General features: G+C 62.1%; 222 protein-coding genes, 2 tRNA genes and 7 pseudogenes (1 of these 231 only partly in view). 112 read left to right on the top strand and 119 right to left on the bottom strand.

The genetic code is table 11. The features are described from left to right. Positions 1-366: 366 nt before the first annotated feature. Positions 367-1,266 carry a dienelactone hydrolase family protein gene (locus RHE_RS05565; protein ID WP_011424432.1) on the top strand — a complete coding sequence of 300 codons (900 nt, stop codon included), beginning with the start codon at positions 367-369 and terminating at the stop codon, positions 1,264-1,266. Positions 1,267-1,316: 50 nt separating this feature from the next. Here the strand turns inward: RHE_RS05565 and RHE_RS05560 are convergent, their stop codons facing one another. The 4 genes from RHE_RS05560 to RHE_RS05545 form a co-directional block, all read right to left on the bottom strand. Beyond that, positions 1,317-1,850 (bottom strand): YidB family protein, encoded by a 534-nt coding sequence (locus RHE_RS05560; RefSeq protein ID WP_011424431.1) that lies wholly within the window; start codon positions 1,848-1,850, stop codon positions 1,317-1,319. A 142-nt stretch (positions 1,851-1,992) separates the two neighbouring features. Continuing rightward, complete coding sequence (locus RHE_RS05555) at positions 1,993-2,325, bottom strand: hypothetical protein (protein ID WP_011424430.1); 333 nt, start codon at positions 2,323-2,325, stop codon at positions 1,993-1,995. A 134-nt stretch (positions 2,326-2,459) separates the two neighbouring features. Further along, the gene (gene aac(3) / locus RHE_RS05550; protein WP_042118081.1) at positions 2,460-3,263 is read right to left on the bottom strand and encodes an aminoglycoside 3-N-acetyltransferase; all 804 of its coding nucleotides are present in this window, start codon (positions 3,261-3,263) and stop codon (positions 2,460-2,462) included. A 149-nt stretch (positions 3,264-3,412) separates the two neighbouring features. Then, positions 3,413-4,309, bottom strand: a complete 897-nt coding sequence (locus tag RHE_RS05545; protein WP_042118079.1) for an alpha/beta hydrolase — start codon at positions 4,307-4,309, stop codon at positions 3,413-3,415. 444 nt (positions 4,310-4,753) lie between these two features. On the opposite strand from RHE_RS05545, the gene RHE_RS05540 reads away from it, so the two are divergent. Further along, complete coding sequence (locus tag RHE_RS05540; RefSeq protein WP_042118077.1) at positions 4,754-4,942, top strand: hypothetical protein; 189 nt, start codon at positions 4,754-4,756, stop codon at positions 4,940-4,942. Positions 4,943-5,015: 73 nt separating this feature from the next. On the opposite strand, the gene RHE_RS05535 is transcribed toward RHE_RS05540, so the two are convergent. The 5 genes from RHE_RS05535 to RHE_RS05515 are packed head-to-tail and all read right to left on the bottom strand — an operon-like array spanning position 5,016 to position 8,651. Further along, the gene (locus RHE_RS05535) at positions 5,016-6,026 is read right to left on the bottom strand and encodes a DUF3618 domain-containing protein (protein ID WP_042118074.1); all 1,011 of its coding nucleotides are present in this window, start codon (positions 6,024-6,026) and stop codon (positions 5,016-5,018) included. Next, entirely contained in the window at positions 6,026-6,442 is a 417-nt protein-coding gene (locus RHE_RS05530; protein ID WP_011424426.1) for a phage holin family protein, read from the bottom strand. The genes RHE_RS05535 and RHE_RS05530 overlap by 1 nt, the downstream gene beginning before the upstream one ends. Next, the gene (locus tag RHE_RS05525; RefSeq protein WP_011424425.1) at positions 6,435-7,001 is read right to left on the bottom strand and encodes a hypothetical protein; all 567 of its coding nucleotides are present in this window, start codon (positions 6,999-7,001) and stop codon (positions 6,435-6,437) included. Before RHE_RS05525 ends, RHE_RS05530 begins: the two co-directional genes overlap by 8 nt. A 2-nt stretch (positions 7,002-7,003) precedes the next feature. Beyond that, a complete protein-coding gene (locus RHE_RS05520; protein WP_244425769.1) occupies positions 7,004-8,257 on the bottom strand; it encodes a sialidase family protein in 1,254 nt (417 codons plus the stop codon). 16 nt (positions 8,258-8,273) lie between these two features. Next, positions 8,274-8,651, bottom strand: a complete 378-nt coding sequence (locus RHE_RS05515; RefSeq protein WP_011424423.1) for a hypothetical protein — start codon at positions 8,649-8,651, stop codon at positions 8,274-8,276. A gap of 119 nt (positions 8,652-8,770) precedes the next feature. Here RHE_RS05515 and RHE_RS05510 point away from each other — a divergent pair, with 119 nt between their 5' ends. The 7 genes from RHE_RS05510 to RHE_RS05480 all read left to right on the top strand — a co-directional run bounded on the left by RHE_RS05510 (position 8,771) and on the right by RHE_RS05480 (position 12,706). Then, positions 8,771-9,100: an ArsR/SmtB family transcription factor gene (locus tag RHE_RS05510; protein WP_011424422.1), complete on the top strand. Its 330-nt coding sequence runs from the start codon at positions 8,771-8,773 to the stop codon at positions 9,098-9,100. Beyond that, on the top strand, positions 9,097-9,561 hold the full coding sequence (locus RHE_RS05505; RefSeq protein WP_011424421.1) for an SRPBCC family protein: 465 nt from the start codon (positions 9,097-9,099) through the stop codon (positions 9,559-9,561). Before RHE_RS05510 ends, RHE_RS05505 begins: the two co-directional genes overlap by 4 nt. A gap of 45 nt (positions 9,562-9,606) precedes the next feature. After that, a complete protein-coding gene (locus RHE_RS05500; protein WP_011424420.1) occupies positions 9,607-10,023 on the top strand; it encodes a GFA family protein in 417 nt (138 codons plus the stop codon). 189 nt (positions 10,024-10,212) lie between these two features. Then, positions 10,213-10,542 carry an ArsR/SmtB family transcription factor gene (locus RHE_RS05495; RefSeq protein WP_011424419.1) on the top strand — a complete coding sequence of 110 codons (330 nt, stop codon included), beginning with the start codon at positions 10,213-10,215 and terminating at the stop codon, positions 10,540-10,542. After that, on the top strand, positions 10,539-11,024 hold the full coding sequence (locus RHE_RS05490) for an SRPBCC family protein (RefSeq protein WP_011424418.1): 486 nt from the start codon (positions 10,539-10,541) through the stop codon (positions 11,022-11,024). The genes RHE_RS05495 and RHE_RS05490 overlap by 4 nt, the downstream gene beginning before the upstream one ends. After that, positions 11,017-11,637: a glutathione S-transferase family protein gene (locus tag RHE_RS05485; RefSeq protein ID WP_187331718.1), complete on the top strand. Its 621-nt coding sequence runs from the start codon at positions 11,017-11,019 to the stop codon at positions 11,635-11,637. Before RHE_RS05490 ends, RHE_RS05485 begins: the two co-directional genes overlap by 8 nt. Before the next feature lie 199 nt (positions 11,638-11,836). Beyond that, a complete protein-coding gene (locus tag RHE_RS05480) occupies positions 11,837-12,706 on the top strand; it encodes an alpha/beta hydrolase (protein WP_011424416.1) in 870 nt (289 codons plus the stop codon). Here the strand turns inward: RHE_RS05480 and RHE_RS05475 are convergent. Then, a complete protein-coding gene (locus tag RHE_RS05475) occupies positions 12,676-13,014 on the bottom strand; it encodes an antibiotic biosynthesis monooxygenase family protein (RefSeq protein ID WP_011424415.1) in 339 nt (112 codons plus the stop codon). The genes RHE_RS05480 and RHE_RS05475 overlap by 31 nt on opposite strands. A 154-nt stretch (positions 13,015-13,168) precedes the next feature. Next, positions 13,169-13,519 carry an AraC family ligand binding domain-containing protein gene (locus RHE_RS05470; protein ID WP_042119196.1) on the bottom strand — a complete coding sequence of 117 codons (351 nt, stop codon included), beginning with the start codon at positions 13,517-13,519 and terminating at the stop codon, positions 13,169-13,171. Between the two features lie 429 nt (positions 13,520-13,948). Here RHE_RS05470 and RHE_RS34230 point away from each other — a divergent pair, with 429 nt between their 5' ends. Beyond that, complete coding sequence (locus tag RHE_RS34230; protein WP_244425768.1) at positions 13,949-14,101, top strand: hypothetical protein; 153 nt, start codon at positions 13,949-13,951, stop codon at positions 14,099-14,101. Positions 14,102-14,306: 205 nt separating this feature from the next. On the opposite strand, the gene RHE_RS34225 is transcribed toward RHE_RS34230, so the two are convergent. Then, on the bottom strand, positions 14,307-14,972 hold the full coding sequence (locus tag RHE_RS34225) for a hypothetical protein (RefSeq protein WP_011424412.1): 666 nt from the start codon (positions 14,970-14,972) through the stop codon (positions 14,307-14,309). A 254-nt stretch (positions 14,973-15,226) separates the two neighbouring features. On the opposite strand from RHE_RS34225, the gene RHE_RS05455 reads away from it, so the two are divergent. Next, complete coding sequence (locus RHE_RS05455; protein WP_011424411.1) at positions 15,227-19,510, top strand: Calx-beta domain-containing protein; 4,284 nt, start codon at positions 15,227-15,229, stop codon at positions 19,508-19,510. Between the two features lie 121 nt (positions 19,511-19,631). Continuing rightward, on the top strand, positions 19,632-20,486 hold the full coding sequence (locus tag RHE_RS05450; protein WP_011424410.1) for a heparin lyase I family protein: 855 nt from the start codon (positions 19,632-19,634) through the stop codon (positions 20,484-20,486). 175 nt (positions 20,487-20,661) lie between these two features. On the opposite strand, the gene RHE_RS05445 is transcribed toward RHE_RS05450, so the two are convergent. Next, positions 20,662-22,623, bottom strand: coding sequence for an elongation factor G (locus tag RHE_RS05445; RefSeq protein WP_011424409.1), 1,962 nt, complete (start codon positions 22,621-22,623; stop codon positions 20,662-20,664). A gap of 110 nt (positions 22,624-22,733) precedes the next feature. On the opposite strand from RHE_RS05445, the pseudogene RHE_RS35200 reads away from it, so the two are divergent. Next, positions 22,734-22,874, top strand: a pseudogene (locus RHE_RS35200) (SLC13 family permease); the annotation flags it as partial. Positions 22,875-22,937: 63 nt separating this feature from the next. Here the strand turns inward: RHE_RS35200 and RHE_RS05435 are convergent. From RHE_RS05435 to RHE_RS05420, 4 genes are all read right to left on the bottom strand, one after another. After that, on the bottom strand, positions 22,938-24,470 hold the full coding sequence (locus RHE_RS05435; RefSeq protein WP_011424408.1) for a SulP family inorganic anion transporter: 1,533 nt from the start codon (positions 24,468-24,470) through the stop codon (positions 22,938-22,940). 4 nt (positions 24,471-24,474) lie between these two features. After that, the gene (locus RHE_RS05430; protein WP_011424407.1) at positions 24,475-25,179 is read right to left on the bottom strand and encodes a carbonic anhydrase; all 705 of its coding nucleotides are present in this window, start codon (positions 25,177-25,179) and stop codon (positions 24,475-24,477) included. A 329-nt stretch (positions 25,180-25,508) separates the two neighbouring features. Beyond that, positions 25,509-26,135, bottom strand: coding sequence for a class I SAM-dependent methyltransferase (locus RHE_RS05425; RefSeq protein WP_011424406.1), 627 nt, complete (start codon positions 26,133-26,135; stop codon positions 25,509-25,511). 229 nt (positions 26,136-26,364) lie between these two features. Beyond that, complete coding sequence (locus tag RHE_RS05420) at positions 26,365-27,723, bottom strand: alkyl/aryl-sulfatase (RefSeq protein WP_244425767.1); 1,359 nt, start codon at positions 27,721-27,723, stop codon at positions 26,365-26,367. 115 nt (positions 27,724-27,838) lie between these two features. Here RHE_RS05420 and RHE_RS05415 point away from each other — a divergent pair, with 115 nt between their 5' ends. The 4 genes from RHE_RS05415 to RHE_RS05400 all read left to right on the top strand — a co-directional run bounded on the left by RHE_RS05415 (position 27,839) and on the right by RHE_RS05400 (position 29,938). After that, positions 27,839-28,732, top strand: coding sequence for a LysR family transcriptional regulator (locus tag RHE_RS05415; protein WP_011424404.1), 894 nt, complete (start codon positions 27,839-27,841; stop codon positions 28,730-28,732). 11 nt (positions 28,733-28,743) lie between these two features. After that, the gene (locus RHE_RS05410; RefSeq protein ID WP_011424403.1) at positions 28,744-29,094 is read left to right on the top strand and encodes a gamma-glutamylcyclotransferase; all 351 of its coding nucleotides are present in this window, start codon (positions 28,744-28,746) and stop codon (positions 29,092-29,094) included. Positions 29,095-29,164: 70 nt separating this feature from the next. Next, positions 29,165-29,356, top strand: coding sequence for a DUF6494 family protein (locus tag RHE_RS05405; RefSeq protein WP_020920657.1), 192 nt, complete (start codon positions 29,165-29,167; stop codon positions 29,354-29,356). 231 nt (positions 29,357-29,587) lie between these two features. Next, a complete protein-coding gene (locus RHE_RS05400; RefSeq protein ID WP_011424402.1) occupies positions 29,588-29,938 on the top strand; it encodes a DUF2200 domain-containing protein in 351 nt (116 codons plus the stop codon). A 29-nt stretch (positions 29,939-29,967) separates the two neighbouring features. On the opposite strand, the pseudogene RHE_RS34220 reads toward RHE_RS05400, so the two are convergent. Continuing rightward, positions 29,968-30,091, bottom strand: a pseudogene (locus RHE_RS34220) (thermonuclease family protein); the annotation flags it as partial. Positions 30,092-30,244: 153 nt separating this feature from the next. Here RHE_RS34220 and RHE_RS05395 point away from each other — a divergent pair. After that, positions 30,245-30,647: pseudogene (locus RHE_RS05395) on the top strand (ATP dependent DNA ligase); the annotation flags it as partial. Between the two features lie 380 nt (positions 30,648-31,027). Next, positions 31,028-31,423, top strand: a complete 396-nt coding sequence (locus tag RHE_RS05390) for a hypothetical protein (protein WP_157700396.1) — start codon at positions 31,028-31,030, stop codon at positions 31,421-31,423. A 142-nt stretch (positions 31,424-31,565) separates the two neighbouring features. On the opposite strand, the pseudogene RHE_RS34215 reads toward RHE_RS05390, so the two are convergent. From RHE_RS34215 to RHE_RS05350, 6 genes and pseudogenes are all read right to left on the bottom strand, one after another. After that, positions 31,566-31,637 (bottom strand): annotated as a pseudogene (locus tag RHE_RS34215) (CopG family transcriptional regulator); the annotation flags it as partial. 680 nt (positions 31,638-32,317) lie between these two features. Further along, on the bottom strand, positions 32,318-32,608 hold the full coding sequence (locus tag RHE_RS05380) for a class II aldolase/adducin head domain-containing protein (protein WP_011424398.1): 291 nt from the start codon (positions 32,606-32,608) through the stop codon (positions 32,318-32,320). Between the two features lie 594 nt (positions 32,609-33,202). Beyond that, positions 33,203-33,805, bottom strand: coding sequence for a hypothetical protein (locus tag RHE_RS05365; protein ID WP_011424397.1), 603 nt, complete (start codon positions 33,803-33,805; stop codon positions 33,203-33,205). A 567-nt stretch (positions 33,806-34,372) separates the two neighbouring features. Beyond that, positions 34,373-34,662, bottom strand: a pseudogene (locus RHE_RS05360) (CopG family transcriptional regulator). Between the two features lie 23 nt (positions 34,663-34,685). Then, positions 34,686-35,027, bottom strand: a complete 342-nt coding sequence (locus RHE_RS05355) for an NIPSNAP family protein (RefSeq protein WP_011424395.1) — start codon at positions 35,025-35,027, stop codon at positions 34,686-34,688. 179 nt (positions 35,028-35,206) lie between these two features. Further along, positions 35,207-36,076 carry a hypothetical protein gene (locus RHE_RS05350; RefSeq protein WP_157700395.1) on the bottom strand — a complete coding sequence of 290 codons (870 nt, stop codon included), beginning with the start codon at positions 36,074-36,076 and terminating at the stop codon, positions 35,207-35,209. 510 nt (positions 36,077-36,586) lie between these two features. Here RHE_RS05350 and RHE_RS05345 point away from each other — a divergent pair. Both RHE_RS05345 and RHE_RS05340 read left to right on the top strand, forming a co-directional pair. After that, entirely contained in the window at positions 36,587-38,293 is a 1,707-nt protein-coding gene (locus tag RHE_RS05345; protein ID WP_042118059.1) for an adenylate/guanylate cyclase domain-containing protein, read from the top strand. A gap of 134 nt (positions 38,294-38,427) precedes the next feature. Next, entirely contained in the window at positions 38,428-39,219 is a 792-nt protein-coding gene (locus RHE_RS05340) for an SDR family NAD(P)-dependent oxidoreductase (protein ID WP_011424392.1), read from the top strand. Positions 39,220-39,621: 402 nt separating this feature from the next. Here RHE_RS05340 and RHE_RS05335 read toward each other — a convergent pair whose 3' ends face one another. Then, the gene (locus RHE_RS05335) at positions 39,622-40,368 is read right to left on the bottom strand and encodes a glucose 1-dehydrogenase (RefSeq protein WP_042118056.1); all 747 of its coding nucleotides are present in this window, start codon (positions 40,366-40,368) and stop codon (positions 39,622-39,624) included. Between the two features lie 107 nt (positions 40,369-40,475). Here RHE_RS05335 and RHE_RS05330 point away from each other — a divergent pair, with 107 nt between their 5' ends. The 5 genes from RHE_RS05330 (at position 40,476) to RHE_RS05310 (ending at position 46,413) form a co-directional block, all read left to right on the top strand. Next, a complete protein-coding gene (locus RHE_RS05330) occupies positions 40,476-40,820 on the top strand; it encodes an ArsR/SmtB family transcription factor (protein ID WP_011424390.1) in 345 nt (114 codons plus the stop codon). 475 nt (positions 40,821-41,295) lie between these two features. Next, positions 41,296-42,390 (top strand): nucleotidyltransferase family protein, encoded by a 1,095-nt coding sequence (locus RHE_RS05325; protein ID WP_042119190.1) that lies wholly within the window; start codon positions 41,296-41,298, stop codon positions 42,388-42,390. Between the two features lie 284 nt (positions 42,391-42,674). Further along, the gene (locus tag RHE_RS05320) at positions 42,675-44,012 is read left to right on the top strand and encodes a TadE/TadG family type IV pilus assembly protein (RefSeq protein ID WP_011424388.1); all 1,338 of its coding nucleotides are present in this window, start codon (positions 42,675-42,677) and stop codon (positions 44,010-44,012) included. Positions 44,013-44,274: 262 nt separating this feature from the next. Then, complete coding sequence (locus RHE_RS05315) at positions 44,275-44,958, top strand: winged helix-turn-helix domain-containing protein (RefSeq protein ID WP_042119188.1); 684 nt, start codon at positions 44,275-44,277, stop codon at positions 44,956-44,958. 57 nt (positions 44,959-45,015) lie between these two features. Next, a complete protein-coding gene (locus RHE_RS05310; RefSeq protein WP_011424386.1) occupies positions 45,016-46,413 on the top strand; it encodes a sensor histidine kinase in 1,398 nt (465 codons plus the stop codon). Here the strand turns inward: RHE_RS05310 and RHE_RS05305 are convergent. The 10 genes from RHE_RS05305 to RHE_RS05260 form a co-directional block, all read right to left on the bottom strand. Beyond that, on the bottom strand, positions 46,310-47,206 hold the full coding sequence (locus RHE_RS05305; RefSeq protein WP_011424385.1) for a glycosyltransferase family 25 protein: 897 nt from the start codon (positions 47,204-47,206) through the stop codon (positions 46,310-46,312). The genes RHE_RS05310 and RHE_RS05305 overlap by 104 nt on opposite strands. A gap of 333 nt (positions 47,207-47,539) precedes the next feature. Next, positions 47,540-47,947 (bottom strand): GFA family protein, encoded by a 408-nt coding sequence (locus RHE_RS05300; protein ID WP_020920646.1) that lies wholly within the window; start codon positions 47,945-47,947, stop codon positions 47,540-47,542. A 468-nt stretch (positions 47,948-48,415) separates the two neighbouring features. Beyond that, complete coding sequence (locus tag RHE_RS05295; RefSeq protein WP_011424383.1) at positions 48,416-49,549, bottom strand: hypothetical protein; 1,134 nt, start codon at positions 49,547-49,549, stop codon at positions 48,416-48,418. Positions 49,550-50,010: 461 nt separating this feature from the next. Continuing rightward, on the bottom strand, positions 50,011-50,604 hold the full coding sequence (locus tag RHE_RS05290) for a hypothetical protein (RefSeq protein ID WP_011424382.1): 594 nt from the start codon (positions 50,602-50,604) through the stop codon (positions 50,011-50,013). A 14-nt stretch (positions 50,605-50,618) separates the two neighbouring features. Continuing rightward, positions 50,619-50,828 carry a response regulator transcription factor gene (locus tag RHE_RS05285; protein WP_020920643.1) on the bottom strand — a complete coding sequence of 70 codons (210 nt, stop codon included), beginning with the start codon at positions 50,826-50,828 and terminating at the stop codon, positions 50,619-50,621. Next, on the bottom strand, positions 50,825-51,121 hold the full coding sequence (locus tag RHE_RS05280) for a GcrA family cell cycle regulator (RefSeq protein WP_042118053.1): 297 nt from the start codon (positions 51,119-51,121) through the stop codon (positions 50,825-50,827). The genes RHE_RS05285 and RHE_RS05280 overlap by 4 nt, the downstream gene beginning before the upstream one ends. Then, positions 51,118-51,516, bottom strand: coding sequence for a hypothetical protein (locus RHE_RS05275; protein WP_041678583.1), 399 nt, complete (start codon positions 51,514-51,516; stop codon positions 51,118-51,120). The genes RHE_RS05280 and RHE_RS05275 overlap by 4 nt, the downstream gene beginning before the upstream one ends. Then, on the bottom strand, positions 51,482-51,850 hold the full coding sequence (locus RHE_RS05270) for a hypothetical protein (RefSeq protein WP_011424379.1): 369 nt from the start codon (positions 51,848-51,850) through the stop codon (positions 51,482-51,484). Before RHE_RS05270 ends, RHE_RS05275 begins: the two co-directional genes overlap by 35 nt. 35 nt (positions 51,851-51,885) lie before the next feature. After that, entirely contained in the window at positions 51,886-52,140 is a 255-nt protein-coding gene (locus tag RHE_RS05265; protein WP_041678841.1) for a DNA-directed RNA polymerase sigma-70 factor, read from the bottom strand. A 135-nt stretch (positions 52,141-52,275) separates the two neighbouring features. Beyond that, entirely contained in the window at positions 52,276-52,500 is a 225-nt protein-coding gene (locus RHE_RS05260; protein ID WP_041678840.1) for a hypothetical protein, read from the bottom strand. Between the two features lie 83 nt (positions 52,501-52,583). Here RHE_RS05260 and RHE_RS05255 point away from each other — a divergent pair, with 83 nt between their 5' ends. From RHE_RS05255 to RHE_RS05240, 4 genes are all read left to right on the top strand, one after another. Then, positions 52,584-53,231 carry a S24 family peptidase gene (locus RHE_RS05255; protein WP_011424377.1) on the top strand — a complete coding sequence of 216 codons (648 nt, stop codon included), beginning with the start codon at positions 52,584-52,586 and terminating at the stop codon, positions 53,229-53,231. Between the two features lie 91 nt (positions 53,232-53,322). Then, the gene (locus RHE_RS05250; protein ID WP_011424376.1) at positions 53,323-53,649 is read left to right on the top strand and encodes a hypothetical protein; all 327 of its coding nucleotides are present in this window, start codon (positions 53,323-53,325) and stop codon (positions 53,647-53,649) included. 368 nt (positions 53,650-54,017) lie between these two features. After that, positions 54,018-54,281, top strand: a complete 264-nt coding sequence (locus tag RHE_RS05245) for a hypothetical protein (RefSeq protein ID WP_020920637.1) — start codon at positions 54,018-54,020, stop codon at positions 54,279-54,281. A 14-nt stretch (positions 54,282-54,295) separates the two neighbouring features. Beyond that, positions 54,296-54,523 (top strand): hypothetical protein, encoded by a 228-nt coding sequence (locus RHE_RS05240; protein WP_042118049.1) that lies wholly within the window; start codon positions 54,296-54,298, stop codon positions 54,521-54,523. A gap of 26 nt (positions 54,524-54,549) precedes the next feature. Here the strand turns inward: RHE_RS05240 and RHE_RS05235 are convergent, their stop codons facing one another. The 4 genes from RHE_RS05235 to RHE_RS05220 all read right to left on the bottom strand — a co-directional run bounded on the left by RHE_RS05235 (position 54,550) and on the right by RHE_RS05220 (position 56,767). Continuing rightward, on the bottom strand, positions 54,550-54,789 hold the full coding sequence (locus tag RHE_RS05235; protein WP_042118047.1) for a DUF982 domain-containing protein: 240 nt from the start codon (positions 54,787-54,789) through the stop codon (positions 54,550-54,552). A 368-nt stretch (positions 54,790-55,157) separates the two neighbouring features. After that, complete coding sequence (locus RHE_RS34200; protein ID WP_244425766.1) at positions 55,158-55,361, bottom strand: hypothetical protein; 204 nt, start codon at positions 55,359-55,361, stop codon at positions 55,158-55,160. A gap of 145 nt (positions 55,362-55,506) precedes the next feature. After that, positions 55,507-55,902 carry a DoxX family protein gene (locus tag RHE_RS05225; RefSeq protein ID WP_011424374.1) on the bottom strand — a complete coding sequence of 132 codons (396 nt, stop codon included), beginning with the start codon at positions 55,900-55,902 and terminating at the stop codon, positions 55,507-55,509. 16 nt (positions 55,903-55,918) lie between these two features. Then, the gene (locus tag RHE_RS05220) at positions 55,919-56,767 is read right to left on the bottom strand and encodes an SDR family oxidoreductase (RefSeq protein ID WP_011424373.1); all 849 of its coding nucleotides are present in this window, start codon (positions 56,765-56,767) and stop codon (positions 55,919-55,921) included. A gap of 126 nt (positions 56,768-56,893) precedes the next feature. Here RHE_RS05220 and RHE_RS05215 point away from each other — a divergent pair, with 126 nt between their 5' ends. After that, positions 56,894-57,289: a winged helix-turn-helix transcriptional regulator gene (locus RHE_RS05215; RefSeq protein WP_011424372.1), complete on the top strand. Its 396-nt coding sequence runs from the start codon at positions 56,894-56,896 to the stop codon at positions 57,287-57,289. A gap of 134 nt (positions 57,290-57,423) precedes the next feature. Here the strand turns inward: RHE_RS05215 and RHE_RS05210 are convergent, their stop codons facing one another. Then, a complete protein-coding gene (locus RHE_RS05210) occupies positions 57,424-58,719 on the bottom strand; it encodes a hypothetical protein (protein WP_244425765.1) in 1,296 nt (431 codons plus the stop codon). Positions 58,720-59,209: 490 nt separating this feature from the next. Continuing rightward, positions 59,210-59,286: transfer RNA gene (locus RHE_RS05205), tRNA-Pro, on the bottom strand. 262 nt (positions 59,287-59,548) lie between these two features. Between RHE_RS05205 and RHE_RS05200 the strand changes: the two genes are divergently transcribed. Beyond that, a complete protein-coding gene (locus tag RHE_RS05200; RefSeq protein WP_010055906.1) occupies positions 59,549-59,956 on the top strand; it encodes a hypothetical protein in 408 nt (135 codons plus the stop codon). Positions 59,957-60,410: 454 nt separating this feature from the next. Here RHE_RS05200 and RHE_RS05195 read toward each other — a convergent pair whose 3' ends face one another. Further along, positions 60,411-63,386 (bottom strand): NAD(P)-dependent oxidoreductase, encoded by a 2,976-nt coding sequence (locus RHE_RS05195; protein WP_042118044.1) that lies wholly within the window; start codon positions 63,384-63,386, stop codon positions 60,411-60,413. Positions 63,387-63,966: 580 nt separating this feature from the next. Here RHE_RS05195 and RHE_RS05190 point away from each other — a divergent pair. Continuing rightward, the gene (locus tag RHE_RS05190) at positions 63,967-65,160 is read left to right on the top strand and encodes a TCR/Tet family MFS transporter (protein WP_042118041.1); all 1,194 of its coding nucleotides are present in this window, start codon (positions 63,967-63,969) and stop codon (positions 65,158-65,160) included. Positions 65,161-65,591: 431 nt separating this feature from the next. On the opposite strand, the gene RHE_RS05185 is transcribed toward RHE_RS05190, so the two are convergent. The 3 genes from RHE_RS05185 to RHE_RS05175 form a co-directional block, all read right to left on the bottom strand. Next, positions 65,592-68,987, bottom strand: coding sequence for an acyl-[ACP]--phospholipid O-acyltransferase (locus RHE_RS05185; protein ID WP_042118039.1), 3,396 nt, complete (start codon positions 68,985-68,987; stop codon positions 65,592-65,594). Positions 68,988-69,081: 94 nt separating this feature from the next. Then, positions 69,082-69,363 (bottom strand): YiaA/YiaB family inner membrane protein, encoded by a 282-nt coding sequence (locus tag RHE_RS05180; protein ID WP_011424367.1) that lies wholly within the window; start codon positions 69,361-69,363, stop codon positions 69,082-69,084. A gap of 47 nt (positions 69,364-69,410) precedes the next feature. Next, complete coding sequence (locus tag RHE_RS05175; RefSeq protein WP_011424366.1) at positions 69,411-70,097, bottom strand: PspA/IM30 family protein; 687 nt, start codon at positions 70,095-70,097, stop codon at positions 69,411-69,413. A gap of 111 nt (positions 70,098-70,208) precedes the next feature. On the opposite strand from RHE_RS05175, the gene RHE_RS05170 reads away from it, so the two are divergent. The 4 genes from RHE_RS05170 (at position 70,209) to RHE_RS05160 (ending at position 73,743) form a co-directional block, all read left to right on the top strand. Next, complete coding sequence (locus RHE_RS05170) at positions 70,209-70,826, top strand: TetR/AcrR family transcriptional regulator (RefSeq protein WP_011424365.1); 618 nt, start codon at positions 70,209-70,211, stop codon at positions 70,824-70,826. 460 nt (positions 70,827-71,286) lie between these two features. After that, positions 71,287-72,063, top strand: a complete 777-nt coding sequence (locus tag RHE_RS05165) for an SDR family NAD(P)-dependent oxidoreductase (RefSeq protein ID WP_042118036.1) — start codon at positions 71,287-71,289, stop codon at positions 72,061-72,063. 459 nt (positions 72,064-72,522) lie between these two features. After that, on the top strand, positions 72,523-72,603 hold the full coding sequence (locus RHE_RS35050; protein WP_073990366.1) for an SEC-C metal-binding domain-containing protein: 81 nt from the start codon (positions 72,523-72,525) through the stop codon (positions 72,601-72,603). 171 nt (positions 72,604-72,774) lie between these two features. Next, on the top strand, positions 72,775-73,743 hold the full coding sequence (locus RHE_RS05160) for a hypothetical protein (protein WP_157700394.1): 969 nt from the start codon (positions 72,775-72,777) through the stop codon (positions 73,741-73,743). A gap of 191 nt (positions 73,744-73,934) precedes the next feature. Here the strand turns inward: RHE_RS05160 and RHE_RS05155 are convergent, their stop codons facing one another. The 3 genes from RHE_RS05155 to RHE_RS05145 form a co-directional block, all read right to left on the bottom strand. Further along, positions 73,935-74,429 (bottom strand): type II toxin-antitoxin system VapC family toxin, encoded by a 495-nt coding sequence (locus tag RHE_RS05155; protein WP_011424362.1) that lies wholly within the window; start codon positions 74,427-74,429, stop codon positions 73,935-73,937. Then, the gene (locus tag RHE_RS05150; RefSeq protein ID WP_011424361.1) at positions 74,426-75,148 is read right to left on the bottom strand and encodes a hypothetical protein; all 723 of its coding nucleotides are present in this window, start codon (positions 75,146-75,148) and stop codon (positions 74,426-74,428) included. The genes RHE_RS05155 and RHE_RS05150 overlap by 4 nt, the downstream gene beginning before the upstream one ends. 115 nt (positions 75,149-75,263) lie before the next feature. Beyond that, positions 75,264-75,338: transfer RNA gene (locus tag RHE_RS05145), tRNA-Gln, on the bottom strand. Positions 75,339-75,503: 165 nt separating this feature from the next. On the opposite strand from RHE_RS05145, the gene RHE_RS05140 reads away from it, so the two are divergent. Genes RHE_RS05140 through RHE_RS05130 form a run of 3 tightly spaced genes read left to right on the top strand, consistent with a single transcriptional unit; the run spans position 75,504 to position 78,601 of the window. Continuing rightward, positions 75,504-76,412: an MBL fold metallo-hydrolase gene (locus RHE_RS05140; protein WP_042119185.1), complete on the top strand. Its 909-nt coding sequence runs from the start codon at positions 75,504-75,506 to the stop codon at positions 76,410-76,412. Between the two features lie 21 nt (positions 76,413-76,433). Continuing rightward, positions 76,434-76,883 (top strand): thiol-disulfide oxidoreductase DCC family protein, encoded by a 450-nt coding sequence (locus tag RHE_RS05135; RefSeq protein ID WP_011424359.1) that lies wholly within the window; start codon positions 76,434-76,436, stop codon positions 76,881-76,883. After that, entirely contained in the window at positions 76,880-78,601 is a 1,722-nt protein-coding gene (locus tag RHE_RS05130) for an SDR family oxidoreductase (protein ID WP_011424358.1), read from the top strand. The genes RHE_RS05135 and RHE_RS05130 overlap by 4 nt, the downstream gene beginning before the upstream one ends. Before the next feature lie 15 nt (positions 78,602-78,616). Here the strand turns inward: RHE_RS05130 and RHE_RS05125 are convergent. Next, positions 78,617-78,787, bottom strand: a pseudogene (locus RHE_RS05125) (VOC family protein); the annotation flags it as partial. 200 nt (positions 78,788-78,987) lie between these two features. Between RHE_RS05125 and RHE_RS05120 the strand changes: the two are divergent. The 3 genes from RHE_RS05120 (at position 78,988) to RHE_RS05110 (ending at position 81,230) form a co-directional block, all read left to right on the top strand. Further along, positions 78,988-79,440, top strand: coding sequence for an NUDIX hydrolase (locus tag RHE_RS05120; protein WP_011424357.1), 453 nt, complete (start codon positions 78,988-78,990; stop codon positions 79,438-79,440). Further along, a complete protein-coding gene (locus tag RHE_RS05115; RefSeq protein ID WP_042118029.1) occupies positions 79,437-80,435 on the top strand; it encodes an extracellular catalytic domain type 1 short-chain-length polyhydroxyalkanoate depolymerase in 999 nt (332 codons plus the stop codon). The genes RHE_RS05120 and RHE_RS05115 overlap by 4 nt, the downstream gene beginning before the upstream one ends. A gap of 114 nt (positions 80,436-80,549) precedes the next feature. Further along, a complete protein-coding gene (locus RHE_RS05110; protein WP_011424355.1) occupies positions 80,550-81,230 on the top strand; it encodes a peroxiredoxin-like family protein in 681 nt (226 codons plus the stop codon). A 163-nt stretch (positions 81,231-81,393) separates the two neighbouring features. Here RHE_RS05110 and RHE_RS05105 read toward each other — a convergent pair whose 3' ends face one another. Continuing rightward, positions 81,394-82,299 (bottom strand): DUF1499 domain-containing protein, encoded by a 906-nt coding sequence (locus RHE_RS05105; protein WP_011424354.1) that lies wholly within the window; start codon positions 82,297-82,299, stop codon positions 81,394-81,396. A gap of 343 nt (positions 82,300-82,642) precedes the next feature. Here RHE_RS05105 and RHE_RS05100 point away from each other — a divergent pair, with 343 nt between their 5' ends. Then, a complete protein-coding gene (locus tag RHE_RS05100) occupies positions 82,643-83,032 on the top strand; it encodes a hypothetical protein (RefSeq protein ID WP_011424353.1) in 390 nt (129 codons plus the stop codon). 86 nt (positions 83,033-83,118) lie between these two features. On the opposite strand, the gene RHE_RS05095 is transcribed toward RHE_RS05100, so the two are convergent. Continuing rightward, positions 83,119-83,364, bottom strand: coding sequence for a hypothetical protein (locus tag RHE_RS05095; protein WP_042118027.1), 246 nt, complete (start codon positions 83,362-83,364; stop codon positions 83,119-83,121). Positions 83,365-83,485: 121 nt separating this feature from the next. On the opposite strand from RHE_RS05095, the gene RHE_RS05090 reads away from it, so the two are divergent. Next, entirely contained in the window at positions 83,486-83,677 is a 192-nt protein-coding gene (locus RHE_RS05090; RefSeq protein WP_041678836.1) for a hypothetical protein, read from the top strand. 398 nt (positions 83,678-84,075) lie between these two features. Further along, complete coding sequence (locus RHE_RS05085; protein ID WP_042118024.1) at positions 84,076-84,351, top strand: hypothetical protein; 276 nt, start codon at positions 84,076-84,078, stop codon at positions 84,349-84,351. 9 nt (positions 84,352-84,360) lie between these two features. Here the strand turns inward: RHE_RS05085 and ppdK are convergent, their stop codons facing one another. Continuing rightward, positions 84,361-87,027 (bottom strand): pyruvate, phosphate dikinase, encoded by a 2,667-nt coding sequence (gene ppdK, locus RHE_RS05080; RefSeq protein ID WP_011424350.1) that lies wholly within the window; start codon positions 87,025-87,027, stop codon positions 84,361-84,363. A gap of 881 nt (positions 87,028-87,908) precedes the next feature. Between ppdK and RHE_RS05070 the strand changes: the two genes are divergently transcribed. Next, complete coding sequence (locus RHE_RS05070; protein ID WP_011424348.1) at positions 87,909-88,562, top strand: glutathione S-transferase family protein; 654 nt, start codon at positions 87,909-87,911, stop codon at positions 88,560-88,562. Between the two features lie 5 nt (positions 88,563-88,567). On the opposite strand, the gene RHE_RS05065 is transcribed toward RHE_RS05070, so the two are convergent. The 4 genes from RHE_RS05065 to RHE_RS05055 form a co-directional block, all read right to left on the bottom strand. Then, a complete protein-coding gene (locus RHE_RS05065; RefSeq protein WP_011424347.1) occupies positions 88,568-92,029 on the bottom strand; it encodes a chromosome segregation SMC family protein in 3,462 nt (1,153 codons plus the stop codon). A gap of 103 nt (positions 92,030-92,132) precedes the next feature. Then, entirely contained in the window at positions 92,133-92,906 is a 774-nt protein-coding gene (locus RHE_RS05060) for a DsbA family protein (protein WP_187331728.1), read from the bottom strand. Positions 92,907-93,299: 393 nt separating this feature from the next. Continuing rightward, a complete protein-coding gene (locus RHE_RS31460) occupies positions 93,300-93,497 on the bottom strand; it encodes a hypothetical protein (RefSeq protein ID WP_073990365.1) in 198 nt (65 codons plus the stop codon). Continuing rightward, complete coding sequence (locus RHE_RS05055; RefSeq protein WP_042119181.1) at positions 93,497-93,994, bottom strand: DUF721 domain-containing protein; 498 nt, start codon at positions 93,992-93,994, stop codon at positions 93,497-93,499. Before RHE_RS05055 ends, RHE_RS31460 begins: the two co-directional genes overlap by 1 nt. A gap of 96 nt (positions 93,995-94,090) precedes the next feature. On the opposite strand from RHE_RS05055, the gene mutY reads away from it, so the two are divergent. The 3 genes from mutY to RHE_RS05040 are packed head-to-tail and all read left to right on the top strand — an operon-like array spanning position 94,091 to position 96,181. Then, positions 94,091-95,194, top strand: coding sequence for an A/G-specific adenine glycosylase (gene mutY, locus RHE_RS05050; protein WP_011424344.1), 1,104 nt, complete (start codon positions 94,091-94,093; stop codon positions 95,192-95,194). 2 nt (positions 95,195-95,196) lie between these two features. Then, on the top strand, positions 95,197-95,811 hold the full coding sequence (locus tag RHE_RS05045) for an HAD family hydrolase (protein ID WP_011424343.1): 615 nt from the start codon (positions 95,197-95,199) through the stop codon (positions 95,809-95,811). Between the two features lie 4 nt (positions 95,812-95,815). Then, the gene (locus RHE_RS05040; RefSeq protein WP_020920604.1) at positions 95,816-96,181 is read left to right on the top strand and encodes a nuclear transport factor 2 family protein; all 366 of its coding nucleotides are present in this window, start codon (positions 95,816-95,818) and stop codon (positions 96,179-96,181) included. A 98-nt stretch (positions 96,182-96,279) separates the two neighbouring features. Here the strand turns inward: RHE_RS05040 and RHE_RS05035 are convergent, their stop codons facing one another. From RHE_RS05035 to RHE_RS05025, 3 genes are all read right to left on the bottom strand, one after another. Beyond that, positions 96,280-97,422 (bottom strand): site-specific DNA-methyltransferase, encoded by a 1,143-nt coding sequence (locus tag RHE_RS05035; protein ID WP_011424342.1) that lies wholly within the window; start codon positions 97,420-97,422, stop codon positions 96,280-96,282. 117 nt (positions 97,423-97,539) lie between these two features. After that, on the bottom strand, positions 97,540-97,890 hold the full coding sequence (locus RHE_RS05030; RefSeq protein ID WP_011424341.1) for an antibiotic biosynthesis monooxygenase family protein: 351 nt from the start codon (positions 97,888-97,890) through the stop codon (positions 97,540-97,542). Beyond that, on the bottom strand, positions 97,887-98,216 hold the full coding sequence (locus tag RHE_RS05025) for an NIPSNAP family protein (protein ID WP_011424340.1): 330 nt from the start codon (positions 98,214-98,216) through the stop codon (positions 97,887-97,889). The genes RHE_RS05030 and RHE_RS05025 overlap by 4 nt, the downstream gene beginning before the upstream one ends. 70 nt (positions 98,217-98,286) lie before the next feature. On the opposite strand from RHE_RS05025, the gene RHE_RS05020 reads away from it, so the two are divergent. The 4 genes from RHE_RS05020 (at position 98,287) to RHE_RS05005 (ending at position 100,517) form a co-directional block, all read left to right on the top strand. Beyond that, positions 98,287-98,973: an ArsR/SmtB family transcription factor gene (locus RHE_RS05020; protein WP_011424339.1), complete on the top strand. Its 687-nt coding sequence runs from the start codon at positions 98,287-98,289 to the stop codon at positions 98,971-98,973. Positions 98,974-99,197: 224 nt separating this feature from the next. Continuing rightward, positions 99,198-99,668 (top strand): hypothetical protein, encoded by a 471-nt coding sequence (locus RHE_RS05015; protein ID WP_042118019.1) that lies wholly within the window; start codon positions 99,198-99,200, stop codon positions 99,666-99,668. A 51-nt stretch (positions 99,669-99,719) separates the two neighbouring features. Beyond that, positions 99,720-100,064 (top strand): hypothetical protein, encoded by a 345-nt coding sequence (locus tag RHE_RS05010; protein WP_011424337.1) that lies wholly within the window; start codon positions 99,720-99,722, stop codon positions 100,062-100,064. Between the two features lie 9 nt (positions 100,065-100,073). After that, positions 100,074-100,517, top strand: coding sequence for a hypothetical protein (locus RHE_RS05005; RefSeq protein ID WP_011424336.1), 444 nt, complete (start codon positions 100,074-100,076; stop codon positions 100,515-100,517). Between the two features lie 112 nt (positions 100,518-100,629). Here the strand turns inward: RHE_RS05005 and RHE_RS05000 are convergent, their stop codons facing one another. Further along, a complete protein-coding gene (locus RHE_RS05000) occupies positions 100,630-101,526 on the bottom strand; it encodes a LysR family transcriptional regulator (RefSeq protein WP_011424335.1) in 897 nt (298 codons plus the stop codon). 117 nt (positions 101,527-101,643) lie between these two features. Between RHE_RS05000 and RHE_RS04995 the strand changes: the two genes are divergently transcribed. The 8 genes from RHE_RS04995 (at position 101,644) to RHE_RS04960 (ending at position 109,322) form a co-directional block, all read left to right on the top strand. Further along, on the top strand, positions 101,644-103,029 hold the full coding sequence (locus RHE_RS04995) for an MFS transporter (protein WP_011424334.1): 1,386 nt from the start codon (positions 101,644-101,646) through the stop codon (positions 103,027-103,029). 157 nt (positions 103,030-103,186) lie between these two features. After that, positions 103,187-103,876: an HAD family hydrolase gene (locus RHE_RS04990; protein WP_011424333.1), complete on the top strand. Its 690-nt coding sequence runs from the start codon at positions 103,187-103,189 to the stop codon at positions 103,874-103,876. 317 nt (positions 103,877-104,193) lie between these two features. Then, complete coding sequence (locus RHE_RS04985; RefSeq protein ID WP_011424332.1) at positions 104,194-104,907, top strand: c-type cytochrome; 714 nt, start codon at positions 104,194-104,196, stop codon at positions 104,905-104,907. Positions 104,908-104,909: 2 nt separating this feature from the next. Further along, complete coding sequence (locus RHE_RS04980; protein ID WP_011424331.1) at positions 104,910-106,160, top strand: cytochrome c; 1,251 nt, start codon at positions 104,910-104,912, stop codon at positions 106,158-106,160. Positions 106,161-106,167: 7 nt separating this feature from the next. Continuing rightward, positions 106,168-106,335, top strand: a complete 168-nt coding sequence (locus RHE_RS33400) for a hypothetical protein (protein WP_042118016.1) — start codon at positions 106,168-106,170, stop codon at positions 106,333-106,335. Continuing rightward, complete coding sequence (locus tag RHE_RS04970; RefSeq protein WP_011424330.1) at positions 106,335-106,892, top strand: cupredoxin domain-containing protein; 558 nt, start codon at positions 106,335-106,337, stop codon at positions 106,890-106,892. Before RHE_RS33400 ends, RHE_RS04970 begins: the two co-directional genes overlap by 1 nt. After that, complete coding sequence (locus RHE_RS04965; protein WP_042118014.1) at positions 106,882-108,504, top strand: b(o/a)3-type cytochrome-c oxidase subunit 1; 1,623 nt, start codon at positions 106,882-106,884, stop codon at positions 108,502-108,504. Before RHE_RS04970 ends, RHE_RS04965 begins: the two co-directional genes overlap by 11 nt. Beyond that, the gene (locus tag RHE_RS04960) at positions 108,504-109,322 is read left to right on the top strand and encodes a c-type cytochrome (RefSeq protein WP_011424328.1); all 819 of its coding nucleotides are present in this window, start codon (positions 108,504-108,506) and stop codon (positions 109,320-109,322) included. Before RHE_RS04965 ends, RHE_RS04960 begins: the two co-directional genes overlap by 1 nt. Positions 109,323-109,365: 43 nt before the next feature. Here RHE_RS04960 and RHE_RS04955 read toward each other — a convergent pair whose 3' ends face one another. Beyond that, the gene (locus tag RHE_RS04955; RefSeq protein WP_187331726.1) at positions 109,366-110,013 is read right to left on the bottom strand and encodes a hypothetical protein; all 648 of its coding nucleotides are present in this window, start codon (positions 110,011-110,013) and stop codon (positions 109,366-109,368) included. A gap of 262 nt (positions 110,014-110,275) precedes the next feature. Here RHE_RS04955 and thrC point away from each other — a divergent pair, with 262 nt between their 5' ends. From thrC to RHE_RS04910, 8 genes are all read left to right on the top strand, one after another. Next, positions 110,276-111,700 (top strand): threonine synthase, encoded by a 1,425-nt coding sequence (gene thrC, locus RHE_RS04950; protein WP_011424326.1) that lies wholly within the window; start codon positions 110,276-110,278, stop codon positions 111,698-111,700. 3 nt (positions 111,701-111,703) lie between these two features. Continuing rightward, positions 111,704-112,999 carry a M16 family metallopeptidase gene (locus tag RHE_RS04945; RefSeq protein WP_011424325.1) on the top strand — a complete coding sequence of 432 codons (1,296 nt, stop codon included), beginning with the start codon at positions 111,704-111,706 and terminating at the stop codon, positions 112,997-112,999. Between the two features lie 28 nt (positions 113,000-113,027). Then, positions 113,028-113,642: a GNAT family N-acetyltransferase gene (locus RHE_RS04940; protein ID WP_011424324.1), complete on the top strand. Its 615-nt coding sequence runs from the start codon at positions 113,028-113,030 to the stop codon at positions 113,640-113,642. Next, positions 113,639-116,551, top strand: a complete 2,913-nt coding sequence (locus tag RHE_RS04935; protein ID WP_042118012.1) for a sensor domain-containing phosphodiesterase — start codon at positions 113,639-113,641, stop codon at positions 116,549-116,551. Before RHE_RS04940 ends, RHE_RS04935 begins: the two co-directional genes overlap by 4 nt. A gap of 117 nt (positions 116,552-116,668) precedes the next feature. Then, complete coding sequence (locus tag RHE_RS04930; RefSeq protein ID WP_042118010.1) at positions 116,669-117,088, top strand: hypothetical protein; 420 nt, start codon at positions 116,669-116,671, stop codon at positions 117,086-117,088. Between the two features lie 328 nt (positions 117,089-117,416). Next, the gene (locus tag RHE_RS04920; protein ID WP_011424321.1) at positions 117,417-119,597 is read left to right on the top strand and encodes a methyl-accepting chemotaxis protein; all 2,181 of its coding nucleotides are present in this window, start codon (positions 117,417-117,419) and stop codon (positions 119,595-119,597) included. A gap of 107 nt (positions 119,598-119,704) precedes the next feature. Continuing rightward, positions 119,705-120,013 carry a Dabb family protein gene (locus RHE_RS04915; protein ID WP_011424320.1) on the top strand — a complete coding sequence of 103 codons (309 nt, stop codon included), beginning with the start codon at positions 119,705-119,707 and terminating at the stop codon, positions 120,011-120,013. Between the two features lie 23 nt (positions 120,014-120,036). After that, positions 120,037-120,729, top strand: a complete 693-nt coding sequence (locus RHE_RS04910) for a molybdate ABC transporter substrate-binding protein (protein WP_011424319.1) — start codon at positions 120,037-120,039, stop codon at positions 120,727-120,729. A 181-nt stretch (positions 120,730-120,910) separates the two neighbouring features. Here the strand turns inward: RHE_RS04910 and RHE_RS04905 are convergent, their stop codons facing one another. The 6 genes from RHE_RS04905 to RHE_RS04885 all read right to left on the bottom strand — a co-directional run bounded on the left by RHE_RS04905 (position 120,911) and on the right by RHE_RS04885 (position 125,490). Then, positions 120,911-121,810, bottom strand: coding sequence for a metal ABC transporter solute-binding protein, Zn/Mn family (locus RHE_RS04905; protein ID WP_011424318.1), 900 nt, complete (start codon positions 121,808-121,810; stop codon positions 120,911-120,913). A gap of 16 nt (positions 121,811-121,826) precedes the next feature. Beyond that, positions 121,827-122,699 carry a metal ABC transporter permease gene (locus RHE_RS04900; RefSeq protein WP_011424317.1) on the bottom strand — a complete coding sequence of 291 codons (873 nt, stop codon included), beginning with the start codon at positions 122,697-122,699 and terminating at the stop codon, positions 121,827-121,829. Then, positions 122,696-123,445 carry a metal ABC transporter ATP-binding protein gene (locus RHE_RS04895; RefSeq protein ID WP_011424316.1) on the bottom strand — a complete coding sequence of 250 codons (750 nt, stop codon included), beginning with the start codon at positions 123,443-123,445 and terminating at the stop codon, positions 122,696-122,698. Before RHE_RS04895 ends, RHE_RS04900 begins: the two co-directional genes overlap by 4 nt. Further along, the gene (locus RHE_RS34850; RefSeq protein WP_276328707.1) at positions 123,442-123,570 is read right to left on the bottom strand and encodes a hypothetical protein; all 129 of its coding nucleotides are present in this window, start codon (positions 123,568-123,570) and stop codon (positions 123,442-123,444) included. Before RHE_RS34850 ends, RHE_RS04895 begins: the two co-directional genes overlap by 4 nt. A gap of 512 nt (positions 123,571-124,082) precedes the next feature. Then, positions 124,083-124,568, bottom strand: a complete 486-nt coding sequence (locus RHE_RS04890; protein ID WP_011424315.1) for a peroxiredoxin — start codon at positions 124,566-124,568, stop codon at positions 124,083-124,085. An 82-nt stretch (positions 124,569-124,650) separates the two neighbouring features. After that, positions 124,651-125,490, bottom strand: a complete 840-nt coding sequence (locus RHE_RS04885; protein ID WP_187331717.1) for a protein-disulfide reductase DsbD domain-containing protein — start codon at positions 125,488-125,490, stop codon at positions 124,651-124,653. Positions 125,491-125,630: 140 nt separating this feature from the next. Between RHE_RS04885 and RHE_RS04880 the strand changes: the two genes are divergently transcribed. The 3 genes from RHE_RS04880 (at position 125,631) to RHE_RS04870 (ending at position 127,703) form a co-directional block, all read left to right on the top strand. Beyond that, entirely contained in the window at positions 125,631-126,236 is a 606-nt protein-coding gene (locus tag RHE_RS04880; protein ID WP_011424313.1) for a YqgE/AlgH family protein, read from the top strand. 118 nt (positions 126,237-126,354) lie between these two features. Beyond that, positions 126,355-126,546 carry a CsbD family protein gene (locus RHE_RS04875; RefSeq protein ID WP_011424312.1) on the top strand — a complete coding sequence of 64 codons (192 nt, stop codon included), beginning with the start codon at positions 126,355-126,357 and terminating at the stop codon, positions 126,544-126,546. Positions 126,547-126,632: 86 nt separating this feature from the next. Further along, positions 126,633-127,703 (top strand): zinc-binding metallopeptidase family protein, encoded by a 1,071-nt coding sequence (locus RHE_RS04870; protein ID WP_011424311.1) that lies wholly within the window; start codon positions 126,633-126,635, stop codon positions 127,701-127,703. Positions 127,704-127,990: 287 nt separating this feature from the next. Here RHE_RS04870 and RHE_RS04865 read toward each other — a convergent pair whose 3' ends face one another. The 6 genes from RHE_RS04865 to RHE_RS04840 all read right to left on the bottom strand — a co-directional run bounded on the left by RHE_RS04865 (position 127,991) and on the right by RHE_RS04840 (position 132,137). Further along, entirely contained in the window at positions 127,991-128,173 is a 183-nt protein-coding gene (locus tag RHE_RS04865) for a hypothetical protein (RefSeq protein WP_157700391.1), read from the bottom strand. Between the two features lie 119 nt (positions 128,174-128,292). Continuing rightward, entirely contained in the window at positions 128,293-128,748 is a 456-nt protein-coding gene (rnhA, locus tag RHE_RS04860) for a ribonuclease HI (RefSeq protein ID WP_011424310.1), read from the bottom strand. Then, positions 128,745-129,710, bottom strand: a complete 966-nt coding sequence (locus tag RHE_RS04855) for a homoserine kinase (RefSeq protein ID WP_011424309.1) — start codon at positions 129,708-129,710, stop codon at positions 128,745-128,747. Before RHE_RS04855 ends, rnhA begins: the two co-directional genes overlap by 4 nt. A 55-nt stretch (positions 129,711-129,765) precedes the next feature. After that, on the bottom strand, positions 129,766-130,767 hold the full coding sequence (gene ispH / locus RHE_RS04850) for a 4-hydroxy-3-methylbut-2-enyl diphosphate reductase (RefSeq protein WP_020920579.1): 1,002 nt from the start codon (positions 130,765-130,767) through the stop codon (positions 129,766-129,768). Positions 130,768-131,008: 241 nt separating this feature from the next. Then, positions 131,009-131,764 carry an SURF1 family protein gene (locus RHE_RS04845; protein WP_041678575.1) on the bottom strand — a complete coding sequence of 252 codons (756 nt, stop codon included), beginning with the start codon at positions 131,762-131,764 and terminating at the stop codon, positions 131,009-131,011. Beyond that, on the bottom strand, positions 131,757-132,137 hold the full coding sequence (locus RHE_RS04840; RefSeq protein ID WP_011424306.1) for a DUF983 domain-containing protein: 381 nt from the start codon (positions 132,135-132,137) through the stop codon (positions 131,757-131,759). The genes RHE_RS04845 and RHE_RS04840 overlap by 8 nt, the downstream gene beginning before the upstream one ends. Before the next feature lie 118 nt (positions 132,138-132,255). On the opposite strand from RHE_RS04840, the gene RHE_RS04835 reads away from it, so the two are divergent. The 3 genes from RHE_RS04835 to RHE_RS34190 are packed head-to-tail and all read left to right on the top strand — an operon-like array spanning position 132,256 to position 133,363. After that, positions 132,256-132,897 (top strand): chloramphenicol phosphotransferase CPT family protein, encoded by a 642-nt coding sequence (locus RHE_RS04835; protein WP_011424305.1) that lies wholly within the window; start codon positions 132,256-132,258, stop codon positions 132,895-132,897. Continuing rightward, positions 132,897-133,169, top strand: coding sequence for a GNAT family N-acetyltransferase (locus RHE_RS34195; protein ID WP_244425763.1), 273 nt, complete (start codon positions 132,897-132,899; stop codon positions 133,167-133,169). Before RHE_RS04835 ends, RHE_RS34195 begins: the two co-directional genes overlap by 1 nt. Next, positions 133,169-133,363 (top strand): GNAT family N-acetyltransferase, encoded by a 195-nt coding sequence (locus RHE_RS34190; RefSeq protein WP_244425762.1) that lies wholly within the window; start codon positions 133,169-133,171, stop codon positions 133,361-133,363. Before RHE_RS34195 ends, RHE_RS34190 begins: the two co-directional genes overlap by 1 nt. Positions 133,364-133,374: 11 nt before the next feature. On the opposite strand, the gene RHE_RS04825 is transcribed toward RHE_RS34190, so the two are convergent. The 7 genes from RHE_RS04825 to coxB all read right to left on the bottom strand — a co-directional run bounded on the left by RHE_RS04825 (position 133,375) and on the right by coxB (position 139,256). Then, positions 133,375-133,857, bottom strand: coding sequence for an HIT family protein (locus tag RHE_RS04825; RefSeq protein ID WP_041678831.1), 483 nt, complete (start codon positions 133,855-133,857; stop codon positions 133,375-133,377). Between the two features lie 95 nt (positions 133,858-133,952). Continuing rightward, positions 133,953-134,831 carry a cytochrome c oxidase subunit 3 gene (locus RHE_RS04820; protein ID WP_011424303.1) on the bottom strand — a complete coding sequence of 293 codons (879 nt, stop codon included), beginning with the start codon at positions 134,829-134,831 and terminating at the stop codon, positions 133,953-133,955. A 60-nt stretch (positions 134,832-134,891) separates the two neighbouring features. After that, positions 134,892-135,500, bottom strand: coding sequence for a cytochrome c oxidase assembly protein (locus tag RHE_RS04815; RefSeq protein WP_011424302.1), 609 nt, complete (start codon positions 135,498-135,500; stop codon positions 134,892-134,894). After that, positions 135,497-135,637, bottom strand: coding sequence for a hypothetical protein (locus tag RHE_RS33200; RefSeq protein ID WP_020920577.1), 141 nt, complete (start codon positions 135,635-135,637; stop codon positions 135,497-135,499). Before RHE_RS33200 ends, RHE_RS04815 begins: the two co-directional genes overlap by 4 nt. After that, positions 135,637-136,587, bottom strand: coding sequence for a heme o synthase (locus RHE_RS04805; RefSeq protein ID WP_011424301.1), 951 nt, complete (start codon positions 136,585-136,587; stop codon positions 135,637-135,639). Before RHE_RS04805 ends, RHE_RS33200 begins: the two co-directional genes overlap by 1 nt. Positions 136,588-136,653: 66 nt before the next feature. Continuing rightward, positions 136,654-138,354, bottom strand: a complete 1,701-nt coding sequence (gene ctaD, locus RHE_RS04800) for a cytochrome c oxidase subunit I (protein WP_011424300.1) — start codon at positions 138,352-138,354, stop codon at positions 136,654-136,656. 17 nt (positions 138,355-138,371) lie between these two features. Next, positions 138,372-139,256, bottom strand: a complete 885-nt coding sequence (coxB, locus tag RHE_RS04795) for a cytochrome c oxidase subunit II (RefSeq protein ID WP_011424299.1) — start codon at positions 139,254-139,256, stop codon at positions 138,372-138,374. Between the two features lie 474 nt (positions 139,257-139,730). On the opposite strand from coxB, the gene RHE_RS04790 reads away from it, so the two are divergent. The 3 genes from RHE_RS04790 (at position 139,731) to RHE_RS04780 (ending at position 142,713) form a co-directional block, all read left to right on the top strand. Beyond that, positions 139,731-140,393, top strand: a complete 663-nt coding sequence (locus RHE_RS04790; protein ID WP_073990364.1) for an invasion associated locus B family protein — start codon at positions 139,731-139,733, stop codon at positions 140,391-140,393. Between the two features lie 398 nt (positions 140,394-140,791). Beyond that, the gene (tldD, locus tag RHE_RS04785; RefSeq protein WP_011424297.1) at positions 140,792-142,207 is read left to right on the top strand and encodes a metalloprotease TldD; all 1,416 of its coding nucleotides are present in this window, start codon (positions 140,792-140,794) and stop codon (positions 142,205-142,207) included. Between the two features lie 14 nt (positions 142,208-142,221). Next, positions 142,222-142,713 carry a GNAT family N-acetyltransferase gene (locus RHE_RS04780; protein ID WP_011424296.1) on the top strand — a complete coding sequence of 164 codons (492 nt, stop codon included), beginning with the start codon at positions 142,222-142,224 and terminating at the stop codon, positions 142,711-142,713. Positions 142,714-142,756: 43 nt separating this feature from the next. Here RHE_RS04780 and RHE_RS04775 read toward each other — a convergent pair whose 3' ends face one another. Further along, entirely contained in the window at positions 142,757-143,299 is a 543-nt protein-coding gene (locus RHE_RS04775) for an NUDIX hydrolase (RefSeq protein WP_011424295.1), read from the bottom strand. A 215-nt stretch (positions 143,300-143,514) separates the two neighbouring features. Here RHE_RS04775 and RHE_RS04770 point away from each other — a divergent pair, with 215 nt between their 5' ends. Both RHE_RS04770 and RHE_RS04765 read left to right on the top strand, forming a co-directional pair. Beyond that, on the top strand, positions 143,515-144,156 hold the full coding sequence (locus tag RHE_RS04770) for a DUF47 family protein (RefSeq protein WP_011424294.1): 642 nt from the start codon (positions 143,515-143,517) through the stop codon (positions 144,154-144,156). Then, entirely contained in the window at positions 144,156-145,169 is a 1,014-nt protein-coding gene (locus tag RHE_RS04765) for an inorganic phosphate transporter (RefSeq protein WP_011424293.1), read from the top strand. The genes RHE_RS04770 and RHE_RS04765 overlap by 1 nt, the downstream gene beginning before the upstream one ends. A gap of 45 nt (positions 145,170-145,214) precedes the next feature. Here RHE_RS04765 and RHE_RS04760 read toward each other — a convergent pair whose 3' ends face one another. Together RHE_RS04760 and RHE_RS04755 are read right to left on the bottom strand one after the other, a co-directional pair. After that, positions 145,215-145,532, bottom strand: coding sequence for a nucleoside triphosphate pyrophosphohydrolase family protein (locus RHE_RS04760; protein WP_011424292.1), 318 nt, complete (start codon positions 145,530-145,532; stop codon positions 145,215-145,217). Positions 145,533-145,608: 76 nt separating this feature from the next. Then, complete coding sequence (locus RHE_RS04755; protein WP_042119175.1) at positions 145,609-146,892, bottom strand: D-alanyl-D-alanine carboxypeptidase family protein; 1,284 nt, start codon at positions 146,890-146,892, stop codon at positions 145,609-145,611. A gap of 212 nt (positions 146,893-147,104) precedes the next feature. Between RHE_RS04755 and RHE_RS04750 the strand changes: the two genes are divergently transcribed. Next, positions 147,105-148,142 carry a polysaccharide deacetylase family protein gene (locus tag RHE_RS04750; RefSeq protein WP_042118002.1) on the top strand — a complete coding sequence of 346 codons (1,038 nt, stop codon included), beginning with the start codon at positions 147,105-147,107 and terminating at the stop codon, positions 148,140-148,142. Positions 148,143-148,147: 5 nt separating this feature from the next. Here the strand turns inward: RHE_RS04750 and pdxH are convergent, their stop codons facing one another. Next, on the bottom strand, positions 148,148-148,768 hold the full coding sequence (pdxH, locus tag RHE_RS04745) for a pyridoxamine 5'-phosphate oxidase (RefSeq protein ID WP_011424288.1): 621 nt from the start codon (positions 148,766-148,768) through the stop codon (positions 148,148-148,150). A 65-nt stretch (positions 148,769-148,833) separates the two neighbouring features. On the opposite strand from pdxH, the gene RHE_RS04740 reads away from it, so the two are divergent. The 4 genes from RHE_RS04740 (at position 148,834) to RHE_RS04725 (ending at position 152,368) form a co-directional block, all read left to right on the top strand. Then, positions 148,834-149,292 (top strand): RT0821/Lpp0805 family surface protein, encoded by a 459-nt coding sequence (locus RHE_RS04740; protein ID WP_011424287.1) that lies wholly within the window; start codon positions 148,834-148,836, stop codon positions 149,290-149,292. 340 nt (positions 149,293-149,632) lie between these two features. After that, the gene (locus RHE_RS04735; RefSeq protein WP_011424286.1) at positions 149,633-150,817 is read left to right on the top strand and encodes a DnaJ C-terminal domain-containing protein; all 1,185 of its coding nucleotides are present in this window, start codon (positions 149,633-149,635) and stop codon (positions 150,815-150,817) included. A 121-nt stretch (positions 150,818-150,938) separates the two neighbouring features. Further along, complete coding sequence (gene fabI / locus RHE_RS04730; RefSeq protein ID WP_011424285.1) at positions 150,939-151,757, top strand: enoyl-ACP reductase FabI; 819 nt, start codon at positions 150,939-150,941, stop codon at positions 151,755-151,757. Positions 151,758-151,777: 20 nt separating this feature from the next. Next, complete coding sequence (locus tag RHE_RS04725; RefSeq protein WP_011424284.1) at positions 151,778-152,368, top strand: histidine phosphatase family protein; 591 nt, start codon at positions 151,778-151,780, stop codon at positions 152,366-152,368. Positions 152,369-152,401: 33 nt separating this feature from the next. Here the strand turns inward: RHE_RS04725 and RHE_RS04720 are convergent, their stop codons facing one another. Continuing rightward, positions 152,402-152,662, bottom strand: coding sequence for a DUF1344 domain-containing protein (locus tag RHE_RS04720; protein ID WP_011424283.1), 261 nt, complete (start codon positions 152,660-152,662; stop codon positions 152,402-152,404). A gap of 352 nt (positions 152,663-153,014) precedes the next feature. Here RHE_RS04720 and aroC point away from each other — a divergent pair, with 352 nt between their 5' ends. Beyond that, positions 153,015-154,112 carry a chorismate synthase gene (gene aroC, locus RHE_RS04715; protein WP_011424282.1) on the top strand — a complete coding sequence of 366 codons (1,098 nt, stop codon included), beginning with the start codon at positions 153,015-153,017 and terminating at the stop codon, positions 154,110-154,112. Between the two features lie 8 nt (positions 154,113-154,120). Continuing rightward, complete coding sequence (gene ribB, locus RHE_RS04710; protein ID WP_020920570.1) at positions 154,121-155,224, top strand: 3,4-dihydroxy-2-butanone-4-phosphate synthase; 1,104 nt, start codon at positions 154,121-154,123, stop codon at positions 155,222-155,224. 423 nt (positions 155,225-155,647) lie between these two features. On the opposite strand, the gene RHE_RS04705 is transcribed toward ribB, so the two are convergent. Further along, complete coding sequence (locus tag RHE_RS04705; RefSeq protein WP_011424280.1) at positions 155,648-156,646, bottom strand: LysR family transcriptional regulator; 999 nt, start codon at positions 156,644-156,646, stop codon at positions 155,648-155,650. Between the two features lie 144 nt (positions 156,647-156,790). Between RHE_RS04705 and RHE_RS04700 the strand changes: the two genes are divergently transcribed. Further along, positions 156,791-157,723 carry an NmrA/HSCARG family protein gene (locus RHE_RS04700; RefSeq protein ID WP_011424279.1) on the top strand — a complete coding sequence of 311 codons (933 nt, stop codon included), beginning with the start codon at positions 156,791-156,793 and terminating at the stop codon, positions 157,721-157,723. 337 nt (positions 157,724-158,060) lie between these two features. Here the strand turns inward: RHE_RS04700 and RHE_RS04690 are convergent, their stop codons facing one another. Then, positions 158,061-159,251 carry a winged helix-turn-helix domain-containing protein gene (locus RHE_RS04690; RefSeq protein WP_011424278.1) on the bottom strand — a complete coding sequence of 397 codons (1,191 nt, stop codon included), beginning with the start codon at positions 159,249-159,251 and terminating at the stop codon, positions 158,061-158,063. 345 nt (positions 159,252-159,596) lie between these two features. Here RHE_RS04690 and RHE_RS04685 point away from each other — a divergent pair, with 345 nt between their 5' ends. Genes RHE_RS04685 through RHE_RS04675 form a run of 3 tightly spaced genes read left to right on the top strand, consistent with a single transcriptional unit; the run spans position 159,597 to position 161,467 of the window. Next, the gene (locus tag RHE_RS04685) at positions 159,597-160,271 is read left to right on the top strand and encodes an energy-coupling factor ABC transporter ATP-binding protein (RefSeq protein ID WP_011424277.1); all 675 of its coding nucleotides are present in this window, start codon (positions 159,597-159,599) and stop codon (positions 160,269-160,271) included. Next, a complete protein-coding gene (locus tag RHE_RS04680; protein ID WP_011424276.1) occupies positions 160,271-160,879 on the top strand; it encodes an energy-coupling factor transporter transmembrane component T family protein in 609 nt (202 codons plus the stop codon). Before RHE_RS04685 ends, RHE_RS04680 begins: the two co-directional genes overlap by 1 nt. A gap of 24 nt (positions 160,880-160,903) precedes the next feature. Continuing rightward, entirely contained in the window at positions 160,904-161,467 is a 564-nt protein-coding gene (locus tag RHE_RS04675; protein ID WP_011424275.1) for a biotin transporter BioY, read from the top strand. A 201-nt stretch (positions 161,468-161,668) separates the two neighbouring features. Here RHE_RS04675 and RHE_RS04670 read toward each other — a convergent pair whose 3' ends face one another. The 3 genes and pseudogenes from RHE_RS04670 to RHE_RS04655 form a co-directional block, all read right to left on the bottom strand. After that, entirely contained in the window at positions 161,669-162,808 is a 1,140-nt protein-coding gene (locus RHE_RS04670) for an acyltransferase family protein (RefSeq protein WP_011424274.1), read from the bottom strand. Between the two features lie 631 nt (positions 162,809-163,439). Continuing rightward, positions 163,440-163,640: pseudogene (locus RHE_RS31450) on the bottom strand (methionine--tRNA ligase); the annotation flags it as partial. A gap of 283 nt (positions 163,641-163,923) precedes the next feature. After that, complete coding sequence (locus RHE_RS04655; protein WP_011424272.1) at positions 163,924-164,808, bottom strand: LysR substrate-binding domain-containing protein; 885 nt, start codon at positions 164,806-164,808, stop codon at positions 163,924-163,926. Between the two features lie 179 nt (positions 164,809-164,987). Between RHE_RS04655 and RHE_RS04650 the strand changes: the two genes are divergently transcribed. Next, on the top strand, positions 164,988-165,374 hold the full coding sequence (locus RHE_RS04650; protein ID WP_011424271.1) for an ectoine synthase: 387 nt from the start codon (positions 164,988-164,990) through the stop codon (positions 165,372-165,374). Positions 165,375-165,423: 49 nt separating this feature from the next. Here RHE_RS04650 and RHE_RS04645 read toward each other — a convergent pair whose 3' ends face one another. From RHE_RS04645 to RHE_RS04630, 4 genes are all read right to left on the bottom strand, one after another. Further along, on the bottom strand, positions 165,424-166,527 hold the full coding sequence (locus RHE_RS04645) for a LuxR C-terminal-related transcriptional regulator (RefSeq protein WP_041678830.1): 1,104 nt from the start codon (positions 166,525-166,527) through the stop codon (positions 165,424-165,426). Between the two features lie 229 nt (positions 166,528-166,756). Beyond that, positions 166,757-168,106, bottom strand: a complete 1,350-nt coding sequence (locus RHE_RS04640) for an SLC13 family permease (protein WP_011424269.1) — start codon at positions 168,104-168,106, stop codon at positions 166,757-166,759. Positions 168,107-168,199: 93 nt separating this feature from the next. Then, positions 168,200-169,714 carry a malonate--CoA ligase gene (locus RHE_RS04635; RefSeq protein ID WP_042117995.1) on the bottom strand — a complete coding sequence of 505 codons (1,515 nt, stop codon included), beginning with the start codon at positions 169,712-169,714 and terminating at the stop codon, positions 168,200-168,202. Next, positions 169,711-171,135 (bottom strand): malonyl-CoA decarboxylase, encoded by a 1,425-nt coding sequence (locus tag RHE_RS04630; protein WP_011424267.1) that lies wholly within the window; start codon positions 171,133-171,135, stop codon positions 169,711-169,713. Before RHE_RS04630 ends, RHE_RS04635 begins: the two co-directional genes overlap by 4 nt. A 158-nt stretch (positions 171,136-171,293) precedes the next feature. On the opposite strand from RHE_RS04630, the gene RHE_RS04625 reads away from it, so the two are divergent. Next, positions 171,294-171,944, top strand: coding sequence for a GntR family transcriptional regulator (locus RHE_RS04625; RefSeq protein WP_011424266.1), 651 nt, complete (start codon positions 171,294-171,296; stop codon positions 171,942-171,944). A 7-nt stretch (positions 171,945-171,951) separates the two neighbouring features. On the opposite strand, the gene RHE_RS04620 is transcribed toward RHE_RS04625, so the two are convergent. Then, the gene (locus RHE_RS04620; RefSeq protein WP_011424265.1) at positions 171,952-172,353 is read right to left on the bottom strand and encodes an acyl-CoA thioesterase; all 402 of its coding nucleotides are present in this window, start codon (positions 172,351-172,353) and stop codon (positions 171,952-171,954) included. A gap of 188 nt (positions 172,354-172,541) precedes the next feature. On the opposite strand from RHE_RS04620, the gene RHE_RS04615 reads away from it, so the two are divergent. The 5 genes from RHE_RS04615 (at position 172,542) to dxs (ending at position 177,746) form a co-directional block, all read left to right on the top strand. After that, positions 172,542-173,477, top strand: a complete 936-nt coding sequence (locus RHE_RS04615) for a histone deacetylase family protein (RefSeq protein ID WP_011424264.1) — start codon at positions 172,542-172,544, stop codon at positions 173,475-173,477. Positions 173,478-173,479: 2 nt separating this feature from the next. Further along, on the top strand, positions 173,480-173,731 hold the full coding sequence (locus RHE_RS04610; protein ID WP_011424263.1) for an exodeoxyribonuclease VII small subunit: 252 nt from the start codon (positions 173,480-173,482) through the stop codon (positions 173,729-173,731). An 84-nt stretch (positions 173,732-173,815) separates the two neighbouring features. Continuing rightward, a complete protein-coding gene (locus RHE_RS04605; RefSeq protein ID WP_042117993.1) occupies positions 173,816-174,583 on the top strand; it encodes an SDR family NAD(P)-dependent oxidoreductase in 768 nt (255 codons plus the stop codon). A gap of 74 nt (positions 174,584-174,657) precedes the next feature. Continuing rightward, the gene (locus RHE_RS04600; RefSeq protein WP_011424261.1) at positions 174,658-175,581 is read left to right on the top strand and encodes a pirin family protein; all 924 of its coding nucleotides are present in this window, start codon (positions 174,658-174,660) and stop codon (positions 175,579-175,581) included. 248 nt (positions 175,582-175,829) lie between these two features. Beyond that, positions 175,830-177,746, top strand: a complete 1,917-nt coding sequence (gene dxs, locus RHE_RS04595; RefSeq protein WP_011424260.1) for a 1-deoxy-D-xylulose-5-phosphate synthase — start codon at positions 175,830-175,832, stop codon at positions 177,744-177,746. A 218-nt stretch (positions 177,747-177,964) separates the two neighbouring features. On the opposite strand, the gene RHE_RS04590 is transcribed toward dxs, so the two are convergent. Next, positions 177,965-179,908 carry a methyl-accepting chemotaxis protein gene (locus RHE_RS04590; protein WP_011424259.1) on the bottom strand — a complete coding sequence of 648 codons (1,944 nt, stop codon included), beginning with the start codon at positions 179,906-179,908 and terminating at the stop codon, positions 177,965-177,967. A gap of 273 nt (positions 179,909-180,181) precedes the next feature. On the opposite strand from RHE_RS04590, the gene RHE_RS04585 reads away from it, so the two are divergent. Further along, positions 180,182-180,928 (top strand): TlyA family RNA methyltransferase, encoded by a 747-nt coding sequence (locus RHE_RS04585; protein WP_011424258.1) that lies wholly within the window; start codon positions 180,182-180,184, stop codon positions 180,926-180,928. Beyond that, complete coding sequence (locus RHE_RS04580) at positions 180,925-182,175, top strand: class I SAM-dependent RNA methyltransferase (RefSeq protein ID WP_011424257.1); 1,251 nt, start codon at positions 180,925-180,927, stop codon at positions 182,173-182,175. The genes RHE_RS04585 and RHE_RS04580 overlap by 4 nt, the downstream gene beginning before the upstream one ends. Before the next feature lie 51 nt (positions 182,176-182,226). Here the strand turns inward: RHE_RS04580 and RHE_RS04575 are convergent, their stop codons facing one another. Beyond that, positions 182,227-182,676 carry a winged helix-turn-helix transcriptional regulator gene (locus tag RHE_RS04575; protein WP_011424256.1) on the bottom strand — a complete coding sequence of 150 codons (450 nt, stop codon included), beginning with the start codon at positions 182,674-182,676 and terminating at the stop codon, positions 182,227-182,229. A gap of 85 nt (positions 182,677-182,761) precedes the next feature. On the opposite strand from RHE_RS04575, the gene RHE_RS04570 reads away from it, so the two are divergent. Together RHE_RS04570 and RHE_RS04565 are read left to right on the top strand one after the other, a co-directional pair. Further along, the gene (locus RHE_RS04570; protein WP_011424255.1) at positions 182,762-183,580 is read left to right on the top strand and encodes an oxidoreductase; all 819 of its coding nucleotides are present in this window, start codon (positions 182,762-182,764) and stop codon (positions 183,578-183,580) included. Positions 183,581-183,658: 78 nt separating this feature from the next. Then, positions 183,659-184,663 (top strand): MBL fold metallo-hydrolase, encoded by a 1,005-nt coding sequence (locus RHE_RS04565; protein WP_011424254.1) that lies wholly within the window; start codon positions 183,659-183,661, stop codon positions 184,661-184,663. Positions 184,664-184,712: 49 nt separating this feature from the next. Here the strand turns inward: RHE_RS04565 and RHE_RS04560 are convergent, their stop codons facing one another. Together RHE_RS04560 and RHE_RS04555 are read right to left on the bottom strand one after the other, a co-directional pair. Next, positions 184,713-185,465: a crotonase/enoyl-CoA hydratase family protein gene (locus tag RHE_RS04560; protein WP_011424253.1), complete on the bottom strand. Its 753-nt coding sequence runs from the start codon at positions 185,463-185,465 to the stop codon at positions 184,713-184,715. Positions 185,466-185,494: 29 nt separating this feature from the next. After that, entirely contained in the window at positions 185,495-187,276 is a 1,782-nt protein-coding gene (locus tag RHE_RS04555; protein ID WP_011424252.1) for an acyl-CoA dehydrogenase, read from the bottom strand. 207 nt (positions 187,277-187,483) lie between these two features. Between RHE_RS04555 and RHE_RS04550 the strand changes: the two genes are divergently transcribed. Both RHE_RS04550 and RHE_RS04545 read left to right on the top strand, forming a co-directional pair. Then, positions 187,484-188,479, top strand: coding sequence for a transporter (locus tag RHE_RS04550; protein WP_011424251.1), 996 nt, complete (start codon positions 187,484-187,486; stop codon positions 188,477-188,479). A 455-nt stretch (positions 188,480-188,934) separates the two neighbouring features. Further along, positions 188,935-189,198 carry a DUF982 domain-containing protein gene (locus tag RHE_RS04545; RefSeq protein WP_020920549.1) on the top strand — a complete coding sequence of 88 codons (264 nt, stop codon included), beginning with the start codon at positions 188,935-188,937 and terminating at the stop codon, positions 189,196-189,198. Positions 189,199-189,538: 340 nt separating this feature from the next. On the opposite strand, the gene RHE_RS04540 is transcribed toward RHE_RS04545, so the two are convergent. Beyond that, positions 189,539-189,994 (bottom strand): BA14K family protein, encoded by a 456-nt coding sequence (locus RHE_RS04540; RefSeq protein ID WP_011424249.1) that lies wholly within the window; start codon positions 189,992-189,994, stop codon positions 189,539-189,541. A 152-nt stretch (positions 189,995-190,146) separates the two neighbouring features. Beyond that, positions 190,147-191,391, bottom strand: a complete 1,245-nt coding sequence (locus RHE_RS04535; protein ID WP_011424248.1) for an aromatic ring-hydroxylating oxygenase subunit alpha — start codon at positions 191,389-191,391, stop codon at positions 190,147-190,149. Positions 191,392-191,794: 403 nt separating this feature from the next. Between RHE_RS04535 and RHE_RS04530 the strand changes: the two genes are divergently transcribed. The 3 genes from RHE_RS04530 to RHE_RS04520 all read left to right on the top strand — a co-directional run bounded on the left by RHE_RS04530 (position 191,795) and on the right by RHE_RS04520 (position 194,913). Next, positions 191,795-192,403, top strand: coding sequence for a DUF6656 family protein (locus RHE_RS04530; protein ID WP_011424247.1), 609 nt, complete (start codon positions 191,795-191,797; stop codon positions 192,401-192,403). Between the two features lie 68 nt (positions 192,404-192,471). Further along, positions 192,472-193,452, top strand: a complete 981-nt coding sequence (locus RHE_RS04525) for an L-threonylcarbamoyladenylate synthase (RefSeq protein ID WP_020920546.1) — start codon at positions 192,472-192,474, stop codon at positions 193,450-193,452. 27 nt (positions 193,453-193,479) lie between these two features. Beyond that, positions 193,480-194,913 (top strand): FAD-binding oxidoreductase, encoded by a 1,434-nt coding sequence (locus RHE_RS04520; protein WP_011424245.1) that lies wholly within the window; start codon positions 193,480-193,482, stop codon positions 194,911-194,913. Positions 194,914-195,026: 113 nt separating this feature from the next. Here RHE_RS04520 and RHE_RS04515 read toward each other — a convergent pair whose 3' ends face one another. Further along, positions 195,027-198,359: a DUF1217 domain-containing protein gene (locus RHE_RS04515; protein ID WP_011424244.1), complete on the bottom strand. Its 3,333-nt coding sequence runs from the start codon at positions 198,357-198,359 to the stop codon at positions 195,027-195,029. Positions 198,360-198,660: 301 nt separating this feature from the next. On the opposite strand from RHE_RS04515, the gene RHE_RS04510 reads away from it, so the two are divergent. Further along, positions 198,661-199,227 carry a DUF6101 family protein gene (locus RHE_RS04510; RefSeq protein ID WP_004680407.1) on the top strand — a complete coding sequence of 189 codons (567 nt, stop codon included), beginning with the start codon at positions 198,661-198,663 and terminating at the stop codon, positions 199,225-199,227. A gap of 82 nt (positions 199,228-199,309) precedes the next feature. Here RHE_RS04510 and ubiA read toward each other — a convergent pair whose 3' ends face one another. From ubiA to RHE_RS04485, 5 genes are all read right to left on the bottom strand, one after another. After that, complete coding sequence (gene ubiA / locus RHE_RS04505; RefSeq protein WP_011424243.1) at positions 199,310-200,269, bottom strand: 4-hydroxybenzoate octaprenyltransferase; 960 nt, start codon at positions 200,267-200,269, stop codon at positions 199,310-199,312. A 116-nt stretch (positions 200,270-200,385) separates the two neighbouring features. Then, a complete protein-coding gene (locus tag RHE_RS04500; RefSeq protein ID WP_011424242.1) occupies positions 200,386-201,198 on the bottom strand; it encodes a MipA/OmpV family protein in 813 nt (270 codons plus the stop codon). A 308-nt stretch (positions 201,199-201,506) separates the two neighbouring features. Beyond that, positions 201,507-202,088: a histidine phosphatase family protein gene (locus RHE_RS04495; protein ID WP_011424241.1), complete on the bottom strand. Its 582-nt coding sequence runs from the start codon at positions 202,086-202,088 to the stop codon at positions 201,507-201,509. A gap of 34 nt (positions 202,089-202,122) precedes the next feature. Then, complete coding sequence (locus tag RHE_RS04490) at positions 202,123-203,382, bottom strand: SAM-dependent methyltransferase (RefSeq protein WP_011424240.1); 1,260 nt, start codon at positions 203,380-203,382, stop codon at positions 202,123-202,125. A 133-nt stretch (positions 203,383-203,515) separates the two neighbouring features. Then, positions 203,516-205,825 carry a Tex family protein gene (locus RHE_RS04485; protein WP_011424239.1) on the bottom strand — a complete coding sequence of 770 codons (2,310 nt, stop codon included), beginning with the start codon at positions 205,823-205,825 and terminating at the stop codon, positions 203,516-203,518. Positions 205,826-206,071: 246 nt separating this feature from the next. Here RHE_RS04485 and glyS point away from each other — a divergent pair, with 246 nt between their 5' ends. Together glyS and RHE_RS04475 are read left to right on the top strand one after the other, a co-directional pair. Next, a complete protein-coding gene (gene glyS, locus RHE_RS04480; protein WP_011424238.1) occupies positions 206,072-208,186 on the top strand; it encodes a glycine--tRNA ligase subunit beta in 2,115 nt (704 codons plus the stop codon). A 241-nt stretch (positions 208,187-208,427) separates the two neighbouring features. After that, on the top strand, positions 208,428-208,916 hold the full coding sequence (locus RHE_RS04475; RefSeq protein WP_011424237.1) for a DUF523 domain-containing protein: 489 nt from the start codon (positions 208,428-208,430) through the stop codon (positions 208,914-208,916). A gap of 135 nt (positions 208,917-209,051) precedes the next feature. On the opposite strand, the gene RHE_RS04470 is transcribed toward RHE_RS04475, so the two are convergent. The 10 genes from RHE_RS04470 to RHE_RS04425 form a co-directional block, all read right to left on the bottom strand. Next, complete coding sequence (locus RHE_RS04470) at positions 209,052-210,875, bottom strand: methyl-accepting chemotaxis protein (protein ID WP_042117989.1); 1,824 nt, start codon at positions 210,873-210,875, stop codon at positions 209,052-209,054. 426 nt (positions 210,876-211,301) lie between these two features. Continuing rightward, on the bottom strand, positions 211,302-211,763 hold the full coding sequence (locus RHE_RS04465; RefSeq protein WP_011424235.1) for a plant virulence effector HPE1-like domain-containing protein: 462 nt from the start codon (positions 211,761-211,763) through the stop codon (positions 211,302-211,304). 93 nt (positions 211,764-211,856) lie between these two features. After that, the gene (gene purD, locus RHE_RS04460; RefSeq protein WP_011424234.1) at positions 211,857-213,140 is read right to left on the bottom strand and encodes a phosphoribosylamine--glycine ligase; all 1,284 of its coding nucleotides are present in this window, start codon (positions 213,138-213,140) and stop codon (positions 211,857-211,859) included. Between the two features lie 66 nt (positions 213,141-213,206). Further along, positions 213,207-215,138 (bottom strand): DUF2207 domain-containing protein, encoded by a 1,932-nt coding sequence (locus tag RHE_RS04455; RefSeq protein WP_011424233.1) that lies wholly within the window; start codon positions 215,136-215,138, stop codon positions 213,207-213,209. A 39-nt stretch (positions 215,139-215,177) separates the two neighbouring features. Beyond that, positions 215,178-216,440 carry a 3-phosphoshikimate 1-carboxyvinyltransferase gene (gene aroA, locus RHE_RS04450; protein WP_011424232.1) on the bottom strand — a complete coding sequence of 421 codons (1,263 nt, stop codon included), beginning with the start codon at positions 216,438-216,440 and terminating at the stop codon, positions 215,178-215,180. A gap of 195 nt (positions 216,441-216,635) precedes the next feature. Further along, positions 216,636-217,187 (bottom strand): LemA family protein, encoded by a 552-nt coding sequence (locus RHE_RS04445; protein ID WP_011424231.1) that lies wholly within the window; start codon positions 217,185-217,187, stop codon positions 216,636-216,638. A 61-nt stretch (positions 217,188-217,248) separates the two neighbouring features. Beyond that, positions 217,249-217,800: an AAA family ATPase gene (locus RHE_RS04440; protein WP_011424230.1), complete on the bottom strand. Its 552-nt coding sequence runs from the start codon at positions 217,798-217,800 to the stop codon at positions 217,249-217,251. Beyond that, the gene (locus RHE_RS04435) at positions 217,797-218,753 is read right to left on the bottom strand and encodes a glycine--tRNA ligase subunit alpha (RefSeq protein WP_011424229.1); all 957 of its coding nucleotides are present in this window, start codon (positions 218,751-218,753) and stop codon (positions 217,797-217,799) included. Before RHE_RS04435 ends, RHE_RS04440 begins: the two co-directional genes overlap by 4 nt. Positions 218,754-219,079: 326 nt before the next feature. Next, entirely contained in the window at positions 219,080-219,271 is a 192-nt protein-coding gene (locus tag RHE_RS04430; RefSeq protein WP_011424228.1) for a membrane protein, read from the bottom strand. 18 nt (positions 219,272-219,289) lie between these two features. Continuing rightward, the gene (locus RHE_RS04425) at positions 219,290-220,150 is read right to left on the bottom strand and encodes a S49 family peptidase (protein WP_011424227.1); all 861 of its coding nucleotides are present in this window, start codon (positions 220,148-220,150) and stop codon (positions 219,290-219,292) included. A 182-nt stretch (positions 220,151-220,332) separates the two neighbouring features. Here RHE_RS04425 and RHE_RS04420 point away from each other — a divergent pair, with 182 nt between their 5' ends. Next, entirely contained in the window at positions 220,333-221,673 is a 1,341-nt protein-coding gene (locus RHE_RS04420; protein ID WP_011424226.1) for an Nramp family divalent metal transporter, read from the top strand. On the opposite strand, the gene RHE_RS04415 is transcribed toward RHE_RS04420, so the two are convergent. Both RHE_RS04415 and RHE_RS04410 read right to left on the bottom strand, forming a co-directional pair. Then, the gene (locus RHE_RS04415; protein ID WP_020920537.1) at positions 221,663-222,460 is read right to left on the bottom strand and encodes a tRNA1(Val) (adenine(37)-N6)-methyltransferase; all 798 of its coding nucleotides are present in this window, start codon (positions 222,458-222,460) and stop codon (positions 221,663-221,665) included. The two genes, RHE_RS04420 and RHE_RS04415, sit on opposite strands and share 11 nt — an antisense overlap. Positions 222,461-222,467: 7 nt before the next feature. Further along, positions 222,468-222,539, bottom strand: partial view of a putative signal transducing protein gene (locus tag RHE_RS04410; RefSeq protein ID WP_011424224.1) — the end only. 156 nt of this gene lie beyond the right edge of the window; 72 of the gene's 228 nt are visible here — the last part of the coding sequence; its start codon lies off the right edge, out of view; it ends in the stop codon at positions 222,468-222,470.

The raw sequence follows: 222,539 nt of genomic DNA, 5'->3' as shown, positions 1-222,539 counted from the left end.
TGACGGAAGGGGTGAGCTCTGTGGCAAATCCGGTGGCAGTGGCTCACCCGCAGGCCTGGGCGGGTGACGATTCGATCGAAGGACGACCCGACTTCATCGTCGACATCACCTCTGGATTCAACATTCGCAGCTTGGAATTACGGCAGTCTTAAATGATCCGCCAGGGGGTGATCAAGCGCTGATCGCCGGTCTCACGCCAATGTAAATCGAGCCTTCTCGCCCAGGTAGACGGCAGAATCCACGCGCTGCTCCGGCAGGTTCGGCAAAACGCTACCCCCACACTCCGTCATCCCAGGCCTTGAGCCTGGGATCCATGCCCGCCCAGCAAAGCCAGCGTGGATCCTCGGACGGCAAGCAATACCATCCATGGGGATCGAGGATTATAGTGGCAGCAGACTGTCGATCACACGGGTGGAGGAGCCTGTGAAAACCGCAAGACTTTTGCTTTGCCTTGTCGCCTTCGCCTTCGCCGTGCCTGAGGCCGCGGCCAAGGCCGAGGAACTGGTGCGGTTCGAAAGCGTGCCGGTAAAGCTCAGTCCGTTTCGCATCCGCAAAGCCCGGGAATTGGGGGAAATTCTGCCTCAGCCGCAAGGCACGCCGCTGCTCGGATTTTTGTTCCGCCCCGAAGGCGACGGCCCTTTCCCGGCAATCGTCGTCATGCATGGATGCGATCACCTGCGTTCGAGCGTCAGGGAGCTTTGGCCCAAACGGCTGGTCAGATGGGGTTATGTCGTGCTTGTTGTCGACAGCTTCACCACCCGCAACCTTGCCGACACGTGTCGGAGCCATCTTCCTGCCCGCGCCTTCGATGCCTATGGCGCTTTGGATTTCCTGTCGAAATTAGGCTTTGTCGACGCGCAGCGCGTCGCCTTGATGGGTTTCGCCGCCGGCGGCACCACGACATTGGATGCGACGAAAATCGAAGGATACGAGCAGCTGATGGAGCGCAAGTTCAGGGCGGCAATTGCCTATTATCCCGCCTGTGACGCAGATCGGGGCGATCCGACGGTGCCGACCTTGATCATGACCGGCGAACGAGACAATTGGAGCCGGGCTGAACGGTGCCAGAAGCGGCTTGCCCGCCTCAGCGACAATGCCCCGCCCGTCGAGCTCAACATCTACAAGGGCGTCTATCACAATTTCGATGCGCCGGAGTTCATGGTGGGAAGGAGGCTGCTGGGTCATATCGAAAAATACGACCCCGACGCTGCGGCGAAGTCCATGCGCAGCGTTTACGCCTTTCTTCGAAAGTACCTGGCGAACTAAAGCCCCGATGATCTCCCGGCAAACATTGCGACGGTGCGTTTGCACCAGGACTAAACGCTGCTCGGCCCCCCTGACGGCGCCGCCTGGCTGGCCGACGATGAAAACGCCTCTTCGGGGCTCGGCACTTTCCCCTCCGGCGTCAGATCGTCGACGGCTTTCGGAAGATCGCGGCTCAGCCGGCCGAGAATCTCCTGATGCGAGAGGCCGGTATTCCTGGCGATCTCGTCCAGGACATCCGGGCCGAGGGCTGTGGCAAGTTCGCCGTCATTGATGGCGGCATTTTGCCCGCGGCGCACCCAGGACTCCATCTTGTCGCCCTGGCCGTTCTGCTGAAAGGTTTTCAGGAGGTCGCCGATACCGCCGCTGACGATGCTGCCGGAGCTCAAGCCGCCGAGAAGGCCACCGAGACCGCCGGAGCCGGCCAGTCCGCCGAGAATGCCGCCGAGCCCGCCTGACGGCTGGCCTCCGGCGCCTGCCTGCTGCGGGTTCTGGAGGCCCCGCAGGAGCTCCCGGATCTTGTCCCTGTTCTGGTAACCGGCAACGGCAAGAACGGCGAGAAGCGCCTTCATTTGACCGCTCATCATGATGAAATCCTCCTGTGGTGCTCCGGGGGTTCACGCCGGCCGGAGTGCTGAATGGGCGCAATGTTCACAATCGTAGAAAGCTCCCCACCGGCGGGCAGAACGGCCCGAGCCGGTGGCACTGTTCGACTGTCTGAAGGTACGGTCAGATTTCCGGGCAACCGCGCCGGTTGGCGAAAACCATGCGGTCCGGCCCGCGGCGCGTCATCCCCTCGACGACGATGCTGCGCGGCGACATGCGGACGATACGGGCCCGGCGAAGGCCTTCGCTGCGGGCGATGTCGAGCGCATCGTCGGGATCGCAGCGGCGCGGCCCCCGGCGGTCGTAGCGGTCGTAATCGCGATCCCTGTCGTAGACGCCGACGCCTCCGGGGCCGATGCGCAGCTCCATATCCTGCGCGGCCGCAATCGTTGGTGCGATCGTCAGGCCGCTCATGGAGGCCAGGCCGATCAACACGAACTGAAGAGACTTATGCATGGATTCCTCCCATGGCCTTGTTGCTTATCGCCATACCAACATCGCCATCGGCATTTTGTTCCGTGAGGCTGGAGGAGCCGGCGCAGGGGAGAAAGCTGGAGCCTGCCACCGCAACGCGGAGCCGCTCAACGTGCTCAGGCGTGATGCTCCAGCCAGGCGACAGCGAAGCTGCAGATCGAAGCCGCATCGACCAGCACCGATGGCGCGTCTCCAATCAGGCCCTGTGCGCCCTGCCCGCCGGCGAGAAAGGCACTGACGATCCGGGCGAAGCAATCGCTTTCGAGCCCGGGCACGACCGGGTCGCCGGTGTCGAATTCCTCGAGCATGCGCCACACCACGCCGGCCGGCGTGGCAAAGGGCACTTCATAGCGGCGCAGGCGCTTGTTCGGGATTTCAGCCAAGTGCTCGGCGTGGTGGAGAAGGGTCATCGTATCGAGCGGGGCTCCGGCCATGAGGACCTTGCCGCCGGCCACCACGAGTTTGGCGAGCGGAGAGCCCTCGCCATAGCCGTAATCGAGCGGGTGGTCGGCGGTCAGCCAGTCGGCTCTGGCGCCGATCGCCGCGACCGAGGCGCCGGGATTGCCGCTGCGCCGCGCCCCTGCCGTCGTTCGAAGGAATTCCGGGAATATGCCATTGTCGCGGATCGCCCGGGAGGTCATGGGATCGAAAGGCGCGATATGGTCGCGCCATTCGAAAGGAACACGGCCGTCCTCGTCGAGCAGTTCGTCATAGGCGCCGTTCCAGTCCGTGTAGGCGACGATGGTGCCGGAACGGCCGACGACGTCGCGCAGCGCATCGATGAACATGTCGGGACCGTTGAGCAACCGCCCGAGGCTGCTGATGGCGGCATGCACCATGACCATGTCGCCAGCGCGGAGTCCGAGCTTCTCCAGATCCTTGCCGAGCGAGAGACGGGTATGAAAGTGCGGAGCGGTCATCAGCCAACGATCATCGGGTCGTGGGCGGGAGTCAATGCTCCCCGTTCGGGCTTTGCTTACAGGACACATTGATCGCAATGCCCTGCTGCCGCCCAGGGCGCCTGCCGCCTCCCGCGCCTGCGGTGCAACTGCGGCAGACCGCGCGGGGCTCATGCTACATCCGTCAACAGTCCAGGCTTGACGGTCGGCAAGGCGGAACGCTCCTCGATCATCGCGTTCAGCATCCGCAATGCCACGGCCGGGGCGACGTGATGCGGCATATGGCCGACGCCCTCCAGGCGTTTCACGAGAAGGCGGGGATGCCTCTGCCGGAGCCAGTCGATGTGCAAACTCGGATCGACGACCGGGTCTTGCGACCCGAAGAGCACATGGATGGGAACCTGCTCAGGCAGGCCGGGCAGCAGAGCCATGTCTCGGTTGAAAGCGCGCAGCTCGTCAGCCATGGTTTCAATCGCGGTGGGCCGGATCATATGGTCCGCAGGCAGCATGTTCAGGTGGGACGGCAGTGCATTGGGGAATGATGATGACCGAAGCCCGTGCCGGAGAAAGAGAGAGGCCCAGCGAGACATGATGTGTCGGCGGATCAGCGGCCCTATCACCGGCGCGACGGCGGTGCGCAGCAGGATCAAAGGCTTCGGGGGAACGGGGCTGCAGCAGGGCGAGATCAACAGGAGTGCCTTTACGAGCTCAGCTCTGCGGGCAGCCAGATGAAGGGCCGGGGCACTGCCGATCGAATGGCCGACGATCGTGACAGGGCCTAGCCCCGAGGTATCGAGAAAGCGCTCAAGCCAGAAAGATTGCCCGAGTGGACCCCGTTCCTGCGGCAGAAGCGAGGAACTCCAACCGTAACCAGGACGATCGATGGCAATCAGTCGCTGCTGGCTGTTTTCGAGAGGAAGCAGCACCTCTTCCGCCAGACTGCCGCAGCCATGCAGAACAACAACCGGGCTTCCGTTTGGTGAGCCGCTTTCAAGGACATGAACCTGATGGTCATCGATGACGCTGATCGTCCCGAGTCTGGGCCTGATGGGCTGCTTTTTCAACATGGGCAGCAAACCTGGCAGGCCGGCAAAAGTTCCACCGCTGATGGCGCAAGCGACTGATAACATGTAATTTAAAACATCATCGACGGACCTTCGCGAGGGCGCGGCGAACTTTTGGCCGGCATCCGATACGCGTGCCGCGGACCATTTCACTCACACCGGGGTTCCATACGGCCACTTACATCTTATTCTAGTGTCCTCGCGCCACTATGTCCGCGGAGCGTGTGTCACGCCGATTTCACGCGATTTCGACGCCGGCTCTGGTTAGATTCTGCTGAGATTTCGCCAGCAAGATTTTGGCTGAAACAGAATGTGTGTCGGGACGCGTTTCGGACAACACCGCCGGCCGCCGCAATGGTGAGGGCCGACCAAGCATTGCCCCTCCAGGGTGGGCGCCGGTCGGCCTGTTTTTGATCTTGATCATGCTGCATAAGGAGGCAGCTGAAGATGCTATTCCCGGTGCATTCAAAGACGATCGCCGAACTTGATTACGACAGCCAAACCTGCCTCTTGCGGGTCCGCTACAAAGACGGACGAGTAAGCTCTGTTCCCAATGTCGCTCCCACGCACGTGATGAAAATCGTCGCGCGGCTTCCCGTCGAAAAATCGTCATACCTCATGCAGACGGCGATCTGAGACGGGAAAGCGGATCAGTCAGACAGCGCCTCTTTCCGCGTGGAACCTTTCCTGGCCGACCGGGTCGGATCCTCTACCGCCGATCGCTTCCACCGAGGCCATCCTTGCGATCTATGAAAGCTTCAGCTTCATCCACCACGCGTTCCGTGACGGCATCATGAGTATCGGAGGCCACGTCCACGGCCTTGTGATAGACTTCCGACGCTACCTCTTTACCCTGAGCGACGGCGTCCTGGGCCTGACGGCTGAGGCTGTCTCTAGTGCTATCTGCGGCTTCGCCGACCAACTCATCCTCGGTGTCGGTATGGGGCAGCGCCGCGCCGATCGCTGCACCGACCGCGAAAGCCAGAGCACCGCCGACTAGCGGCTGGTCGCGGAAATGGGTGAGGATCGCCTCATTGAGTTTGCTCGTTTGCTCCTGAAGACTGGTCGCCGCCGAAGTGGATCGGCTCGACAGCGAACTCGCCGCGCCGGAGGCACGGGCGCTGAGCTCGCTCGCGGCGCTTTTCGCCTGCTCCCATTTCTCCGCCGCCCAGCCGGTTGCCGCGTCGAGCATTGCACCAGTCTCGTCGGTGATCTGGCTGATCTGTTTTCCGCTGGCGTCGGCGAAGCCACGATAGGTCTTGCCCGCCTCGTCCATGAAATGGCCGGCACGACCTCCTGTTTCGTCTGTCAATGCCTTCAACCTCTTGCCCGATTCGTCGGCAAAATGGCTGTAGCGCGCTCCGTTTTCCATTGCCGGCGGACCAATCCTGCGGACCTGGCCGGTCGCCGGATAAAGCGGATATTCAGGATCCTCCCTCCAGGTCGTTATGTCGCCTGACGACGGACTGCCTTTTGCCATCAGCCAGGCGAGGCTCACGCCCATCAGCGCGACCGGCAGAGGGTTCGCCTTGAGCGCGTGGCCAAGATTGCTGACATACTCTGCGCCGCCGCTTCCCTTGGCGTATGCGATGACCTCGTCGATGAGCTGGCCCGGCGACATCCGTTCCTGGATCGCGTCAATCCGGTCTCCTATCCGGCGGCGGTCCTGGTCGATCTCCCGCTGAAGCTCGGCCGATGTTTTCTCCATTGAATTTTCCATCAGATTTTGTCCTTCACAACATCAACGTCGCGGCGAAGCGAGGTTGCAGTTCGATCCAGTGTCAAGTTGTTGCCGCGAAGTGCGGCGAGGCCCCGGGAGACCAATGCCCACGCGATGCCGGCGATGATGATGCCGATGATCAGCGAGGCGAGCGCACTGGCAGTGGTTTCGGTAAATCCCTGTGTCACGAGGAAGGCCGCGAGACCGCCGACAAGGGCACTCAGCAGCACGCCGACCGCCCCGATTGCCAGGACCAAGCCGAACAGGAGAATCTCCACGCCGCTGAGCGCCTGCGAAAGTTTTTCCGAAGCTTCCGTCTTGGCAAGATCGATTTCCTTGCGAAGCAGGCCGGTGACATCACCAACGAGGCCACTGACGAGCTCGGAGAGGGGGGTGTTTTCTGACGATTTAGCCATTGTTTTCGCCTCCGGTCGTTGCGGTGCCGGGGCGGAGGCCAATCGATGGCTCACGCGGCGCGGCAGCTGTTTGCCTTTTCGCGGAGGCTGTCAGGAAGCGGCTTGCCGCCAGGCCGGCTAGTGCGGCTATCCCGAGAAAGGCGAGCGGTTGCTTGCGCCCGAAATCCTCTGCCATGGTGGCGATTTCGCCGATGTCCTTGCCTTCCATCCGCCGAGCGACAGTGCGCACGCTCCGCCCGATTTGCTTGGCGTATCGTCCGACCTCTGCCTGACCGGAGCTTTCCATTTCGGCGCCCGCTTTCTCAAGTGCCGTTGCAACGCCGCCGACCTGGCGAGCAGCGAAGCTGGTGCGTTCGGAAATGACTTCCTTGGCCTTCTCGACGGCAGTGTCGGCGCCTTCCTTGATTGTTTCCTTGGCGGCGGAAACATCTTCGCTCACCTTCGCTTCCAGATCGGAAATGGACGTGCGCGTCCCCGGCGAAGAACCGAAACCTGGGGATGAGGACGGTGTCTGCGCCGACGCGCTTCTTCCTGCCGGATCTGTGAAATCGTTTTGCATGTTTAACCTCCCATGTCGTGGCGGCGACTGCCGCGCCCCCGAACCACAGGTTCCCCGCTTTGTTCCCCGAACGCGCTTGAAACGTTCCTCTTCGGCCCATGATGGCATGATGGGGCTCCCAACTGCGGCTGCAATGAAGCAGCGCCGTCCTCGGCTCCTTGTTGATCTTTGGCGGGCGTGACAATAGACGCTGCGACGTAACGCTCCTCCCTGTCGCCATCGTTGAAGTAGTAGACGGCGAGCAGGGATCCCTCACCGCGTTTTACTATTCTGGGATAACCGAGATCAGCCGTGCCGCCATCGCTCCGGATGACCCTTTCGGCGCCCCATGTCTGGCCGTCATCGAAACTCATGCGCATCCTGATACCAAATGGCGGATCACGGTAGCCGTAGACGACGAGTAGCATGCCTTCGATCCGTCCGAGCGCTGGCGGATTGCCATTGCTGCCCGTGTCGTCGACGATGCAGCCTTTCCGCGTCCAGGTCTTCCCTTCGTCGTGGGAGGTGAAGGCTTCTATCCAACCCTTGCCACCTCCCCTCCCCATGCAGCGCGTCAAGGTCAGCATGGCGCCACCGGAAAGTGCCGTCGAGGCCGGCATGATCGAATAGCCCTCAGGTTCCGGGCCGACAAAGCCTTGAAGGACGAAGCTGCGCCCGCCGTCGCCGGTGCGCGCGCAGAACACTCTGCCTTCCGCACCGTCCTCTTTGGAGGTGCTGAGCATGAAGAGCGCATGGTCTCTGCCAAGAGGAACGATATCGGTGCGCGCCGAGATCGGAAGATGCAAACCGGCGAAACGGTATGGACCTTGCCATGTCAGGCATCGATCCCGACTGACATAGAACCAGCTGACAGCGTCACCTTGCACATCGGTTCTGGCGCACATCACGATCGTCTCAGGATCGAGAAAGTCTATGGGTTCATCCAGAAGGAAGAGGTCATCACGGACCGACAGATGGGGACGAATCTTGAGATCGGCGTTCAGGTGCTCGTCGGCCGAAAGCGAGAGCCCACCCGGGACTTGGCCGCAGAACGGCTCGCCCATCCATGTCAGTCCTCCGTCCAGGCTGCGTGCCTGCCACGGTACGAATGGATAATCACGATCCAGTTCGTGCAACTCCCCCTTCGCTCCGAGTTTGCCGCGCGCGAAGACGACGACGATTTCGTCACCCCAGGACCAGAGACCATAATTTGCCGGCCAGGCTGCGAACTCATCCTGTCTGCGGTAGATTTCAAGATGGCGCAATTGCATGTCCATGGAGGCTTCCAGGCGGTCAGAGCGTTTCGACCGGAACTGCCCGCACGAGCAGTTCATCCTGGCCGAGCAGCTGCTCGAGTTCGCGCCGGTATTGGCGCCACCACACCCGATCGAGACTGCCGACCATGACTTCGATCACGATGACGGTATCTTCTTCAGTGCCCTCATCATTGGACCAAAGCCCTTTTGCGGGGGAATTGAGATATGCCGTCACCCCGCCATGGCGCTCCGTCATCTCGCGCTGAATTGCCGCGATAATGTCTTCGATGTCGATCGCCGCTCGCGGCGCTGCCGGAATAAACAATTGTATCAAATGCACGTGGAATTCTCCTCGTTTCGCAAACTTCGCAGGTCTGACGCGGTTCCGGCCCGGCTCGAAATCGGGTGCGATCACGGTGGCGAGCGCAGACGCAAGGTGCCGTCATAGGGCTGATCAAACAACGGGCATCGCCTTTCGGCCCCAGCTACCAATTAGCCTTGACTAATCAATTAGTCCGCGCTATTGATTTCTTCATGATCCAGACCGCCCCCATCACCACCATCATGCGCGCCCTTGCCGATCCCACCCGGCGGGCCGTGTTCGAGCAGATCGTCAACTCCGATGAGATCACCGTCGTCGAGCTGACGCGGGCAAGCACCGTCACTCAGGGCGCCGTCTCGCAGCACCTCAAGGCGCTGAAGCTGGCGGGACTGGTCACTGAGCGCCCCGAGGGCCGTAAGGTCTATTACCGCGCCGAGCCTGAGGGGCTTGCGCCGCTTGTCGACTGGATGAGCCATTACGGCACATTCTGGCGCGAACGTTTTGCTGATCTCAGAACCTTGCTGAAGGAAATCGATCCATGACCGACACCGTATTGCAGCCCGACACGCAGGAGATCGTCGTCGACGAAGTGTTCCCGCACGCGCCTGAAACAATCTGGAAAACGCTGACCACCGCCGAGCTGATGGGCCGCTGGCTGATGATGCCGGCCGGTTTCGAGCCGATCGAGGGCAAGCGCTTCACCTATCAGACGACGCCGGCCGGCGACTGGGACGGCACCATTCACTGTCAGGTGCTGGAGGTTAAGCCGAACGAGCGTCTCACCTATGCCTGGAAAGGCGGGCATGCGGGCAATACCGGCTACGGCTCGCCGCTCGATACCGTCGTCACCTTCATTCTTTCCAGAGCCGGAAACGGCACCCGGCTGCGCCTCGTCCATTCCGGCTTCGTCCTGCCGAAGAATGAAACCGCCTACCGGAAAATGGGCGAAGGCTGGAAGAAGGTCGTGAAGAATATCGGCGCCCTTGCCGGCGGCGAGGACTGAGGCGACCGAAGACCGCGTCCCGTCCAAGTTCATCAGGAGAAATACATGAGCAAGCCTTACACCGGCGGCTGCGCCTGCGGCGCAATCCATTACGAGATCTCGGCCGAGCCTATTGCGATGAACGACTGCCAGTGCCGCGACTGCCAGCTGACGAGCGGCACCGGCCACGGATCCTATCTGACCTTCCCGAGCCGCCAGGCGGTGAAGCTTGAGGGCGAGGCCAGCCACTGGCAGATGGTCGCCGACAACGGCAACGTCAAAACCCGCGGCTTCTGCCCGGCTTGCGGCGCGCCTGTTTATCTGACCTTCTCCTATATGCCCGATTTCTTCACCATCCACGCCGCCAGCCTCGACGAGCCCGAGCGATATCGGCCGCAGTTGGTGACCTACACCACGCGCGGCCATGCCTGGGACCGGGTCGACCCTGACGTGCCGAATTTCGAAAAGATGCCGCCGATGTAGGGCTGGGGCGGCCCCCAAAAAGGTGCAGTCGAGGTCGACGTCGCGAGCGGTTACAGGTCCGCGCACGACATCGCGCTTGCCCACCGAGGGTCGAGTCTCTTCCTGCCATTGCCGATCCAGCACAAAATAGTCTTTGACATTCCCCCACAACGAATATATCCATTTGGCTATATAGCTAAATGGTGATTCATGGACGACCGGCTTGATGCGATTTTCTCTGCGCTCTCCGACCCCACACGGAGAGCAATTCTCGCGCGGCTCGCCAACGGCAAAGCGACCGTGGCCGAACTTGCCGATCCCTTCGAGTTGTCTCAGCCCGCCATATCAAAGCATCTCAAGGTCCTGGAGCAGGCCGGCTTGATCCGCTCTGGCCGGGAAGCGAATTCGCGTCCCCGCATCCTCGAGCCGGCAGCCTTGAAGACAATTGCTGATTGGGTCGCCGATTACAGACGCTTCTGGGATCAAAGCTTCGACCGCCTCGATGATTATTTGTCCAAGGTACAAGGAAACGAAAAATGACCAATCCGGAGACCGCCAGCGACAACAGCCGTGACCTGGTTCTCGTGCGAAGGTTCGATGCCCCATGCGATCTCGTTTTCAGGGCATGGACCGACCCGAAAGCCTTGGCGCAATGGTGTGGTCCTCACGGCTTCAAGGCGGTGGGCGACAGACTTGAAGCCTGGCCCGGCGGCAGACACCGCGCCTGTCTGATCGCACCGGATGGAGAAGAGCATTGGGTCGGCGGAAAATATCTGGAGGTCGAGCCGCCGCACCGGCTTGTCTTCACGCATGCCTGGGAGACCGGGGCGGGCGAAACCAGCCCCGAAACGATCGTCACCATCACGTTGCGGGAAAGCGACGGAGGCACGGAAATGACTTTTCGGCAGAGCGGATTTGCAAGCGTATCGTCACTTGAGGGTCATGAATCCGGTTGGTCGCAAAGTTTCGAGCGATTGAGCTCTTTTCTCGGGACCGGATCCGAAGGGCTGAACCATGCGTAAGGCGGCGATGAAGCTTTACTATTGCGAGACGCTCAATCCGCGGAAGGCCTGCGCCGCCGCTCGTTTTCTTCAAGCCGACGTCGAGTTCGTCAGGGTTGATCTGGCAAGCGGAGAACAGCGCAGCGCGGAATTCCTGGCGCTGAACCCGAACGGGAAAGTCCCGGTGCTGCAGGAGGATGCCGGGACTTTATGGGAAGCGAACGCCATCATGTGCAGGCTGTCTGATACAGTTGCATCGGACTTCTGGCCGCATGACCACCGGCAGATCGACGTTTTGCGCTGGTTGAGCTGGGATGCCAGCCATTTCACCCGGCACGGGGCAACGCTGTGGTTTGAAACCATGATCAAGCCGTTGTTCGGCGGAGAACCTGACGCCGCCGTGATCGAAGATGCGAAGACGAGTTTTCGGCTCCATGGTCGCGTGCTCGACGATCATCTGGCCATCAATCGCGTCGCCGTCGGGAAGACACTGACCGTGGCGGATTTCGCACTGGCGGCTGCACTTCCTTATGCAACAGCTGCCGACATACCACTCGCCGAATTCCGGCATATCCAGAAGTGGTACGCACGGCTTGAAGAACTGGATGCGTGGCAAAACCCCTTCCCAGCCTGAGAGGGCATGCGCGAAGGGCTATTGCCGGTTTAAAAGGCGCTGCCGCCGAAGTCTCGCTGAGAACGTCGTCGTCTTTTGACCTCTTTTCCGCAGCAACGATTTGTGCCTATATTGTCGCTATGCCGAGCGCACCCGCCGTAATGGGCCGCGTTGCTGCAAAGCGTCCTGGGCATTGCCAAACCGGCGGGTAGATTCTGTCGTGAGCACCACAAGGTACTTGCTGATCTTGCCGCTGATGGCGGTCGTCGCCTACATGGCGGTCGTCGGCCTGCTCTATTTTTCTCAGAGAACCCTGCTTTTTCCCGGAGCTGGCGCCGCACCTGTTGCGGAGCAGGCGCGCTGGGGCGAGTCGGTCCATGTCAAGACGCCCGACGGGGAGATGCTTCAGGGACTGTACAGCCAGGGCGACAGCGACAAGCCCTGCGTGCTGCTCTTTTTCGGAAACGGCGACCGCGTCGACAATTACGCGTTTCTCGCACAGGCGCTAGCCGCGCACAGGATTGGATTGCTGGCGATTTCCTATCGGGGCTATCCCGGATCGACCGGCTCACCCAGCGAGCAGGGGCTGCTGACGGACGGCATCGCCGCGTTCAACTGGCTTTCGGCACACGACGGAAGCGAGATCGTCGTGATGGGGCGGTCACTTGGCACCGGCGTTGCGGTGAACACGGCCGCGCAAAGGCCGGCCGCAGGCGTCATTCTCGTCTCGCCGTACCTGTCGGTTCTGTCGGTTGCGCAGAGGCATTATCCGTACCTCCCGGTCCAGCTTCTTCTCAAGGATCCCTTTCGGTCGGACCTCAACATAGGCAAAGTGAGACAACCGAAGTTGTTCCTCCACGGCCGGCTTGATGACAGTATCCCGCTGTCTTCAGGGCAGGCGCTGTACGAGATCGCACCCGAGCCCAAACGCATGGTGATCTATGACGGTGCCGGCCACAACGATATCTTCAACGATGGCATGGTCGGTGACGTCATCCGTTTCGTGGAAGCGCTGGAAGGAAACCGTCCCAGATCCCGTCATGAAAGTGAGGGCGAAGATCATAGCGGTGGGTCGGCTTCGAATCCATAAGCTCTTCCAACGAGCGCCACACGAATTTCATAACGCGTGTACCAGTCTGCCCGGCCCCGGCGTTGCGCTTCGACGTGATCGACAACTGCTTTCCATGCCCGGATGCTTTCTTCGTCTCTCCAATAAGAGTTGATGATGCCGAAGCCGTCCGCACGGCGGGCGCTTTCGAAACCCAGAAATCCGGGCTGCTGCTGTGCCAATTCCACCATCGCAGCGCCGACGTCACCGTAGCCGTCTTCGATCTGCGTTCGTTGCGACGAGAAGCAGACGACGTAATAGGGCGGTGCAGGTAAGGTCGCGATAGACATGCCAAACCCTCGTTGCGACAAGTAGAGATTTTTGCAACCACCAGCCGTGCAGTCAATCCGCAACGGCAATATCGGCACAGGGTACGGCCGCCCTGGCAGACCTGCAGAAAATCAACCGAGGCAGCCGAGGAAATGCAACTCGTTGCCGTGCGGCCTAGGCATGCGCCGGGCGCCAATGCGGATAGGTGACATAGGCGGTGAGCGCGCCCTCCTCATGCGAGCGGATTGTCACGGTCTCGCCCTTCGGCATGTAGACGATCTCGCCCGGCCCGGCGCTGACCGTTCCCGCCTCTGTCGAAACCGAAAGCCGTCCTTCCAGAACGATCATGACGTCGTCAACCGCCATGGTTTCAGTCAGGCTCTGGCCGGGCGCGTAGCGCCCGTAACCGATGGTAATCGGCCCGCCATGCCGCTCGTCGACGAGATTGCCGACGCGAATGTCTGCCTCCTGCCCCGGGGAAGGCTCCAGCGAAGCGTCGGCGATCGTGAATTTCTGCATCCTCATCGCATCCTCCATGACCGGCTGAGGTAACGCGGAAATCTCCTGCGCCAAGCCCCGGCCTCTGGCGCGATATACTGCCATTGCAATCACCTAGACATAGGATAAAGGTGAATTTGAATATTATTAAACCATGGGATGAAACAAACAATGCGGTGTCTGCGATCTTTAAGAGAGAACCACATTTCGATTTCTCTAATTTCCGTCATTTTGGGCCTGTCCGGATGCGTCACCAGCACCGATGGAATTCAAAAATCTCAGGATCAAAGTCGTGCTGTGAGTGGAGAGCGGACAAAAATGGGTCAGTCTTACAATCTAAATGCCGATTGCACCGCTGCGACAATGCCCACAGTACGGCTGGTTCAAGCGCCCGCGCATGGATCGGTCGATTTTGTCAGCGAAGGTGTTTATTCAAACTACAGAGAGTCGCAGCGCGTGAAGTGCAATTCCAGAAAATCTCCGGGCGTTTCGGAATACTACACCTCCCAAAGCGGCTATTTTGGAAAGGACATGTACAAGGTGAGAGTGTCCTACGGTGAGGGAACCGTGAAGGACGTCACCGTCAACATCAACGTAATCAAGAACTAAAGGCGCTATTGCGCCGGGAGGGCGGGCGAGTTCGGCCGAGCCGCCCCACTCTCCGTCATTCCAGGCCTTGAGCCCGGAATCTATGGCCACAGCCGAAGGGCCGGCGTGAGTCCTCTGGTCAAGCCCGACGGGTGGATCTTTTGTCGATACACAGTATGCGCGCACCCGATGGAGGCGCGTACACCATTGCCGCCTCTGGCAAGTTCTAAGGTTCTTTGACGACTGAGATCTCGACCCAGGTATTCAAAATTTCTTTACGCTTGGCGTCCTGTGCGACGATCACCGCCAGCCAGCTATTTTGGCCTTCGATCAAATAGGCCGTGCCGCTTTGCCTGCGCTCTTTCGTTATCCGGCCCAGCGAAGCTGCGGAGAGCCCCGCCTCGAAGGCTTCAAGTTCCGCGTTGGAACAACTCAATCGGTTTTCTGCCAGACCTTGTAAGTAATCGAGCGAGCAGGTGGCAGAAAAGAATTTTTGAAAGTCCCGATACAGCATCGAGAACCGCTGCCCATTTGGCATCGTGTAAACCTCGCTGCTCGTTCGAGGCTCTGAGATTGCATTGACGGGAGAAGAAATGGCTTCGACCTTCCAATCACCGCGACCGACGCCATCGTGCAGGGCAACCTGACTTCTGCCATTCAGCACGCATAGCTTCAAGGTATCATCAAGAGGGCACGCAACCGCTCCCCCGTGGCTCGATATAATTGCACTCGCCAAAGCTGAAATAAAACGCATGCAGTCAAATCCCCAAATCACCCTGTCGGCAGCGTAGTTTGCACGGTGGAGAAAGCAAGGCAGCGGCCCAGCCAACCACTGTTGCCGAAGCAGAGCCACGAAAGCCTCGACCTCATTGGCGCATAGCAAAAGCCGCATCGTCCGCATCCATTTGCCAGCTGCAACTGAGCTCCAGCGCACCAAGGGCGTGTGAGGATTGACAGAGTTCTACCAACAAAGAGCTACTGGAAAATTCAAAAGATCGGAGCATAGTCCGCCGCGCGGGGTTCAGCGCGCGCGGGAAAAAGTGGGACACAGCACTCCTGCCGCCGCGCTTCGACGACTTAGCAGGCAACATTGATAGCTCGACGACTTGGCAGGCAACATTGATAGGTTGATGCGGAGGTAGCGTGATGGCGCAGGGCGTTGTTTCTCTCAGCGGGACTCTCACTCAGAATCAGACATTGGCGGCAAACGTCACGGATGTTGACGGATTACCGTCAGGGCCGGTCATTACCTATCAGTGGCAGCAGAGCAGCGATAACGGTGCCACGTGGAGCAACATAACAGGTGCAGCCACAGCCGCCCTGACCTTGCAGCAAGCGCAAGTCGGAAAGCGGGTGCGGGTAACCGCTGCTTACACCGATGCTTTGGGTAACCAAGAACTGGTTGCCAGCACCACCAATGCCGCCGTCGCCAACGTGAGCGACATAGGCGTAGTCACGATTAGCGGTACACCCGTGCAAGGCCAAGCCCTGACCGCCGCGGTCTCGGATCTGGATGGGCTCGCCAACGTGTCGATCACATATCGTTGGCAGCAACTGATCGGAAACACCTGGAGCAACATCGCGGGCGCCACCGGTTCAACGTGGACGCTTCAGGCAGCGCAGGTCGGCAGGCAAGTCCGCGTCCAGGCAATCTATACCGATCAGTCGGGAGGAACCGAAAACAATCGAACCAGCTTGGCGACATCCCCGATCGTCGCGAGTAATCCTGCCGGCAACGACATTGGCGTCATCTCCGTCATCGGGGCCGCAACTCAAAATCGGACGATCGCGGCGGGCGTTACTGATGTCGACGGGCTCCCCTCCGGGACCATCGTCGCTTACCAATGGCAGCAAAGCAGCAACGGCGGCGGCACGTGGAGCAACATTGCCGGTGCCACTGCGAAAACACTCAGCCTGCAGCAAGCACTGGTTGGGAAGCAGGTTCGAGCGACCGCCACGTACACCGATGCCCTTGGTAACAACGAGACGGTCGCCAGCAGTCCGACGGCGGCAGTCGCCAACTTGAACGACGTAGGCGTGGCGACGATCACCGGTGCGCCCGTTCAAGGCCAAGCCCTGACCGCGGCCGTTACCGACCTCGATGGGCTCGCCAACGTGTCGATCACCTATCGCTGGCAGCAGCTGATCGGGACGACCTGGACCGACATCGCCGGAGCCACCGGTGCGAACTGGACACTCCAGGCGGCGCAGGTGGGCAGGCAAGTCCGTGTGAGAACCACTTACACCGATCAGCTGGGTGGTGTCGAAACCAACCGGGTGAGCACGCCGACCGCAGCGATTGTCAGTGCCAACAACCGTCCGGGTGTGCTTGGCATCAGCGGGACGGCGACGCAAGGTCAGGTGTTGACGGCTGCTGTCACCGACGCGGACGGTGTGCCGGGATCGGTGACTTATCAGTGGCAGCAGAGCAGCAACGGCACCACGTGGAGCAATATTGGCGGGGCGACTGCCAATACGCTGACCCTGCAGCAGGCCCAGGTCGGCAATTTCGTGCGGGCAACAGCCAGTTACATCGACAACCTGGGCAACAGCGAGAATGTCACCAGCCCGGCGACGCCCTCGGCAGTCGCCAATGTCAATGATCCCGGCGTGATCTCGATCAATGGCATAGCGAGCCAAGGCCAGACCTTGACCGCCAGCCTCAGTGACATCGATGGCCTACCGGCAACAGGCGTCAGCTATCTGTGGCAGAGCAGCGACAACGGCAGTACGTGGAGTGACGTCGCGGGCGGGCAAAGCCTGACACTGGGCAGCAGTCTCGTCGGCAAGCGCCTGCGGGTCAATGCCACTTATACCGACCTGCTTGGCACTGGCGAGAACATCGTGAGCGCGGCGACTGCCCCGGTTACATCAGTAAGCTCCAGCCCCGTCAGCCTCTTCACCACCCAGACGCCGGCCCAACCCAACTTCACCGACGGGCCTGGAGTGGACTGGGAGGTCGGGATGCGCTTCGTCAGCAGCAATACCGGTTCGATCCAGGCGATCCGCTATTACAAGTCCCCCAGCGAGACCGGCACGCATGTCGGCCGCATCTGGTCGGCTACCGGGCAGCAGCTGGCAAGCGTCACCTTCACCAATGAGACAGCCTCAGGCTGGCAGCAGCAGACTTTGGCAAGCCCGCTGGTCATCAATGCGGGCACCACCTATGTCGTCTCGGTCAATGCCAACAGCTACTATTCGCTGACCTCGAACGGCTTCGCCAACCCCATCAGCAATGGCGGATTGACAGCCCCGGTCGGCGCCGGTGTCTACAACGAAACCATTGGCACGTTTCCAGCCCTCGTCTACCAGAACGAAAACTATTTCCGCGATGTCGTGTTTTCTGCTGGATCAAGCGTTGCCTTGCGGGACAACGCTACCATCTTCGTCAGTGAATCAGCGGGCGCTGCGACAATCACCGTCGTTCGCACAGGCAGCACGAGCGGGCAGCTGACACTGGAGTATACGACCAACGAGATCGGCGGAGCCGGAGCGGCACAGGCTGGAGCGGACTATACGCTGCCGACCTTCAATGGCCGAGCGAATACCGGGCAAGTTGTTTTCGAGGACGGCGAGAGTAGCAAGACGTTTGCCATCCCAATCGTCAACGACCCTGATGCCGAAGGGACCGAGACATTTTCTGTCGGCATTCAGAATCCCGGGCCTGGTGGCTCCCTGGCAGCGCCGCGGACTGTTCTGGTCTCGATCGTCGACAACGATTCCGCACCAACCATCTCCTTGAGCAATCCGGTCATCAGCTTGTCGGAGGCGGCGGCCGCCGCCACTATCACGGTTCAGCGCAGTGGAAACATCGATGCCACGGCTACCGTTGCATACGCAACGAGCAATGGCAGCGCGATCGCGGGCTCCGATTATACGACAACAACGGGCGTGCTCACCTTTGCCGCAGGGCAAGCGATCCAGACCATTTCTGTTCCGCTGGTCAACAACACGACGGCCGAGAGCAACGAAAGCTTCACTTTAACCTTGAGCAACCCGACAGGTGCTGCCCTGGGGAGCCAAGCGACAGCGACCGTTAACATACTGGACGACGACAGCAACCTCGGCAATCTGGTCCGACAGACCGTCGTGTCCGGCTTGACCGAGCCAACGGCCTTGGATTGGACCCCCGATGGCCGCTACATGGTTGTCGCGCAACAGAATGGCATTGTGCGGGTGGTGGACAACGGCACGCTGAGATCGACGCCGCTTGTCGATTTGTCCAGCCAGGTCAATTACACGCCCGGAGACCGGGGGATGCTGGGGCTGGCAATTCATCCGAACTTCGCGGCAAATCCATACGTCTATCTGCTCTACACTTACGATCCGCCAGAAACCGCGAATGGAACTGGCCTGGCGGGACCGGATACCAAAGGGAACCGTCCTTCTCGCCTCGTTCGGCTTACGGTCAACCCCAACACGATGATTGCCGATCCGGCCAGCATGGTCGTGCTGGCCGGTACCAATAGCACCTGGGCTTTCACCAGCCGTCCGGATCTCGACAGTACCGGCGCTGTGAACATACCGCCGTCCGGCATCGTCAACGGCACCACCATTACCGCCCCTGCAAGCCTGATCGAGGTGGGAACGCAGGACAACGATCCAGATCGCGCCGGAATCCAGAACCAGAATATTCGGGACTATCTGGCGACGGACAGTGACTCCCATTCCAATGGAGCTCTCCATTTCGGGCCCGACGGCATGCTGTACTTCAGCAACGGAGACGGCACGTCATACAATTTCATGGACCCTCGCACGGTTCGCGCTCAAGACGTTCACAATCTGTCCGGCAAGGTCCTGAGGATAGATCCCATGACTGGCGCGGGCGTTCCGGGGAACCCCTTCTATGACCCCGCAGATCCGAACAGCAATCAGTCCAAGGTATTCTATTCCGGCGTGCGCAACGCTTATCGCTTCACCTTCGATCCGGTGACCAACCTGCCCGTGCTCGGAGATGTCGGCTGGACCACTTGGGAGGAAATAAATACCGGCCCTGCAGGATCTAATTTCGGTTGGCCGTATCTGGAAGGTCCTGGCCAAACGGGCGGCTACCAGAATCTCTCTCAGGCGATCAGCTTCTACAACAATGGGAACCGAAACAGTCCTTCTGATCAGGCTGCTGTTTTTCCGCTGCTATCGAGAAGCCACGGCGCGCCCGACAACGCCACTGCGATCACGGTCGGGGACTTCTACAACGACGACACCCTGATGTTTGCGGATCTTGTCAATGGAAATGTCTACACCGCAACAATGAACGCAAGCCGGCAGATCACGAACGTACAGGTCTTCGACACGAACGTCCCCTATTTGGTAGACATTGAGAAGGGACCGGACGGCTGGCTTTACGCTGCTGATTTGGGCACCGGCACTATCCGTCGCTGGGCAGACCCCAACGTGCCGAGCGGCGGGAACCTGTTGACACCAACTTGAGCCGTAACATTCAGGATGGGATGGTGGCACGGATCATTCAGTCGTCGGTAAGCGGTGTGACGCCGGCACCGCTGAAGTCGTCTAGTTGAAGGCGATGCCGAGACAATGAGGGAGGTTGGTGATGCCGCTGAGAGCTAATCGGTCAAGCTCAGGGTTCAAGAATATTGGGATATTGAACTTCCTCCGCAAAATCCTAATAGCAGTACTTCTGCCCGTTCTTTCAGCAAATCTTTCATTCGGTGCGGAAAGGACATTTAAAGTTCCTGGCTTCACCCACCCGTTTAGAGTTACGACGGAACGCAATCAGCCGGGCGGCTTTACTATGGTGAAAGACCCGCTGGATCAGTACAACGCGGCAAAGGTGTTCAAGTTTTCGATCAACCCAGGCCCGTGCGTACGGGACGACTGCGAGCAACAGTCGGCTCGCGCGACGGTTCAGCAAGGACGCAAGACCAAGCAACCCAAGGAGGCATGGTATGGTTGGGACATGTATTTCGTGCCCGACTTTCCGATTGGTTCGAAGCAGGTAAGAGGTCACGAGATATTCGTCGAATTCAAGGATCAGGACCAATGCCAACTCGTGGCCCTGACCACCAATCCCCATAGCAACGACCAATTCCTTTCATGGAGTATGGAAAAGCCAAGCGGGAAGCAGATGACCCAGTTCGGCGGTGACTGTATTGACCTTTTTGACATGCGTGTCGCCCCCATCAGGGAACTGGCGGGCGCTTGGCACCGTTTCGAACTCTTTGTTCGATGGACCAGGGAAGGCGACGGACGCTTCTTGATGTTTCTGGATGGGAAGCAGGTCGTGGACTATCAGGGCGTTACCTGTTTTTCATGCGATAAGCTAAATTACTTTCTTTTCGGCAACTACCTGTGCTGCACGACTGGCACCAAATTGGTAGTGCCCGCGACGGTCTACTATCGCTACGTCAGCATGGCGAAATCGCGTGAGGCTCTCGTTTGGAAGTAGTTCAGCAGGATCGACAGCGATGGGGCGGCTCCGCGAACAACGAAGTTTGCGAAGCTGAAGTGCACGGAGGGAGGTGGGCGGCCCGTCACGAAAATTTCTAGGAAACCGCAGACCCAGAAGACCGCCAAACGACATGAGCCCATTCTGCGAACGAGCATGACGTGGCGCGAAGGTTTCAGTGTGCGACGCCTGCTTCCCCGTGTGCCCTCACGATGGCGTCCGCTTCCTTGCCGTATAGCTCCTCGAAGTGATCGAAGGTCTTGGAAAAATAACCGATGCCCTGCGTCGCCGAGCGCAGCGCCCGCGCCAGATCGTCAAGTGCGCCGCCCGGAATAAGTGCCCGGAAGATGTCCCATCCCTTGGCGGTTTCATCCCGGTCGAAGCCGAGAACCTGACCCTTGAGAGCGGAGACGATCTGGACGAGGCTGCCGGAATAGATCGACGGAATGTGAATTTCGCTGCGGAAGACCGGTTGCATTAAAACGGCCGACCCTTCGGAAAGCGCCTGTCGCACTCCCATTCTCGACGCAGTCCTGAACGCGTGTTCCGAACTGTCGACGGCATGGTGCTGACCATCGAACAGCGTTACGCCGACATCGATGACCTGGAAGCCGAGCGGCCCCTTCTCCATCGCTTCGCGCGCGCCTGCTTCGACGGCAGGGATATAGTTGCGCGGAACCACGCCACCCTTGACGGTTTCGTTAAAAGTGAAGCCCCGGCCGCGCTCGTTGGGGCGAATGCTCAGCTTCACATCCGCGAATTGCCCGGCACCGCCGGTCTGTTTGCGATGGCGGTAATGAACCTCCGATGGTTTCGCGATTGTCTCGCGGTAAATCGGGCTCGGCATTCGATCGGTTACCTCAATGTGGAAGACCTCGGACAGGGTTCGGCAGAGATCACGCAGATGCACCGGGCCCTGGGCGCGGACGAGCTGGGCGCCGGTGCCTTCCTCCTGCAAAACGACAAGGCCGCGATCCGTCTCGGAAAGTTTTGCCAGCGTTTCGGAAAGCTTGTTTTCATCGCGTTCGCTGCCCGGAACCAGGATCCTTTCAAGCATCGGCGTCGGTGGCTCGGTCCATTCCGGCGGGGCGACCGTCGCCCCTGAAGTCAACAGCGACGGGACGGGCAAGTGGTCGGACTTGACTGTCGCGAAGACATCCCCCGGTGCAGGCACGATTGCCGAGCCGGACCGTCCGTTTCCGGGATCCTGCACGGCGCCGAGGCTGGAGCCGCCCAGCAATGCGCCTTGCCGCAGTCCCTCACCAAAGGCACGCACCAGCACCGTCTTGCCGATATTCTGACGATGATAGGCATGGAAGCTCACGGCGGTCAGCTTGTTTTCATCGACATTGCCCGCACGCGCCAGGCGCTGTCGAAGAACCCCGACCGGCGGCGCCTCGTGGCGCAGCGCCTTCATCAGCCTCATCATGCCGTTGCCGTGACTTGCGGCACCGATCAGGACCGGAATAATCCTGTTTTCGCTGAGAACCCGTGATGAAATGGCATAGAGGGCGTCGCTGGGCGGCTCGCGATCTTCGATCAGTTCCTCGAGAAGCCAGTCATCGAATTCGGACAGGTGTTCCAGGAGCTCGCTGCGCGCTTCGTGCTCGCGCTCGGCGACGCTTTCGGGGATCGCGATCAGCGCCGAAGTCTGGCCTTCCCGGTAGCGCCACGCCCGTTCCGAAATCAGATCGCAACTGCCGATGATCCTGTCTCCCTCGCGGATCGGGATCTGGCGAAGCAAAAGCGTGTGGTTGGCGTAGTCTTGAAGCGCGGCGATCACGTCCCTCAGCCGCCCTCTCGGTTCGTCCATTCGGTTGACGAAGAGGATGCACGGCGTCCCCGAGGCTTCGATTATTCTGAGATAGGGCGCGGCGAGCACAGCCTCCTCGGGTGCCGATGAAACGCACAGGATGCAGGCGTCGCTGGCAAGAAGCGCGTGCTGTGCATGCGCCAAAGCTTCGTTGGGTCCTGGCGCATCCAGCGCACACCACGCCTCATTTCCGAAGGTGAATTCTGTGAGGTTCAATCCATAAGGGGAACTGGATTTTCTCGGCGTCCCCTCCAGGGAGCCGAGCTTTTCCACGACCGTCGATTTTCCGGTCTGCGAGGGTCCAAGCACGGTAAAGCAGCGCATCGGCATTCCTCCAACTGCCATAAACAATTTTCAGCCATCATAGGATGCCCTGAACTGCTGCAAGGCGCCAGAGGTGTTCAGTTTCACAACGCTTTGACCTGGAGACGTAGATGCCGATGTCGTTCGCTGCCCTGCTTGGCGGCCTGACGACGCAGGTCGGCATGTCGCCGAACATCGTCGTATCACGGCTTCGGCAGGAGATGGCAGGAACATCCTTCACCATGTGCGACTTCACGCCGATTGGCGCAATAAACCGCCGGTTTGAAAAGCCATGGATAAGAAGCGCCTGGGGAGGGCGTTTGCCCTCCCCAGATTTATCGGGCGACCTCGGTCGCAAAACGCTGAAACAGCGGTTTCAGGCGGGGGTGGCGTGCCGCCGGAGGCGCATGAATCTCAATGGCCCGACCGGCCCTTGCCTCGCGTCGCAGCCATTCGCTGATGGTTTCGGCGCTGGTGTGATCCATGTAATGGAGGTCCTCGCCGACAATCTTGACGTTGCGGCCCTCGGGCAGCTGCTCGAGCGTGTTGAGCAGAATGGGCACGTCCTTGCAGGTGGCTGCGCCGCCGAGCTGGAGATGGATTTCCTCGTCGATCTCCGCGTGCCTGATCGCGAGTTTTCGCCTGAGGTAGGGCACGATCTCGAGGATCGACAGCGCCAAGCCGAGTGCCACGCCGACCAGCAGGTCCTGCAGGACGACCATGGCAACGGTCGCCGCCCAGATGCCGACCGGAACCAGTCCATGATGCTCGAACAGGTGGCGGACATGGCGCAGGCTGATCAACCGCCATCCGGTGACGAGCAGGACTGCGGCGAGGGCCGACAAAGGCACCAGGGTCAACAGGCTTGGCGCCAGCGCCACCAGGCCCAGTATCCAGGTGCCGTGCAGGATGGCGGAGACCCGCGTGCGTGCGCCGGCCTGAATGTTGGCCGAGGAACGGACGATGACGCCGGTAATCGGCAATCCGCCAAGCAGGCCGCAGAGCCCGTTGCCGACCCCTTGGGCAAACAGCTCCTTGTTGAACCCGGTGCGCACGCCGTCATGCATCCGGTCGACGGCGGCGGCGGACAGAAGGGTTTCGGCACTCGCGATGACGGCAATCATGACCGCCATGAGAATGACGCCGGGCTCAAGCAACCGGGCGAAGTTTTCCGCGGTCGGCAGCGTGATGCTGTCCATGAGCGAGGTGGGGACTTCGACGCGCGCGATCGGCAGCTGCAACGCGGCGGCAAGAACCGTCGCCGCCGCCACACCGACCAGCGCTCCCGGAACCAGCGCCAGCGATTTCGGGCGGCACTTCTCCCAGCATACCATTGCCAGCAGGGAGATGAGGCCGACCTTCAAGGCGGTTGCCTCGCTCGTCAGGCCAGTTCCCCAGAGACGGGCGAGACTGTCCTCGATCGCCGCGACGTTCTCCATGCCGCCGGCAGCGGGCTTGGCATCCATCAGCACATGAATCTGCCCCAAGATGATCAGGATTCCGATGCCGGCGAGCATGCCGTGAACGACGGCCGGCGAAATCGCCCGGAACCAGGAGCCGACCCGCAGGAAGCCGCCGGCGATCTGCAGGAAACCGACGGCGATCAGGACCGGGGCGAGCATGGCCACGCCGTAGTCCTCAACGAAGCCGAAGACGATGACGGCAAGCCCGGCTGCCGGTCCGGAGACCTGCAGCGGCGAGCCCGCCAGGAAGCCGACGACGATGCCGCCGATGATGCCGGAGATCAGGCCCATCGACGCCGGCACGCCGGAGGCGATTGCGATTCCGAGGCACAGCGGAATGGCAACGAGGAAGACGACCAGCGAGGAGGCGAAGTCGCGCGAAAAAGTGGAGGTCACTGCTGTCATGGCGCTACTCCGCGGCAAGCATTGCTGCGATTTGCGGCATGACATGCGGCCGATCGCGGCCGGTCACCGCAACCGGCAGCGGCTCTCCCTCCTGCGGCACCGTGAAGGTCGCTTTCGCCCCGTCATAGACCTGGACCTCGCCGGTCTCGATGTCGAAGAACCAGCCGTGAAGGGTGATCTCGCTGGTGGCGAGTTTCGCGGCGACGGAAGGATGTGTCTTCAAGTGATCGAGCTGAACGACGACGTTTTCCATCGCCACGGCGCGCACGCGATCACTTTCGGAAAGGTCGTCCGGATAGGCCCGGCAAACGATCGAATAGGCGGCGTGGCTGTGGCGCAGCCAGGCTGCGACATTGGGCATCGGCTCGAGCAGCTCCGGATGGCACAGGCCCTTCATTGCGCCGCAATCCGAATGGCCGCAAACGACGATGTCGCTGACGCCGAGCGCCAGGATCGCATATTCGATGGCGGAAGAGACCCCGCCATTGAGGGTCGAGAACGGCGGGACGATGTTGCCGGCATTGCGGCAGACGAAGAGATCGCCGGGACCGGCCTGCGTGATGGTTTCGGGCATCACCCGGCTGTCGGCGCAGGATATCATCAGAGCCTGTGGTTGCTGGCCTTCCCGCGCCAGCTTGCGGTAAAGCGCCGACTGGTTGGGAAAAACCGCGCCGCGAAAACTGGAGATACCTTTCAGGAGATCACCCATTGTTCGGATCCTCTTTCTGGCCGGACGTCGGATTGGGGAGGAATGTCTCTCGTCCGGCGGGTTACAGAAGCGATTCGTTCGCAGGTGCGAAAAGAACAGCAAAGAGTGTGCGGTGCAACCAGCCGCTGCGAGATCGCGATCAACAACACGTGAGGAGGGTAGCGAGATCTCGGCGAGGGCTGGCCTTTCTCTGGCTGGAACGCAAGGTCAGCAATGCGTCCGCATGTCGCCACAGGCGATCTTTGCCTTCGCCGGGAAGCCGACAATCGGGTGATCACCTCGAGTTCACAGTCGCGCCACAGCCGGCCATCCGGCAAGTTCTATTTGCCTCAGGCCCGGCTTGCCCGAACGCTCAGCCACCGATCATGGGGCCTTCCGACGTACCGACGTACATCGTTGACGATCCAGCCGGCGTCTGTGAGTGCCGACCGCAGGGCAGGCTCACGCCAGTACGTCTCGACGTAGCGCCGAGGTGCTGCAGCACTGCCGTGTGTGGATAGATCCTCGCCGTCGCCCTCCCTGACCGAGACGTGCAGTCGGCCACCGCTCCGTGTCGCCTCGGCAAGCCGTCCAAGCACCGTGCCGAAATCCCCGCGCGCGACATGAATGAGGCACGCACAGGCCCAGATCCCGTCGTACGGCATGCTGGGACGCTGCGGGTCGGCCAGGTCATCGGTCAGCGGGTCCAACAGGTCGGCCTCGAAGCCACTTTCGCGCAGCAATTCGACGAAACCCTTTGAAATGTCCGTGCGCCGGACGCTCATTCCCCGCTTCTCAAGCTCAAGTGCATCTCGCCCGCCACCGCTTCCGATCTCCAGCACCCTGCCCGAGCCGGAGAGCTCGGTCACGAACACGTCGATCTCTGTCGCGACCCATTCGGGCATCACCGCGGCCTCGGCAGCGTACTCGGCCGCGACCGCATCATAGGACCGCACAGTCTCCCGGTCGGTGCTCATCCCAGCGCTCCTCCTCCAAGACAAGAGGCTATCAGCCCGTTGCGCCCTTCACACTTGGGCGGTTGGTGACATCGCGGCCGATTTACTCCCCAGCTTTAGCAGATATGACGTCAGAGACACCACCGACCGACTGCCAAAGCTGCCGGGCGGCAATGCGCCATAAGCAGACATGCCTTTGGCCGATATGCGGGCATCGCCTGGCGTTAGTCAGGCGATGCCTTGTCACAGTCTACCTGTCGCTGGAGCGAACTGTCTTCAGGCTGTTGGCCACCGTGAGATAGTAGTTTCGGGCGGTGGCATTCATCTGCCGTTCGCCCAACTCGCGGAAAGCTCTGATTTTCACATCGAGGGCGGCTGCGTTCTTCCCGTCGACCGCCAGAAGGTAGTCAGCCTGTTCAGCGGCCCATTGGAACTCGCCTGCTTCCTGAGCATCTTGGGCGCTTTTCAGCACCTTATCGCTTCCACCAACCAGTGCGATCAGCTTTTCTGCCCGTTCCTTGTCAGCCAACGGGAATATGTTGGTCGGATTTCCGTCGAACCAGCCCGCATTCTGCGAGTAGATGCCTCGTACCGACCATGCCACGGTTCCGTAGAACTCTTGCAGATAAGGGTGTTTCGCGAGTTTCTCCGGCAGCTTTACGTCTTGAACCAGCTCATCCGGTGTCTTGCCGTTTGCGATGCCTTCCATGGTCTTGCTGTAAACGAACTTGATGCCGTCACGGTACGCAGTGAGGGCATCCTTTGCTTCAGCAGCGTGTTGGATGGTGCCCATGTGACCGGGGATGACGAAGTCCGGGCCGAGAGCGATCAACTTATCGAGGCTCGTAACCCACTTTTCTACCGGACGCGTAGGCAAGCCGCGCAGTGGCGCGATATTGGGAAATGTCTTTAGGAACACGTCACCTGCGATTAGCACCTTGGGGTCCGGCAGCCATACGGAGATATTTTCGTCAGCTTCCCCCGGTGTGAAGATCAACTTGAGCGGTACACCCGCAATCGTCAGCTCTTTTTCCGCGCCCCCGAACGTCTTCGTCGGCGGGATGAAGCCGTCGCGCGTGTGAGGGGTCGTCCTGCCATATTCGAGTTGCGTCCCTGCATTGATGAAGTCTTCGTCGGGCAACATGGTTCCGAAAGCGTCACCACCATCACGGCGTCCGCGTCCAGTATCCGGTTTCGCTGTTACCAGCAGTTTGTGGCTGTAGATCTCGGGCTTGTCTTTGCCCGCGAAGACCGTCGCGCCGCCCGTATGATCCGGGTGATTATGAGTATAGATGATTGCCTTGATTGGATGGCGCACCCGTTCTCCGAATGCCGCCATGATCGCCTTCGCATCGACCGGGTTGGCTGATGTGTCAACAATGATCGATCCGTCTTTACCCTGGATCAGCGTGACGTTGCTGGCAGAGTACCCAACAGCCGCATACACGCCATCGGTCACCTCAATGATCCGTTTCTGAAACTCATCCGAGTGAGCGATCAGTTTGTCCCGTCCTGAATACGCGGTCTCCGCGAGAGCAGAGGACGTGGTGCCGAGAGTTGAAATCATGGCGGCAATCACTCCTGACTTTAGTATCGATGAACCGAGCATCTCATCTCCAATCTTTGCGGACGAGAAGCCGTCCGGTCGCCTAGAATAGGCCAACCAATATTGGTAATGTAGAGTCGGAATTGACAACCAGCCTCTCTTATACGATAAGCTAGACATGGATTACAACGCTGTCAGAATGTTTGTCGCGGTGGCTCAGACGGGCAGTCTCTCCTCTGCTGCCGCCCGCCTCGGTGTGCCACTGCCCACACTTAGCCGGAAGGTGGCTGAGCTGGAGGCCGACCTCAAGGTTCAACTGCTGGAGAGGACTGCGAAGGGATGCCGCCCCACAGAAGCCGGGTCGCGGTTGTTCGAGCAAGCGAGTGGTGGAATTGATCTTCTTGAGGAAGCTGAACGAGCAATCTTGAGCGAGCAGGCACAACTGGTGGGCCGCTTGCGTCTATCGCTCCCGCAGTCTTTCGAGCCGTGGTGGGACTTGCTGGCTTTGTTCCAGCGTGCCCACCCCGGCATTCAGATCAACGTCTATTCCACGGAGAGGCGCGTCGATTTGCTCGCGGACGGAGTGGATGTTGCGCTTCGCGTGGGCGCAATCGCTGACGACACTGTTATCGCGCGTCACATGCTGACGTTTCGGCATATGCTTGTCGCCAGCCCCGAGCTTGTGGCAGCACATGATAGGCCAGAAGGTCCGCAAGACATCTTGCGGCTGCCTTGTGCGGCATGGGGTTCTACGCTCGATGCGCAGCCCACCTGGACACTCGGAGGCCAGACGCAAAAGATCAATGCGACCTTCACGGCGAATGATTATCTGCACCTTAGAGCAAGGGCGATCGCAGGAGATGTGGCAACGGAACTCCCATCGTTTCTTGCAGCCGAATACCTGAAGTCACGCGAACTGGTAGAGCTTCTGCCCGAGTACCCCTTCCCGGAAACGGCTTTACACCTGGTCTACAAGAGGCAGCGTCATCCCTCGACGATAGTCCGGGCCTATCTCGATTTCTGCTCCGCTCACATCGCGATTGTCGAAGCAAGATGTCGGGTGACATCGTGAGTAGAACGAAGATGGCGCTCACGCCGGAACTCGTCCTGCGGACGCTGAGGCCTGTCCCAGAGGAAGGGCCGGAGCCAAGATGGACGCCTATCCCAGAGGATGAACTGGACGTCTTGGTGCAGCGGGTCAACGAGGAGAGCAAAAACGAGCCGCTATGGATAGTCGCCTACGGATCCCTGATCTGGAATCCGGACTTCGACTTCGATGCGAGAGAGTTTGGAACGATCTACGGCTGGCACCGCTCCTTCTCACTGCATATCGAGCGATGGCGAGCAAAGAGAACTTTACCTTCGGGAACGGCCGCTTCGGGCCGGGAGCGGTCATCTGTCGCCGAAATTTTTCGCGCCAGATTCTGGGCATAGGGCGTCATTGCTGCTTCCTTGACGATTTACCTTCCATTACAATCCCTTCCGCACATAGAGGAGTTCCGCCATGAGCGAAGACGCCTTCAACATGTCGATCCGCAAGTTCCTGAAGGAAGTCGGCGTCACGTCGCAGCGCAAGATCGAGGAGACGGTGCGCAAGGGGCAGGTCGGCGGCAATACGTTGAAGGTCCGCATGACGCTAACGGCGGAAGGCACCGGCCTCAACCACGTGGTGGACGGCGAGATCGAACTTCCGTAGACCGGGCGAAGCGATCGTACGAACCGTCCGGCTGTCCCAAGTTCATTGTCCACGTCCGCGCGTAATCGAAGCACGGCCGCTCTGGGCCGACAGCAGACCAGTGGCTTCGGCTGGATTGCGCGAATTGCGGTCATGGCCGGCGGCGCTGTAGAGTTTGCGTCCATGAGCCAAGCTTCCCTGCGCCCCGCCGCAGGAGGGTTGCTCATTGTCGGCCATCGGCTCGGAGGACGCATGACGAAGCATCGTATCTATTCGGTCAGCGTCGCAAGCGTCTATCCCCACTATGTCGCCAAGGCGGAGAAGAAGGGACGCACGAAGGCCGAAGTCGACGAAATCATCTGCTGGCTGACGGGCTATAGCCGAGAGACCCTGGACGATCAGCTGGCGAGGAACACCAACTTCGAGGATTTCTTTGCGCAAGCCCCTCGGATGAACCCCTCCCGATCGCAGATCACAGGCGTGATCTGCGGCGTCCGCGTGGAAGAGATCCAGGAAACGACCATGCGGGAAATCCGCTATCTGAACAAACTGATCGACGAACTCGCCAAGGGCAAGGCTATGGAGAAAATCCTGCGAAAATAGAAGCCTAGGTTTGCTCCCGCTCGACGGCTCGTGTCGATGCCCGAGACGAACGGAACACCTTCGCCCAGCAGGCGCATGTTCTGCCCGTCGCACTTGACGGTGTCGCCGTCGACGGCCGTCAGTGAGGCGCAAAAAGATCAATCCTGCGATCATCAATAGCAGGTGGTCCTAACCTGACGGACCGGCCACCAACCCAGGTGCTTTGCGGGGTCGACGTGCAGGTCGTCGGCGTATACGTGGGCTGCTGTCGCTGCATTCCTCGATTGTAACCCTGTCCGCCGGCAATAAGAGCGTCCCCCATCGCGCAGCACCTATCGCAGCGGTCGCGGCGGCGACTGGCTGAAAATCAAATGCATCCAGAGCGACGGCTTCGCGATCGTCGGTTATCAGCGCTCCAACGGCGTTCGGGAACATCGGCGCGCTGCTGCTGGCTGCTCGGAAGGGTGGCGAGCTTGTTTACGTCGGCTCGGTCGGCACGGGCTTTAAGGCTGACGAGGCGATGAAGCTTCGCGCAACGATGGACAAGATCAAGGCGACCAAACCGGCCGTCAAATATTCCGGTGGGCGCAAGAACCTGATCTGGATCAAGCCGAAGCTGGTTGCCGAGATCGAATATCGGTCGTGGACGCATGACGGGAAGCTGCGCCACCCGTCATATAAGGGGCTGAGGGATATTGCTGATGAGGTAGCAATTTATGCCTTCGAATGATGTAGGACTACGGAGTTAGATGAATGTCAATGGCACGAGGAGGATCACCAGACCTAAGTCCGATTGTCGCCGGTAACGAGATGGCTACTTGATTAAGGATGTCAAAGACCGAAATCCTTATTGCCGTTGCTTTGTTGCTTACCGTCTTCGCTCTATTCGCCTTTGGTGAAATCTCAGAAATACTCCTGTCCGCCACGGCGCTTGGTGGAACCCTTTCCTGATTTTGAGTACCCCGCCTTGGTGGCAAGGTGCGCCATCATCGGTCTCACAGTGCATGGCGGCGCGGCGCTGCACAAATCATGAATCGAGCACACCGAGCCCGTTGACATCAATCCACTGAATACTACAATCTTTGATTGACGAGGTATGGAGGCTCACCGGTGAAAAATCAGGTGCTCAAGGACTACCTTATCTTTCTCGTGCCCGCTTTTGTCATTCCGCTAGGCTTATACCTCACTAATGAGGCCACTTCGCCGACCACACTGTTTAAGCTTGGCCTACTGTTTCCACTCTTTTTGCTTGCGATGAAGGGACTGGCTGGTTTCTTTCCGCCCGAGAACCTACGGGACCGGTCCGTTGCGCGAATAGCTGAATACGCTATCCTCCAAGGCTTGGTTTTTGCAGCATTCATGTCGATGTTCGGCGACTTTATGCAACCCGAACTGCAGTCCAGCTTCCTTTCGATGTTGCGTCGGTTCGCATTCGCTGCCGTGCCGGTGTCTGCTTTCCACTTTCTATCGGCGCTGAACGCACAAAAGAAGCTGCGTGGCTCTTAAATCCTTCCAACAAGCTGCTTAGCTTCAGCTCGCGACATCTAAAATGTGGATATGCAGTGAACCGGTGATCTGCGCAGGATGGCGGCATTGGTGATGCCCCATTTGACGTTCGCGCGTCGGTAACCACCAAGAATATCGCGGCTCAGGCATTCCCATCAACATCGCCATCTTCGTCGAGCACGTGCACCTGCAGATAGGTGTTCTTCTCCATCCACGCTGCATCTCCACCATCACTTCGAAAAGTGGTCGCGCCTAATTTTTCGAAATGCGTAATATAGAATAGAAAATATCCCCATAAGCAGCATAACTCCCCACAATGTCTCCAAGTACAGCCTTGCAAAAATATGATCTTTTCTACCCAGAGCCCATTCGTAAACAGAGCATTTCGCAATCGTGCATCTGTCGGAGCCGGGAAACAGCCAGAAAAGCAAATTAGAGACAATGTATGAAGTCAGCAAAATCACGAAAGATTTAACAGCCCTTTGCAACGTTTCCTTGGACGTGAGATCCGGTGTTCCGCGCATGCCACTCGCATGCATGACAATAAAAAAGAATGCGCTGGAGACGAATTGATTGCCGATTAACAGAGCAGTGAAGTTCCGATGTGAAAGAAATAACTGACACGCGATCGAGGTAAGGCCGCCCGGAAGAAGAAATGCGGCTAAAAATGCCTCCCCAGTGGTTGGCCTTTGCTTTATCACAGCGATGCCGCAAGCGTACGCAGCCCAGACTGTCAGAATAATTGGAACTGGGCCAATGACCCAAGGCGCGGCCGGAAACGGCATCTATCCCCCAAAGCTATGCAGGTCCATTTTCAAACGGGACGTGCAACTTTCGCATTGGTCCAGCAGTGCTAGGGAGCCGCACCGGTGTCAATAAGGTTCCGTAGCTCCCTTAGGCACTCCCATCAACATCGCCATCTTCGTCCAGCTCGTGCACTGGCAGGCAAGTATTCTTCTCCATCCACTCTCGGACGATGAACCTGATGGTGTCATTGCGCGTCTTGCCGAACTCGCCGGATAGATCCCGGAGAGCTTCTTCAATGTCGTCGTCGAACACGATTGATCCGGAGTTCCGCAGCAGCAGCGCCGCACGGCGAAGCATGATCTGAAGATCCGCTCGGAAGATATCGGCGATCCGATCGGCGGCTTCTTCGAGGAGGGCGGCGGTATCAAACTTGGTCATGGTGTCATTCCCAGAGCAGGTTCCTTAGCGGGCTCCGCGCACCTGAATGTGTCACCTATCGAGACCGTTCTTTCAGTCGGGCAATCATCCAAATTGCGTTGGAGCGGAAAAGCGCAGCCGCCGAGGAGCCCACTTGCGAGAAATATGCAAATAAGGCGGATCATCATTTCATTGAGTACAACCGCCGTCGCGATTTGCCAATGCTGGGCCTGGACGCATGACGGGAAGCTCCGGCACCCGTCATATAAGGGACTGAGGGAGCAGCAGGACAACGCGGAGATCTATGAGCTGGAGTAGTGCGGCAACTGTTACGATCCGCAACCGACACTAAACCCTGAGAAGAGCCATGAGCAGCGCAGAACTCACAGCCACAACTACGGGCCACCCGATCAGAAACTTTTCTCTCGGCTTGGCTCGATCGAGGTCGTCATGGAACTCGGACCAGAACATACTAGGGCCGAAGTCCACGCTGAAATCGAAGCCATTTTTAAGGTAAAAGATGACCGACCTGATGTACCAATACCAACTGTAGGCGCAACTGGCCCCCACAAAAATGACGAGCACTACCCACAGCGCAATTTGATCTCCACTCAATCAAGCTTCCCCATCAATTCTGTTCGGCCTTTTGATTCTCTTGGCCAGCAAAACGGTCGCCGAGATCCCACCGCTCAGCATCTTTAGAAAAAGTATATTCAAAATCGTGAGAGAATACGCATTTCCGACAAGTGTTGTCGAAGCGCCCGTACCGTAGATCGGCAAAGGAAAGAGGAAAGCAAGAGAAAGGAATGTGAGCACAAATGCCGCGGCGGGTTTCACAAAGCTCTTTAAATCCGTAACCATAATTTCTCGGCCCAATGGGGAAGAAACAATATAAAGCGAAAACAATAGGGTCTTCACGACCGTGAATGTGATCAGAGAATACGAAAGACATGTGTAAAGGGCGATCTGTTCGGAATGATTCTCCGCGAGCCATGGCAGTTCATAGTGGTATTTCGGTAGAATAACCAAAAAGTATCTTAAGTGCGGGGCGATGTAAGACAGTAAATCTGCTCCGGCTAACCAAAGAAACAGGATCGATATAGACAAAATAACCATATCGAGCGGTGGGCCGCTAATATGGCCCTCATATCGTTTGATAAAGTTCTGATTTTGAAGGCGAAAGAAAAGATCAACCCCACCAAAACTCTTAAACAACATTTACGTCCAGCCTTTGCCCCGAAACAATCGAAAGGGCGGACACTTCGTAGTGGGAGTGGGCGGATTCTGTCAAGTATAACGCCCGCAACATCTCCATCTTCCTCGAGCACGTGCACCTGCAGATAGGTGTTCTTCTCCAAGCACCCACAGCCGTGGCTGGGGCATGAGTTAGTGGTGCATACCTATTCGATACCAGACGGCATGGCCATTTCGTACGACTGCGATACCCCTATTCCCTACGAGGGCTGTTGGCTCAAAGCGCCGCGACCTCGCAAGCCAGAGTTCATCTCCTGGCAACATCCGCGCGAGTAGAGTCTTCAGTTCCTCCTCAGGGGCAGGCATGCGGTCCCGAAATTCGGCGGGCAGAGTCTCAATGCCACCCGTGAGGGCAATGAGCCACTCGCGATATCTTTGCGGCGTGGTTCGCTCTAACAGTACAACTTCATCTCCAGCAACTGGGCGGTCAATCTCGACTGGCATTCATTGATCCAATCGTCTGTGCGCAGGTTGGCATGCTGATGCTCCATTTCGGGTTCGCACGTAGGTGCCAACCAAGAATAGCGCCCCTCAGGCACTCCCATCTACATCGCCGTCTTCATCCAGCTCGTGCACCGGCAAATAGGTGTTCTTCTCCATCCACTCCCGGACGATCAGCCTGACGGTATCGTTGCGCGTCTTGCCGAACTCGCCGGACAGATCCCGAAGAGCTTCTTCAATGTCGTCTTCGAATGCGATCGACCCGGAGTTCCGCAACAGAAGCGCGGCGCGGCGCCGCATGATCTGCAGATCTGCCCGGGAAATGTCGGCGATGCGATCGGCGGCGTCTTCAAGGAGGCGGCGGTGTCGGGCATGGTCATGGGGTCTCGGCCGGCCGTAACGGTTATTCCGACAGGTTGGAGAAGCCGCGGTAGAAGCGTGTCGGCTTCAGTAGCGAACTGACGATGTTGGCGACGATCGGCCCATCCGCCTCGCTCTTCGCCTTCGCTTCCTGCCACTCCGGATCGGCAATGAACTCGGCCCATTTCTGCTCGCGCTCCGCCAGCGACCGCCATTCGATCAGGTAGGTCAGATCGTTGCTGGAAGAACCGACCATCGTCGTCCAGAAGCCGAGTGAGCGGATGCCGAGGCGTTCCCAAATCGCCAGCGTCGCGGTCTCGAAACGCTGTTGCAGTGCCGGCAGCCTCTCCGGCAGACATGTATAGATGCGCAATTCGTGGATCATCGGATGCTCCTCATGCCGGATGCCCTTTGGAGCGTCCTAACCGCTCTCGGAAATGAGCGGCAGCTTATAAAATTCTATAAGGTAATCAATAGTCCCGGCGGCGCCCTTCAGTAAGACGGGAAGCTCCGGCATGCGTCATTAAGGGGCTGCGCGAAGAACATGATAGTGCGGACGTTTTCTCATTTCAGTTTTAGGCGAGGGTATGCGACCGGTAGAGCTTCTATTTGCTCACTCGGGATTGCATCCTCTATTTCCGTCAGCCATGCTTCTAACTCTTCCAGGTTTGAGGCGCTAAAGAGCCTCGTGCCCCATCTTCCCGTCAAATCGACCGTGTCCGTTCTCAACAGCTCATGCATGCTGCGGTCCACTATCATGGCATCGAAGTAAGGCGCGTAAACGGAGATATGATTGACGTCGAAGAAGAAGCCACTCAGTCGGTCGATCGCTTTTTCCTTGTTCGCATATGCGCCTCGCCTCACTTGTTCCCGAAGTGCGGCATAGATCCGAGCGGATATCGACTGCGCTGGCATCGCTGCAAAATGCGACGAGTGTAAAAAACGTATCGCTGATTGGACACGCTCATCGACGGTTTCGCCTAACGCGCGGTGTCTTATTAGGCGTTCCACATATTGCGCGTTGATCGGGCCAGATAGTAGCACGTCGTAATCACCAGCGGCTAAGCGCTCTACAAACGTGTAGTAGGCATTTAGATAACCTCTTGCGGCGGACGCTAGCTCCAAGTCTATTTGTTCATCGACCGTTTCAGAGCCATTTCGCCAGTTGTCAAACGTCTCCACAAGGCCCGATATCGATTCGATCTTGGCAGCTCGAATTTTTTCGACGTCGCCATAGTAACCTCCAACGTCAATTCGGTAATAGCCTTCCCAGTCATCAATCTCTCGTTCGAATGCAACCCATTTATCAATGGGGAAAATCGGATCTTGTTGAGTCAACCAAAGGTCAAGTGCTCTATCGAACTGATCTTGAATAACATTGTAGGTCGGCACTACCTCGTGGCCGCGCGCTGTTGCCTTGATGAAGTCCAGCAATTCTCTGTGGCGTCTCCACTGGTGTGTCTCATCCTCATGGATGTTGGAATAAGGTACTACGAGAGCCTGTTTCGCACAGAGTGATTTGATCCTTTCGGCGACAGTAAGAAAGCGGTCGTCTTCCCCTTTGAAGACCAGACTTAGAAAGCTCTGGTCCAGGTAGAGTTTCGATTTGCGGATCTGAGGAAGTGGTATTCTTTCGGTATGTCGGCATCGGCCGCATCCCAACAGGACACTTGAGCCGTAAACATCGACGTTCCCAAACGTCGTTGCTCCATGGCAATTAGGGCAATCTCTAAGGGGAAAAGACACAATAGCCATTCGCGCGGACCTGCGAAACGAGATCGAGAAATCAAGGGAGATCATATCCTCATATCGAGAGAGCGCGATAGATCTGCCGATCGCACTGGTTGAGGTGGAGATCGCCTGGACATCACCTCTTACCATTTGTTGACTGACCCGTATTTGAGCAATAACTTATGGACCCCCGGTCGTTGGGCTTGTCCTCATATGACGGATCGATTTCTTCAGCGTCGCCTTGCTGCCATCGTCGTTGCCGATGTGGTGGGATATTCACGCCTGATGGAGGCTGATGAAGCGGCAACGCTGGCGAACCTCAGGGAACTCCGTTCTGGCGTCATCGAGCCGGCTGTGATGCGCCATAACGGTCGCATCTTTAAGGTCATGGGCGACGGATTCCTGATCGAATTCGCGAGCGCGGTGGACGCGGTCGCTGCAGCGTTGGAAATGCAACGGACCACCACTGCTATCGAGGCTTCCGGAGACCGGCGCCTGCTTTTGCGTATAGGCGTCAATCTGGGAGATGTCATTGACGATGGTTCAGACATCCTCGGCGACGGCGTCAATGTCGCGGCGCGCCTCGAGACGCAGGCCGCGCCGGGAGGTATCTGCATTTCAGGCAGCGTTCACGGCGAGATCGTCGGCAAGATCGGCGACCAGTTCTTCGATGCAGGCGAACGCTACCTGAAGAACCTGACCCGCCCAGTCCACGTTTGGCATTGGCCGGATGCGCTGCAGAGCATATTGCCGCTGCCGGAAAATCCCTCGATCGCTGTATTGCCGTTCACGAATATGAGTGGGAATGAAGCGGACGAGCCTTTCGTCGACGGCTTGACCGAAGACCTGATCACCGACCTTTCCCGCACGGCTGGTTTGTTCGTCATCGCGCGCAATTCCGTCTACGGCTACAAGGGCAAGGCGGTCGACGTACGGCTGGTCGCCCAGGAACTCGGCGTCCGCTACGTCCTGGAGGGGAGCGCCAGACGCGCAATGGGCCGTGTCCGCATCAATGCCCAATTGGTCGATGCGCTTGGAGGCCAGCACCTGTGGGCCGAACGGTTTGACAGGACGGTGGAAGATGTTTTCGAATTACAGGATGAAGTCAACGCCAAGATCGTTGAAGCCCTCGTCGGCCGGCTGACCATCCCGACGCCGCGCAATCGGCCGAAGAACTTCGAGGCCTACGACCTGTGTGTGCGCGCTCGCCTGCTGACGGAAGAGTCGCCGCAAACCGAGCGTGAGGCCTATATGCTGCTCCAACGCGCGGTCAAGCTCGATCCATCATATGCCGAGGCGCTCGGTCTGCTCGCCTATAACCGTTGGCTTGCCTGGACTCATTTCGGCGAGCCCGAAGATCCCAACCGTCGGATGGCGGTGACATCAGCGCAGAAGGCGGTCGACCTGGATCCCAACGATGCCGGCTGCCGTTACGTTCTGGGTACCATTTTGGCTTATGAGCGGCGATGGGAGGAATCGGATGCCGCCTTCGCCAAGGCCCTGGAGCTGGACCCCAACCACGCCGACACCTGGGCCGCCATGTCGGACATGTCCGTGCTCGACGGCAGGGTTGCCGACGGACTGGCGCAGATCGAAAAAGCCCTGCGGCTCAATCCCCATCCAACCTGCTGGTATCTTTGTCATCTTGGGCAGGCGCAATATGCCGCGCGTGATTATGAGGCGGCAACCGCTACGCTCCGCAGGAAAGAAACCTATCGTACCAACTCACGCAAATTCCTGGCAGCTGCGCTTGCGCAGTTGGGCCACGGCGAGGAGGCGCGGCGAGAGGCCGAATTGTTCCTGATCGCCCACCCTCATTTCACGATCAGTCATTGGCTCAGCTCCCAGCCGCTGCGCGATGCAACTGTACGAGACCACTTTGTCGACGGCTTCCGAAAGGCCGGCCTGCCGGAGACGTGACAGCGGATGAGGCCAATCTCGACCCGTTCGAGGAGTTGATCAACGGACATGCGATCGGGTATCGACGTCGCGGGCTGTTGCGAGACCGACCGCGAGTTCATACGTTCTCTGTCCAACCTCACAAGGAGCAGCAGATGCAGATCGACCTCGCAGGCAAGACCGCTCTTGTTACTGGATCTACCGAAGGGATCGGCTACGCCATCGCCCGCCAGCTCGCAAGGGCGGGCGCGGACGTGGTGATCAACGGACGGTCCGAAGAAAAGACCGCAAATGCCGCCGAACGCCTGAAAGGCGAAGGTGCCGGGGGCACCGTCGCAGCCGTCGCAGCCGATGTGGCAACCGCTGAAGGATGTGACGCTCTTGTCGCCAAGGTTCCTCACGTGGACATCCTCGTCAACAACGCGGGCATTTTTCAGCCGCTCGATTTCTTCGAGGCGAACGACGAGGTGTGGGATCGCCACTGGCAGGTAAACGTCATGTCGGCCGTTAGGCTTTCGCGTGCCTATCTTCCGGGTATGCAGAACGTCGACTGGGGTCGCGTCATCTTCATCGCGTCGGAATCCGGCTTTAACATTCCGGTGGAGATGATTCACTACGGCGTCAGCAAGACCGCCGATATCGCGGTTGCCCGCGGGCTCGCCAAGCGCATGGCCGGTACGGGCATTACCGTGAACTCGGTCCTCCCCGGCCCAACACTGTCCGAAGGCGTCGAGGCGATGCTTGCCGAAGAGCGCGCGAAGACGGGCAAGCCGATCGAGGAGGTCGCGGCGGACTTCGTCAAGAAGCATCGTGGCAGTTCGATCATCCAACGAGCTGCAAGCGTCGAGGAAATCGCCAACCTCGTAACCTATCTGGCGTCGCCTTTGGCATCCGCAACGACCGGGGCTTCCATGCGCGTGGACGGAGGACTGATCGACACGCTCTGAGGCGATCCCTCGCCTGCCAGTCGTGATTGCCGCCCCGCGAAAGTCGAAGCACTGCCGGGGCAGCGTTGGCGTGTCGATTGGACAACAAGGTCTGCCATTACGACTGATAAGAGGGCGCATTTCTGCCATCTCTGCCACAGCGCTCTTATTCGAAACGGCAATACGCGCCTAGTCAAGGTGCGAAGCAAACAGCGCTGGCGATGATTGCGCCAAAGCCGCCGCCGGCGAGTTGGGCGGAAACGCACCTCCGGCCTCGTCATCCCAGGCCTTGAGCCTCGAATCCCTGGCGACAGCCGATGATGCTGCCGTGGGTCCTCGGGGCAGCCCGAGGACGACGGAGGGTGGGTGGACCGGTATCCGAGTATGCGCGCGCTCAAGAAGCGCGCGCTTTTCACCCCCGGCTCAGCGGAAACCGCCGCTCGCGACCAGGCGTTCGCCAGTCAGCCAGCGGGCATCGTCGGAAGCGAGGAAGACGGCAATGTCGGCGATATCGTCCGGCTGGCCGATGCGGCCGAGCGGCGTCTGGGCGACCATGGTCTGTTGCAAATCCGAGCCGATGACGCCGGCCGTGTGGGTGCCCTCGGTCTCGACCATGCCCGGCAGGATGGCGTTGACGCGGATCTTGCGCGGGCCAAGCTCCTTGGCAAGCACGCTGTTGATGCCCTCGACGGCTCCCTTGGTGCCGGTGTAGACGGCCGAGGCCGGCAGCCCCAGGCTGGTGACCACCGAGGAGATGTTGATGACGCTGCCGCCCTCGCCGAGATGCTTGGCCGCTGCCTGGGTGGTCAGGAGAACGCCGAGAACATTGACGTCGAACATGCGGCGATAATGCTCCTCGGTCACCTCGCCGATGGGGGCGAATTCATAGACGCCGGAATTGTTGACCAGCACGTCGAGCTTGCCGAATTCCCTGACCGCGGCATCGACCACGCCCTGCGCCTGTTCGGCCTTGGAAACGTCGCCCTGCACCGCGATGGCTTTGCCGCCCGCCGCGCCGATCGCCTCGACCACGGCGTCGGCTCCGGCCTTGCTCGATGCGTAATTGACCACCACCTCAGCACCTTCGGCCGCCATTGCCTTGGCAATCGCGGCGCCGATACCCTTGGAGGCTCCCGTTACCACTGCGACCTTTCCTGTGAGCTTAGCCATGTCTTGTTCCTTCTAATCCGGACGGCCGCCGGAATTGGCGCCCCTGTTCCGTAGTTCAGAAATTCGGAACTGTTGATCTCGATGTCAAGGGAGGCTATATAAAATTTATGCGACCGTTCTTTCACCCAGCCCTGGAGGACATAAAACCCGAGGCGATCCTTTATGCGCTCTCCGATCCGGAGCGCGTCGCGATATTCGCCAAGCTCGCCGGCACCGCCTGTGGCGGCACCTGTTCTGCGCTCGCCGATCTCGGCGACCGCGTCATTCCGAAATCGTCGCTGTCGAACCATTTCAAGGTGCTGCGCGAATCCGGCCTGATCCGCAGCGAACGTCAAGGCGTCGAGATGCGCAACCAGACCCGCTGCGCGGAGCTCGACGAGCGCTTCCCCGGGCTGGTCAGGGCGATTCTAACGGCTTACGGCCAGCTTCCCGAGCAGCTTAAGACGGGTTGACGGACCTTAGAGCACAAATACATTTTCGATGACGCCGCCGACGGAACTGGGTCCTCGGGTCAGGCCCGAGGAAGACGGCGGGTGGGAGTGCTTCTCCGGCAAGGGTGAAACTCGGCAAACCGGGATGGAATCACACCTTCTGATCTCGCTGCCAGGACATCATCATGCACAGCTACCCGATGCCTATCCGCTGCGCCCGCTGCGAATTCGGCAGAAGATCGCTCCAACCTCCGTCGTCCTCAGCATTGCGCCTCGAGGATCGAGCGTGGATCCATGCCCGCGGCTGATCGAGACTTGCCGACGCGTTATAAGGTTTTGGCAGGAACGTATAACTGGAGATCGCGGTCAAAGGGAGTTATAAGGTTTTGGCAGATACTTATAACGCGAATGTGAGACGAGCGAGGACTACACTTAAGCGGGAACGCCGCTTCGATCCGTGTGGATGGCCGGTGCACTCGAAAGGGACAAATTGCCGATGATGAAAGAGATCGACATCAGCTATAGGACAATGTTCGCCGAACTGGCGCAGCGGACCTTGGACGGGCAGTTTTTGTCGGACTTCCCATTGGAAGGATGGTTTGTGACCGTCACCGTGAAGGACCGCGATTACTGGTATTTCGATCTCCCGACGCCCGAAGGCAAGGACAAGCGAAGCTATGTCGGTCCACAGAGCGACGAAGCGATCACAGCGCGGGTGAAGGCCCACAAGGAGATCAAGGATAATGTCCGGGAGCGCAGGCGCATGGTCAGCACGCTCCGTCGTGCCGGCCTCCCGGGTCCCGATAATTTCGCGGGAGACATCACCAAAGCCCTCGCGGATGCGGGCTTGTTCCGTCTGCGTGCAGTCCTGATCGGGTCGGTGGCATTCAGCACCTATGCGGGGATGCTCGGCGTTCGCCTGCCCTCATCCGCCATGCAGACAGGAGACGCGGACTTCGCGCAGGACTTTGCTATTTCTGCAGGTGTCCAGGACAGCCTGCCTCCGGTTCTCGACGTCCTCCAGTCGATTGATCCCGAATTCCGGGCCGTTCCTCATGAGGCAGACAGAGCCAAGGTTGTCGCCTTTCAGAACGCCAGGGGGTATCGGGTGGAATTCCTGACGGGGAACCGCGGATCGGATGAACATACCGGCAAACCCTCCCCCATGCCTGCCCTCGGCGGTGCGTCGGCGGAAAATCTGCGCTTCCTGGACTACTTGATCTACGAGCCCGTGCGCACGGTGCTGCTCTTCCGCGAGGGGGTGAACGTCCTCGTTCCCGCCCCCGAGCGATATGCCGTTCATAAGCTCATCGTATCGTCCAGAAGGCTCACGGACACTCTCGGACGCGTAAAAGCGGACAAAGACCTCACGCAGGCGTCGCTGCTTTTCCAAGCCCTCGTCGAGACACGCCATGACTCCGAGCTGACAGATGCTTGGGCGGAAGCGTGGGATCGAGGGGATTCATGGAAAGACGGCCTCTGCCAAGGTCTCCTGAGGCTCCCTCATAAGGGTGTCGAAGCGCTCGGCAAGGCTCTTGGGTCGGAGATGCCCGATCTGGAGAAGTTGAGAGCCGAAACTCGGCCGACGTGATTTCGCTGCCATTGCCAACGGCTACGCGCCGGTTGGCGGTTGGGGGCAATACGCATCGTCCAGCTTTTTCACACCTTCGCAAGGCTGCCGCCACCCCTCTGGTTCGATGCAACCGGCGTGTTTTCTGATCAAAAGGCAGACGCGACCGCGGCGCGGATGATGGCGACCGCGTTCTGCAGCAATTTAGTTACAACACAACCATACGTCTTTGCCTTTGGTTTAAGTTCCGCCGCTAGTGATCGCCGCTCGGTTGTGACACAGCCACCAGGGGAAGGCCGCCTTTTATGTTGCTTCGTTTCATCTTCGACCGATCCGGCAACTTCGGAATTATGACGGCGCTCCTCGTCGTCCCATTGCTGGGGGCGGCGGGGACGGCCGTTGATTTTGCCAGCGCCCTGTCGCTTCGGACCGAACTCTATGCCGCTGCGGATGCGGCAGCGGTGGGATCGATTACACCGACGTCAGAGGCGGCGGCACAGGCCAATACGATGTCGGGCGACGGGTCGCTGACGCTCGGAAAATCCGAAGCCCAGAAGATCTTCTTTTCGCAGATGTCCAAAAAACAGGGCGACGCGCCCGTGACCGTCGATATCAGCGTTCAGAAAAAGGGCGACACACTCAGCTCGACCGTGTCCTTCAACGCGACGATGCCCACGACCTTCATGCAGGTGATGGGATTTGATGAGATCGCCGTGACCGGAGCGGCAACCGCCCAGTATCAGACCCCGTCCTACATGGATTTCTTCATGCTGCTGGACAACACCCCGTCGATGGGCGTTGCGGCCACCACCGACGACATCACCGCGATGAAAAAGGCGACGGCAAACGGCCATGATGGCGGCAAGGATAAAAACTGCGCCTTCGCATGCCACATCGTTTCTGAAAAGGGCGTCGAGGACAAGAACAGCTACTACAATGTCGCACGCAATAACGGCGTGACCATCCGTATCGACGTGGTCGCCTCTGCCGTGAAAGCCCTGATGGCCAAGGCAAAGGACACGCAGTCCATGCCTAGCCAATTCAGGGTCGCTGCCTATACGTCCGGCAAGACCGCGCAGGACGCCAAAGCCGCGAAGCTCTTCAAGGTCTCCGACCTGAACTATGATCTTGGCGCCGTGGCGGCCGCCGCGAATATGATCAAACTGATGAGCATTCCCTATCAGAACTATTACAGCGACCAGCAGACGAGCTTTGACGAAGCGCTGAAAGGGATCGAAGGCGAGATCAAGGGGAACATCGGCACGGGCACCAGCAATGCCGATCGCCAGAAGATCGTCTTTTTCGTCGCTGACGGCGTTGGCGACAGCTATAAGCCGACCGGCTGCACCAGCCCGAAAGGCGCAAACGGCGGACGATGCATCGAACCGATCGACACGACTTATTGCAAGAAGCTCAAAGATCGCGGCATCAAGGTCGCCGTCCTCTATACGACCTATCTGCCCCTGCCCGACAACGGCTTTTACAAGGACTGGGTCAAGCCCTTCGAGACCCGCATCGCCGCAAAAATGGAAGAATGCGCAACCCCCGGCTTCTATTTCGCGGTCAGTCCCACCGAAGGCATTGAAGAGGCAATGGAAGCCCTGTTCCGCAAGATCGTCAGCGCCCCGCGGATAACCAGCTGATCGGAGCAAGCATGAGCACGTGGACGATGAGAGTTTTTCGCTGATGCTTGGTTGTTCCCTGGCCGTGTCAGCGTGGAACGGCAGTGGGCGGCCGGACGGACAACCAGCAGCAGTGAGCCCCTCTTTGCGGGGAGGCCATGTCACGCTCGAGCTCGAACCTCCCGGTGGAGCGCGATGCGCCCTCCCCTTACCAATCGTTAAGTTGCCGCCCGGCCACCCTCTCGGCTAGATCTTGCCGCACGAGGCATCCGGGATGCGGCCGATGCGAATCCTGCTTATCGAGGACGATATCAAGACGTCCGACTATATCGCCAAGGGCTTCACGGAGGCCGGGCACGTCTGTGACGTGTTCGGCGACGGCCGCGACGGGTTATTTCAGGCGCAGCGCGAGGCCTATGACGTCATCGTCGTCGATCGCATGCTGCCGGGTCTCGATGGGCTGGCGATCATCCGCTCGTTGCGCGCCGCCAAGGTCGGCACGCCGGCGCTGTTCCTGACCTCGATCGGCGGCGTCGACGACCGGGTCGAGGGGCTGGAGGCCGGCGGCGACGATTATCTCACCAAACCTTTCGCCTTCTCCGAGCTTCTGGCGCGCGTCAATGCGCTCGGCCGGCGCCCGCCGGTGCAGGAGCAGCGCACGGTCTTGAAGGTCGCCGATCTGGAGCTCGATCTGATCCGGCGGGAGGCGCGGCGCGCCGGCCAGGCGATCGAGCTGCAGCCGCGCGAATTCACCCTGCTCGAGGTGCTGATGCGCGGCGAAGGCCGTGTCATCACCAAAACCATGCTCCTGGAGCGGGTCTGGGATTTCCACTTCGACCCGAAGACCAGCGTCGTGGAGACCCATATCAGCCGCCTCAGGGCCAAGGTCGACAAGCCGTTCCAGGCCCAGCTTCTGCATACGATTCGCAACACCGGATACAGCCTGCATGCGCCTCGAACAGGATGATTTCAGGCCCATCCGCCTGAAATCTCAAATCCTATTCGCAATTCAAAGAGTAAGAGCATGATTTCGTCCGAAAACCGCGCACACTTTTCGGCATCATGCTCTAGCCTGCGCAGGAGCACGCCCTTCCGCTTGGCCGTCACCTTCGGCGTGCTCTTCGTGGTCGCTTTCATCTTCAGCGGCGCGATCATCTATCACATTCTCAGCCTCGGCCTTGGCCGCGATGTCGACCAGTCGCTCAACGAAATGAATTCGCTCATCGTCTCGACCTACGAGCCCGGCGACACCGCGGACCTGATCAACACGCTGAACAATTATGCGAGTTTCCAGTCGACCTCCGACGGGCTCTATTCGCTGACGGATGCCGGCGGGCGCAAGCTTGCCGGCAATTTCGCGGCACCGCGCATCCCGAACGGCGTCTATACCGTCACCTCGGGCGATGTCGGGCTGAAGGGGCATGAACGCTATCGCATGCAGGTATCGACGGTCGGCCCCTACAGCCTTGTGGTGGCCGAGAACTTCAACGATGCCGACGAGATGCTGCGGATCGTGCTGGTGAGCTTCGAATGGGCGGCAGCAATCGTCGTGGCGACGGCGATTGGCGGCGGCGTCTTTCTCGCCGTTCGCGCTCAGGCGCGGCTGGACCGGGTCGCCAACACCATGAATGACGTCTCTCACGGCGCGCTCGACGCCCGCATTCCGATCACCGGCAACGGCGACGATCTCGATACGGTGGCGATCCAGATCAACGCGGCGCTGGAGCGGCTGCAGAGGCTGGTCGAGAGCATGCGGCAGGTCAGCGCCGATATCGCCCACGATCTGAAAACACCGCTCAACAGGCTGCGCCTGACGCTGGATGCCGCCGTGGCCGGAAACGAGCAGCAGGCGGATGTTTCGGCTCTGCTTGATGAAGCGCGAAACGAGAGCGACCGGATCAACGCCACCTTCGAGGCGCTGCTGCGCATTTCCCAGATCGAGGCCGGCGCCCGCAAGGAGCGTTTCCAGGCGACCGATCTCGACGCCGTTCTGAGCGTCATCTCCGAGGTCTATGTCGATGTCGCCGAAGATGCCGGGCAGTCGTTCCGGATCGCCGGGCGCGCTCCCGCCGTCATCTGGGGCGACCGCGATCTCTTGACGCAGATGATCGCCAATCTGGTGGAGAACGCGATCAACCACTGCGCGGCCGGAACCCGCATCACCCTTTCGCTCCGCCGCCAGGAGGACCGCGCCATTCTCTCGGTCGCCGATACCGGCCCCGGCATCCCCGCCGAGGAAAGGGACAAGGTCTTCCGGCGCCTCTACCGGATCGACAAGAGCCGCACGACGCCAGGCAGCGGCCTCGGTCTCAGCCTCGTCAAGGCAATCGCCGAACTGCATTCGGCCGAGATTGCGCTGGCAGACAATCATCCCGGCCTTCGCGTTTCGATCGCCTTCCCATTGATGCCGGAGAAAGCGTGAGGCGCCATGCCGCGAGCCGGCCGAAACGGGCGACAAAACGGCGGATCTCGGCAGCAGCGCGAAAGGGCAGCACGCTCCACGGGCGGCGGCGGCCGAGCCGGTAGGCCGAAAGCCCCGCCTGGATCTGCGAGCAGGGATCGGCCCTCTGGCCCACCGGCAGCGGATCGACGAAGCAGGCGCGCAGACCGTCATCGAACTCCAGGTCGAAGGCGAGATCATAGGGCAGCCGCATGGGCAGCAGCGCCCCGGCAATCCAGCCCGCCGCCTGGCGGTTGATCAGATAGGCGCCGGATCCCTTCTCGCGGGTCAGCGCAATGGCGAGCGAGCGCGAGGCGGTCAGCGGCTCGACCCGGTGCTTCCGGCCGGAATTGACCGTCGACAGCCGCAGAATGTCCCAGTGCGCCTGATGGCGAAGCGCGGCCTCGAGCAGCTCGGCAAAATCACCGTCGAAGTCGAGATCGTCCTCGAGGATGAGGGCGAATTCGGCGTTGCTGGCGAGGAAGCGCCGGGCGCATTCGACATGGCTGAGATAGCAGCCGATCTCGAAAGGGTTCGGCCGGCGGCCGTGCCGGCTGAGATAAGATTTCTCGTCGAAGCCGGGATGCGGCAGGCTTATGGCCGCACCGTCGACCGCCGCCACGCGCTCATAGGCAAGGCCGAAGCCCGCCAGCAGGCGTTCCATTCGGAACCGGCGCAACGGCGCGCGGTCGAGATTGATGAGGTAGGTATTGACCCGCAGGCTGACCGGATGAATGGCCGGCATAAGGGCGGCGGGTGCGGCGCGCATGTTCATGAGAGCTGGCCTCGACTTGGCAATGACGGCGCCAAGCCTGCGCTTCAAACCTCACAGGGACCTCGCCCGGACTATACATTTTCGTAAGCTGCGGCGACCGGCAGCCGAAGCAAGCATCCTTACGGATCGGTATGCTGCCGGCAAAGCCCCCGTAAGAATGCCGCGCTACAGTTCTCCTGCGACATGCGATGGGTCCTTCCCTTCCTGCGATCATGACGACATCAATCAAGCCTTCGATGACGACGTCGACCCATTGCGTGCCGCGCCGGCGTCGGAACCTGGCGTTAGCCCGCAGCTGTTGCGATCGAGGTCCCTTTCCCCGTTCCCGAACCACTAATTTCCGGCATGACGCTCGATCGTGTCGGCGAGGTCGATCCAATGCGGGCGATCGCCCCACCAGTGAACATGATCGGGCGCAGGAAAGGAGGGATCGGCGAAGGTGCCGGCGGCGATGACGACGGTGCCGGGGAAGTATGTTCCGGATTTGGAAAATCCGCCTCCACCGCAGATCCGGCAAAAGGCTTTCATCACATCCGGCGTGGTTTCGCCCTGCGGAAACCATACGGAATAATCGCCGGAAACGATCCGGACGTCGTCCTCGCGGAACCACACATTATGGGCAAGAGCGCTGCCGGATGCGCGCTGGCAGCGTGTGCACGTGCAGACGTGGTTGTGCACCGGATCGCCATCGACCTCCAGGCACAGGGCGCCGCAGCTGCACTTGGCATGAAAGACAGGCATTTGGCTCATTCCATGTTGATCTTACGGCAATGTGCCGTCGTTCAAATCGTTCTGACGCTCTCCGATCAAAAATATTCAGCCGGCTCGGGAACAACGGACTTCGCTGATCGTAAGTATTATGGGCCGTGCGGAGGTGCTTACAACACAGCCATGCACTTCGATACTCTGCGCGGCCCACTCCAGTCAAAGCCAGGGCGCGTCGTAGCCCAGCTCTACGGCCAAGCCGGCCGGTCGATCAGCCGGACCGTTTCGGCCAACCCTCCCGCAGATTTGCCTGGCAAATCTGCAAGACTTTGGAATCGCCGGACGCACTTGTCGCTTCGCCGTGGCGAAGCGGTGCGGCCGGTGGGCCGGCCAGGATCAGAGGCGATCGGCTCGGACGTACCTGGAGGTATGCCCATCGCCAATCGCCTCTGCCCTGACGAGAACCTGCTCCGGCAGAATGCTTCAAGCTAACCCGGAAAAGCTCTAGTATGGAGGGCTGAAGCCCCAGGCAGCAGGCTCGAGGTAATCACGGGGTGGCTGCATTTCATCCATACCCACCGGCCGGCGGGTCAGCGTCACTATTTTGAATCCCTCGCTGTCTCCCCAGCCAGACCAGTGGTGGTCAATCAGCGGTATGCCGTCCGAAGTCAGGCATTGATGAAGGCCCATATCAGCCATATTTGGTGTTCGGTCATACCATGCGCAGTCCTCACCAAGCAGCCGATCCTGCTCTCTCAAGTCGACCATCCCATAAACCTCGTCGAATCTCCTGAACTTCGGCGAGAGAATCGAGGAGGAGCGGACAGCTTCGAACATGCGCTTCCCCTTGGATGCGGAATATCGAAACCCCTGGTCTTCAAGCTCGTTCCAGACGGTGATCAGGATCGATCCATCTCCACCGTCGCGCTGTCGGAGCCACCAGGGATAATGACGCAACAGCCTCTCTTTGGATCTGTGGCTAACCAGCTCCGCCTCGAAGTCTCCAGGATTTGGGGTGTAATCGTCGTAACGTGGCAAGGGCGCGAGCCAGGTACCGGCTTCGAGAAGCTGCATAGGCGGTCGTACCACCGCTTCCGGCACAGGCCCGCGCCGCAGATCCGTCAGCCGCGTCTCGGACATGACCTCCCCGCTGGAGAAAAGGACTTTCGTCGCGATCTCTATTCCGTCCTCGGTCAGGCAAGTTAACTCACTGGGACTGGTCTCGGCCCTGTCCATGCGCCGGACGATCTGCCGCCAGCGACACTGCTCACCGCCGACGGTCTCGACATCATCCGTTTCCCTGACTTTCTTGATGCCGTCATAATCCTGAGATGATTCGACCTGCCTGATCTGAAATGACGAGATTTCACCATTCCTCCTAGTCACCCTCAGAACCACGTTCTTGAAGAAATGTCCGTAAGAAAGGTTCGTTTCTTCGTTTCGTTGCTCTTCAACGCGTGTCCAGCCGTTGTGATGCTGGACGACCCGCTGGCGGTCCCCTTTGGCACCATGGGCCTCACGCACGATCATCTTTGCGGTATAGTCGGGCACATCAGGACTGGCGAAAAACGGAACCTCGCTCGCAAAGGCGGAACCGCCCGCGATCGTGATCACTGCGAAAACAATCAATCTGTACATGATACTCCTCGGGGCGAAGGTGCACACAACCAGTGGGATTAACAAGAGCAGCGACATGCCAGAGCAGCTGAACTGCAGGCTGAGCAGCTGCAGGCCAACTGATAGCTAGAGCCGAATGGTGGTCGACCACACCACCGCCGCATGCCAGGCGGCGTAAACGAGACAGACTGCCCGATCATCACCAAAGCGTAGCGCATGCTGCCCCCGGAGTTCCTCATCTTCCGCAATTTTTAGCTGCAGTCTCTCGTTTGTGGAACCACCAATCTTGGATGGCGGACCGGCACATTCCGGTTTGCCTGACTTAGCGCAGACCGGTGAAGTTCCATTCGGCTTCGCCCTGCCACGTCCAGGCGAAAACACCCGTGCCGGCCTCCATCATCCCATGCCTTGAGCCTGGGATCCATGGCCACGGCGGATTAGGCCCTCTGCCGCGATAGAGCGGCTAGTCGCGAAAGAATCCATCACCCCGCCTTCGCCCTGCGCAGCGCGATCAAACCCCGCCGCAGCCACAGCAATTGCTGTGGCGGCATCTGGCGCAGATGTTCGTAGTCCATCACCGCGACATTATAGACGGTGCTCCGCACCTGCGGCCCGTCCTCGCAGCGCAGAAGTACGGCCTGCAGTTCCATCATGCGGTTGCTGGCCTTGCGGGCGCGGTCGGCGAGGCTTTCGGTCACCTCGCCTTCGTGGCCCTTGACGGCAAAGAGCGACTGGGCCCTGGGGCTCGGAGCCGGGATGCCCGTCGTCTTGTGGTAGCGGGCCATGACCTCGGCATAGTCGTCGCCGGCCTGGCGCTGCTCCTCGGTGATGGCGCCATCGAGGAACATGCGGCCGAGGGTATAGCCGGCATAGGGGCTCCTGACCGTCTCGTCCGCCACCGTCTTGCCGAAACCGTGAATGCGCCGGCGCGCCGCCATCGCCACGCTGACATTCTCCTTCTCGGTCTCGAACGGCTTGATCTTGCCGCAGGGAAAGCGCTCGACATTGGCCTTGCGCGGCCGGCCGGCGCCCTTGTTTACCCGCTGTATCTTCACCTTGGTGGCCTTGCCGCCCATGCTGGTTATCCTTCCTATCGAATGATGCCGTTTCGAAGTGCGGCGGCGACCAGTGCAGTCTCCTTGAACACGCCGAGTTTCGCCTTGGCATTGGAAATGTGGGTGTTGACGGTGATCGGCGAGATGCCGAGGATGGTGCCGATTTCGGCGGCGGTCTTGCCTTGCGCCATCCAGCCGATGATTTCCCGCTCGCGCGGGGTCACGGCACTGGTCACGGCACTCATGGCGCCGGTCCGTCGATCGTGGGCACGCGCGGCATGGTCACCTCGGCGCACGACAGCGTCACCCGCCTCACCCGGTCGGGGTGGCGCATCGGCGCGGGCGCCGCGCCGGCGACCGCAAGCTGCTTGCGCGCATCCTGCCTGGAGGGAAACCGGTCGCGATTGCGATGCGCCATGTTGATGACGGTGTTCTTCTTCGAGCCGAAGAGCTCGGCGATTTGTCGCGCCGAAAACCCCTCCTGCCAGAGCTTCTGCGCCTTGACGATCTTGTCTTCCGTCCAGAACAGATCTCTCATCCCACTGCCTCCTGTGCGTCTCGTGCGGCCCTTGCGATGACCGGGTTGTCTGGAAACATCTCGGCAAGCGCCCGCTTGGCGCTGCGGCTGCCGTTTGCCGCCTGTCTCAGCAGCCGCATCTTGTAGGCGGCGACCTTCGGCTGCGGCTGTTCGGGCGGCGCTTCGACGCGCGGCCGGTTTTGCGCCGTCATCACCGCCTGCTGCTGGCGGGCGATTTCGGCGAAGCTCGCCGCGCTCGGGGCGAAGGCGCGGTTATGGTCCCTGACCTTGCCTGACAGAAACAGCTTGGCGGCGCGCCAGACCGCCTCTGCCGGAATGCCATCGATGGCGACGAGGTAGGCGCGGATCTGCATGTCGGGATCAATGCCGGCGGATGCCGGAAAACCCGAAAGCATCCCCGCCATGATCGTCACCGGAGAGGAAATCTCTTGCGGCATCGACCAATGTCCTTCTGCCCGTGTTTGCATCACTCGATCCCGCTTCCCTCGCCTTCTCATTGAAATACCAGTCTGCTTTGATCGCCCTCCAGCCGCGCAGGATCTGCATCTCGGCGGCGTCGACCGGATTGCCGGTCTTCAGGTATTCCTTGACCTGGATCTTCGCTGCATAGGCCGTCAGCGGCTTCTTCAGGGTGCGGCTGCGATGCTCGATGATCGCCGCCGCCAGCTCCTGCCCCAGCACGGGGCTGAGTATCTCCATGATGTCCTTGTCCATTTCTTGCTTTTCCATGCGATTGCCTTCCCGCTCGAAGCCTCTCTCGGCCCTCAAACCCGCCCGCCGGCAAAATTGACCGGAGCGCCCGGCCTGGCGGCGCGGCCGGGGAACCGCCGGATTTTGCCGGCGGCGTAATCCTGATGGGCGGTGTCGCCCTTCTCGGCGCTGCGAAGCCGGTGGATCTCGCTCTCCACGGCGGGCACCGACACGCCGAGGATGGCCGCGATTTCGATATAATCCCTGCCGGAGCGGAAGAGCTCGAGGGCGTTCATGTGCGTGCCTTGATGCGCCGGGGCGGTGCTCATCGCTTGATCCTTTTTCGCATTCGGTCCACGGCCGGCCCTTCCGCCAGGCGGGCGCCGGCCAGATCGTTCATTTCACACTTGTGGAAGAGGCTGGCGTCGCCGAGGGAGCGCGACGACGCCAGCTGCCGAAAGCCTTCAGGGAGGAGTGAGGCCGTCGGATTTGGTGATCGGCTGAGAACCGGACAAGACCGGTGTCTGCCGCATCTCTTCCGGCTGGGTCTGCCGGCCGCAATTTTCGCAGTGGCGCTCGATCACCTCGGCGATCGACAGCGCCCTGCCGCAGTGCGGACAGCCGGTGTAGCGGGCATTGGCAGAGCCCGAAAGCCGGGGCCGATTGCTGATGATGTCGGTGCTTGTCATGAGCATAAGGGTACGTAAAATACCTCGCACGTCAAGCGATTTAGGGCATTACATGTACCTTTTTTTAGGGTATAATTTATATCATGTTGAAAGATCAGGAACAATTTGAGCGCGAAGAACGCGCAAAGCGTCTGGTCATGGCCAGGAAGAACGCGGGCTTTGCCGGGCCGAAGGCGATCGTCGATCGTTTTGGCTGGAACGCCAATGTCTACAAGGCGCACGAGTCGGGCCGGAACGGCTTCGGCATCGCCGACGCGAAGAAATATGCCAAGGCGTTCAGGGTCAATCTCAACTGGCTGCAGTTCGGAACCGGCGATGCGCACGATCCGGAGGAGCGGCCGGTCTCGGTCGCCGACGTGCCGAAGATCTCCTGGGTCAGCGCCGGGCAGCTGACCGAGCAGGCGCCGATCACCGATTTTTCGGAATTCCCGACCGTCGCCGCGCTTGACCTGCCGGATGGCGACTGGATCGCGCTCGAGGTCGAGGGCAATTCGATGAACAAGATCTCACCGCCCGGCTCGATCATTTTCGTCAACCGCCGCGACAAGCGCCTGGCGCCGAACGCGCTCTATGTCGTCGCCGACGAAACCGGGGCTGCGACCTACAAGCGCTACCGGCCGAACGACAACCCGCCCTTCCAGCCCGCCTCCTACGAGGACGTGCCGCCGCCGGAATTCCAGGGCGCCGTCACCATCGTCGGTCGCGTCCGCCGGTCGGTGATCGAGATGTGAGAGTCCAGCCCTTTCAAAAAACCGAGCGAATTCCGGGGCATAATTCTTGCCATTCCAGCAAGACGCCAACCTCTTCCCAAAAAGATTCAAGATGATCCGCCCGCCCGCACGAGCCGGCAGGATCGGGTTCCAGATCGTGACACTTGCCGTGCCGATCATCGCTTTCGGCGCTGCGCGGGCGATCCTGCTTTGCGGTGAAGCTCTCCAGGCCGAAACCGGCTCTGCCGGCGCTCCCATCACCATGCGCAAAATGCATGCAGCCACCCTTGCGGGAATGCCTGCGAACAAGCGCTTCGAGCGCAGGCGTCAATCTGAAAGCCGCGACGCGCAGCACAGCAGGTCATCGCCGCCGCCCGCGCGCCTGTGCTATCCTGATCTCTCTCACTCCCTCTCTCTTCCATCTCTTTCCAGTTCCTGAAGGCTGGTGAGGGAGGGTTCCGGCCAAAGCTTCCCCCTACCCCATGAGCAAAGCCCATGAAGCCGGGAGAGCATTGGCCAGGGTCCTGACGGCCGGAGCCGGGATGGGACACGTGCCAGAGGGGCCATTCGCTTCGCCCTCGTCCTGATTTTCTGACAGCGCACTTAAGGACTTTCGCTTCCCGCGCCGCTGGGCTTCGTCAGCTCGGGAGTTGCACCCGGTCGCCCAATCACTCGGCTGAGACATACGCCTACGATTCGTACCTCGTCAATGCATGAGGTATTTTTTATACCTTAAATGATTGACGGTCAGAGGTATGTTATATACCTTTCTCAATACGCCGACCACCGGCGAGAGAGGGCAGAGCGATGCAGCATATCCGCAAGATCGAGACCGAGCAGAGCCGGCGAGACACCCGCTGGAATGCGGTGCGAAGGCTCGACGACTGCGATGCCTATATGGCCAACGAGGCCCAGCGCATGGGCGCTCTCGGCTTTGCCTATCTCGGCCGCCCCGAACATTCGGTCCGCGGCCCGTCATGGCTGCGCGGCGCCACCGCCAGTGTCGAGGCGCATTACCGCTACGCCCGCGAGATCATGGGCATCACCGACCGCGATCAGCTTTACGCCTGAGGGGAGAAGAGAAGATGTCCGCAGACTGCATCATCAAAGCCTTTTCCGGCTGCGCCTGCCCGCCAGGTCAATGCGGAGAGAAGCCCATCATCCCGGCGCCGGTCAGCTTCGTCTCCTGGCGGATTCAGGCCCTCACCTGCATCGCCTTCGGCTTTGCCGCAGCGATCGTTTCGGCCGCCTGGATGGGGCCGCAGCTGAAGCATCGCGATTGCGACGATCAGGAGCATGTGTCATGGAAGTAAGCGAATGCTTTTTGAAGCGCCGCCGGTCAGGAAGTGAACTTGATGTCGCTTGCCCTGGCTGCGGTTATGAATGCCCGCCGCACCTGCTCCGGCTCGGCGATATCGTTGAAGACATCGAGCACCAGCAGCTCGGCAGCCTTGGCCGCCGGCGTCTGCTCGGGCCAATCGTTCAGCAAGGTATTGCCGGCCTGAACGACATTATAGACCGTCCTGGTCTTGCCATTGATGGTGATCTTCACCGGTTTGAAGCTCCGTCGCCTGCTCATGATGCAGCCCCCTCGCGCTGGACACGCGACTCAACGAGCGACATCGAGACTCGTTCCACCGACACCAAGTTCTTTCTCAACCAATCAGAAAGTGCAGTAAGCGATGTTCCGATTACACCTTGGCTCAGTTTTTTTCGGACGCTTCAGGTTTTCACAATGCGTATGAATTCACGCACCTCCTCTAGCATCCAGTTCCGAAAGGCGCGGACCTTTGGTTGGTCTTGATTGCCGACGCGGTACAGCAGATCGTAACCCACTCGACCTCGAGGGCTATGTCGGGAAATAATGAAACCAGCCTATCAGCGGCAAGGTCTTCCGCAACAAGGACGCTCCGCCCAAGAGCTACACCCGCCCCTCGAATGGCTGCCTCAATGGACATGCTTCCATGGCTGTATCCGGGCCCACGCATACCGGGGTACGGCAGCTCCATCATCGCGAACCATCGCTCCCAGGTTCGTGATCATCCCGATCTCGTGAATGAGTTGGCACTTGACCAGGTCGCTCGGTGCATCAATCCCGCCCATCTTCTCGCGGTACTCCAAGGAGCATACCGGTGAGACCGTCTCGTTCATGACGCGCTCCGCCGCCGCGTGAGGGTAGCGACCGTCACCATAACGCAATGCTACGTCGACGGCGCGAGGCGCGACGGGCCATGACGACTGCGCCCGAAACTGGATCGGGACGCAGATCGCAAAGGTTTGGATGCCAGGAGGTATCTCAGGTTCCGGCCTGCCGGGAGGCCGCATACGGCGAAGGCTTTGCTCGTGCGGCATTTTGGGTCGTGAAAGACATGACAAGGACGCCCAGACCGAGGAATGCCGGAACTGATCCGGCGTAGTCGGACGCGTTCAGATGAGCCGATAGCGCAAGCAGCAGGTGAAAAAACATTCCGGAATAGGCGAGATCGCTCAGTCCGACGCTGATGCGGGAAAGGATCGCCGCCACTCCCAGCAGTTTGACCGTAATCAGGAGCGGCACCAGATAGCCAGGATAGCCAAGCTGACCCAACAGTTGTCGCACCGTGTCGCTTTGGGTGAGATAGAAGGTGGCGGACATAAGGTACAACGCCGAAAGAAGCGCGGTGCTGATCCAATAGACGTATTTGCAGGCCATGTTTACGCGGTTCTCCTCAGGACTTCGTTGCCGCGAACACGTTGCGGAACGAGATCGGCGCACGGCCCGACAGCCGCTCGACATCATGTGTAAGCACATCGAAGTGTCCTTCGACAAAGGTCTTCTTGATGTCCATGATGGCATTGACAACAAGATCGGGCAGCCCGGCCTGGCCTAAGCCGCCACGCAGCTGCTCCTCGGTAACCGAGGCAAACACGATGGGCTTGCCAAGCGCCTCCGAAGCAATTGCGGCGACGTCATGCCCCGTTAGCGCATCGGGTCCCGTCAGATTGTAGATCGCGCCTGCGTGACCTTCGCCCAATACGGCTCCTGCTGTCGCTCCGGCCACGTCGTTGCGCGAGACATACGCGACGCGACCTTCGCCGAGTCCAGCGAGCATTCCTTGGCTCTGTGACATCATGACCTCGTCGATCATGGACTGTGCAAAGTAGTTCATGCGCAGGATCGTCCAGTGTGGAGCTGACCTGATCAGATGCTGTTCGGCTGTCCAGTAGGACTCGCCGAGTGCAGGTATGGCAGCCTCGCGTGTGCCTGCCGCCGACAGCAGGACGATGTGCTGCACACCTGACTCCACGGCCACGTCGATGGCGGACTTGAGCTGCGCTCCGCGTACGCCCGGACGCAGGTCTGCGCTGGGGATCAGCACCAGACGGTCGAGCCCGGCATAGGCGTCCTGAAGCGTCTCTGGCTGGTCATAGTCACCTTTGCGAGCCTCGATGCCGCTACATGCCTTCTCCGGCGAGCGGGAGATGGCGACGATGTGGTGGCCGCCTCCGCGTGAGCTGAGTTCTTCGATGATGGCCGCACCCAGTTTCCCACTTGCGCCGTTGATGCCGATCTTCATGTCATCGTCCTCTTCTGTTAACGAACAAAATGTACGTGACGATATGATCGATATCGGGTATGTGCACAAGAATGCACATGAAAGTGCGCCACGCACAGGGATGTGCGTGCCTTGATGGAGTAGACAATGAACACCACCGCCGCCACGCAGGCCGGGGACTTGCCTGCGAGCGAAGATCACAACAACTGCCGTGCGCTCGGCCAGATTCTTGATCGCGTTGGCGACAAGTGGACCATCATGGTTGTCGGAGTGCTGTCACGGGGACCGTTGCGCTTCAACCAGATGATGCGCGAGATCGGCGGCGTGTCTCACCGGATGCTGACCCTCACACTCCGCAGTCTGGAGCGCGATGGATTGGTGTCGCGCACGGCCTATGCCACCATCCCGCCGAAGGTGGAATATGCTCTCACCGACGCCGGGCGTTCGCTGATCGAGCCTTTGCGGGTACTCAGCGATTGGGCAATCGACTATCGCCCTGTGATCGAGAAGGCTCGGGCGGACTTCGACACCCGCGGGGTATGAAGCCCGAGACGGAAATACCGTGCGGCGAGGCTATCAGTGCAGAAGCGCTTACTCCCGACGGCCGCTTTGGCGCCGGACTCGGGATATGGAATCCACTGTCGTCCCCAAGGAAGCGCACGGAATTATGTGTAGACTTAGATCGACTTCAAATACTCGATGAGGTCGTCCTTTTCCTGAGCGCTCAGATCTAATTTCAAATGATCGTTATAGTGCTCGACGACGTCCTCGAGGGTGGCAAACCGCCCGTCGTGGTAGAAGCCGCCCTTGTGGACCTTCTCCATGTTCCAGAGGGCCCGCAACGACGCTGTCCTGTAGCGATCATCTGGGGATCGCTTCGCCTGGAAATCGTCTATCCCGATCTCGTCCGCCGTATGAAGGTTCCAACCGGGCTCCGTGAAGAGCGGCGGCACATGGCAAGTGGCGCACTTGGCGTTGTCGTTGAAAAGGGCCTTTCCCTTCTCCGCCGCCGCGCTGTCGAATGTGCCATCTGGCGGCTGCGGGGTGGGTAGGGATAGCTGATAGAAGTGCAGCGCCGGAAGTTTGCCGGTGATCCGGTCTTCCTTGTCCTGCTTGTGACCCTGCTTTGTCCTGGCTGCAACCGGATACTTCTCGGCGTCATCAAGCCGCGGATCGTAGAATACGCCTTTCCCGTGCATCTCGAGATTGCCGACATAGGCGTTCCAGTAGCTGACGGTTCCCCAGGCCCCGGTCCAGGTATGGTTATTCACGCCCGCCAATCCGAATGCAGGGGGATTGAGCGTCGCGGCCGTCTTGCCGTCCGGGCGGAAGGCCTTTCCGTCCAGGTTGAGCTCGGCGTCGAACTTGCCAGGCCCCCAGGCCGCCAGCGCCTTCTTCACGTCGGCTTCGGAGATTTGCAGCATCTCGGTGAATGCTGTGAGGTCAGGCGCCAACCCGACGATCGCACCGATGTTCAAGTCGCGGTTGGGCCAGCCGTCCAGCCTGCGGCCGATACCGGGAGCGTAGGCGTCGTCGACTGTCGAATGGCATACCGCACACTGGATGCCGACCGACGTCAGCGTCTTCCCATCGTCGCCGAAAAATCCGGTTACCCCGACAACTGCATTGGCCTTCAGCAGGACAAGCGTGCTCGCCGGATCGTCAAGATCGACCTTGCCCTTGTTGAGCGCTGCGGCGACATCCTTCGGGATGGCGTTGAGGTCGACCTTCAGACCGAGCTCCAGAGCCTTCTTGGGGCTCAGTCCCGGCCCCCTGCCACCCAGCTTCTCACCCGCGATGGCCTCGTGAAGCTTGAGTTTGCCTCCCCAGAAGTCCTCACTGCCGAACGTGTCGAAGCGAAATGTCGCGCGGCCCTCCTCCAGGAACCGTCTGGCTTGGGCGGCCGCCGCCGCATCAAATTCCTTGCCGCCGACGGAGGCTTTTTTGGCCGTCTGGGCGGCCGCCGGGATCATCGTTGAACAGAGGAGAAGAAGGAAAAAAGCTGCTGTACCATGAGAGCGGAGAGCCATAGAAATACCTCCACGCAGCCGAGGTTTTCGGCTTGCGCACCTGGTTTTACCGCAATGAAAAAACGCCCATCCACAATATTACAACATGCTAAATTAGCAATTGAATTCCTTTGCCCTCGCCTTGTCTGAGGCTCCGAGCCGTTATCTCCATTTGGTATGATTTCTATTGCCCCTTGGATTTGCGGGGAATATGGGCGCCGGAAGAGCTTCAGATGCCGCGCCCTCGCCTGTCCGCCGAAAATCGAGCGGGCCTGGACGTATGATGGGAAGCTGCGGCGTGCCTCATGGGGCTTCGTGAACAGGGCGTCCGCCGACGTCTACGAGATCGAGTGATCTCAAACCGATATCTGTCGATTCTGTCGGTTTGAATCTGTCGGATAATCTTTTGGCGCTCGGGATCACCACTCCCCTCTGTCACAAAGGGGTTTCTCGCTGGTCGGAGTGGAGTGATTCGAACACTCGACCCCCACGTCCCGAACGTGGTGCGCTACCAGACTGCGCTACACTCCGTGACCAGCGGCGCTTCTATAGAACAGCCTATCTGGTTGCACAAGCACCAAATTTCAAAAAACCAAGGGAATTTTTGACGGGTTGATGACAGGGGCCGGAAGGAACTGCTGCAGCAAAAAGACACACCCCGGGCAAATTAATCGGAAGTGCAAAAGGGGCAATTTTCTTTTGCCGGGTTCCGCGCTAAAGGGCTCGGCGGGACAGGCGAAACCGCCGCGACGGCGGCTTCGCAGCCACTGCGCCAGAGATCAGGGACGACACGATGAAACTCCGCACCATCACCGCGGCCGGGCTTGCAATTGCGCTTGCCGGATGCACGACCATTCCTTCCGCCGGCAATCCGATCGAGGCCCGCTGGGTCGGCAAATCGGCCGGCATCTTCTTTGCCGCCTACGGGCCGCCGATCAGCGACCGTGAGGAAGGTGCGAGCACCATCTATACCTGGCGCGGCGGCTATAAGACCGTGCGCATTCCGGCGAAATATGCCGAAGGCGCCGATGGCAAGCGCGGCAAGCAGATCGCCGCCGCCCGCACCGCCTATCTGCGCTGCCAGGCCGAAATCACCACCAATTCCGATTACACGATCCGCGACATCCGCACCGTCGCCGACATTCCGGGCGTCAACGGCCCGTCCTATTGCGCCGAGTTCCTGGCGCCTGAACAGAAGTAACGGGCAACCCGAAGAGACGAAAACAGGCGGCCGATGTGCCGCCTGTTTTGTTTTGGGCTCCACAAGTTCAGCCTCAAAGCATTCGCATGAAGGGGCTGCTGCGGATCGATGCAGGCCAGCGGCCTCGGGCGCGGGTCACTGAACGAGTGATGATGTTAGGTTGTGCAATGCGGCCCCCTCATCCGACCCTGCGGGCCACCTTCTCCCCGCTGGGGAGAAGGGGAACACGCAGCTTCGCCATCGACCCTATTGGATGCAGTGCTATTGAGCACGGCGGTTTCGTTTGGGTAGTGCCGGTGCGCCTTGTTTTCCCTTCTCCCCAGCGGGGGTCCGAAGGACGGGTCGAGACCCGTGGCTCGACCCCGGCGGGTGGCCCGAAGGGTCGGATGAGGGGGCTGCACGGCACGGCGTCAGCGGCTAGAAACCATCGCCACTCGCCGAGCCGTCGATAGCCTCACCCCTCCGCCGGGCCGTAGAGGCCGAGCTGATCGAGCAGCGCCCGCTGCCGGTCGGCGCTTTCGACCAGCAGGCCGGTGTAACGCTCGACGATCCGCGCCTGGTGGCCCCGATCGGAAACGGCCGAAAGCGCGCCGGTGATGGCGGCGATCCTTTCCGAGACCTGGCGCAGTTCTTCCAGCAGCTCCGCCTTCCCACTGGCCTCTGCGACAACCTGCTTCGTCACCTTGCCGATGCCGGCCGGCGTGCGGCTGCCGTCGGAGATGTAACCTTCCGGCAGGTCGCCCTTGAGATTGACGACCGATTTGAAGCGGATGACGTCGAAGATCTGGTCGACCGCCTGCTTGGCGCCGGTCACCCGCGAGGGATGATCTGTGTCGGCGGCGGCGTGCGGCAGGAGTTCGAGCTTGCCCTTGTGCCGCGTTTCGAGCGGCAGGTAGGGCAGCATCGGGCCGCTGAGCGCGCCGGTCGCGGCAGCCCTGAAGAGATCGGCGTCGATCGCCGCATGGGCGATCTTGCCGGAGGCAAGTGCCGCATCGAGGGCATAGGGATCAACGACTTCGCCGCGGTCGTAATTGACCAGCACCGCGCCGTCCTTCATGGCGCCGAGCACCTTGGCATCGACGGTGCCGGCATTGGAATAGGTGCCGGTCGAGGCGTCGAGGCGGCCGAGGCCGATATGGACGGAGAGCACGTCGGCGCCGCTTGCCGCTTCGACCGGGCTTGCGGCATAGTCGAAACCTTCGGCCTCGATCCAGCGCCTGTGATGCTCACGGGCATAGATCGCCACCTTCATGCCGAAGGCTTTGGCGAGCTTGGCGACTTCACGGCCGATATTGCCGTAGCCGAGAACGGCAAGCTTGCGGCCCTCGAGCTTGGCCGTCGGGAAATCCTTCAGCTGGCGGCCGGTATCGAAATCACCGCCGGCGACCATCCGGTGCAATCTGTCGACCGGCAGGTCGGGCACGACCTTCAGGATCGCCTTGAAAACCATCTGGGCGGTCGCCCGGCTGTTGATGCCGGGCGTGTTCATCAGCGGCGCCTCGCCGCCCTCGCCATTGCCGCCGCCCCAGGAGGCCGAACCCATATTGCCGGTGCCCGCACCAATGCGCACGCCGCCGAGCGGGAAGACGGAGGATTTCGGGATGAAGGTCGCCGCCGCGATCAGCGCGTCATACTGGCCCTTGTCGGTCTGCGGCAGGATCTCCGCCTCGGTGCTGAGGTTCGGCTGGTAGAAGAAGTGGATGCGGCCCTTTTCGAGCGCCGAACGATCACCGATCGGGCCGAGATGGAAGCTACCGCCCTTCTCCTCGATATAGGCCTTGACCTCGCTGTAGTCAGGCTCGCCATCGGCGCCGAAGCGTAAGCCGACGAGATCGGCGATCAGCACCGTATAGGCGCGGTTCGGATCGTCTTTGCGCACGGCGCCATCGGCCTTGGCAGGCGCCTCGAAGGTGACGCCGTGTTTGGCGAGCTCCTCCTCGAGCACGACGATCTTGGCTCTGAGATAGGCATATTGCAGGTTTTCCAGCAGCGCCACGACATCGTCCGGCTCGCGGATGCCGCCGACCCAGGCGCGGTAATCGCCTGGAGTGCCGGGAAAGGCATTGACGTAGCGGGCCGCGTCGAGGCCGGGCTCATATTCGCCGTTCGGATGGGTGATGCCCTCATAGCCGAGCAGCTGCTTGGAGCGGGCGATGATGCGGGCATGGATGGCGGCATCGGTGATGTCAGTATCCTCGACCTTCAGCAGCGTCACGGCCGCACCGCGGCGCTCGGCCTCGGTCACGGTCAGCGACAGCAGCGGATGCGATTTGACCCACTCGTCGATCACCGCGCGGTTGGCGGCGGAGCGGCGGTTGAGATCGACGACGGAGCCGACCCGGGCTTCGGACTGCAGCAGGCCGAAGGTGGTCTCGGCAAAGGCGAGCGCGCTATAGGTATTTATAACACCGCCGAGCATGCGGTCTTCGGCCGGATCGTAGAACGGACCGGCATCGACGGAGCGCTTGGCGGAAAACGGCTGCCGCGGATCGATCGGCGGCGCGATCTTCAGCTGGCGCGGGATCGCCCAGGCCGGATCCTGCTGGTTCTTCTCGATCAGCGCCAGGGCATGCGGCGTGAAGGAGGCGACGAAATAGCCGGAGATGCCGCCGATCGCCTTCTGAAACGGCATGAACAGGCAGCATTTCGCCATGACGGCGCTGACCAATTCAGGTTCCCAGGGCATGGCGCCGAGCATCGAGGTGGCGTCGAACACGGCATGGCGGTTGGCCGGGTCGCCGTCGAGCCAGGAGAGGAGTTCGCGGATCTCGCCGCTGGTATAGGCATTGGCGCCTGTTGTCTCGTGGCCGACGCCGACGAAGATCGACACGCCGAGGCTGGACAGTTCGGCCGCCGACGGGATCACGCCTTCGGAGGCGGCGAAATGAATGCGGCTCTCGCAGCCCTTCTCGGCGAAGCGCTGCATCTCGATCAGCTGTGTCGCCCAGGACTGGCGGAAGAAGCCGGCAGCCTTCGACGGATCGCTCTCCGGCCGCGGCGTATCGACATAGACGCGCTGGCCGGCGTCGTTGGCATTCATCAGGTGCTGGATGCAGACGGTGAAACCGCTATGGCCGCCGCCGAGCCCCACCGCCATGCGGTTGGTTTTCGGGAACCCAAAATAGCGATGGATCGCGCGCATCATGTCGGTCAGGATCTTATCGGCCGGATAGCCACGATGCATGCTGCGGGAAATCTCGGCGGTGGTGAAGCCGCCGATATCGTTGCCCCGGTCGTCGAACTTGCGATAGGTCTTCTCGATCCAGGCATCGAAGGCGATGCGCCTGAGGCGGCTATCGACTTCATCCGTCGTCGCATCGGTGATCGGCCCGACGCCGAAGAACGGGTTGGACGGCAGCTTCGGCGCACCCGACGCGGTCTGTCGAAGGGCGCTCAATCGCTGTTCCTGCATCTGCGCGATATCTGTCATGGCCTGCCTGTCTGTTTGCGGAGCTGAAGTTCCCTTCATGGTGAAGCGCCTGTTGCGGCGAGACAACCTCATATGCGCCGAACGACAGGCGAAACGCGTCATCGGTGGTGCTGCTTTGGTGGTGGCGCGCCACTTATCCGCTGGCTGCCGCTCGACGGCGATCGAGCCGGGACCTCTCGATCCCTCTTCTCCCCTCGGGGAGAAGAGATTTGCGGCAGCCTCTCCGTTCCTCAATCACGCCTCGCCGTGTACGTTCATAGGTGGGCTGAGGGCCAGAGCCCATTGCCTCCCTTCATGGCGACAACCCGCCCCACACAAAAACAGACTTGCCGCACGCAACCATCCGGCGTATCTCTTGCCCGTCGCGAAAAGCGACTGCCTCCCTTGATCCGCTCAGTGGCGGAGTAAACAGGTGGACGAATGGGTCGTCCAGGCGGTCGAGCACACGCCAGCCATGCGCTTCAGCCATGGTTCGGCCAGCACCTCCCTGAAACCAACGCCTGACCAGATCAGGCCTCATCGTGAGCCATCGGCGCACTCTGTCGGCGCTCGTGCGCTCGCGTCGACCCGGAACGCACCCATGACAAGATCCCTTATCGTCATCTTCACCGCCATTGTCCTCGATGCCGTCGGCATCGGGCTGATTTTCCCGATCCTGCCGTCGCTGCTGCAGGAGATCACCCATGCCCAAAACGTCGCGCCCACGATCGGCGCGATGACGGCGCTCTACGCGCTGATGCAGTTCATCTTCGCCCCGGTGCTCGGGGCGCTGAGCGACCGGCTCGGCCGCCGCCCGGTGCTGCTGATTTCGCTGGCCGGCGCGGCCGTCAACTATCTCTTCCTCGCCTTCGCGCCCAATCTGACCCTGCTCTTCGTCGGCCGGGCGATCGCCGGGCTGACGAGCGCCAATATCTCGGTGGCGACAGCCTATATCACCGATATCTCGCCGGAGGAGAAACGCGCCCGCCGCTTCGGCCTGTTCAACGCCATGTTCGGCCTCGGCTTCATCATCGGCCCGGTCGCCGGCGGCGTGCTCGGCGATCATTGGCTGCGGCTGCCCTTCATCGCAGCCGCCGTGCTCAACGGCGCCAACCTGCTGCTCGCCGTCTTCATCCTGCCGGAATCGCGCCCGGGCAGCCGCGAGACGATCGATCTGGCGGCGCTCAATCCGCTCAAACCGCTGCGCTCGGTGCTGGAGGTCAAAAGCCTGCTGCCGATCGTCATCCTGTTCTTCATCTTCAGCGCCACCGGCGAGGCCTATGGCACCTGCTGGGCGCTCTGGGGCAGCGACGCCTTCCACTGGAACGGGCTGTCGATCGGCCTTTCGCTGGGCGCCTTCGGCATCTGCCAGACGCTCGCCCAGGCGCTGCTGCCCGGACCGGCCGTCAGGCTGCTCGGTGAGCGCGCCGCGATCCTCGTGGGTGTTGCCGGCGTTTCACTCGCGCTCACCGTCATGGCCTTTGCCGGCCAGGGCTGGATGATCTTCGCCGTCATGCCGATCTTCACCCTCGGCGGCATCGGCGTACCGGCGCTGCAATCGCTCGCCACCCGGCAGGTCGACGAGAACAGTCAGGGCCAGTTCCAGGGCGTGCTGGCCTCAGTCGTCAGCCTCGCCTCGATCGCAGCACCGCTCGGCTTTTCCAGCCTCTATTTCCTCGTCCGAGAGGAATGGCCGGGCGCCATCTGGCTATCGGTCGTCGCCGTCTACGCGCTCACCGTGCCGCTGGTGCTCGGGTTGCGGCTGAAGACGGCGGAGCGGGCGGCGGTGAGTTAGCCGGTCGTGGTGCGCTTCTGTTGGCGCGTAGTAGCGGGAACCCCTCTCTGCCCTGCCGGGCAGGCACTCATCTCTCTTCCCTCATTCCTGTGCCCTTCGCCCGAGGGATGTCACTGGTATGAGGGAGGTTGAGGGGACGCTCCTGCCAGAGGCCGGCAATGGCAGCGTGCGTCTGTTGGCTGCGTGGCAGGGGGCACCCCCCTCTGTCCTGCCGGACATCTCCCCCACAAGGGGGGAGATCGGATAGACGTTAGGGCTTCCCCAAATAATTGCCATTTGGAATATCGGCAGAGTGGGACCGAGCGTTGGCCTCCTGCCGATCTCCCTCCTTGTGGGGGGTCCGAAGGACGGGCGAGACCTGCGGCTCGCCCCGGCGCCCGGCAGGGCAGAGGGGGGTGCCGCAGGACGCGGCGCCCCAAACCTAAGTCCGCCTAAGCCGCCTCCCCCTTCTCAGCCACGCTCTCTGCCAGCTTGCGGGCCGCGACGAAATCGACCTTGCCGGAGCCGAGCACCGGCACCTTGCCGATGGTGACCTCGGCCGGGACCATCATGTCCATGGCGCCCTTCGACTTGGCGAAGGCGAGGAATTCGGCGCGGGTGGCGGTTTCGGCGTCGGTGAGCAGCACCAAGCGCTCGCCCTTCTTGGGGTCGGGCAGCGACGAGACGACGGAGAGCGCGCCCGGCCAGAGTTCGGCGGCGAGCGTTTCGACGGCGGCGAGCGAGATCATTTCGCCGCCGATCTTGGCGAAGCGCTTGGCGCGGCCGCGGATCTTGACGAAGCCGTCCTCGTCGATGGTGACGATGTCGCCGGTATCGTGCCAGCCATCGGCGAGCGGCTCGAGCACGCCGGGCTTTTCGGCGCGGAGATAACCGGCCATGACATTGGCGCCGCGCACATGCAGCCTTCCGCCCTCATCGATGCCGGGCACCGGTTCGAGCTTCCATTCCATGCCCGGCAGGATTTTGCCGACCGTGCCGGAGCGGTTGTACATCGGCGTGTTGATGGAAATAACAGGCGCGGTTTCGGTGACGCCGTAACCTTCCAGGATGCGCAGGCCGAATTTTTCCATATAGGTGTTGCGGGTCGAGGCCTTCACCGGCTCGGCGCCGGAGAAGATGTAGCGGATCGAGCGGAAATCATAGGGATGCGCCGTCCTGGCATAACCGTTGAGGAAGGTATCGGTGCCGAAGATGATCGTGGCATTGGAGACATAGATCAGCTCCGGCACGATGCGGTAATGCAGCGGCGACGGATAGAAATAGACCGGCACGCCCGAGATCAGCGGCAGCACGGTGCCCGCCGTCAGCCCGAAGGAATGGAAGACCGGCAGGATGTTGAACACCTTGTCGCCGCTGTGGAAGTCGATGCGGGCGGCGGCCTGGGCGGCGTTCGACAGGATGTTGCGGTGGGTCAGCACCACGCCCTTCGGCGTGCCTTCCGAACCTGAGGTGAAGAGGATGACGGCCGGATCATCCGGCCGGCGCTTCACCAGCGGCCGGCTCTTGCGCAGCAGGCCGCGGATCTTGTCGACGAGGCCCACCTCGGCTCTCAAATCATCGAGCCAGACGATCGTCACCTGCTTTTGCAGCTCCTCGACGACAGGGCCGAGCTTGGCCCGGGCGACGAAGGCGCGCGAGGTCAGCAGATGTTTCACCTCGGCGGCCCTGCAGGCGGAGAGGATATTGGCAGCACCCGCGGTGAAGTTCAGCATCGCCGGCACCTTGCCTGCGCTCATGACGCCGAGAATGGTGGCGGCAGCGCCATTGGCATTCGGCAGCATGACGCCGATGTTTGCCTCCGGGAAGCGGTCGCGGAATTTTGCGCCGAGCACGGCGGCACCCGTCAACAGCTTGCCATAGCTGAGGCTGCCGGTGACCGGATCTTCGACGGCGAGCTTTTTCATGCCGAATTCCTGGGCCGCCTGGATGACGCGGCCGAGCACGGTCGACGAAGTATCGGCGGTCTCGAACAACAGGTTCGACATCACCTGATAGAGAGCAGCGCCCGCCGCCGTGCGGCGCTTGCGACCTTTGAGCTCCGGCGGTACCTCAAGCTTAACCGGCTCAAGAATGGTGACCTTGACCTTGGGAAACAGCCGGCGGCGGATCTTGCCGTTATCGAGATAGGAGAGATAGCTCTTCTCCAGCCCGTCGATCTTGACCGGCACGACCATCGAGCCGGTCTTGTCGGCGACCATGGCCGCACCGTCATAGACCTTCATCAGCGTTCCGGTCACCGTCAGGCGGCCCTCGGGGAAGATGCCGATCGGACTGCCCTCCTGCACCACCTTGATCAGCGAGCGGGTCGCCATCGGCTTTGTGGGGTCAAGCGGCAGGAATTTGCACATTTTCAGGAAGGGCCGCACCCACCAGGCCTGGGCGATCTTGTAGTCGACCGCAAAGGTCGGCTCCTCCTCGGTGATGGCGAGCGCGAGCGCACCATCGAGCAGGCTGACATGGTTCAGCGCAATGATCGGCGCCCGGCCGGCCTTCTTGATATTCTCCAGCCCCTCGACCTCGAGCCGCATGAAGGCGCGGAACAGGATCGAGATGAAATCGCGGAAAGGGTTGGTCGGCAGCGTCTTCAGCATCAGCCAGGCGACAGCGAAATTGAGGATGCCGAGGCCGATCAGAATCTGCGGGATAGACGCGCCGAGCGCCTGGATGACGGCGACGAGGCCGAGGCCGACGGTGATGAACAGCGCCGAGAGCACGTTGGCCGCGCCGATGACGCGGGCGCGGCGGTCCTCATGCGCCCAGGTCTGCAGGCCGGCGAAGGTGGGAACGGCGATGAAGGCACCCGAGATCGCCATGCCGGCGAGATCGATGGCGACGCGGATGGTATTTTGACCGGCGAAGAAATCGAGGATCGTCGCCGCATGGGTCGTGGATTGCAGGCCCCAGAGGTTCCAGGCGAGGTCGAGGCTGAAGAGGCCGAGCAGCGCCGTGCCCACCGGGGCCGGCAGCAGCACGATGCGGCCGGACGACATCCAGGCGGCAATGCCCGAGCCGACGGCGACGGCGATGGCGAAGACGGTGAGATAGGCGGGAACGACGAGCTCGGAGCCGCCGAGCAGCTCGGTCACCATGGTCGGCAGGATCGACAGCACGAAGGCGCCGACCAGCCAGAACCAGCAGTTCATCAGCGCCGAGCGCCATAGCCGCTTGTCTTCGCGGATTTCGCGGACGAGGGTGTAGCTGGAGCGGATGACATTGCGGTCGATCTGCAGATCCGGCGCCTTGGAGCCTGTAGGCGGGATCATCCGGCTGGCCAGCCAGCAGAGCAGCGACAGCCCCATCATCATCGAGCCGAACAGCAGCACATTGTCGCCGCTGGAAAAGGCGAGTGCGGCTATGATCGTGCCGGCGAGGATGGCGATGAAGGTGCCGCCCTCGATCCAGGCATTGGCCTTCGGCAGGTCGCGGCGCTCGAGATGATCGGGCAGGATGCCGTATTTGATCGGCCCGAACAGCGCCGAGACGACGCCGAAGCCGAAGAGCGCCGCCATCAGCACAAAAATCGAGGAAAAGCCGAGGCCGACGACGGCGAGTGCGGCAATGCCGATCTCGCAGCGTTTCAAGAGTTCGGCGATTTTCGCCTTGTCGTGCTTGTCGGCCAGCTCGCCGCCGAGCGCGGAGAGCAGCAGAAAGGGCACGATGAGGATGACGCCGGCAAGCGTCACCAGGGCGGCCCCTTCGCTCGCCGACATCTTGAAGAGAATGAGGAACACCAGCGTGTTCTTCAGGAAATTGTCGTTGAAGGCCGTGAGGAACTGGGTCCAGAACAGCGGCGCGAATTTTCTAGACGTCATCAGATTGTGTTGCACGGCGGGCGTCCTTCTTTGGGCAGCTCGAGAAGGCCACAGAGTTGTTACCCATTGGTTGAATGCGGCAACAACTCTGCGCTGTGGTTAAGGAAGATCAATCTTCATCGCTACGATTGAATTTGACGAGCAGTTTTTCCGTGCGGGCATCCTCGACCTTGCGGATCAGCTTCTCGGATTCGGCGTTGTCGCGCAGCGTCTTGGTGATGTTCACCGTGGTCTGCACCAGCATCAATATGCCCATGGCGAGATAGCCTTTGCCCCAGAGATCGAGCGGCATCATGTAGAGGCCGAGCGCCAGCATGAAAGCGGCGGCACCAAAGGAGATGTAGGAGAAGCTGACCCAGCTGGCGGAGTGTTTCTGGAAACTGTCGTTCATTGTAGTGACCCTTCAATTTTTAGGGGTGAATGGTGGAATGGATGAGTTCAGGCGGCCGGGGTGATGCGGCTCTTCAGCCGGACGAGCACGTCATCGGCCGAAGAGGCGAGCGGCGCGCCGCAGCCGGCATTGGCGAGCTTCTCAATGATGCCGGCCGGCCGCGTTGCGCTTTCCATGTCCTTCAGCGCGGCGGCCGTCAGCTCATTCTGGCTCTGGCGCAGGCGCAGCCGCGCCAAGGTCTCCTCGGCCTCATCGAGCGTCGCAAGGCCGGGACCGGCGACGACGACATCGAGCTTCTGCGCCTCTTCAGTGGCGCGGGCCAGCCGCTCGCCGCGCTGCAGCTCCTGCAGCCGCGCCTCGGCCGAGCGCACGATGCCCTTCAGCTTGCCGATCGATGTGGTGAACTGGGCCTGCGCCGCCACCGAGGCATCGCGCTCGGCCTCGAGAAAGGCGATCGCCTCCGCCGCCTCGCGGGCCAGGCCCTCATTGCCCTTATCAAGTGCTGCGCAGGCGCGGGTTTCGAGATCGGCAATGCGGCTGACGATCGTCTGATGCTGCGCCTTTTCCTGCTCGTTCTGGGCGATGGCGACGGCGACGCTGCGGCGCGCCGACTGGATCGCCTGGGCGGCATCGCGGATCTGCTGGGCCAGCAGCGGCACGGCGTGGCGATCGGCAAAGGCCTGCTCGGCATCATGCGCCCTGCCCCGCAAGAGAATGGAAATCAGTTTGAACATTTCTTGCCTCCGGTTTATGAACGTTGTTCACGAGTGCTGTTATGGCAGAATCATGAACGACGTTCAAGATAAATTTTGAACGTCGTTCAAAATATCGAAGTGGAATGGTTAATGGCCGGCAGGCGAGAAGAAAAACGCGAGGATTTGAAGGCGCGGCTGATCGAGGCGGCGCGCGAGCGCATCGCCCGCGACGGGCTGACCAATCTGCGCGCCCGCGACATCACCCAGGACGCCGGCTGCGCGCTCGGCGGCCTCTACACCGTCTTCTCCGACCTCGCCGAGCTCGTCATCCACGTCAACTCTTGGACGCTGAAGGCCTTGGAAGCGAAGCTGACCCTGCCCGCAGCCCGCGACAAAAGCCCGACCGACCGCCTGCGCAACCTCGCCCAAGGCTACCTCGCCTTCGCCGTCGAGCACCGCAACCTCTGGAAGGCGCTGTTCGACCACTTCCCCCCCGACACCAGCCCGACGCCGCAATGGCACCTCGACGAACACCTCTTCCTGATGGACGTGATCGCCGAACCGCTCGCCGAACTGCAGCCCGACATGCCGCCCGAAGACCGCGCCATCCGCGCCCGCACCCTCTTCAGCGCCGTCCACGGCGTGGTCAGCATCAGCCTGGAGGGCCGCTTCGTGGGATTGCCGCTGGAGCGGCTGGCACGGGAGGTGGATGAGCTGGTGGTGACGATTGCGGCGGGAGCGGAGCGGCGGCGGGAAGCGGGCGCGTGAGTGCGACCGGCAGAGGGTTTGGCAAGGGCCCTCCTCCCCCTCCGTCGTCCTCGGGCTTGACCCGAGGACCCATGCCGGCGCTTGAAGCCCGCCCCCTCATCCGCCTGACGGCATTGCGGCTCCAGCCGGAGCCTCACCCCTCTCTCCGTCATCCTCGGGCTTGACCCGAGGATCCACACGCAGCACTCGACCTTCAGACGTTCGCGGATAGGATGCCCCCTGCCGTTCCCACTGCCGACGGCCAGCACAGCACTCGCCGCATGGATCCTCGGGTCAAGCCCGAGGATGACGGAGTATGTGGGAACCGGCCTGCAAAAATCGCACCCGCACTCTGGCCGGACTCGCTCCACTTCTCGCCTCCATCCAATCCCCCTCCCCACCCTCCGTCGTCCTCAGACTTGACCCAAGCACCCGCACCCAAGCACTCTGCCCCCACCCCGCCACCGCGAGAGGAAACCCCATGAGCCGCATCTTCATCACCGGTTCCACCGATGGCCTCGGGCTTGCCGCCGCCCGCACCCTCATCAGCCAAGGCCATGACGTCGTCCTGCACGCCCGCTCCCGCCAGCGCGCCGCCGCCATCGCAGACACGTCAGCCGCCGCCCTCAGCCTCGTCATCGGCGATCTCGCCAGCGCCGCCGAGACCCGCTCCATCGCCGACCAGGTCAACGCCTTCGGCCGCATGGACGCCGTCATCCACAATGCCGGCATCTACCTCGAGCGCAGCCGCGGCGAAACGCCGGAAGGTCACGCCAAGACGCTGGCGGTCAACGTGCTCGCCCCCTATCTCCTCACCGCCTGGATCACCCGCCCCGACCGCCTGATCTATCTCTCGAGCGGCATGCACCGCAGCGGCGCCAGCACCCTCGACGATATCGACTGGAAGCGGCGGCCATGGAATGCCAGCCAGGCCTATTCGGAAAGCAAGCTCTACATCGCCACCCTCGCCGCCCTCGCCCGCCACTGGCCGGATGCTCTCAGCAACGCCGTCGATCCCGGCTGGGTGCCGACCAAAATGGGCGGCGCCGGCGCGCCCGATGATCTGGAGATGGGGCATCTCACGCAGACGTGGCTGGCGACGAGCGATGAGGGCGCGGCGAAGGTCAGCGGCGGGTATTGGTATCACCGGCAGCGACGGGAGGCGGCGGCGGAGGTTGGCGATGTGGGGTTTCAGGAGGCGTTGGTGGGGAGGCTGGCGGAGTTGACTGGGGTGCGGTTGTTCGCAGAGCGCGGGTAGAGCAACCTTCCCACCTGTGAACGTAGCGAGAGCATCCGGCTGCCGCCAAAACCATCGTAACGGCAAGGTTTACCCCTCACCTTAGACATGACCGTCAAGCGTTCTTACTGCGTCTGTTTTTGTTCGAGGCTGACAGAGTTCCTCGCTGGCATGGAGGAGTGAAAGGCGATACGTCTAAGACAATCGTTAGTTTAAAAACTTTGGATCTCGCGGGCCGGGCGACCCTTCTGTCACGTTTCGTTGCCGCGACGATGTTGTCATTTCGATTAAGAAGCCACGCCTGATTTTCCCCATGGCGATAGTGACAGACCACTATCCCGCATTAGCATTCCAGGCGCGACAACTATTGAAGTACAAAACAACAGAGCAAATTTTCACGCCGTTGGTGATTGACGTTTTTGCGCTCGACGCAATAACTGAAATGCTCGAAATGCCGCTGAGGTTATTGAGTTACCAGCGATGCAGTTCAACAAGATCGGGCGAAACGCGCTGCGTCCGTGTGGCAGCGGAAAGATATACAAAAAGTGCTGTGTTAGATAACTGATTTTACTCCACGCCTTAATCTTTGGGTGTCACATATTCGAGGCGTCCCGTCCTGATCGATCCGAGCGGTTTCCCCCATGCGCTTCCGTCTCGATATGCACCGCGAATCAGTGTTTGCTGGTGAACGCACCTCGCTGCGAACTGATCAAACGTCGAAGGACTTTGCTATTGGCGACCACTCTTGAAGCGCTGAAAGAAACCATCTCCCAGCGCATTCCAGGCGAACATCCGACCGCGAAAATGTGGCGGTCTGCTGTATTCGCGGCTTGCGAAAAAGTCTTGGCAGCGGGCTTGTTGGATAGAGGTGCTTTGGCGCGTCTCAACGGGCCGGATGATGGTCTCTTTTGGGGCGCTATGTCGGAAGTTTTTCTAGCCGACCGGCTGCTTCATGCGGGCTTGCAGCCAACGCACCAGGAACCCGGGCCTGATTTCCGCCTGGAGCATGGAGGCAAGACGATATGGGTGGAAGTCATTACGCCGCTTCCGACCAACATTCCGGTGGAATGGTTGGAACACACGCCGGGTAGTGCAGTAGATTTTCCTGCGGAACCCATTCTTCTTCGTTGGACGGCTGCAATCAAAGAGAAAGCAGAGAAGCTTCGCGGAAACCCATCACAGGGTAAGGCGGGGTATTTGGCTTCAGGAATAGTTAGCGAAGACGACATTTACGTTATAGCAGTGAATGGCTTGCTGCTGCGGGGCGGCGGTTTCGGGAAAGGCGATGGCTTTCCACAATTCGAGGGCATCTCGCAGTTTCCTCTTGCCGTTGAAGCGACTTGCTCGGTCGGACCCTATGCTATCAAAATCAACCGACTTACACTTGAGCAGGTTTCGGCTGGACATTCGCACCGCCCGCGCTTGGCTAGACCAAAGGGCGCCGATGTCCCCGCCGACACATTCCACGACCCGAGCTTCGCGCCGATTAGCGCCATATGGGCGGTTGATCTCGGCTACGGTTCTACGCTGCACAAATCCGAACCTATGGCAGTAGTGCATAATCCGCACGCAAAGAACCCGCTGCCACTCCGCTACCTGCCAGCAATCAACGAATACACGCTTGAGCTTACCGCCGACGAAATGGCGGTCAAAAGTCACCAAGGGCGTGACTCCAAACAGTCCCGCATCATCGTCCAATAGGGTATACTCCAGCGGGCGCCGTCCAGCGATATCTCTGAGTGTCCATTAGGATTTGCCATCAATCTTTCGGGGCTCGGCCTGAGGCTCGCGCCCGGAGCCCCTTCGCCATAGAGGGACAGAAAAAGAGGGCCAGGGTGATCGACACCTTGGCCCTCTGCTAAGGCCATTCACACTTTATCGTTGAATATGAGTTATAGGCCTAGTTTTCGTTGTGGCTCTTCCGGAGGCGATGGCAGATCATCGATCAGGCGCAGCGTGACGGATGTGCCCTTGAGGTATTTACCCAGGTTCGGGTCGTCGGTGTATAGATCACTCGCGCCTCGTACGATGGCTGTCGCTGCTATCATCGCATCGTACTTCATGGCGACTTTCCAATTCGGGGCGCGATCCTGCGGCTGCAAGCTCGCTTGATGACTTGCAATTCGTTCTCCAGTTTCGATGGCAATTACTTCGTCAAAAGGCTGCACGGTGAAACCTTTGAGACGCCTGATGGTCTCGACGACCTCCTCGATTTTTTGCGCTCGGCCAGCAACAAGTTCGGCGATTACCGGTGCTGGTATCATCACCACGCTGTTTGCTCTCGATAACCCACGGACGAAGTGCGTCACTTTGTCGACGCGACCGTTGTCTTGCGTACTTTGGGGGTCGATCATCAGGACTAGAAATACGGCATCGACAACGATCATGCTCGACGTAGCTCACTCAGCGCTTTGACAAGGTTGCCCCCACCTTCATCGGGCAGGATTTCTCGAAGTTTTCCCAAAGTGTCCGCTAGAGGCTCATCATCAAGTGCTTCGAACGATGTGGCTGCTAGATTATCGAGGAACCATTTTCCTGCGGTATCGCGCCGCCATTTCCCGTCACCGCTCACTCTAACGAACTGATGAAAGAGCTTCGCCAACGATATGGCGTGGATCGAGTCGATAGAGATGCGTGCGTTCAGGTCGCCATCAATCTCAAGGCCAACCTTGATCTTGTCACCCGCTCCTTCGATTCTGATTAGCCGACCCTGAACTGACGTATGCTGGTTGACGATGCGGATGGGTTTAGATGCTTTCGTGACTCCTGGGAACGAGATCAATTCACCGCCTTTCGGCAGCGGCATCTCCGCCGTCCATCCATCTTCAGCGAGGTACTCGTTCAGTTTCCGCCACGGAGAAGATGCATCCGCATCGTTATCATTTTGCGCGGCCTCGCGGATGCGCGGGGATATAACCGCAACCAACTCCGCATCTGCTACGGCAACAATGCTCACACTCTGATCGCGAAGTTCCTTGAAGTGGACGTTCTCGGTCGCTCCCATGAGCTTCGCAAGCTCAAGCATGTACACGGCAAGGCGAGACATGCCGATTGTCTCGGGCTTAGGACCGATTATGCGGAAAGAATATTCAAGAAAGTCGGACATTCTACCTCCCGCGCCTAGATCCACATTGGTACTGAAAGGATAACGCATTATTAAGCCAATGTGATGCCGTTTAGTGGTCACAGCTCGAATTTAAGTTTGTCCCGGGAACTAGACTTGGCTGGGGCGCCTGGATTCGAACCAGGGGATGGCGGTACCAAAAACCGCTGCCTTACCGCTTGGCTACGCCCCACCAGAGCTTTCGGCGCTAAGCGCCGGCTCAAATCGACGCCTGATTAGCAAAGCTCTCCGTTTGTCACAATGACTAAGTTGCGCATCGGGCAGATTTATGCGCTGCAGAGCGCAGCGGCCCATGCTAGGAATGGGCGACGTCATCGGCCGCGAGATCATCGCCTTCATGGAAAGCCCCGCATTCGACCTTGCTTTCGTGCCGGCCTATGGGCGCGCCGTGCCGGTGGCGCCAGGGGTCGAGCGGATCACGGCGGAGAATCCCGGGCCTTTCACCTTTTACGGCACCAACAGCTATATTGTCGGCGGCTCCTCGGTCGCGGTCATTGATCCCGGGCCGGAGGACGAGGCGCATTATCTAGCGCTGATGGCGGCGCTTGCCGGCCGGGAGGTGACGCATATCTTCGTCAGCCACACGCATCGCGACCACTCGCCGCTTTCCCGCCGGCTGCAGGCGGCGACCGGGGCGGTGACGGTGGGCCAGGGGCCGCACCGGCCGGCACGGCGGCTCCGGGATGGCGAGATCAATCCCTTTTCCGAAAGCGCGGATCTCGCCTTCGTGCCCGATATTGCGCTCAGTGACGGTCAGACCCTATCCGGCGATGGCTGGTCGCTGACCTCGGTGGCCACACCGGGGCACACGGCCAATCATGCCGCCTTCGCGCTCGAGGGCCGCGACATCCTGTTTTCAGGTGATCATGTCATGGCCTGGTCGACCTCGATTGTCGCGCCGCCGGATGGCTCGATGGCCGATTACATGGCCTCACTCGAGCGGCTGATAGAACGCCAGGACCGCCTGCTGCTGCCAGGCCATGGCGGGCCGGTCACGCAGCCTGCCGCCTTCCTGCCGGGCCTGAAGGCGCACCGGCTGGGGCGCGAGCGGGCGATCCTCGAGCGCATCCGGGCGGGCGACCGCGCGATAACGGAGATGGTGAAGGCGATCTATCGCGATACCGATCCGAAGCTCTATGGCGCGGCAGCCCTTTCCGTGCTCGCCCATATCGAGGATCTCGTCGAGCGCGGCGAGATCGCGGCGGATGGGCCGCCTTCTCTTGCCGCCACCTACCGGCTGTTGTAAGCGGGAGATGGGGAGATTACCATGGCGCGCGCCGCTTACAGCTATCGCGATGATGCCGATGTGCCGGATTTTGCCGATGACCAGCCGCTGATCGTTTTCGATGGCGAATGCGTCTTCTGCTCCGGCTGGGTGAAATTCGCGCTGAAGCACGATAGGCAGCGGCGCTACCGCTTCCTCGCCGCCCAGTCGCCGCTCGGCGCCGCACTCTATCGGCATTACGGGCTGAACGAGCGCGATTATGAAACCAATATCCTCATCGAGAATGGCCGCGCCTTCTTCAAGTCGGATGGTTCGATCCGCATGGTGGCCGGCCTCGGCTTTCCCTATTCGCTGGTGAAGCTCTTCCGGCTCTTGCCGCGGCGTCTTGCCGATGCGCTTTATGAATTCATCGCCCGCAACCGGCTGAAGATCGCCGGCCGGCAAAGCTGCATGGTGCCGACGGCGGAGCAGCGCAGCCGCTTCATCACATGAGCGGCGGAGCATTTTCCCTGCTGATCATCGGCGGCTACGGCACCTTCGGCGGCCGGCTCGCCCAGCTGCTCGGCGAGGAACCGAGGCTCCGGCTGCTGATCGCCGGCCGCTCGCTTGAAAAGGCCGACGACTTCGTCGCCGATATGAGATCGCCGAAAGGCGGCGCCGGGCGGCTCGGCAGCAACGATCTCGGCGCATGGCTGCAGGCAGTGGCCTTCGATCGCGATGGCGATCTGACCGAGCAGCTGACACGGTTGAAGCCCGATCTCGTCGTCGATGCCTCGGGGCCGTTCCAAAGCTTCACCGGGGATGGCTACAAGCTGGTGCAGGCCTGCATGGCGCTTGGCATCGATTATGCCGATCTCGCCGACAGCACCGGTTTCGTCGCCGGCATAAGCGGGCTCGATGCGCAGGCAAAGGCAAAGGGCACCTTCGCTCTCTCCGGGCTGAGCAGCCTGCCGGCGCTGTCCTTCGCGGCGCTGGAGGCGATGGCGCCGCATTTCTCCCGCATCGAAAACGTGGCGGCGGGCATCGCCCCCTCGGCGCATGTGAAGATCGGCCTCAATGTCGTCAAGGCGATCTCAAGCTATGCCGGTAAGCCGGTGCCGGTGCTGCGGGAGGGGCGGCCGGTGGAGGGATGCGGGCTGATCGATCAGATGCGGGTGACGATCGCGCCGCCTGACGCGGCGCCGCTCGCCAGCCGCACCTTCCTGCTGGTGGATGCGCCCGACCTTGCGCTGCTGCCCTCCCGCTTTGCCGGGCTGCAATCGACCTTCACCGGCGTCGGCACCGAGCCGCAGGCGCTGCAGCACCTGCTTTCCGCCGCCGCCCGGCTGGTGAAGATCGGGCTCCTGCCCTCGCTCAAGCCGTTTGCGCGGCTGATGCAGGGCGCCAGCCATCGTTTTGCCATCGGCGATCATCGCGGCGGCATGTTCGTCCGCCTGGGCGGGGTCGATCGCGAGGGGCGGCGGCTGACGGCGGACTGGTCGCTGATTGCCGAAGGTGATGACGGGCCGTTCATCCCGGTTCTCGGCGTCGAGGCGCTGGTGCGCCGGCTGCTTGAAGGCAAGCGGCCGGAAAGCGGCGCGCGGCCGGCGGCGGGGGAATTGTCGCTTGCGGATTTCGAAGCGGCTTTCCGGCGGTTCAAGATCACCTCAGGTATCCGGCTGGACTACGAGGAGGAGGCCCAGCCGCTCTATCGGCGCATCCTCGGCAGCGCCTGGCAGCAGCTGCCGCCGGCGCTTGCCGCGATCCATGCGGGCGGCACCCGCCTCGCCTCCGGCCGGGCGCGGATCGAGCGCGGCGGCGGGTTCCTCGCCCGGCTCGTCGCCGGCGTGATCGGCTTTCCCCCGGCCGGCGAGGATGTGCCGGTCGCGGTGCGGTTTGTCGCCGATGGCGAGAGGGAGATCTGGACGCGGTCTTTCGGGGCGAAGACCTTCCGCAGCTGGCAGGCGGCGGGCACCGGCCGCGACCGCCACCTGCTCGCCGAGGTGTTCGGGCCGTTCCGGGTGCTGCTGGCGCTGGTGCCGGAGGGGCAGAGGCTACGGCTCGTGGTGCGCGGCTGGCGGTTTCTCGGGGTCCCGCTGCCGCTGTTCCTGGCGCCGGGCGGCAAGACCTATGAGGAGGAGCGCGACGGGCGCTTTCACTTTCACGTGGAGATCGGCGGGCGGCTGACCGGGCTGGTGGTGCGGTATTCGGGGTGGCTGGTGCTGGAGTGAGGCGCTTGCCCGGCATCAACGGCCGGCGAAACGACGTCTATCGGCTTCGGTGACGGGCGTATGGAGGGCGACGCGTATGCCCTCGGGATCGGAAAACTGCGCTGTCCGATTGTCCCACCGCAGATCCTTGGGTGCGTGCACGAAGGTGACCTGGTCCATGAGCCGCGCGAATTCCGCATCGACATCCCCTGCGCGGACCTTGCCGGTTCTCGCAAAAGATCGGAACCAACCACGGCGTTGAGGGCTTCCTGTGCGGGTCGAGCTTGTTTTGGGTCTCAGACGACAACGTGAACTCCGGCTGCCGGAGGAACCAACTCAACACGGACCAGACTGTCATGGTTCGATGCTACAGCTCTGAAGCAAGATAGGAAAAATCGAAAACAGCCATGCTCCACGCTCACGATCAATCCAACTCGACAATCGCAACCGTCCGCGATGTTCAGCAGGCGGGTGCGATCTGTTATCGAAGAAACGGAAGCGGGCAGCTTCGCATCCTTCTCGTGGGAAGTCGTCGGAATGGACGATGGGGCGTTCCGAAAGGCAATCTCGACCCCGGCGAGACGACACCTGCAGCGGCAAGGCGGGAATCTTTCGAGGAAGCGGGCGTCGTTGGCGATGTGGAGGCGACAGCCTTCGGTTCGTTCAGCTACCGCAAAGACAGCTCGCCGCATCACTACCATGTCACCGTTCATCTGCTGCACGTCGTCGAGGCGCAACTTGATTTCCCCGAGAAGGGCACGCGCAAACAGAAATGGTTTCCTTTGAAAGTCGCGATCCGAGATGCGGCACAGCCCGGCTTGAAGGCTCTGCTTTCCAGGCTTGAAGGCGTGGTCCTTTGAAGCTCGGCTTCACCAAATCGCTGTCGGGACTACTGAAGACGCGACGGAGAGCCGCGCGCCTGTTGGAGAAGGCATGGAGCCCGCTTGGCCGCAAGCCATCGAGGCAGGAGCGACCGAGGCTCCAGACGACCGCCGCATTTGGCAGCAATCCCGGAAGGCTCGTGATGAAGACCTTCGTGCCCGCCGATCTGCCAAGCAAGCCGGCTCTTGTGGTGGTGCTGCATGGATGCCGCCAGACGCCGGAAAGCCTGGACGCCGCCAGCGGCTTCTCGAGACTGGCCAGGGAGAGAGGGTTGGTGGTGCTTTATCCGCAGCAGATTCACAGCAACAATGCTCACAAATGCTTCAACTGGTTCCGTCCGAGCGAGGTCGCTCGGGATCGCGGCGAGGTGCTTTCCGTCAAGCAGATGATTGACCATGCCCTGAAACGACATCGAGCCGATCGCACGCGCGTTTACATTGTCGGCCTTTCTGCCGGCGGAGCGATGACAGGTTCATTGGTCGCCAACTATCCCGATATGTTTGCCGGTGCCGCCATCGTCGCCGGAATGCCGGTTGGCGCCGTGCGCGATGCAATGTCAGCGCTGCGGGCGATGAAGTCCGGCGCGACACCGCCTTCGGATGGCTGGGGTGCAAGGATTGCCGAAATCTCCCCTGGCCGACGGTCCTGGCCGCCGATCAGCATCTGGCAGGGGACTGCGGATCGCACGGTCAACCCGGCAAATGCGGGGGCTTGCGTCGATCAATGGCTTGAAGCGAACGCTGTTGATCGAAGCAGCGTCCGTGTCGAGAGGAAGCCTTGGGGCGAGTTGTCCTCCTGGAACGCCGGAGGTGCACGCCGCGTATCGCTCTATTCAATCCACGGCATGGGGCACGGTCTTCCCGTCAAGAATCGAAGGCCGGGTCGCTCAGGATCGACAGACCCATTCGTGCTGACAGCGGACATCTCGGCTCCGGTCGAACTGATGCGTCTGTGGCGTCTGCCAAGGCGGTAAGCATGACTGGCCACTTCAGGCGATCTCAACATCGGGCGCTGGGTCTTCTTGCGACGAGTGCTATATTCAATTTCGGTCGTTTCACCTGAGACGAGCCGCGAAAGGAATTATTCCATGGCAGACAAGAAGCGCCCGCTGCAGCCTGGAAACACCGCGCCCGCGTTCGAGCTCGCCACAGCCAATTTCGACGGAACGGTCTCTTTGGCCGACTTGAGCGGCCGGCCGTTCCTGATCGGCTTCTTTCGCGGGCTGCACTGCCCCTTCTGCCGACGCCAGCTCGAACAGCTTGCCGGCATCGAGCCCACCCTCAACGCCGCCGGCGTGAAGACCGTGGCCGTTATCAACACGCCGGTGGAACGCGCTCGCCTGTATTTCCGCCACCGTCCGACGCCGGTGACGCTGCTCTGCGATCCCGACTGCCGCACGCATCGGGCCTATGGTGTACCGCATGCCGAGTTCCAGCCCGATGGCAGCAGCGAGCCGCCGGAATGGCCTTACACCGCGACGATGGCGCAGTTTCAGGCGGCGCGCATCAATCCCACGGGCGAGTTCCCGGAACCGCTCCAGCCGATGGAAGCCAACACGATCCTCAACGCCAAGGACCGCTTCGAGCTTGATGAAGCCGATCAGGCGATCTTCGCCAAGCACGCCACCCAGCTCGTCGGGCACTTCCTGGTCGATCAGAACGGCACCATCGCCTGGGCACAGATGGAGGCGCTGGACGGACCCAGCAGCCTTTGCATCTTCCCGACTGCCGCGGAGATCATCGCCGCCGTGGGTGAGCTTGCACGCTGATCTGTATCGTTTTCGGTTGGTGCCAGGGATGCTGGCGCTTTGCGCCACCGGTGGCCGGGTCGAGTCTGCCGCCCCCCTCCCGGCCCTTCGCTTGGGCTCAGGGCGTTCGCCGCTGCAATCGATTCACTGGATCGATTGCTGCCGCCTTTGGCGGCACCGCGGCTCACCCACCCGCAATCCCCAAGAGTTCGGCGTCGAGCGCCTTCAGATAATCGTCGGCGATTTCGGCGCTGAAGCCGAGGTCGTGCTGGCCGTAGCGGGAGGCGACGCGGATGTCGACGAAGGTGGTCTCGGCCTCTTCGCGCAGCCGGATGATCATATCGAAGCGCAGGCCGAGGATCAGCGTGCGGGTGGTTGCCTGCAGCGTCACGCCGTTGGCGCCACGGATCAGCTTGGCGACGTCGTCGTCATAGGGGCGCGGCGTCGGCACGGGAATGATGCCGGGCGCGTCGGTCACGGCATCGTCGCCGGGGGCGGGCTTTGCCGGCCTGTCCTCGATATCGCGGTCCGGCTCGCTCGTGCCGGTGCTCTTGACGATTACAAAGCCGCTCTGCTTGGCGACCTTGCGCACCGCTTCCAGCACGCGGTCGAGCGCGCCTTCGTAACGCCGGCCGGTCAGTTCGGGATAGGCTGAAATCTGCTTTTCGCGATCTTCGGGAGTCACGAGATTGCGCTTCAGCCAGATCTGGTCGGCCTTCGGCGGCGACAGCCAGTCCGGTTCCGAGACCGGATCGGTGGAGACGTCATAGATGTCAGGCAGCGTCATGTAACGCTCGGCGGCAAAGGCGCCGATGCCGAGCGGAAAGGCGGCGTAGATCAGCGCCGCCAGTGCGGCAAGCCCGCCTTCGGCCCCGGTCATCCAGAGGCTGCGCAGGCCGATTGCGGCAAGCAGGGCGGCAAGCAGCGCGAAGCCGGCGGCGGTGAACAGCAGCAGCACGAGATAGGGCGTGGCGAGCCCGCCGAAGCGATGGGCGATCAGCACGGCCAGCGCCAGAACCAGCGAAAATGCCCCGAGCAGCCGCGAAAAGCGGGCGGCGCTTGAAACGGGGCGGTCGTAGCGGATGGCCATCAAACTTACCGGTTGCTCCTCAGCGCCGCGTCCTCAACCACGCAAATCGCCATAACCTGTTTAGAGCATGATGCCGAAAAGTGTGAAGCGGTTTTCGGACGACATCATGCTCTATTTCTTTGATTTAGATCCGGATTCAGATTTTAGGCCGGCCCGGCCTAAATCATCCGGATCTGGGGCAAGATTCGGCTGAATTGAAACTGTTGTCTCGGAATATCAGATGGAATTCACCCGAGATGGCCGAGGCGCTGGCCGGACCGGATTCATGAGCCCTTGCTGATATGCCAAAAAAAGGCCATTCTGCCGCGGTTTCATCTCCAGGATCACGGACAGGAGAGACGGGATGATTTCACCCGAGATAGCAGCAAGGCCGCAGGCGTCTGCGCTTGGCGGGATCGATCACGCCGAACCGACGCTGCCGATGGAGCTCGTCGAGCTCGAACTTTCACTCGAAGGTTATGCCGGCGGCGATGCCGGCTTCTGCGAGGCGGTGCGCCAGGCGGCCGGCCGTTCCGGCGGCGAACTGCTGTTCGACCTGCCGGCCGCGGGGCTTATCGCCGATTGCCGGCGCATCGCGGTGCTGCGCATCCCCGACGGCGGCAGCGAGATGCGCGTCGTGCTGGCGCTGCTCGATCATGCCGGCACCGAGATCCGCATGCAGGCGCCCGATGAGGAGACCGCGCATCTGGTGCGTTTCGCCGATGCCTTCGTCGAGGTGCTGGAGCGGATCTGAAGCCTGTTTTTCCGCAATTCCCGGCAAAGGCGCTTCGCGCTTTGCCGGGGAAAACCGCTGCGGACTTTTCCTGGAATTGCTTTGTTTCAGCGCCGCTCGGCTGCGGCTTCCGCCAGGCTGCGGAAGGGAAATTTGCGGCCGCACTCGCACTTGATCATGAAGCTTTCCTGGTGATTGGCAGCGCGCTGCACGCCGAAGCCGCGCGGCAGCTGATCGACCTGGAAATCTGGATGCTTGCGCTTGGGATCATCGATCTCCGAAGCCTCGGCAAAACCCGCATTGCCGCATTGCGGGCAGTTCAGCTTCTTCGAAAATCGATCGCGGATGGCCATGCTCGTTCCAATATTTGCAAGCCCCTCATACAGAGGAATCGCCCTTGTGCATAGGAAGGTGGGCGGCGAAAGTGGAACCATCTGCCTGGGCTGCCGTTCCTTTTTTCAAAAGGAGGCGATCATGCCCAACAGAGACCCGATACCGAATGCCGATACCCCACGCGGCCCGACGCCAACACCCGGCATTCCCGACCGAACCCAGGAAAAACCACCGCTGACACCGGCGCAGGACCCCGGCGATACGAAAAACCCGCAAGACCCGCCGCTCGATCCGGCGCTGCTGCCGATCGGGGATCCGGCTGGGGCGGCGTGAAAGCCTGATGAGAGCGCATACTCACGCTCCCTCCTTCCTGTCCTCAGGGCTTTGCCCGAGGGATGTCACAGGAATGAGGGAGAATGAGGAGAGTGCCCTCAGCCGATCTCCCCCTTGTGGGGGAGATGTCCGGCAGGACAGACGGGGGTGCCCCTGCCGCTACGCGAACCAAAACAAAGGGCACGATCACCATAATTGATAGTATGAAAGCCGTCCGACTGCGACGCACTGAGGGCTTTGAACCCCCCTCTGCCCTGCCGGGCATCTCCCCCACAAGGAGGGAGATCGGCAGGTGGCCGGCGCCTCGCGAAAAACGGGCGCTTCTCCCGGGGCGGCAGTCGCAACTTGACGCCCGCACACGAATGGCATTTCCTCCGGGAAAAGCAAGGAATACCCCGATGCGCGTCCCTCTTATCTTCACCATCCTCGCCCTCGCCGCCAGCCTTTCCGCCTGTCAGACGATGACGCCGGAGGAGCGGCGGGCGGCGGATGAGCGGCAGTGCCTGAGCTACGGTTTCCGCCGCGGCACGGATGGGTTCGCCACCTGCCTGCAGCGCATCGATCTCGACCGGCGGGCCGAATCGCGGGCTGCGAGCGCGGAGATGATGGACCGCATGGCCTGGGATCTGAACGGGCCCTATATCTACCGCGATCGCTGGCGCTATCGTCACTGACGGGCCGGCTTACCTGCTCGCGGCAATGACCGCCTGCGCCGCCGCAAGCCTTGCGATCGGCACGCGGAAAGGCGAGCAGGAGACGTAATCGAGGCCGATCGTTTCGCAGAAGCGGATCGAGGCCGGGTCGCCGCCATGTTCGCCGCAGATGCCGAGCTTCATGTCGTTGCGGGTGCGCCGGCCGCGTTCGGCAGCGATGCTGATCAGTTCCCCCACCCCGTCGAAATCGAGCGAGATGAAGGGGTCGTGCTCGATGATGCCCTTGCGCTGGTAGGTGGGGATGAAGGCGGAGGCGTCGTCGCGCGAGATGCCGAAAGTGGTCTGCGTCAGGTCGTTGGTGCCGAAGGAAAAGAATTCCGCCGCCTCGGCGATCACATGGGCGCGCAGGGCGGCGCGCGGCAGCTCGATCATCGTGCCGACGAGATAATCGATCCTCATGCCGGCCTCGGCCATGACCTCGCTGGCAATGGCGTCGATGCAAGCCTTGACGTAATCGAGCTCGGAGCGCAGGCCGACGAGCGGCACCATGATCTCGGGCACGACGGCAGCGCCGGTCTCATGGGCGGCCGCCACCGCCGCCTCGAAGATGGCGCGGGCCTGCATCTCGACGATTTCGGGATAGGAGATCGCCAGTCGGCAGCCGCGATGGCCGAGCATCGGGTTGAACTCGTGCAGCGCATCGACGCGCTGGCGCAAAGCCTGCGGCTCCATGCCCATGGCGAAGGCGACCTCGGCCACCTCGTCATCGGTCTTCGGCAGGAATTCGTGCAGCGGCGGATCGAGCAGGCGGATCGTCACCGGCAGGCCGTGCATGACGGTGAAGAGGCCGGTAAAATCCAGGCGCTGCATCGGCAGCAGCTTGTCGAGCGCCAGCCGCCTGCCCTTCTCGTCTTCGGCCAGGATCATCTCGCGCATCACATGGATGCGCTCGCCCTCGAAGAACATGTGTTCGGTGCGGCAAAGGCCGATGCCCTCGGCGCCGAAGGAGCGGGCGGCGCGGGCATCGGCCGGCGTATCGGCATTGGTGCGCACCGTCATGCGGCGGGCGCGGTCGGCCCAGCCCATGATGCGGCCGAAATCGCCCGACAGTTCCGGCTGAATCATCGGCACCTCGCCCTTCAGCACCTGGCCGGCCGAGCCGTCGATGGTGATGATATCGCCCTTCTTCAGCGTCACGCCGATGCCGAGCAGCCGCTCGTTGCGTTGATCGATGCGCATGGTGCCGGCGCCGACGACGCAAGGCGTGCCCATGCCGCGGGCGACGACCGCCGCATGGCTGGTCATGCCGCCGCGCGTCGTCAGGATGCCTTCGGCGGCATGCATCCCATGAATATCCTCCGGGCTGGTCTCGACCCGGAGCAGAATGACCTTGCGGCCTTCCGATTCCGCCTCCACCGCCTCTTCGGCGGTGAAGACGATGGCGCCGGTCGCCGCCCCCGGCGATGCCGGCAAGCCGGTGCCGATCACCTGGCGGGTGACGCGCGGATCGATCGTCGGGTGCAGCAGCTGGTCGAGGCTGGATGGTTCGATGCGCAGCACCGCCTCCTCCTCGGTGATCACGCCCTCGTCGACCATGTCGACGGCAATCTTCATGGCGGCGCGGGTCGAGCGCTTGCCGGAGCGGGTCTGCAGCATCCACAGCTTGCCGCGCTCGATGGTGAATTCGATATCCTGCATGTCGCGGTAATGGATCTCGAGCTCGCTGCAGATGCGGCTGAGCTCGTGAAAGGCTTCCGGCATCAGCTTTTCCATCGAAGGCTTGTCGGAGCCGGAGGAAAGCCGCCCCTCTTCGGTGATGCTCTGCGGCGTGCGGATGCCGGCAACGACATCCTCCCCTTGCGCATTGACGAGGAATTCGCCGTAAAGCGCCTTCTCGCCGGTCGAGGGGTTGCGGGTGAAGGCGACGCCGGTCGCCGAGGAATTGCCGAGATTGCCGAAGACCATAGCCTGAATATTGACCGCGGTGCCCCAGCCTTCCGGAATATTGTGCAGCTGCCGGTAGGTGACGGCGCGCGCGCTCATCCAGCTGGAAAAGACGGCGCCGACCGCGCCCCAGAGCTGGACTTCCGGATTCTGCGGAAACTGCTGTCCCAGTTCCTCCTCGATCAGCCTCTTGTAGAGGAAAACGACATGCTGCCATTCGGTGGCGCTGAGCTCGGTATCGAGTTCATGGCCGAGCTTGGCCTTCTCGTCTTCGAGGATCTCCTCGAAGACGTCGTTGCCGAGGCCCATGACGACATCGGCATACATCTGGATGAAGCGCCGGTAGCTGTCCCAGGCAAAACGCGCATCGCCGGCATCATGGCCGAGCGCCTGCACGGTCTCGTCATTGAGGCCGAGGTTCAGCACGGTGTCCATCATGCCGGGCATGGAGACGCGGGCGCCGGAGCGCACCGAAAGCAGCAGCGGCTGGCTGGTGGAGCCGAAATGGCGGCCGGTGATCGCTTCGATCGCCGCTATGCCGTCGCGCACCTCGGCCTTCAGCCGGTCGTCGATATGACCGCCATTTTTATAATAGGTGTCGCAGGCGCTGCTGACGATCGTCAGCCCCGGCGGGACGGGAAGACCGAGAGCGCACATTTCAGCGAGGTTGGCGCCCTTGCCGCCGAGAATCTCATGGTCGCGCGCGCCACCCTCAGCCTGTCCGTCGCCGAACCTATAGACCCACTTGGTCATCTTCCCCCCAACACCAGATCGGGATCAGCGTGATCCCTCGGCTGCCGACAAGCCTCGCTCTTTTCTCGGCGTCATCCTCGCGCTTGTGGCAAGGGTCTGCTGCGTATCACCGGTTGCAGATGCTCGGAACAAGCCCGAGCATGACGAAAGAGAAGCAGGCAGGCAGTGTCGTCGGCATGAGAGATCAACTTAATGCCTTGGAGTTGAAATGAAAATCGACAAATACGGCAAAAATGCTGCGCCGCACAATAATTTTCGCGAGAGTGGCTGCCGAAGGCATGAAGCTGGCCCGATGGGAAGAAGGCATAAAAAAAGCTTTGCGGGACCGCAACAATGTCCCGCAAAGCCTTGTTTCCGTCCGGCCAGGAAAACCGGACGGGGGGTCCCTCAACCCAGGACGGTTCATGGAACCGCCCTGATCTTCGTTTGTGCAATACCTCAGGATTTCCCGGGATTGCTCAAACACCTTCCGGATCCTTGCCCTCTACCCGGAAAGCGCATCGCAAATTCGACAATGCACAACGCTGACCGCCCGTTTTTCAGCAAGTCATCAGGTTGCGTTGAAACAACTTCTAATGCAAGTCACAGAAAAGAGCATCACCCAAATAGGGTACGGACCGCAAGACAGCCGACCTTTTTTGGTGTTTATCGTCGAATGCGGGAAAATTGCTCGCGATTTGTGCGGATTCCGTCTCGAGCGCCGTGCCGAGGCGACGGCGCCGCTCGCCGCCATGGCCGACGGATCCTGCCGAAATGCGGCGAGGCAGATCCTGCACCGATTGCAGGCGGCCGAGGCGGAGAAGACTGACGCTCGACCCCGGCGGAATGTCGGGATCCGGTTTGGCCGAACGTCTTCAAGGTGACAAGCGATGGAGAAAGCGATGACAATCACCATTACCGCCTTTGAACGTTCGCCCGATCGGGGCCGCGGCCTCGCGCGCGACATGCGCGTTCGCTGGGCGCTCGAGGAAGCGGGCCAACCCTATGAGGTTCGCCTCGTCTCATTCGAGTCGATGAAGCAGCCGGCGCATCTGGCGCGCCAGCCTTTCGGGCAGATCCCGACCTATGAGGAAGGCGATCTTACCCTGTTCGAATCCGGCGCAATCGTCCTGCATATCGCCGAGCGCCATGGCGGCCTGTTGCCGGAGAATGCTCATGGCCGGGCGCGGGCGATCGCCTGGATGTTTGCCGCGCTCAACACGGTGGAGGCGCCGATCTTCGAGCACAGCCTCGCCAGGATCCTTGAGCGCGACGAGCCCTGGTACGAGCAGCGCCTGCGTGCCCTCGAGGGCAGCATCCACAGGCGGCTGGACAGTCTTGCCGCCCATCTCGGCGACGCCGACTGGCTCGACGGCGCGTTCAGCGCCGGTGACTTGCTGATGGTGTCGGTGCTGCTGCGGCTGAAGTCATCCAACATATTGGACGATTATCCCAGTCTTGCCGCCTATGTCGCCCGCGGCGAAGCCCGGCCGGCCTATCAACGCGCCTTCGCCGCCCAGCTCGCAGTGTTCCAGGCCGCATCGGCGGCGAACTGACCTGATTACGCAATCTCGCGCAGGCGTTCGGCCGTCTGCAGGTCGACGGAGACGAGGGTGGAGACGCCCTGTTCGGCCATGGTGACGCCGAAGAGGCGGTTCATGCGGGCCATGGTGATCGGGTTGTGGGTGATGATGACGAAGCGGGTTTCGGTGGAGGCCGCCATTTCGTCCATCAGGTTGCAGTAGCGCTCGACATTGTGGTCGTCGAGCGGTGCATCCACTTCGTCGAGCACGCAGATCGGCGCCGGATTGGTGAGGAAGACGGCGAAGATCAGCGCCATCGCCGTCAGCGCCTGCTCGCCGCCTGAGAGCAGCGTCATGGTCTGCGGCTTCTTGCCGGGCGGGCGGGCGAGGATTTCGAGGCCGGCTTCCAGCGGATCGTCAGATTCGATCAGCTGCAGCTCGGCGGTGCCGCCACCGAAGAGATGGGTGAACAGCCGCTGGAACTGGCCGTTGACGACGTCGAAGGCGGCGATCAGCCTCTCGCGGCCTTCGCGGTTCAAGCTCTGGATGGCGCCGCGCAGCTTGCGGATCGCGTCGATGACGTCGTCGCGCTCCTTGATCAGCGCTTCGAGCTTTTCGCTCAGCTCCTTCTGTTCCTCGTCGGCGCGCAGGTTGACGGCGCCGAGCCGCTCGCGCTCCATCTTCAGCCGCTCCAGCTCGCGCTCGACCTCACGCGGGTCGGGCAGCGCCTGCATCGGCTGCAGCCCGGTGAGCCGCAACGCCTCGTGCGGCGGCACGTTCAGCGCCTCGCGAATGCGGCTTTCGCTTTCCTGCCGCCGCTCGCGGGCCGAAACCAGACGCTCCTCGGCGCGGCCGCGGCGTTCGCGATATTCGGCAAGCTCGGAAAGCGCGGTCGCCGCCTTATGGTCGGCTTCGCGCTGGATACGTTCGGCCTCGGCGAGCAGATCGCCGGCATGACGGCGCGCCTCCTCGGCCTTCTGCAATTCGGAAAGCAGAGCTCGGCGCTTGTCGTCGAATTCATCCGGGGCCATTTCCAGATCGGCCGCCTCTTCGCGCGCCTCTTCCTCGCGCTCGCGCAGCGTCGCGACGTGATCCTCGCCGCTTGCCGCCCGCTGGCGCCAGGTTTCGCGCTCCTGGCCGATCGCCATGATGCGGCGCTGGCGGGCCTCGTTTTCCCTTGCCAGGCTTTCGTGGCGGGCGCGGGCCTCGGCGAGCGCGCCGCGGTCGGTCGCCACCTCCGCCTGCTGGAAGCGCAGCCGCTCGTCGATATCGGTCAGATCGGGCGCATCCTCCAGCTCGATGCGGGCATTCTCTGCCTGGACGCCGATCTCCTCCAGCTGTGCGCCCAGCTGGCTGGCAGCCTCGCTGACGACGTCGCGGCGGCGGATCAGATCGCCGGAAGCACGCTCGGCCGCGGCAAGCGCATCGCGGGCTTCTGCGAGATGACGCGCCGACAGGCGGCTCATGTCGCGGGCTTCAGTGAGCCGGCGCTCTTCCACCCGGATTGCTTCGGCGGCGGCGGCCTGCCGCTCCTCGGCTCCGGCAAGCACGTCGCGGGCGATTTCCGCCTCGCTTTCGAGTTCGGCAAGCCGGTTTTTCTGGGCGAGGCGCAGCGCCGCCGCACTCGGCGCGTCGGCGCCGGCGACATGGCCGTCCCAGCGATAGACGGCGCCCTCCTTCGTCACCAGCCGCTGGCCGGGTTTCAGCGCCGCCATCAGTGACCGCGCGTCCGTTTCCGCGACCAGGCCGATCTGGCGCAGGCGACGGGTCAGCGCCGGCGGCGCGCTGATATGGGCAAGCAATGGTGTGGCGCCTGCGGGAAGGCCGGGATCGCCGGCGCCATCGCCATTCTCCGACCAATGGGCCGGCGCCTCGGCATCAAGCGGCGACTCCAGATCGTCGCCAAGTGCCGCCCCGAGCGCCGTTTCGAAGCCGCCCTCGACCTTCAGTTCTTCGGCAACCGGCGCAAATTTCCCCGACGTCGCGCCGGCGGCGAGCATGCGGGAAATGGTGCGGGCCTCGGTTTCGACAGCATTGAGGCCGGCGCGGGCCTGATCGACCGGGGCGCGCGACACGGCCTCGGCCTGGCGGGCAGCGGCGAGCGCCTGTTCGACCGTCTGAACGGCGGCTTCCGCTTCGGCGAGCGCGATCTCGCCGGCCTCGACGATCGCCCGCTTCTCGTCGGGATCCGGCAGGCCTGATATCTTCTCGCCGATAGCCGCAAGTTCCTGGTTGGCCTCGTTCATCTGCCGCTCGAGGCGCATGCGGCGGTCGGCGAGATCGCGGATGGCGCGCTCCAGCTGGTTGCGGCCGGCAGCCGCCTCGGCACGCTCGGCGGTCAGCTGGGTGAAGATGCGCTCGCTGTCGGCAAGCTTTGCCGCCGCGCCCTCGAAGACCTCGCGGGTTTCCTCGGCATAACGGCCGGAATCGGCGAGGATTTCCGAGATTTCAGCCTCTTCGGCATCGAGCTTGGCAAGGATGACGGCGTTGTCGGCGACCAGCCGTTCCTCGCGCCTGATATCTTCGGCCAGCTGGGCAAGGCGGCGGGTCAGCTCGTCACGGCGGCGCAGGATGCGGCCGGCATCCTCCTCCAGCTGGCTCCTGGCGATCTGCAGGCGCTGCAGGGCGGCGGCGGCTCGCGCCTCGCCCTCGCGCAGTTCCGGCAGCTTCAGGCTGGCGATGCCCTGGTTCTTCGCCGCTTCCATCTGGGCCTGCGCCTTTTCGGCGACGATGACGGTCGCCTGGTTGAGCGCGCTGTCGGCCTCGGCCTCGGCCTCCTTGGCCTGCACCCAGCGGATATGCAGGAGCATCGCCTCGCGGGCGCGGATATCGGCCGACAGCGTCTTGAAGCGGTTGGCCTGGCGGGCCTGGCGCTTCAGACTCTCGATCTGGCTTTCGAGCTGCGAGGTGACGTCGTCGAGACGTTCGAGATTGGTTTCGGCGGCGCGCAGGCGCAGTTCTGCCTCGTGGCGGCGCGAATGCAGGCCGGAGATGCCGGCCGCCTCTTCCAGCAGCTGGCGGCGAGCCTGCGGCTTCGCCTGGATCAGTTCGCCGATGCGGCCCTGGCCGACCATCGAGGGCGAACGGGCGCCGGTGGAGGCGTCGGCAAACAGCAGCTGCACATCCTTGGCGCGGCTTTCCTTGCCGTTGATGCGATAGAGCGAGCCCTGCTCGCGCTCGATGCGGCGGGTGACCTGGATCTCATCGCTGTCATTGAAGGCGGCGGGCGCGGTGCGCTCGCCATTGTCGAGATAGAGCGCCACCTCAGCCGTGTTGCGGGCTGGGCGGTTGCCCGAACCGGAGAAGATCACGTCATCCATGCCGGAGGCGCGCATGTTCTTGTAGGAATTCTCGCCCATCACCCAGCGCAGCGCTTCGACAAGGTTGGACTTGCCGCAGCCGTTCGGGCCGACGACGCCGGTCAGCCCCCGCTCGATGATGAATTCCGTCGGCTCGACGAAGGATTTGAAGCCGACCAGGCGCAGCTTGTTGAACTTCATGCAGAAGCTCCGGGGCGGAGGGGGGTGCTCCTTGCTCCACCGCAGCCACAAAAAAACGGGCGCACAGCTTTCGCCGTCGCCCGTTGTGGTCGAACGATCCGGTTCAGATGAGGCTGTCGATGAGCTTCGACATGGTGTCAACCGGCATGTCTCCAGAATAGCGCTTGCCATTGATGAGGAAGGTTGGCGTGGCATTGACGCCGAAATCCTTCGATCCCCTTTCCCGCGTGGCGTTCACTTCATCCAGAAGCTTCTGGTTCGTCAAGCATTTCGTGAAGCTATCCTCAGTAAATCCGGCAAGCTTCGACATCTGCAGCAGTGCGGCGCGGCCGTCATCGGCGGCGGCCCAGACCTGCTGCTGCTTGAACAGCATTGATACCATCGGGAAATACTGTTCCGGCGTGCTCAGCTGCCCCGGATTGGCGGCGCTGCAGCGGGCGAGCATGAAGGCGGCGGCGGCACGCGGGTCGAAGGGGAATTCGCGGATGATGAACTGCACCTTGCCGGTATCGACATATTTCTGCTTGATGGCGTCGAAGGTGGTGTTGTGGAAATGGGCGCAATGCGGGCAGGTCATCGACATATATTCGACGATCTTGACCGGGGCATCGGCCTTGCCAAGCGCCATCTCAGGCAGCGCGCCGGGCTTAAGCACCTCGGCCATATCGACATCGCCGTCGGACTGCGGCATGTCGGTGGTCGCCGACGTCGCCGCCGTCTCAATGGTATCGACATTGGTGCCGTCGGCCATGGTCTTGCCGGAGGACGACGCATCGGCAGCGTCCTTGCTGTCGTTGCAGGCGGCAAGCGCTGCGGCAGCTGCGGCGATGGCGATGCCACCCAGGAGGCGGCGTTTCGTCAGTTGCATTTCGGACATCTGCATGGATTCCCCATAGGTATGAGCGTGACGGCATGACTGTGCGATATAACGGCTGACGGCCGCTCACAAGCCACGGTTCGCCAACTTCCTTCAAAGAATTGTGACCGTGATGGGACCGAGAGCCCGACCTAGCGTCCGAAATGCGCGATTCTCAGTTTCGGTGGAAGGCCGAAGGTACCGCGGCCGCCTCGAAAACCAAAATGTGACCACACGAGCAGGGTCCGATGTCATGAGATTCGCGCTCTGGGAGATCGTCGCCCGCCCCTCATCCGGCTGCCGCCACGTTCTCCCCGCTCGCGGGGCCGCAACCTCTCGGTCCCTCGCCAACGTCTCGCATGGCACGTCCCCTCGCCCCGTTTACGGGGAGAGGGCTAGGGTGAGGGGCAGTCACTAGCGCGAACAGGACTCAGTGTTCATCCGTTCGGCATGCCGGCTTTCCAGCCGCCCAAAAACCGCATCGGCATCAATATCGGCACTCGGATCATCTATCGCCTCGCGGATTTTTCGACGCATGATTTCATCGCTTGCGTCCACTTGCCGGCCATGCCCAGTCTTGGCATTAAGGGTCAACTCTGGCGTCTTGCTCATTAGCGCCCACTCGCCCGCTTGCCCATCACCGCGGTGCCCAGCCGCTGGATCGCCTGGCGCAGCTTGTCGCCCTCGATGCCTTCCATCATGCCTTCGAGCTTGCGGGCGGCTTCGCCTTTCAGCGGCTGCGGAGTGCGGGAGCGGCGGGCGAGGCTTGAGACCGGCTTCTGGACGATGCGGATCTGGTGGACGGCGGCGAAGCCGAAGAAGCTGTTGATGCGCTGGATCAGTTCGCCCTGGGCATGGGTGAGGAAAAGCGCGCGCGCACCTTCGCAGGCGATCGTCAGCACGCCGGGGCGGAAGCTGCCGTCATCGCCGCCGCCGCGGGCCCAGGCGATCTTTTCCGGGCGGGTGCAATCGGCGAAATCCTCGCCGGCGATTTCGCTCCAGGAGCCGAGCAGCGCCGTGTTGATGCCGGCGCGGCGCGCCAGGACAGGATCGATCAGCCCGTTCGCCAGCTCGGAAATCTGCTTTGCACCTTTGCGTGGATAACTCATCGAAAACCTTGGGCGCTGCCGCGAAGTGACGGGACCGACTTGATCGCGCGGCATTGCTTCGCCAAGTATAGGCACTTCCCCCGATCCCGGCAAATCATGACGATCACGACACTCGACACGCCCTCCGCCAAGCCCCTGCTCGACTGGTACGACCGCCACCACCGCGATCTGCCCTGGCGCATCTCACCCGGCATGGCGGCACGCGGCGTCAAACCCGATCCCTATCGTGTCTGGCTGTCGGAAGTGATGCTGCAGCAGACGACGGTGCAGGCGGTCAAACCCTATTTCGAGAAGTTTCTTGAGCGCTGGCCCGAAGTGACCGACCTGGCCGCGGCCGAGAGCGATGCTGTCATGGCCACCTGGGCGGGGCTCGGCTATTACGCCCGCGCCCGCAATTTGAAGAAATGCGCCGAGGCCGTGGCAAAAGAGCATGGCGGCGTTTTTCCCGACACCGAAGAGGGCCTCAAATCGCTTCCGGGCATCGGCGATTATACCGCAGCAGCCGTCGCTGCCATCGCGTTCAATCGGCAGGCTGCCGTGATGGATGGCAATGTCGAGCGGGTGATTTCAAGGCTTTATGCGATCGAGGCGCCGCTGCCGGCCGCCAAGCCGGCGATGAAGGCGAAGGTGGCGCTGCTGACGCCGTCAGGCCGGCCCGGCGATTTCGCCCAGGCAATGATGGATCTCGGGGCGACCATCTGCACGCCGAAGCGGCCGGCCTGTTCGCTCTGTCCGTTCCGCAATGCCTGTCAGGCACTGAAGCTTTCCGATCCCGAGCTCTTTCCGGTCAAGGCGGCGAAGAAGGAAAAGCCGGTGCGCCATGGCGCGGCCTTTATCGCGGTGAGCGGCGATGGCGAGATCCTGCTCAGGCGGCGCGCCGAAAGCGGGCTGCTCGGCGGCATGACCGAGGTGCCGACGACGGCCTGGACGGCGCGGCTCGACGGCGAGACCTCTTCTGCGGCCGCGCCCTTCGAGGCGGCCTGGCAGGCCTGCGGCACCGTGATCCATGTCTTCACCCATTTCGAGCTCCGACTGTCGATCTGGCGGGTGGCGATCGCCGCAAAGCCGAAGTCGCGTGATGGCGTGAATGACGAATGGTGGGAGCCGGTTACAAATCTTGAAGCGCAGGCGCTGCCGACCATCATGAAAAAAGCAATTGCAGCGGCTATTCCTCTCGCATTCAAAACAGGCAAGGCATGACCATGACGACTGAGATAAAACATATCGTTTTCGATATCGGCAAAGTCCTTATTCATTACGATCCGCACCTTCCCTTCGCACGCCTCATTCCCGATGAAACGGAGCGCAACTGGTTCTTCGCCAATATCTGCACCCATGACTGGAACATCGAGCAGGACCGCGGCCGCACCTGGGAAGAGGCCGAGGCGCTGCTGATTGCCGAGCACCCGGCCCGCGAAGAGCACATCCGCGCTTTCCGCAAACACTGGCACGAGATGGTGCCGCACGCCTATGACGAGAGCGTCGCAATCATGGAAGGGCTGATCGCCGAAGGCCGCGACGTGACGATGCTGACCAACTTCGCCTCCGACACCTTCCGCGAGGCGCAGGAGCGCTTTCCCTTCCTCAAGCTGCCGCGCGGCGTGACCGTTTCCGGCGATGTTGGCCTGATCAAGCCCGATGCCGCAATCTACGACAGCCATACGAAGAGCTTCGGCCTCGATCCGAAGGCGACGATCTTCATCGACGACGCGCCTGTTAATGTCGAAGGCGCCAAGACGTTCGGCTGGAACGCGGTGCTGTTTTCGGGCGCCGAGAAGCTGCGCAACGATCTCGCCGCTTACGGATTGAAGGTCTGAGACCATGGCTTTCGACCCGGCAGAGGAAATCGAGCGCTTCCACGGCGCCATCAACGCTCTCGATTTTCCCGCAATCGAGGCCTATTTCGCCGAGGACGCGACCTATGTCTCGAACGGCGTCGGCAGCCTTGCCGGCCGCGAAGAGATCATGGCCGCCTTCCGGCGCTATTTCGACGATTATCCCGATCAGACGGCGGAAAATTCGATTGTCGAGACGCTGACGCCGCTGTCGGGCCGGGCGGTCTGGTCGCTGCGCGCCACCCACAGCAAGACAGGCAAGCCGCTGATCCGCGAGGGCGAGGAGACAATCACCTTCAATACGGTAGGCCGCATCATCCGCGTCGACGTCACCGATTACAAGGATTTCTAAAATAGAAGACGCCCGAGGTTTGAACCCCGGGCGCCTTGGCCTTCTCCCGCAACTGGAGGAAACCGGAAGAAGGTATTTCGATCTTGCGAAAGTGCTGCTCACTCCACCTTTGCCAGATCACTGCGGATGACGGACCTGAGATCGTCGATCGGGCGCAGGGACTGCCCGTCTTCGAAATGCCAGAAGGTCCATCCGTTGCATGCATCGAGACCCTGCACCTTGGCGCCGAGACGATGAATGGAGCCGGCCTCGCCGCCTGAGGCTACCGTGCCGTCGGCGCGCACGATCGCGCTGTAGCGGCGCTTGGCGTCAGTCAGCACCTGGCCGGGCTTGATCAGGCCGCTTTCGACGAGCACGTTGAAGGCGACGCGAACCTCGGCCTTCTTGCCGGTCATGACGGTCAGCTCCGCCTTCCCCAGCGGCTCGACGGCGGCGATGCGGGCGGATGCCGCATCGATATAATCCTGCTCGCGCTCGATGCCGACGAAGTGGCGGCCGAGACGCTTGGCGACGGCGCCCGTCGTGCCCGAGCCGAAGAAGGGATCGAGCACGATATCGCCTGGTTTAGTCGAGGCCATGATGACGCGGGCGAGCAGCGCTTCCGGCTTCTGGGTCGGATGCACTTTCTTGCCGTCCTCGCCCTTCAGCCGCTCATTGCCGTTGCAGATCGGGAACAGCCAGTCGGAGCGCATCTGCACATCGTCATTGGCGGCCTTCATCGCATCGTAATTGAAGGTATAGCCCTTGGCCTTGGCATTGGGGCTCGCCCAGATCATCGTCTCATGGGCGTTCTGGAAACGGCGGCCCTTGAAATTCGGCATCGGATTGGTCTTGCGCCAGATGATGTCGTTGAGGATCCAGAAGTTCAGATCCTGGAGCGTCGCACCGACGCGGAAGATATTGTGATAGGAGCCGATCACCCAGATCGAGCCCGTCGGCTTCAGGACGCGGCGGCAGGCAAGCAGCCAGGCGCGGGTGAAGGCATCATAGGCCTCAAAGGAAGCAAACTGATCCCATTCGTCATCGACCGCATCGACCAGCGACTGGTCGGGACGATGCAGCGTTCCGCCGAGCTGAAGATTATACGGCGGGTCGGCGAAGATGACGTCGACCGAGTGGGTGGGCAAGGCTTCAAGGGCGCTGACGCAATCGCCCTTGATGATCGTGTCAACCCAGGAGTCCGTCCGGGAACCCGGCTTGACGGAGGCCTTGAGGTCGGCAAGCGGAAAAACTGATGCCATTCTGATACTCACTCATACGCTCTACGCTTAACTCTCCGTTATGGTTACGCAACTTAGTTACCAAAGCCTGAAGCGGTGGCCGATTTCGGGAAATTATTGCAGGGCTATCCTCCCTCGTCACGCCGGGTCATGCACCCTGCGGCTGTCGGCCGGCGCCTCGTCGCGTTCGAACATGCCGTAGTCGCGCAGCACGCTGGCGATGCGCAGGCGATAGTCGGCAAAGATGCCGCCGCGGCCGGCTTGCTGGGCGGCCCGATGGGCTTCGACATTGCGCCATTGCCGGACGGCCTCCTCGTCGCGGAAGAAGGAGAGCGACAGCAGCTTGCCGCGGTTCGTCAGGCTTCCGAAACGCTCGATCGAGATGAAGCCGTCGATTTTCTCGAGTTCTGATCGCAACTCGCCGGCGAGATCGAGATATTTGTGGCGTTCGCCCATATACGGCATGACTTCGAAGATGACGGCGATCATGGCAGCACCAGCTTGGCGTGAGGGGCGGAGACGTTTTTGAGGAAGATGCGGTCTTCCTTCAGGATAAAGGCTTCGCGCCTGGCGAATTCGTAATTGTCGCGGCCGAGCGGGTCGGCGGCCAGCCTGGCGCGATAGGCTTCGTAGGCAGCGAGGCTTTCGATATTGTAGACGCCGTAAGCCGTCGTCGCCGATCCCTCATGCGGGCCGAAATAGCCGATCAGGTCGGCGCCATTCCTCGGGATCGCCTGACCCCAGTTGCGGGCATATTCGGCGAAGGCCTCCTTCTTGAAGGGATCGATCTCGTAGCGGATGAAGCAGGTGATCATCAGGTTCTCCTTTGTGCTTCCCCCGTTTTCGCACATTGCCTGACGACAATGCTTCGGTTAGGATCGAACTATGAAGGAAGGACCAGACATCGCGCAGATCGGCGCCCTGATCGGCGATCCGGCGCGGGCCAACATGCTGGCGGCGCTGACCGGTGGCCGGGCGCTGACGGCGACCGAGCTTGCCGGCGTCGGCGGCATCACGGTGCAGACGGCAAGCACGCATCTTGCCAAGCTCGAAGCAGGCGGGCTGCTTACGCAGCGCAAGCAGGGGCGCCACCGTTATTTCACGCTGGCCGACGAGGCCGCCGCCCGGCTGATCGAAAGCATGATGGGCTTTGCCGCCGGGCGCGGGCATCTGCGCCACCGGCCGGGGCCGAAGGAGCCGGCGCTGCGCAAGGCACGCATCTGCTACGATCATCTGGCCGGCGATTACGGCGTGCGCATGCTCGACAGCCTGATTGCCTCAGGCGCGATCGACGCGGTCGGCGACGGCCTGGCGCTGACGGAAAAGGGCGAAAACGATCTCAGACGCATCGGCATCGATGTCGGCACCCTCCGATCGTCGCGCCGACCGCTTTGCCGCTCCTGCCTCGACTGGAGCGAAAGACGAGCGCATCTGGCCGGCAGCCTCGGCAAGGCGCTGCTGTCGAGCTTCCTCGACAAGGGCTGGGCCCGGCGCATCGCCGAGAGCCGCTCGATCATCTTTTCGCCAGAAGGCGACCGGCAGTTTCTGACGCTGTTTCCGGTCGAGGGGTAAATGGTTGCGAAGCTGCAGCCGAGCGAGCTCGGACGGCGCTCGCTCGATGCCATCGGACTAAATGATTCCCGCGAACAGCCCTCTGCTTCTGCGGCTCGGACCAAGGTCCGAGGCCTTTCCGACTGAATGCCCAGCATAGGAACAGCCTGATCCAACCGAAGTTTGTCAGGGAGCTGTCCATCCTCTCCGGATGCGGCAGTTGCTCAACAACAAACGGAGGAACCATGATGAAGGTAACCCATCTGGCGTTGGCAGCGGCACTTCTGGCCGGCACGGCGGCGTCCGGCTTCGCGCAATCGTCCAGCACGACCGGCACCGGCGGTTCGACGGCCGGCGGCGGAACTGCGAGCAGCACCGTCGGGACTGGTGGCAGCTCTGCCGGAGGCACCTGCCCGGACGGTACGACGACCTGCAAATCCGGCACGTCTTCGACGACCGCCACCGGCGGCTCATCGGCCGGCGGCGGCACGTCCAGCAGCACGGTCGGCACCGGCGGTTCGGCCGCAGGCTCGGGCGATGCGAATGCGGCATCGAGCGTCGGCACCGGGGCTTCGTCGGCTGACGGGGACAAGACCGGCAGCACGGTAGGCACCGGCAGCAGTGCGGCAGGCACCTCGCATGACAACCAGGGCAAGAAGGGCTGCGCGCCCGGCCAGGTCAAGAAGGATGCCCCCGGCACCGAGGACTGCAAATGATCCCGGGCCGGCGCCCTTGCGGCGCCGGCCAAACCCTTCGGAGATAAACTAATGACCCGGTTTTCGACAATCGCACTCGCCGCTTCGCTGGCTGTGATCGCCGGCCCAACCATGTCGGAGGAGATCAAGCTCGATGACGGAACGACCTGCACGATCGTTCAGTCACAGGCCGGTAATACGTCCACCACCGTGACGGCTGGCAATGGGCAGGTGTCTTCCTCGACCACAACTGGGAGCGGGTCGGCCGGCTCGTCCTCATCATCCGCCTCTGCCGGCTCCTCGGCCGGATCCGGAAGCGTCGACAGCTACTCCACCGCAAGCATCACCCGGCCTGACGGCACCGTCATCACCAAGCGTTCCGATGGGACCTGTTCGGTAACGAAACCTGCGAAATAGGAGACGCCAATGAAACCGATCAACCTTATTGCAGCCGCCTCGATCGCGCTGCTCGCTTCCACTTCGGTCGGTCTTGCAGAGGAATGCAACGCGGCCGGAACGGTCGGAACCGCCGGAAGCGCTTCGGCCGGAGACACCTCGGCAAGCTCGGTCGGAACGGCCGGCGCCTGCCGGACTGACGGCGGCACGACGTCCTCGATCGGATCGGGAGGCAGTGCCGCGACCGTAGACGGCAACGCGCAGAGCAAGACGCATATCAATGACAATGGCGACAAGCTCAAGGCGCAGACCAAGGCCCAGGCGGTCGACAAGGGGACGTTCAGCAAGTCCCGCACCAAGACCAGCACCGATGGCGACACGCTGCAAAGCACGACCCGCACCATGTCGCATGTGCCCGGCGAGAAGCCGCTCAAGAGTACCACCACCAAGAAAATCATCCTGCCGGAACAGTAGGTTAGATGGGCTCGGCGCAATCAGCCTTCGGGGTCAGGTGAGCCCGCCTCGAAGCGCTTGCTGATATCTGCGTCTCGGTGAAGAGCTGGACTCTGACCGGCCCGTGTTCAGTTCATCGAGTGTGGAACGTCTCAAAGATAAGCGCCCTCAGCCAGCGATGAGCGGGATCCGCGTCCATGCGCGGGTGCCAGGCCTGGACGATGTTGAAACCCGGCACGGCGACCGGCAGGTCGAAGGTTCTGATCTCTCTCATGGCGCCGGATTTGCAGTAAGACTTCGGAACCGAACCGATCAGATCGGATGCGGCTGCAACCGCGATCACGGCCGGGAAACTTGGCACGATCAGTCTGGCGTCCCGATGCAAGCCCAGTTCACCGAGCGCCCTGTCGACTGGACCGGCATAGTCCGCCTGCGTCGAGAAGAGCACGTGGCCGCAGGCGGCATAGCGCTCGGCCGTTATCCGGTCTGCCTCGAAGATCGGATGCCCCACCCTTGCGACGCCGACGAACCGATCCTCGAAGAGGCTCTGGCAACGCAGCTCGCCGCTGTCGCGCGGGAGCACGCCGATGTCCAGATCTATCGCCGCCTCCCGCAATGCCTGAACGTCCTTGTCGGATCTCGGCGCAAAGCGAAGCCTTATTCCCGGCGCGGCATTCGTCACCGCGGCGCTCAGATCCGCGGCGTAGAGAAGCACGAAGGCTTCATTGGCGCGGATCGTGAAGTGGCGCCGCACCTCCCGAATGTCGACGGTCGACGGCGGGCTCAGCACCGCTTTCACAGCGTCTTTCAACAGATGCACGTCTTCAGCAATAGCCAGGGCATGGGGTGTGGCAACCATGCCGCGGCCGGCCGGCACCAGGATCGGATCACCGAGCGCAGTCCTCAAGCGTGACAGTGTCCGGCTCATGGCGGACGTGCTGAGGCCAAGCCGGCGGGCGGCAGCCGATACGCTCTGTTCGGCCAGTAAAGCATCCAGCGCGACGAGAAGATTCAGATCGAGATCAGACATGGCGCGATCCTATCAGACATGGCGTCACACGCAAATGAGCATTGCTTCCGTTGCGTCTGGCGCAACGTGCCGGCCAGGGCTAACTAGTCTCTATCCCAGGCACACCGAGGATTTCCCATGTCTCTCACCTACATCGCAACCGTTTCTCAAGAAGGTCTGGCGCCGCCCCGACGCTATCTGGCGGTCGCCCTCCTGCTCCTGGCGGTTGTTCTCGTCGTATTGGATGGAGCGATCGCCAATGTCGCCTTGCCGTCGATTGCGCTCTCGCTGCAGGCGGAAGCGGATAACACCGTGTGGGTCGTCTCGGCCTACCAGCTGGCCGTGCTCGTCGCCATTCTTCCGTGTGGTGCGCTTGGCGAGATCTACGGCGCCCGGCGGGTCTTCCTGATCGGCGTCGCGCTGTTCACCGCGGCTTCCGCAGCCTGCGGACTGGCGGGCGACCTGCCGTTGCTGATCCTTGCGCGTTTCGCCCAGGGCCTCGGCGCGGGCGCGATCATGGCGCTGGCGATGATGAACCTGCGCCAGGCCCAGCCCCAACGCATGCTGGGTCCGATCATCGGCATCAATGCCATGGTCATCGCAATTTCCTCCGCCGCCGGCCCGGGCATTGCCGGCGCCATCCTTTCCGTCACGACCTGGCCTTGGCTGTTTGCGGTCAATATACCGCTCGGCGTCATGGTTCTCCTCGGCGGCGGCCTGCTCGGCCATGTGGAGGGCGCCAAGCGGAAGCTGAAGGCGAAGGCGTTGCTGGCCAATACGCTGATGTTCATCCTGTTCTTCTCAGGCGCCGACCGGATCGCCACCGCGCCCGTCAGCGGTGCCGCCCTCATCGCCGCCTCACTCGCCTGCCTGTTCGGCCTGCTGCGTCTGGAACGAAACAGTGACGTACCTCTGTTTCCCACGGATCTGCTGGCGGCGCCGGCATTCCGCATGGCCGTAATCGCCTCGGTATCCTGCTTCTGCGGACAGATGCTGAGCTACATCGCCCTGCCCTTCTACCTCCAACACAGGCTGCACATGACGCCGGTTGTGGCTGGCCTCTACATGATGCCCTGGCCTGCCGCGACGGCAATCATCGCGCCGATCTCGGGACGTCTGGCAAACCGGGTCAAGACGTCATGGCTTTGCGCAATCGGCGGGGCGCTCATGGCGCTTGGCCTTCTGGTGGCCGGTCTCACGCCGCCCGACCCGAGAGGTATCGGATTTCTCGTCGGAACGGTGATCGCCGGCCTCGGTTTCGGACTGTTCCAGACTCCCAACAACCGAATTCTGCTGCTGTCGGCACCAAAAGCCAGAAGCGGTGCGGCAGGCGCCATGCAAGGGACTGCGCGGCTTCTCGGCCAAACCGTGGGCGGGGTCTCGATGTCGATCATTTTCGCAACGCTGCCATTGTCGGCGGCGCTGAACGTCGCGGTCGCCATTGCAGCCGGCTGCACGACGATCGCCGGCCTGGTCAGTCTGAGCCGGGCTCGTTACGAAATGGGGCAGGCTGTAGCGGCCTGAACTGCGCGCTTCTTGGGCGTCCGGCGACAGTGGTTTCACGGAGCCGGTCGCCTGCCGCATCGCAGCCATGCTTGCGATCAGGTTGAGCTTTGCCCGGTCATCGTGTAAAGCCGCAGCATCCCCGGACAAGACCAGATTTCCAGCAAGGCGTGAACATATGGAAGGCTTCGACCTCATCATCTTCGACTGCGACGGCGTTCTCGTCGATTCCGAGATCATCGCCGCGGAGGTCGAATCCGCGCTGTTGACGGACGCCGGATATCCGATCGGCGTCGAGGAAATGGGCGAGCGTTTCGCCGGCATGACCTGGCATAATATCCTGCTGCAGGTCGAGCGCGAGGCCAGCATCCCGCTCTCGGCCTCACTGCTCGAAAAGTCCGAGAAGCTGCTCGACATCAGGCTGGCGAACGACGTCAAGGCGATCCCAGGCGTCGAATTCGCCGTCTCCAGGCTGCCAATGAAGCGCTGCATCTGCTCGAATTCGAGCACGAAGCGGCTCGACATGATGCTGGGCAAGGTCGGCCTGAAGCCGCTATTCGCACCCAACATCTTCTCGGCCAAGGATCTCGGCGCCGACCGCGTCAAGCCGAAGCCCGATATCTTCCTGCATGGCGCAAGCCGCATGGGCATCTCTCCCGACAAGACCGTCGTGGTCGAGGATTCCGTCCACGGCGTGCACGCCGCTCGCGCCGCCGGCATGCGCGTCATCGGCTTTACCGGGGCCTCGCACAGCTACCCCGCCCACGCCGACAAACTGACCGATGCCGGCGCCGAAACGGTGATCTCGCGCATGAACGACCTGCCGGGCGTCGTTGCTGCGCTGGCTGCCTGGGAAGGCGTGCTTTAGGGTTTAGGCGCTGAGCCGGCCCCGCGGGCCATCGCGCCCACCCCCGGGAACGAGGAATAACATGCGGCAATTCCAATAATCCCTGCGCGTCCGCGCTCCTTGCCGCACACGCTCCCCCACCCCGCCGTCCTCGTTTCACCCAAGGACGCATGCAGAGACAGAACTCTGGTCGGTGGAAACCCTCTCGGCAACGACGCTTCTCCGACATCAGCGTCAGCGCCGCTGAAATGAATTTCTCGCCTTGAACGTTTGCTTCCCCGCCACATCTCTCGGACGGGGATATTTTCTTTCCGTCTCATGCAGCCCGGAGGAAACATATGTTCGCGAGAGGGGTCGTCCTGACCGGCTTCCTTTTCCTGCTGGGTGCAAGCGCCGGCTCCGGGCAGGAGGGAAAATCCTACCCTGCCGACATGGCAGAGCGGGTCCAGGCCTGTACGCCCTGCCACGGCGTTCAAGGAAAGGGCACGACGGATCCCTATTTCCCGCGTCTGGCCGGCAAGCCGGCCGGCTACCTGTTCAACCAGCTAGAGGCGTTCAAGAGCGGACGGCGGAAATATCCGCCGATGAATTATCTGCTGGCCTTCCTCACCGACGACTATCTCAGGCAGTTCGCTGATTATTTCGCCGACCAGCGCCCAACGCTTCCCGAAAAAAGCCCAACCGAGGTCAGCCAGGCCGTGCTCGATCACGGCCACGCGCTGGTGACGCAGGGCGACCTCGACCGTGCAATCCCGGCCTGCGCAAGCTGTCACGGCGGCTCGCTTACTGGGCAGTCTCCCGGCATCCCAGGGCTCCTCGGGCTGAGACCAAGCTATATCAGCGCCCAGCTCGGCGGCTGGCGCTACGGCACGCGCACCGCCAAAGCGCCGGACTGCATGCAGCTGGTAGCGGGACGTCTGACCGAAGACGACGTGCGCGCCGTCGCCGCCTATCTCGCGGACCAGCCTCAGCCTTCCGATCCCGCTCCGTCGCCGGCGGGATCCTACGCGCTGCCCTTCGCCTGCGGCAGCCAGCCCGAGGGAGGCAAGTAGCCATGCGACGGACCACTGCAATCTTTTCGGCAATGCTTGCCCTCGCGGCCACCCCGATGCCGGCTGCCCCCCAGTCGCCCCAGCCTGCGCCACCGGACGTCGTTAAAAAGGGGGAGTATCTGGCGCGCGCCGGCGATTGCGTCGCCTGCCATACCGCGCCGGAGGGCAGGGTGTTTGCCGGTGGCCGAGCGATGCCGACGCCGTTCGGCACGCTCTATACGTCCAACATTACCCCCGACGAGGAGACGGGCATCGGACGGTGGTCATCCGACGACTTCTACAAGACAATGCATCATGGGCGGTTTCCGGATGGCGGACTTCTCTATCCCGCCATGCCTTTCGGCTCCTATACGAAGGTCACTCGCGAAGACAGCGACGCGATCTTTGCCTATCTGAAGGCAATCGCGCCGGTGCATCAGCCGGATCGTCCGCATGAGCTCGATTTTCCCTATAACAACAGGTCGCTGATCCTCGGGTGGCGAACGCTCTATTTCAACGAGGGCGAGTTCAAGCCCGATCCCGGCCAGTCCGAGGAGTGGAACCGCGGCGCCTATCTGGTCGAGGGACTTGGTCATTGCGGCATGTGCCACACGCCGATCAACGCGCTTGGCGGCTCCAGCGAATCCGAAGCCTTCAAGGGCGGCCTCATCCCGATGCAGGACTGGTACGCGCCGTCGCTGACATCGAACAAGGAGGCGGGGCTCGGCGACTGGTCGATCGAGGAGATCTCGGACCTTTTGCAAAAAGGGATCTCGACGCGGGGCGCCGTTTACGGGCCGATGGCCGAGGTGGTCTATAACAGCCTGCAATATATGACCGACGAGGATATTCGCGCGATGGCTGTTTATCTCAAGAGCATCGCCCAGGATGAGCCTGCTCCTCCGCGTCCGTCGGTTCGAACCGAGGAGGCGAGCCTGCTGATCAGCCTCGGCAAGACGGTGTACGACAAGGAATGCGCGAGCTGTCACGGATTCGAGGGAGAAGGCAAGCCGCCGCACTATCCGCCGCTCGCCGGCAACCAGTCGATACAAATGGAATCGGCCGTCAACGGCATCCGCATGGTCCTCAACGGCGGTTATCCGCCGGCGACGATCAAGAACCCGATGCCACACGGAATGCCCCCCTTCGCCGTCAGCCTTTCCGATGACGAGGTCGCCGCCGTGGTTTCCTACATCAGAACTGCCTGGGGCAACCGCGGGACGCCGGTCAGCGCCGCGGAGGCCAACAAGCTTCGTTCCGCTCCCCTGCAGTGAGGCCGCCATGATCAATCCGGAAGATCCTGCCGATAATCCACCCGATCCCCTGGTTCACCGCATCGTGGCGCAGGGGCCGCAGGGCGCGGTCACAGTGGCGGGGATTGCGACGGCGATTGTCTTTCTTCTCTGGATCCTTTTCTATCTCTTGGTATTCGTGCCGAGGAGCGGGTGATGACCGAAATTCACGACGAGGGCGCGACCGTAGCCGAGCGCGTGGAGCGGCGCTGGGCGGCTGTCGCCGTGCTGATCATCGTGTTCCTGGCCGGCATGGCGGCTTTCGCAGGCATCCACCAGGCGACGATGCCTCAGACGACGGTGGAAACCATTGATCCCACCACGATTCATCTCCAGGGCGAGTTCGTGGAATCGAATCTCGGCAGCGCCGTCGGCGCCGACGGCTCCGTCACCGTGCGTGCAGTTGGCCAGCAATATTCCTTCTCTCCGCCCTGCCTCCTGGTGCCCTCGAGAACGCCGATCACCATCCGGGCGACGAGCGCCGATGTGGTGCACGGTCTGCTCGTCCAGGGCACCAACATCAACACCATGCTCGTGCCAGGCTACGTCTCCGTGCAGAAGGCCACCTTCTCTGAGCCGGGCGAGCATCTGATGCCGTGCCAGGAATTCTGCAGCGTCGGACACGAGGGCATGTGGGGAAAGGTGAAGGTCGTCGACAAGCAGCAGTTCCTTTCGGAATTGGCGGACAAGAGGAGGATCTCCTGTGCTCCATAATCGCAGGCTGATCCTGGCTCATTTCTGGCTCGCCTTCGCCGTCTTCGCCGCAGCGCTGCTGCTCGGCGCCTGGCAGATGTATGTGCGTAGTCCGCTATCTCCATGGATCAGCAATCCCGAATGGTACTACCGGTCGCTGACCGCGCACGGCACCGTCATGGGCTATGTCTTCCCGACGCTGGTGGCGATGGCCTTCGGCTATGCGATCAGCGAAACCTCATTGAAGCAGAATCTTGTCGGCCTGCGCTGGGCCTGGGCGGGCTTCTGGCTGATTGCCGTCGGCGCGGTCGTGGCGATGATCCCGGTCGCCCTCGGCCTGGCCTCGGTGCTCTACACGTTCTATCCACCGCTGATCGGCAGCCCGTTCTATTATATCGGCGTGGTGATGGTGGTTCTCGGCTCCTGGATCTGGGTGGCGCTGATGTCGATCAACCTCAGGATCTGGAAGAAAGAGAATCCGGGCACGCCCGTGCCTTTGCCGATGTTCGCCAATGTGGCCGGGTCTTATCTGTGGGCCTGGACCGCCGTCGGCGCGGCGCTCGAACTGCTGCTGCAGATCATTCCGGTCGCACTCGGTTTCAAATCGACGATCGATGCCGGTCTGGCGCGGGTGTTCTTTTCCTGGACCCTGCATGCGATCGTCTATTTCTGGCTGATGCCGACCTATATCGCCTATTACACCATCGTTCCGCGCGCGATCGGCGGCCGGATCTACAGCGACACGATGGCGCGTATCTCCTTCATCCTGTTCCTGGTGGTCGCGATGCCGATCGGCATCCATCATGCTTTCGCCGATCCGCAGGTGGGGGCAGGCTTCAAGTTCCTCCATTCCGTGTTCACCGCTCTCGTTGCACTGCCGACGCTGCTTACCGTCTTTACCATCTGCGCCTCGGTCGAGATCGCGGCGCGGGCGCGGGGCGGCAGGGGCGCCTTCGGCTGGATGGGCGCCCTGCCCTGGCGAAACCCGATGATGCTGGCGGTGACCTTCTCCTTCGTCATGCTTGGCTTCGGCGGTGCCGGCGGGCTGATCAACATGAGCTATCAGCTCGACACGACAATTCACAATACGCAATGGATCACCGGCCATTTCCACCTCATCTTCGGGGGCGCGATCGTGATCATGTATTTTGCGATCGCCTACGATCTGTGGCCCCATCTCACGGGACGTCCGATCGCCAGCCTCGGGCTCGTCAGGCTGCAGCTCTGGCTCTGGTTCGTCGGCATGATCGTGACGACGTTTCCCTGGCACTATGTCGGCATCCTCGGCATGCCGCGGCGCATGTCGTTCTTCGACTATACCGATCCCGCGCTCGCCAATGAGGCGGTTTCGGTGGTGCTCTCAGCGATCGGCGGCGTCATCCTGGCGGCCTCGGGGATTCTGTTCATCTTCATTCTCATCAGTACGCAGTTTTCCCAGCCGCGCCAGATCGAGGACTATCGCTTCGCCCTCGCCGTCCATCCGCCGACAAGGGTTCCGGTCGCGCTCAACAGCTACGGCCTCTGGATCGCGCTGATGATCGGCCTGACGGTCACCAATTACGGCTATCCGATCCTTCAGCTCGCGGCGCGCGACGACACGTCGGTGCCAGCCGTCTATGTCGGAGAAAGATGATGAACGGCGATAACGGCGACAGGCTCACCAGCGTCAGGAACCGATGGACGGTCACGAGCGTGCTGGTCACCGCGGCCGTTTTCCTCATTGCGTTGCTTCTCGGCTTCGTGCTGCTTCCCCGCCTCGAAGCAGGCGAGCAGGTGGCCGGCATTTGGGATTCGATCTGCCGGGCGGCCGGCTTGCCCAGGCGCGGCGAGCCGTCGGAAACGGTGATGCCGAACTACAAGACGTCACTGGTCAAGATCACCTCGGCGGTTCCGCGAGGCAGGAACGAGGATGCGATCGGACGAGGAGCAACTCTTGCCCAGCAATGCGCGATCTGCCACGGCCCGACAGGAGTCAGCCGCGCCGACTCTCCGAATCTTGCCGGCCAGTACGCGAGCGTGATCTACAAGCAGCTCCGCGACTTCAAGGATGGCGTGCGCGTCAACGCTGTTATGACGCCGTTCGCGGTCAAGCTGAGCGAGCGCGACATGCAGGACCTGGCAGCCTACTATTCCTATCTGCCGCGGCTGCCGGGCTTCCACCCTGGCGGCAACCCCGCGCCGAGGATCGTCGTCAGCGGCGCGCCGACCCGGGGGATCGCCCCTTGCGGTTCCTGCCACGGCAGCATCGAGAACAAGCTCGGCAGCCCATGGCTGGAAGGTCAATCGGAGCTCTATTTGAAGACGCAGCTTGAAGCCTTCGTCTCGGGCTCGCGCCAGAACGATATTAGCAGCCAGATGCGAAACGTCGCCCGCGCTATGACGCCGGAGGAGATCGACGAGGCCGCCAGATATTATGCCAACCAGCCGCCGCCTTATCTGGCGGCCGAATGACCGTCATCGTCGGCGGCAAGTCGCTTTCGCGCTGTCTCTGACCTCAGCTGCTCTTCTTGCTTTTCGCCGGCTGGGTGTCGAAGCCGACGTTGACTCGCACCAACGCGCCGGCGCCGACCGGCATCTTGATGCCTTCCTTGCGGAAGATGACCTGCGTGCCCGGTGAGCCGGCCGGGATTTCGGTCGGGAACTTGGTGACCTCTGAATAGAGCACGTTCTCACCATCGAGGATGCTGACGCGGATCGGCAGCGTCACCGGGCCGGGAGCACCGGCCGGGCCGGTGATGAGCCGCAGCTGGGCGACGACGGTCATCGTCAGGTTCGTGTCGTTCAAGGTGCACTGGCGGGTATAGTCGCCGAAGGAGGCCTGGACGACGATCTGCTGCGGATCGTCCTTCTTGCCCTTGGCGTAAGTGCGGAAGATTGCATCCTGGTCACGCATGAAGATCTGCGGGCAGGCGCCCTGGACAACCGGGGCGACGGTGCCCTGCGCCGTCTTGGCCGTGCCGATCGACGGGTTGTTCGAGGACGGGTTGGCCGGCGCCAGCGGCATGATCTGGGCATTGCCGTTCGGCTGGGTCGGCGCCGCCTCCGGCTTGTTGTCGCCGCCGATGCCGAGCGAGTTGCAGCCGGCAAGCAGGGCAACGAAAGAAGCGGAGATGATAAGACGCGAGACCTTGCCGAGCACTATGTTCCACCCTTTGCACAAGCGTTTCTTGGAGGCCCCAGTCTTTTCCGTGAGGCCTTTCACGACGGTTTGCGATGGTCTATATCAGCGGCGCAAACAAAAATCGATTGGGTACGCGCCGTTTTGATGCACTTTTCGCCGCCGGATGCGGGCAACTTCAACAAGATAACGGCGATGGTATGGCCGCAAGCGCAGCCCCTGCCGGTTTCCGGCGGAGCGGCCCACGGCCCGGCCAGGCCGTATTTATTCCAGCGATAGATCAAGGATGACCAACGTGGACTATATCTCGACCCGCGGCGAGGCCCCTGCCCTCGGCTTTTGCGACGCCCTTTTGACGGGACTGGCGCGCGATGGCGGGCTCTATGTTCCCCGCGAGTGGCCGCAGTTTTCGAAGAAGGAAATCCGCGCGCTGAGGGGCAAGACCTATCAGGAAATCGCCTTCACCATCCTGTCGCCCTTCACCAATGGCGAGATCCCCGCGGCGACCTTCCGGGCGATGATCGACGAGGCCTACGGCACCTTCCGTCATCCGGCGATCGCGCCGCTCGTCCAGACCGGGCCAAACAGCTTCGTCATGGAGCTCTTCCACGGCACGACGCTCGCCTTCAAGGACGTGGCGATGCAGCTGCTGGCACGGCTGATGGACTATGCGCTGGAAAAACGTGGGGAGCGGGCGACGATCGTCGGCGCCACCTCGGGCGATACCGGCGGCGCGGCGATCGACGCCTTTGCCGGGCGCGAGCGCACCGATATCTTCATTCTTTTCCCGCACGGCAAAGTTTCGCCGGTGCAGCAGCGGCAGATGACGACCTCGACGGCCGCCAATGTGCATGCGCTGGCTGTCGAAGGCAATTTCGACGACTGCCAGAACCTCGTCAAAGCGATGTTCAACGACGCGGCGTTCCGCGACAAGGTCAGCCTGTCGGGCGTCAACTCGATCAACTGGGCGCGCATCATGGCCCAGATCGTCTACTATTTCACCACGGCGGTGGCGCTCGGCGGGCCGGACCGGAAGATCTCCTTTACCGTGCCGACCGGCAATTTCGGCGATATCTTCGCCGGCTACTGCGCCAAGCGCATGGGCCTGCCGATCGACCGTCTGGTCATCGCCACCAACGAGAACGACATTCTCACACGCACACTGAAGACCGGCCGCTACGACATGAAGGCCGTCAAGGCGACGAGCTCGCCGTCGATGGACATCCAGATCTCATCGAATTTCGAACGGCTGCTGTTCGAAGCCTATGGGCGCGACGCCTCGAAGGTGCGCGCGGCGATGGAAAGCCTGAAGCAATCGGGCGGCTTCGAGATCGCTCCCGAGGCGCTGAAGGTCATCCGCCGTGACTTCCGCGCCGGCCGCGCCAGCGAGAAGCAGGTGGCCGAGACGATCCGCAAGACCCATGCCGAAACCGGCTATCTCCTCGATCCGCATTCGGCGATCGGCGTCTTCGTCGCCGCCAAGCAGGAGAAGCCGAATACGCCGATGGTGACGCTTTCGACCGCCCATCCGGCGAAATTCCCGGCCGCCGTAAAATCGGCCTGCGGTATTGACCCGGCGCTTCCGACGTGGCTTGCTGGTCTGATGCACAGGGAGGAGCGCTTCCAGATCATCAAACCGGAGCTGAAAGCCGTTGAAACCTTTATCGGCCAGCACGCCCGCAGCGAGACGACAGCAGGCGCAGAAAGATAGCCAATGACAGTTGAGTGCACCCGGCTCAAATCCGGGCTGACAGTAGTCACAGAAACCATGCCGCACCTGGAAAGCGTCGCGCTCGGCGTGTGGATCAAATCAGGATCGCGGAACGAGACGGCAGACGAGCACGGCATCGCCCACCTGCTCGAACACATGGCCTTCAAGGGCACGGCGCGCCGTTCGGCCCGTGAGATCGCCGAGGAAATCGAGGATGTCGGTGGCGAGGTCAACGCTGCCACCTCGACCGAAACGACCTCCTATTATGCCCGCGTGCTGAAAGACCACGTGCCGCTCGCCGTCGATATTCTCGCCGACATCCTCACCGAATCGGCCTTCGAGGAGGAGGAGCTGGAGCGCGAGAAGCAGGTGATCCTGCAGGAGATCAACGCCGCCAACGACACGCCCGACGACGTGGTGTTCGACAAGTTCTCGGAGGCTGCCTATCGCGACCAGACGCTCGGCAGGGCCATCCTCGGCACACCGCAGACCGTCGTTTCCTTCACCCCGCAGCAGATCCGCACCTATCTCGGCCGCAACTACACGACCGACCGGATGTTCGTGGTCGCGACCGGCGCCGTCGACCACCAGGAATTCCTGCGCATGGTTGAGCAACGGTTTGCCAGCCTGCCGACGCAGCCTTCGGCGCCGCCAGTCATGGAAGCGGCCCGTTATGTCGGCGGCAGCGTGCGCGAACCGCGCGACCTGATGGACGCGCAGATCCTGCTCGGCTTCGAGGGCAAGCCGTACCACGCCCGCGATTTCTACTGCTCGCAGATCCTCGCCAATATCCTCGGCGGCGGCATGTCCTCCAGGCTGTTCCAGGAAGTGCGCGAATTCCGCGGTCTCTGTTATTCCGTCTATGCCTTCCACTGGGGCTTTTCCGATACCGGCATCTTCGGCATCCATGCCGCGACCGGCGGCGAAAACCTGCCGGAGCTGGTGCCGGTCATCATCGATGAGCTGCACAAGTCGGCCAATGAGATCCACCAGAAGGAAATCGAACGCGCCCGCGCCCAGATCCGCGCCCAGCTGCTGATGGGCCAGGAAAGTCCGGCCGCCCGTGCCGGCCAGATCGCACGGCAGATGATGCTCTACGGCCGGCCGATCTCCAATCCGGAGATGATGGAACGGCTGGAAGGCATCACCATCCAGCGGCTGACCGACCTCGCCGGCCGGCTGTTCTTCGACACGGTGCCGACGCTGTCGGCGATCGGGCCGCTGGAACAGCTCGCGCCGATGGAAGACATCATCGCCTCGCTTTCGGTCCCGGCGCCGAAGACGATGCAGGCCAGCTGAGCCGACGTCCGTCTGCCGGGAGTGATCGATGCCAAAATCGGTGTTTCGGTTCCTGTCGCGGCAGCCGGATGCGGTGGAGCTGGAGAATGAGAAATACCTCCTGCGCCTGCCGCGCTACCAGGATTTCAACCAGTGGCACCGGCTGCGCGCCGAAAGCCGCAACTTCCTGGAACCCTGGGAGCCGACCTGGCGGCGCGACGAGCTGACGGAGGGCGCCTACCGCGCCCGCGTCATCCGCGGCAAGCAGGAATATGCCTCGGGACAGTCGATCCCGCTGTTCATCTTCCTCAAGGAAAACCGCACCCTCGTCGGCGGCATCACCATCGGCTATATCAGGCGCGGTGCGGCGCAAAGCTGCATGATCGGCTACTGGATGGGCGAACGCCATGCCGGCCAGGGGCATATGTATGCCGCCCTTCAGTTGGTTATTCCTTACATCTTCTCCGGGCTTGAGTTGCACCGTATTGAAGCAGCCTGTATTCCAGATAACGCGCGCAGCATGCGTCTGCTTGAAAAGGCCGGGTTTCAACGGGAAGGCTATCTGCGCGGATATTTGAAGATCAACGGTCAGTGGCACGACCACGTGATGTTCTCACGGCTCGCCACCGATACGGATAAAGGCAGGAAAACCGACAGCCGATGACCAGAAACAGCATGCTGCCCAAGTCACCGTCCGGACGAGTGATCGCGGTGATCGCAGCCCTTTTCCTGGCGGTCTTCGCCCTTTCGGCGGGCGTTACCCAGGCGGCCGAGCCGGTGAAGATTTCCCGTGACGATACCGCGCTCGATCTCACCGCGACGACCGAGATCTACGCCAACCAGGGCGAGGCCTTTCAGGTTTCGACGGCGGCCGGGGCCGACGGCATCCGCCGGCGCATCGAGGTCCGGGCGAGCTCGGAGAATCACCAGGGCGACTGGGCGGTGTTTGCGCTTGCCAATGTCTCGGAGGAACAGCTGGAGCGGGTCATCGTCGCGCCGCATTTCCGCCTGGTCAATTCCAAGCTCTTCTGGCCGGATCTCGGCTCGCAGCGCATCAGCGCGATCACGCCGAGCGAAGGCTTTGCGCTCGACCGGCAGCCGAGCGACGAGGCCGATGTCTTCCGCATCACGCTGAACCCCGGCGCCGTCATCACCTTCGTCGCCGAACTGTCGACGCCGGAGCTGCCGCAGATCTATCTCTGGGAGCCGAACGCCTACAAGGATACGATCAACGCCTTCACGCTCTATCGCGGCATCGTGCTCGGCATCGCCGGCCTGCTCGCCGTGTTCCTCACCATCCTCTTCGTCGTCAAGGGCACCTCGATGCTGCCGGCGACGGCGGCGCTCGCCTGGGCGGTGCTCGGCTATATCTGCGTCGATTTCGGTTTCCTCGGCAAGCTGATCAGCGTCGCCTCGGCCGACCAGCGAATATGGCGCGCCTGCGCGGAAGTGGCGCTCGCCTCGAGCTTCGTCATCTTCCTCTTCACCTATCTGAACCTCAACCGATGGCATGCGCATCTCGGTTACGCCACACTCGCCTGGGTGCTCGGCCTTGCCCTGCTCTTCGGCGTGGCGATCTACGATCCGTCGATCGCCGCCGGCATCGCCAGGCTGTCCTTCGCGCTGACGGCGGCGACCGGCCTGCTGTTGATCATCTATCTCGGCTTCAACCGCTACGACCGCGCCATCCTCTTGGTGCCGGCCTGGGCGCTGACGCTCGTCTGGCTGTTCGGGGCGTGGCTGACGGTCACCGGCCGGCTCGACAACGACATCATTCAGCCGGCGCTCGGCGGCGGCCTGGTGCTGATCGTGCTCCTGATCGGCTTCACCGTCATGCAGCACGCCTTTGCCGGCGGCGCTTTCCAGCAGGGGCTGTTTTCGGATCTCGAGCGGCAATCGCTGGCGCTGACCGGCTCCGGCGACATGGTGTGGGACTGGGACGTGGCGCGCGACCGCGTCGTCACCATTCCCGACGTCTCGGTCAAGCTCGGCCTCTCCCCCGGCGCCATGCACGGGGCGGCGCGCAACTGGTTGCCGCGGCTGCACCCTGATGACCGCGACCGCTTCCGCGCCACGCTCGACGTGCTGCTCGAACACCGGCGCGGCCGGCTGAACCACGAATTCCGCATCCGCGCCGAGGACGGGCATTTCCACTGGCTGCTGATCCGCGCCCGGCCGGTGCTCGGCTCCAACGGCGAGATCATCCGCTGCGTCGGCACGATCGTCGACGTCACCGAGCAGAAGAATTCCGTCGAGCGGCTGCTGCAGGATGCGCTGCACGATAATCTGACCGGCCTGCCGAACCGGCAGGTCTTCCTCGACCGGCTGCAGGCCGTGCTGGCGCTGGCGCCGGGCGGCGACACGCTGCGCCCGACGGTGATGGTCATCGATATCGACCGCTACAAGCTGGTCAATGACGCGCTCGGCGTTGCGGCCGGCGACAACATCCTCATTGCGCTGACCCGTCGGCTGCGCCGCCTGATGAAGCCGCAGGACACGCTGGCGCGGCTTGCCGGCGACCAGTTCGGCCTGATCCTGGTGTCCGAACACAATCCGGCCAAGGTCGCCGATTTCGCCGATGCGGTCAGCAAGGCGATCATGGTGCCGATCAACTTCTCCAACCGCGAAATCATTCTGACGGCGTCGATCGGGCTCGCCTCCTGGGTGGACCGGCAGGAGAGTGCCAGCGGCCTGCTCAGCGATGCCGAGCTTGCCATGTACCGGGCGAAACGGGCCGGCGGCAACCGCGTCGAGCCGTTCCAGCCGGCCTTCCGCGATTTCGGCACCGACCGGCTGCAGCTCGAAACCGATCTGCGCCGCGCCATCGAACGCCGGGAATTGTCGATGGTCTACCAGCCGATCGCCCGGCTGGAAGATGTCGAGGTCGCCGGCTTCGAGGCGCTGATGCGCTGGGAACATCCCAAGCGCGGCAATATCCCGCCGTCGGAATTCATCCCGATCGCCGAGTCCTCCGATCTCATCGGCCCGCTCGGCATGTTCGCGCTGGAACAGGCGACCAACGATCTGATGAGCTGGCAGAACCAGACCGGTGAATTGCCGATCTTCGTGTCTATCAATCTGTCGAGCGTGCAGTTGCTCAACAACGAGCTCTATGATGACGTGCGCTCGGTTCTCGCCAAGACCCATTGCACGCCTTCGCGGCTCAAGCTGGAACTGACGGAATCCATGGTGATGGAAAATCCGGAACAGGCCCGCCTGGTGCTGCAGAAGCTGAAAGAGGCCGGCATCGGCCTGGCGCTCGACGATTTCGGCACCGGCTATTCGTCGCTCGCCTATCTCACCCGCTTCCCCTTCGACACGATCAAGCTCGACAAGGCGCTGGTGCGCGACAGCAGCGACAAGAAGGCGACCGTGCTCCGATCGGTGATAGCAATGGCGCGCGAGCTCGAGATGAAGGTGGTGGCCGAGGGCATCGAATCCAACGAGGACGCGATCGAGCTTGCCAAAATGGGCTGCAGCTACGGGCAGAGCTATCTCTTCGGCCCGCCGATGCCGTCGGATTCGGTGCTGCGGCTGCTTCGCGACCGGTTTCCGCTGACGAAAAGGGCCTGAGCGGAGGGAACTGGGCGCGGGTGTTTCCCGCGTCCGCGGCGCGCCTCTCGCCCATGAATGGCCATTGACCAACGACCGGCAATATGCGCCTCCTTCTTATCGCACAAGGACAATTCGATGCTCAAACTTCTGCTCGCCGTTTCGGTCAGCGCTCTTTTCGTCTCGCCGGTTCAGGCGAGCGACATCTATCCCGTCACCAAGGTCTGCGTACCCGGCAAGCCCCACTGCGAGCGGTGGGCCGACGAGTTCAAGAAGGCGCTGGCGCTGGCTGATAAGGGTGATCACGCAGCACAGCAGACCGTGGCCTTCTGCCTTTCCTCCGGCTGCCATAGCGCCGTCGCCATCGACAGGGTCGCCTCCTGCAGCTGGCACCTCGTCATCGTCAATTCGGGTACAGTGACGGTGCTCGACCGGTCCAACCTCAGGAACACCTGCCGGCCAATGACGCCGGCTGAGAAAGACGAGGCCCGCGCCCGTGCCGGCGAACTGGTCCGCAAGATCTACAACCGCGACCTCGCCGCAAGCGACCAGATGTGATCGGCCCGCGCCGAGCTTGCCGGTTCACAATATTGATGAATTCATCCGGCCCTTAAACTTTTGTTCATAACGTACTGATCTTGTGTCTGACGCAATGATGATCGTCATCGCGCGCGATGACGATCCGCAGGGCGCGCGGTGATGTTTCCGTCTGCACCTTCGGGATGAGCCCGCCGAAATTCCATATTCGCCTGGTTTCGAAGATCGACAAGGGTGCCTGGTCCGGGCATGTCTGGCTCCGCGTGCCTTTTGTCCGCCGCGCAGCCTTTCTCGATGACCTCGCGCCGCATGAAGCAGATTTCGTCAGCCGACATGAAGGGTCTTCAGAGTGATCAGAACCGTTTCAGCCAAACTCATCCTTGCGACCGGCACTGCGATTGCAGGCATCCTGATCGCTTACACCGCATTCAATGCGTTCAGCGCCAAGAACAATACGGAGCGCGAGGTCATGGCGCTTGCGACCCAGCAGGCGGCCGTGGTCAGCCAGCAGGTGGCGACCAGCATCACCGAAGCCACCTCGGCCGGCACGGCACTCGCCGCGGGCCTCTCCGGCTTCGTCGAGGGCGGATCGAAAAGCCGGGCCGACATCGTCGCGATGATCAAGACCGTGGCGCCGCAATATCCGAGCGTCTTCGGCGCCTGGATGTGTGAGCTGATCGATGGTCCCCACCCGACGACCGGCGCAGACGGCTTGAACAAGGAAGGCATTTTCACGCCCTATTGGACGAAGGGCGACGACGGCAAGATGGAGTTCTCGACGTGGACCATCAAGCCTGAGGACGAATATTACAGCGCCCCACTGAAATCAGGAAAGGCGATCATCACCTCTCCCTATCTCACCAACATGAAGAAGCTCGTCACCTCGGTGTCGGTGCCGATGCAGGTGAACGGGACTGTCGTTGGCCTGGCCGGCGTCGATATCAAGCTCGACGATCTCACAGCCGCCCTCACGCAGATGCATCCCTTCGACGGGGGGCGGGTCATGCTGATTGCCAATGACGGCAAGTGGCTCGCCCATCCCGACAAAGACAATCTGATGAAGGACTATGCCGATGCAGGCGCTGATGACGTCAAGCGGGCGCTCTCCGACGGCAAGATGCGGGTGATCTCGGGCCTGTCCGACGGCGCCGTGCGCCTCGTCTATCCTTTCACCGCCCGCGGCATGAACACGACCTGGGCGGCCGTTCTCGATGTGCCGGCCGCGACCTTCTGGGCGCCGGTCTGGCAGCAGATCTATAGCACCATCATTGGCGGCATTTTCATCCTGGCGGTGGCGCTCGCCGTCATCCTGACGGCAAGCCGCATTCTGATCGGCAAGCCGCTGAAGGGCATCCTCAACGCCGTCCAGAAAATGGCCGGCGGGAACTATCGCGATCCGATCGACCATGATGGCAGCGCCGACGAACTCGGCAGCCTGAAGAGCGCGCTCGAAAAATTCCGCCATGAACTCGCCCGCGGCGAAACGTTGAAGGAGGAGCAGCAGGCGCTTCAGGCACAGGTCGAGACCGACCGCAAACGGCAGGGCGACCTCGAGCAGGCGAAGGCGGAGGATCTGCGTCATTTCGTCGAAGTGGTGCAGAGCCGGTTCGATCTTCTGGCCTCGGGCGATCTCACCGTGCGCATGAACGAGAAAGTGGCGCCGGAATTCGAGACGATCCGGGCGAATTTCAATATGTCGGTTTCGGCTCTCGAAGACACGATCCGCAATGTCGTCAATGCCGTCTACACCATCCGCTCCGGCCTCGGCGAGATTTCGACGGCGTCGAACGATCTGGCGCGGCGCACGGAACAGCAGGCCGCGTCGCTCGAGGAAACGGTCGCCGCCTTGGGTGACGTCACCCGCGGCGTCAACGACACCTCCGACGGGGCAAACAGTGCGCAGCAAACGATGAAGCTTGCCCGCGCCGATGCCGAAAAGGGCGGCGAGGTCGTTGCCCGTGCGATCGAGGCCATGACCGAAATCCAGGGCTCCTCCGGCAAGATCGGCAATATCATCCGGGTGATCGACGAAATCGCTTTCCAGACGAACTTGCTGGCGCTCAACGCCGGTGTCGAGGCGGCGCGCGCCGGCGAAGCCGGCAAGGGTTTTGCCGTCGTCGCCCAGGAGGTCCGGGAATTGGCGCAGCGCTCCGCCCAGGCTGCAAAGGAAATCAGCGGGCTGATCTCGATGTCGTCGTCGCAGGTTCAGACCGGCGTCAATCTGGTCGAGGAAACCGGTGTCGCGCTCTCCAAGATCGTCGATCGCGTCGTCGGCATGAGCGATACGGTCAACGAAATCGCCGCCAGCGCGAAGGCGCAGGCAACCAGCCTGCGGGAAGTTTCCGCCGCTGCCGATCTGATGGACAAGGTTACCCAGCAGAACGCTGCCATGGTCGAAGAGACGACAGCCGCAGCCCAGGGGCTTGCCCAGGAAACGGAAAACCTGGCAGCGGTCGTCGGCCGCTTCGGCTTGGGCGGCGCCATGTCACGCGGTAGCCAGCCGGCAAGGGTGATGAAGCTGGCGAGCTGAACGGGGAATAAGGGCCTGCACGCCGCACCGCCCGCTTGAAAATAAATCCCATTGCCCTCCCGGCTTTCGCGGCTATTCTGCCGACACAGAAAATCGGGAGGTCCATGATGATCCTGCATTGCGTATTCCTGCGCCTGAAGACGGCAGTGACGAGCGACGAAAAGCAGGCGCTGTTCGACGCGATCGTCGCGCTGAAGCAGGTCATTCCCGGCATATTGGATATCAAATATGGGCCGAATGTTTCGCCCGAGGGCCTGCATGGCGGTTTCGTCGACGGTTTTGCCGTGACCTTCGAAAGTGAGGAGGCGCGCGACGCCTATCTCGTCCATCCCGACCATGTGACCGTCGGCGAGCGCATCGTCTCGTCGACGGACGGAGGCCTGGCCGGCATCCTGGTCTTCGACCTCAATATTTAAGAGCGTCGTTGAGGCAGTGGTCCATGAATCAGGAGATCCAGCTTTTTGGCGCTATTGCGGTCCGACCCGCCGTCCTTGCCCTCATTCCCCAGTTCGAGACCGCCACCGGATTCACTGTTGCGGCCAAGTGGGAGGTCAATCCGACGGTCAAGAAGCAGATCGAAGCCGGGGAAGCCTTTGATCTCGTCATCATCAATCCGTCCATGATTGAGGATCTGGCCGCCTCGGGCAAGGTCGAGGCGGGGAGCCAGGTCTCGTTTGGGCGCGTCGGCATGGGCGTGGCGGCCAAGGCGGGCAGCCGACCGCTCGACATCGTATCCGTTGAAGCATTCGCACACATATTGAAAAACGCCGGCTCGATCGCCTACGCCAGTGACGGAACAAGCGGCGGCTACTTTTCCGATTTGCTGGATCGGCTGGGAATAGCCGATGAGGTGAAGCCCAGGCTCGTCGTGGTACCGGGAGGTCAGACAGCATCGGCCGTCGCCCGCGGGGAAGCCGAGCTGGCAGTCGTTCCCGTGACGTCGATCCTGGCCGCCGCTCCCGAAGTCATGCTTGTCGGCCGGTTCCCGACAGAACTCCAAAGCTACATTGATTTCGCCATTGGCATAAGCACCGATTCAAGGGTCGCAGACGCCGCCAGGCAGCTGGCGGCGTTTCTGACCTCGACTTCCGTTGACGATACCCTGGCGGCAAAGGGTGTCGAGCGCCGCTAGAGCTTTTCCGGGTTAGATTGAAGCATTCTGACAGAGCAGGTTTTCGTCAGGGCAGAGGCGATTGGCGATGGGCATAACTTCAATCTAACCCGGAAAAGCTCTAGAGCATGATGTGCGCGGTTTTCAGACGACAATCATCCTGTTCGAACGCGTCGGCGCACGACCTGCAGCCCCTCGGCCCTCAGCTCGATTTCGCCATGGCGGCGGCGAGTTGGTCGACGTTGTAGCGAAACATCTTCTCATAGGTCGGTGCCGGTCCCTTGGCGTCGGAGAGCGATTCGACGTAAAGCTCACCGCCGGGCTCCGCGCCGGTTGCCTTGGCGACCTGCTTGACCAGGCGCGGATCGTTGGAATTTTCGAAGAAATAGGCCTTCACGTGCTCGCTCTTGATCTGTTCGATCAGCTTGGCGACGCCGGCGGCCGAGGCCTCGCTCTCGGTGGAGAGACCGAGCGGCGCCAGGAAGCTCACCTTGTATTCGCGGCCGAAATAGCCGAAGGCGTCGTGGCTGGTCAGCACCTTGCGGCGATCATCGGCAATAGCGTCGAATTTCGCATGGGCATAGGCGTTCAGGTCATCCAGCGTCTTCGAGTATTTCTCGGCATTGGCCTTGAAGGCGGCGGCATCGGCGGGATCGGCCGCCGACAGCGCCTTTTCAATATTGGCGACCCAGACCTTGACGTTGACCGGGCTGTTCCAGACATGCGGATCGGTGATTTTTTCGCCGTCCTCTTCCATGGTGCGGGTGGCGATGCCATCGGAGACCGTCACCGGCTTGCCCTTGTAGCCCGAGGCGGTGATCAGCCGGTCCATCCAGCCTTCCAGCCCTTCGCCGCTGACGAAGGTGACTTCGGCCGCCTTCAGATTTTTCGCGTCGGCCGGCGACGGCTCGAACTCATGGGGATCGCCATTTGGTCCGACGAGGCTGGTGACATCAACAAGGTCGCCGCCGACCTGTTTCACGACATCGGCGAGCACGGTGAAGGACGCCACTACCTTCAGCGTTTCGGCGGAAGCGGGTGCCGCCGACAGCGCCATCAGCGCGGGAATTGCGGCGGAGAGAAGCAGTCTCTGCGATATCATCGAAGTCTCCTTGAAGTCAGCCCTTCAGATGCGGGCGGGGAAAGAAGCGCCGGGCAATGCCCGAGGGCGCGAAAAGGATTGAGAAGGCGTAGATCAGCGCCGCGGTCATGATGATCGTCGGGCCGGAGGCGAGTTCGAAATGGTAGGAGGCGATCAGACCGATATAGCCGGAGGCGGCGGCGCTGACGGTGGCGATCAGCATCATGGCGGGCAGGCTGCGCGACCAGAGCTGGGCGACCGCGGCCGGCAGCATCATCAGGCCGACCGCCATCAGCGTGCCGAGCGCCTGGAAACTGGCAACGAGGTTCAGTACCACGAGCAGCAGGAAGAGCACGTGATAGACCGTCCCGCGTCCGCCGACGGCACGGAGGAACCCGGGATCGAAACACTCGGCCACCAGCGGCCGGTAGATGGCGGCGAGGATGACCAGCGTCAGCGAGGTGATCGCACCGATCTGGTAAAGGGCGGGCGCATCGATCGCCAGGATGGTGCCGAAGAGCACGTGCAGCAGATCGATGTTCGAGCCGCGCAGCGAGACGATCAGCACGCCGAGCGCCAGCGAGGCGAGATAGAAGCTGGCAAAGCTCGCATCCTCGCGCAGCACCGTCATACGGCTGACGGCGCCCGACAGCAGCGCCACCGACAGGCCGGCGACAAGACCGCCGAGGCCCATCGCCGTCAGCGACAGCGAGCCGGCAACGAGATAACCGATCGCCGCCCCCGGCAACACGGCGTGGCTCATGGCGTCGCCCATCAGGCTCATGCGCCGCAGCATCAGGAAGACGCCGATCGGCCCCGAGCCGAGCCCAAGGCAGAGGCAGGCGACAAGGGCGCGGCGCATGAAACCGAAATCGGCAAAGGGTGCGAGGAAGAGATCGTAGAGCGTCATGCCGCCGGCGCCTCTTGCGGGGTGCAAGCCGCGGCATCTTCATCCCAGCGCTCGGCCATGGCGCGGGCTTTCATGAGATTGGCAGCGGACATGACGTCGGCAGTCGGCCCCCATCCCACCAGCTCGCGGGCAAGCAGCAGCGTCTGAGGGAAATGCGTCCGGACGACGTCGAAATCATGCAGCACGGCGATGACGGTGCGGCCCTCGCCGTGCCAGCGGGCGACGATATCAAGAAGATCCCTGGTCGTGCGGGCATCGATTGCCGTAAACGGCTCGTCGAGCAGGATGACGCCGGCATCCTGCAGCAGCAGGCGGGCAAAAAGCACGCGTTGAAACTGGCCGGCCGAGAGCGAGCCGACATGACGTCTTGCGAAGCCGTCGAGGCCGACGGCGGCCAGCGCCTCGCCCGCCCTTTTGATGTCGGCCGGCGCGACGCGGCCGAAGGCTCCCCGGCTCTTCCAGACACCGAGCATGACGGTGTCGATGACCGAGATCGGAAAGCGGCGATCGATCTCGGCCGCTTGCGGGAGATAGCCGAATTCCGCCCGCGCCAGCCGGTGCTCGACCCTGCCTTCGGCGGGACGAAGCTCACCCATGATCGCCTTCACCAGCGTCGACTTGCCCGCCCCATTCGGCCCGGCAATCGCCGTCAGGCTGCCCCTCGCGAAGGCGCCGGTGACATGATGGACGGCGGGGTGTCTGTTATAGGCGACGGTGAGATCTTCGAGACGGATCACCGGCGTCATGGCAGCAAGACCGCCCAGTGAATGGCGAGCCAGAGCGCGGCAATGATCAGCGAGATGCCGATCACCCTGGATATGGCCGAGTGCCCAAGCAGGCTGACGGAGGGGCGATCGGGGCTCGGCTGCATTGGCTCATCCTGACAATGTAATAACATTACTGTTATGTTATAACGATTACGGCGAGATTAAGGCGGGGAGGTTCGGCTATCTTGTCACAGGGTGGTCGGTGGATTTCAGGCTCAGAGCTTGGAATGACGGAGTTTGACGGACGCGATTAGCAGGAGGCGCAACGGCGCCGCTGTTGCTTCACCGTCGTTGGGTTACACAGAGCTCACTCAGCCCTCCGCCGTCCTCGGGTTTGACCCTGGGCCTGACCCGAACACCCATGCTGGCCTCGTCCAGCGTGGCCATGGATTGGGCCTGGGATGACGGAGATTGGACGCGCGTTTCTGCCAAACTCGCCGTTGGCGCGCGCCCCTCATCCGCCTGCCGGCACCTTCTCCCCGTTTTTACGGGGAGAAGGGAATATGCCGCGAGCTCTTGGTCCCTCGCCAACCTCTCCAGGGCACGTCCCCTCTCCCCGTCAGAACGGGGAGAGGGTTAGGGTGAGGGGCAGCCTCGCCATCCATCTATCAAAAACTCACAGCAATTCCAGCATCGCGGCAGCACCCGACACCGTTGCCTGGCCGGGGCTTTCCTCGACGTTCAAGGCTTTCACCACGCCGTCTTCCACCAGCATCGAATAGCGCTTGGAGCGCAGGCCGAGGCCGCCGGCGGAGAGGTCGGCTTCGAGGCCGACGGCTTTGGTGAAGGCGGCGTCCCAATCGGCGAGGAAGTGGATCTTGCCGAGGCCGCCCGAGGATTGCGCCCAGGCGCCCATCACATGCCAGTCGTTGACGGCGAGAACGGCGATGTCGTCGACGCCCTTGGCGAGGATGGTGTCGCGGTTTTCGAGATAACCGGGCAGGTGGTTCAGCGAGCAGGTGGGGGTGAAGGCGCCCGGCACGGCAAAGAGCACCACGCGCTTGCCGGCAAAGAGCTGTTCAGTGGTGATTTCGACCGGGCCGTCGGCAGTCTTTTCCTTGAAGGTGGCGGCCGGAAGCTTGTCGCCGATCGCGATGGTCATGATTTTCTCCTCGGGTTCTCGCTTGTTGGATTCGGGCTGGGCGGGGGGCGCCGCCGGCGGTCGGGGCGACTATAGGTCCCGGTCAGTCAAAGGCAAGCGTGGTCTCCATAGCGCGCGCGCCATCGATGACCAGCACGCCCCATCGCTTGCCGCGAAGATCGAAATTTTGCGGCAGCTTGCCGATTGCTATGTCGGTCTTGAAGGTGGCGCCCTCGCGTTTGCCGCCGATCTGCTTGGTGAAGGCATGGCCGCTCGGGCCGGTGACGATGATATCGGGGGCGCCCTTGCCGTCCCCCGGCAAGGCGAGCGTCAGCGACAGCGTCTTCCGATCCGGCGACATGGCATGCGCGGTGATCTTGAAATCATCCGACGGCGGCTTTGGCAGCGTCGCATCAGCGGCCGCAAGGATCGCCTCTTCCTCCGGGTGCGACTGCATGGCGCGGCCGAGCTTCAGGCTCAAATTCGCCTGGAAGGGAACGCAGATATCCTTGCAGATGCCGATGAAGGCCGAGGCGTCGATCTCGACTCCGCCTTTGCCGGCCGCCGTCAAGGATAGCGGCAGCGTCACCGGCGCGTCATAGGCGATATCCTCGATCCCGCCTTTGAAAAAATGCTTCGGGACGGGATAGCCAATGGCGTCGAGCGTTACGCCGCTTGCCGGCGCGATGGTGACCTGAGGCGGGATGCCGCTGTTGCCCGGCTCGCGCCAATAGGTGATCCAGCCGGGTTTCGGTTCGATCTGCAGGCCGGCGCGGATTCTGCCGCCGGCATCGGGCGCCAGCGCCACGAGGCGCATGCGGCCGCCCTCGGCCTCGGCCCAGGCGCTCATTTCCGCCTGCGCGGAACAAAAGGGGGCAAGGGTTGCGGCCAGCGAAATGGCTGCCATGAAAAGCCCGCGCGGTGCCAAAGAAATAATCATCATGGAACAAAGGTTTACCGAAAGTACCGTGTGGCCGCCAGAAGCGGCGGCCACATAATCTTCATTTTCAGTTGATTGATTGGTGACATTGGCCCATCTTTCTCTTGTCGGGGCCTTGGTGCGGTCTGGCAGCAGGAGGAACGATGTCCTTATCGACGCTGAAGAACAGACGGGAACGTGGCTTCTTCGATGGCCAATTCCTCATCGCCATGCCGGGCATGGAAGACCGCAATTTTGCGCGCACGGTGATTTACATCTGCGCGCATTCGGATGCCGGCGCCATGGGCTTCGTCATCAACCGGCCGCAGAGCCTCACCTTCACCGATGTGCTCTTGCATCTCGACATGATCAAGCAGGAAGAACCGATCGTGCTGCCGCAGCGGGCCCGCGATTTCCCGATCCAGACGGGCGGCCCGGTGGAGAGCGGCCGCGGCTTCGTGCTGCATTCGGACGATTACGCCAGCGACTCCTCGATCCCGGTCAGCGACGACATCTGCCTGACGGCGACGCTCGACATCGTGCGTGCCATCTCCAAGGGCGCAGGGCCGAAGCGCGCGACCATGCTGCTTGGCTATTCCTCCTGGGCAGCCGGTCAGCTCGAAAACGAGGTCGCCAACAATGGCTGGCTCACCTGCCCCGCCAACGAGGAACTGATTTTCGATCGCAACCTCGATGACAAATACGAGCGGGCGCTCGCCGGCATGGGCATCAACGCCGCCATGCTTTCGGCCGAGGCCGGCCACGCCTGACGGTCGCTGCTCGCCTGACGGTCGCTGCTCCCTGACGGCCGCGGGAACGAATAGGCGCGAGTGACGTTCCCTTCCCGCGCGGACGAGAGGTCCGGCGCCGAGTATGGAGACATCACAGATGGGTAGCACCAGCGACAAGATTTCAGGCAAGGCAAACGAAATTGCCGGCAAGACCAAGCAGGCCGCCGGCAAGGCCACGGGCAATCGCGACATGCAGGCCGAGGGCGACGTCCAGGAAGCCAAGGGCAAGGGACAGGTCGCAGCCGGCAAGGTCAAGGACAAGCTCAAAGGCGCCGTCGACCGGCTCTGAACCACCAGCTCAGCCCTCAACCATGCCTGCTGCGCACGCGCGCAGCGGGCATTTTAATTCGCCGCTGCCTTGCAGAGAACGGTCCGATGAAACTCTTTGCCTGCGACAATTGCGACCAGGTCGTCCACTTCGACAATCGCCGGTGCGTGCGCTGCAACCATCGCCTCGGCTTCCTGCCCGGCGACCTCGCCATGCATGCGCTGGAGCCGCGTGATGAGACGGTCTGGCAGCTCGTATCCGATTCCGACCGGCACGTGCGCTTCTGCGCCAATTCCGGCCTCGACATCTGCAACTGGCTGGTGGAGGGCGACAGCGACAGTGAATTCTGCACCGCCTGCCGCCACAACCGGCTGGTTCCGAATTCCGACACCCAGGACGGCATCGACCGCTGGCGGCGCATCGGACAGGCGCAGCGTCATCTCTTTTATTCGCTGTTGCGCTGGAAGCTGCCGCATCCCGATCGCGGCCAAGACCCGCAGGGCGGCCTGGTCTTTGATTTTCTCGAAGATTCCCTGCAGGGCAACGGTAATATCGTGCCCGCCATGACCGGCCATGAGGAAGGCCTGATCACCATTCGCGCCGCCGAGGCCGACGACGCCACCCGCGAACAGGCGCGCAGCTCGATGAACGAGCCCTATCGCACGCTGCTCGGCCATTTCCGCCACGAGACCGGCCATTTCATCTGGAACAAGCTGGTGCGCGATCAGAACGGCCTCGACGATTTCCGCGCCGTCTTCGGCGACGAGCGGCAGGATTATACGGCCGCGCTGCAAAAACACTATGCCGGCGGCCCGCCTTTGGGATGGCAGGATAATTTCATCAGCGCCTATGCCGCGTCGCATCCCTGGGAGGATTTCGCCGAATGCTTCGCGCATTACCTCCATATCGTCGACACACTGGAGACGGCCCGCGCCTTCGGCATCGCCATCGATCCGCGCGGCCATGAGGAAATAGCAGGCGAGGTCGATTTCCTTCCCTACAGGGCGAAGAGCGCCGAGCAGCTCGTCAGCGCCTGGGTGCCGCTCAGCATCGCGATCAACGCCATCCAGCGCAGCATGGGCCAGCCGGATTCCTACCCCTTCGTTCTGTCCTCACCCGTCGTGGCCAAGCTCGAATATCTGCATCGGCTGATCCAGGGGGCGGCGGTGCGGCAATAGGTGGGGTGAAAATACCGCTGCTTGCTCCCTCTTCTCCCCAGCGGGGGGCCGAAGGACGGGTCGAGACCCGCGGCTCGACCCCGGTTGGTGGCCCGAATTCGCGGCTCAGCCGCTCACCCCCTCATCTGCCTGCCGGCATCTTCTCCGCGCTGGGGAGAAGGGGACTCGTGGCAACGCCGCATCATCTTTCACCCGTGCAAGTTCGAGGGAGCGCAAGGAGACGCAATCCGCCTGTTATCGGTCTTCCGCATCGCGGCCGCAGGATGAACGCGTAAACCGTCCCTCCTTCAACCGCGCACAGAATTCGACCCTGTCTCTTCGAGCCAATATTTGATCATCATCAGCGCTGCCCCTTTGCTGAGCAACACATCGCGCTCGTCCGCCAAATCCCGTTCGAAACGCTGACACAGCTTCTCATAGGCATCGAAAAGAGCGCCGGCTTCTCCGTGACGACGATAGATGTCCTCCATGCGATCGATCGTTGAGCTCAATTCGACTGTCGTTGGAATAGATGACACTCTTGCCTCCCGAACGAAAACGGTCTCGGCCTGCAATATACGGTAGTTGGTGAGGGGCAGCCGTCATACCCCTAAAAGGAAACCGCCTTGCCCTTCTTGAACGGCTCCATGCCCCGGCGCGCAAGTTCATCCGCGCGTTCGTTTTCCGGATGGCCGGCGTGGCCCTTGACCCAGTGCAGCGTCACCTTATGGCGGTTGCGGGCTTCCTCCAGCGCCTGCCAGAGCTCGGCATTCTTTACCGGCTTCTTGTCCGATGTCTTCCAGCCGTTTTTCTTCCAGCCGAAAATCCACTTGGAGATGCCGTCCTTGACATAGGCGCTGTCGGTATAGAGGTCGACTTCGCAAGGGCTCTTCAGGGCCTGCAACGCCGAGATCGCCGCCATCAGCTCCATGCGATTGTTGGTCGTCTCCGCCTCGCCGCCGCAGAGCTCCTTTTCGACCTCGCCGTAGCGCAGCACCGCGCCCCAGCCGCCGGGACCGGGATTGCCGGAGCATGCGCCGTCGGTGAAGATATCGACGTGTTTCATAGGCTCAACCCGTATTCTGCGGCTGAGCCGATCTGGCGGTGGAACCGCAACTTGTGCAGATATTCGAGCGGATCCTTCTTGGTGACCATGGCGCCTTCCGGCGTCATCAGCCAGTCATAGAGTCGCGTCAGGAAGAAGCGCAGCGCCGAGCCGCGCGCGAGCAGCGGAAGGGCGGCGATTTCTTCACCGCTCAACGGTCTGACACTCTGATAACCCTCGAGCATCGCCATGCCCTTGGTGATGTTGTAGGCGCCATCCTTCTCGAAGCACCAGGCGTTCAGGCAGATCGAGACGTCATAGGCGAGCAGGTCGTTGCAGGCGAAATAGAAATCGATCAGGCCGGAGAGCTCGTCGCCGAGGAAGAAGACGTTGTCAGGAAAGAGGTCGGCATGGATGACGCCGGAAGGCAGGCTCTTCGGCCAGGCGGCGGCAAGAAAATCGAGCTCGTTGCGGATCTCGCCCTGCAGGCCAGATTCGACTTCATCGGCGCGCGCCTCGGATTTCTCCCAGAGCCCCCGCCAGCCATCGAGGGAAAGCGCGTTCGGACGTTTCAGCTCGAAGCCCTCGCCGGCCACGTGCATTTCGGCCAGCGCCCTGCCGACCTCGCGGCAATGCTTCGCCTCCGGCTTTCTCAGCCACATGCCTTCGAGGAAGGAAATCAGCGCCGCCGGGCGGCCGGAGAGCGAGCCGAGCAGCGCGCCGTCGCGCCGCGGCAACGGCAGCGGACAGGAGAGGCCGCGGGCAGAGAGATGCTGCATCAGGCCGAGGAAAAACGGCAGGTCGCTCTTTTCCACGCGCTTCTCATAAAGCGTCAGGATCAGCGGCGCCTTCGAGGTATGCAGCAGGAAATTGGAGTTTTCGACGCCTTCGGCGATGCCCTTATAGGAGAGCAGCGTGCCTACATCATATTCCGTCAGGAACCATTTCAGATCGTCTTCGGCGATATCGGTATAGACTGCCAAGTGAGGTCTCGTCTCTGTATGATGGATGATGGATGACCCGGGACGCGATGGCGGCCTAGCCGTTGACGAAGGCCATGTCGGCCGTCGTCAGCTCGATGCTGCGCAATTCGCGATTGACCAGGAAGTTTTCGGTTTCCTGCACCGTCTCGGCCAGCTCGACGCGGGCATCGAAGCGGGCGCGGAAGGCTTCGATGATCTCGTTGACGATGACTTCAGGCGCCGAGGCGCCGGCGGAAAGGCCGAGCGTCGAAATCGCGCCGATCTCCTCCCAGTCGAGCTCGGCGGCCCGCTGCACCAGGATCGATTTCTTCGCCCCTGCCCTCAGCGCCACTTCGACGAGGCGCTTGGAATTGGACGAGTTCGGCGCACCGACGATGATGAAGAGATCGCAGCCGGGGGCCGCCTGCTTCACCACTTCCTGACGGTTGGTCGTGGCATAACAGATCGAATCCGCCGCCGGCGCAGTCAGGTTGGGAAAGCGTTCCTGCAGGCGGGCGATGACGCCGGCCGTATCGTCGACCGACAGCGTCGTCTGAGTGACATAGCCGAGATTGTCGGGATCGGCCGGGGCGTAGGCGTCGGCATCCTCGATCGTCTCGATCAGCGAAACCGCGCCTTCCGGCAATTGCCCCATCGTGCCGATCACTTCCGGATGACCGGCATGACCGATGAGGACAACGTGGCGGCCAAGTCGATTGTGGCGCATCGCCTGCTTGTGGACCTTGGAGACCAGCGGGCAGGTGGCGTCGAGATAGAAGAGGTTGCGGCTCGCCGCATCCTCCGGCACCGATTTCGGCACGCCATGGGCGGAGAAGACCACCGGCTGGGCGCGATGCTCGGCCGGGATCTCGTCCAGTTCCTCGACGAACACGGCACCCTTGGCCTCCAGCCCCTCGACGACATAACGATTGTGGACGATCTCGTGGCGCACATAGACCGGCGCGCCATAGGATTTCAGCGCCAGCACGACGATCTGGATGGCGCGGTCGACGCCGGCGCAGAAGCCGCGCGGGCCGCAGAGCCTGATCGTCAAGGAAGGTTTCGCCGCAATATTCATGCCTGTTCCGTTATGCATTCCTCATTCCTGTGCCCGTCACAGGAATCCAGCCACGCGCGTTGGCGCCGTGAATAACGACCAATGCCTACTTCAGTCTTCCGCACCCAACGACTTGGGCGCACTGGATTCCTGTGACGAGCACAGGAATGAGGGAGAACGTGGCAAGGTCCAGCTTCATCAGCGACGTCCCGCGAGGGCGCAATCGACCTCTAGCCCAATATGGCCGGGAATTGAAGCGATACTATTGCCGCGGCGCCTTTCCCGGTTTGCGGAACCAGGAGACCGCCACCACGGCGACGAGCACGGCGGCAAGTCCGTACCAGGTAAAAGCATATTGCAGATGGTCGTTCGGCAGATCGACCTGGGTGACGCCACCGATCGGCAGGCCGGCCGGGTTGGGCGTGGAATCGGCATCGACGAAGAAGGGGATGACGCGCGCCTTCTCCAGCCCGACGCTTTCGGCCATCACGTCGAGGTCTTTCCAGTAGAAGATGTTCTTGGCGACGTCGTTGTCGGGCACCAGCCAGGATGGCTTGCCGGCAAGTTTGGCGCGCGCGAGCCCCGTGACCGTCTGCTGATCCGTCAGCTGGCCCTGCATGCGCATTTCCGGCTCCTTGTTCTCATAGGGAACGAAGCCGCGGTTGACGATGAGAATGCGCCCGTCGGCAAGCTCGAGCGGGGTGTAGACGTAAAAGCCGGTCTGGCCGCGCCAGGTGGCGAAGAAATGCCGCTCCTTGTTGTTGATATAGCGGCCGGTGGCGGTGACTTTGCGGTATTCGATGTCGCCGCCCGATGCGGCGATTGCCTCGATATCGGCGAGCGGCACCGGCGCGGCAGCCTGGCGCGCGGCGATATCGGCGAGCAGGCCTTGCTTCCAGTGGAGACGCTGCAGCTGCCAGGTGCCGAGCGAAATCAGGATGGCAAGGGCAGTCAGCACCAGAATGCCCGTCATAAAAGGCAGCCGGCGGCGCGGCGCGGCATGATCGATGTCAGTCACTCAGACGTCCTTCGCGGGCATTATGGCGGTACTGCATGGCGATCAGGATGCCCTTGAACCAACGCAGCGTCAGGAGCGACAGGATGATCGTCAGCGGTCCAAAGATGAGGATATGCACCCAGATCGGCGGCCCGTAATTGACCTGCAGCCACAGCACCATGCCAATGATGATGAAGCCGACGATGAGGATGACGAAGACCGCCGGGCCATCACCGGAATCGGCGAAGGAATAATCCAGGCCGCAGGAGGCGCAACGCGGCTTCAGGCCGAGCAGGCCATCGAACAGCTTGCCATGACCGCAGCGCGGGCAGCAGCCTTTGATACCCGTCTTGACCGGATCGATGGGGGGATAGTGGGCGCTGTCCTCGCTCATGCGATTCCTTCCGACAATTTCACGCTGCCTTAACTCTCCCATAAAGTATTCGCATCCCGAATGGAAATGCCTGCGCGACGCCCCTGAGCGATTCGCGCCAAACAGAAGAAGAAGACTGATGACCAATGACAGCCATGCCGGACAGATCATTATCTTGAACGGTGCGCCCAGAAGCGGCAAATCCAGCATTGCCCGGGCAATCCAGGAGGAATTCGAGGGCCCGTGGATCAATCTCGGCGTCGACGCCTATAATGCCATGACGCCGAAGCGCTACCTGCCCGGAATCGGCCTCAGGCCCGGCGGCGAGCGGCCGGATCTGGAGGAGCTGGTGCCGTTCCTCTATGCCGCGCTATACGAATCCATCGCCATCCATGCCGGATTCGGGCTCAATGTGGTCGCCGATCTCGGACATCACGACAGCTACTCGCAGCCGCTCGGCATTCTCGCCGACTGCGCCCGGCGCCTCAATGGATTTTCCGTGCTCTTCGTCGGCGTGCGCTGTCCGATCGGCACGATCATGCAGCGGCGGGAATTTAAGCAGGAGCGCCGCGAGACGCTCTATGTAAGAGCCAGCGAGGAGGTGCCGATCCCCGAACCGGTGCAGCGCTGGCAGGATGAGGTGCACCGGCCAGGCATTTATGACATGGAGGTCGATACGTCGGTGCTCACCGCACTCGAATGCGCCGAGGCGATCCGCCAGCGCCTCGATCTCGGCATTCCCGAGCCTTCGGCCTTCGAACGGATTGCTGGCGGGCGCTGATGGTTGTAGAACTTCTACCCGTAAAAGAGGCCGAGGATTGGCTGGCTTATCATGCGATCCGGCGGCGCGTCTTGTTCGAACTGCGCGGCCTCGATGGTTACGATGACAAGCATCCGGATGAACATGACGAGCGCAATATACCGCTCCTGCTGAGGAAAGACGGCATTGCTCTTGGCACAGTCCGCCTTGACCTGTCGAACGGCCAGTCCGGTGTCGTGCGACTTGTCGCCATCATGCCGGAATGTCAGAGACAGGGCTCGGGCGGATTTTGATGTCCGAAGTCGAGAGGCTATCGGCATGGCATGGCCTCTGCCGCCTGGAGGCCCATGCGGCGCCGGATTCTGTACCTTTCTACGAAAAGCTTGGCTGGGTCATGGTCGATGCCGGGAAAAGCTGTCCGCTGATGGCGAGGGATATTTCATCGCATGATGACAGCGGATCGGGCGGCGGATTCCCGCGCCGGTAGGCATTTGGCGATCAAGATCGCATTGCCTCTCGCAACAATTCAATGGTCTGGAAGACGGATCGCCCTTGAACCCGGGGCGGCTCGGTGCGCTCGCAAAACTCGCGCCAAACAAACAGCGTCAGCTCCGCGCCGTCCGTCGGAGTTTCCCCCGGCCTGTCGCCAAAATTCTGCAGCACCCGATAGCGGCTGTCTTTCCAGAAGAGTTCTTCAACCCAATCGTAGATCGGGATCACATGAAAATGGATAGGATAGCCGGGAGAGTGTCCATATCGGCCGATATAAACGCGCTGCGCTCCCAGTTTCCGCTTCAATAGGTCCTGAGCTGTCGCCAGCAGCGGGCCAAGCTCCCTTAAGGCGGCTTCGGACAATTCGGAAAGATCGTTCGTATCCGTCTTGGAACTGATCATGAGATAACCAGGAAGAGCGGCATTCATCCGGTGGTTCACCAGCCATCCATGCGTTTCGGCAACATGAAAGCGCTCGGGGATCTGCAAAATTGCCACCTCTAGGTTCGCGGTTATCCTACGGAGCGAGGCCAAATACAAAAAGGCGGGCACCAGGCCCGCCTTTTGTTTGCATATCGTCCCGATCAGCCTGCGGCGACCGGAGCGCCCCAGCCGCCCCAGACGTAGATGCAGAAGAACAGGAACAGCCAGACGACGTCGACGAAGTGCCAGTACCAGGCGGCCGCCTCGAAGCCGAAATGCTGCTTCGGGGTGAAGTCGCCGCGCAGCGCGCGCAGCAGGCACACCAGAAGGAAGATGGTGCCGACGAGGACGTGGAAACCGTGGAAGCCCGTCGCCATGAAGAAAGTCGCGCCATAGATCGAATTCTTGAAGTCGAATGGAGCGTGAGCATATTCGTAGGCCTGCACGCTGGAGAACAGGATGCCGAGCAGCACGGTCAACGTCAGCCCCTGAACGAGGCCCTTTCGGTCGTTGTGCAGCAGCGCATGGTGCGCCCAGGTCACCGTCGTGCCGGAGAGCAGCAGGATGACGGTGTTGTAGATCGGCAGGTGCCAGGGATCGAGGACTTCGATGCCCTTCGGGGGCCAGACGCCGCCGGTATAGGCCATGCGCGAGGCCTGAATGGCCTCGTTCGGAAACAGGCTGGCGTCGAAATAGGCCCAGAACCAGGCGACGAAGAACATCACTTCCGAAGCGATGAACATGATCATGCCGTAGCGCAGGTGCAGCGAAACGACGCGGGTGTGGGAGCCCTCATGGGCTTCCTTCACCGTATCTGCCCACCAGCCGTACATGACGTAGAAAACCAGCACGAGGCCGATATAGAAGAGCCACGGATTGGCGAGTTCGGCGCCGGCGAGCTTGAAGGAGCCGCCGTTCAGGTAACGCATATAGCAGACGCCGCCGATCGCCATGATGAAGGCGCCGAGCGAGGCGAGAATCGGCCACGGGCTCGGATCGATGATGTGGTAGTCGTGATTCTTCTGATGCGCATCGGCCATCTAACTATCCCCGGATGTCTTCCTCACTTCGCTCCCGGCATAGCCGGAAACGAGCCTTGATCAAAGTTTCTTTTCAATCTTCACCGTTCCACCCTCATTCGAAGCGACAGGCTTCGGACCCTCTTTCGGGTAGAACGTGTATGACAGCGTCACCGTGTGGATATCCTTCGATTCCACCGCCTTGACGATTTCAGGGTCGATATAGAACACGACCGGCATTTCCAGCTTCTCGCCCGGCTTCAGGTCCGTTTCCGTAAAGCAGAAACATTGCACCTTGTTGAAATAGGCGCCCGCCTCGCCCGGCGTGACGTTGAACACCGCCTGGCCGCGCTGGGTTTCGTTCGACTTGTTCTCGGCGACGAAATTGACCTGGATGGTTTCGCCGATCTTCGGATTGACTTCGCGCTCGACCGGCTTGAAATTCCACTGCAGGCCGGGGGCGACATTGGCGTCGAAGGTCACGCGCATCTTGCGGTCGAGCACGACGCTCGACATCTGCTCGACGCGTTGCGTCGTGCCGTTATAGCCGGTCACCTGACAGAAGATGCGGTAGAGCGGCACGGCGGCATAGCTCATCGCGCCCATGCCGAAGACGAAGCTCAGGCACATCATGACAACGGCGCCGTTATTGCGCCCCTGTTTCCTCGGTGCGGCGGCCTTGTCGCTCATCCGGCCACTCCCCCGCCCATCTTCACGATCGCCATCACGTAGAAGAGAACGGCGAGGCCGGCGAGCACCAGCCCGAGGGCGATGTTGCGGTTGCGGCGCGACTTCATCTGCTTTTCGGTGAGCTTGACGAGATCCATCAGAACGAGCCTCCTGCTTGCGAGACCAGTATGGCGGCCAACCGGTCGATCATCAGGGCGGAGAAGACGGCGAACAGATAGAAAATCGAGAAGGCGAAGAGCTTCTTTGCCGGGATCATCTTCAGATCGCCGTCCGGCATGCGCCAGACGGCGATGGAACAGTAGACGAAGATCGCCCCCAGGGCGGCGGCGACGAGGCCGTAGCCGAAGCTCGCGAAACCGAGGAAGGACGGCAGGACCGCGCAGATGGCGGTCAGCACCGCATAAGCGACGATCTGATGCTTGGTGACCCGCTCGCCGGAAACATTCGGCAACATCGGCACGCCGACGGCCTCGTAGTCGCGCATCTTGAAGAGGGCCAGCGCCCAGAAATGCGCCGGTGTCCACAGGAAGATGATCAGGAAGAGCACGGTGCTCTCGATCGTCACCGAATTCGTGACACAGGCCCAGCCGATCATCGGCGGGAAGGCGCCGGCGGCACCGCCGATGACGATGTTCTGCGGCGTCGAACGCTTCAGCCACATGGTGTAGATGACGGCGTAGAAGAAGATGGTGAAGGCGAGGATGGCGGCCGAGAGCCAGTTGACGGCAAGGCCGAGAATGACGACCGAAAAGCCCGACAGCACCAGGCCGAAGGCCAGCGCCTCCGACGGCGCGATGCGGCCGGCAGGGATCGGACGCTTGGCCGTGCGGCTCATGATGGCGTCGATATCGGCGTCGTACCACATGTTGAGCGCACCGGAGGCGCCGGCGCCGACGGCGATGCAGAGGATGGCGATCAGGCCGAGGACGGGATTGATATGCCCCGGTGCCAGCACGAGACCGGCAAAAGCGGTGAAGACCACGAGCGACATGACCCGCGGCTTCAGAAGCTCGAAATAATCGCGCGCGCTCGCTTCCGACATTTCGCCGTCCTCTGCAAGCGCCTCGTGATTGTCGATAACCGTCATCATTCCGTCCTGAATTTACTTATGCCGGACGCCGTTTCGAATGCGGCGTCCGGTTTTCCGCGCGTCTTACTTGATGCGCGGCAACTGCTCCCACTGGTGGTAGGGCGGCGGCGAAGGCAGCTGCCATTCCAGCGTCGTCGCACCTTCGCCCCACGGATTTTCACCGGCGATGCGCTTCTTGGCGAAGGCCTCGAAGACCGAGAAGAGGAAGATCAGCACGCCGAAGGCCGAGATGTAGGAGCCGATCGAGGAAACATAGTTCCAGCCGGCAAAGGCATCCGGATAATCGATGTAGCGGCGCGGCATGCCTGCGAGGCCGAGGAAGTGCTGCGGGAAGAACACCAGATTGACGCCGATGAACATGACCCAGAAATGCAGCTTGCCGAGGAATTCGTTGTACATGTAGCCGGTCATCTTCGGGAACCAGTAATACCAGCCGGCAAAGATCGCGAAGACGGCACCGAGCGACAGAACGTAGTGGAAGTGAGCCACGACGTAATAGGTGTCATGCAGCGAGCGGTCGAGACCGGCATTGGCAAGCTGGACGCCGGTGACGCCGCCGACCGTGAACAGGAAGATGAAGCCGATCGCCCAGATCATCGGGGTGCGGAACGAGATCGACCCGCCCCACATCGTCGCGATCCAGGAGAAGATCTTCACGCCCGTCGGAACGGCGATGACCATCGTGGCGAAGACGAAGTAGCGCTGCGCATCGAGCGACAGACCGACCGTATACATATGGTGGGCCCAGACGACGAAGCCGACGGCGCCGATCGCGACCATGGCGTAGGCCATGCCGAGATAACCGAAGATCGGCTTTTTCGAGAAGGTCGAGATGATGTGGCTGATCATGCCGAAGCCCGGCAGGATGAGAATATAGACCTCGGGGTGACCGAAGAACCAGAACAGGTGCTGGTAGAGGATCGGGTCACCGCCGCCTTCCGGCGAGAAGAACGAGGTGCCGAAGTTGCGGTCCGTCAGCAGCATGGTGATGCCGCCTGCCAGAACCGGCAGCGACAGCAGCAGCAGGAAGGCGGTGATCAGCACCGACCAGGCAAAGAGCGGCATCTTGTGCAGCGTCATGCCGGGGGCGCGCATGTTGAGGATCGTGGTGATGAAGTTGATCGCACCAAGGATCGACGAGGCGCCGGCAATGTGGAGCGCGAAGATCGCCAGGTCGACCGCCGGTCCCGGCGTGCCGCTCGTTGCCAGCGGCGGATACATCGTCCAGCCGCCGCCCGTACCGTAAGCGCCTGCCGGGCCTTCGACGAACATCGACAGCAGGAGCAGCGCGAAGGCCGGAACGATCAGCCAGAAGGAGATGTTGTTCAGGCGCGGGAAGGCCATGTCGGGGGCGCCGATCATGATCGGCACCATCCAGTTGGCGAAACCGCCGATCATCGCCGGCATCACCATGAAGAAGATCATGATCAGCGCGTGCGCCGTCGTGAACATGTTGAACATCTGCTTGGCGCCGTCGATGGCGGCATCGCCCTCATAGCCGTAGACCATCGAGGCCAGGCCGTGGAAGATCTGGATGCCCGGCTCCTGCAGCTCCATGCGCATGGCCACCGACAGCGCGCCGCCGATGATGCCGGCGATGATCGCGAAGATCAGGTAGAGCGTGCCGATGTCCTTGTGGTTGGTCGAGAACAGCCAGCGATTGACAAAGCTCGGCTTGTGCCCGTGATCATGGTGATCGTGATCATCATGCGCATGGTCGTGGCGGGCGTGAGAATGATCGTCGTGAGCGGAAGGTCCAGCCATTGTCCCGATCCCCTTAATTACTGTGCTTCGGCGACGTCGACGGTCTTTGCGGGACCATCGGTTGCGGCCATGAGTGTCTTGTAGGCGCCGGGCAGGTCGCTGGCGGCTGCGGTCAGCCACTGCTTGTACTTGTCCTCGGAGACGACGCGGATGGCGATCGGCATGAACGCATGGTCCTTGCCGCAGAGCTCGGAACACTGGCCATAGAACAGGCCTTCGCGCTCGGCCCTGAACCAGGTCTCGTTCAGGCGGCCCGGCACGGCGTCGATCTTGATGCCGAAGGACGGCATGGCGAAAGCGTGGATGACGTCGGTGGGGGCCGCGGTCACGAGAACGCGCACCGTCTTGTTGACCGGCAGCACCAGTTCGTTGTCGACGGCGAGCAGTCTCGGATAGACCGACTTGTCTTCCTTGCCGGCGGCCGCACGATCCTGATCCTTCAAGAGGTAGGAATCGAAGGCGAGCGGAGTCTCGCCCGAACCTTCGTATTCATAGTTCCACTGCCACTGGGTGGCGGTCGCCTTGATCGTCACGTCAGGATTTTCGGGCAGCGTCAGCTGCGCCGTCAGAAGATTGAACGAGGGAATGGCGAGGAAGAGCAGCACCAGGACCGGCCCCACGGTCCAGATGACCTCGATCAGCGTATTGTGGCTCGTGCGCGACGGAACCGGGTTGGCGCCGGCGCGGAACTTGAAGCAGACGACGATGAGCAGGATCAGAACGAAGAGCGTGATCGGAACGATAAACCACAGGGTATATTGTTCGAACCAATGAATTTCCCGCATAATCGGCGTCGCCGCCGGCTGCAGCGTCGCCTGCCACGGCGTCGGCTGGTCGGCATATGTGCCGGAAGCAAAAAGCAGACAGACCAGTGCGGTCAGAGCTGCATAAGCCTTCTTCATCACCTTATTATCTCCCTCGAGCGCTTGACCTGCAAAATCGAACGCAGAATCCTTGCCATCTTCAGCGCTTCAAACCACAGTTTGGCATTTGCCGCAACAGGCCAGAGCAATTGTCTATGCGGCATTTTTGCTTAGAGCCCTTCCTGGTTAGATTGAAGCATTGTGTTGGCTCAAACGGAGTCGGATGGTCGACCGGCTCGGACGTACCAAGGGGTATGCCCGTCGCCAATCGCCTCTGCCCTGACGCAAACCTGCTCCGGCAGAATGCTTCAATCTAACCAGGAAAGGCTCTAAAGCACAGGCAGGCCGAACGGCAAAACATCCCAAGTTGTTCATCAGCATATGAAAGATGCGCTTTCCGGCCGATTCGACCACAGTACATTATTTGACAAAGGTCCAATTTCTGCCGCAGTCCCCCGGTTTTCACGGGGTGGGGCTTTTCATTTCCGGTGGGCAGCTTCAACAATAGCCGCAATGATTCGATATCCAGAGGTTTCCATGGGTTTCCGTTCCCTCGCGCGGTCGCTTCTCGTGACTGCCAGCATCGCGGCCGCAGCGGCGACGCCCGTCTTCGCACAGCAACCCGCTCCTCCCCCGGCCCAACCCGCCACACCAGCACCGGCCGCCCCTGCCCCCGCTCCGCAGCAGCCGAATGCCGCGAGCCCGCGTGCCGAGCAGGTGACGCCCGGCCAGACGCAGCCGCAGGCGCCCGGCACGGTGAAATCCAACCACGGCGCATGGTCCGTCGTCTGCGACAAGCCGGCCGGTGCGGCGACCGAACAATGTGCGCTGATGCAGAACGTCATCGCCGAGGACCGGCCGGAGGTCGGGCTTTCCGTCGTCGTGCTGAAGACGGCCGATCGCAAATCGAAGATCCTGCGCGTGCTGGCGCCGCTCGGCGTACTCCTGCCGAACGGCCTCGGCCTCAATGTCGACGGCAAGGATATCGGCCGCGCCTATTTCGTCCGCTGCTTCGCCGATGGCTGTTATGCCGAAGTCGTGCTCGAGGACGAGCTGCTCAAGACCTTCCGCAGCGGCGCCCAGGCCACCTTCATCGTCTTCCAGACCCCGGAAGAAGGCATCGGCATCCCTGTCGACCTCAAGGGCTTCGCCGAAGGTTTCGACGCCCTGCCCTGAGGGCTGCTGATATGTACCGCGGCCTATCGGTCCCTCTTCTCCCCTCGGGGAGAAGGTGCCCGGAGGAGGGGGCCGCAAAGCCGGCCTTCCAATAAGAAGAACGTTCATCCGGACTTCGGCCGCACTGGCATGGTCTCGACTGTCTTAGAGTCGCTGCCATCGGCGTGGTTGGACAGGAGTTGAGAGGGCGTGCCGTGTGGCCCCTCATTCGCCTGCCGGCACCTTCTCCCCGAGGGGAGAAGAGATATGCCGCGCGCTTCTTTGTCCCACTCGTCTATCACCTTCTCCTGGAAATCTTGCCCGACACAGAATATTCCGCGACAGGGCTTCACTCTTTATCAGTTGAAGCCCTATCTAGGTGAGTAGGCGCATTCCCGCATGCCCATTGGAGCCAGACCATGACCACCGATCTCCTGACGCTTTTCGACGCCGACGAAGCCACGATGCGTGGTCTCGTCGCCGAGGCGCTCGCCGGCGCCGACGACGGCGAGCTGTTTATCGAGCATGCCCAGGCCGAAGCGCTGACCTTCGACAATGGCCGGCTGAAGGGCGGTAGCTTCAACACCGAACAGGGTTTCGGACTTCGCGCCGTTGCGGGCGAAGCCGTGGGTTATGCCCATGCCGGCGACCTCTCGGTGGCGGCGCTGAAGCGGGCGGCCGATGCGGTCGGCGCGGTGACGCGCGGCTATTCCGGCACCTATGCCGCGGCTCCCCAGGGCACCAACAAGAAATTCTACGGCGACCAGAACCCGATCGGCCAGCCGAGTTTCGAGGAGAAGGTCAAGGTCCTGCAGGATATCGACGCCTACCTCAGGGGCAAGGACGACAAGGTGCGGCAGGTAACCGCCTCGGTCGCGGCGAGCTGGCAGGTCGTCGACATCCTGCGCGCCGATGGCCATCGTGTGCGCGACATCCGGCCGATGACCCGCATCAACATTTCCGTCGTCGTCGGTGAAGGCGAGCGGCAGGAGAGCGGCTCCTACGGCAGCGGCGGGCGCATCGGCTTCGGCGATTTCATCGCCGAGGGCAGCTGGCGGTATGGCGCCGACGAAGCGCTGCGCCAGGCGCTCGTCAATCTCGAAGCGATCGATGCGCCGGCCGGTACCATGGATGTCGTTCTCGGTTCCGGCTGGCCGGGCGTAATGCTGCATGAGGCGGTCGGTCACGGGCTGGAAGGCGATTTCAACCGCAAGAAGACGTCGGCCTTTGCAGGCCTTCTCGGCCAGATCGTCGCCGCGCCCGGCGTGACCGTCGTTGATGACGGCACGATCGACAACCGCCGCGGCTCGATCACCATCGACGACGAGGGCACGCCGTCCGGCTACAACGTGCTGATCGAGAACGGCAAGCTGGTCGGCTACATGCAGGACCGGCAGAATGCCCGGCTGATGGGCATGGCGCCTACGGGCAACGGCCGCCGCCAGGGCTATGCCCACGTGCCGATGCCGCGCATGACCAACACCTATATGCTCGGCGGCGACAAGACGCCCGAAGAGATCATTGCTTCGGTGAAGAAGGGCATCTATGCCGTCTCCTTCGGCGGCGGCCAGGTCGACATCACCTCTGGCAAATTCGTTTTCGGCTGCACCGAAGCCTATCTGATCGAGAACGGCAAGCTCGGCGCGCCGATCAAGGGCGCCATGCTGATCGGCAACGGCCCGGATGCGATGAAGCGGGTGTCGATGATCGGCAACGACATGAAGCTCGACACCGGCATCGGCAATTGCGGCAAGGCCGGCCAATGGGTTCCGGTCGGCGTCGGCCAGCCGCATCTGCGCATGGATCAGGTGACGGTCGGCGGTACGCAGACCTGAGACGGGAGGAGCCGATGGCGGAGATCGAAATCAGACCTTTTGCCGACGGCGATGCCGACGACGTGCTTTCGGTGATCCTGCCGATCCAGCGCGAAGAGTTCGGCATCGACATCACCGCCGATGCGCAGCCGGATCTCAGGGTCATTCCGGATTTCTACCAGTCCGGCAAAGGCCAGTTCTGGGTGGCGGTCAAGGATGGCGTCATCGTCGGCACGGTGGGCTTGAAGGATATCGGCAACAACCAGGCGGCGCTGCGCAAGATGTTCGTCGCCGCCGAGGTTCGCGGCCGTGAATATGGCGTGGCGGCGCGGCTTCTCGAGCGCCTGTTCGACCACGCCAGAGATGCCGGCCTCACCGACATCTTCCTCGGCACGACGGACAAGTTCGTCGCCGCGCATCGCTTCTACGAGAAGAACGGCTTTGTCGAGGTCGCCAAGGGCGCCCTGCCCCGGGCCTTCCCGCTGATGGCAGTGGACAGCAAGTTCTACCGCTATAAGGTCGGCTGACGAAAGAGAATGTCATTCCGAAAACTTTCGGCGGGTCTCGGTCTTAGGCTTTCGGCAGTTTCACCACCATTTTTTCAACCTTGCCCAGCAAGCTTTTCAGTCCGGGCTCGCGGACGAGAGCAGCGGCTTCGAGAGGCGGGAGCCATCGGCTGTTTCGTTGTTTTTCCTCCGGAAACTTCTCATCAATTTTTTCGGCTTGCAAGAGATGGACCTGAACGACGGAAGGAACGCGTTCACCGTTGGCCAGCATCTTGATATAGGTGTAGAAGCCAAACAGGCGCTTCCTGGCCTTACCCTTCACCCCGGCCTCCTCCCAAGCCTCGCGCTCGGCAACCTGGTGGGGTGCGAGCTTCGCAATAGGCCAGCCCTTGGGAATGATCCAGCGGCCACTGTCGCGCGATGTGATCAGGAGGACCTCAACCAAGTTGTCGCCGACTTTTCGGTAACAGATCGCCGCAAACTGCTCGATTGCTTCCCCCCTAAAGAGCTGGTCGGTCGCGCCTGCCAGCCGGCCGAGATAGGATCTAGCTTTCTTCGGCATTGGCTTCAGCCTCCGCGGCCGGCCATCATTGGTGGCGGAAGCCATGGTAATCTCCTGAGCGCTAGATTAATCGTGAAAAAGAAGCCTGGGACGCTGAACCAAGGTTCGGGCGCCGCCAATGTTCCTCAACTATATCTCTACTTCAAGAGCGCCGTTGTCACAAATCTGTCATAAACTTAAATTCACCCCTATCTCTTCAATGGGATACGGTTTAGGACGGCTGGTCGCCTATAGCGCAGACCAAAGATTACGAGGTGTTCATGCTGGGTTGGTTTCGAAAGTTGATGCCGCGCGAAGACCGGTTCTTCGTCCTTTTCGAACAACATTCCAGAACCATCGTCGACGCCGCACAGGCTCTGGAAAGGTTGCTGTCGGGCATAGAGATCGAGCATCAATGCGAAACGATCGTGCGGTTGGAAGATCAGGCCGACGATATAACCCGCGAAGTGATGCAGGCCGTCCGGCGGAGCTTCATCACACCTTTCGATCGTGGAGACATCAAGGATCTCATCCAATCCATGGATGATGCGATCGACATGATGCACAAGACCGTCAAAACCATCCGGCTCTTCGAGCAGACCAGCTTCGATCCGGGGATGCAGGAGATGGGCAAGACTGTTGTGGAAGCTGCCAATCTCATTGCCGAAGCCATTCCGTTGCTTGATCGCATGACCGCCAATGCGCCGCGGCTTTCTGCCATCGTCGAGCAGGTCACGCGGGTGGAAGGGCGCTCCGACGAGTTGCACGAGCGGGGGCTCAAGGATCTGTTCCGCCGGCACGGCGCTGGCAATGCGATGGCCTACATGATCGGCAGCGAAATCTACGGTGAGTTGGAGAAGGTGGTCGACCGTTTCGAGGACGTCGCCAACGAGATCAGCGGCATCGTGATCGAGAATATCTGATGGATGTCGCGCTCGCTCTTCCGCTTCTTGTCGGCCTGATCGGCGTCGCGCTGCTGTTCGATTTTCTCAATGGCCTGCATGATGCGGCCAACTCGATCGCAACAATCGTCTCGACACGGGTCCTGCGGCCGCAATATGCGGTCTTCTGGGCGGCATTCTTCAATTTCATCGCCTTCCTGTTCTTCGGCCTGCATGTGGCCGAGACGCTCGGGACCGGCATCATCGATCCGGCGATCGTCACGCCGCAAGTGATTTTCGCGGCCTTGATCGGCGCCATCGTCTGGAATGTCGTGACCTGGGTCTTCGGCATTCCCTCCAGTTCATCCCATGCTCTGGTCGGCGGGCTGGTCGGTGCGGGCCTTGCCAAAACCGGCTTGAGCGCGATCGTCTGGAGCGGTCTTCTCAAGACCGCCGCCGCTATCGTCATGTCGCCGATGATCGGTTTTCTTTTGGCACTGTTCCTCATCCTGGCGGTAACCTGGATCTTCATCCGGCAAACGCCTTTTGCAGTCGATCGGTCCTTCCGTTTCTTGCAATTCGTGTCGGCGTCGCTCTATTCGCTCGGTCATGGCGGCAATGACGCCCAGAAGACGATGGGCATCATTGCCGTGCTTCTTTACTCGCAGGGCTATCTCGGTGGCAGCTTCCACGTGCCGCTCTGGGTGGTGATCTCATGCCAGGCGGCGATGGCGCTCGGCACCTTGTTCGGCGGCTGGCGCATCGTCCATACGATGGGCTCGAAGATCACCAGGCTGAACCCGATGCAAGGATTCTGCGCCGAAACGGGCGGCGCCTTGACGCTCTTCGGCGCCACCTGGCTCGGCATTCCGGTTTCCACCACCCACACCATAACCGGCGCCATCATCGGCGTCGGCGCCGCCAGGCGCGTGTCTGCGGTCCGCTGGGGTCTGGCGGGCAATATCGTGGTGGCGTGGATCATCACCCTGCCCGCCGCCGCGATGATCTCGGCGCTTGCGTTCTGGCTGGTAACCGGATTGAGCGCAGTCTTCTAAAGTCGGTCGCGATCTCTCGGATCCGGATGCGCAATGCCGCAGTGCTTACGCCTCCGGTGTCTGCGCCGGCTGAAACCGCCACTTCCGTTCGATCGCGGCGGCAAGGTCGATGTCGTTGCGGCGGGCAAAAAGCAGGATATGGCCGAGCAGGTCGGCGGTCTCGTCGGCGAGGTCGCGGTCGAGCTCTTCCTGCGTCCGCTCTCTGCGGCGACTGCGGCCGGTCAACCGGTTCCAGGCCTGGGTGAGTTCGCCGACCTCCTCCTGCAGCTTCAACAAAAACCAGTCGGCGTCGCGTTCGATGCCGTTGGCCGCGGCATATTTGGCCGATGAGGTTTCGAACTGGTCGGCAAGCGATCTCAACATCGGTGTTCCCCTTTTGTTTACGGAAGAGACGCTGATTCCCGATGCTTGTCCAGAGTGGATTGCCTGGGTGCGGCGATCAGCCGTGGTCCGGCAGCAGCATGCAGTCGTAGGAGCGCTGCTTCAGCGCATCGCAGGCGGAGACGGCGGCATCCTTGCTGGCGAAGCCGACAAAGCGGGCGCGATAGATCTTGTTGGCGCCCGTTCCGACCGCCTCAGTGTAGGGCGAGGCGGAAACCAGCGGCGCGCCGCCTTCCGACTGTGCCTGTGCAAGAAGCGCTCGCGCCGCATCGGCACTCGGCGCGGCCGAAATCTGGATCTGCCAGGTTCCATCGGTCTTCTCGGCCGGAGCCTTGACGGCCTTGCCGGCATTCAGAATCTCGTCCATCGCGACCGGACGCTCCATCGGCACGACGGCGTCATCGGCATAAGCCAAGCTCTTTGTTGCGAGATCTTCGTCCGGGCGCTGCGCGTTGAGCGGCACCGGAACGTCGGAAGCGCCAGACGCGGAAGCGACTTCCACCGGCTCCCTGGCGCCGACGCTCGCCATCAGCTTGGCGCCGCCTGATGACGAGGCGCGGCCGAGATAGCGGTCGAGCAGTGCCTCCATCCTGGCATCGCGGCTGCGGGCGGTGCGGCCGCCGAGCACGACGCCGACGACACGGCGGTTGCCGTCCCTGACGGCGCTGACGAGATTGAAGCCCGACGCGTTGGTATAACCCGTCTTGATGCCGTCCATGCCCTGGTAGCGGTACATGAGATTGTTGTGGCCGCGCACGGTCTTGCCGCGGAAGTTGAAGCTCGCCATCGAAAACAGGCGGTATTCGTTGGGAAAATTCTTCATCAGCGCCACGCCGAGCGTCGACATGTCGCGCGCCGTCGTCACTTGGCTGCTGTTCGGCAGGCCCGATGCATTGACGAAGACGGTGCGGCTCATGCCGAGCTGGCGGGCCTTGGCCGTCATCATCCGGGCAAAACCGCTCTCCGAGCCGCCGAGCGTCTCGGCCATGGCGGCGGCGGCGTCATTGGCGGATTTGACGATCATGCCATAGACCGCCTCGCGCACCGTGATGGTGCCGCCCGCCTTGACGCCGAGCTTGGTCGGCGGCCGCGCGGCAGCGTATTTCGACATTTTGATCGGCGTATCCCAGGCGATCTTGCCGCGTTTCAGCGCCTCGAAGGTGAGATAAAGCGTCATCATCTTCGTCAGCGAGGCCGGATGGTTGAGCGTATCGGCGTTTTCTGATGCCAGCACCTTGCCGGTCCGGGCATCGAGGATCAGCGAGGCGCTACCGGCAAGAGCCGCAAGCGGCGCCGAAACGGCCAGCGTTACGGTCAAAACAGCCGCCAAAAGCTTTCTCATGGAGTTCCCCCTGATGCGCTGGCTCTCGATCGGGCCGGCCATGTGTCGTAATGTGACAGAAGCCGCAAGTTTGGCGCGACTTTGCGGCAACGCCTACCATTTTTCTAGCCTTTTCACGGTCTTGGTTAACAAAAAACGAAAGAAGTTGTGCAAAATCGGGAGCAAGGCTTAAGCTGCGGTTGCTAGTTTGCCGCAAAAGCAATGGGCGGCGCATGACGGGGCAATTGAAGCGATTGGCAAAAAGGGCGGCGATCGGCGCCGGGCTCGAGGCGTCCTGGTTGATCGCCGCGGCCGGCCTCATGCGCCAGTCGCGCGGGCGCGGGGTCATCTTCACGCTGCATCATGTCCGCCCGCAGCGCGCAGAGACTTTTGCGCCGAACGCGCATCTCGAAATCACCCCGCACTTTCTCGATGCAGCACTGCGGCGGCTGACCCGCGATGGCTATCGCTTCGTGCCGCTTGACGAGCTGCCGGCGCTGTTGTCCGCGCCGGAGGGCGGCAGACCGTTTGCGGCCTTTACGCTCGACGACGGCTACATCAACAACATGGAGTATGCGCTGGCGGTATTCGAGCGGCATCGGACACCTTTCACCGTGTTCGTGACCAAGGGTTTTGCCGAAGGCTCCCACAGCATCTGGTGGGAAACGCTCGCCGTCCTATTGCGGCAGGCAAAAGAAATCCGCTTCGATTTCGGCCGCGGCAGTGAGCGGCTGGCGCTCGACGGGCCGCGGCAGCAATGGGAGGCATTCGACCGTTTCGCCCGGTATATCCACCGCTTCGACGAGGCGCGCGCCGTCGCCACCCTTGATATGCTGGCCAGGGAAAACGGCATCGAGCCGACCGATATCGTGCGCGATCTGGTGATGAGACCGGCGCAATTGCAGCGGCTCGCCCGACATCCGCTTGCAGCGCTCGGCGCCCATACGATCAGCCATCGCGCGCTTGCCCGCCTGTCGGAGGCCGAAGCGCGAATTGAGATGGAAGTTTCGGCCGATTACGTCGAGGCACTGACCGGCGTCCGTCCCGCCGCGATCGCCTATCCCTACGGCACGCCGGAGGCGGCGGGCGCCCGCGAGGCGGGGCTTGCCGGCCGGCTGGGCTTTTCGGTCGCCGTCACCACGCAGCCGGGGCTGCCGGCAGCAGGGAAAACCAGCTATCTCCCGCGCATGTCGCTGAACGGCTTCTACCAGAAGCGGCGCTACGTCTCGGCGCTTGCCTCCGGCATTCCGCTGAAACTGATGGGCAGGTAAAGCAGTCAGGGATACATCCGCACCTTTTCCCACGCCCCGACTGGAGACGGGCGGCGGAATTCTATGCGGTCATGCAGGCGGAACTGCTGATCTTTCCAGAATTCGATCGAGGTCGGCCGGATGCGGAAGCCCGACCAATGGGGAGGCCGGGGTATCTCGCCAATGGCGTAGCGGGCGGTGTATTCGGCCACCGCCTTCTCCAGCGCGAATCGGCTTTCGAGCGGACGCGATTGTTTGGAGGCCCAGGCGCCGATGCGGCTGCCGCGCGCCCGCGTCTTGAAATAGGCGTCGGCTTCGGCGTCGCTCACGATCTCGACGGGCCCGCGCAACCGCACCTGGCGGCGCAGGCTTTTCCAGTGGAAACACATGGCGGCTTTCTTCTGCCCCAAGATTTCGCGACCTTTCTGACTCTCGAAATTCGTGTAGAAGACGAAACCGTCATCGTCGAATCCCTTGAGGAGCACCATGCGGACATTGGGAAGACCATGCTCATCGACCGTCGCCAGCGCCACGGCATTGGGATCGTTCGGTTCGGAGGCCTCCGCTTCCTTCAGCCATTCGGCAAAGAGCTTGAAGGGCTCGCCACTTTCGGTAAAGTCACCGCTTGTTAACTCGTTTGCCGACATATTGGTTCAAATGCCCCGGATTATTCAAAACTCGCCCAGCTTTTGATAACTGGACAGGACGCAGGGTGGAAGTCATAGCAAAGTCATATCGCCATACAAAGGGCCTGCGGCAACGCAGCAGTGCCTTCCTGATCGTCGGCGCCGCAATGCTGTCGCTCTCCGGCTGCCTTGCGGGCGGGATGGATTTCTTGAGCGAAGCCAAGGTCGACCGGTCGGTGGCCACCGGCACCGTGCCGCAGACGCCGCCGAGCACCGACACCCTCTCGGACGAGATGACGGTGCGCAACGCCGTGACGTCGGCCGATGTGAACAAGCTCGAAGGCCAGCCGCTTCCCTGGGCGAATGCATCCACCGGCAGCGCCGGCGTCATCGATACGATCGTCGAGAACAATGAGTCAGGCCAGGTGTGCCGGCAGTTCCGCACGACCCGGCATTCCTATGTCGGCATTGCCAAATTTTACGGCAAGACCTGCCTCGTCGGCGGCGGGAATTGGCAGCTCTTGAGCTTCCAGCCGGAAAGCTGACGCGAATCCGGCGGGAAAGCTGACGCCAATCCGGCGGGAGAGCTGACGATAATCCGGCGGTAACTTTGATCTGCCGGAACCGATTCGGTGCGCCGACAAGTTAACGGCCGCCGGTTGTCCGCCGAATGCTTAGCAAAGAGCTAACCATTTACGGCAAAACACTCCCCATCCCTCCATAGAAATAAGAAGTGATTAGCAACTCGGCCGCACGATCGGTCTCGAGAGTGGCTCTGCCTGCCTTTGCGGCCGGTGGCGCCTCACATGTTGATAGTGGACTTCGATATTGGCGGGGATGCCGGGCAAGGACAGGCGCCCGCATCGCAACACCGGCGGTTTTGACATGCGCGATCCTTACAAAATTCTGGGCGTCAGGCGCGACGCGGCGGCAGACGAGATCAAGGCGGCCTGGCGCAACATGGCCAAAGCTGCCCATCCCGACCACAATCAGGATGATCCGACGGCGACCGCCCGGTTTGCCGAAATTGGCCGCGCCTATGAAACGCTCCGAGATCCGCGCAAGCGCAGCCTGTTCGACAATGCCGTGCGGATGGCGGAAGCCAAGAAGCAGGAACAGACGATCATGCAGCAGCGCCAGGCCGCGCGCGAGGCTGCAGCCCGCGCCAAGGCGGCGCAGGCCAATGCCGAGCGGGTGATGGAAGAACTCGCGCGGGCGGCCCAGAAGACCGCAGCCGAAGGCTCCAAGCAGCAGGCCGCTGCCGGTGAAGGCGCCGAAGAGATGGTCGAACGCATTTTCGGGGCGCAGACACGCGCTGCGGCAGGCGGCCAGGCGCAGGGCCGCGCGCAGGCCCAGAATCAGCAATATCAGCAGACGCCGAATCAACAGACACAGGGCCAGGCACAGGCCGAAGCGGCCAAGCGCGGGGATGGCGATGCCACCGAAGCCGAGGAGGAAACCGGCGAGGCATCAAACAATGCCGGCGCCAACCTGCCGCTGCCGCTGAGCATTCTGACATCGCTGGTGCGCCGTTTCACCGGCGCCAAGGATACCGGCCTCGAAAAAGCGCCTGACGAGGTGACGACGGCGACGGTGACAATCGACGATGTGCTGAAGAGCGGCTGGATTAGCGCTTCGCTGCCGGAAGGCCGTGAAATCGGCTTTGCATTGCCGGCAGGCACGACCGATGGTCACGAGATCCGGCTGAAGGGACAGGGCTTCAAGCTGCCGGGCATGCAGCGCGGCGATGCCGTCGTCAATATTCGCATTGCCCCCGACCCGCGCTTCACCGTCGACGGCTTCGATCTGCACGCTGTGCTGCCGCTCAGCATCGAAAATGCCGTGCTCGGAACCGAGACGCGTATCGACGGACCGGCCGGGCCGCTTGATATCACCGTTCCCGCCTGGTCGGGCTCTGACAAGACGATCAGGATTCCCGGCCAGGGATTACCGCGGGAGGACGGCAGCAGAGGCGATCTCGTCGTCGAATTGCGCATCATCCTGTGGGAAAAACCCGACGACAAGATCACCGATCTCATGCGGAGCATGCGCGAAGGCCTGTTCCTGTGAAATTTTTATGACATTCGCACCCTTTGTTACGATCCCTAACAGTTGATGATCCAGGCCAAGCTTGAACCGATTAACGGCCTATGCCATAGGCAGGATCGATCAGAATCCTAGGGAGCGAAATATGGCTCAAGCATCCGGCCTCATGGCAGGCAAACGCGGCGTCATCATGGGTGTCGCCAACAATCGTTCGATTGCGTGGGGTATTGCCAAGGCCATTCATGCGCAGGGCGGAGAAGTTGCGCTCACCTATCAGGGCGATGCGCTGAAGAAGCGTGTCGAGCCGCTCGCGGCCGAAATCGATGCGACGCTGGTCGGCCATTGCGACGTCGCCGACGAAGCCACCATCGACGCGGTTTTCGAAAACGTCGAAAAACTGTGGGGCAAGATCGATTTCCTCGTGCATGCGATTGGCTTTTCCGACAAGGACGAGCTGACCGGCCGCTACATCGACACCTCGCCCGACAATTTCAACAAGACGATGCAGATCTCCGTCTATTCCTTCACCTCGGTCGCACGCCGCGCCGAGAAGCTGATGACGGAAGGCGGCTCGATGCTGACGCTGACCTATTACGGCGCCGAAAAGGTGATGCCGAACTATAACGTCATGGGTGTCGCCAAGGCCGCCCTCGAAGCGAGCGTCAAATATCTCGCCGTCGATCTTGGGCCGCAGAACATCCGCGTCAACGCCGTTTCGGCTGGACCGATCAAGACGCTCGCCGCCTCCGGCATCGGCGATTTCCGCTATATCCTGAAGTGGAACGAATATAACGCCCCGTTGCGCCGCACCGTCACCATCGAGGAAGTCGGCGATGTCGGCCTCTATCTGCTGTCCGACCTGTCGCGCTCGGTCACCGGTGAAGTGCACCATGCCGACAGCGGTTATCATGTCATCGGCATGAAGGCGGTCGACGCGCCCGATATTTCAGTCGTCAAGGACTAAATGCCTCCGGAGTCTGAACCGTGCTTATCTATGTGATCAGACACGGTCAGACGGACTGGAATGCCGAGCGCCGCCTGCAAGGTCAGAAGGACGTTCCGATGAATGCCATCGGCCTGGAACAGGCCCGGCGGAACGGCATCGCGCTGGCCGAGATTCTCGGTGAGACGGTCGGCGAATTCGATTTCGTCGCCAGCCCGCTCGGACGCACGCGCGCGACCATGGAGATCATGCGCGCCGCCATGGGCCTGACGCCGCTTGCCTATCGCACCGATCCGCGGCTGGTGGAGATTTCCTTCGGCGACTGGGAGGGCTCGACACTCAAGGAACTGAAGGCGACGCAGGCCGAGCGGGTGGCCGAACGCAACGCCTCGAAATGGGATTTCATCCCGCCCGGCGACGATGCGGAGAGCTACGAAATCCTCTCCTGGCGCACCGGCGCATGGCTGCGCTCCGTCGATCGCCCGACCGTCTGCGTCACCCATGGCGGCGTCATCCGCACGCTGTTCCAGGCGATTGCCGAGCTGCCGAAGAGCACCGCCGCGGAAGGCGGCATTCCACAGGACCGGATTGTCAGGATCGATACGAGCGAGCGGACGATCGTCTGGCTGTAGAACTTCCTACGCCGATCTAGGCCGTAGGACCGCCTACTTGACGATATCGAGATCGTTGATGACGCGTTTGCCGTCAATTTCGGTATAGAAGACGATCACTTTGACGCCGGCTTCGAGGCCGTCGAAGTTGAACTCCTCGGGTGCCTGATAGGTCTTGCCGTCGTCGAGCGTCAGCACGAGATTGGCCGTGTCGACCTTCTTGATCGTCGCCTCGACATCGGCGCTCTCGGCAAAGCCGCTCATCGGCGACAGGAAACTTGCTGTGGCCAAAAGCGTGGCGACGACGAAACGCATTGCAACAATCCTTTTGAAACGCTGCACGAGAACACTGGCCACAGATAAGCTCCTGAATATGGCGAAAATTGCCCGTAACAATGGCTTTTCCCGCCCAATTGATGAATAGGATTTTAAATATAATCAAGATGTCCTGTTAACCCCCCGCGTCCGCCTCGCGGCCGCTGCGTCGTCCCGTGGCCGGTATCCTGGCGGCTATCCCTGGCGCGCAGGGAAACAGCATTTCGGCAGCGGCCGGTTTGACGCAAAGAAAGGCTTTTGCCTCGACGGCTTTTTGGCCTATGAGTGTCGCGCCTTTTTGAAGCAATGGCGCGGCCGGCGGCGACCGGCCCTGGCGCCACCGTGGGAACACATGTCGCACAATACATTCGGTCACCTCTTCCGCGTAACCACCTGGGGCGAAAGCCATGGTCCGGCGCTCGGCTGCGTCGTCGACGGCTGCCCTCCGGGGCTGCGCTTCAAGCTTGAAGATCTCCAGGTCTGGCTCGACAAGCGCAAGCCTGGCCAATCCCGCTTCGTCACGCAACGGCGCGAGGACGACCTCGTCAAGGTGCTGTCCGGCGTCATGCTCGATGCCGATGGCGAGACGATGACATCAACAGGCACGCCGATCTCGATGCTGATCGAGAACACCGACCAGCGCTCCAAGGATTATGGCGAGATCGCCCGGCAATACCGCCCCGGCCATGCCGACTATACCTATGACCTGAAATACGGCATCCGCGACTACCGCGGCGGCGGCCGCTCCTCGGCGCGCGAAACCGCCGCGCGGGTTGCAGCCGGCGGCATCGCCCGCCTGGTCGTTCCCGGTGTGACCGTGCGCGGCGCGCTGGTGCAGATCGGCAAGCACAAGATCGACCGCCGCAACTGGGACTGGGACCAGGTCGATCAGAACCCGTTCTTCTCCCCCGATGCGGCGATCGTGCCGGTCTGGGAAGAGTATCTCGACGGCATTCGCAAGGCCGGCTCGTCGATCGGCGCGGTGATCGAAGTGATCGCCGAAGGCGTGCCCGCCGGTCTAGGCGCGCCGATCTATTCGAAGCTCGACCAGGACATCGCCTCGCTGCTGATGTCCATCAACGCCGTCAAGGGCGTGGAGATCGGCAACGGCTTTGCCGCGGCCGAAACCTCAGGCGAAGACAATGCCGACGCGATGCGCATGGGCAATGACGGCACGCCGATCTTTCTTTCCAACAATGCCGGCGGTATTCTCGGTGGGATCTCGACCGGACAGCCTGTTGTGGCGCGTTTCGCCGTCAAGCCGACCTCCTCGATCCTGACCGAACGCCAGTCGATCGATGCCGACGGCAAGAATGTCGATGTCCGCACCAAGGGCCGGCACGACCCCTGCGTCGGCATCCGCGCCGTGCCGATCGGCGAGGCGATGGTCGCCTGCGCGATCGCCGATCATTATCTTCGCGACCGCGGCCAGACCGGCCGTCTGAAATAGGAGCGTCCATGTCTTACGATCAGAAACGCGTCGTCGACGCCATCAGGGCCTTCGAGGCCGGCGAAATCGTCGTCGTCATGGACGACAATGACCGCGAGAACGAGGGCGACCTGATCGTCGCCGCCGTGCACACCACGCCGGAAAAGATGGCCTTCATCGTGCGCCACACCTCCGGCATCGTCTGCGCGCCGATGCCGAAGGAAGAGGCCAAACGCCTCAACCTCAACGCCATGGTGGCGGAAAACGATTCCGCCCACACGACCGCCTTCACCGTCTCGGTCGATTTCAAGCACGGCACGACGACCGGCATCTCGGCCGACGACCGGACGCTGACGGTGCGCAACCTCGCCAACCCGAATGTCGGGGCGGCCGATTTCGTCCGTCCCGGCCACATCTTCCCGCTGGTTTCGCGCGAAGGCGGCGTGCTGATGCGCTCCGGCCATACGGAAGCCGCCGTCGATCTCTGCCGCCTCGCCGGCCTGCCGCCGATCGGCGTGATCTCCGAACTGGTCAATGACGACGGCACAGTCACCCGCGGTCCGCAGGTGGTCGAATTCGCCGAGCAGCACGGGCTGAAGCTCGTCTCCGTCGCCGATCTCATCGCCTATCGCCAGCGCAAGGAAACGTTGGTCGAGCACGGCGCGAGCTTCGACATCGACACGCCCTTCGGCAAGGCCAAGGCCCATACCTATGCCCTGCCCTGGGACCCGATGCAGCATCTCGCCGTCGTCTTCGGCGACATCCGCGACGGCGTCGACATCCCCGTGCGCCTGCATCCGGAAAATGTCGCCGAGGATCTTTTCGGCAGGAAGAGCCCGGTCGATTTCTACATGGAGAAGATCGCCGCGGAAGGGCGCGGCATCATCGTCTACCTGCGTGAAGGCTCCGTCGGCGTCGGCCATTATGACAATGGCCGCAAAGCGCGCAACCAGGGCCGCGAAGCCCATGCCGAAGCGCAGAGCCGCGAAAGCGAATGGCTGGAAATCGGCCTCGGCGCCCAGATCCTCAAGGATCTCGGCGTCAGCTCGATCAAGCTGCTCACCAGCCGCGAGCGCCACTATGTCGGTCTGGAAGGGTTCGGCATCAAGATCAGCAAGACGGAGATCTGCTAGTCCAGGCAGTGCCCCCCATAAATGCGAGCGGCTGAGATCGGTGGGAAACTGACCCACCGATCGTCGCCAGCGAAAGACAACCAGCTAGAGCTTTTCCGGGTTAGATTGAAGCATTCTGTTGGCTCAAACGGAGTCGGATGGTCGACCGGCCGGCGCGCGTCGTAGCCCAGCTCTACGGCCAAGCCGGCCGGTCGATCAGCCGGCCCGTTTCAGCCAACCCTCCCGCAGATTTGCCCGGCAAATCTGCAAGACTTGGAAATCGCCGGACGCACTGATCGCTTCGCCACGGCGAAGCGGTGCGGCCGGTGGGCCGGGCATGTTTCCGCCAGGATCAGAGGCGATCGGCTCGGACGTAGCTGGAGGTATGCCCATCGCCAATCGCCTCTGCCCTGACGAAAACCTGCTCCGGCAGAATGCTCCAAGCTAACCCGAAAAAGCTCTAGAAGCTTTCTTGCTCGAGCGAGGCGCAGCCTCCTTCGCCCGTCTTACGGCGCCCGACGGCTCGCGCTGTGAATTATGTTGGTTTGCGACAAGCTCGCGCGGCACCCAGGCCGCGACCGCGTCGATAAAAGCGCGCACTTGAGGCGGCAAGAACGCGCGCTCGGGGTAGACGAGCGCGATCTGCATTTCGGCGCCGAGGACGCCGGCAAGCACCTGCACGAGCGCGCCGCTTTCGAGGTGCGGCGACACGAGGCCGCGCGGAAGGAGCGCGATGCCAAGCCCGCTTATGGCGGCGTCGCACAACAGGGCGATGTCGTTCGAAAAGAAAGCGCCGTCGACGTGGAGCTTACCGCCGGAGGCCAGTGGCCAGTGGGTCTCCGGCAGCTCGCCGCGCGCAAAGCCAAGAAGGCAGCGGTGGGTCCGCAGATCGCGTTGCGTACGCGGCGTGCCGCGACCGGCCAGATAGGCGGGCGCCGCGACAGCGATCATCGGGTCGCGAAAAAGCGTGCGCGCGATGAGGCCGGGCTGGAGCTGGCTGCTGGCACGAAGCGCGACGTCGTAGCCGCCGTGGAGGATATCAACGAGCTGGTTCGAGATGTGAACATGGACGCGCAGCTCTGGGTAGAGGCTGGCGAATTCGCAGAGCATCGCATGGAAGCTCACGCTCATCATCGGCGGCACCGAGACGCGTAGATCGCCGCGCACGACATCGTCGGTCATCCGCACGCTCTGTTCGGCGAGCCGCACGGCCTTAAGCGCGATGCAGGCCTGCCGATAGAACACCTCTCCGATATCCGTGAGGACAAGGCTGCGCGTGGTGCGGCGCAGCAGCCGCGCGCCCAGACGCTCCTCGAGGCGAGCAAGACGGCGGCTCACGGTCGCGCGCGGAACGCGCAGCTCGGCGGCGGCACGAGAGAGGGACTTGGCGTCGACCGTCTTGGTGAAGGCGACGAGTTCGGCGGTTTCCACGGGATCGCTCATATGGATCAAATCCTGGCAAATGATGTCAACTGTTGAAGCATTGTTACGAATTTCGATCCGCCGCAAGATGGTGCCGCAGATGATCGAGAGGGCCGCTTCCGCGTCAGCGCGGCGCGCCTCAAGCTGAAAGTGAAAGAGCTACAGATGGTATCCAACGGAAAGAAACTGATCGCCGTGTTCGGTGCGACGGGAAACCAGGGCGGCGGCGTTGTGCGGGCCCTGAAGACGAACGGCCAGTTCAATGTGCGCGCGCTCTCGCGCGACCCGGGCAAGTACAAGGGCGTCGCAGATGAAGTCGTCGCTGCGGATCTGGACCGGCCGGAGACGCTTGCAGCGGCCCTCGACGGCGTGCACGGCGTCTTTCTCGTCACCAACTTCTGGCAAGACGGCATCGACGAGATCAAGCAGGCAACGGCGGCGATTCAGGCCGCGAAAGCTGCAGGCGTCAACCATCTCATCTGGTCGACCCTTCCAAACGTCGAGGCGATCAGCGGCGGCAAGTTCGACGTTCCCCAATTCACCGGGAAGGCTAAGGTTGACTCGTTTGTGAAGAATGCCGGATTTCCACGGCACACCTTTGTCATACCGCCCGCCTACTATCAGAACTTCGCGGGACCATACGGTCCGCAAGTGCAGCAGGATGGAAGCTTGGGTTGGACGCTGCCTATCGATCCGACGGTACGTTGCCTTCACACTGGCGACGTCAACGAACTGGGCAACATCGTGGCTGGTGCATTCGCACATCCGGAAGAAACTGGCAACGGCGCATATCTTCCGCTGGTCGGCGCCTTCCTGAGCTTCAATGAACTCGTAGACACGTTGAACCAGTTGGGCCACAAGGTCTCGTTCACCCAGGTTCCTCGGGAGGTATACGCAGGCTTCTTCCCCGGGGCTGACGCGTTAGGTGATACGCTGGCCTATTACGAGACCTACACCTATCTTGGACCGGGCTCACACGACGATCAAATCGCGCGCGCGAACAGGGTAGCAGGCAAGACGCCGACTACATTTGCATCATGGGCTCGGGACAATTTCCGGCTCGGCGCAGCTTCCCGGCTTGAACATCACGCCACTTAAAATCAGGCACTAGAGCATGTCTGAACCGCGCGTCTGCGCCGTGAATGGTCTCTCCTGCCTACCCCACCCTCGGTCATGCTGGGCCTTGAGCCGAGCATCCACGCCCGATACGTCAGCAGCAGCCGCATGGATCCCAGGCTCGAGGCCTGGGATGGCGGATAGGTGGTTGACGTTCTTGCCAAACTCGCCGGCGGCGTACAGAGACATACCGCGGCAGGTACTTCATTAAGCGGGCACTTACTACGCTCTCTCTCATTCCTGTTTTCGAGCTTGACCCTGGGCTTGCCCCTAGGACAGGAACGAGGGAGTGCGGGGTAACGGGCAGCGGATAATTCGCTTACCCCCTCCACCCTTCCAGCAACACCACCTTTTCCACCCCGGCAAACCGCGCCACCCGCTCCAATTCCGCTTCCAGCTTCTCCAGCCTTCCTGCCGACGGCTTGACGCCCGGTTCCAGCCAGAGCCGCTTGACATCGAGTGTCGATTTCTTCCGGTCCGCCTTCATATCGATGCGGCCGATCAGCCTGTCGCCTTCGAGCAGCGGGAAGACGTAATAGCCATATTCGCGCTTCGGCTCGGGCACGAAGACTTCGATGCGGTAGAAGAAGCCGAACAGGCGTTCGGTGCGGTTGCGGTCGCGGATCATCGGGTCGAAGGGGCTGAGCACGCGGATGCGCGGCGGTGCGTCGGGATGACTGTCGAGCGCCGAGAAGAAATCGGCGAAGGCCCAGGAGGCGCGCGGCTTGTCGCCGGTCGCCGGCTCGATCAGCACTTCGGTCAGCTCGTCGCGATGGGCCGATACCCAGGCCTTGGCTTCCTCAGGCGAGACGAGGTTCCAGAAGGCTGCGATCTCGCCATGCGTGGCAAAGCCGAGGCGGGTGAGCGCGCTGCGGCAGGCCCAGTCGACGAAGTCTTCCCGGCTGACCTCCGGCTCGCGGAATTCCGCCGGAATGACCCGCTCGGTCAAATCATAGATCTTCTGGAAATTCGAGCGGCCGGCGATGGCGAACTTGCCGGTGTGCCAGAAATATTCGAGCGCCGTCTTGTTCGGATGCCAGTTCCACCAGCCGCCGGACACATGGCCGTCCGCTTTGACGTCGCGCGCCAGCATCGCGCCGTCGCGACGGACACGCTCATAGGTCTCCTCGAAAGCCGCCTCGAAACCCTCGCCGCGCCACTTGCGCCAGCGCTCGACCAAGACCTTCTCCTGATGGCGGAATTTGTGCTTCCAATAGACGAAGAAGGCGCTGGGCAGGATCGAGGCGTCGTGCGTCCAGTGCTCGAACAGCGCACGTTCCTTTTCGAGCAGCGCCTTCAGATGCTCGCGCCGATAGGTTTGGTTGCGGGAAAACAGGATCTGATGATGCGCCCGCTCCACCGTCTGGATACTGTCCACCTGGACGAAGCCGAGATCGTGGATCAACTGCAGCAGGCCGGCCTTGGTCAAGGCGCGGTTTGGTGGGGCGCTGAGGCCCTGCTTGGCAAGAAAGACGCGGCGGGCATCGGAATTGGACAGCAGATTCGTCATGGCGATATCATAACGCGGAAAATCTTCCTAGCCACCCGATATCGACAGCGAGATTTGCTCTTTCACCGAGGAGGGTCAACCGTATAGAAGGAGCGCTGTCAGGTTGGCGCCGATTTCTGCCCCTCACCCTAGCCCTCTCCCCGTTCTGACGGGGAAAGGGGACGTGCCCCATGAGAGGCAACTGGGGACGGAGAGGTCGCGGCATATCCCCTTCGCGCCGTTTACGGGGAGAAGGTGGCGGCAGCCGGATGAGGGGCTGTTTCGTAAATCTCCCCAATATAAGGCGCTCAAGCGTCGCATGATGTTGACCTCCTGTGTCACGTCACCGAATGCAAGGTAGTTGGTTTGAACATTCAATTCGAAAGTGCGGGTGTCAGTTTCGGAGCGCGGGTGGCGCTGGAGCCGCTGACGCTCGCTATCACCGGCAAACGCATCGGCGTCATCGGGCTGAACGGCTCGGGCAAGACCACCTTTGCGCGGCTGATCAACGGGTTGACCAAGCCTACCACCGGCCGCGTCATCGTCAACGGCCGCGATACGGCCGACGAGAAGACGGTTGTCACCGATGTCGGCTTCATCTTTCAGTCGCCGCAGAACCAGATCATCCTGCCGATCGTCAAGGACGACATTGCCTTCGGGCTGAAGCGGCGCGGCCTCAGCAAGGCGGAGATCGAGGCAAGGGTCGAGGGGGTGCTGGCCCGCTTCGGCGCCGAGGCGCTGGCCGATCGCCGAGCGCACGAGCTCTCCGGCGGGGAGCTGCAGGTGGCCGCGCTCTGCTCGGTGCTGGCGACCGGCCCGGGCATTCTCATCCTCGACGAGCCGACCAACCAGCTCGACCTCAAAAACCGGGCGCTGGTCGAGAGGATCATCGCCGGACTGCCGGAAAGCGCCATCGTCATCACCCACGACCTCGAGCTGATCGCCGGTTTCGAGCGGGTGCTCGTGTTTCACGAGGGTCGGCTCGCCGCCGATGAGCCGGCGGCCGAAGCCATCGCCCGCTACAGGGAGATCGCCGCCTGATGCAATCGCTCTACGTCGAAGGCAACAGCCGCATGCACCGGCTCTCGCCGCGGGCAAAGCTCCTGTCGCTGACGGCCTTCGCCATCCTGCTGTTCATCAGCCACAATCTGCTTCTGCTCTCGGGTGCCGTGCTGGTGGCGGCGGTTCTCTACGGTACGGTCGGCCTGCCGATCGGCGAGGCGTTGCTACGGCTGCGGCCGATCTTCCTGACGATTGCGGTTGTCGCCCTCTTCAACCTCATCTTCAACCCTTGGCAGGCGGCACTCGTGCCGGTGCTGCGGCTGACGGCGCTGATGCTTCTCGCCGCCAGCGTGACGGCGACGACGACCATTACCGAGTTCATCGACGAGGTGACGGCGCTCGCCCGCCCGCTCGAACGCACCGGCCGGGTTCAGGCCGACGATATCGGCCTCGCGCTCGGCCTGGTACTGCGTTTCGTTCCAGAGATCGTCAACCGCTATCAGGCGATCCGCGAGGCGCACAAAGCTCGCGGGCTGAAGGTCCGGCCGACGAGCCTGCTTGCGCCGCTGATCATTCTGACGCTGAAGGACGCGGATAATGTGGCCGCTGCGATTGACGCGCGCCGCATTCGGCGGCATGGAAGTTAACGATTTCTTAATACGGAGTTCATGATGAGCACCCGCGACCTCGTCCTTACCGCCCTCTTTGCCGCGATCATCGTGGCGCTCGGCCTGCTGCCGCCGATTTCGCTCGGCTTCATTCCGGTGCCGATCACCGCCCAGTCGCTCGGCGTCATGATGGCCGGCGTCGTGCTCGGCGCCCGGCGCGGCGCGATCGCCGTGCTGATCGTGCTGCTCTTGGTCGCGATCGGCCTGCCGGTGCTTTCCGGCGGCCGCGGCGGCCTCGCGATCTTCGCCTCGCCGACAGCAGGCTTCCTCGTCGGCTGGATCTTCGGCGCCTTCGTCACCGGCTATCTCAGCGAGCGGCTGGTCAACCACGGGCAGTCCGGTCTGGTGCAGACGGTGAGCTTCTTCCTGGCCGCCATGATCGGCGGCATCGTCGTGCTCTACGCCTTCGGCATCACCTATCTCGCGACGGTCGCAGGCCTCGGCTTCACGAAAGCCTTCGTGGGCTCGATGGCCTTCATTCCGGGCGATGTGATCAAGGCCGTCGTCGCTGCCCTCCTCGGTCGCGCCGTCATGGTCGGTTATCCCCTGCTGCCGGCGCGCGCTTGAGCGCGTAACGGCCGACTTGCTGAGCATACCGACAATGGCCGCCTTCCGCGCCAAGGCGGCCATTCTGCGTTGAAGGAAGTCGCGTGGATGCGCGTGTCAAGCCCGACCAGGACGGAGGTTGGGGTAAACTTCAAGGCAAGAACCGAGACGGGGAAATCGGACGTCATTACGCCTCCGGCCTACCTTCTCCTCGATTTCTCCCTAAGCCCGAGACTCCTTCGCCTGAAATCCGGCAGCGCGCTGCCCAAGCCGGTCAAGGAACTCTCTCAGCACCCTGCGGATCGGCGGCTCTCCCCATTTGCACACCGCAAGCGACATTGCGCAAACAATCGCGACGGCAAGAACCAGCGCCGGGAGCGGCGCCAATCCCAGAGCAGTCAGCCAGTCGAGAAGCTGGACGCCGATGGCGAAATGCAGGAGATAGAGCGGGTAGGTCATCGAGCCGAGGGTCTTCACCGATTGAAGGAAGGAGGCCGGCAGGCGACTGATCCGCTTGCTGTATCCGACGCTTGCAACGATCGACGCCAGCCCCGCCGCCCAGATTGCGATCGCGGGAAATGACGAGAAGGCATGGCCCGCTGCGGCGAGCGTACGGTCGCTGGTGTTCTCGCCTGCCATGTAGATCTGAACAGCCCCCGTCGCCAGGGCGCAGAGGAAACCCAGCCAGGAAATTCGGTCCATCCGACCCTGAGACAGCAGCCATATGTAGATGCCGATAGCGAATTGGCAGCCATAATAGAAGGGAATGGCCCGCCAGGCCGTCTCGGTGAATACGGCCGGGATGGCTGCATCGGGAAAGGCGTATAACAGCGCAATGAACGCCGTGCTGGCCAACGACAGGCCGAGCGCCAGGGCGGGCATCCTCGTCTTTTGCCGGGTCGCGCACATGATGAAGACGATGGCATAGAAACAGATCTCGCATGCCAGGGTCCAATATTGGCCGTCTATCCATGGCCCGCCGGGATAGAGCGTGATCGAGCGCAGATAATTCCAGAGGATGCGCCTGTTGACGTCTTCCGTCGCGATGATGGTGAGCGTCAGCGATGCGCAGATCCATACCGCCGGATAGAGCCGCAGAATTCTCCCCTTGAGAAAGGCCAGGGCGCTGGCGGCAGCGGCGGAGTTAACGATGACGAAGCCCGATATGACGAAGAACAATTCGACGCCAACCCAGCCGGGTTGGGCGATGTTCTCGATCTCGGGCATTGTATAGGGTCGGAGATATACGGGCGAAGCCCAGGAAGCAAATCCAAGATGAAATATGGTCACCATCAGCGCGCATACAAATCGCAGTGCGTCGATCCCGTAAATATACGGGCTTCCAGCTTCAGATTTTGCCATATTGTTTGTCTCCAACACTTATGCCCCAGCGCCGCCTCGACTGACATAGGGCGCATGTTTGCTGCGACGACCCCAAAATTGAATTGCGTGCCGGATTCGCTCGTCTATCAGCCCGTCAGATCAGTTCTGCAATCTCCGCGCGGGTCTGAGATTCCGGGCTTGTACGAAGTGTTGTTCGGGCAACAAAAAACCGCCTTGAGGCGGTCGGGCATTCTATCGATTTCCGTTTGATCTAGTCCCCGCCACCTCCGTCGCCGCCACCTCCGTCGCCGCCATCGCAGCCCCCGTCATCGGAAACCTCGATCCCAATTCCGCCATCGCCACCTGAATCCGGACTGCGCCTGGTGTTTGCGGTGGTCTGGGTGGTTGTCCCTGCTCTTACCGCCGTGAGGGCAAAGGCCAGGACACCAGCGACGAGCATGGTCGTCAGAAGATAAGAATCCAATCAGTTTCCTTTCGTTTGCTTCAGGAATCTTGTTTCCCGATCAAAATTGTAGATTATTCTTCGGTGTTCGCAATGGCCTCAATATGAAAGTTTCATGACATGCTGGAATACCTCTCCCTGTCACTTGAGGCCCTCCTCTGCGCTGCCGAAGTTCCAGCGCAGAGTATTTTGTCTGGACTGCGGCCGTCACGCGGCCGTTCTTCGGGGAAAGGGGACGGCTTGCGGGGCGGCTTTGACCCCATCCACGATCAACGGATCCCGATAGAGGCGCGGAGACGCTATTCCGAGCCTGGCATGCAGCGCTGCGGCCGAGCTCGGCAGGAACGGCAGGAGGCAACGGGCAATGATGACGAGGCCGTATACCTGTTCCGCCAGGCAGGCGCCAAGACCGGGCAGCGGCCGCCGTTCAGCCTTCCGGAGTTTTGCCGGCAAGACGGATCGACCCATGAAAAGACCGCCTCGAGGGCGGTAGCTGGTGCATTATGGACGCACGAAACCCGCCACGCTATGAGCGCGGCATCATCATCACGAAAGTGCCTGATCACGGTGTTGTCCATGCACTTTTCCTAGCATCAACGGCCGTTTCGAACGAGCGCGTACCTTGATCCGCGTTTGTGCCGATCGCCCCTCCCGAGCATTTCGCGCCTTCAGCGTCCATCTCCGCACGGTTCTACCGCAGTCCAACGGCTTGGCATTCCTTCATGAACCATTCCGCGAAACGACGCACCGGCTTCTTCGCCGAGGAGCTGGTGATCAGGTAATATCCCTGGGTCTGGGCCGTCGAGATATCCGAAAGCACGACGAGGTCGCCGCGTTCGATCTCTCGCCGAAACACCTCGACAGGGCATAGAGCGATCCCATGACCGGCGATCACCGCCGTGGCAAGAATGTTGAAGTCCTGAAAGATCGGTCCGCGGATCGGCGCGGCTGGCTTTATCTCGGCCTTGCGGAACCATTCTCTCCAGCCGTCCATGGATTCGTCATGCAGGAGGTCGGCCATGGCAAAGGGAACGTTCTCGATAGGCCAATTCCGCCTTGCCAGATAATGGACGCTCGCCACCGGCTGGTTGCGCCGGGAGAATAGCAGCCTGCTCTCCCGCCCTCCCGACAGGTCTTCCCCCATGGTGATGAGAACATCCAGGCTTTCGTCATCGAAGCGTTCTTCCGCTCTTGCATAGACGATCCTGACGTCAAGGTCGGGATCACTCTCCCGGAAAGACGGAAGCGCGGGAACCAGCCAGCGCGACGCGATCGAAGGAATGCAGCCGACGGTGATCGAGCGCATATTGTGGTCTCTGCGCATATTGCCCGTTGCGTGGGCGATGGCTGCCAATGAGCCGGAGACGGCAAGATGATATTCGGCACCTGCTGGCGTTAGCGCAACGCCGCGTCCGGATTTTTGGAGCAGCTTGCGCCCCAGCCACGTCTCCAGATGTTTGATTTGGTGGCTGATCGCGGCGTGGGTCACATGCAGCTCGTCTCCAGCTTTTGACAGGCTCATCAGCCGGGCTGTCGCTTCGAAGGCCCTCAATGCGTTGAGCGGCGGCAGCTGCATATGTTCGAATTCCTCACATGAGAGCCGGGGTCGGCTCCTTCACTCACCTCAAGTCCGGGTGAAACATGTAAATTATTCTAACAGTTTTCACAATTTAGATCATTTGAAGCAAGCGTGGATTTCAGGCCCTAATGGATCATGGAGATCGAGCCATCTCCGCCATTTTCGAGGAGAAGAACATGTTTGTGAGAAGCCTGAAAGACGTGGAGCAGACCGAGCGTTTCGTCGATTGGGGCAATGGCACGAGCCATCGTCTGCTGACGCGGGATGACGGGATGGGGTTTACGGTCTGCCACACTGTCGTTCGCGCCAACACGCAAGCTCTGCTGCAGTACCGCAACCATCTGGAAGCCTGCTATTGCATTCAGGGAGAAGGCGAGGTCGAGGATATGGACGGCAATGTCTTTCCCATCCGCGTCGGCGACATCTACGTTCTCGACCAACATGATCGCCATTATTTGCGGGGTGGCAAGGACGAGGATCTCATCCTGGTCAGCATCTTCAATCCGCCGCTAAAGGGGACGGAACGTCACGATCTGAACAACAGCAGCGGTTCGGAATATTGAGGCTGGCGACCCCGCACACGGATGAAGAACGGGGTTGCGCCTCGAGTATTCACCGCATCAGCAGCGACACCAGGCGGACCCTGGAATTGACCCCGAGCTTGGCATAGATGTTTCTCAGGTGGGTTCTGACGGTCTCGTAGCTGATATCATCGGCCATCGCCACCTCTCTGGGCGATTGCCCCGATGCAATGCTCGACGCGATCCGGATTTCCGTTGCCGTCAGCTTATATAGCTGCATCAGCAAATCGCGCCGCTCGTTGAGCGGCGTCGCCACCATCGGCTCGACGATCACCGCCACGGTCGGCCCCTCCAGGAACTCTGTGAATGTATCGGAGTGCAGCCGGAAGAGGGTGATGCGATAATTGTCCTGGTTCCCGCCCTTGACGATTGCCGTGTGCGGTTTGGTCTGCACACCGGTTCTGGAGGTCAGGAATTCGAGGACCGACGCCGTCTTCTCGCATTGAAGTGCGAGCGTGCCGTCCGCGGCGATCCGAGCAGGCACGCCGGCGGCCAACAATGCCTCTGCGCTTTTATTCCAGCGACGGGCTTTTCGTTGCTCCGAGACATAGATCAATCCGACGCCGATGCTGTCGAACAGGGTCTGCGCTACCTGTTCGTGCGGCGCGAAGAGATCGCGCTTGCGGATGAAATCGAAGGCCCTCTTCAGATGCGGCGCGAGCTGCGTGTAAAGCTTGGCCGCCTCGCTGTTGAGATCGGGGTCGGCTGACGACGTCGAGGTCGACAGAATGAAGGTGCGATTTTCCTCCCGAATGATCGAGACGCCAATGCTCGTCTCGCATCCAGTCTGCCGCTTCAGCCAGTCATTGTAAAATTCCGATCTGATCAGTTCCTCGCGCGGAACGATCTCGTCGCCGCAGAGGCCCTGGCCGACCGGCACGAGATCCAGTCTCGGAATCCAGGGATTGACCGAGCCAAAGTGGCTCACGAACTGATCGATCTCAGACTGCGAAAATCCTGACATGAAGGGAACATGGGCAACCGAGGAGGTCAGATCATGGTAGTGAAGCGCCGCCTTGCCGCCCGGCGACGTCTGTGCAAGGCGATCCAGGAAATCCTGCCAGCTGCACTCTCCGAAGAGACTTCCATAAATCATATCCGTCAGAATAGATGAGGCGTCCGTCGATTGAATCATCATCAAATTTCAACATCGCAGAATGAAATCATCTTCGAATACTGAATAGCGTTGCCTTCGCAATTGCAACAAAATTCGAATTAACGACATCTCCTCTATTTCGTGAAGCGATCAATACTACAACCACAGACCCCCAGCTTGGAACTCGGATGCCTCTCCCACCGTGTCAATGCTTCAACCGCCGCGGGCGATGGCCCACGGCGGCAGCGAGAGGTTCACCGGCTCCTCGTCAAACCAGCCCCGGCACGACGAACACCAGCCAGGCGACGATCGGGCCGATGATGGCAATCAGTGCGCTGTAGATCAGCAGCTGCTTGAGGACCTGCTCGCGCCTTTCATCCGGCGCATTGGCGACCACAAGCGCACCGTTGGTGGAAAATGGGCTGGTATCGACGATCGTCGTCGAGATCGCGATGGCGGCGACGACGCCGATGGCGCTGACATGTCCCTGCATGAGGAAGGGGACGGCCAGCGGGATGATGGCGCCGAGCAGCGCGGTCGAGGATGCGAAGGCCGAAACGATGGCGCCGGTAAAGCAAAGCAGAAGCGCCACCAGCAGCGGCATGCCGAGGCTGGATATGCCGTTTGCGACGTAATCGACGGTACCGGCTTTCTCCATGACGCCGACATAGGTGATGATGCCGGCGATCAAAAGCACGGTCGACCAGCTAACCTTGTCGATTGCCGCCTTCTGGGTTTTCGGCGACAGCAGCGCGAGGGCGACGGCGACGGTCATGGCGACGAGGCCGACATTGAACTTGAAAACGAGCGCCCCGATACCGAGCGCGATCAGTCCGACCAGCGTGGTAATTCGCTCATTGTTCAGACGCAGCGTCGCAGCAGTATCGGCCGCCGTGCCGTAGGCATGTTCCCGGATCGGTTTTGCCGGCGTGCCGCCGTGACCTCTGATCGAGGCCGACACGCCCTCGGGGTGCAGTTCGGGCAAGGGGCCAAGCGATGCTGCCGGCACTTGCTTCATGACCTTCGCGCCGCCGAAAACGAAGAAGACCAGCACCGCAATCGCCAGATTGAAGAAAAAGCTGGAGAGAAACAGGGATGTCGGCGCGAAGGGCAGGCCGGCCTTGGCAACGATCTGGTTGGTAATGCCGCCATAGATGCTGATCGGCGAAAAGCCGCCCGCCTGCGCGCCGTGGATCACCATCAGCCCCATCATGACGGGGTGAATGCGGTACTGGATGGCAAAGCTCAGCGCGACCGGCGCGAGAATGGCGACGGCAGCAGGTCCAAGCGCGCCGAAACCGGTAATGACGGCGGCGACGAGGAACATCACCCAGGGGATCAGGCCGATGCGTCCACGCACCAGGCGCACGGCGCATTCGACCAGCCAGTCGATGGTGCCGTTGATCTGCGCGATGGCGAAGAGGTAGGTGACGGCGACCAGCGTCAGGAACAGATCGCTCGGAAAGCCCGCAAAAATATCGGTGGTTTTCATGCCGATGGTCATGGAGCCGAGCACGAAGGCGCCGGCGAAAGCGAGCGCGCCCATGTTGATCGGCTGGATCGTCGCAACGATGAACATAGCGATGAGCAGGCCTATGGCCAGTATTTCAATACCCATGATTCCCCTCCCTCCGACGCCTCCAGCGCCGTGGTTGCTGTTTGCGATATCGATGCGGATACCCGCTCGCCCTCCTCCCAGAGGGCGGCCGTCTTACGTTCCGGTGTAGAGATCGGCGTATTGCTGCCGCAGGATGTTCTTCTGGACCTTGCCCATCGTATTGCGCGGCAGGTCCTCGGCGAAGATGATGCGTTTGGGCTGTTTATAGCGCGCGAGACGATCCTGCAGGGCGCTGATAATGGTCTTTTCATCCAGCGCAGCGCCGGGCTTGCGCACGACGACGGCGGTGACGCCTTCTCCGAAATCGGGGTGCGGCACGCCGATCACGGCGCTCTCGACCACACCCTCGATTTGGTCGATCTCGCTCTCGACCTCTTTCGGATAGATGTTGTAGCCACCCGAGATCACCAGGTCCTTGCCGCGGCCAACGATGTGGACATAGCCGTCGCTATCGATCTTGCCGAGATCGCCGCTGATGAAGAAGCCGTCGCCGGTGAATTCGGCCGCGGTTTTCTCCGGCATGCGCCAATAGCCCTTGAAGACATTCGGCCCTTTGATCTCGATCATGCCGGTCTGCTCCGGCGGCAGCACTTGCCCCGTGGCGGGATCGGTGACGCGCACCGTCACACCGGGCAGCGGCAAGCCGACCGTTCCGGCGATGCGTTTTCCGTCATAGGGGTTGGAGGTGTTCATATTGGTTTCCGTCATGCCATAACGCTCGAGAATCGCGTGGCCGGTTCGGGCCTGGAACTCGGTGTGGGTTTCTGCAAGCAGCGGCGCCGAGCCTGAAATGAACAGGCGGATCTTGGCTGCCGCCTCTTTGCCGAAGCGCGGGCTTTGCAGGAGGCGCACATAGAAGGTCGGCACGCCCATCAGCATCGTTGCCTGCGGCATCAGTGAAATGACCTCGTCGGCGTCGAACTTCGACAGCAGGAACATCGAGGCGCCGGCGAGCAGCGTGACATTGGTGGCGACGAACAGCCCATGCGTATGGAAGATCGGCAAGGCGTGGATCAGCCGGTCGTCCGCGGTGACGCGCCAATAGTCCCGCAAGGTCAGGGCGTTCGACAGCAGGTTGCCATGGGTGAGCATCGCCCCCTTGGAGCGTCCCGTCGTTCCCGATGTGTAGAGGATCGCGGCCAGATCGTCGGCGGCACGCGAGGCGTCGACGAAGTCGGCCGGCTCGTCGCGTGCGAGATCCAGCAACGAGCCGCTGCCATCGGCATCGAGTGTTTCGACGATCGCGCCGTGACGTTTGGCGATCGTCTCGACGCCTTCGCGAGCGCCCGAGGCAACGACCACCAGACGCGGCTCGGCGTCGCCGAGGAAGTAATCGAGCTCGGCCAGCGTATAGGCGGTGTTGAGCGGCAGATAGACGGCGCCGCTTCGAACACAGGCGAGATAGAGGATCAATGCCTCGGCGCTTTTGTCCACCTGCACCGCAACCCGGTCGCCGGGGCGGATGCCGAGCGTGTCCATCGCGCCGGCAATGCGGCCGGAAAGAGCGAAGGCGTCGCCATAGGTCCATGTCTGCCCGCTGCCGGTGCGGATGAACTGTGCGTTATCTGGTGCGGCGGCCCGCATGGCGTCGAAAAGATGGTTGCTCACTTTCGCCCTCCTCCAAGCGTGGAATTCATCAGTTGCGCAAAGGCTCGAGAGCCTTGCTGGCCATTGCCGCTGCGGCGGCCTTCGTCGTTCTGGTTGAGCAAGCTTTTGACGGCGGGCGAGGCGATAACTTCGCCGCGCTGCGCTAAGGCCTCGTGGTTGGCGACGATGTCGTCGAGCTTGTAGAGATAGTTGACCATCAGACCGTGCGCCTGCTGGAGTGCCTTCGGCGAGCGGTCGCCGAGAAAATTCACCCTTTCGAGCCGGGCGCCGTTGCCGAGATGGAAGCGGGCGACGGGATCGACCGGGCGGCCCTCCGGTGTGCGTTCGGTGAGGAAGTAGCGCGCCGCAAGCGGCAGCAGCACGCGCTCCACGTCGGCGGCACTGCTCTCGCTGCCCGGCCAGTTCGGATCGTCGAGCAAGCTCAGCGTTTTCAGCGCCGCTTCGGATAAGGACCGATCGCCGGTCGCGGTGCGCATCTTGGCAAGCCAGCGGGCAAAACCCGGGACGGGCGACAGCGTCACGAAATTCTTCAGGCCCGGCAGATCCTTGCGCAGATCTTCGACGACCTGCTTGATCAGGAAATTGCCGAACGAGATGCCGCGCAAGCCATCCTGGCAGTTGGAGATCGAATAGAAGACGGCCGTCGTCGCCTCGTCGGCGTTGATCTGCTCCCTCCCCTCGTCGAGCACATCCGCGATCGCCTTCGGCACGGAGCGGGTGAGCGCTACCTCGACGAAGACCAGCGGCTCGTCGGCCAGTCGAGGGTGAAAAAAGGCAAAGCATCGACGGTCGGCCGGCGCCAGACGACGGCGCAACTCCTCCCAGCCGGCGATCTCGTGCACGGCCTCGTATTGGATGATCTTTTCGAGAATATAGGCCGGCGTCGTCCAGTCGATCGGCCGCAGCGTCAGAAAGCCGCGATTGAACCAGGAACCGAACAGATGCGTGAAGTCGGCATCAAGCGCGTGATAGGCTTCGGATCGGTCCTTGGAAGCAAGCAGCTGCTGACGCATGCGGACGAGCGTGGCAGTGCCGTTCGGCGCGTGATTCAATCGGCGCAGCAACTCCTGCCGCCGCGGCTCTGCGGCCTGGTGGAGCGCGATGACCGCGGTTGAGCTTTTGTCCGTCCGGTAATCTTCGATCGCCTGATCGAGCCTGGCGGTGTCGGGGCCGAATTTTTGCTGAAGCATATGGAAGAATTTCTGCGCACCCTCGCTGTCGAGCGCGCCCCAGCGATCGAGGATCTCGGCTGCAAGGGCCATGCCGGAGGCTTCACCCCGGCTCGACAGCAGCATTTCACAGAGGGTCTCGAGATCGGCTTTGGCGGCGGCCTGCGTATTGCGCGAGCCGGAAAACAGAAGCTGGCGTCCGTGATCCGTGATGCTTTGCAGCATGTCGGTGAAGAAAGACGCCTCGGGCATGCCATTCTCCTCTCTTCTGATGGCGTTGTGTGCGCCATTGGACCCGCTGCTTCCCATCGCCGGGCTTCGTCTGTAGTATGTAAATTGCCATTCTTCGTACACGACGTCAATGTTTGTGTATACACGAGCGGCAATTATGTATGAAGGAAGCGCGAAAAATGTCCGAGAATGTCGGCCGGTGGCTCCGGGATGAGATTGAAAATGCAATACTTTCCTATGAGTTCGCCCCTGGCGAACGGCTTGACGAAACCGTGCTTGCCAATCGCTTCGGCGTCTCGCGAACGCCGGTGCGCGAGGCGCTGATGCAGCTTGACGCGATCGGTCTCATCGAAATCCGTCCGCGCCGCGGCGCCGTGGTGATCGATCCGGGGCCGCACCGCATCTACGAGATGTTCGAGGTCATGGCGGAGCTCGAGGGGCTGGCGGGGTCGCTTGCGGCACGCCGATTGGACAAGGTCTCCCGGGAGGCGATCACGGCCACCCACAGTCGCTGTGAGCAGTCAGCCGCCGCCGGTGACAGCGACGCCTATTATTACGACAATGAGGAATTTCATAAGGCGATCTACGCCGCGAGCCGCAGTGATTTCCTGCAGGAGCAATGCGCGCAATTGCATCGACGTCTGCGGCCCTATCGGCGGCTGCAACTGCGCGTGCGCAACCGCCTGTCGACCTCCTTCTCGGAACATTGCGCCATCGTCGATGCCATCTTTGCCGGAGACGGAGATGAAGCCCGCCGCCTGCTGCGAACCCATGTCGGCATTCAGGGAGAAAGGTTCAGCGACCTGGTCGCAAGCATGGCGGCCAGATAGAATTGCTCTAATCCAAAAACCGATAGAGCCAGTCGCGTGTTTCCTCCGGCAGCGAGACCGGCTGCTGATCTTCGACGCTGCGGGCCTGCCAGATGATCTCGACCTCGGCGGCGCGCTCCTCGCCGGTGTCGATCGAAACGAGGAAGCCGATGGAGCGCACGCCGATCTTGTCGACGGCGGCGGTGAAAAGGGCCGGCTCGTCGTAATGCAGCGGGCGGTGGAGAACGCAGGTAATCTTGCTGGCGCTATAGACCGGCTCGTCATCGACTTCGGGCCGCGCCAACCAGAAGCTCGCAATGACAGACTCGGCATAGGAAATATAGGAGGCCAGGAACATCCGGCCATTCATATCGACATCGCGAAACGGCACATGTATTTCCGTCACACCCGGGCGTTTCGAATGACTCATCAACAACTCTGCCTACAAAATTCCCCGTTAACGACAGTAGCACGAGGTTTTTCGAAGTAAACGGCTGAGATGACAGGAATTTATAATGCCGCCGCCGCTGAGATCGTGCGGCAGAGCGCTTGTTGAAATCGTCGGGCGACGCCCCATCTGCTGTGGAACATGACACAAGCGGCCGATAGAGTGTCACCATGAGCACCCGTTTTTATGAACACCCGATCTTCCTGGAACATGTGACGCCCGCCGGCCATCCCGAGCGATCGGACCGGATCCGCGCCATCAATGTGGCGCTGGAGCATCCGAATTTCGAGCGGCTGGAGCGCCGGCAGGCGCCGCAGGCGAGCGAGGATGCGGTGCTGCTGGCCCATCCGGAAGAGCATCTAAAAGCCGTGATGCGGGAAATCCCCGAGGAAGAGGATGGGATCAACCAGCTCGAAGCCGATACCTATGCCAGCGTGAAAAGCCTGCAGGCGGCGCTGACCGGGATCGGCGGGGCGATGGCGGCGGTGGACGACGTCTTTTCCGGCGCCGCCGACAATGTCTTCGTCGCCGCCCGCCCGCCGGGGCATCATGCCGAGAAGACGACGGCGATGGGCTTCTGCTTCTTCAACAATGCGGCGATCGCCGCCCGCCATGCGCAGAAGCGGCACGGCGCCGAGCGCGTCGCCATCGTCGACTGGGACGTGCATCACGGCAACGGCACCCAGGATATCTTCTGGGATGATCCCTCGGTGTTGTTCTGCTCGACGCATCAGATGCCGCTCTATCCCGGCAGCGGCGCCAAGGAGGAAAGGGGCAAGCATAATACCATCGTCAATGCGCCGCTTTCGCCGAATGTCGGCAGCGAGCATTTCCGCGAGGCGTTCAAATCGCGCGTGCTGCCGGCGCTCGACGATTTCCACCCGGATCTGATCATCATCTCGGCCGGCTTCGACGCGCATCACCGCGACCCGCTGGCGCAGATCAACCTGACGGGCGAGGATTTCGACTGGGCGACCGGGCGTGTTCTGGAGCTTGCCGACCGGCACGCCAAGAACCGGGTCGTCAGCCTGCTCGAAGGCGGTTATGATCTCGAAGGACTGGCCGAATCGGCCGGCATGCATATTCTGAGAATGATGAAGGGTTGAGAATGACTGACAGCGCCAAGCCTGAAGTATCGGGCCTTTCCTTCGAAAAGGCGGTTGCCGAACTCGAAAGCATCGTCGCCCGGCTGGAGCGCGGCGACGTGGCGCTGGATGAATCCATCGAGATTTACGAGCGCGGCGAAGCGCTGAAGAAACATTGTGAAACGCTGCTTTCGGCCGCCGAAAACCGCATCGAGAAGATCCGGCTCGACCGCGCCGGCAAGCCGCGGGGCGTCGAGCCGCTGGACGGCGCCTGAGCGATCGGAGCAGCCTTTCGAAGGCGCTTGTAGATCGGCTTGCCGCCGATCTATGATCCCTCAGAACCATGAGGGGATGGACAAATGACGGACAGATTGAAGGGCAAGGTCGCCATCATTTCGGGCGGCGCCACCGGCATGGGCGGCGCGGCCTCAAAGCTGTTTGCGGCGGAAGGCGCGCGTGTCGCGATCATCGACCGCAATGGCCAGGCGGCGGCCGAAACCGTGAAAGCGATCCGTGATGCCGGTGGCGAAGCCGACCACTGGACCGCCGATGTCTCCGATGAAGGAGCCGTCAATGCCGCGGTCGCCGGCGTCGAGGAACGCTACGGCGCCGTCACTGTGCTGTTCAACCATGCCGGCACGATCGTCATCAAACCCTTTCTGGAAACGACGCTCCAGGAATGGGACTGGCTGCACGCAGTCAATGTGCGCTCGATGTTCCTGATGACCAAGGCGGTGCTGCCGAAGATGATCGCCGCCGGCGGCGGCTCGATCGTCTGCACCTCGTCGATCTCGGCGGTCGCCGCCACGCCGATGGAAGTGCTTTACGACACGACCAAGGGCGCCGTGCACATGTTTGCCCGCGCCATCGCGGTGGAGTTCCGCGACCGCAACATCCGCTGCAATGCCGTCTGCCCCGGCTTCATCCGCACACCGCACGGGTTGCGCGAGGTGGCCGACCTGCAGGCGCTCGGCGTCGACGTTTCGGATGCCGCCATCACCGCCCAGCAGGGCCGGATCGGCGAGCCGGAGGATGTGGCGCGCGCCGCCCTTTATCTCGCCAGCGACGAATCGAGCTTCGTCAACGGCGCTCACCTCTTCGTCGATAACGGCTTCACCGCCATCTGAGCAGGTGTGTTCCATTGGACGCGCGGCGCTTCAGGTATTATTTCTGGTCGATACCCTAGCGATCGGAGATCCCCATGTCCTTCTTTCCCGGCAAAGATCCCCTGCCCGGCGACGCCTACGCCTGTGATGCGATCGAGAACCTGATCATTCCGCGCACCAGTGATATCGGCGGCTTCCAGGTGCGGCGCGCGCTGCCGACGCGGCAGCGGCGGCTGGTCGGGCCGTTCATCTTCTTCGACCGCATGGGGCCGGCGATCCTGAAACCGAATGAAGCGCTCGACGTCAAGCCGCATCCGCATATCGGATTGTCGACCGTCACCTATCTCTTCGACGGCGAGATCCGCCATCGCGACAGCCTCGGCACCGAAAAGGTCATCCGCCCCGGCGACATCAATCTGATGACAGCGGGCCGCGGCATCGTGCATTCCGAACGCACGCCCGACAATCTGCGCGGCCATCCGCTGCTGATGTCGGGGCTGCAGACCTGGCTGGCGCTGCCCGATGACAAGGAGGAGATCGATCCCTCCTTCGCCCATACGGAAAAGACGGAGATGCCGCTGATCGAAACACCAGGGGTGCGCGGGCGCGTCGTCATCGGCTCGTTCGAAGGCATGAGGTCGCCTGTCGGCACCTTCTCCGATACGCTCTATGTCGATCTCGACCTGCAGCCCGGCGCGAAATTCCCCTTCGGTGCAGCGCATGAAGAGCGCGCCGTCTATGTGCTCTCTGGCGAGGTCGTCATATCGGGCGACCGTTTCGCCGCCGACCAGTTGCTGGTCTTCCGGCCGGGCGATCCGATCACGCTCGAAGCCGGCAGCGACGGCTGTCACCTGATGCTCTTCGGCGGCGCGGCGCTGAACTCGAAACGATACATCTGGTGGAATTTCGTCTCCTCGTCGAAGGAACGGATCGAAAAGGCGAAGGAGGAATGGCGCACCGGCCGCTTCGATATCGTTCCCGGCGACGAGGAGGAGTTCGTGCCGTTGCCGGAAGGCTGAGCGCGGCAGCGATGCGCCGCCGCCGGCCACCTGCCCCTGGATTTCAACCGGTAGCGAAATACCGCGTCAGCGCGCCTTTCGTGCAGTTCACATAACTCACGGAAATAGAATGTGATATCCCCCGAAAACCCCTCACACATTTTTCCGCCATGCTCTAAGGTGAAAACCTTCGGTTCCTGAAATCACTTGTTTTGCCTCGTTCTAATCGAATAAAGCGGTACAAGGAAAAGTAAGAAAGAGCGCCGCCCGTGACACATCCGCCGAAGACTCCTCTGCTCGACCAGGTCACCTACCCTGCCGACCTGCGCAAGCTCGAGGATCGCGACCTGCCGCAGCTCGCCCGCGAGGTCCGCGACGAAATGATCGATGCGGTGTCGCGTACCGGCGGACATCTCGGCGCCGGCCTCGGCGTCGTCGAGCTGACGATCGCCATCCACAGCGTCTTCGACACGCCGAACGATCGGCTGATCTTCGACGTCGGCCATCAATGCTATCCGCACAAGATCCTGACCGGCCGGCGCGACCGCATTCGCACACTGCGCCAGGAAAACGGGCTATCCGGTTTCACCCGCCGGGCCGAAAGCGAGTATGATCCGTTCGGTGCGGCGCATTCCTCGACCTCGATCTCGGCCGGCCTCGGCATGGCGATCGCCGCCGATCTCGAGAAAACCGACCGCCGCGTCATCGCCGTGATCGGCGACGGGGCGATGTCGGCCGGCATGGCCTATGAGGCACTGAACAATGCCGGCGCGCTCGATGCGCGCCTCATCGTCATCCTCAACGACAACGACATGTCGATCGCCCCGCCGACGGGCGCAATGAGCGCCTATCTCGCCCGCCTCGCCTCCGGACGCACCTATATGGGCTTCCGCGACTTCGGCAAGAAACTGACGGCCTATCTGGGCAAGAATATCGACCGGGCGATCACTCGCGCCGTCGAGCACGCGCGCGGCTACGTCACCGGCGGCACCATGTTCGAGGAGATGGGCTTCTATCATATCGGGCCGATCGACGGGCATTCCTTCGACCACCTGCTGCCGGTGCTGCGCAACGTGCGCGACAATGCCCGCGGCCCGGTGCTGATCCACGTCGTCACCCAGAAAGGCAAGGGCTATCCGCCGGCCGAAGCGGCGGCGGACAAATATCACGGCGTCAACAAGTTCGACGTCATCACCGGTGCGCAGGCGCGGGTCAAGCCGAACGCGCCGAGCTATACCAGCGTCTTTGCCGAAGCGCTGGTGCAGGAAGCCGCCCTCGACGACAAGATCGTCGGCATCACCGCCGCCATGCCGAACGGGACCGGCCTCGACAAGCTCGCCGAAGCCTTTCCGTCGCGCTGCTTCGATGTCGGCATCGCCGAGCAGCATGCCGTGACCTTCGCCGCCGGCCTTGCGGCGGAAGGCTACAAGCCGTTCGCCGCCCTCTATTCCACCTTCCTGCAGCGCGCCTACGACCAAGTCGTGCACGATGTGGCGATCCAGGGACTACCGGTGCGTTTCCCGATCGACCGCGCCGGCTTCGTCGGCGCCGATGGGCCGACCCATGCCGGCTCCTTCGACACCGCCTTCCTCGCCACCCTGCCCGGCTTCGTGGTGATGGCGGCAGCCGATGAGGCCGAACTCAAGCACATGGTGCGCACGGCCGCCGCCTATGATGCCGGCCCGATCTCGTTCCGTTATCCGCGCGGCGAAGGTGTCGGCGTCGACATGCCGGCGCGCGGCGAAATCCTGCAGATCGGCAAGGGCCGCATCGTCAAGGAAGGTACCAAAGTGGCGCTGCTCTCCTTCGGCACCCGGCTTGCCGACTGTCTGCTCGCCAGCGAAGATCTCGAGGCCGCCGGCCTTTCGACAACCGTCGCCGATGCGCGTTTCGCCAAGCCGCTCGACCATGAGCTGCTCCGCCAGCTCGCCCGCCACCACGAGATGCTGATCACCGTCGAGGAAGGCTCCGTCGGCGGCTTCGGCAGCCAGGTGATGCAATATCTCTCAAGCGAAGGCCTGCTCGACAACGGCCTGAAGATCCGCTCGCTTGTTATGCCCGACATCTGGATGGAACAGGCGAAGCCCGAAGCGATGAACGCCCATGCGGGGTTGGATCGCGCCGGCATTGTGTCGACGGTGTTCCGGGCGCTGCGGCGTGGGGTTGCTGTTGGGGTTGCGGGATAAGTGACTTTGTGAGGCTGTGCCGTGTGGCCCCCTCATCCGCCCTACGGGCACCTTCTCCCCGAGGGGAGAAGAGGGATCGAGACGTTGCGGCATATCTCTTCTCCCCTCGGGGAGAAGGTGCCGGCAGGCCGATGAGGGAGCCACCACGCAGGTACTCTCGATAAAAGGCGGCGCATCCGTTGCACCGCCCCTCATATAACGTTCCCGAGAAAGCGCGCTCAGAATTCCGTCCAGTCTTCCTGCACCGCAACCGCTGCACTTGCCTGTCTTCCGCCGAAGGCCTTGGTGACCTTGCTGGCGAGTGCGCGTGCCGGTGAGGCGACCGGGCGGGAGGCAGGCGTTGCGGCGGCCGTCTTCGGGGTCGGAGCGGCAAGCTCGGTTCCGAGCTTGAACTGGCGCAGCAGTTCGTCCAGCGCGCTGGCTTCCTGGGCGAGCGCATGGCTTGCGGCGGTCTGCTCCTCGACCATGGCCGCATTCTGCTGCGTGCCCTGATCCATGTTGTTGACGGCGGTGTTGATCTCCTGCAGCCCAATCGACTGTTCGCGCGTGGCGGTGACGATCGCGTTGACGTTGCGGTTTATCTCCTGCACCTCGGCGACGATCGCCTCCAGCGCCTTGCCGGTTTCGCCGACCAGCGAGACGCCGGTCTGCACATGCGTGCCTGACGTGGTGATCAGATCCTTGATCTCCTTGGCCGCCTTGGCCGAACGCTGGGCAAGCTCGCGCACCTCCTGGGCGACGACGGCGAAGCCCTTGCCCGCCTCACCGGCGCGTGCCGCCTCAACGCCGGCATTCAGCGCCAAGAGGTTGGTCTGGAAGGCGATATCGTCGATGACACCGATGATATTGGAGATTTCGCCGGAGGACTTTTCGATCTGCTGCATGGCCGAGACCGCCCTGCGAACGACATCGCCGGATTTTTCAGCGCCGAGGCGGGTGCGCTCGACGAGATTGCCGACATCCTCGGCGCGCTTGGCGCTGTCGCGGACGGTCGTCGTCACCTGCTCGAGCGCTGCGGCGGTCTCTTCAACCGCGGCGGCCTGCTGCTCGGTTCGATGGGCGAGATCGTCTGCGGCCGAGCGGATCTCGCCGGCGCCGGCATTGATTGCCGAGGCGTTGCGACCGACCGACTGGAGTGCCGCCTGCAGCTTTTCGACGGCATGGTTGAAGTCGTTGCGCAGGCTGTCATATTGCGGTGCGAAGGGCGTCTGGATGCGGGCGGCAACATCGCCGACGGCAAGACCGGCAAGGCCGCCGGCCAAAGCGTCGACGGCATAACGCAGCTCGCCTTCCTCGCGCGCCTTCTGCTCATCGCTCGCCTGGCGCTGGCGCTCGGCATCGTCACGCATGCGGTCTGTTTCACCGGCAAGGCGCAACTTCTCGATCGCCGCCTGCTTGAAGACCAACACCGACTGCGCCATGCGGCCGATTTCGTCACCGCGCTCGACAGCCGGGACCTCGATGTCGTTCTGACCGCCGGCTAGGCGATCCATGGCGGCAGTCATGCCGACGACGGGACGGACGATGGTGCGCGACATCAGCCAGGCAAGAAGGGCTGCGGCAAGCGAGGCGACAATGCCGCCAGCAAGGAGTGTCGTCGCCAGATCGCTGTTGGCATCAGCCCGGATCGCGGCAAGCGCATTCGACTTTTCGCGGGCCGTGGCCTTGATCTTGGCGGAGGCCTGACGGAAACCGTCGAGCTGACCCTTGGTGGCGTTGACGCCGATCTTGACGACCTCTTCGATCGGCATGTCGGTTTCCTTGCGCGCCTTGGTCTGCGGTTCGGCAAGTTCATGGAAATAAAGGTCGGCGGCCTTCTGCATGCCGTCGATCATCTCGACCAGTTGCGGCTCGCCGGCCGCCGTCTGCTTGGCGGCGGCGATCGCCTTCAGCATGCGCTCGCGGTTGGCGAAGACGTCGCCATAGGTGCTGTCGCTGCGGAAAAGGATGAAGCCGCGCAGATTGACCGCCTGCTCGAGCATCGCCTGCAGCGCGTCGTCGATCTGGTTGACGAGCAGTTCCGATTTTTCCTGCTCGGCGGAGGCGGCCGCCGACGCCGTCGCCTTTGAATAGACGAAAGCGGAAACGGACACGAAGATCAGAATGAGGGCCGCGAACGTAGCCGCAAGCTTCCCGTTCAAGGATATGTTTTTAGCGGACATCGGTGAATTTCTCCTGACGACAGTCGACGCGGCGAGAGACAGGTCGCGCCTGATGCGCAACCGCCAAGACTTTTCAATAGGAAACATGATCGGCGTAGTGACGCCCTGCGCCTTCATGGCACCAGAGAGGTTCGGGTGAACCGCTGCAATCGCGACGAACCTATGCGGGCAGGCTTTAAATTTGTTTAAATTGTTCATCTCAGGACTCGCCCGCAACAACCGCTGCGCAACAAAATGCTTGCAACCGGCGGCTTTGCCGGTCATTCACAGCCGATGTCCGATCAAAACAGTCAACGCCTCGACCAGCTGCTCGTCTCCCGCGGCCTCTTTGCCAGCCGCTCGCGGGCGCGCGACGCCGTGCAGCGCGGCACGGTGCGGATCGGCGGCCAGCTGGTGACGAAGGCCGGCGCACTCTTTCGCGACGACGCCGATATCGCGATTGACGATCCGGCGCAGGATTACGTCTCGCGCGCCGCCCTGAAACTCGCCGCCGCGCTCGATCAATTCCGGCTCGATCCCGCCGGCCATCACTGTCTCGATATCGGCGCCTCCACCGGCGGCTTCACCGAGGTGCTGCTGCAGCGTGGAGCGGCGCATGTCACGGCGATCGATGTCGGCCACGGGCAGATGCATCCTCGGATCTCGGCCGATCCGCGGGTGACGAACCGCGAGGGCGTCAACGCCCGCAACCTGACGGCTGACGATATCGGCCAGCCCGCCACCTTCATCGTCTCCGATGTCTCCTTCATCTCGCTGAAGCTGGCGCTGGCTCCGGCGCTCGATCTCGCCGCGCCGGGTGCCGTCGCCGTGCTGCTGGTCAAGCCGCAGTTCGAGGCCGGGCGCGAGGCGATCGGCAAGGGCGGACTGTTGAAGGACCCCGCCTCCGCACCCGCCGTCGCCTCCGAACTGGAGCGCTGGTTCACCGAGGACATGGGCTGGAACAGCCTCGGCCTCATCCCCTCCCCGATATCAGGCGGCGACGGCAATCGGGAATACCTTCTGGCAGGATTGAAACCGTGAGCACCGAAACCGTCACGATCGAGAAACTCGGCACCCAGGGCGACGGCATCGCAAGCGACGCTGGCGGGCCTGTCTATGTGCCCTTTTCCCTGCCCGGGGAAACCGTGGCGATCGCCCGCGTCAAAAGCCATGGCACGATCATGTCGATCGCAACGCCCTCACCCGAGCGGCAGGATCCGCCCTGCCGGCATTTCGGCCCGGACGGCGTCAACGGCACCTGCGGCGGCTGCACGCTGCAGCATCTGGCGGACGGCCCCTACCGCGCCTTCAAGCGGCAGCTGGTCGTCGATGCACTGAAATCCAAAGGGCTGACGCCTGTTGTCGGCGAGATCGTTCCGGCCCGGCCGGGCGAGCGCCGGCGCGTGGCGTTTGCGGCGCGCAAGACCGAGAAGGATATGTTGATTGGCTTCAACCAGGCTGAAAGCCATCATATCGTCGCCATCGAAGAATGTCCCATCTCGTCGACAGGGATTGTCGCCCGGCTGCCGGCGATCAAGGCGATCGCCGCTGCGCTGGCGACCAGCGCCGAACCCTTCCGCATCGCGGTGCTCGAAACACGCTCGGGCCTCGACATTGCAGTCGACGAGATCAGGAAACTCCCTGACCCGCAGCGGCGCAAGGCGATCGAAACCGTGCTCGGCCTGCGCGGCATCGCCCGCGTGACGCTGAATGGCGAGATCCTCGTCGAGCCGGCAAAGCCGATCGTCGATTTCGGCGGCGTCGAGGTTTCACCGCCGGCGGGGGGATTTGCCCAGGCGACGAAGCCGGCGGAAGAGGCGATGGCGGAGCTGGTGCTTGCCCATGCCGGCAAGGCCAAACGGATCGCCGATCTCTTTGCCGGCGCCGGCACGTTTTCGCTCAGGCTGGCGCGGATCGGCCGGGTGCATGCGGTCGAGGCCGAGGCAGCGGCGCTTGCCGCCCTCGACCAGGCCGCCCGCAAAACACAGGGGCTGAAGCCGGTGAGCGTCGAAAAACGCGACCTCTTCCGCCGCCCGCTGATGACGCAGGAGCTAAAGCCCTATGACATGGTGGTCTTCGACCCGCCGCGCGCCGGCGCGGAGTTCCAGTGCAAGGAACTCGCCCGCTCTGGCGTGAAGAAGATAGCAGCCGTCAGCTGCAATCCGCTGACGCTGGCGCGAGACCTCGCGACCCTCGTCGAGGGTGGCTACCGCATCACCAAGGTGACGCCGATCGACCAGTTCCTCTGGACCTCGCATGTCGAGGTGGTGGCGACGCTGGAGAAATAGGTCCGAATCGCGCCCGGCGCGCTCGCGATATTCCGGCGCGTCGAGAACATGCTATCGGTCGCTCGGCTCGCTTTGCGGCTGCAAACTCATGCGCATTGATCGCGTTCCGAGCTTTGCGCCGGTCACGGCATCGATTGCGATCGGCTCAATCTCCGATCCTGACTCGACGTCGATATAGCGGGCGAGTTCGCCATCGCAATGGCGGTGTGCCCAAGCCCCGATCATCATCAGCACAGGCAGAAAATCCCGACCCGCTTCCGTGAGGACATATTCTTCGCGGGGCGGCCGCTCGGAATAGAGGCGCTTCTCAAGCAGACCATCCTCCGTCAGCGCCTTGAGACGCTTGGTCAGCATGGTCGGCACGATGCCGAGGCTCTTCCTGAACTGATCGAAGCGGGTGAGGCCGGCATGGGCATCGCGCAGGACGAGAATGCTCCATGCGTCGCCGACGGATTGAAGGCCGCGGGCTACCGGGCATTGGGGAATCGGATTATTTTTCATTTAGTATCTTTTCGATAGTGACACGATATCGAAAAGATAGTAACAGATCGGGCAGCGATGATCCACACTTTTGAAAGCTGACAATATGACCGACAAAAACAGAAGCGTTGCACTGGTCACCGGTGCGTCCTCCGGCATCGGCCTCGCAACGGCGCAAGCGCTTGTAAAGGCCGGCTACCGCGTGTTCGGGACCAGCCGCAAGCCTGTGGCCAACAGGCCGGGCATGACGATGCTGATCTGCGATGTGGCCGATGAAGCCTCGGTGCAGGAGGCCGTTGCGGAGGTCGTCCAGCAAACCGGCCGGCTCGACCTCGTTGTCAACAATGCCGGAATCGGCCTCATCGGCGGCGCCGAAGAATCGTCGATCGCCCAGGCCCAGCGGCTTTTCGACGTCAACGTCTTCGGGGTGGCGCGCGTCGCCAATGCCGTCCTGCCGGTCATGCGCAAGCAGAAGAGCGGCCGGATCATCAACATGAGCTCGATCCTCGGCCTCATCCCGGCTCCGTACAATGCCTTCTATGCTTCGACCAAACATGCGCTCGAGGGCTATTCGGAATCGCTCGACCATGAAGTGCGCAACTTCGGCATTCGTGTCGTCCTCGTCCAACCCGGCGTCACCAGAACATCCTTCGAGGAAAACCTCACACGAGCAGACCAACCTCTTCCGGACTACGCTTCGGAACGCGCCCGCAGCGAAGCGCTGATGCGCAAATGGGTGGAGACGGGCGATGCGCCTGAGGTCGTCGCCGACATGGTCGTGAAAGCCGCAACCGCAAAGAAGCCGAAGCTGCGCTATTCCGCCGGCAAGCAGTCGCGCCAGGTCCGCTCGCTTCGCCGCTACCTCCCCGAGCGGCTGGTCGACAGCCTGCTGCGCAAGGTCAATGAGTTTCCGGCCACGGCCTGACTCATTCATTGAGGACGGGTTTCAGATTTCGAGCCGAAACGCTTAAACTCATTCCTCGGCCAAGGAAACCGATTCTGAATGCGCAAGACCAAAAGACGCAATCCGTACTATGCCGGCCCGGTGTCCGATCACTTCGACGGCACGTACTTCTTCAATCCCGAAGGGATCAAGCCGCTTGGTTTCCGCGCGCTCTTGCGGTGGCAGTTCGGCGGTGGCCGTGCGCGCTGGCCACGGTCGGTTCCAAGCCCGTTTGCGACCGCCAAGCCGGATCCCCGCGTCGACGGCGAGGATCTGCGGGTGACGATGGTCGGGCATGCAACCATGCTGGTGCAGGTCGCCGGTCTCAATATTCTCACCGATCCGGTGTGGTCGGAGCGGGTCAGCCCTTTCACCTTTGCCGGACCCAGACGCGTCGTCGAACCGGGCATTGCCTTTGATGACTTGCCGCCTATCGATCTCGTGCTGGTGTCGCACAACCATTATGACCATCTCGATATCGCAACACTGAAGCGCTTGCATGCCAGGCATAGGCCGCTTGTCGTGACGCCGCTCGGCAACGACACGATCATCCGCCGTGCCGTGCCCGGTCTACAGACGACATCGATGGACTGGGGCGAGCGCATCTCGCACGCCGGAATAAGCATCGATGCCGAGCCGGCCCATCATTGGTCCGCCCGCGGCGGCGCCGACCGCCGAATGGCGCTCTGGGCCGCGTTCGTCTTGTCGACACCAGCCGGCAAGATCTATCATGTCGGCGACACGGGCTTTCACCGCGGCATCAATTACAAAGCGGCGCAGCGGAAGCATGGCGGTTTTCGCCTGGCGATTCTACCGTTCGGCGCCTATGAGCCGCGATGGTTCATGAAAGGGCAGCACCAGAATCCTGAGGAGGCGGTGATCGGGATGAAGCTGGCAAATGCGGCCTATGTGGCAGGGCATCATTTCGCGACGTTCCAACTGACGAATGAAGCGGTCGACGAGCCGGTAAGAGCGTTGCTAGAGGCGATGAGAGAGCACGCCATTCCCGCGGACCGGTTCCGGCCGCTCAGGGCCGGCGAAGTATTCGATGTGCCGCCGGCCTGACCGGTATCCGTCCGGCACAGGCCTGCGTTCCATGGGTCTGGGGCGGCGCTCAGCGGCGCATGAAGGCTTCGAAGGCCGCCCGGGCCTCGGCGCTTTTCAGGCGCGTGGCGAAATGGCGGGCCTCGACATCGATGCGGGCGATGACCTCTTCCCTGGAGCCGCAAATGAGATCGCGGGCGATCTTCAAGGCTTCCGGCGGCTTGGCGGCGAGTTTCGTGGCCGCGGCAAGTGCGGCATGCTCCACCTCGTCCGGCGTCGTCACCTTCCAGATGAGGCCGGCCTCGCGGGCTTCCTCGGCGCTGAAGGCCTCGCCGGCGGCCAGCATGGCAAAGGCGCGCTGGTGACCCATGATGCGCGGCGCAATCAGGCTGGAAGCCGCTTCCGGCACCAGCGCCAGATCGACGAAGGGCGTGCGGAACTGGCTGCGGTCGGAGGCGATGGTCAGGTCGCAATGCAGGTTGAGGGTGGTGCCGATGCCGATCGCAAGGCCGTCGACCCCTGACACCAGCGGCTTTTCGGATTTGGCGAGCGCGTAGAGGAAATCGATCAGCTCGTCTCCCATGCTGCCGCCCATGGCAGTCGCAAGAAAATCGCCGATGTCGTTGCCCGCCGAAAAGCTGCCTTCGGTGCCGAGAAAGACCGTCACTCTCAGATTCGCGTCCGTATTGGCGGCGGTGAGGGCATCGGTCATGGTGCGATACATCGCCCGTGTGAAGGCGTTCTTCTTTTCCGGCCGATTGAAGCGGATCACCTGAACGCCGGGATGGGCGGAAGGCTGCTCGACGATGATGTGATCGGTCATTGGATCTCCTCGGAACTCATGGGGTCTCGTCAGGCAAGCAGGATGCGGGCGGCGGCAAGGCTTGCCGCGCCGTTGATCACCCGGTCGCGAAGGGCTGTGGTCTCGGCAAGCAGGTTTTCGGCGGCAAAGCGGCAGAGCGCGATACGGCCCTCGCCCTTGCCGTCGTCACCGCTTTCGGCCAAAGCACCCTTTGCGAGGTAACAGCCGGTGAGCACCAGACCGACCAGGCGCTGATAGGGTGTGGCGCCCGCAAGCGCCTCGGGAGCCTTGTCATCGGCGAGCATCTTCAGGAGCCAGGTCGTGGCCTCATCGAGATCGGCGATGCCGGCATCGAGCCTCGCGGCGGTCTCGCCGAAACCATCGAGATTGGAATGACGGACGGCGTCGGCGACCGACTTCAATTCGGCGATGAAGCCTCTCACCTGATCGCCGCCGGAGAGCGGCAGCTTGCGGGTGACGAGGTCGATTGCCTGGATGCCGTTGGTGCCCTCGTAGATCGGCGCGATGCGGGCATCACGGAGATAACGGGCCGCACCCGTCTCCTCGATGAAGCCCATGCCGCCATGCACCTGAATGCCGAGCGAGGCGACCTCGACGCCGGCGTCCGTCGAAAACGACTTGGCGACCGGCGTCAGCAGCGCGGCGCGCTCCTGCCAGTGGCGGCTGGTGTCGCCGGCCCGACGCGACATGTCGATCGCGTGGGCGCAGGCAAAGGAGATGGCCCGTGCCCCTTGCGTCAGCGCCTTCATGGTCAGAAGCATGCGGGCGACATCGGGATGCTCGATGATCGGGCTCATGCCGGGCCCGCTCCAGCCGGGCGCCCTGCCCTGCGTGCGCTCCCTGGCATAGGCAAGGGCCTTCTGGGTGGCGGCCTCGGCGATCGCCACGCCCTGCATGCCGACGGCGAGACGCGCGTTGTTCATCATCGTGAACATGCAGGCGAGGCCCTTGTTCTCCTCGCCAACCAGCCAGCCGATCGCCCCCTTTTCGCCGCCGAAGCGGCCGTCGCCATAGATCATGGTGCAGGTGGGCGAACCATGGATGCCGAGCTTGTGCTCCAGCGAATGGCAGAAGAGGTCATTACGGGGGCCGAGCGAACCGTCGTCGTTCACCAGGAATTTCGGTACCAGGAACAGCGAGATGCCGCGTGTGCCGGCCGGCGCATCGGGCAGACGCGCCAGCACCAGATGAATGATGTTGTCGGCCGCGTCATGCTCGCCCCAGGTGATGAAGATCTTCTGGCCTGATATGCGGTAGCTGCCATCGGCGCGCCGCTCGGCGCGGGCCTTGAGGACGCCGAGATCCGAGCCGGCATGCGGCTCCGTCAGGTTCATCGTGCCTGTCCATTCGCCGGACACCATCTTTGCCAGATATTTATCCTTCAAGGCCGCGCTGCCATGGGCGCTGACCGCCTCGATGGCGCCCATCGTCAGCGTCGGGGCGAGCGCGAAGGCCATGGAGCCGGAATTCCACATTTCGAGCGCTGCGACATTCAGCATATGCGGCAGGGCCTGGCCGCCGAATGCCTCCGGCGCCGTCAGGCCGTTCCAGCCGCCTGATATCCAGCTGCGGTAGAGGTCGCGCCAGCCATCCGGCAGCCGGACTTCACCGTCGACGAGACGGGCGCCCTGGCGGTCGCCGATGTCGGCGAGAGGCGCCACCTCCTCTGTGGCAAAACGTCCCGCTTCGGAGAGAATCGCGTCGACGAGATCTTCGCCGAGATCGCCGAAAAGACCGTTGGACATTGCCTCGCCCATGCCGGCTACGTGCTTCAATGTGAACGCGATTTCCTCGACGGGCGCCTTGTACATGCTTCTCCTCCGGGGGACCGGCCTGCACCTCGCACAAAGTCCCTGCCAGGCAAGGGCTAGTTGATTTTTACGTAAACGTCAATTTCGATTTCACCTGCCGCCGTGCCATATTTCGCCGCTATCGCGGTTTGCTCTTGCACAGCTGCACAAATGGACGTCATGGAGAATCTCCAAGATGACATCGCCTTCGCAGAGGATCGGCGACCAATGGATACATTGCCCGTCAACATACCCGGTTTCGTCTGGGCCTATCGCTTCTCACCTGAAGAAAAGACGGCCGTGCGGCTGACCAACAGCGCGACGGCGGCGGATCTGACGGCGGAGAACTGTTTCTACTGGCTGCATCTCAACCTCGTCGATGCCCGCGTGCCGGCCCTGCTCGAGACGCTCGACGGGCTGACGGAAGACGCGAAATCGGCGCTGACGACGCATGACACGCATGCGGCCATCACCGTCGACGAGCAGATGCTCTACGGAACGCTTGTCGATTGCCAGCGCGATTTCGCTCAGGATACCAACAATCTCGGCTGGCTGCATTTCGCCATGTCCGACCGTTTCATCATCACGACCCGGCTGCAACCGCTGCGCAGCGTCGAGCGGGCGCGGGCACTGATCGAGAAGAATCCCGGCAAATTCTCACGGCCGGTCGATCTCTTCGAACTGCTGGTGATCGAATTCCAGCGCACGCTGATCGCCATCGTCATCGAACTCACCGACGAGCTCAACCAGATCGAGGATATTGTCTACGACAATGCCCCGCGCGACGAACGGCGGCGGCTGGCGCCGGTGCGGCGAACCGTGGTCAGGCTGCACCGGCATCTGCGCACGGTGCTGGCGCTGATGCGCCGCGCGGCGGCGGCCGACGAGGATGAGATGCCCTTCGGCTTCGACGACGTCGCCCGGCGGCTGACGAGCCGGCTGGAAACGGTCGATCACGATATCTATGCGCTGCAAGACCGGGCCCGCCTGCTGCACGAAGAAATCGATTCGAAACAATCCTCCGAGACCAACCGCCACCTCTATCTGCTGTCGATCATGACCGCCTTCCTGCTGCCGCCGACCCTGGTGACGGGTTTCTTCGGCATGAACACGGCAAACCTGCCCTTCGCCGTCGGCGATTACGGCACGGAATACGCCTTCATCCTGATCATCGCCTCGATCGCATTCGCCTGGTGGCTGCTGCGGCGGGTGAATATTCTTTGAATGCGTGGGGTGCGGTGGGCCGCGCTGCCCCGCATCCGCCTGCCGGCACCTTCTCGCCGCTTGCGGGGCCGCAACCTCTCCGTCCCTCTCCAGCGTCTCGTAAGGCACGTCCCCTCGCCCCGTCTTTACGGGGAGAGGGTTAGGGTGAGGGGCAGCTTTCGGACCCGATCAATTCTGGGAATGTACTGCTGGCGCGGCCCGTGAGAGGGGCTGGAACGTGCTGTCGTCGGCGCGACGGCCGGTAGCGGCTGGCGCGAGGCGACGTGGCTTGAACCCATGCGGGACGCGGCCACTTGCAGTCCTGCGACGCCTTCGTCCATCTGATCTTCGGCCTCAGCGATACCTAGCCATCTTATCGATCGACCCTCGGATGATCGGCTGGTTCATGCCGCCGCTTCGCCAGGAACGGTTCTTGCACGGTTACTAATATATTTACCGTGGGGAGACCTAATGTCATGAAGTGGTGCATATCCGAAGAATTTGCCCCTCTGATGCTCGTGGTGAGTGGGCCGGAAAAATACAAGCTCGTCGCAACTCTCGTTCAGGCCGCCGAGATGCTGACCGTTGGCTGGCCCATCGACGATGGAGAAGAATATCTCATGGCGATTATGGCTTGCCGGGACGCAATACACGGGGAGATTCCGGCTCAGGCCGCGCGAGCAGCGCTTATCCGTGCCGCCGACGAAGCCGGCATTTCGGTGATCACTGTCGTTCACTGAGCTTCGCAGCCGGCGATGAATGGGTCGCGGGCTCTTGCATGCCGCCACCCTCTCGTTCCGCCGCATGCGCAAGGCCATGAGCGGCTGCTGGTACCGGCCGGTGCGGGGACTTTGGCTTGGTCGACCTTGCGGATAGTGGTGCTCTTAAAAACGAAGCCACATGACGGCAGCGTCCAACACAGTCGCTGCGCAATGGTGTCTCCCGCCACAGGCGCTCCTAACCCGCATATCTCATGGGATTAGGCGCAGAGCTTCCCCCACCCGAGGGAGTGGGGAAGCGTTCCGGCCAAACTCGCCGTCGGCGCTCGTATTGCGCAGCCCTGCGCTCGTCGTGCCTAAATCAATACGGCGAATAGCACTGCTGGCGCGGGCCGTTATAGGGCTGGAACGTATTGTCGTAGGCCCGATAGGAACGGTAGCGGTTGGCGCACCAGGCGACGTGCGCCGAGCCATAGCGCGGCGCGGGCGCAACATAACGCGGCGCGGCAATGACAGCGCCGGCGCCGAAGGCGGCGAGCGGATACCAGTAGCCGTTATAGCGGCGATAGCCCGGGCGGTAATAGCTGTAGCCGCGATAGCCGCCGTACCAGCCGGGGCGGTAATAGGCGCCGGGGCGATAGCCGGGCCGGTAATAGTCGCGGCGATAGTAGCGGCGGTATTGAACGCTCTCGACGTCGGCGGATTTCTCCACCTGCGGGGCGGTGGGCATCTGGATTGCCTGCGACGGGACAAAGCCCGTCAGCAAGACGGCGGCAGTGAGAATTGCGGTCGCGATTTTGTTTTTCAGCCCGATCATTCCTTCTCTCCCATTCGGCAGCTATCATCGCCTGCCCAGCAACGCGTTCGCGGCCGAATGGTTCCAAGCGGCTGAAAACCGGCCACTTTTTCGGTTTGGATCGGCTGAACTGACCGGGCATTCCTGCGCGGGTCAGTCGCGACCGAGGGGCATCAAGCGACGGCGGAGATTTTCGCCTGGTCGCCCTGCAGGCGGTTCACCATGAAGTTCGAATACCATTCGAGGAACTGCATGACGCCACCCTCGTGCAGGGCGGAATAGGGGCCGGGCTCATAGGCGGGCGAGTGGATGCCGAAGGCATTTTCCTCGACGATCCGGCGGTCCTGGTCGTTGGTCTCGGTCCAGACGTGGGTCAGTTCCTCGAGATTGTAATCCACGCCCTCGACGGCGTCCTTGTGGACGAGCCACTTGGTCGTCACTGCCGTCTCGTTGGCGCTGAGCGGCAGCACCCGGAAGGAGATGGCGTGGTCGCCGAGCAGATGGTTCCACGTCGTCGGATAGTGGAAGAGCAGCATCGTGCCAATACGATTGATCGAGATGTCGTCGGAGATCCGGCGCTGCACGGCCGGCTTGCCCGACATCGTGTAGCTTTCGGCGTCCTCGATCAGCGGCATGCGGGCGGTGCGGAACTGGCCGTCCGGCGAGATCTGGAACTTGCTCGGCAAGCCGGCGGCCTCGCAGCGCGCCCAATGGCCGGCGATCTCCGGATCGTCGGCGCCGCCGTCCGTGCCGGTGACGCTCGGCGCTTCGGGATAGGTGCGGCAGAGTTCCGGGTGATTGGCGGCGCAGTGGTAGCACTCGCGGTTGTTTTCCCAGACAAGCTTCCAGTTGCCCTTCTCGATGATCGTGCTCTGGAAAGCGACCTTGGTCTCGCCGATCCGGTGCGGCGCCATATAGGGCTCGATCTTGTCGCGCACCGGTTTGAAATCCGGGGCGGCGTCGGCAAGGCAGATGAAAATATAGCCTGCCACGCTCTCGCAGTGGACGGGCTTCAGGTTGAAGCCGGTTTTGTCGAAATCGTCGCCCATGTGACGGGCAAAGGCAAGTTTGCCGTCGAGATCGTAAGTCCACTGATGATAGGGGCAGACGAGACGCACGGAAGAGCCATGCTCCTTCGTGCAGACGCGCGAGCCGCGATGACGACAGCTGTTGTGGAAGGCGCGGATGACATTGTCACGACCGCGAACGATGACGACCGGATAAGTGCCGATCTGGACGGTGAAATAGGCGCCCGGCTTCGGCAACTCGCAATCATGGCCCATGAACAGCCAGTCGCGATAGTAGATCATCTCCATGTCGAGCTTGAAATAATCCTCGTCGGTGTAGAACGGCTGTTCGAGGCTGAAGCCCTCACGGCGGTTCTTGAGCTGACGTAAAACGTTGCTGCGAATATCCATCTTCATGTCCTCGTGCACCCGGCTGCCGCCTTCAAGCGGAAGGCTATGGAAGCGCGCCTGCTTCCTTCTCCTGCGGGAGAATTGTTCATGACGCCATTTAATCACCTGGCATTCCTGCCGCTTGGTTGTAATGCGACATCGGCTTCGAAATTGACGACAGGATGCGCCGAGGCTTCAAAGAGCTTCTGCCAGTCGACCCGATTGCCCGACTCCGCAGCTATTATCGTCAATCGCGACATGGCGTAAAGACCGGATCGGCAAAGAGAGCGGCTCTCCGATATCGGCGATTGTCGCATTTACGACATCGCCGGCTTCCGCCCGATGCAACGGCCGCTTCTTAATGCTGCGTTAAGCATACGCTCTTATCCTGCTGTCGACCTCAGACCGACGAAGTATGTAAACCATGGCCAGACTCCGCTATTTCGACGCGAAAGAAGTAATCCGGCCGCAGGAGCGGCCACTGGTCGCCGCCCATTCCGAATTCCTGCGCACTGGCCGCATCCCCCGCGAACGGCGCCACTGGCTGGCCGAGGAAAGGCGCTACCTCACCCATGACGAGGTCGCCGAAAAGACCGGCCGCAAGCTGCAGGCGGCCGGCGAGAAGACGCATCAGCACATCAACGGCTTCCACCACTCGATCCAGTTTCCGAAGCTGATCTTCCACCGGACGCTGCAGGACAGCCCGCATCTTGGCTATTGCCACGTCACGGCGGCGCGCACGAAGTTCGCTGACTATGAAGACGTCAGCTGGGCCTTCTATATCGCCAACTTCTACTCCGACATAGGCGACAACGATAATTTCTTCCAGCGGATCGACGTCGGCTATTCCCGCATGTATTTCGCCGTCGCGATGAAGCCGGGCGAGGATTCTTCGGAGAAGATGACCATCGACCGCTCGGTGCGCGGCAATGGGCTGCTCTTTCGCACCCACGATCCGCAGGCGGCGATCCGAAACATCCTGCTGCTCGGGGCCCGCAACGAACAGCTGCGCGAAATCATCCGCCAACTTTGAGCGAACAAGGCGATTGATCGCCGGCGACGGAAAGCCTAATGACTGCCGGAACCAGACACAGGCAGCATATGGCACGCATCATCGACATCAGAGCAGACAGGCAGACGGCGCTCGAAGCGGCCTGTGCGGCTCTTTCCGACGGCTTTGCCATCGCCATGCCGACGGAGACCGTCTACGGCCTTGCGGCCGACGCCACCAATCCCGCAGCGATTACCCGCATCTATGAGACCAAGGGACGGCCGCGCTTCAACCCGCTGATCTGCCATATGGCCGATCTCGAGATGGCCGAACAGCATGCCGAATTCGACCCCGTCTCGCGGGCGCTCGCCGAAGCCTTCTGGCCCGGCCCGCTGACGCTCGTGCTGCCGCTGAAGGCTGAAAGCCCGATCCACGCGCTGGCGACCGCCGGTCTCGACAGCGTCGGCGTGCGCGTGCCAAAGGGCTTCGCCGGCACCCTGATCGGCGCCTTCGGACGGCCGCTCGCAGCTCCGAGCGCCAACACCTCAGGCGCCATCAGCGCGACCAGTGCGGCCCATGTCGAGGCCGATCTCGGCGCGAAGATCCCGTTGATCCTCGATGCGGGCCCGAGCACCGTCGGCGTCGAATCGACGATCGTCAAGGTGGAGGGCGACCGGGTGAGGCTGCTTAGGCCCGGAGGCTTGGCGGCGCGCGAAATCGAACGCATCGCCGGCCGGCCGCTGCTGCGCGCCAAAAAGGCATCGGCGGCCATCGAGGCGCCGGGAATGCTCGCCTCACATTATGCGCCGGGCGCCAGCGTGCGTCTCAATGCGAGCGCGGTGGAACCCGGCGAGGCGCTGATCGCGTTCGGCGGTGCGGTAGTCGAAGGCGCGCGCGACGCACGCATCGTTCTCGACCTCAGCCCGCGCGGCGATCTTGCAGAAGCGGCGGCCAATCTTTTCGACTACATGAAGCGGGCCGATGCCAGCGGTGTATCGAGCATCGCCTTCTCGCCGATTCCGGACGACGGCCTGGGCGAAGCCATCAACGACCGCCTGCAAAGGGCTGCCGCACCCCGCGCGACTGACTGACCGAGAGAAGCAAAGAGGATCGACCCGATGAGCAGCGCTATTTCTACCGATCTTCTCGACCGCTTCGCCGCGATCGTCGGCGACAAATACGCGCTGCGCAGCGAGGCCGATCTGGCGCCGCATCTGATCGAAAACCGCGGCCTCTACCACGGCTCCTCCCCTCTCCTGCTGAAGCCCGGCTCGGTTGAGGAGGTCTCTGATATTATGAAGCTCGCCACCGAGAGCGGGACGGCAATTGTGCCGCAGACCGGCAATACCGGCCTCGTCGGCGGCCAGACGCCGCGCGCCGGCGAGTCCGACATCATCCTGTCGCTGGAGCGCATGAACAGGATCCGCGACGTCGATCCGGTGGCGAACGTGCTGGTTGCCGATGGCGGCGCGATCCTTGCCGATGTGCAGAAGGCGGCTGAGGCGCATGGGCGGCTGTTTCCGCTGTCGCTCGGCTCGGAGGGCTCCTGCCGCATCGGCGGCAATCTCTCGACCAATGCCGGCGGCACGGCGGTACTGGCCTATGGCAATATGCGCCAGCTCTGCCTCGGCCTCGAAGTGGTGCTGCCGACCGGCGAGATCTGGGATGGCCTGCGCCGCCTGAAGAAGGACAATACCGGCTACGACCTGCGGGATCTCTTCATCGGCGCCGAAGGCACGCTCGGCATCATCACCGGCGCAGTGCTGAAGCTGTTTCCCCAGCCGCTCGGCCATCATGTGGCCTTTGCCGGCCTCAATTCGGTCGAGGACGCGCTGGGTCTCTTCAACCTTGCCGCCAGCCTCTGCGGCACCTCGCTCACCGGCTTCGAGCTGATGCCGCGGTTCGGCGTCGAGATCACCACGCGCCATATCGACGGCGTGCGCGATCCGCTGGACGCGGCCTATCCCTGGTACGTGCTGATCGATATTTCGACCTCGGATTCAGCCGAGACGGCGGAGCGGATGATGAACGGCGTGCTCGAACAGGGTTTCGAGGCCGGACTGGTGCTCGATGCGGCGATCGCCTCATCCGTGGCCCAGCAGAAGGCGATCTGGCACATGCGCGAGAGCATGTCGGATGCCCAGAAGCCGGAAGGCGGATCGATCAAGCACGACGTGTCCGTGCCGGTGTCGAAGATCCCGCATTTCATCGCCGAGGCCGAAGAGGCCGTTATGGCGGCGATGCCCGGAGCCCGCATCTGCGCCTTCGGCCACATGGGCGACGGTAATATCCATTACAATATTTCCCAGCCGGTCGGCGCCGACAAGGCCGCCTTCATCGCCCGCTGGCGTGAAATGAACCACATCGTCCACGGGCTGGTGCTCGCCCATGGCGGTTCGATCTCGGCCGAACACGGCATCGGCCAGCTGAAGCGCGACGAATTGGCGGCGATCCGCCCGGCCATCGAAATCGAGCTGATGCGCCGCATCAAGCGCGCCTTCGATCCGGCTGGTATCATGAACCCTGGGAAGGTGGTCAGTCTCGACCCTTGAGGGTGGCGGCCAGAGACGCCCGAGCCCGCCCCTCATCCGGCTGCCGCCACCTTCTCCCCGCTTTTACGGGGAGAGGGTTAGGGTGAGGGGCAAGTCATTGAAACTGAACACAATTAGGACTGCGTGCCGCCGCCGGTCAGGATCTGCAGCGCCGGCGATTGCTGGGTGCTGTTCTGGACGTCGTACATCGCGGTGAAGCGCCGCAGCAGCTTGTCGACCTTCTTCGGATCCTGAAGATCGTCGAGCTTGACGAAGCGATTGATCAGATCGGCCTGCTTGGCGACGTCCATGCTCGATATCTGCGCCGGCAGGCTGTAGGCTGTCGTGATGACCTGATAGAGCGCCTTGTCGCCGAGGATGGAATAGATCGAGGTGATGCTCGGGGCCTTGCGGCTGAAATAGAGCGCCAGACGGACGCCGTCGTTGCTTTCGCCCTGCTGGGTCTCGAGCGTCTGCTTGATGTAGAGCTCCTGGGTATTCTCCTCGGCCGCCTTGTTCTGGATGGCGCCGATCTTGGCGCGGGTCAGATTGCCGTCCTTGTCGAAGTTGAAGGCGGCGACGATATCCTTGAAGCGCGCATCGGCCTTGGTGTTGAGGTAGCTCTTCTTGTCGTCGGGATCGGAGGTGAAGATCTTCTTCAGCGTCGCCTTGTCGTAATCCTTCGGGTCGAGGTTGTTCGCCTTCAACACCAGATCGGTCAGGCGGCTGTCATCGAGGAAATCGTCGAGCGACTGCACCTTGGCCATGCCCTTGGCGAAATAATCCACCTCGGCGGTCGCGTCCTTCGACGCTTTGTCCTTTACCGGGCCGGCCTTCAGCAGCATGGTCACATGCGCCTTGTAGTCGGTGGCGTATTTGGCCATGGTCGCCTGGGGCAGCGCCTGCAAGGGCGACGCCGCCTTGCCGTCTGGGCCGAAGTTGAAGGCACGCGCCAGGTTGGTGATGCGCTCGTCCTTCAGCGAGGCGATATAACCATCCGGATCGTAGGCATCGCTCGTCAGGATTTTACGCATCATCGAGCGCGGCACGTCCTGATCGGTCAGGCCGAAGGCCTGCAGCGCGACATGGTAGAGATCCGGCAGATTGTCGTTGCTCTTGGTGAAATCCGCCGAGCGATTGGTGCGCAGGAAATCGTTGACGGTCTTGACGTCGGAGAAGTTCAAGAGGCTGCTGCTGTCGGCCATCATGCTCTTGTAATTGTCGGCAACTTCTTCGATCGCCTCGTCGCGCTCGTCGTCGTAGCGCGCCATGTAGTTGTCGTTGGTGGTCTGCGCCTGATCTGCCGTCTGGATCGAGCTCACGACCGGAAGCGATCCGTCGGCGGCAAAGTTGAAATCGGCGTTGAGGTCGGAATAGCCGGCCGCGGCGGCGGCGGTCGCATCGGTCAGGATGCTCTTGAGATCGGCATCCGTGATATCGAACGGCAGATTGTAGGTGCTCTTCAGGAAGTTGGTGATGGCAGGATCGGCGATGAGATCATCGACATTGGAGATCCTCGCCACGCGGGCGGAATAGTCGTCCGTGCGCGCCGTGGCGGCAATTTTCGTATTGGTGATCTGGGCGGCCGTCTGTGCCGCCATGCCATCCTCGAGCGAACCGTCCGCCTTGAAGTTGAAGGCGGCGGCGACGTCGGCATAGGTGCCGGTGCCACTCTGATCGGTCAGGATAGCGCGCAGATCGACATCGCTGACGGTCGACGGGATGCCGTAGGCGTTGCGGATGAAATTGTTCAGCCGGCGGTCGGACAGCAGCTGGTCGACATTGGAGATGCCGGCGATGGTTGCCTGGTAGTAGACGGCGGCATCGTCGGCCTTGCTTGCCGTGCTGGCGCTTTGCGCCGCGCTCTGCGTGGCATAGAGGGTCGCAACCGAGCCGTCCGTTTTGAAATTGAAGAGATCGTGGACGTCGCTGTAGCCCTGGGCGCTGGCAGCCGCGGGATCGACGAGGAAGCTCCTCAGCGTTGCGTCAGAGACGCTGTCGGCGATCTGCATGCTGGTTCTGAGATAGCTGACGGCGACGGGATCGGACATGATGTCGTCGACATTGGTGACATTGCCGATCATGCTGTTGAAGTGAGCTGCGTTCGCCGCCGATTTGTCGGTGGTCGACTTGCGCTGCGCGTCGGTCTGAATCATCGACCCGTTGATCGAGCCGTCAGCCTGGAAGTTGAAGTCGGCATTGAGATCGGCATGCCCCTGAGCGGTGGCATAGGTCGAGTCCGTCAGAATGCTCTTCAGCTCGGCATTGCTGAAACTGGTGCCGAGGCCGTAGGCATCCTTGATATAGCGCGCCAGAACGCTGTCGGCGAGCAGGTCGTCGACATTGGTGATGCTGGTCGACCGCGAGGTCACGCTATAATAGTTGGCGGTGCTTGCCGCCGCGTCCTTCAGCTTGTTCGACTGGTCGATCGTCTGGGCACGCGCCGTTGTCGATGTCGTGCCGTCGGCCTTGAAATTGAAGGCGTTGTAGACATTGGTGAAGCCCATCAGCTGGGCATAGCCGGGGTCGGTCAGCACTGTGCGCAGTGCTGCCGCGGTGAAGTCGGCGCCCATACTGTAGGCGGTTTTGATATAGGAGGTCAGGCGACTGTCGGCGACGAGATCGTCCACATTGGTGATCGTGCCGATCTTGGCGGTGTAATAGGCCTGGTTGTATTCGGCCGCCGTCTTGCTGACATAGACGACATCGGAACCGACGGAATTGTCGATGATGACGGACTGGCTGTTCAGCGTATAGGTCTCGATGATCGACGCCTTCTGCGTCGCGGTCTGGGCGCTGCCGTTGACCGTGCCGTCGGCATTGAAGCTGAACTGGGCGGCAAGCGCCTTGTACTTGTCGCCGCCCTGGGTATTGACGACGCTTGTCGGATCGCTGAGGTCGCTCGTCAGCACCTGCCGCAGGAAATCCTTCGAGGCATAGGTAGGGTCGATCTTGAAGGCCTTCAGCACATAGGTGCGCAGCCGAGCGTTGTCGACCAGATCGTCGACGGTCTGCACGCTGTCGATATTGTTGCTGTAATAGGTGCTCTCGGTGGCCGCCGCCTTGTCGGCATCGACGAAGGACTGCTTGTAGAGGCCGATGAGCTCGTCCTCCTGCGCGTCGGTCTGAACATCCTTCTCGGGTGCGTTGAAATTGAAGGCGGCCGCGAATTCACGGTAGCGCGTATCGGAGAGCTTGTTGGCGTAGCTGTTCGGGTCGGTGAGATCGCTTTCGAGCACCTTCTTCATGAAGGCCTTGGCATAGGTCATGTCCTCGAGGCCATAAGCCTTCATGGCGTAGCTGTAGAGCCTGTAGTCGCCGAGGAAGTCGTCGACGTCTTTGACCTTATTGATGTTGTCGGCGTAGTACTGGGCATCCTTCTTGACCGTCGCCTGCGCTGCAACCTTGTTGAGGCTCGACGTCATGTCCTTCGACAGGATCGTGTACGCGAGGGAAGCCGTGATCATGAAAAGCGCCCTTTTCGGCAAAATCTCTAAAAGAACGACGAACTGCTGGTAGGCACATTTTGCCACGCAAAACTTACCCGAGACTTACCTTTGGGTTGCGTCATTTCAGGTCAGCACACCGTTCACCTTCCGGAAACCCTGCCGGATTCGGTTTTGATAACCATCAGGGGAGGCAAAGTTTTCTTAACCGCAATTTTTAAGCTGTACGGAAGGGGGGCCGCCTATTGTCGGCCATAGAGGACGAAAAGTCCCGAGGAGAAGACCGCAAACCGGCTCTCAGGTAAGACAAGGGTAGAATGAAATGAACAATCCCGTTTTGAAGCCCGCTTGGGCTGGCACGACGCTGCGTCTCGATCCGTCCCGCTTCCCGCAGCAGGTCAGCTACGCCATCCATGATTGTTCGGATGACGTCAGCATCACCTTGGACGAACGCGGCGCGGTGCTGCGCAAAGTCCTTCCGTCCAGCGGCCTGCCGCTCTCGATTGCCCTGCCGAAGCGCGTCTTCAAGGGTGTCGCCGCCCGCGCCATCGACCATGGCGACGGCGAGGTGACCGTTACGCTCGAGCTTCACCATGCGGATCCGGAACTCTGCATTCCGCTGCTCGTCGCCCATGATCTCAGCGACATCGCCGCCGACTGGCGCAGCTGGTCCGAGGCCTTCCGCATTCCGATGCTGATGGTCGAGGCCGACGGCGTCGCGCGGCCGCTCGAAGACCATATCGGCGCGCTCCGCACCGGCGATCTGAAGCCGCGCCGCCGCCATTCCTACTTCGCCAACCGCCGTCCGCGCTTCCTGGTGCGCCGCACCACCGGCCAGCTCGGCGTCGCCATGCGGATCGAAGGCAAGGAAATCATCGCCCGCAACTGAGCGATATCGCGACACTTCGTTTTCGCGAACATTGGAAACCCGGCGCCCGCGCCGGGTTTTGTCGTTTCACGCGTCGCTCCATTCAGGGAATGGCGAAGAGCAGCGAAAAGAACAGGCCGAGGAAGATGGTCAAGCCGACGCGGTTGTTCGACTTGAAGAGCGCCAGGCATTGGGCGGGATCGTTGATATCAAGCCGGACGATCTGCCAGGCGAACATGCCGGCCGCGCCGAACAAGGCAATAAAGGCGATGAGATTGGCGCCGGCGAGCGCGAAGGCCGCAAACATCAGTACCAGCGTCAGCCCATAAAGGCCGACCAGCCATTGCCTCGTCTTATCGCCGAAGAGGCGCGCGGTGGAGCGCACGCCGATCAGCTCGTCATCCTCCTTGTCCTGATGCGCATAGATCGTGTCGTAACCGATCGTCCAGGCGACGGAGGCGGCATAGAGCAGGATGGCGGCAAAGGAGAGGCCGCCCAGAATGCCGGCCCAGCCCATCAGCGCGCCCCAGGAAAAGGCAAGGCCGAGATAGAATTGCGGCCAGTCGGTGAACCGCTTGGCATAGGGATAAAGTGCCACGATACCAAGCGAGAGCAGGCCGAGACAGACGGTGAACCAGTTGAACTGCAAGAGCACGAATAGGCCGACCAGCGCCTGAATGCCGATGAAGATTTTCGCGCGGGCACGGGTGACGCGGCCGGAGGGCAGCGGACGCGAACGGGTGCGCGCCACTTCCATGTCGATCTCGTGGTCGACGAGATCGTTATAGGTGCAGCCGGCGCCACGCATGGCGACGGCGCCGATGAAATAGAGGAAAAGGTGAGACACCAGCAGGCTGCCGGAATAGAGCCCCTGGCCGATCGCCGCGTTGGAGGCGAGCGTGGCCGACCAGAAGCACGGCCACATCAAGAGCTGCCAGCCGATCGGGCGATCCCAGCGTGCAAGCTGCGCATACGGCCAGAGCCACGGCGGCAGGATCCGGTAGACCCAGTTATCGGAAGGTGCGTCGGAGACGCGATCGTTAAAATGGTCGGAGTCTTGCATGCCGCTCATCTAGCGGCGGCCCGGCGATCCGGTCAAGAAGCGATCCCCGCGGCTCTTTGGCTCTTTGTTTAATGCAGGTCGTTATCCCCGGAACCGCCGCGGGCGATTACGCTGGCTCACTGCAGCGAGAAATTGAACTTGTAGGTCGCCGAGACGCCGATCAGGAGCTGGTTCTTCGAGCCACGGTCGCGCACCAGGCTGCTGTCGGCGGCGGGACCGGCAAGCCGCTTATATTCGAGGAAGGAGCTTGCCGACAGGTTTTCGGTCGCCTTCCAGGTGAGCGCCGCGCCGGCGCCATAGGACTGGATGCCCGACGAAGGTTTGTAGGGATCGAGGCCGCTTGCTGCGGCGTGCTTGGCGCTGACGCCGTAATAGGCGTCGTAATAGCCGCTGGTCGCAAATGTGGCGCGCGGGCCGCCCGACAGCTGCAAGTCGGGTGCAATATCGGTGAAGGCATCGACGGCAAGATCAGCGACGACGCCGTCATGGGAGCGGACGCCCTGGCGAACTTCGGCCCGGGCGCGCAGGAAATCGGTCGGATAGACCTCGGCGAAGCCGCCGACCTCGGCACCCCACTTGACCTTTTTCATGCCCTTCAGGTCGTGATCGTCATCAGCATCGCGCTCTGGCACGAACTTGCCGACGATGCCGGCGCGGAAAGCACCTTTGTCGATCAGAGCGAAAGAGGGATTGTCGTTGCGCGAGGAAAAGCGCGGGCCGGCGCCCTGCCGGCCGACTGAGATCAGCGGGCTGAACTTGAATTCATTGCGCGAGGCGCCTTCAAATTTCGGAGCCGAGAAGCCGGCGACGCCGACGTTCAGATACCAGTCGCCCGACCAGAAATGTTGCCCGCTGTCCTGTGCGGCCGCGGGAGCGAAGGATGAAAAAGCAATAATGAAAGAGATCGATACGACTGATCGATGAAACACGTCCGCACCCCAGAAAACGCAAAAACACAGCCGCGGAGGGCGGCGATGGCTGCATTTATCGTGAGGTCGTTACGCCAATGTTAACCACGGCGACCAAAGTGTGCCAATAAAAGTCCTGCCGTGCGGCCCCCTCATCTGCCTGCCGGCATCTTCTCCCCGAGGGGAGAAGGGAATCGCGGCAGCGTCTCGTTCCCTAGCACTGTAGCTAGGAGTGACGGCGGTGCTGCTCGCTGAGGGGGCCACACGGCACGGTGCCAACGGCGATTTCATCATTCTGAAGCGACATCACCGCACTCCCCCCAGCATCCCTACCGCTGGTTCCACTGACGAATGACCGGTTCGGCCAAGTCGTGTTCGTAGCCGAGCACGCTGATGCTTGTGGTATCGAGGGAAAAAAGCGCGCCGCCCTGCGGCGGCAGGCCGAGCCAACGGGCGGCAAGCACGCGCAGGAAATGCGAACTGGAGAAGATCAGGACCGGAGCACCCGCCTGGCGAAGCGCCTCGACCACGGCGTCGGCACGGGCGCCGACATCGGCAGCGGTTTCGCCACTTGGGCAGCCGTCGCGAAAGAGCTGCCAGCCGGGGCGCTTCCCCAGAATCTCCTTCGTCGTGATGCCTTCATAGGCGCCGTAGTCCCATTCGGCGAGATCCTCACGGATCACCGCGCCCGAGCCGAAGCCGGCGAGCGCGCAGGTCTTGCGGGCGCGCTCGGAGGGGCTCGACCAGACGGCAGCGAAGGAGAGGCCCGACAGCCGCTCGGCAAGCTTGCGGGCGGCGGCCTCGCCCACCGCCGTCAGCGGAATGTCGCTGCGTCCGGTGTGGCGCCCCGACCGGCTCCATTCAGTCTCGCCGTGGCGGACGAGATAGATCTCGGGAAACGCGCTGCTCATCGGCATGTCCTCTCATAGGTCCGACCGCTGTCGCTCAGAACGTCACCTTTTCCAGTGGTGCCCGCCTCGCCTCGAATTCCTTCAGCTTCGCTTCGTTCTCCGCGATATAATTGCGGTTGTCGGGAACGGCGAACTGGTTCTTGGCGATCTGGATCTGCAGGATGAAGAGCTCGTCCCAGCGGAAGCCCATTTCCGAACCGGCCAGATAAAACTCCCACATGCGGAAGAACTGCTCGTCGTAAAGGGCCACGGCTTCGGCCTTGCGCGCCACGAAACGCTCGCGCCAATGGCGCAGCGTATAGGCATAGTGCATCGGCAGGATTTCGATATCCTTGACCAGCAGCCCGGCCTTTTCGAGCGGCGGCACGACCTCGCCGACGGACGGGATATAGCCGCCGGGAAAGATATATTTCTCGATGAAGGCATTGGTGCCGAAACTCGGCTTCGGGCGGCCGATCGAATGCAGCACCATGACGCCGTTATCGTCGAGCAGATCCGATACCTTGCGGAAGAAATTGCCGTAATTGCCGATCCCGACATGCTCGAACATGCCGACCGAGACGATGCGGTCGAACTTCCGGCCGTTCATGGTGCGGTAATCCTGCAGCTCGAAACGGACCCGCTCGGAAAGGCCGCGCTTTTCGGCGCGGCTGCGGGAGACCTTGAGCTGCTCCTCGCTGAGCGTAATGCCGGTGAAATCGGCGCCCTCCGTCGCCTCCGCCAGATACATGCCCATGCCGCCCCAGCCGGAGCCGATCTCCAGGATGCGCTGGTTGGGCTTGAGCAGGAGCTTGGCGGCGATATGGCGTTTCTTGGCGAGCTGCGCCTCGTCGAGACCGATGCCCGGCGGCTCGAAATAAGCGCAGGAATATTGCCAGTCCTCATCGAGAAACAGATCGAAGAGCTTGGCCGAGAGGTCGTAATGGTGGGCGACATTGTGCTTGTTGCGATTGACCGGCACGCGGCTCTTCAGCTGCTGCCAGGCAATGCGGCCGACGAGCAGCGCCGCCATCTTGAAATCGAAGATCTCGTTGGTGGTGTTCTGCTTCACCAGCGACAGGAAGTCGTAGATGTTGCCCTGTTCGAGAATGAACCGGCCCTGCATATACATCTCCCCGAGCTTCATCGTCGGGTCGCGCCGGATGGCGTCTTCGGCCTCCTGATCGGCAAGGCGGGCGACCACCATCTCGCCGGTGCCGTCGCCGATCACGTGTGTCTCGCCATTGGCAAGGGTAAGTTTCAACGAACCCTTGCGGATGATTTGCTGGACGATCGATAAGAAAGCCGACGCCATGGACGCCTCGCAAATGTGACAGGATGGTCACATCAACTTAATAGCTCTCCCTCGCCTTACAAGCGCCGGATTTAGCAGTCCGCGCAGAACGCTGCCAAACTGTTGCATTTTTGCCAGAATACCGGCTAAACCCTTATTTTCGCTTCATGGCTTCGGCGAGTGCCGCGCCGAAAGCACCCTGGCTCTCTGGTTTCGGAGATGCGGGCCGGCGATCGTTCTGCGGTCGGCCGCCCTGACGTCCGCGAGAATCACCACGCGGCTGAGACGCCGAAGAACCATCGTCGCGGCGCATGGAAAGACCGATGCGCTTGCGCTTGGCATCGACTTCCACGACCCGCACCTTTACGACATCCCCCGCCTTGACGACCTCATGCGGGTCCTTGACGAAACGATCGGCGAGCTGCGACACGTGCACCAGACCGTCCTGGTGCACGCCGATATCGACGAAGGCGCCGAAGGCGGCGACATTGGTGACCGTACCTTCGAGCACCATGCCCGGCGTCAGGTCGGAAATCTCGTTGACACCCTCGGCGAAGGTCGCGGTCTTGAAGCTCGGACGCGGGTCGCGGCCGGGCTTTTCCAATTCGGCGATGATGTCCTTGACCGTCGGCAGGCCGAATTTTTCATCAATGAACTGACGCGGATCGACCGATTTCAAGACGGCGCTGTCGCCCATCAGCGCGCGCAGGTCGCGGCCGCAGGCGGCGACGATCTTCTTGGCGACGCCGTAGGCCTCGGGGTGGACCGAGGAGGCGTCGAGCGGCTCCTTACCGTTCGGAATGCGCAGGAAGCCGGCGCATTGTTCGAAGGTGCGGCTGCCGAGTCTTGCGACCTTCAGAAGATCGCGGCGCGTCTCGAAACGGCCCTCGCTGTCGCGGTGGCGTACGATGGCTTCGGCGATTGACGGGCCGAGGCCGGAGACACGGGCGAGCAACGGCGCCGAGGCGGTGTTCAAATCGACGCCGACGGCGTTCACCGCGTCTTCGACCACGGCATCGAGCGAACGCGACAGCTTCTGCTGGTCGACATCGTGCTGATACTGGCCGACGCCGATCGACTTCGGCTCAATCTTGACGAGTTCGGCGAGCGGATCCTGCAGGCGCCGCGCGATGGAGACGGCGCCGCGCAGCGACACGTCGAGATCGGGAAACTCGGCTGCACCGGTCGCCGAGGCGGAATAGACCGAGGCCCCGGCTTCCGAGACGATGACCTTGGTCGGCTTCGGGGCCGGCAGTTCGGCCAGCATGTCGGCCACCAGCTTTTCAGTCTCACGGCTGCCGGTGCCGTTGCCGATCGAGATCAGCTCGACATTGTGCTTGCGGATCAGCGATGCGAGCTCGACCTGGGCGCCGCGCACGTCGTTCCTCGGCTGGAAGGGATAGACGGTCGAGGTCGCCACCACCTTGCCGGTTCCGTCGACGACAGCGACTTTGACGCCGGTGCGAATGCCGGGATCGAGACCCATCGTCGCGCGCGAGCCGGCGGGGGCGGCGAGCAGCAGATCCTTCAGATTGCGGGCGAAGACATGGATCGCCTCCTCTTCGGCCCTTTCACGCAGCTCCCGCATCAGGTCGAGCGACAGCGACATGGAAAGCTTGACGCGCCAGGTCCAGCTGGCGACCTCCATCAGCCAGCGGTCGCCGGGACGGCTTGCACCGATCTCATAGGCCGCGGCGATCATGCGCTCGACCGGCTTGTTCGGCGAAGCGGTCTCGGCATCGGCCTCGATCGTCAGCGTCAGCACCTCCTCGTTCCAGCCGCGCAGCATGGCGAGCGCGCGGTGGCCGGGCGCCGTCGCCCAGCGTTCGGAATGGTCGAAATAGTCGGAAAACTTCTCGCCTGCCGCCTGCTTGCCGTCGACGACCTTGGCCTTCAGCAGCGATGCCTGGCGCATATGGGCGCGCAGCCTGCCGAGCAGATCGGCATTTTCGGCAATGCCTTCGGCGATGATGTCGCGCGCGCCTTCGAGCGCCGTCTTCACATCGGGCACATCAGCGGTGACGAAGCCCTCGGCGAGCGCCGCCGGTTCCTGGCCGCGGTCAGCAAGGATCGCCTCGGCAAGGGGGCCGAGGCCGCGTTCGCGGGCGATTTCGGCGCGGGTGCGGCGCTTTGGCTTATAGGGCAGATAGAGATCCTCGAGCTCGGCCTTGGTCTCGGCGCCGGCCACCTTGGCCATCAGCTCGTCGGTCATCTTGCCCTGGCTTCTGATCGATTCGACGATCGTGGCCCGCCGGGCTTCGAGTTCGCGCAGATAGACCAGCCGCTCGGCGAGATCGCGCAACTGCGTATCGTCAAGCCCGCCCGTCACCTCCTTGCGGTAGCGTGCGATGAAGGGCACGGTTGCGCCTTCGTCGAGCAGTTCGATCGCGGCTTTGGCCTGATCCGGCCGGGCATTGATTTCGGCCGCAATGCGGGCTGCGAGAAAACGGAGGTCTGCGGCCATGGGCTTCCCTGAATTTCCTGTTTCGACGAAATTTGCGGGACCATAGCGGCGAAAAGCGGCAAGGCAATGCCCGACTGTGGTTTCCACAGCGGAAGTTATTGGATTGGGGGCCACACGGCACAGCGCCTACCAACCATCCACCCCATTGCTCACTTCCGTTTTTGCGGTTGTGCAGATGCGGCATTCTTTGATAGCAGAAGCAACGTTTTGGATCGCCCTGCCCGCGGGCGCAAGGAAAAGTGTGACATGCCAAACCTTCTTCTCGAACTCCGCTCCGAAGAGATTCCGGCCCGCATGCAGCGAAAGGCTGCCGGCGACCTGAAGAAGCTCGTCACCGATGCGCTCGTAGAAGCCGGCCTGTCCTACGAAGGCGCGCGCGAATATTGGACGCCGCGGCGGCTGGCGCTCGACATTCACGGCCTGACGGCGCGCTCGGCCGATGTGCGCGAGGAGCGCAAGGGGCCGCGCACCGATGCCAACGAGAAGGCAATCGAGGGTTTCTTACGCGGCGCCGGCCTGTCGTCGATCTCCGAGGCGCAGGTGGTCAACGATCCGAAGAAGGGCGATTTCTACGTCGCGGTGATCTCCAAGCCAGGCCGCGCGACGGAAGAGATCGTCGCCGAGGTGATGCCCGGCATCATCCGCGATTTCCCCTGGCCGAAGTCGATGCGCTGGGGCAAGGCTTCCTCCGCGCCGGGAGCGCTGCGCTGGGTGCGGCCGCTGCAATCGATCGTCTGCACCTTCGGCCCCGAACATGAGGAAACCACCGTCATCCCCTTCGAGATCGACGGCATCACCGCCTCCAACATCACCTACGGCCACCGCTTCCATGCGCCCGAGGCGATCATGGTGCGGCGCTTCGACGATTATGCGGCGAGCCTGGAAAGGGCGAAGGTCATCCTCGACGCCGAGCGGCGCAAGGACATCATCCTGCACGACGCCCGCGACATCGCCTTTGCCAATGGGCTCGAACTGGTGGAAGACGAAGGCCTGCTGGAGGAAGTTTCCGGCCTCGTCGAATGGCCGCAGGTGCTGATGGGCAGCTTCGAGGAGGACTACCTCTCCATTCCCTCGGAGATCATCCGGCTGACGATCAAGACCAACCAGAAGTGCTTCGTCACGCGCAAACAGGGCGAGGACACGCTGTCGAACCGGTTCATCCTCGTCTCCAACATTGAGGCGAGCGACGGCGGCAAGGAGATCGTCCACGGCAACGGCAAGGTTGTGCGGGCCCGGCTATCGGATGCACTGCATTTCTGGAAGCGCGACCAGGGCAACCTGCCGGATCTCGAGACGCTCGCAGCATCGGCGGCAAAGTTTGGCCTCGACCTGCAGAAGCCGCTCGACCAGCGCATGGCCAAGCTCGACGCACTCGATGTGACCTTCCATGCCAAGCTCGGCACGCAGGGCGCGCGCGTCGCCCGCATCCGGGCGCTGGCACAGAAATTGGCTGCGGTCACCGGCGCCGATGCGGCGCTCACCGATCGCGCCGCCGTGCTTGCCAAGGCCGATCTGCGCACCGAAGCCGTCGGCGAATTTCCAGAGCTGCAGGGCCTGATGGGCCGCAAATATGCGGCACTGCAGGGCGAGAATGCCTCCGTTGCCGCAGCGATCGAGGACCACTACAAGCCGCAAGGCCCGTCGGACCGGGTGCCGGAAGACAAGGTGGCGATCACGTTGGCGCTTGCCGACAAACTGGATACGCTGACCGGCTTCTGGGCGATCGACGAAAAGCCGACCGGCTCCAAGGACCCTTTTGCACTGCGGCGTGCAGCCCTCGGCGTCGTCAGGATCCTGCTGGAGCGAGGAATCCGCCTGCCGCTGTTGGCAACAACAAGGGATGGCGACCTGCTCTCCTTCTTCCACGACCGCCTCAAGGTCTATCTGCGCGACCAGGGCGCCCGCCACGATCTGATCGACGCCGTGCTGACGCCTGAAGCCGACGACCTGTTGATGGTGGCACGCCGCGTCGAGGCGCTGACGGCCTTCATCACCTCGGAGGATGGCAAGAACCTGCTCGCCGGCACCAAGCGCGCGACGCAGCTGCTCGCCGCCGAGGAGAAGAAGGGCACCGTCATCGCCGACGGGGTTTCGCCGGCGCTCTTCAAGCTCGACGCGGAGAAGGAGCTGTTCGCCGCCATATCGAGCGCCTCGAAGGATGCAGCGAATGCCGTGGCTGGCGAAGATTTCCGCTCCGCGATGGAAGCGCTTTCCAAACTACGCGGCCCGGTCGACCGCTTCTTCGAAGACGTGCTCGTCAACGACGAGGACGCCGCGATCCGCGCCAACCGCCTCGCCCTGCTCAGACTGATCCGCGAAGCAACGGGAACGGTGGCGGATTTCTCGAAGATTTCGGGATGATATAGCCAGCACGATCGGGCACTTGCCACGTGGATGCTCGGGTAAGCCCGCTTCGCGTCAGTCTGGCACCGTCTACCAAATTCGAGCCACATGTCTCGGGAGATCGGCGAGAACGGTGAGGTCGCGGCAGAGGGCGTCGAGAAGTCGCGGCAATAAAATGAACGACAAATGCAGTTCGTATCCCTCGGAGAGCTGTCACCAACGCTGGCGTTGCCGCCACTGCGGCGCTATTCAAACAGCTATGCAGAGCAAGATCCTCGTCAGCGCCTGCCTCATGGGCCACGCCGTCCGTTATGACGGGCGGGCGAAGCCGTTGCTTCATCCGGTAATCGAGACGTGGCAGGCAGAGGGGCGGCTGGTGACGATCTGTCCGGAGATGTCGGCGGGCATGCCGGTGCCGCGATCGCCGGCGGAGATCGCAGGGGCGGCAACCGGCGAAGAGGTGCTGGCCGGCAGGGCGCGGGTCGTGGAGCTGACGGGTGGCGACGTGACGGCAGCGTTTCTGCAGGCGGCGGAGAATGCCGTGGCGCTCGCACGGCAAACCGGCTGCCGCTACGCGCTGCTCATCGACGGCAGTCCGTCCTGCGGCTCAGGGTTTATCTATGATGGCACGTTTTCCGGACGCCGGCAGGCCGGCAACGGCGTAACGGCGGCGGCGCTGAAAGCGGCCGGGGTCGAAGTGTTTTCCGATGGGGAAATCGGCCAATTGATCGGCCGTCTGGCACCATAACCCCAAACGACACGGCCGCCGGAGAACCGACGGCCGCTATGAATTTGGTGCTGAAAATCCTGCCTGTTCCCGCGCCGCTTATGTTTTTACGCAATTCCTGACGGAAAACCGCTTCACACTTTTCCTGGAATTGCGCTAGGCAGCGCGGCGACCCTGATGCATGGCGGGAGCAGCACCGGCACTGCCGACCCGGAAGCCGCGGATGAGATCGATCAATTCGTCGGTGTCGCTGGCGAGCGTCTCGGCCGATGCCGTGGTCTCTTCGGCCATGGCGGCGTTCTGTTGGGTGGCGGCGTCGAGCTGGTTCACCGACGTGGAGATCGAGCGCAGCGTCGTGTCCTGTTCGGAGGCGCTGTGGGCGATCTTGGCGACGATCTCGTTGGCGGCCTTGATCTGGTCGGAGATGCGCTTCAGCGCCTCACCTGCCTCGCCGACCAGACGGACGCCCTGATGGACCTGGCTGGAGGAGCGGGCGATCTGGTCCTTGATCTCCTTTGCTGCGGCGGCGGAGCGCTGGGCGAGTTCGCGCACTTCCTGGGCGACGACGGCAAAACCCTTGCCGGATTCGCCGGCCCGGGCCGCCTCGACGCCGGCATTCAAGGCCAGGAGGTTGGTCTGGAAGGCGATCTCGTCGATGACGCCGATGATCTTTGATATCTCCGAAGACGATTTCTCGATGCCGCTCATCGCCTCGATCGCCTCGCTGACGATCGCATCGCTATGGGTGGTCTCGGCGCTGACGGCCTGCACGCGCTTGCTCGCCTCATGGGCGCCATCGGCGGTCTGGCGGACGGCGACGGTAAGCTCATCGAGGGCGGCGGATGTTTCCTCCAGGCTTGCGGCCTGGCGCTCGGTGCGCTGCGACAGCTCGTTGGAGGCGCGGCGAATCTCTTCCTTGCTGGTGCCGATGTCACTGCCCTTGGCGCTGACTTTGGCCATGGCGGCTTCGAGATGCGACAGTGCATCGTTGAAGTTGTCGCGAAGGGCGGCGTATTTCTGGCCAAGATCGGCGCAGCGAACGGTGAGGTCGCCGCGGGCGATCAGCTCCAGCGCCTGACCGATCGTCGTCACGACGCGGGCCTGGAGTGCGGCCTCGTCCTGCTGCTGGCGCAGGTTGTTTTCGCGCTCGCTTTCCAGCGCGAGCTGCTGTGCCGCCTCGCGATCGGACATCTGATGGCGTTCGCGGATCTTTTCCTGCAGCGACAGCGTCGCCTTCGCCATCATGCCTACCTCATTGTTCATGCCCGTATGCGGGATGGCAATGGAAACGTCCTCTTCGGAGACGGCCTTCAAGGCAGCATGGACATTGTTGAGAGGGCCCGAAATGCCGCGAATGACGACGTAGGCGGCCGCCATGGCAAGGAAGAAGAGAACGATGCTGCCGGAGAGCGCGGTCAGGATCGTGCTGTTAATCTGGGCATCGAGATCGTCCATATAGACGCCGGTGACGACGACGACCTTCCAGGGCTCGAAGGCCTGGCCATAGGCAGTCTTGCGATAATCGCCGGCCGGCTGGCCCGGCTTGCTGGTGGAATAAAATTCGACGAGACCGCCGCCCTGCTGGCCGAGCTTGACCAGCTCTTCACGATAGAGCTTACCCTTGCTGTCCGGCTGCCCCTTCAGGTTCTGTCCGACCTTGGAGGCATCATAATGGAACATCATCTGGACATCGTAGCTGTAGCCGAAGAAATAGCCGTCCGGATCGTATTTCATGCCGTTGACGGTGGCGTAAGCTTGCTTCTGGGCATCCTCCAGCGTCATCTCGCCTGCGGTGACCTTGGCCTGGTAAAGCTTGAAAACCGAGATGGCTGACTGAACCTCGGCACGGAGCATGTCGTAACGCTCCTTGTAAATCGCATCGACCGAGGAGCGGATCTGCAGGGACGTGGCGATCGCAAAGGCCGCCATCAAGCCGACGATCAGCAATATGAGCTGCTTCGATATCTTTAAATTTTTCATGATTCCTCGCAAAGGGGAATGAGGGAATACATTCCGGTGCGGTCTTCTACCGCCTGTGCGAGCGCCTCTGAGAGGGACGCGTCTACCGCTGCTGAACAACATGCTGCGACCGGCGAGTAAGAATTGAAGCTGACTCGATAAAGAAAGCTTTAATTTTGTTCAAAACGACGCGGATTTCCCTAAGAATCAGGGGGCGGAGTTACAAGGCCAACCGCTGATTTTTACCGAACATCACTTGTTTTCGCGCTGCAGATCTGCCGGCGCTCAAAAGCAGGAATGCACCCCCGCTTCTCTTCGAGGGTGCATTCGCTCCACCGCGGTGGAACCCCAAGCGATCGAAACCTCGATCGGGAGGGGCAGGGAACTGTCGCAGCGGCTCAAATTGGCTTAGTCTAGTGGCGCATAGCGCTCAGACGCCGTGGTTTTTTAGAAACGCAGCTTGAATTCGGAAACGTCGAGAGCCGCCGGCGGCTCAGCCATTCCGGCAGCGACCGGCCTGGCATCGCCGCCGATGACGGCTGCGGTCGTTGCGTCCATGTCGATGCCTTGGGAGGGCGGCATCGACGGTTCGGCGGCAGCCAGGGCTTCCGGCGTTGCCTTGCTGACGAAGAGGACCGGCGAACCGCCCATCCAGGCTTCGGTGCGGTAGATCTTCCTTTCGCCGCCAATGTCGCGGACTTCGCTCGCCTGGAGGAGGCCGGGTTTCAGTTGGGGCACCGTATAGTCCCTGCGGCTCTGCTCGGCCTGCAGCGGCGGGCAAGAAGTGCAGCTTTCAGTGACGATGCTGCCTTCGGCACGCACTGCCGTTTTGCCGATCACCTCAATCGAGGAGGCCATCGCCGAGCCTGCCATCAGCAGGATTGCCGCACCGAGGAAAATCTGACGCATCAACGCACCTCCGTCTCACTACGGCAGCGGTATAGCGCAGCTTCGTTTCCATCCCGTCAGGGGAAAGGGTAAAAATTTAAGGAACGCGGCGGTTTATGCTTTGTCCGAGGCCTTTTCCCGCTCGGTCGCACGCCAGCCGATGTCGCGCCGGCAGAAGCCGTTCTCCCACCGAACCCTATCCAGCAGGGCATAGGCGCGGCCCTTCGCCTCGGCAACCGTGCCGCCTGACGCAGTGACGTTGAGCACGCGGCCGCCGGTCGCGACCAGCACGCCGTCCTTCATGCCCGTGCCGGCATGAAACACCTTCTCGCCCTCGCCTGCCTCGGGCAGGAATTCAATCGGCGTGTTCTTCTCGTAGGCGCCCGGATAGCCCTTCGAAGCCATGACCACCGTCAGGGCCGGATCGTCGCTCCATTCGGCGCTCACCTGATCGAGCGTGCCATGGGCGGTGGCGAGCAGCAGCGGCAGCAGGTCGCTCTTCAGGCGCATCATCAGCACTTGGCATTCCGGATCGCCGAAGCGGACATTGTATTCGATCAGCTCCGGCCCCTTCTCAGTGATCATCAGGCCGGCGAAAAACACGCCGGAGAAGGGATAACCGCTCTCGGCCATGCCACGGATCGTCGGCTCGATGATCTCCTTCATGGTGCGCTCGACCATCTCGGCGGTCATGACCGGCGCCGGCGAATAGGCGCCCATGCCGCCGGTATTGACGCCGGTATCGCCCTCGCCCACCCGCTTGTGATCCTGGGCGGTCGCCAGCGGCAGCGCATGTTTTCCATCGCAGAGACAGAAGAAGCTCGCTTCCTCCCCCTCGAGATAGGCTTCGACGACGACTTCGGCGCCGGCGGCGCCATAGGCGCCCTCGAAGCAATCATCGACCGCGGCCAGAGCCTCGTCGAGCGTCATCGCAACCGTCACGCCCTTGCCGGCGGCCAGTCCGTCGGCTTTGACGACGATCGGCGCGCCTTGGGCGCGAATATAGGCTTTGGCTTTCGGCGCGTTGTTGAAACGCTGGTAGGCGCCGGTGGGAATGCCGTAGCGGGCGCAGATATCCTTGGTGAAGCCCTTCGAGCCCTCGAGCTGGGCGGCACCGGCGGAGGGGCCGAAGACTGCCAGGCCATCGGCGCGCAGCCGGTCGGCGAGGCCGGCGACGAGCGGCGCCTCGGGCCCGACGACGACCAAATCGATCGCCTTCTCCCTGCAGAAGGCCGCGACCGTCTCGTGATCATCGATATTCAAGGGCGCGAGGACGGCATGCTCGGCGATGCCGGGATTGCCGGGGGCAGCGTAGAATTCGCTCAGCAACGGCGATTGCGCCAGCTTCCAGGCGAGCGCATGCTCGCGTCCGCCCGATCCGATCAACAGAACCTTCATGCGCGACCCCTTTCCTGTTCTGTCAGGCGGTTAAGGGCCAAGCGCCGAAAGGTCAAGCGGGAAAGCTTACCAGCCGCCGCCTCCCCCGCCTCCACCCCCTCCGCCGGACGAGCCACCACCGGAAAAACCGGAGGATGAACTCGAGGGCGGCGAGGGTATCGTCGAGGCGATGGTGGAGGCCATCGACGAGGAGAAACCGCCGACGCGGTCGGAGAAGCTGCCGCTGTTGAAATCACCGGAATACCAGGAGGGCGCATAGGCTGCGGCCGTGCCAGCGGCGGCGGCCGCAAGCCAGGTCTCGAAGGTGCGCGACCAGGGCTTTTCGACACCCAAAGCCACCGCGTAGGGGAGCAGCGTCTCGAAATGCTGCGGCGACATTTGTGGCGCACCGGCCATATTCATGCGGTCCTTCTCGGCCAGCGTCAGATATTGCCGCAGGCCGTCAACGCCGTCCATCATCCTGGCGCCGAGCGGGGTCGGCGCGCCCATGATGAAGAGATAGAGGATGTTGAGCAGCACGATACCGCCGATGGCGAAGAGCATCGGCGTCTCGTGCAGTTCCACCAGAGACGAGGCAAACGTCAGCACCATAATCGCCAGGATGCTGACGCCCACGAAAACGCCGACTGCCGCGGCAATGATGGCCATGACCTTGGCGAACAGCGATCTTCCGTGGTGCAGCGACTTGACCAATCCGGCGATGAAGACGGCAATGAAGACCGAGATGGCGATCGGGATCAGCATCAGCGCGATCGTGTCGGGCTCGAGCGAGCCGAAGACGAACAGCGTCACCAGGGCGGCGGCACTGAGCGCGACGCCGCCTGTGGTGTAGCCGATGTTGGAATTATAATATTTGCCGCGATGCTCCCTCTCGATCGCCGAACGGAAAGACTGGCCGACCGTTTTCACCCGCTCGCCATTCGCCTCGTCGATCGTCAGCGTCCTGCCTTCGCCGCCGGCGACTTTCAGCAATTCGGCCTCGCCGGCCTGGAATTTCTCTTTGCCCAGCGGCTTGCCGGTGCCGCGGATGATGATCGAATCCTTGAGGTCTTCGAGCTTGACATAGCCGCGCACCGCAAGATTGAGCGCGGTTGCAGCAAGCGCCGTCCAGCCGCCGCCGGAGAAGCCCTTATTGTCGATGTAGTTGACCAGCGCCGGTGAGAGGCCATCGGGCGCGTCCCAGCGCGGCACCACGACGCCGCGGGCGGGATCGCGGCCGACCTTCAGCCAGGATCTGAGATAATAGGCAAAAACCAGGATCAGGCCGCCGAAGCCGATGAAGTAATTGCGGTTGTCCTTCAGCCACCAGGTGCTTTCCATGTCCGCGCTCGGCGGATCGATCGAGCCCTTCGGCATGCGGATCGCAAAGGTCAGGCCTTCCTTAGGCCCCAGAGGCGCGGTGCTGGAAAAGACAAGGCCGGCGCCGCTTTCCCTGACACGGGCATCCTTTCCTCTGGCGCCCTGCGGGCCTGTAAAGAAGGTCGTCTCAGTAGCAGCGACACCCGGCGGCAGCGTCACTGTCGCCGTCACTGAGCGGATTGGGAAGATCCAGCCATTGCCGGTGACATTCCAGTAAAGCTCGTCATGATCGTCGAAATAGCGGATCTGGCGGTTGGTCTTGTAGGTGAAGACGTAACGATGGGGGCCAGGCGTCACCGTCACATCGGCGGAACCTGCATAGATGCGGATGCCGCCCGCAATCGATTCCGTGTGCCAGGGTTCGTCCTCGCCATCGCGGGTGACTGACACCATATCGAAGTCGACGCTGCGGCGGCGGCCTTCGGCATCCGTGAAGTAGAGCGGGAAATCACGGAAGATGCCGTGATTGATCCGGTTGCCCTCGGCATTGACGGTGATCGTTTCCGTCACCGTCATCGCGCCGCTCTGCTGGAGGGCAATCTCGGAGGCGAAGCTGTTGATCACCTCGGCGGCAAAGGCCGCCGGGGCGGCCACTAACAAGAGCAGCGCCAAGCAAAAACCGAAAAACCGACGCCCCATCCGCTGTCTCCCCCGCCGACTGCCCCGGCTGCGCTTGCTTCAATCCTTGTCCCGATAGGTCACGCCGAGAGTGGCGAGCGTCCGCCAATAGGCGGGGAAGGTCTTGCCGACGCAATCGGGGTCGAGAATGGTGATGCCACCGATCTTGAGGCCGGCGAGCGCAAAGCTCATGGCGATGCGGTGGTCGGCAAAGGTGTCGATCTCGGCCGGCAGCGTCTGACCGGCCAGAGCAGGATCGGAATGGACGATCAGATCGTCACCCTCCTCAACGGCCAGGCCTTCGCGGATATTGTTGAGCCCCGAGGACAGGGCGCGGATGCGGTCGCACTCCTTGACGCGCAGATTGGCGATGCCGACGAAGCGGACCGGCGTCTCGTTGAAAGCGGCAAGCACGGCGATCGTCGGAACGGCATCCTGCATCTGCGAGCCATCGATTTCGGCCGGCAGATGCGGGAATTTGGCGATCGTCTCGTAGGCTTTGGCATCCGGCTGGGTGAAGGCATCGTTCGGCACGCCGAGATCGATCCTGCCATCGCTCAGCACTTCGGCCGCCCAGAGATAGGTCGCGGCGGATGCATCCGGCTCGATAACGAAGTCGGCGGCGCGGTAGCCGGTCGGTTCGACGCGCCAGGTGACGGGGCTTGTCTTTTCGACCTTGGCGCCGAAGGCCTTCATCGCCGCGGTGGTGAGATCGATATAGCCAAGCGCACCGATATCCTCGCCGACGAGTTCGATGTCGACCGGACGGTCGCCGCCCGCCGCCATCATCAGCAGCGCCGAAACATATTGGCTGGACAGCCCGCCATCGATCAGGATCCGGTCGGCCTCGAAGCGGCCGGTGCCCCTGACGGTGACCGGCGGGCAGCCAGTCTCGGCGCTCACATCGATGCCGAGCTTGCGCATCGCCTCGACCAGCGGGCCGATCGGCCGCTTGCGCATATGCTCATCGCCATCGACGATGACGGTGCCGTCGACGAGAGCCGCAGCCGCCGTCAGGAAGCGCGTGGCCGTGCCGGCATTGCCGAGGAAGAGCGGCGCCTTCGGCGGCGTGAGCCTGCCGCTGCCGGTGACGACGAAGGTGGTGTCGTCGGGCTCGTCGATCGCAACGCCCATGGCGCGTAGCGCATCGGCCATATAGCGCGTATCGTCGCTCTTCAGCGCACCGGTCAGCCGGCTTGTGCCCTTGGCAAGACCGGCGAGCAGCAGGGCGCGATTGGTGATCGACTTCGAACCCGGCGGCATGGCGCGGCCCGAAAGCGGCTTTCCCGGCGGGATGATCGTGAGTTTGGCGGTGCGTGTCATGCTATGTCTTCCGTCCATTGGCGAGCCTGAAGCGCATCGCGATCTGTCAGATTCGCTTGGCCCGCCCTTTAGGTCTTTGGTTTTGCGCACGTCGTTATCGCAAAACCGCTTCACACTTTTGCGCGACATGCTCTTGCCGGCCGCGGTCTGCTCCTGCTCTTAATCGCTTTTTCGCAAAGGCAAAATGCCGGATCGTCAGAATTTCACGCTGGGGACGGCGCGGTCGGCTTCGTTGGCGATTTCGAAATACTCACGTTTGGCAAAACCGAACTGGCCGGCGACGAGATTGGAGGGGAAGCTTTCGACCTTGACGTTGAGGTCGCGCGCCGCGCCGTTGTAGTAACGCCGCGCCATCTGCAGCTCGCCCTCCATAGCTTCCAGCGAAGCCTGCAATTCGGCGAAATTCTGGTTGGCCTTGAGATCGGGATAGGCTTCAGCGAGCGCGATGACGCGGCCAAGCGCCTGGCCGAGCAGCCCTTCCGCCTGCGCCCTGCCGGCGACATCGCCCGATGGCACGGCCTGCGCCTTGTTGCGGAGCGCAACTACCTCTTCGAGCGTCGACTTCTCATGGGCGGCATAGCCCTTGACCGTCTCGATCAGGTTCGGGATCAGATCGGCGCGGCGCTTGAGCTGGACGTCAATGCCCGACCAGGCTTCCTCCGCCATCTGGCGGGAACGCACCAGCCCGTTGTAGATGAAGACGATGTAGAGTGCGATGACAGCGACGACGGCAAGTGCAATATACATCGCGAATCCCCTGCGGCGAAGTAATGTTCGCGCGGAGACTACGCGGGTTTGCCGGCTGCCGTCAAACGCCGATATCAGCGAGGATTCGGGCCGCCGTCTGCTCCGGCGAAAGGTTCGTCGTATCAATTTCGACTGTGTGTTCAGCCAGTCCGCGCAACAGTTTGTAGGTCGCCCGGAGCTGTTGCAGCTTCGCCGTATCCGTCAGCTTGAGCGCGTCGGATCGGCCGGGAGAGATGAGGCGCCTGGCATTCTCCTCCGGCGCGCAATCGAGCAGAACCGCGACCAGATGCGCGCCTCTGGCGACAGCCAGATCGAGATACCAGGAGAACATCGCCCTATCCTGCTCGTCATCCGCAAGAGCATCGGTAAAGACGAAACTTTCAGCCGGATCGGCGTGCACGGCGTGGTCGAAAACCGCCCGCCGAATCTGCTCACGCAGTGATGCATGCAGAGGGTTGCTGCGGGCGAAAAGAGCTTCGGCCGGATTAAGCAGCGTGTGGTTGTCGATGAGCCGCGCGCCGAGCCTTCTCGCGAGCAATCGGCCGACCGTCAGCTTCCCGGTGCCTGGCCAGCCGTTGAGATGGACTATACGGCTGGCAGGCTTTTGCGTCATGCCGCCTCTTTCGACAGGTTGACGCCGCCGGCGTCGGTCAGCAAAAAGGCTTCACCGCAGGCCTTGGCGAGCGTGCGTACCCGCAGGATGTAGCTCTGGCGCTCGGTGACCGAGATGACGCCGCGGGCGTCGAGCAGGTTGAAGACATGGCTGGCCTTGATGCACTGGTCATAGGCCGGGAAGACGCATTTGTGCAGGCGCTGGTTGGCGCTGTCATCGGGCGCGCCGGCATCGAGCAGCGACCGGCATTCCTTCTCGGCATCGACGAAGTGGCGATGCAGCATCTCGGTATTGGCGAATTCGAAATTGTGACGCGAATATTCCTGCTCGGCCTGCAGGAAGACGTCGCCATAGCTGATCTTCTCGTCGCCCTCGCGGCCGTTGAAATTCAGATCGTAGACATTGTCGACGCCCTGGACATACATGGCGAGGCGCTCGAGACCATAGGTCAGTTCGCCGGCGACCGGCGCGCATTCGATGCCGCAGACCTGCTGGAAATAGGTGAATTGCGAGACTTCCATGCCGTCGCACCAGCATTCCCAGCCGAGCCCCCAGGCGCCGAGCGTCGGGCTTTCCCAGTCATCCTCGACGAAGCGGATGTCGTGCAGCAGCGGATCGAGGCCGATCGCCGCCAGCGAGCCGAGATAGAGTTCCTGCAGGTTAGGCGGGTTCGGCTTCAGGATGACCTGATACTGGTAATAATGCTGCAGCCGGTTCGGGTTCTCGCCATAGCGGCCGTCCGACGGGCGGCGCGAGGGCTGGACGTAAGCGGCCTTCCAGGGCTTGGGGCCGAGGGCGCGCAAGGTGGTGGCCGGGTGGAAGGTGCCGGCGCCGACTTCCATGTCGTATGGCTGCAGCACCGCACAACCCTTGTCCGCCCAGTAGCTATGCAGGGTCAGGATCAGCGCCTGGAAGGAGCGCTTCGGGTTCATATGGTCTGGGATAGCTGACATGGGATGGCACCGCTGGCTTGGGAATTATCGGCGCGACAGGTGCCATGGAGGGCGGCAGGGGTCAAGGGTTTTGCGGCGGTCGGCGACGCTGTGTGGTGACGCAAGCGGAGTTTCGCCGCCCTACCCATCCTGTATTTCGCTGCGCGGTGCCGCATATCCCTTCTCCCCAGCGGGGAGAAGATGCCGGCAGGCAGATGAGGGGGTGAGCTGCGATAGGAGCGAATGCACGGCGCGCAAGCGAAGGGCAATCAATGGCGTGCCGTGCGGCCCCTCATCCGACCCTTCGGGCCACCTTCTCCCCGCTTGGGAGGAGGGAGAATTGAAGTCTATTCCTCATCCCGTTTCAGCCGATATTCCCCCGTTTCCGGGTCCTTGACCAGCGTGCCGATCGCGCCTGTCTGGCGTTCCTTTTCGGCGCGGCGCGATTTTTCGGTGAGCTTGCGGGCATCGGAGACGAAGCGGCGGTAGAGCCACCAGGCTGAGAACACCAGGATCAGGATCGTGATAAGCTGTGCCATGCCCCTCTCTTGCTCCTCTCAAAGCCCGAAGCGGCTCCACAATGCTCTCTCTTCCGCCGCTTCGACAAGTCCCGTCGCGAGACCTGATCCCGCGCCTTCGAGCGTGACCGGCGATATGCCGGGAATGCGGCGGCCGAAGAGGCCGCGGCCGGCGGTGACGAGTTCCAGTCGGGTCTTCTGGCCGTAGCGCCGCTTCAATTCCTGGCGCATGTCGCCGAGGCCGTCGATGAGGCCAAGCTCGAGGCCGCGGGTGCCGCTCCAGAACAGGCCGGAAAACACCGTCGCATCATCCGTCAGCTTGCCGGCGCGGCGCTCGCGCACCATTGCGATGAAGACTTGATGGATTTCGAGCTGCAGGCTCTTGAGGTACTCGATATCCTTTTCCTTTTCCGGCTGAAAAGGATCGAGGATCACCTTGTTTTCGCCGGCGGTATAGACGCGACGCTCGACGCCGATCTTCTTCAGGAGCTCGGGAAAACCAAAACCACCGGAGACCACGCCGATCGAGCCGACGATCGAGGTAGCGTCGGCGATGATCTCGTCGCCGGCAAGCGCGATCATATAGCCGCCTGAAGCGGCGACATCCTCGACGAAGACCAGAACCTTCTTCTGCTTCTCGCGGGCAAGCTCGCGGATGCGGGTGAAGATCAGCCGGGACTGGACGGGCGAGCCGCCCGGCGAGTTGATCGAGATGGCGACCGCCGGCGCCTCCTTCATGGCGAAGGCCTTTTCGAGGACCGGCGCGACATTGGCGAGATTGAGGGTCGGACGGAACTGGCCGCCGCCGCTGATGATCGCGCCCTGCAATCTCACGACCGGGATGGTCAGGCCATCCTTGCGGAACCGTTTCGGCAGCAATTTTCTCAAGAATCCGGCCATCTCTAATCCTTCGCTTCGGGTCGCCCGATCAGCATCTGCGATCGGCATCCATGTATGCGCTGGAACGACAAACGCAATGGCTGCGTTTGCAAAACATCAGGGATGATTTTTCTTGTTGCGAATGACTTGCATTATCATTCTAATCGGTCATAGTGCAGAGACGATAAATAGGTGGAAATGGCATGGACGCCCTCAATCCCAATGTAAGAAGCGGCTGGCGGCACGAACGCGGAGAGGCGTCGCTGTCGGATGTCTACCGCACCGTAGGAACCGGGCGTCACAGCTCGAGGTGGCGCAGGGCGGCGGCCTTTGCCGGGCCGGGCTACATGGTCGCCGTCGGCTATATGGACCCCGGCAATTGGGCGACCTCGCTCGCCGGCGGCTCGAAATTCGGCTATGCGCTGCTGACCGTCGCACTGCTTTCCAACCTGATGGCGATCGTATTGCAATCGCTCTGCGCGCGTCTTGCGATCGCGTCGGGCCGCGACCTCGCGCAGGCTTGCCGCGACGCCTATCCGAAATGGGTTTCGGTGCCGCTCTGGGCCTTTGCCGAAATTGCCATCATCGCCACCGACATCGCCGAGGTGATCGGCACGGCGATCGGCCTCAACCTGCTGATGGGCATTCCGCTCGAACTCGGCGTTCTCATCACCGCGCTCGACGTCTTCGTGATCCTCTTCCTGCAGAAACTCGGCTTCCGCTGGGTGGAAGCCTTCATCATCGCGCTGCTCGGCGTCATCGCGCTCTGCTTCGGCGTGCAGATACTGCTCGCGGACCCGCAATGGGGGTCCGTCATCACCGGCTTCTTCCCGACCACGGAGATCGTCACCAATCCTGAGATGCTCTATCTCGCGCTCGGCATTCTCGGCGCGACCGTCATGCCGCACAATCTCTACCTCCACTCCGGCATCGTGCAGACTCGGGCGTACGGCCACACGGTTCCCGAAAAGAAGGAGGCGCTGACCTATGCGACGATCGACTCGACGGTCGCTCTCTGCTTCGCGCTGCTGATCAATGCCTCGATCCTGATCCTGGCCGCTGCCGCCTTCAATGCGCATGGCAGGACCGACATTGTCGAGCTCGGCGAAGCCCATTCGCTGCTGTCGCCGCTGCTGGGTCTGGCGATCGCGCCGACGCTGTTCGGTATCGCGCTTCTCTGCTGCGGCCTCAACTCGACGGTAACGGCAACGCTTGCCGGCCAGATCGTCATGGAAGGTTTCCTCAAGATCCGGCTGAAACCCTGGGTGCGCCGGCTTATCACCCGCGCCATCGCCATCGTGCCGGCGGCAATCGTCACCATCTGGTACGGCGACCAGGGCACGGCGCAGCTTCTGATCCTCACGCAGGTGGTGCTCAGCCTGCAGCTTTCCTTCGCCGTCTTCCCGCTCGTGATGTTCACCGCCAGCAAGGCCAAGATGGGCGAACTCGTGGCGCCACGCTGGCTGAGCGGCATCGCCTATGTGATCGCGGTCGTGATCGCCGGGCTGAACGTCAAGCTGCTCTTCGACTTCGTCACCGGCTAGTGTTTGACGATCGAAGCCTGGCATAGGCCGCCCGGCCATTGTTGAAATCATCAACCAGAGGGGAGAACTTGTGGCTCCCCTCTTCGTGCATGATGAGCGCCGCGCGCAATGACAGCCGCGCCCGCGAACCCTTGATGGCGGTCACCAGGATACGCACGGCGTTTTCGCCGGCGCGCGGATGGATGGCTGTTATTTCGATGCCGCCGAAGCGTCGGCCGCAGGCATCGATGATCTCGGCGATCGATTCGGGTCTCGCGATCAGCGACAATTGTCCACCGGGGATCATGATCGCACCGGCCGTCCGAATCCAGCTTTCGAACAGGTCATCGGTCATGGCATGGGCTTCGGCCTTTAGCGCATCCGGTGTGCGCCGGTCGCCGGCATCGTTGAAGGGCGGGTTCATGATCACGTGATGGAAGCTTTCATCGGCAAGGCCGGCATCGTTGCGCGCCTTGGCGGTGAGCGTCACATCCGCCTCGACGACGCTGACGCGGGCGGCAAGATGGGCGTTTTCCGGCAGGAGAATGCTGCGGCGGGCATAATCGGCCATTTCGGCCGAACGCTCGAACAGCACCACTTGCGTCTTGGCGAGGCGCGAGGCGACGGCAAGTCCGGCCGCACCGGCGCCGGCGCCGAGATCGGCAACCCTGACCGAGCGATCGTCGGCGACCAGGGCGGCCAGCAGCATCGCATCCATGCCGGCGCGATGACCCCTGCCCTTCGGCTGCACCACATGAAAGGCGCCGCGATGGAAGGCATCGATGGTGTCAGCGGATTTACCGGTCATCGCCCGCTCACGTCCTGTCGCGCAGCTCGCCGCCGAGGCCGGCGTCGATCAGGATGCGGCGGGCCTGATCGGCCATCTC

This window comes from Rhizobium etli CFN 42 (assembly GCF_000092045.1).
In the GTDB taxonomy this organism is placed as follows: domain Bacteria; phylum Pseudomonadota; class Alphaproteobacteria; order Rhizobiales; family Rhizobiaceae; genus Rhizobium; species Rhizobium etli.
Note: the sequence above shows the minus strand (reverse complement) of the source record. Positions and strands in the feature narration are given on the sequence as shown.

Bases quoted from the DNA above. Each gene is read 5' to 3' on its own strand.
- ppdK (WP_011424350.1), bottom strand. From the start codon at position 87,027: ATGACCAAGTGGGTCTATAGGTTCGGCGACGGACAGGCTGAGGGTGGC.
- RHE_RS34200 (WP_244425766.1), bottom strand. From the start codon at position 55,361: ATGAACGAGACGGTCTCACCGGTATGCTCCTTGGAGTACCGCGAGAAG.
- RHE_RS05120 (WP_011424357.1), top strand. From the start codon at position 78,988: ATGCTCCACGCTCACGATCAATCCAACTCGACAATCGCAACCGTCCGC.
- RHE_RS04900 (WP_011424317.1), bottom strand. From the start codon at position 122,699: ATGACGCTCTACGATCTCTTCCTCGCACCCTTTGCCGATTTCGGTTTC.
- RHE_RS04930 (WP_042118010.1), top strand. From the start codon at position 116,669: ATGCTCAAACTTCTGCTCGCCGTTTCGGTCAGCGCTCTTTTCGTCTCG.
- ctaD (WP_011424300.1), bottom strand. From the start codon at position 138,354: ATGGCTGGACCTTCCGCTCACGACGATCATTCTCACGCCCGCCACGAC.
- RHE_RS04870 (WP_011424311.1), top strand. From the start codon at position 126,633: ATGAAACTCTTTGCCTGCGACAATTGCGACCAGGTCGTCCACTTCGAC.
- RHE_RS05315 (WP_042119188.1), top strand. From the start codon at position 44,275: ATGCGAATCCTGCTTATCGAGGACGATATCAAGACGTCCGACTATATC.
- RHE_RS04470 (WP_042117989.1), bottom strand. From the start codon at position 210,875: ATGAAAAATTTAAAGATATCGAAGCAGCTCATATTGCTGATCGTCGGC.
- RHE_RS04430 (WP_011424228.1), bottom strand. From the start codon at position 219,271: ATGGCACAGCTTATCACGATCCTGATCCTGGTGTTCTCAGCCTGGTGG.
- RHE_RS05235 (WP_042118047.1), bottom strand. From the start codon at position 54,789: ATGAGCAGGCGACGGAGCTTCAAACCGGTGAAGATCACCATCAATGGC.
- RHE_RS04865 (WP_157700391.1), bottom strand. From the start codon at position 128,173: ATGGAGGACATCTATCGTCGTCACGGAGAAGCCGGCGCTCTTTTCGAT.
- mutY (WP_011424344.1), top strand. From the start codon at position 94,091: ATGACGATCACGACACTCGACACGCCCTCCGCCAAGCCCCTGCTCGAC.
- RHE_RS05420 (WP_244425767.1), bottom strand. From the start codon at position 27,723: ATGCTCGGTTCATCGATACTAAAGTCAGGAGTGATTGCCGCCATGATT.
- RHE_RS05345 (WP_042118059.1), top strand. From the start codon at position 36,587: ATGACGGATCGATTTCTTCAGCGTCGCCTTGCTGCCATCGTCGTTGCC.
- RHE_RS33400 (WP_042118016.1), top strand. From the start codon at position 106,168: ATGATCAATCCGGAAGATCCTGCCGATAATCCACCCGATCCCCTGGTT.
- RHE_RS05500 (WP_011424420.1), top strand. From the start codon at position 9,607: ATGAGCAAGCCTTACACCGGCGGCTGCGCCTGCGGCGCAATCCATTAC.
- RHE_RS05535 (WP_042118074.1), bottom strand. From the start codon at position 6,026: ATGGAAAATTCAATGGAGAAAACATCGGCCGAGCTTCAGCGGGAGATC.
- RHE_RS04995 (WP_011424334.1), top strand. From the start codon at position 101,644: ATGTCTCTCACCTACATCGCAACCGTTTCTCAAGAAGGTCTGGCGCCG.
- RHE_RS05035 (WP_011424342.1), bottom strand. From the start codon at position 97,422: ATGGCATCAGTTTTTCCGCTTGCCGACCTCAAGGCCTCCGTCAAGCCG.
- RHE_RS05560 (WP_011424431.1), bottom strand. From the start codon at position 1,850: ATGATGAGCGGTCAAATGAAGGCGCTTCTCGCCGTTCTTGCCGTTGCC.
- RHE_RS05485 (WP_187331718.1), top strand. From the start codon at position 11,017: ATGCGTAAGGCGGCGATGAAGCTTTACTATTGCGAGACGCTCAATCCG.
- RHE_RS05255 (WP_011424377.1), top strand. From the start codon at position 52,584: ATGTTGAAAGATCAGGAACAATTTGAGCGCGAAGAACGCGCAAAGCGT.
- RHE_RS05025 (WP_011424340.1), bottom strand. From the start codon at position 98,216: ATGATCACCTGCTTCATCCGCTACGAGATCGATCCCTTCAAGAAGGAG.
- RHE_RS04735 (WP_011424286.1), top strand. From the start codon at position 149,633: ATGCGCGATCCTTACAAAATTCTGGGCGTCAGGCGCGACGCGGCGGCA.
- RHE_RS04445 (WP_011424231.1), bottom strand. From the start codon at position 217,187: ATGTATATTGCACTTGCCGTCGTCGCTGTCATCGCACTCTACATCGTC.
- RHE_RS05045 (WP_011424343.1), top strand. From the start codon at position 95,197: ATGACGACTGAGATAAAACATATCGTTTTCGATATCGGCAAAGTCCTT.
- RHE_RS05210 (WP_244425765.1), bottom strand. From the start codon at position 58,719: ATGATCCCGGCGGCCGCCCAGACGGCCAAAAAAGCCTCCGTCGGCGGC.
- RHE_RS05510 (WP_011424422.1), top strand. From the start codon at position 8,771: ATGATCCAGACCGCCCCCATCACCACCATCATGCGCGCCCTTGCCGAT.
- thrC (WP_011424326.1), top strand. From the start codon at position 110,276: ATGACCAACGTGGACTATATCTCGACCCGCGGCGAGGCCCCTGCCCTC.
- RHE_RS04615 (WP_011424264.1), top strand. From the start codon at position 172,542: ATGAGCACCCGTTTTTATGAACACCCGATCTTCCTGGAACATGTGACG.
- RHE_RS04885 (WP_187331717.1), bottom strand. From the start codon at position 125,490: ATGATGATTATTTCTTTGGCACCGCGCGGGCTTTTCATGGCAGCCATT.
- RHE_RS04620 (WP_011424265.1), bottom strand. From the start codon at position 172,353: ATGAGTCATTCGAAACGCCCGGGTGTGACGGAAATACATGTGCCGTTT.
- RHE_RS04940 (WP_011424324.1), top strand. From the start codon at position 113,028: ATGCCAAAATCGGTGTTTCGGTTCCTGTCGCGGCAGCCGGATGCGGTG.
- RHE_RS04805 (WP_011424301.1), bottom strand. From the start codon at position 136,587: ATGACGGTTATCGACAATCACGAGGCGCTTGCAGAGGACGGCGAAATG.
- RHE_RS04750 (WP_042118002.1), top strand. From the start codon at position 147,105: ATGACGGGGCAATTGAAGCGATTGGCAAAAAGGGCGGCGATCGGCGCC.
- RHE_RS04640 (WP_011424269.1), bottom strand. From the start codon at position 168,106: ATGGGTATTGAAATACTGGCCATAGGCCTGCTCATCGCTATGTTCATC.
- purD (WP_011424234.1), bottom strand. From the start codon at position 213,140: ATGAAGGTTCTGTTGATCGGATCGGGCGGACGCGAGCATGCGCTCGCC.
- RHE_RS05200 (WP_010055906.1), top strand. From the start codon at position 59,549: ATGAAACTCCGCACCATCACCGCGGCCGGGCTTGCAATTGCGCTTGCC.
- RHE_RS04475 (WP_011424237.1), top strand. From the start codon at position 208,428: ATGCAGAGCAAGATCCTCGTCAGCGCCTGCCTCATGGGCCACGCCGTC.
- RHE_RS05330 (WP_011424390.1), top strand. From the start codon at position 40,476: ATGCGACCGTTCTTTCACCCAGCCCTGGAGGACATAAAACCCGAGGCG.
- RHE_RS04485 (WP_011424239.1), bottom strand. From the start codon at position 205,825: ATGGCCGCAGACCTCCGTTTTCTCGCAGCCCGCATTGCGGCCGAAATC.
- RHE_RS05495 (WP_011424419.1), top strand. From the start codon at position 10,213: ATGGACGACCGGCTTGATGCGATTTTCTCTGCGCTCTCCGACCCCACA.
- RHE_RS05545 (WP_042118079.1), bottom strand. From the start codon at position 4,309: ATGTTGAAAAAGCAGCCCATCAGGCCCAGACTCGGGACGATCAGCGTC.
- RHE_RS31460 (WP_073990365.1), bottom strand. From the start codon at position 93,497: ATGAGCAAGACGCCAGAGTTGACCCTTAATGCCAAGACTGGGCATGGC.
- RHE_RS05000 (WP_011424335.1), bottom strand. From the start codon at position 101,526: ATGTCTGATCTCGATCTGAATCTTCTCGTCGCGCTGGATGCTTTACTG.
- RHE_RS04650 (WP_011424271.1), top strand. From the start codon at position 164,988: ATGTTTGTGAGAAGCCTGAAAGACGTGGAGCAGACCGAGCGTTTCGTC.
- RHE_RS05285 (WP_020920643.1), bottom strand. From the start codon at position 50,828: ATGAGTGCCGTGACCAGTGCCGTGACCCCGCGCGAGCGGGAAATCATC.
- RHE_RS05320 (WP_011424388.1), top strand. From the start codon at position 42,675: ATGTTGCTTCGTTTCATCTTCGACCGATCCGGCAACTTCGGAATTATG.
- RHE_RS05555 (WP_011424430.1), bottom strand. From the start codon at position 2,325: ATGCATAAGTCTCTTCAGTTCGTGTTGATCGGCCTGGCCTCCATGAGC.
- RHE_RS04915 (WP_011424320.1), top strand. From the start codon at position 119,705: ATGATCCTGCATTGCGTATTCCTGCGCCTGAAGACGGCAGTGACGAGC.
- ispH (WP_020920579.1), bottom strand. From the start codon at position 130,767: ATGAATATTGCGGCGAAACCTTCCTTGACGATCAGGCTCTGCGGCCCG.
- aroC (WP_011424282.1), top strand. From the start codon at position 153,015: ATGTCGCACAATACATTCGGTCACCTCTTCCGCGTAACCACCTGGGGC.
- RHE_RS05030 (WP_011424341.1), bottom strand. From the start codon at position 97,890: ATGATCGCCGTCATCTTCGAAGTCATGCCGTATATGGGCGAACGCCAC.
- rnhA (WP_011424310.1), bottom strand. From the start codon at position 128,748: ATGAAACACGTCGATATCTTCACCGACGGCGCATGCTCCGGCAATCCC.
- RHE_RS05445 (WP_011424409.1), bottom strand. From the start codon at position 22,623: ATGCGCTGCTTTACCGTGCTTGGACCCTCGCAGACCGGAAAATCGACG.
- RHE_RS05405 (WP_020920657.1), top strand. From the start codon at position 29,165: ATGAGCGAAGACGCCTTCAACATGTCGATCCGCAAGTTCCTGAAGGAA.
- RHE_RS04690 (WP_011424278.1), bottom strand. From the start codon at position 159,251: ATGACGAATCTGCTGTCCAATTCCGATGCCCGCCGCGTCTTTCTTGCC.
- fabI (WP_011424285.1), top strand. From the start codon at position 150,939: ATGGCTCAAGCATCCGGCCTCATGGCAGGCAAACGCGGCGTCATCATG.
- RHE_RS04420 (WP_011424226.1), top strand. From the start codon at position 220,333: ATGGACGCCCTCAATCCCAATGTAAGAAGCGGCTGGCGGCACGAACGC.
- RHE_RS05040 (WP_020920604.1), top strand. From the start codon at position 95,816: ATGGCTTTCGACCCGGCAGAGGAAATCGAGCGCTTCCACGGCGCCATC.
- RHE_RS05505 (WP_011424421.1), top strand. From the start codon at position 9,097: ATGACCGACACCGTATTGCAGCCCGACACGCAGGAGATCGTCGTCGAC.
- RHE_RS05295 (WP_011424383.1), bottom strand. From the start codon at position 49,549: ATGTACAGATTGATTGTTTTCGCAGTGATCACGATCGCGGGCGGTTCC.
- RHE_RS34850 (WP_276328707.1), bottom strand. From the start codon at position 123,570: ATGCAGCCGAGCCCCGATCGCCCCTCCGTCAGCCTGCTTGGGCACTCG.
- RHE_RS04970 (WP_011424330.1), top strand. From the start codon at position 106,335: ATGACCGAAATTCACGACGAGGGCGCGACCGTAGCCGAGCGCGTGGAG.
- RHE_RS04440 (WP_011424230.1), bottom strand. From the start codon at position 217,800: ATGACGCAAAAGCCTGCCAGCCGTATAGTCCATCTCAACGGCTGGCCA.
- RHE_RS04550 (WP_011424251.1), top strand. From the start codon at position 187,484: ATGGATACATTGCCCGTCAACATACCCGGTTTCGTCTGGGCCTATCGC.
- aroA (WP_011424232.1), bottom strand. From the start codon at position 216,440: ATGACACGCACCGCCAAACTCACGATCATCCCGCCGGGAAAGCCGCTT.
- RHE_RS05290 (WP_011424382.1), bottom strand. From the start codon at position 50,604: ATGGGCGGCAAGGCCACCAAGGTGAAGATACAGCGGGTAAACAAGGGC.
- RHE_RS05020 (WP_011424339.1), top strand. From the start codon at position 98,287: ATGAAGGAAGGACCAGACATCGCGCAGATCGGCGCCCTGATCGGCGAT.
- RHE_RS04820 (WP_011424303.1), bottom strand. From the start codon at position 134,831: ATGGCCGATGCGCATCAGAAGAATCACGACTACCACATCATCGATCCG.
- RHE_RS04455 (WP_011424233.1), bottom strand. From the start codon at position 215,138: ATGGGGCGTCGGTTTTTCGGTTTTTGCTTGGCGCTGCTCTTGTTAGTG.
- RHE_RS04840 (WP_011424306.1), bottom strand. From the start codon at position 132,137: ATGAGCGAGGACAGCGCCCACTATCCCCCCATCGATCCGGTCAAGACG.
- RHE_RS04700 (WP_011424279.1), top strand. From the start codon at position 156,791: ATGGTATCCAACGGAAAGAAACTGATCGCCGTGTTCGGTGCGACGGGA.
- RHE_RS05280 (WP_042118053.1), bottom strand. From the start codon at position 51,121: ATGAGAGATCTGTTCTGGACGGAAGACAAGATCGTCAAGGCGCAGAAG.
- RHE_RS04775 (WP_011424295.1), bottom strand. From the start codon at position 143,299: ATGGCTTCCGCCACCAATGATGGCCGGCCGCGGAGGCTGAAGCCAATG.
- RHE_RS04880 (WP_011424313.1), top strand. From the start codon at position 125,631: ATGTCCTTATCGACGCTGAAGAACAGACGGGAACGTGGCTTCTTCGAT.
- RHE_RS04465 (WP_011424235.1), bottom strand. From the start codon at position 211,763: ATGCGTCAGATTTTCCTCGGTGCGGCAATCCTGCTGATGGCAGGCTCG.
- RHE_RS04790 (WP_073990364.1), top strand. From the start codon at position 139,731: ATGATTCGATATCCAGAGGTTTCCATGGGTTTCCGTTCCCTCGCGCGG.
- RHE_RS05105 (WP_011424354.1), bottom strand. From the start codon at position 82,299: ATGGCCATCCGCTACGACCGCCCCGTTTCAAGCGCCGCCCGCTTTTCG.
- RHE_RS04945 (WP_011424325.1), top strand. From the start codon at position 111,704: ATGACAGTTGAGTGCACCCGGCTCAAATCCGGGCTGACAGTAGTCACA.
- RHE_RS05220 (WP_011424373.1), bottom strand. From the start codon at position 56,767: ATGAAGATCGGCATCAACGGCGCAAGTGGGAAACTGGGTGCGGCCATC.
- RHE_RS05450 (WP_011424410.1), top strand. From the start codon at position 19,632: ATGCCGCTGAGAGCTAATCGGTCAAGCTCAGGGTTCAAGAATATTGGG.
- RHE_RS05425 (WP_011424406.1), bottom strand. From the start codon at position 26,135: ATGAGCACCGACCGGGAGACTGTGCGGTCCTATGATGCGGTCGCGGCC.
- RHE_RS05475 (WP_011424415.1), bottom strand. From the start codon at position 13,014: ATGTCTATCGCGACCTTACCTGCACCGCCCTATTACGTCGTCTGCTTC.
- RHE_RS05300 (WP_020920646.1), bottom strand. From the start codon at position 47,947: ATGCCTGTCTTTCATGCCAAGTGCAGCTGCGGCGCCCTGTGCCTGGAG.
- ribB (WP_020920570.1), top strand. From the start codon at position 154,121: ATGTCTTACGATCAGAAACGCGTCGTCGACGCCATCAGGGCCTTCGAG.
- RHE_RS05140 (WP_042119185.1), top strand. From the start codon at position 75,504: ATGGAAAGCCCCGCATTCGACCTTGCTTTCGTGCCGGCCTATGGGCGC.
- RHE_RS05010 (WP_011424337.1), top strand. From the start codon at position 99,720: ATGACCCGGTTTTCGACAATCGCACTCGCCGCTTCGCTGGCTGTGATC.
- RHE_RS04560 (WP_011424253.1), bottom strand. From the start codon at position 185,465: ATGACCGATCACATCATCGTCGAGCAGCCTTCCGCCCATCCCGGCGTT.
- RHE_RS04675 (WP_011424275.1), top strand. From the start codon at position 160,904: ATGAGCACCCGCGACCTCGTCCTTACCGCCCTCTTTGCCGCGATCATC.
- RHE_RS05415 (WP_011424404.1), top strand. From the start codon at position 27,839: ATGGATTACAACGCTGTCAGAATGTTTGTCGCGGTGGCTCAGACGGGC.
- RHE_RS05180 (WP_011424367.1), bottom strand. From the start codon at position 69,363: ATGAACGACAGTTTCCAGAAACACTCCGCCAGCTGGGTCAGCTTCTCC.
- RHE_RS04630 (WP_011424267.1), bottom strand. From the start codon at position 171,135: ATGCCCGAGGCGTCTTTCTTCACCGACATGCTGCAAAGCATCACGGAT.
- RHE_RS33200 (WP_020920577.1), bottom strand. From the start codon at position 135,637: ATGGATCTCGTCAAGCTCACCGAAAAGCAGATGAAGTCGCGCCGCAAC.
- RHE_RS05540 (WP_042118077.1), top strand. From the start codon at position 4,754: ATGCTATTCCCGGTGCATTCAAAGACGATCGCCGAACTTGATTACGAC.
- RHE_RS05525 (WP_011424425.1), bottom strand. From the start codon at position 7,001: ATGCAAAACGATTTCACAGATCCGGCAGGAAGAAGCGCGTCGGCGCAG.
- RHE_RS04495 (WP_011424241.1), bottom strand. From the start codon at position 202,088: ATGAGCAGCGCGTTTCCCGAGATCTATCTCGTCCGCCACGGCGAGACT.
- RHE_RS04535 (WP_011424248.1), bottom strand. From the start codon at position 191,391: ATGGATATTCGCAGCAACGTTTTACGTCAGCTCAAGAACCGCCGTGAG.
- RHE_RS04645 (WP_041678830.1), bottom strand. From the start codon at position 166,527: ATGATTCAATCGACGGACGCCTCATCTATTCTGACGGATATGATTTAT.
- RHE_RS05530 (WP_011424426.1), bottom strand. From the start codon at position 6,442: ATGGCTAAATCGTCAGAAAACACCCCCCTCTCCGAGCTCGTCAGTGGC.
- RHE_RS05165 (WP_042118036.1), top strand. From the start codon at position 71,287: ATGAGCCGCATCTTCATCACCGGTTCCACCGATGGCCTCGGGCTTGCC.
- RHE_RS04555 (WP_011424252.1), bottom strand. From the start codon at position 187,276: ATGTACAAGGCGCCCGTCGAGGAAATCGCGTTCACATTGAAGCACGTA.
- RHE_RS04980 (WP_011424331.1), top strand. From the start codon at position 104,910: ATGCGACGGACCACTGCAATCTTTTCGGCAATGCTTGCCCTCGCGGCC.
- RHE_RS05410 (WP_011424403.1), top strand. From the start codon at position 28,744: ATGGCGCTCACGCCGGAACTCGTCCTGCGGACGCTGAGGCCTGTCCCA.
- RHE_RS05060 (WP_187331728.1), bottom strand. From the start codon at position 92,906: ATGTCCGAAATGCAACTGACGAAACGCCGCCTCCTGGGTGGCATCGCC.
- RHE_RS05245 (WP_020920637.1), top strand. From the start codon at position 54,018: ATGCAGCATATCCGCAAGATCGAGACCGAGCAGAGCCGGCGAGACACC.
- coxB (WP_011424299.1), bottom strand. From the start codon at position 139,256: ATGAAGAAGGCTTATGCAGCTCTGACCGCACTGGTCTGTCTGCTTTTT.
- RHE_RS05100 (WP_011424353.1), top strand. From the start codon at position 82,643: ATGATTTCACCCGAGATAGCAGCAAGGCCGCAGGCGTCTGCGCTTGGC.
- RHE_RS04895 (WP_011424316.1), bottom strand. From the start codon at position 123,445: ATGACGCCGGTGATCCGTCTCGAAGATCTCACCGTCGCCTATAACAGA.
- RHE_RS04760 (WP_011424292.1), bottom strand. From the start codon at position 145,532: ATGTTGAGATCGCTTGCCGACCAGTTCGAAACCTCATCGGCCAAATAT.
- ubiA (WP_011424243.1), bottom strand. From the start codon at position 200,269: ATGCAAGACTCCGACCATTTTAACGATCGCGTCTCCGACGCACCTTCC.
- RHE_RS04520 (WP_011424245.1), top strand. From the start codon at position 193,480: ATGAGCAGCGCTATTTCTACCGATCTTCTCGACCGCTTCGCCGCGATC.
- RHE_RS04905 (WP_011424318.1), bottom strand. From the start codon at position 121,810: ATGATATCGCAGAGACTGCTTCTCTCCGCCGCAATTCCCGCGCTGATG.
- RHE_RS05090 (WP_041678836.1), top strand. From the start codon at position 83,486: ATGCCCAACAGAGACCCGATACCGAATGCCGATACCCCACGCGGCCCG.
- RHE_RS05170 (WP_011424365.1), top strand. From the start codon at position 70,209: ATGGCCGGCAGGCGAGAAGAAAAACGCGAGGATTTGAAGGCGCGGCTG.
- RHE_RS05130 (WP_011424358.1), top strand. From the start codon at position 76,880: ATGAGCGGCGGAGCATTTTCCCTGCTGATCATCGGCGGCTACGGCACC.
- RHE_RS05305 (WP_011424385.1), bottom strand. From the start codon at position 47,206: ATGAACATGCGCGCCGCACCCGCCGCCCTTATGCCGGCCATTCATCCG.
- RHE_RS05055 (WP_042119181.1), bottom strand. From the start codon at position 93,994: ATGAGTTATCCACGCAAAGGTGCAAAGCAGATTTCCGAGCTGGCGAAC.
- RHE_RS34190 (WP_244425762.1), top strand. From the start codon at position 133,169: ATGTCCGAAGTCGAGAGGCTATCGGCATGGCATGGCCTCTGCCGCCTG.
- RHE_RS05490 (WP_011424418.1), top strand. From the start codon at position 10,539: ATGACCAATCCGGAGACCGCCAGCGACAACAGCCGTGACCTGGTTCTC.
- RHE_RS05225 (WP_011424374.1), bottom strand. From the start codon at position 55,902: ATGGCCTGCAAATACGTCTATTGGATCAGCACCGCGCTTCTTTCGGCG.
- RHE_RS05380 (WP_011424398.1), bottom strand. From the start codon at position 32,608: ATGACCAAGTTTGATACCGCCGCCCTCCTCGAAGAAGCCGCCGATCGG.
- RHE_RS05340 (WP_011424392.1), top strand. From the start codon at position 38,428: ATGCAGATCGACCTCGCAGGCAAGACCGCTCTTGTTACTGGATCTACC.
- RHE_RS04590 (WP_011424259.1), bottom strand. From the start codon at position 179,908: ATGTCCGCTAAAAACATATCCTTGAACGGGAAGCTTGCGGCTACGTTC.
- RHE_RS05240 (WP_042118049.1), top strand. From the start codon at position 54,296: ATGTCCGCAGACTGCATCATCAAAGCCTTTTCCGGCTGCGCCTGCCCG.
- RHE_RS04585 (WP_011424258.1), top strand. From the start codon at position 180,182: ATGTCCGATCAAAACAGTCAACGCCTCGACCAGCTGCTCGTCTCCCGC.
- RHE_RS04815 (WP_011424302.1), bottom strand. From the start codon at position 135,500: ATGAGCGACAAGGCCGCCGCACCGAGGAAACAGGGGCGCAATAACGGC.
- RHE_RS34225 (WP_011424412.1), bottom strand. From the start codon at position 14,972: ATGCGGCTTTTGCTATGCGCCAATGAGGTCGAGGCTTTCGTGGCTCTG.
- RHE_RS04525 (WP_020920546.1), top strand. From the start codon at position 192,472: ATGGCACGCATCATCGACATCAGAGCAGACAGGCAGACGGCGCTCGAA.
- RHE_RS05110 (WP_011424355.1), top strand. From the start codon at position 80,550: ATGGCAGACAAGAAGCGCCCGCTGCAGCCTGGAAACACCGCGCCCGCG.
- RHE_RS05070 (WP_011424348.1), top strand. From the start codon at position 87,909: ATGACAATCACCATTACCGCCTTTGAACGTTCGCCCGATCGGGGCCGC.
- RHE_RS05275 (WP_041678583.1), bottom strand. From the start codon at position 51,516: ATGCTTTCGGGTTTTCCGGCATCCGCCGGCATTGATCCCGACATGCAG.
- RHE_RS05190 (WP_042118041.1), top strand. From the start codon at position 63,967: ATGACAAGATCCCTTATCGTCATCTTCACCGCCATTGTCCTCGATGCC.
- RHE_RS05015 (WP_042118019.1), top strand. From the start codon at position 99,198: ATGATGAAGGTAACCCATCTGGCGTTGGCAGCGGCACTTCTGGCCGGC.
- RHE_RS04780 (WP_011424296.1), top strand. From the start codon at position 142,222: ATGGCGGAGATCGAAATCAGACCTTTTGCCGACGGCGATGCCGACGAC.
- RHE_RS05135 (WP_011424359.1), top strand. From the start codon at position 76,434: ATGGCGCGCGCCGCTTACAGCTATCGCGATGATGCCGATGTGCCGGAT.
- RHE_RS05175 (WP_011424366.1), bottom strand. From the start codon at position 70,097: ATGTTCAAACTGATTTCCATTCTCTTGCGGGGCAGGGCGCATGATGCC.
- RHE_RS04720 (WP_011424283.1), bottom strand. From the start codon at position 152,662: ATGCGTTTCGTCGTCGCCACGCTTTTGGCCACAGCAAGTTTCCTGTCG.
- RHE_RS04510 (WP_004680407.1), top strand. From the start codon at position 198,661: ATGAACAATCCCGTTTTGAAGCCCGCTTGGGCTGGCACGACGCTGCGT.
- RHE_RS05270 (WP_011424379.1), bottom strand. From the start codon at position 51,850: ATGGAAAAGCAAGAAATGGACAAGGACATCATGGAGATACTCAGCCCC.
- RHE_RS04570 (WP_011424255.1), top strand. From the start codon at position 182,762: ATGACCGACAAAAACAGAAGCGTTGCACTGGTCACCGGTGCGTCCTCC.
- RHE_RS05400 (WP_011424402.1), top strand. From the start codon at position 29,588: ATGACGAAGCATCGTATCTATTCGGTCAGCGTCGCAAGCGTCTATCCC.
- tldD (WP_011424297.1), top strand. From the start codon at position 140,792: ATGACCACCGATCTCCTGACGCTTTTCGACGCCGACGAAGCCACGATG.
- RHE_RS04530 (WP_011424247.1), top strand. From the start codon at position 191,795: ATGGCCAGACTCCGCTATTTCGACGCGAAAGAAGTAATCCGGCCGCAG.
- RHE_RS05195 (WP_042118044.1), bottom strand. From the start codon at position 63,386: ATGACAGATATCGCGCAGATGCAGGAACAGCGATTGAGCGCCCTTCGA.
- RHE_RS04600 (WP_011424261.1), top strand. From the start codon at position 174,658: ATGTCCTTCTTTCCCGGCAAAGATCCCCTGCCCGGCGACGCCTACGCC.
- RHE_RS04755 (WP_042119175.1), bottom strand. From the start codon at position 146,892: ATGAGAAAGCTTTTGGCGGCTGTTTTGACCGTAACGCTGGCCGTTTCG.
- RHE_RS05250 (WP_011424376.1), top strand. From the start codon at position 53,323: ATGATCCGCCCGCCCGCACGAGCCGGCAGGATCGGGTTCCAGATCGTG.
- RHE_RS04425 (WP_011424227.1), bottom strand. From the start codon at position 220,150: ATGGCCGGATTCTTGAGAAAATTGCTGCCGAAACGGTTCCGCAAGGAT.
- RHE_RS04960 (WP_011424328.1), top strand. From the start codon at position 108,504: ATGAACGGCGATAACGGCGACAGGCTCACCAGCGTCAGGAACCGATGG.
- RHE_RS04875 (WP_011424312.1), top strand. From the start codon at position 126,355: ATGGGTAGCACCAGCGACAAGATTTCAGGCAAGGCAAACGAAATTGCC.
- RHE_RS05085 (WP_042118024.1), top strand. From the start codon at position 84,076: ATGCGCGTCCCTCTTATCTTCACCATCCTCGCCCTCGCCGCCAGCCTT.
- RHE_RS04655 (WP_011424272.1), bottom strand. From the start codon at position 164,808: ATGCAGCTGCCGCCGCTCAACGCATTGAGGGCCTTCGAAGCGACAGCC.
- RHE_RS04490 (WP_011424240.1), bottom strand. From the start codon at position 203,382: ATGGCGTCGGCTTTCTTATCGATCGTCCAGCAAATCATCCGCAAGGGT.
- RHE_RS05150 (WP_011424361.1), bottom strand. From the start codon at position 75,148: ATGTCCGACTTTCTTGAATATTCTTTCCGCATAATCGGTCCTAAGCCC.
- RHE_RS04610 (WP_011424263.1), top strand. From the start codon at position 173,480: ATGACTGACAGCGCCAAGCCTGAAGTATCGGGCCTTTCCTTCGAAAAG.
- RHE_RS04910 (WP_011424319.1), top strand. From the start codon at position 120,037: ATGAATCAGGAGATCCAGCTTTTTGGCGCTATTGCGGTCCGACCCGCC.
- RHE_RS04680 (WP_011424276.1), top strand. From the start codon at position 160,271: ATGCAATCGCTCTACGTCGAAGGCAACAGCCGCATGCACCGGCTCTCG.
- RHE_RS05325 (WP_042119190.1), top strand. From the start codon at position 41,296: ATGATGAAAGAGATCGACATCAGCTATAGGACAATGTTCGCCGAACTG.
- RHE_RS05565 (WP_011424432.1), top strand. From the start codon at position 367: ATGGGGATCGAGGATTATAGTGGCAGCAGACTGTCGATCACACGGGTG.
- RHE_RS05260 (WP_041678840.1), bottom strand. From the start codon at position 52,500: ATGACAAGCACCGACATCATCAGCAATCGGCCCCGGCTTTCGGGCTCT.
- pdxH (WP_011424288.1), bottom strand. From the start codon at position 148,768: ATGTCGGCAAACGAGTTAACAAGCGGTGACTTTACCGAAAGTGGCGAG.
- RHE_RS04625 (WP_011424266.1), top strand. From the start codon at position 171,294: ATGTCCGAGAATGTCGGCCGGTGGCTCCGGGATGAGATTGAAAATGCA.
- RHE_RS05310 (WP_011424386.1), top strand. From the start codon at position 45,016: ATGATTTCGTCCGAAAACCGCGCACACTTTTCGGCATCATGCTCTAGC.
- RHE_RS05215 (WP_011424372.1), top strand. From the start codon at position 56,894: ATGAACACCACCGCCGCCACGCAGGCCGGGGACTTGCCTGCGAGCGAA.
- RHE_RS04890 (WP_011424315.1), bottom strand. From the start codon at position 124,568: ATGACCATCGCGATCGGCGACAAGCTTCCGGCCGCCACCTTCAAGGAA.
- RHE_RS04770 (WP_011424294.1), top strand. From the start codon at position 143,515: ATGCTGGGTTGGTTTCGAAAGTTGATGCCGCGCGAAGACCGGTTCTTC.
- RHE_RS04605 (WP_042117993.1), top strand. From the start codon at position 173,816: ATGACGGACAGATTGAAGGGCAAGGTCGCCATCATTTCGGGCGGCGCC.
- RHE_RS04545 (WP_020920549.1), top strand. From the start codon at position 188,935: ATGAAGTGGTGCATATCCGAAGAATTTGCCCCTCTGATGCTCGTGGTG.
- RHE_RS05435 (WP_011424408.1), bottom strand. From the start codon at position 24,470: ATGACAGCAGTGACCTCCACTTTTTCGCGCGACTTCGCCTCCTCGCTG.
- RHE_RS05095 (WP_042118027.1), bottom strand. From the start codon at position 83,364: ATGGCCATCCGCGATCGATTTTCGAAGAAGCTGAACTGCCCGCAATGC.
- RHE_RS05155 (WP_011424362.1), bottom strand. From the start codon at position 74,429: ATGATCGTTGTCGATGCCGTATTTCTAGTCCTGATGATCGACCCCCAA.
- RHE_RS04670 (WP_011424274.1), bottom strand. From the start codon at position 162,808: ATGGCAAAATCTGAAGCTGGAAGCCCGTATATTTACGGGATCGACGCA.
- RHE_RS05355 (WP_011424395.1), bottom strand. From the start codon at position 35,027: ATGATCCACGAATTGCGCATCTATACATGTCTGCCGGAGAGGCTGCCG.
- RHE_RS04935 (WP_042118012.1), top strand. From the start codon at position 113,639: ATGACCAGAAACAGCATGCTGCCCAAGTCACCGTCCGGACGAGTGATC.
- RHE_RS05065 (WP_011424347.1), bottom strand. From the start codon at position 92,029: ATGAAGTTCAACAAGCTGCGCCTGGTCGGCTTCAAATCCTTCGTCGAG.
- RHE_RS05470 (WP_042119196.1), bottom strand. From the start codon at position 13,519: ATGAGGATGCAGAAATTCACGATCGCCGACGCTTCGCTGGAGCCTTCC.
- RHE_RS04705 (WP_011424280.1), bottom strand. From the start codon at position 156,646: ATGAGCGATCCCGTGGAAACCGCCGAACTCGTCGCCTTCACCAAGACG.
- RHE_RS05520 (WP_244425769.1), bottom strand. From the start codon at position 8,257: ATGGACATGCAATTGCGCCATCTTGAAATCTACCGCAGACAGGATGAG.
- RHE_RS04415 (WP_020920537.1), bottom strand. From the start codon at position 222,460: ATGACCGGTAAATCCGCTGACACCATCGATGCCTTCCATCGCGGCGCC.
- RHE_RS04435 (WP_011424229.1), bottom strand. From the start codon at position 218,753: ATGTCAGCTATCCCAGACCATATGAACCCGAAGCGCTCCTTCCAGGCG.
- RHE_RS05365 (WP_011424397.1), bottom strand. From the start codon at position 33,805: ATGTTGTTTAAGAGTTTTGGTGGGGTTGATCTTTTCTTTCGCCTTCAA.
- RHE_RS04765 (WP_011424293.1), top strand. From the start codon at position 144,156: ATGGATGTCGCGCTCGCTCTTCCGCTTCTTGTCGGCCTGATCGGCGTC.
- RHE_RS05005 (WP_011424336.1), top strand. From the start codon at position 100,074: ATGAAACCGATCAACCTTATTGCAGCCGCCTCGATCGCGCTGCTCGCT.
- RHE_RS04565 (WP_011424254.1), top strand. From the start codon at position 183,659: ATGCGCAAGACCAAAAGACGCAATCCGTACTATGCCGGCCCGGTGTCC.
- glyS (WP_011424238.1), top strand. From the start codon at position 206,072: ATGCCAAACCTTCTTCTCGAACTCCGCTCCGAAGAGATTCCGGCCCGC.
- RHE_RS34195 (WP_244425763.1), top strand. From the start codon at position 132,897: ATGGTTGTAGAACTTCTACCCGTAAAAGAGGCCGAGGATTGGCTGGCT.
- RHE_RS04835 (WP_011424305.1), top strand. From the start codon at position 132,256: ATGACCAATGACAGCCATGCCGGACAGATCATTATCTTGAACGGTGCG.
- RHE_RS04515 (WP_011424244.1), bottom strand. From the start codon at position 198,359: ATGATCACGGCTTCCCTCGCGTACACGATCCTGTCGAAGGACATGACG.
- RHE_RS04540 (WP_011424249.1), bottom strand. From the start codon at position 189,994: ATGATCGGGCTGAAAAACAAAATCGCGACCGCAATTCTCACTGCCGCC.
- RHE_RS05265 (WP_041678841.1), bottom strand. From the start codon at position 52,140: ATGAGCACCGCCCCGGCGCATCAAGGCACGCACATGAACGCCCTCGAG.
- RHE_RS05430 (WP_011424407.1), bottom strand. From the start codon at position 25,179: ATGGGTGATCTCCTGAAAGGTATCTCCAGTTTTCGCGGCGCGGTTTTT.
- RHE_RS04985 (WP_011424332.1), top strand. From the start codon at position 104,194: ATGTTCGCGAGAGGGGTCGTCCTGACCGGCTTCCTTTTCCTGCTGGGT.
- RHE_RS05455 (WP_011424411.1), top strand. From the start codon at position 15,227: ATGGCGCAGGGCGTTGTTTCTCTCAGCGGGACTCTCACTCAGAATCAG.
- RHE_RS05335 (WP_042118056.1), bottom strand. From the start codon at position 40,368: ATGGCTAAGCTCACAGGAAAGGTCGCAGTGGTAACGGGAGCCTCCAAG.
- RHE_RS35050 (WP_073990366.1), top strand. From the start codon at position 72,523: ATGCAGTTCAACAAGATCGGGCGAAACGCGCTGCGTCCGTGTGGCAGC.
- RHE_RS04990 (WP_011424333.1), top strand. From the start codon at position 103,187: ATGGAAGGCTTCGACCTCATCATCTTCGACTGCGACGGCGTTCTCGTC.
- RHE_RS04575 (WP_011424256.1), bottom strand. From the start codon at position 182,676: ATGAAAAATAATCCGATTCCCCAATGCCCGGTAGCCCGCGGCCTTCAA.